This is a genomic window from Roseomonas chloroacetimidivorans, assembly GCF_049629625.1.
GTDB classification, from domain to species: domain Bacteria; phylum Pseudomonadota; class Alphaproteobacteria; order Acetobacterales; family Acetobacteraceae; genus Roseomonas; species Roseomonas chloroacetimidivorans.
This window is the reverse complement of record NZ_JBNBZS010000011.1, coordinates 56,045-230,177: the sequence shown is the minus strand read 5'-3', so window position 1 is coordinate 230,177 and position 174,133 is coordinate 56,045. Positions and strand designations below refer to the sequence as shown.

The window sequence follows — 174,133 nt, the reverse complement described above, 5'->3', positions numbered from 1 at the left end:
CAAGTCCCGAGCTTCGGAGACAAATGGCTCTCCGGAGTGAAAAAGCAGCGCTCGTTCCACCTTTGCAGTATCAAGGTGCACGCTGATAATGTCGCGGGAACACACGGAGAAGCGCGATCCCAACCTAACCAGAGACAAATTGTCCTGAGAGAGATTGGAGCGGGCGAAGGGATTCGAACCCTCGACCCCAACCTTGGCAAGGTTGTGCTCTACCCCTGAGCTACGCCCGCGCTCCGTCTGGCGTGACGGCCGTATGTCACGCCCCGCGGGGGCTTGCAAGCCCCCCAGGATGAAACGATCAGACCGCCATGCCGGAAAGCCCAGAATCCCTCCTTGCCCGCCTGGAAGCGCAGGGCATTCAGACTGTCACGCGTCACCACCCACCCCTGCACACCGTAGCCGAGAGCAAGACGCTCCGCGGCGACCTTCCCGGCCTTCACGTCAAGAATCTCTTCCTTCGCGCCAAGCCTCCGCAACCCTTCCTGCTGGTGGTGGCGGAAGAGGACACCCCTCTCTCCATCAACGCCCTGGCCCGCCGCCTCGGCGCGGGCCGGCTCTCGATGGCGAACGAGCAGGAACTCTGGGACCATCTCGGCGTCCACCCAGGCTCCGTCACCCCGCTCGCCCTGGTCAACTCGCCACCGGGCAGTGTCCGGCTGGTCATGGACCATCGCCTTCTGGAAGGTTCCGGCCCGGTGAACGTCCATCCCCTGACCAACACCGCCACCACGGCCCTGCACCCGGCCGATCTCCGCCGCTTTCTGGAAGCCCTGGGCCATCACCCCGAGCCGATTGACCTGACCGAACCGCTTGCCTGAGCGCCTGTACGGCGCATCTATGGGGGCAACGAGACCCGAACCCGCCAGATTCCCGGAAAAGCAGCGATGAGCACCCTTCTCGACCAGACCCCGTCCCCCGCCGACGACATCATCAAGGACGGCGACCAGAAGACCTTCATGCAGGACGTCGTGGCGGCCAGCCGCGAGGTGCCGGTGCTGGTGGATTTCTGGGCCACCTGGTGCGGCCCCTGTAAGCAGCTCACCCCCACGCTGGAAAAGGTGACGCGTGCCGCCGGCGGCCGGGTGCGGCTGGTCAAGATCGACATCGACCAGAACCGTGCCCTGGTGCAGCAGCTTGCCCAGCTTGGCCTGCCGCTCCAGTCCGTGCCCACCGTCGCTGCCTTCTGGCAGGGCCAGATCGCCGATCTCTTCCAGGGCGCCCTGCCCGAGAGCGAGGTGAAGAAGTTCGTCGAGAACCTGCTGAAGCTGGCCGGCGGCCAAATGCCCTCCGCCGACCTTCTGGCCGAGGCGAAGCAGGCCGCCGAGGAGGGCGATCATCAGGGTGCCCTGCAGCTCTACGGCGCCCTGATCCAGCAGGAGCCCGAGAATGCCGCTGCCTTCGCCGGCGCCGCCCGTTCCCTGATGGAACTCGGCGAGGAGGAGCAGGCCGAGCAGGTGCTGGAGAATGTTCCGCCTAAGATCCAGGGCCATGCCGACATTGCCGCCATCCGCAGCGCGCTGGAACTCGCCAAAGCCGGGCGTGAGGCGCGCGGCAAGCTGGCGGAGTACGAGGCCCGTCTCGCCGCCGATCCGAACGACCACCAGGCCCGCATCGACCTGGCCGTTGCGCTGAACGCCGCCGGGGATCGCGCCGCCGCAGCCGACGCCCTGCTGGAAGCCTTCCGCCGCGACCGGGAATGGAATGACCAAGCCGCTCGCAAGCAGCTTCTGAAGTTCTTCGAGGCCTGGGGCTTCGAGGATCCGGCGACCAAGGCCGGGCGGCGCAAGCTCTCCTCGATGCTGTTCAGCTAGGGCGCGGGACCGGCCCCGGTCGCCCCAGGAAAGCGCGCCCCGGCGGCGCGTTTCCACCTCCCCACAGGCAGACGGGAACCGACCGACCATGCCCTTCCACCCCACCGGCCTCGACACCCTGCCGGCGGAGATCGCGGTCTTTCCCCTGGAGGGCGCGCTTCTCCTGCCCGGCGGCCGCCTGCCCCTGAACATCTTTGAACCCCGCTACCTCGCCATGGTCGAGGCCAGCCTGGGGAACACCCGGAGCTTCGGCATGATCCAGCCGGATCCCATGGCTCCGGGCGGGCCGACCGGGCCGGGCCTCTACCGCACCGGCTGCCTCGGCCGCCTCTCCTCCTTCGCCGAGACGGAGGATGGCCGGTTCCTGATTACCCTGACCGGCACCATCCGCTTCCGCATCGCGGAGGAGCTGGCGCTCCGCAACGGTTACCGCCGGGTCCGACCGGACTACACGCCTTTCGCGGCCGATCTCGCCCGTCCGCCTGCCCCGGCCAGCTTCGACCGTGGCACCCTGCTGGAAGCCCTCCGCGTCTATTTCCGGGCCAAGGGCATCGAGGCGAACTGGGAGGCGATCGAGCGGCTGGATGACCACGCCCTCGTCACCACTCTTGGCATGGTCTGTCCTTTTGACCCGGCGGAGAAGCAGGCCCTGCTCGAGGTGCCGGACACCACCGCCCGTGCCACGATGCTTGTGGCGATGCTGCGGATGGACAGCCTGCCCGGACCGGGCCAAGACATCCGCCCGAGCTGAGGACCATCAGGATGAGCCAGACACCGACCCAGACCGGCGAAGCCCCCGCCGTCGATCCCCGCCTGCTGGAAATTCTCGTCTGCCCCGTCACCAAGGGCCCGCTGCGCTATGACCGCGCCGCCGGCGAACTGGTGAGCGAGGGCGCCGGCCTGGCCTACCCGATCCGTGACGGCATCCCGATCATGCTGCCCGACGAGGCCCGCCGCCTGAAGGACTGACATGGCTGACCGGGTTCCCACGCCCACGGAAATCCGCCTGAACCGCGCGGAACGCCGCCTGGATGTGAGTTTCGATGACGGCAGCAGCTTCCGCCTGCCGGCCGAATATCTGCGCGTCGAAAGCCCCTCCGCCGAGGTGCAGGGCCATGGCCCCGGCCAGAAGACCCTGGTTTCCGGCAAGAGGGAGGTCGGCATCATGTCGGTCGAGCCGGTTGGCCACTACGCCATCCGCATCCTGTTCGACGACCTGCACGACACGGGCATCTACAGCTGGGAAACTCTGTACCGCCTGGGCCGGGAATACGACACGCGCTGGCCGGAATACGAGGCCGCGCTGGCCGCCCAGGGCCTTTCCCGCGACCTGCGAGGCAAGGCCGGGAAGGGGAGGGGTTGATCCCCCTCCAGCTCCAATCCGCCCTCGGCCTGATCGCGCTGCTGCTCCTGGCCTGGGCCGTGGGCGGCTTCCGGCGTCCCATTCCCTGGCGCGCGGTGATCGCCGGCCTTGCCCTCCAGATCGCTCTGGGTGCCGCCCTGCTGCACATCCCGCCGCTGCGCGCCGGCTTCGCCCTGGTGGGGAAGGCGGTAGATGCTCTGGCCCGCGCAACCCAGGCCGGCACTAGCCTCGTCTTCGGTTATCTCGGCGGCGCCCCGCTGCCCTTTGCGGAAACCCGCCCGGGCGGCAGCTTCGTCCTGTTTTTCCAGGCCCTGCCCATTGTCCTGTTGGTCGGCGCCCTTTCCGCCTTGCTCTATCACTGGCGCGTGCTGCCGGCGCTGGTCCGCCTGATGTCCCGCGCCCTGCGCGCCGCCTTCGGCGTTTCGGGCGCCTGCGGCGTGTCGGTGGCGGCCAATGTCTTCACGGGGATGGTGGAGGCCACGCTCTTCATCCGCCCCTGGCTCGCCAGCCTCTCGCGCTCCGAACTGCTGGTGGTGATGACCGCAGGTCTGGCGACGATCAGCGGCAATATGCTGGTCGTTTATGCCGCCATGCTGGCGAATGCCGTGCCCGATGCGGCGGGCCAGCTTCTGGCCGCCAGCCTTGTCAGTGCCCCCGCCGCCATCCTCGCCGCCCGCCTGATGATCCCCGGCGAGACCGCCCCCGAATCCGCCGATATCGACGCTCCGCGCCTCTATGACAGCAGCATGGACGCGCTGACCCGCGGCACCTCGGATGGCCTTTCCCTGCTGCTGAACATCATGGCCGGGCTGATTGTCTTCGTGTCGCTCGTCGCGCTGGCGAACATGATTCTCACGCCGCTGACGGGCACGACACTGGAGGCCATCGCGGGCGTCGTCCTTTGGCCGCTGGCCTACGCCATGGGCATCGCGCCCGAGGACGCCACCGCCGCCGCGCGGCTGCTCGGCGTCCGCGGCGTGGTAAACGAATTCGTCGCCTATCTCGACATGGCCGGGCCGGGCGGCACGGAACTCGCCGCGCGCACGAAGCTCATTCTCTCCTGGGCGCTCTGCGGCTTCGCCAATTTTGCCAGTGTCGGGATCATGGTGTCCGGCATGGGCGCCCTCTGCCCGGAGCGGCGGGCCGAGATCGTGCGCCTCGGCTTGCCCTCGCTGCTGGCCGCCACCATCGCCTGCTGCATGACGGGTGCGACAGTCGGCCTGCTCTCGCCGTAAAGGCGGGTACTAAACGCCCCAGATCGCCAGATCCTCCGGCCCAATAATGGGTTTCACCCGCCGCATGCCCTCCGCGCCGTCCTACGCGTGGGGGTCGATGAAGCAACCTTCGCATCCCCGGGCATGGCGCCAGGGCGTTGCACTCAGGAAGCCTGGGGCCGGGGATACGAAGCGGTTTCCGGCACCGGCACGTCGAGAAACTCGAAGCCGACATCCTCATCGCGTTGCCAGCGCCGGCGCGCCATTCGGACCGCCCCGTCAGGCAAGCGCAGAAAAACGGCTTCCGGCGCCTCCCCTGGCGCGACGAGATGAACGCGGGCCCCGCTTTGGGAAACGTCCAGCACTACGCAATCCTGACGCGCCCCGCCAAGCAGGAACTGCCCCATCCTGATCATGCGGCGTCGGGGAGTCTGGCGACGGTCCATCTCTGCTTCCTGTCGATGCGGGACCGTTACGCAGAAAAAGAGATTCTGTCCAGGTATTGAGCGCTGCTGATCAGCCTCGTCCACCGGCAATCGACATGACGCAGCCCGTCATCAGGCTGGTCGCCGTGCCCGCAGCGCCGCCGCCAGCGTTCCGTCATCCAGCACGTCCAGTGCGCCGCCCATCGGCACACCCTGTGCCAGCCGCGTGACGGGAACCTCCAGCGGCTTCAGCCGGTCCGCCAGGTAATGCCCGGTGGTCGCCCCCTCCACCGTCGCGGGCAGGGCAAGGATGATCTCCTCCACGCCGCCTGCCGCGATACGCTCCACCAGCGGCTGGATCGCCAGATCCTCAGGTCCGACACCGCCCAGGGCCGATAAGGTGCCGCCCAGCACATGATACAGCCCGCGATGCGCCCCCGCGCGCTCCAGCGCCCAGAGATCGGCCACCCCCTCCACCACGCAGACCAGCCCACGCTCCCGCCGCGGGTCGCGGCAGACATTGCAGGGGTCCTGGGTGTCGAGATTGCCGCAGGCCCGGCAGGGCTTCACGGCCTCTGCAGCCGCATCCAGCGCACGCGCCAGGGGCAGCATGAGCCGCTGTGGCTCTTGCAGCATCTTCAGCGCGGCGCGGCGCGCGGAACGCCGCCCCAGCCCCGGCAGGCGGGACAACAAGGCGACAAGCTGCTCCACCGGATCATTGGGCGGAACCGGCGGAGAACGCTCAAAAGAAGGATCGAACGGCATCCGTTTCATATGGTGATGCCGCCCCCGAACCGCATCAGAACGGCAGCTTGAGGCCGCCCAGCCCGCCGCCCATGCCCGGGATGTTCAGGCCCGCGGTCGCCTTGGACATCTCCTCGGCCATCATCGCCTCCACCTTCTGCTTGGCGTCGGCATGGGCCGCGATGATCAGGTCCTCCAGCACCTCGCGCTCCTCCGCCACCATCAGAGAGGGGTCGATCGCGATGCCCTTCAGGTCACCCTTGCCGGAAAGCGTCACACGGACCATGCCGGCGCCGGACTGGCCCTCCATCGTGGCGGCCTCCAGCTTCGCCTGCATCTCCTGCATCTTCGACTGCATCTGCTGAGCCTGCTTCAGCATGTTGCCCAGGTTCTTCATGCGGCGTTCCTTCGCGCTCGGGTCTCGGGATGCGGGCGATGGCGCAAGCGCTACGGCCTGTCCATCCCCGCGGGCTCCGCATCCAGTGGCGCGAAGCCGGGATCGTCGTCGTCGCTCAAGGCGAAGCCCATCTCATCCTCGCCCACCGGCTCGCCATCGGAGGCGACATCCGGCGGCGGCAGGCCATAGGCGTCCAGCGAGGCGTCGCGCACCTCCCGGATCTGCGCGCCGGGGAAGGCCTGCATCACCGCCAGCACCAGCGGATGGCTGCGCGCCACCTCCAGCCGGGCCTCGTCGGCCGCCCGGCGCTGCTCCGCCAGGGTCGGCTCGCCCTCGGCATTGGAAAGGGAAACGGTCCAGCGCGAGCCCGTCACCTCCTGCAACAGGGCAGTGAGCTGTCCCGCCAGATCGCGCGGCGCGTCGGGGCGGGTCCGCAGCTCGATCCGCCCCTCGGAGAAGCGCACGAGATGAACGCTGTGCACGAGATGGGCGTGCAGGAATGGCTTTCGGCCCGAGGCGAGCGCCACCACCTCCCGGAAGGTGGTGGGCATCGGGGCCGGGGCGGCCTCCGTCTCCGGCTGCACGGCCGGGGCTTCCTCGGGAAGCGGAACCGCCCGTACCGGCGCTCCGCCCGCGATGGCACGCAGCCCACCGGACGGCGCCCCCCCGCCCACCGAGGTGCCGGACACCGCATGGGCCATCGCCCCGCCGCCTGACGGCCCGGAGGATGGCGCAGCCGCGCCCGACCCACCTTGCGGCGGCGCCGCGCCCGAAAGCCGCCGCACGATGTCCCCTGGCGTCGGCATGTCCGCCAGATGCGCCAGCCGGATCAGCACCATTTCCGCCGCTGCGCGCCGGTCCGGGCTTTCCGCCACCTCGTTGATGCCCTTCAGCAGCACCTGCCAGGCGCGGCTGAGCACGGGGATGGTCAGCGTCTCCGCCAGCGCCCCGCCGCGCACACGCTCGGTCTCGGGGATGGAAGGATCGCTCCGCAACGCCGGCACGGCGCGGAAGCGCGTCAGCGTATGGGTCAGCTCGGCCATGTCAGCCAGCACCACGCCGGGATCGGCGCCGCGCTCATGCGCGCGGTCCATGGCCTGCAGCACCGCGGGCAGGTCGCCCTTCATGGCGGCTTCCATCAGGTCCATCACCAGGGCGCGGTCGGCCAGCCCCAGCATGTCCCGCACCTGGTCGGCCGAGACACGCCCGCCATCCTCCGGCATGGCGATCGCCTGATCCAGCAGCGACAGCCCGTCACGCACCGATCCATCGGCCGCGCGCGCGATCATCGCCAGCGCCTCCGGCTCGATCGTCGCGCCTTCCTTCTCCGCAATGCGGGCGAAATGCGCGCGCAGCACCTCCTGCGGCACGCGCTTCAGGTCGAAGCGCTGGCAGCGGGAAAGGATGGTGGCGGGAACCTTGCGGATCTCGGTGGTGGCGAAGAGGAACTTCACCTGCGGCGGCGGTTCCTCCAGCGTCTTGAGCAGCGCGTTGAACGCCGCCCCCGAGAGCATGTGGACCTCGTCCAGGATATAGACCTTGAAGCGCCCCTGGCTCGGCCGGAAGCGAACGGCCTCCCGGATCTCGCGCACATTGTCGACGCTGTTGTTCGAGGCCGCGTCCAGCTCCACCACATCCGGATGACGGTCGGCCAGGATGGCCCGGCATTCCGGGCAGATGCCGCAGGGATCGGCCGTGGGGCCGCCATTTCCGTCCGGCCCGATGCAGTTCAGCGCGCGGGCGATGATGCGGGCCGTGGTCGTCTTTCCCACGCCGCGCACGCCGGTCAGCATGAAGGCATGGGCCACGCGGTTCTGCGCGAAGGCATTCCGCAGGGTGCGGACCAGCGCCTCCTGCCCGATCAGGTCATTGAAATTCTGCGGCCGGTACTTCCGCGCCAGCACCCGGTAGGGCTGGGAGGGCTCGGCAGGCGCCGCGGGCACCAGAGGCTCCGGGGCCGGCGCCTCGGCCACCGGCGCGGATGCGGCCGGGGGAGGGGACGGATCGCCGAACAGCCCCGGTCCCTCCATCGGAGGGGGCTCGGGCAGTTCGTCGGTCGGCTCTGTGGAAAGGTCGGTGTCGCTGGTCATCCGGGCCGCGGTCTGGGTGCGGCCTGGGCCGCCAGGCATCGGGAAGGTGTCCGAAGAGCTGCCGCCCCTCAGCGATCAGCCTTCGAGGTGGAAGACCGGCCACGACCCAAGCGTTACCCGCCTCGGCTGCTTCCTTCCGGACCTGACCGGGTCGACGAGGCGCCCGTCCGCGACCGGCCTTCCGGGGCGGAATATGGGGGGAGGGGCCTTCAGAGTCCACCGCCCATCCCCCGATTGGGCGCAGGGCACCCCCCACGGCATCAGCCGGTTGTCCCGCCGCCGCCCTCGTGCGACCTTCCGCAACCCTCATGCTGTCCATCCCCGCCAGTCGCCCCAACGCCTACACAGGCAGCCCCCTCGACCGTGTCTCGGACCGGCGGGACGATGCCGAATTCGTGGCCGCTGCCCTGGCGAGCAAGGAAAGCCTGATCGCGCCCGTCTGGCGCTCGAAGAGCCTCATGCGCGGCGTCGAATCCGGCGCCCCCGAGGCCGTGCTGCTGACCCGTGAGGCTGCCGAATCGGTCCTGATGGCCGGTGGTCCCTGGGCCCTGCTCGGCCTGCGGGACGGTACTCCCGTTTTCGCCGTGGATTGCAGCGCCGCCGAGGACCCGCTCCCCCTCCTGCCCGAGGGCTTTGGAACCTTCCACGACCTCCGCGCCGTGGCCGGCCTCCTGCCCCCTGGCGAGGCCTCGATGCTCGCCCATGCCCGCGGGTTGATGCACTGGCGCGTCCGGCACCGCTTCTGCGGCGTCTGCGGCCATGTCTGCGAACCACGCAGTGCTGGCAACGCCATGGCCTGCACCAACTGCAACGCCCAGCATTTTCCCCGCACCGATCCCGCCGTGATCATGCTGGTGGTGGCGCGGGACGCGGATGGCGACAAATGCCTGCTCGGCCATTCCACCCGCTTTCCGAACAGCACGATGTACTCGACCCTCGCCGGCTTCGTGGAACCCGGGGAGAGCCTGGAGGAGGCGGTGCGCCGGGAGGTGAAGGAGGAAACCGGCATCCTGGTCGGCGCCGCCCATTACCACTCCTCCCAGCCCTGGCCCTTTCCTGCCTCCATCATGCTCGGCTTCCATGCCGAGGCGCTGAGCCGCGAGATCACCATCGATCCGGCCGAGCTGCGCGACGCCCGCTGGTTCACCCGCGACGAGATCCGCAACCCCGAGCGCGCCGGCTTCTCCCTGCCGCGGGTCGACTCCATCGCCCGCCGCCTGATCGAGGACTGGCTGGAATGGACCGAATGACCCGCGCCATCCCCGCCCTTATCGCTCTGCTGGGGCTGGCCGCCTGCGCTGCCAAGGATCCGCTGCCGCCCGCGACCAACGCCGCCGAAGCTGCCTGCCGCAAGGAGGCCCAGGACGCCCCGCAGGTGGATCAGGCTTTTGAGCGTATTCAGATCCAGGATCCCACCCAGCGTGAGCGCGTGTTGGCCCAGGCCCGCATGGCCGAGCGCACTGCCTATCTTCGCTGCATGCGCGCCAAGGGACTTGCTGCGCCTGGCGGGGTGGAGCCGGTCCGCCCGCCGATGTAGCGCGGCGCCGCCCGACAGGGCGCCGCCACGACTGAAGCGCGATCAAAGGCTGGCCCTGATGGCATGACAAGTGCAGGCTTCCCCCCGTCCATCGGGGGACCATGCCTTGGCCGCATCTCCGCTTCGCCTCGCCCTCACGGGGGACAGCATCCTGCAGCGCCGCCTGCTTTCGCGCCGCGATCCTGTCCTAAGCCCTCTTTTCGACCTGATCCGGGGCGCGGATATCGCCTTCACCAATCTCGAAACCCTGGCCAATGATTATCGCGGCGACGCGGCGCTTGAGAGCGGCGGATCCCATTTCGGCGCCCCTGCCTGGGTACTGGACGAGTTGGTGGAGGCCGGGTTTGGCCTCTTTGCCACCGCCACCAATCACTGCCTGGATTACGGCATTTCCGGCCTGCTCCACACGATGGAAGCGCTGGAGGCACGCGGCCTGAACTATGCCGGCATCGGCCGCAACCTGGAGGATGCCCGCCGCCCCGCCTATCACACCCATCCCAACGGCACGGTCGCGATGCTTTCCTGCAGCGCCACCTTCGCGAAGGGGCAGGAGGCGAGCGCCCAGCGCCCGGACATGCCTGGCCGCCCCGGGCTCGCCCCGCTGCGCTTCGACACGGTGCATGAGGTGACGCCCGCCCATCTCGCCGCCCTGCGCGAGATGGCGGAGGGGCTGGGCCTGGAAGCCCAGCGCCAGATGATCGTCAAACTGGGCTTCGGCTTTCCGCCGGAGGAAGGAATTTTCCCCTTCGGCCCCCTGAACTTCCGCGCGGCCGACAAGGTCGCCCTCCGCATGATCCCCAAAGCGGCGGACATGGACGGCATGGCCCGCTGGGTGAGGGAGGCCCGGCTTTCCTCCGATATCGTCCTCGTCAGCGTCCATGCCCATGAGCAGGGCGCGACCAAGGAGGACCCGGCCGAGTTCCTGCCCGTCTTCGCCCGCCGCATGATCGATGAGGGAGCCGATCTCGTCGCCGGCCATGGCCCGCATCTGCTGCGCGGCATGGAGATCTACCAGGGACGACCGATTTTCTATTCCCTCGGTAACTTCATCGGCCAAAACGAACTGGTGCCGCGCCTGCCCGCCGATTCCTATGAGCGCTTCCGGGCCGACCCTTCGCTGACGCCCGGCATGGTCTATCGCCAGCGCACGAAGAACGATGAGGGCGGCTTCCCCTCCGACCGGCGCTACTGGGAAACGGTGGTGCCCTTCTGCAGCTTCGAGAATGGCCGCCTGACCGGCATGGAGATCATCCCCGTCAGCCTCGGCCTGGGCGAAGCCCGCCATCGTCGTGGCCGTCCGCGCCTGGCCGGAGGCGAGGAGGGGCGGCGCATCCTGGAGCGGTTCGCCGCACTCTCGGCCCCCTTCGGCACCGCCCTGTCCATCCAGGGCGACCATGCGACCCTTGACCTGACCAGCAAGCCCGCTCCGGCGGCCTCGAAGGAACTGGCATGACCGCGTCCAAAATCACCCGCCGCAGCCTGTTCGGCGCCGGCACCGCCCTGGCGGCGGCCCCGCTGGCCGCCCCCCGCGTCGCCAGTGCCCAGGCTGCGCGCGTGCTGAAATTCGTGCCGCAGGCCGATCTCGCGGTGCTGGATCCCATCTTCACCACCGCCTCGGTCACCACGAACCATTCCGCGATGGTCTTCGACTACCTTTACGGCCTGGATGCGAAGTTCCGCCCGCATCCGCAGATGGTCGAGGGGCACAGCATCGAGAATGACGGCCTGCTCTGGACCATGAGGCTTCGCGAGGGACTGAAATTCCATGATGGGGAGCCTGTGCGAGGCCGTGACGCGGTGGCCAGCATCAAGCGCTGGGGCTCCCGCGACATGTACGGGCAGGAGGTGATCGCCCGCGCCGACGAGATCACCGCCCCCGACGACCGCACCATCCGCTTCCGCCTGAAGAAGCCTTTCCCCAACCTGCATGCCGCCCTGGGCAAGAACGCCGCCTCGGTTTGCCCGATCATGCCCGAGCGCATCGCCGCCACTGAGGCCACGAAGCAGATCACGGAGATGGTCGGCAGCGGCCCCTATCGCTTCCTGGCCGATGAGCGCATGGCCGGCGCCCGCGCCGCCTATGCACGCTTCGAGGGTTATGTTCCCCGGCCCGACGGTACGGCCAGCCGCACCGCAGGCCCGAAGATCGCGCATTTCGACCGCGTGGAATGGACCATCATCCCCGACCAGGCCACCGCCGCCGCGGCACTGATGGCAGGGGAGGTGGACTGGCTGGAGGTCACGAATAACGACCTCGCCCCGATGCTGAAGCGCAATCGTGGAATCAGTATCCGCCTCGCCGAGGATCTGTTCGGCACCATCATGCGCTTCAACTGGCTGCAGCCGCCCTTCGACAAGCCGGCCATCCGCCGCGCCTTGCTCGGCGCGGTCAGCCAGGAAGACTTCATGACCGCCGCCTATGGCACGGACCCGGCGGCCTGGGAGATCGGCGTCGGCTATTTCACCTCGGACTCGCCCATGGCCAGCAAGGTCGGGCTGGAGGTCCTGACCAGTAAGCGAGACCTGGCCAAGGTGAAGCGCGACCTGATCGCCGCCGGCTATGCCGGGGAGAGGGTGGTGGTGCTCCAGGCCGATGACTATCCCTCCCTTAAGGGCCTCGCTGAGGTCACGGCGGACCTGCTGAAGCAGGTCGGCATGAATGTGGAAGTGCAGAGCGGCGACTGGGGCACGATCAGCACCCGCCGCGCCAATCGCGGCCCGCTGGACAAGGGCGGCTGGAGCATCTTCGTCACCGGCCTGGGCAACACGATCGATCCCGGCGGCCATCTCGGCCTGCGCGCCAACGGCGCCCGGGCCTGGTTCGGCTGGCCAGACAGCCCGCGGTTGGAGGAGCTGCGCCAGGACTGGATCACCGCGCCCGACATGGCTGCCCAGGCCGCGATATGCGTGGAGATGCAGCGCCAAGCCTTCCAGGACGTGCCCTACATCCCCCTGGGCGAGTACCGGACGCTGACGGCGCACAAGGCCGACCTCTCCGGCTTCGCGCCTGGGGCGCCCCTGTTCTACGGCGTGCGGCGGGGCTGAAGGAAAAAGGGTCGGCAGGGCTGGAAGCACCGCCTTCGGCGCCCGCGATCCGTCTGCACAGCGGAGGTGGCGCGAAACGGCATCGAAATCTTGACGCCTGAAAGTCCCTGCGGGCGAATGCTGTACCGGGAGTCGAAACAGACCCCGGCGGGAGGAAACATAAATGATCTCACGTCGGCTTTTGTTCGGCCTGTTTGGGGCCGGGGCGCTCGCCTTCGGCGGTATCCCGGCTTCATCGGCGCTGGCCCGCACGCCAGAGGCCCGCACGACGAAGATTGATGAGGCCCTTCGCGGGCTCGTCGAAGGCCGCAGCACCCCTGGCATTGCGGTGCTGATCCTCCAGGATGGCCGCCCGGCATACAGCCGCAGCATGGGCGCGCGAGAGGCGGGCGGCACCGCGCCGATCGCCGAAACGGACATGTTCCGCTACGCGTCCATGACGAAGGCTGTCACCTCCGTCGCCGCCATGATCCTTGTCGAGGAAGGGCGGATCGGACTTGATGAGCCGGTCAGCCGCTATCTCGCCGAATTCTCGAACCTCCGCGTGCGCGGGGCAGATGGTGCAGAGACACCGGCCAGCCGGCCGCCCACGATCCGCGAGCTGATGACCCACACGGCCGGGTTCTCCTACACCTTCATCAACCGCCCAGTTGTTGTGGATGCCTATCGTGAGGCCCGCGTTACCGACGGGCTGGATCAGCCGGAGGTCACGACCGCCGAGGCGATGCGGCGCCTGGCCTCGGCGCCGCTCGGCTATCAGCCCGGAACGAGTTGGGAGTACTCGCTCGCCACCGATGTGCTCGGTGCGGTGATCGAGCGGGTGACGGGTGGCACGCTCGGTGCCTTCGTGACGGAGCGGATTGCAAAGCCGCTGCGGATCGAGAGCTGGGTCTTCAATGCGCCGGAGACGATGCGGTCCCGCTTCGTGCCCGTGACGCGCCCGGCGCAGCCCACGGGCACGCTCGGCACGGGCTATGTCGCGGTGACCACGGCCGAGGCTGTCCCCTATCCGTCGACCCGGGGCACCGCCACCCTCGACCCCAATCGTGCCTTCTCACCGACCGCCTATCATTCGGGCGGCGCGGGAATGAGCGGCACGCTCGGGGATTACGCGCGTTTCGCGCAGATGCTCCTGAATGAGGGTGAACTCGACGGAGCACGGGTGCTTCGCGCCGAGACGGTCCGGCAGATGGTGTCGAACGCCACAGGCACCAGGCCCACGCTACGCGGGCCAGGCTGGGGCTTCAGCCTCGGCTTCGGCGTGGTGACGGACCCGGCCGCGGCCAAGACCAGCCTGCCCGCCGGCAGCTATGGCTGGGGCGGCATCTATGGCACGCAGTTCTGGGTGGACCCGACGAGCCGCGTGGTCGGGGTTGTCATGACGCAGACGGCCATCATCGGCTCTGGCCCGATCGCCAACGCGGTGCGGGAGGCATTTTACGCCGCCGAGTGAGCTTGCTGCCGGATCACCGTGGTTTCCATCCCGCTCTGAAGGGCGGGATGGAGGTCGGATCGGTGCTGACAGCCCTCGTTCCCGGCATTCGCCAATTGTGCCGGTGCGGCTGAGGGCATCGTGTCCAACGCCGCCCGGCTGGATGGGCGGATCGGCTTGCCTTCGACGGATACTCCGCCCGCGCCTCGCGAGCGCAGGGCAGAGGCTGTAACATTGGAGAACCTTCGACGAGATCGGCTCTTCGATCAGGCCATCAGGGCAGTTTCGTCGTTTCCCCGGCCTTCATTACCCCGGCCGGGGAAAGCTTCTGGCGCGACGCCTTCTCCGCAATGCCGCTGAGGCCCTCGCGCCGCACCAGCTCCGCCCAGATCTCCTCCGGCCGGATGCCAGCATCCACCCAGACGATGATCAGGTGATAGAGCAGGTCGGCGCTTTCCCCGATCAGGGCGGTGCGGTTACCCGTCATCGCCTCGATGACCGCCTCCACGGCCTCCTCACCGAGCTTCTGCGCGACCTTCGCCGTGCCGCGCGCCAATAGCCGTGCGGAGTGCGAAGTTTCGGTATTCCCCGAGATCCGGCGCTCCTCGACCGTGGCCCAGAGCCGGTCCAGCACCGCCGGCACCGGCTCGCCTTGCCCGGGATCAAGTGGTGCGAGATGGCGGGATTCGGCGCGGCGCACGCGCTTCGGCGGCTTCAGGTCCGCGGGAACCGGCGCATCTGCCAGCTTCTTCGGCACGGGCAGCGGATTCAGGATGCGGAGATCCTCCTTCCACTTCGCGGGCTTCAGCTTCGGCAGCTTCACCTTCTCCTTGGCTGCCTTCGCCCTCTCGGCTTTCGCCTTCTCGGCCTTTGCCTTCGAGGCTTTTGCCCGGCTCTCGGCCTGCTTCGCCTTGGTGGCCGCATCCGGCATGGCCGGAGCCGGGTTGCGCCTGCTCTTGGCGGCCTTCTTCGGGGGCATTGTCGCCTCCTCCGCCATCGCCGTCTTCTTCCTGCGGGGCTTTGCAGCCTTCCCCATCACGCCGCCTCCCGCAATTCCGCCGCCGGTCGCACCGGCAGGCCGGCATTCGCCAGGGCCGCCTTCGCTTCAGCGATGCGGAACTGACCGTAGTGGAAGACACTGGCCGCCAGCAGGCCGGTCGCGCCCGCCATTGCGCCTTCCACAAAATGTTCAAGCTTGCCCACGCCGCCTGACGCGACGATGGGCAGTCGCACCGCCCCCCGCACCGCGCGCAGCAGCTCCAGGTCGAAGCCCTCGCCGGTGCCGTCCCGGTCCATGGAAGTCAGCAGGATCTCTCCGGCACCCAGGGATTCCACCCGCCGCGCCCATTCCACCGCGTCCACGCCTGTTGCACGCCGTCCGCCATGGGTGAAGATTTCCCAGCGGCCCGGCGTCACGCGGCGGGCATCCACCGCCACCACGATGGCCTGGCTGCCGAAGGCCTCCGCCCCCCGCCGCACCAGGTCCGGATCGGCCAGCGCCGCCGAATTCACGGACACCTTGTCGGCCCCGGCCAGCAGCAGCGCCCGCATGTCCTCCACGCTGCGCACCCCGCCACCCACGGTCAGCGGGATGAACACCTCGGCCGCCGTACGCGACACCACGTCGAGCATGGTGCCGCGATTCTCATGCGTGGCGCCGATATCGAGGAAGGTGATCTCGTCCGCCCCCTCCCGGTCATAGGCGCGTGCCTGCTCCACCGGATCGCCGGCATCACGCAGCGAGACGAAGTTGACGCCCTTCACGACGCGTCCGTCCTTCACGTCGAGGCAAGGAATGACCCGGAGCGCCAACATGTGGAACCTTCCAAATATGACAGAGGCCGATTGCGCCTGAAGTCAGGGCTGGTCAAGCGCCTCAATGAAGTCGCGCCCGCCACTCCTCGATCATGTCGCGCCCGCGTGCCGCCGCCTCGCCAGTGGGCACGAGCTCCAGGAAGCGCTCCATGTCCTCGATCGCCGCCCCCAACCGCCCGAGGCGCGCATTCATCACCGCCGCCTCCCGCCACAACGGGGCGGCGTCGGGGGCCAGGCGCAGCATGTCGGCGGTGCAGGTCAGCGCGCCCTCCAGATCGTTGTCCTGCAGCCGCCGCAGGCGGATATTGGTCTGCAGCCGCAGCAGCACGGCGCGGCGGCTCATCGGCGCCAGCATGCCTGGGCGCAGTTCCGCCTCCGGCCCCTCAACCTGCTTGATCAGCATACGCAAGGCCGGCGCGGGCAGGGCGGCGCCGCCATTGAAGGGGTCCACCACCAGCGAGGCACCCTTCGCTGCCCCATCCAGCGCGATCAGGAAATGCCCGGGAAAGTCGAGCCCGCGCGCCCGCCAGCCGGCTGCCTCCGCCACATGCAGCCAGAGCAGCCCGATTGCGACGGGCAGGCCCCTCCGCCGCTCCGTCACCCGGATCAGGTTCGCATTGCGCAGGTCGTCATAGGTCTCGGCATCGCCGAAATAGCCGCCCTCCTCATGGATGACCTGGGCCAGCAGGGCGCGCCGCCCCTCCGCGCTGGACGGGGGATCCACCGAAAGCACGGCGCGTACCAGCTCGGAAATGCGCTCCGCCGCCGCGCGCCAATCGGCCTCAGGCGCATCAATGCGGGCGAATTGCAGCGCGACCGCGGCCAGGTCCAACTCGTCATCCGGCAGGCGGCTGGCGGCCTCGATCGCTGCCCGCGCCTCGGCGGCGCCGTTCCCCATCAGCCCTCAGTACCCTGGATCATGCGGCCCAGCGGCCTTCCGCCGAAAAGATGGACATGCAGGTGCGGCACCTCCTGCCCACTATTCGGCCCCATATTGGCCAGGGCGCGATAGCCGCTGCTCTCCAGCCCCAGGTCGCGCGCGACCTTGCCCACCGCGCGCCAGAAGCCACCGATCTCCGCATCCGTCGCCTTGGCTGTGAAATCCGCCAGCGACACATAGGGGCCGCGCGGAATCACCAGCACATGCACCGGCGCCTGCGGCGCGATGTCGTGGAAGGCAACGGCGTATTCATCCTCGTAGACGCGCCGGCTCGGGATCTCGCCGCGCAGGATCTTCGCGAAGATGTTGTTCTCGTCATAAGGCGGCAGGCCGGAAACGGGGGGCATTGTGGCTCCTCGCGCGATGTTCCTCCCTTCCTGCTGCGCTGCCGGGCGGGGCGCAAGGCCCCCGGAGCGGTGTCCCGTCTCAGCGTCGCGTGATCCGCCCATCCAGTGCGGGCGCCACCCGCCCGCGGGCGGTGATGTGGTCGGCCACCACCTCGTCCAGCGAAGGGCCGTCGTCATAGGCCTCCAGCGCCATGTCGCGCAGCACGGCATAGCCGTCGCCGCCAGCCCGCATGAAGTTGTTCGTCACCACGCGATAGGCGCGCTCCGGGTCCAGCGGTCCATCCGCCGTCCGTACCTCTCCTAGCCGGTGCCCGGGAGGCGCCGCGATGTCGAAGGTGAATCGCAGCCCTGCCACCTGGGGAAAGCGCCCGGCTGGCTCGGGCAGGCGCGACAGCCCGTTCTCCAGCGCCGCGCGGATCGCGCCGCCCCGGATCGTCAGGGTCGCCAGCGTGTTGTTGAAGGGCAGCACGGCCAGCACGTCGCCATAGGTCAGCCTGCCCGCGGGCAGGGGGGCACGTAGCCCGCCGCCATTCACGATGGCGATCTCCGCATTCGGCACCCGCGCCAGCGCGGCCTCTGCCACCAGGCTGCCCAGGGCGCATTCGCCCGTGCGGCAGGGGACATCGGGGAAGGGCCCCTCCGCCATCCCCACCGGGCGGCCGCGCAACTCGCCGATCGGCGCGGCATATTCGGCCACCACCGCCGCCACCGCCGGGTCCTCCGCCACATCCGGCCCGATCGGACGCACCGTGCCGCCATGCGCCGCCACCCGCCCGTCGGGCGAGAGATCCAGGTCCAGCCGGCCGAGATAGCGGCCGTGGCACGCCACCGTGACGATCCGCACATCCCAGCCCTTCCCGGCGATCAGGAGGGGCGACGGACCCACCGCGCCCGGCAGCCCATTGGCCAGCAGCAGATGCGAATGCCCGCCGACAATGGCGTCGATCCCCTCCACTTCGGCGGCAAGGCGCCGATCCGCTGGCAGGCCGAGATGCGACAGCGCGACCACCGTGCCCACGCCCTGCCGCCGCAATTCGAAGGCGCCACGCTCAGCCGCCTCCATCGGGTCGGTGAAGCGCAAGTTCGGGCCTGGCGAGGAGGAGGTGGCGGTATCCGGCGTGGTCAGTCCCACGACCCCGATTCGCGCACCCGCGGATTCCAGGATGGCGGTGCCCGTCACCCGGTTCCGCAGCAGTGGTTCCGCCCGCGTGTCGAGATTGGCGGAGAGCAGCGGGAAGGGCACCGCCGCCGCGTAGCGCGCCAGGTTCTCCGGCCCGTTGTCGAATTCGTGGTTGCCCAGCGCCATGGCCATGGTGCCGACCGCGCGCTGCACCGCCGCCTCCGCCAGGCCGCGGTGATAAGTGTAGTACAGGCTGCCCATGAACTGGTCGCCGGCATCCAGCAGGAAGGGCGCGCGACCCTCGGCCAGCGCCGCTGCTCGCGCCTCCCGGATCGCGCCTGCCAGCCGCGCCGAGCCGCCCAGGCATGGGCGGTCCGCCCGGCATACCGAACCACCCTCGGCCACGCCCTCGTGCTTCGAATGGAAGTCGTTCAGGTGGATCAGCGCGATTCTTGCGCCATCTGCCGCCAGGGCAGGCCGTAGCGCGGGGGTGGCCAGGGGCAGCGCGGCCGCCGCGCGCAGCAGGTTCCGGCGAGAAAGGCGAGGAGAGGCGGAGGCGTGCCGCATGGATGCCCTTTTCTCCGGGCAAGACGACATCCGCGCCCCGGGAGGGGGCCGAGGCCGTGCCGCGGTGATGGATGGTTTAGCGCCGCCGCACCATCGGCCGGAATGGCCCTTGCGTGACAAAGGATGCGGGTCCAAACGGCCCGCGCCCTTCTTTCCGGAGGGGCGCCGAATCGTGCGCCGTGCCCGGCGGCCCCGGGTACGGCCCGCCCGCGCGCGGCCCGCGCGGATTTTGCGCGCCCCCCTTCCGGGGGAGGAGCGGCGAACGCATGCCGGTTTACCTGCCGATCGCCGAGATGTCGGTGGATTCCCTCCTATTGCTGGCCATTGGCCTCGGCGTGGGTTGGCTCTCCGGCCTGTTCGGCGTGGGCGGCGGCTTCCTGCTCACGCCGCTCCTCATCCTGATTGGCATCCCCGCCCCGGTGGCCGTGGCCTCGGGCGCGAATCAGACCCTCGGCGCCTCCGTCTCCGGCCTTATCGCCCAGTGGCGGCGCGGCAATGTCGATGTGCGGATGGGGGCGGTGCTGCTGGTCGCCGGCCTGCTCGGCTCCTTCGCGGGCACGCAGCTCTTCGTCCTGCTGCGGCGGCTCGGCCAGGTCGATCTCGCCGTCTCGCTCTTCTACGTCGTCGTGCTCGGCACGGTCGGCGCGCTGATGGTGCGGGAGAGCGTCCGCGCAATCATGCGGCGGCGCAATGCCCTGCCGGCGCGCACGCATCAGCATTCCTGGCTGCATGGCCTGCCCTTCAAGATGCGCTTCCGCAAGTCGCGTCTCTACATCTCCGTCATTCCGCCCATGCTCGTTGGCTTCGGGATCGGCGTCCTCTCGGCCATCATGGGCGTGGGTGGCGGCTTCATGCTTGTGCCGGCGATGATCTATGTGCTGGGCATGCCGACCACGACGACGATCGGCACCAGCCTGTTCCAGGTCACCTTCGTCAGCGCCAACGTCACCCTGCTCCAGGCCTTGCAGACCGGCTCGGTCGACATCGTCCTGACCTTGCTGCTGCTGGCGGGCGGTGTTGCCGGCGCACAGTTCGGCGCGGCCATGGGCACGAAGCTGCGTGGGGAGGAGACCCGGGCGCTGCTCGGTCTTCTCGTGCTTTCCGTCGCGGCGCGGCTGCTCTGGGACCTGTTGCAGACGCCCGGCAGCCTTTACTTCCTAGGCCCGGCGACGTGAGGCGACTGCGCGTTGCGATATTGGCGGCCCTTCTGCTGGGCTCGCTTCCTGCTCCCCTGGCCTGGGCGCAGCGGGATGCTGCGCCCGGTGCGGCGCAGGCCAGTCCCACGCCGGTCGGGCCAGCCCTGGCCGCCGAACTGGCCCAGACCCGCATTGCCGTGGACACGGCCTTCACGGGTGCCGACCTCCTCGTCTTTGGCGCCACCGACCGGCTGCTCGGCCCAGCCGGGGACAACGTCATCGTGGTCGGCCTCGGCCCTCCGCGGGACGTGGTGGTGCGCCGGCGCGTCAAGCGCCTGGGCATCTGGGTGAACGGCCCCGCTGCCCATTTCCGGGAGGTGCCGAACTACTACGCCGTCACCGCCACGGCCCCGGTGGCCGGGCTGCTGGATGAGCCGGCACGGCGGGAACGGCGCCTGGGCCTGGACATGCTCGCCGCCCGCCTGCCGGGCCCGCGCGACCCGGCCTTCCGCACCGCCCTGGTCGACCTCAAGCGTAGCTCCGACCAGTGGAACGAGGAGGAGAGCCCACTCGAGGTCTCGGGCGGCCGCCTCTTCCACGCCCGCCTCCCGCTACCCTCCACCATCGCCACGGGGGACTATGTGGTGCAGGTTCTGCTGGTGCGCGCCAACCGCATCATCGCGCGGCAGGAACTCTCTTTCAGGGTGGACCGGGTGGGCACCACCGCGCGCATCGCGAACGTGTCCCGCAACCAGCCCTTCCTCTACGGCCTGACCTGCATCACGCTCGCGGCGCTGGCGGGTTGGATGGGCTCTGTCATATTCCGGCGCTGAACGGGCGCCCCCGCGCCCCAGGAGAGGCCCGATGCCGCAGGACCGCGTCTTCCTCGTGGTGGTCGATGACAGCCCGGAGCGGGCTGTCGCGCTGCGCTATGCCTGCCTGCGTGTGCGCAAATCCGGCGGCCGTGTCGCCCTGCTGCGCATTACCGAGCCGCCTGAGCTGACAGAATGGGCCGGCGTCGGCGCGCTGATGCAGGAGGAACGGCGGCAGGAGGCCGAGCAGCTCCTGTCCGCCCTGGCCGCCCAGGTGCAGGAGATCACCGGTGGCCTGCCCCTTCTTTTGATCCGGGAGGGCGATCCGGTGGAGCAGATCCTGGCTGTTCTGGCCGAGGATCCACGTATCTCCATCCTGGTGCTGGCGACGGCAACAGAGGGCGGCGGGCCTGGCCCTCTGATCAGCGCCCTGGCGGGCCGCCAGGCGGGCCAGCTGCGCTGCCCGATGACGGTGGTGCCCGGCGGAATGACTGATGCGGAGCTGGACCGGGTGACCTGAGGAAGGGGGCCTGTCGCCCCCGCAGCCCACACCCGCGCCGCGCAAGGTTGCGCCCGCCCCCTGCCTGCCCCACATCCGGCATGAGTTGGCGGCGGGTGCCGCCCCCAGAGGGGAATTCCCGGATGTTTATCGAGACCGAGGCGACGCCCAACCCCGCGACCCTCAAATTCCTTCCCGGCCAGGACGTGCTGGGCAGCGGCGGTACGGCCGACTTCACCTCGGCCGAGGTTGCCCTCCGCTCGCCCCTGGCCACCCGGCTGTTCGAGCTGGACGGCGTGGCCCGCGTCTTCCTCGGCGCCGACTTCGTCACGATCACCAAGACCAACGAGGCCGACTGGCAGGAGCTCCGCCCCCAGGTGCTGGGCGCCATCATGGAGCATTTCATGGCCGGCCGCCCGGTGATGGCCGGGGAAGAGACTGAGGATGCGGAGGAGGATGTGGACCCCGCCGATGCCGAGGTGGTGGCCCAGATCAAGGAACTGCTGGACACCCGCGTGCGCCCGGCCGTGGCCGGGGATGGCGGCGACATCGTCTTCCGCGGCTTCCGGGATGGCATTGTGAAGCTTCACATGCAGGGCGCCTGCTCCGGCTGCCCCTCCTCCCGCGCCACGCTGAAGCACGGGGTGGAGAACATGCTCCGCCACTACGTGCCCGAAGTTGTCGCGGTGGAGCAGGTCGAGGCCTGAGGTCCTTATTCACCGCCTCCATGGCGGTGATGAGGCGCCGTGCGATGGACGCGCGGCGCCGGGGGGGCGATCATCGGCCTGAGGAGATCATCCCATCATGCCTGATACGAACGTTTCCCCCGCTTCTCGCCTGGACGACGCGTCGCTGGACCGGCTCTTCCGCCAGGCCCGCACGGCGAATGCCTGGCAGGACCGTCCGGTTACCGAGGAGACGATCCGCGAGCTCTACAGCCTCGTCGCCCTCGGCCCGACCAGCGCGAACCAGAGCCCCGGCCGCTTCGTCTTCGTCCGCAGCGCCGAGGGTAAGGAGAAGCTGCTGACCACCGTCTCCTCCGGCAATCAGGAGAAGACGCGGACCGCGCCGGTCACGGCCATCGTCGCCTATGACCCGCAGTTCTTCGAGCACCTGCCGCGCCTCTTTCCCCATGCCGACGCCAAGGCCTGGTTCACCGGCAATGCGGCCTTCGCCGAGCGCAGTGCCTTCCTGAACAGCACGCTTCAGGCTGCCTATCTCATTTACGCCGCCCGCGCCCTGGGCCTCGATGCCGGGCCGATGGCCGGCTTCGATGCAAAGAAGGTGGATGAGCTGTTCCTGGCTGAGAGCGGGTGGAAGTCCACGATGCTGATCAATCTCGGCTATGGCGACCACTCCAAGACCTTCGGCCGCCTGCCGCGCCTTTCCTTCGAAGAAGCCGCCATCCTGGCGTGAGGCTTGGGCCCGGGAGGCATCGCCTCCCGGATTCCTTCCGGGGCAGGGCCAGGCGGGAGGCCGCAACCGCGTGCCCCACCTTCCGTTCCGACTCCCTGACGTCACAGGGGGTTTGCCGTGGTCCGCCCGCTTCTGATTCCCGCTCTTCTGGCAATTGGGGCTCTGCCGGCATTCGCGCGTGTTCCGGCACCCGAAGAACTGGGCCGGATCGAGGCGGCGCTGCGCAGCGCCGGTTACACCGTCTGGGGCAATATCGACATTCCGGCTGAGGGCGATCGGATTATCGTGGAAGCCGCGCGCCGCACGCCCGAGGGCCCCGCGCGCGCCGTGGTCGTGGAGCCCTCGACCATGCGCGTTACGGAAGATATCCCGGCGCGCTAGCGCGCCGGAATTTATTCTGGCAGGGCGGCCGTCAGGCCGCCGCGCGCCCCGCCAGCGGGTCCAGGCGGTAACCGCCCCCTTCGGTCAGCAGCAGCGAAGCCGAGGCCGGATCCGGCTCGATCTTCTGCCGGAGGCGGTAGATATGCGTCTCCAGCGTGTGCGTCGTGACGGCGGCGTTATAGCCCCAGACCTCGTTCAGCAGCACCTGCCGTCCCACCGGCCGGCCACCGGCCCGGTACAGGAACTTCAGGATCGAGCATTCCTTCTCCGTCAGACGAATCCGGCGGTTGCGCCCGGTGTCCTGCAGCATCTTGGCTGAGGGGCGGAACGTATAGGGGCCGATCACGAAGACCGCGTCCTCGGAATTATCGAAGACGCGGAGCTGCGCGCGCAACCGCGCGATCAGCTCCATGATCCGGAACGGCTTGGCGATGTAGTCATTGGCGCCCGAATCGAGGCCCCGCACCACATCCTGCTCGGCATCCGCGCCGGTCAGCATGATGATGGGCACCTTGATGCCGTTGCGCCGGAGTTCGGCGCACAGGTCACGCCCATCGCCGTCCGGCAGCCCGATATCGAGCAGCACGGCGTCGAAACGCGCGCCATCGGCCAGAAGGATCTGGCCAGCCTCCGCCATGCTGGCGGCTTCGCGCGGCGCGAACTCCCCGTCCACCGCAAGCTGCTCGGACAGGGTGGCGCGCAGCGCCGAATCGTCGTCCACGATCAGGATCGGACGCGGGTCCGACATGCACCCTCCCGTTGAAGGCCTCGCCGGGTCTGGCCATTGAATGGCCTGATCCCGGAGCTGTGAAGTGCGGATATGGGGCCAACCGCCTCGATCCGGCAAGGCTTAGCTCTCTTTTTCGTGGGGCTATTGTCGGCTGACACGTGGGATCCAGTCATGCGCCCCCTTTTTGTCGCAATGGTGATCCCATATTGGACGGGTATTCAGCCGGGTGCCTTATCAGCCGATAACGGTATGTAAGGCCGGTGACCGTCCGGGCCGGAATGGCCCAGGGGGACGGGCGCGTGAGCAGGAAACGGAATGGCCGAAGCTTCGATGGGCGCCTGTTCGGTGGTCACCTCCGTCCGGGCTGGAACTGGTCCGGCCGCTGATCCCCGCCCGGCCGGGATGCGCGCGGTCCACCGGGCCGTCTCCGACCTGCGGCGGGGCACGCCTGTCGTGTTGGTCGGCGGCGGCGAAGCGCTCGTCCTGGCTGCAGCCGAAACCGTAGGGGCCCGCGGATTGGCGGAACTGGGCCAGGTCGCGTTGGGCGCGCCGGTGCTGCTCCTCTCCGCCCCGCGCGCCGCCGCGGTGCTGTCCCGCCCGGTGCCGACCTCGGCGACGGATGAGGTGCCGGTGGCGCTTCGTCTCGGACCCGCCCTGCTCGATCCCGATTCGCTCCGCCGTCTGGCCGATCCGGTTGCCGAGCAGATCCTGCCGGAAACGCCGCAGATCATGCCCGCGCCCGGCTTCGCCCAGGCGCTGCCGCCGGCCGCCATCGCCCTGGCCAAGATCGGGCGTCTCCTGCCGGCCCTCGTTGCTGCCCCGGCTTCGCAGCCCGTCGCCGCGCGAATCGGCCTGCTTTCCGTCGAGTTGGCGGAGGTGCTCGCCTATCCCACCGCCGCCGCCACCAGCCTCGTGCGCGTGTCCGAGGCGCAGGTACCGCTGGAGGATGCGCAGGAGGCCCGGATCGCCGCCTTCCGCGCCGCCGATGGCGGGATCGAGCATCTGGCCATCCTGGTCGGGAAGCCCGAGTCGTCCGGCACGAAGGCGCCACTCTGCCGTATCCATTCGGAATGCTTCACCGGCGACCTGCTGGGATCCCTGCGCTGCGACTGCGGCCCGCAGCTTCGCGGTGCCATTGCCCGCATGGCGGCGGAGGAAAGCGGTGGGGTGCTGCTCTACCTTGCGCAGGAGGGGCGGGGGATCGGCCTTGTGAACAAGCTGCGCGCCTATACGCTGCAGGATCAGGGGCTGGATACGCTCGATGCCAACCGTGCGCTCGGCTACGGGGCTGATGAGCGGGACTTCCGCCTGGCTGCGACAATGCTGGAAGAACTAGGCATCTCCCGCGTGCGGCTGCTGACGAACAACCCGGACAAGTTGGCCGGCCTCGCGGCCTGCGGCGTGCAGGTGGAGGGCCGCGTCTCCCTTCTCTTCGCCGCCAATGGCGTGAACGACGCCTATCTCGCGACGAAGAAGGCGCGCTTCGGCCATCTGCTGGGGTAGGAAGCCGCGCCGGGCCCCTTGCGGCCCGGCGCTTTCTTCCGCCAGGAAAGCGTCATGACCACCGCCCGTCTCGATGGCCAGTTCCTTGTCCTGCTGCGCGACCGCTGGCGCTGCGCCATCGGTCGCGGCGGCATCCGCGCCGACAAGCAGGAGGGGGATGGCGCCACACCTCGTGCCGTGCTGCCGCTGCGCCGCGTGCTCTACCGGGCCGACCGGGGCCCCGCGCCGCGCTGCGCCGTGCCGGTGGAGCCGATCGCGCCGACCGATGGCTGGTGCGACGATCCGGCGGATCCCGCCTATAATCGTCCCGTTACCCTTCCCTATGCCGGGCGTCATGAGGAGCTGTGGCGCAGCGATTCCCTCTATGACATCGTCGGTGTGCTCGGCTGGAACGACGCCCCGGTGGTGAAAGGGCGGGGCAGCGCGATCTTCCTGCATGTCGCCCGGCCTGATTATGCGCCGACCGAGGGCTGCATTGCCCTCGCCCTCCCGGATCTCCGTGCGGCGCTGGCTGCGGGGCTGACGGGTATCAAGGTGAGCTGAGGCGATTTTCACAATTCAGTGATGCGTGAGGCGGCAGCCCGGCCTATCCTCTGCCCCGATGCGCCGTGCCCTGTTTCTCCTCCCGCTGCTTCTGGCCGCCTGCGAGGCCGCCGATATGGGGGAGATGGGCCGCTCGGCCGAGAACATCCTGCGCGCCAGCGTCTTCCTGCCGCCCCGCCAGGACGGCCTGGCCCCCACTCGCCACAAGGCGCCGGACGGCATCCTCACGGAGATTGAGACGGAGACAGGGCCGGCCGTGACGGACGGCCCCGCCCTGCTCGTCAGCTATGGCAGCCAGCGCAAAGTGCTGACGATGATCCAGGGCAACGGCGAGCAGCGCATGTGGCGCTCCGACGACGGCACGGTGGTCGCCACGGACGGGGCCCGGGTGGTCGCCACCGCGGGAACCGTCACCAATCTGGCCGCCACCCGCTTCGACAACCCGGACCCGCTGGACGACGTGACGGCGCTGGTGGAGCGCCCGGCCATGGCGAGGCGGGTGGTCGACCTCATCCCGGCATCCCGCGATCCGAACCGGATGCGCTTCGGCATCGCCCTGGAATGCCGCATGAGGGCGGCGCGGGTGCCCGAAGGGCTGTTCGTGGAGGAGCGCTGCGGCGGCGGCGCCCGCTTCGTGAACCACTACTGGGCCGATGCCGAAACCGGCGCCATCTGGCGCTCGGAACAATGGGTGGGAATGGACCGGCGGCCGATGGTGATTGAGGTGATCAGCCCGCCCGCCAACTGAGCCCCGCCCGCCTCACCCGCCGGGCGACATAGGCCAGCCAGAGAAGCTGCACCGCCAGGGGCGGCAGCACCACCAGGGGCTTCAGCTCGGCGGGCAGGCCAGGGAAGGCCAGGGCGAGCCCGGCCTGGAACAGCACGAAGGCGCCATGCACCGCCGCCACCTGGTGCACGGACATGCCGGAACGTTGCGCCAGTTGGTAAAGGTGCGTGCGGTGCGGCGTGCTCGGCCGTTCCCCCATGACCACGCGGCGGACCAGGGTGAAGCCCGTGTCGAACAGATGCGCGAAAAGCAGCAACGGCACGATCAGGAAGGAAAGCTGCGCCGTGTCGAAGCGCGCACACGCCACCGCCAGCACGGCGAGAATGAAGCCCAGGAACTGGCTGCCCACATCGCCCATGAAGATGCGCGCGGGGTGCAGGTTGTAGGGCAGGTAGCCCAGCAGCCCCGCCGTCAGGAACAGCGCGGCGGCATAGACGAACCAGGCTTCCTGCCGCGCCCCGATGAAACAGAGCGCGGCGCAGGCCACCAGCAGCGACCCGGCGACCAGCCCATCCATTCCATCCATGAAATTCACGGCATTGGTGCAAGCGACGATCCAGAACAGGGTCAGCAGTGGCCCCCAGATCCCCAGGTCAACCAGCCCCACCCAGGGAATGGCCAGCCGCGTGACCACCAGCCCGCTCTGCATGGCCACCAGCGCAGCGCCTGCCTGGGCGGCGAGCTTCACGATGAAACGGAAATCCCGCAGGTCATCCGCCAGCGCCACGACCGCAATGGCGATGGCGGCCAGGATCGTGCCAATGAACTCCGGCTCCGCGATCCGCGCGAAGCGGGCCGTGCCGTAGAGCACCACCATCCCCGCCACAAAGGCCGCCACGATACCCAGGCCGCCGCCCCGGGGCGTGGGCACCGTATGGGCGGTGGCGGCGCGGCGCGCCGGGTCGTCCAGCATGGGAAAAGCGATCAGCAGCCGGACCACCCCGGCCGAGAGCAACACCAGCAACGCGGCGAAGCCGAGATGCGGCAGGAAGGCTTCGAACTGCATCAGGGTGTGATCCGCGCCGGCTCCAGGCTGGCATAGACATCGCCGCTATTTGCCCGGTGGGGCAGGGCGGCGATCCAGTCCCGCATGGCCAAGGCCTCGGCCGGTGCCGGCAGGGCCAACCGCATATCCTCCCCCAGCGCCGCGTTGAAACGATAGGGGCCGAGCGCCGCCAGCCGCACCAGGCAATCCGCCGCGACGCCGCGCTGGATGGTGGTGAACTCGAAGGACAGGGAGCGGGGCGCGAAGGAGAGGCCGGCCAGCGCCTCGGCCTCGAAGCCCTCCACATCCAGCTTGATGAAATCCGGCTGGCCATGCACCGCCGCCAGCGCGTCCAGGGTGGTGACGGGACGCGGGATCGCCTGATCCCATTCCTGCCCCTCCCAGCCTTCAGCACCCCGGGCGGCGGCCACGAAGGCATCAGAGGCGGTCGCGACGGTGGGGTTGCGCGTGTTCAGCCGCAGAACGCCCTCGCCCGGCTCGGCGCCCACCAGGGCGGGCACCAGCGCCACCCCGTTATCCCCGCGAAAGATCAGGCGCAGCACGCGCAGCAGGGCCGGCTGCGGCTCCACCGCCACGGCGCGTGCACCCAGGCGGCGAAAGCTGGCCGCGCGGTCGCCGACATGCGCGCCCACGTCGAAGCCCAGCTCCCCCGGCCCAAGAAAGCGCGAGAGGAAGGCATCCAGCGCCGCAGCCCGTCCCTTGGCGTAATAGGTCCGGAGTGACGCCCCGATGGCGCGCGCGCCGCTCATGCCGTGAAGATCACGGCACAGCCGGCAGCCTGGGAGGGCGGCACCATGACGCCACCCGGCGTCTCGATCACCAGAACACCGGCCAGGGCGCGGCGCGTGGCATCCAGATCGGCCACGCCCAGCACCATGCCCATGAGGGCCGGCAGGGCAGGGGGGACCACCCCCGGCAGGATCGCGGCCGACACTTCCGGCGCCAGCACCCGTACCCGCGCGCCATCAGGCAGCGGCAGGGCGAAGCCGCCCGCCGGGTCCGGCTCCAGCGGCAGGCCGGAGAGGCGGGAAAGGCGCGCGGCGCTTTCGGCCGGCTGGTCCGAGACGATGATCGCGGCCCGCAATTCCTGCGCGCCGTTCGGATGCGCCATCCAGCGCTCCTGCCAGATCGCCTCCGCTGTCAGGTGCCGCACGAGCTGCACGCGGCCTTCCGGTGCCTCGGGCAGCGGCAGCCGCTCAAAGCGTGCGATCGGGCCACCGGGCTCCACGGGGCGGGAGAGGGGCGAGACGCCCGGGATCTCCAGCCCGGCTCGCCGAAGCCTTGCCAGGTTGCCCTCGGAATCCTGCATGCCCAGGGCGAGGATGCGCGCGCCCTCGAAGCGGTCGAGCATCGCGCCCAACCCGTTATCCGGAAGCGCGGGATCGACCACCGCCAGTAATTCGATATAGCCCCGCCGCAGCATGGCACAGCGATTGGCCGTGCCCAGCGGCTCGTCCCCGCGGGACTGCCGGGCGATGGGCGTCAGCGCGAAGCCGAGCCGCTCATAGGCGCCCCAGAGCGCCCCGGCGTCATGGGAGCAGACGCCGACATGATCCAGCCCGGTCGCGCTGCTCATCAGGCAGCAGGCCCGGCCTCGTAATGCGGCAGCAGCCACTCCTTGGGCTCCTGCGCCGCCTCGTCATACCAGCGGGCGACCAGCGGATGCGCGCGCACCACCTCCACATAGGCCTTGCCGCGCGCGGAAAGCGCCGGCCCATAGGTGATCAACCGCGTCACCACCGGCGCGTACATGATGTCCGCCACGCCCATGGCCGCGCCATGCAGGAAGGGCCCGCCGCTGGCATCCAGGCATTGCGCCCAGACCGTCTCGATCCGCGCGATGTCCGCCAGCGCGTCCGAGGTGCCGCCAAGGCCCGAGAAGTCGCGCCCGAGATTCATCGGCATCGCCTGGCGCAGCCCGCGGAAGCCCGCATGCATCTCGGAGGCCGCGCTCCGCAGTAGGGCGCGCAGCACGCGGTCCTGCGGCCAGAGCGAGGGCTCGAATTCCGCGCAATACTCGCAGATCGCCAGGCTTTCCCAGACCCGCGCGCCCTGGTGCTCCAGATAGGGCACCAGCCCCGCCGGGGTCGCCGCCTTGATGGCCTTGGTGTTGCCGCCACCCGTAAGCGGGATCAGCACCTCCTCCACATCCAGCCCGGCGAGATGCACCGCCAGCCAGCCTCGCAGCGACCAGGACGAATAGCGCTTCGTCCCGATGACGAGCCTGCCATCAGCCATGAACCGGGACCCCCTTCGACGTGGAGTACTCGAAATGCAGCGCCTCGCCGGGATGAACGCGCGGATGGATGGCATGCGCCGCCATCGCCGCTTCCGAGAAGCCCTGCAGGATCAGCTTCAGCTTGCCCGGATAGGTCGCGACATCACCAATGGCGTAAATGCCGGGGCGGGAGGTCTCACAGGTGGAGGGTTCCACCGTCACATGGCTACGTTCCATGCCCAGCCCCCAGTCCGCGATCGGGCCCAGCTCCATCGACAGGCCGAAGAAGGCGAGCAGGTGGTCCGCCTCGATGTCGCGCTCTTCGCCCTTCAGCGTGGCCAGCGTCACATGCGTCAGGGCCGAGCCATCGCCCTTCAGCCCATGCAGCTGGTAGGGAATGGCCAGATCCAGCTCCCCCTTCGCCGCTGCCGCATCAAGCTGCGCCGCGCTCTCCGGCGCCGCGCGGAATTTTGGCCGGCGATGCACCACCGTCACCTTGGCCGCGATTTCCTTCAGAGACAGTGCCCAGTCCACCGCCGAGTCGCCGCCACCCGCGATCACCACGCGCTTGCCGCGGAAATCCTCTCGCCGCGTTACCATGTAGCGCACCGCGCCGGACTGCTCGTAGCGCGTCAGGTCCTCCAGCGGCGGGCGGTTCGGCCCGAAGGCGCCGGCGCCGGCGGCCAGGATCACTGCCCTGGCCCGCACGCTATCCCCCTCGCTCGTGCCGAGGGTGAAGTGCCCGTCCTCCTCCAGCAGCCGCTCCACGCGGCGGCCGAGCAGGTAGATCGGCGCGAAGGGCTGCGCCTGCTTCTCCAACTCGTTGATAAGGTCGCCGCCGGCGATGCGCGGATGGGCCGGGATGTCGAAGATCGGCTTTTCCGGATAGAGCGCGGAGCACTGGCCACCGATCGCCTCCAGCGCATCGATCACCACGCATTTCATCCGCAGCATGCCGCATTCGAACACGGCAAACAGCCCGGCCGGCCCAGCGCCGATAATGGCGACGTCGGTCTCGATATGCGCGGTCATGTGGCGGCGCGTCCCCGTCAGCGGTGAGGGGAGGCGTGATACAGCGCGAGGGGAAGGGCGGGAAGGCGGGTCGCCCCAAGGGGCTTTGCCCCGTGGAACCCAGGCAAAGCGAAGTTTCGTTCAGGACCAGGGTGGCAATGGCCACCCCGGACCCAGCGATCGGCTCTAACGCCCCGCGGCCCTTAAACGCCCGGCGCGGGGGCCGGGAAGCCCTGTGACTTCCCGGCCGGGGGATCTGAAGGGGCGGACGGTGCCTCCTCGGACCGATCCCCCAGGATCAGTTCGGCCGTACCCGGTCGATGGCCCGGTCCACAGCCCGTCCTGTCGACTCCACCGGCCCGCTCGGCGGGTCGATCGTGTCGCGGGCGCGCTCGCCGAAGGTCCGGTTGCCGCCGGTGCAGGCGGCCAGGGTGGCGAGGAGGAGCATCGGCATCAGGGCCGCGCGGAGGAGACGCATGGTGAAAATCCCTATCTGGAGGCGACCGGGCGGGCCGCCGATGCAGAGGGTAACCGGAGGTCGGCAATCCGGTTTCCGCGATGCTGCGTTCCGTCCGCCGCGCTTGCCCCCATCCTGGCCCCGGGGGCAGATTGGGGGTGCTGATGACCGCCCCGATCACCCTTTCCCTGCCCGACGAGGCGGCGACCCAGGCGCTTGCCGCTCGTGCGGCACGGCTGGCGCGGCCGGGCGATACCATTCTTCTGGACGGGCCACTGGGTGCCGGCAAATCCGCCTTCGCCCGCGCCTTCCTGCGTGCCGCTTCCAGCAATCCGGGGCTGGAGGTGCCCTCGCCGACCTTCACCCTCGTGCAGTCCTATGACCTGCCGGAGGGCGTGGCGCACCACATGGATCTGTACCGGCTGGAAGGGCCTGATGCCCTGCCGGAGCTGGGCTGGGAGGAGGCAAGGGAGGGAATTGTGCTGGTCGAATGGCCCGACCGCCTCGGCCCCTATACCCCGCCTGATGCCTTGCGGCTTACCCTGGCGCCGGCCGAGGCGCCTGATGCCCGGATCGCCACTCTCGCGGGCTGGGATGCCGCCCGCCTCAACGCCCTGGTGGCCGCATGAGCCCCGATACCTTCCTGGCAACCCATGGCTATGCCGGCGCGGCCCGTTTTCCACTGCCCGGCGATGCCGGGCATCGCCGCTACATCCGGCTTAAGGGCGGCCCGCGCCCGGCCCTGCTGATGGACGGCTCAGGCGCGGCCGCCGTCGGCCTGCCTTCCGCCGAGGGCGACCTGCGCGCCTTCATGGCGATCGCCGACCATATCCGCGCCATCGGCCTTTCCGCCCCCGAGGTGCTGGCCGCCGACCCGCCCGCTGGCCTGCTGCTGCTGGAGGATCTGGGCGAGCCGACCCATGCCACGCTGCTGGATGCCGGCACCGATCCCCTGCCGCTCTATCTGGCCGCGGCCGAAACCCTGGCCGCCTTGCACGCGGCCCCGCCCCCCGCCGGCCTCCCGGCCTGGGAGGGCGAGGCCATGGCCCGAGCCACCGCCGCCACCTTCCTGGACTGGTGGTGGCCCGCCGCCATGGGCTCCGATCCCAGCCCGGCCCAGCGGGACGCCTATTTCACGGCGATGCGCGTCATGCTTGCCCCCTTCGAGGGGGCCGGCGCCTTCGTCCATCGCGACTACTTTCCCGCCAATCTCCTTCCCCTGCCGGAGCGTCCCGGCCCGGCCTCGGTCGGCATCATCGACTTCCAGGACGCCGGATACGGCCACCCCGCCTATGACCTGGTGAGTCTGCTGCAGGACGCCCGCCGTGACGTGCCGGAGGCGGTGCGGGAGGCCGCGACGGCCTGCTACATGGAAGCGCGGCCCGGCCTGGACCGGGACGGATTCGAGGCCGCCACCGCCGTCATGGCCGCCCAGCGCCATTTGCGCGTCGCCTCGCTCTGGGTGCGTCTGGACCGGCGCGACGGAAAGCCGCACTACCTCCGCCACGGCCCGCGCTGTTGGCGCCTGCTGGACCAGGCCCTGCGCCATCCGGCGACGGCGCCGCTCGCTGCTTTCCTCGACGAATACGTGCCGCGCGAGAAGCGCGCTAACCCTGACATGGAACCCGCCGCATGATCCGCCTGACTCATGGCATGGTGCTGGCGGCCGGGCTCGGGACGCGGATGCGCCCGCTGACCGAGGCCGTGCCCAAGCCCCTGCTCGCCCTGCGCGGCCGGTCCCTGCTGGACCATGCGCTGGACCGGCTCTCCGATGCCGGGATCAATGAGGTGGTGGTGAACGCCCATCACCTCGCCCCCCAGATCATCGCCGCCTGCGAGGCGCGCACGCGGCCCCATTGCACCGTGCTGGTGGAGGAGCAGCTGCTGGAAACCGGCGGTGGCATCCGAAACGCCCTGCCGCATCTGGGGAAGGGGCCCTTCGCCGTGGTGAATGGCGACGCCTATTGGCTGGACGGTCCCACCCCCGCCCTGGCGCGTCTTGCCGCCGCTTTCGACGAGGAGCGGATGGATGGCCTGCTCCTGATGGTCCGCGCCGCCACGGTGGAGGGCGAGGTCGGGATGGGCGACTTCCTGCTGGACCCCCTCGGCCGCCTGCGCCGTCCGAAGGAGCGCGAAATCGCCCCTTATCTCTATGCCGGTGTCCAGATCCTCCATCCGCGCCTGCTGGATGGCACGGAGCCCGGCAGGTTCGGCCTGATGGGCCCCTGGATGCGCGCGATCGAGGCGGAGCGCCTCTACGGTCTCGTGCATGATGGCGCCTGGTTCCACCTTTCCACCCCGCCGGACCTGCAACGGGCGGAGGATTTGCTGGACAAGGGGCTGGTGAAGCTGTTCTAGCCCTGTTCTTCCGGCGGGGGCCGGCAGGCGCAGGGCACGGGGGATTCGGTGAGGCTGTACGAAATCCCGGCTCATCGTCCGTTCCTGGACGATCTCGCCCATGGCGTGCTCGCCATGGCCGCGGATCCGGACGACCCGGCGGCGCTGGCCCGCACCACCATCCTGCTGCCCACCCGCCGCGCCGCACGGTCGCTGCGCGAGGCTTTCCTGCGCGCCTCCGGCAAGTCGGCGCTGCTGTTGCCTCGCCTGCGCGCCCTGGCCGGCCTGTCGACCGAGGATGCGGAGGAGCTGTCGCTCCCGGCGCTTCTGGACCAGCCGCCCGCGGTGGATGCGGCCCGGCGCCTCGCGGTGCTGACCGAGATGGTCATGCGCCTGCCCCCGCATTTCGGCGGCCCCGGCAGCCCCGACCAGGCCTGGCGCCTGGCGCAGGAACTGGCGACCCTGCTGGACGAGATGGCGCTGGAGGGCTGCGATCCCGCGGGCCTGCCGGACCTCGTGACCGGCGACCTGGCCCAGCACTGGGAGATCACCCACAGGTTCCTGGGTGCCGTCATCCAGGACTGGAATTCCTGGTTGGAGGAGCAGGGCCTTTCCGATATCGGCGCCCGCCGCGTGGCGGTGCTGCGCGCCCAGGCTGAGGCCTGGAGGAAGCGCCCGCCCACCGATCCAGTCATTGCTGCGGGCATCGGCATCGGCGGCACCATCCCGGCCGCCACCGACCTGCTGCGCCAGATTGCCCGGATGGAGAAGGGCGCCGTCGTCCTGCACGGCCCCGGCGAGGAGCTGCCGCCCGAGTTGTGGGACGCCCTTCGCGACGCCCATAGCCATCCGCTAAACGGCACCGCCCGCCTGCTGCGCGGCATGGACGCGACGGCCAATGACCTGCGCCCCTGGCCCTATCGCTCGCCCGACGCTCCCGCCCCGAACGAGGCCCGTGCCGAACTTCTTGCCCGTTCCCTGCGCCCGGAAGACGGCATCGCCTGCTGGCAGGAGCGCGAGCCCGAGCGCTGGCGCCCTGCTTTGGCCGGGCTGGACCTGCTGACCGCCCCCGACGAGGCCGGCGAGGCCGCTGCCATCGCCCTGCTGCTGCGCGAGGCCCTGGAAACCCCCGGCGCCCGCGCGGCCCTGATCACGCCGGACCGCGACCTGGCCCGCCGCGTCTCCGTGGAACTGCTGCGCCACGGCATATTGGCCGATGATTCCGCCGGTCAGCCATTGGGCATGACCCCGGCCGGCGCCTTCCTGCGGCTGATCGGCCGGATGGTGGAGGAGCAATTCGCCCCCGTCCCGCTGCTCGCCTGCCTGAAGCACCCGCTTTGTTCCGGCGGGATGGCCCGGTCCGACTGGATGCGCGCTGTGCGCGAGTTGGAGCGCTACGCCCTGCGCGGCCCGCGCCCGGGCGCCGGGCTGGACGGGCTGCGCCGCGCCGCCGAGGCGATCCGCCACGAGGAGCCGCGCGAGCGGGTCCGCGCGATGCTGGACGCGCTGGAAACGGCGCTCGGCAGTTTTCGCGCGCTGGAGCGCGAGGTGCGTCCGCCTTCCGATCTCCTTGCCGATCACCTTTCCGCCGCCGAGGCCCTGGCTTCCACGGATGAACTGCCGGGCGGCCTGCGCCTCTATCGGGGTGAGGAGGGCGAGCCGCTGGCCGTCCACCTCGCCGGACTCGAACCGGCCATGCGCGCCCTGCCGCCGTTGGAGGCCGCTGCCTGGCCCGCGCTGTTCGACGCGTTGCTGGAAGGTCCGCTGGCCCCGGGCGTGCGGACCATGCGCGGCCGCAAGGGCGGTTCGCATCCGCGCGTGCAGATCCTGGGCCTGCTGGAAGCGCGGCTGCAGAGCTTCGACCGCGTCGTACTCGGCGCGCTGGAGGAAAGCGTCTGGCCGCTGGCCACCGATCCCGGTGCCTGGATGAGCCGCCCCATGCGCACCGCCTTCGGCCTGCCCGCGCCCGAGGCCCGCATCGGTCGTGTCTGCGCCGACTTCTTCCTTTCCGCCCTGGCTGCGCCGCGCGCCACCCTCTCCCGCGCCCGCAAGCGCGGCGGATCGCCCACCGTGGCGGCGCGCTGGCTGACGCGGATCGACACCTTCCTGAAGGGACAGGATCTCGGCGGGCTGGAGGCTTCTCCCGCCACGGGCTGGGCATCCCTGCTGGACATGCCGGAGCGCCCGCAGCCCTGTGCGCGCCCCGCGCCATCCCCGCCCGCCGCGCTGCGCCCGCGCCGGATCAGCGTGACGGATGTCTGGCTGCTGAAATCCGATCCCTATGCCTGGTATGCCAAGCGCATCCTGAAGTTGAAGCCGCTCGATGAGCTTGATGCCGAGGCGGATGCGGCGGAGTACGGCAACATCGTCCATGCCATGGTTTCGCGCTGGCTGACGCTTTGCGATGGCGACCCGCATTGCATTGATGCCGTCACGCATTTCGCCGCTGCCATCGAGGACGCCCTGACCGAATTCGCGCCGCGCCCCGGCCTGGTCGCCTATTGGCGCCCGCGCCTGGCCCGCATCGCGGATTTCGTGCTGGAGACGGAGCGCGCGCGTGACGGCGTGGCGAAGCGCCATGCGGAAATCGGCGGCGCCATCGAGCTTCCCTGTGGCGTGCGGCTGGAAGGCCGCGCCGATCGGGTGGACGTCATGAAGGATGGCCGCCTCGTTCTGATCGACCTCAAGACCGGCGCGCCGCCCAGCAATGCCGAAATGGCCGATGGCCGTGCGCCGCAGATGCCGTTGGAAGCTGCTATGGCGGCGCGCGGCGGCTTCGCGGGCATTCCTGCCGCCGAGGTTGCGTCCGTGGAGCACTGGCACGTCTCCGGCGGCTATGAGGCCGGCACGGTGGCGCCCTTCCGCCCCAAGGATTCCACCCTTCCCGAGGTGGGTGAGGAAGCCTTCGAGGCGCTGAACGGCCTCGTGACGGAATTCCTGCTGGGCGATCGTCCCTTCCTGGCGCGCCCGCATCCCGCGCGCGCGCCCAGGGGCGATGAGTATGACCACCTCTCGCGCCTTGCCGAATGGGGCGGCGCGGGGGAGGGTGACGCGTGAACGAAGCCCTCTCTGCGCGCGTCCGCGCCCGCTACGCGCAACAGGCCGCCTCCGACCCGCGCATCTCCGCCTGGGTGGGCGCCTCCGCCGGCTCGGGCAAGACGAAGGTGCTGACGGACCGTGTGCTGCGCCTGCTTCTGCGCGAGGACACGCAGCCCGGCCGCATCCTTTGCCTGACCTTCACCAAGGCCGCCGCCGCGGAAATGGCGACGCGCCTTGCCGCGCGGCTGGGCCAATGGTCCGTCCTGCCCGAGCCGAAGCTGCGCGAGGCGCTGGAGGATCTGACCGGCCAGCCGCCCACGCGTGCTGAGATCGGGACAGCACGCCGCCTCTTCTGTCGCGTGCTGGAACAGCCGGGCGGGATGCGCATCGCAACCATCCACGCTTTCTGCCAATCGCTTCTCCGCAGCTTCCCGCTGGAAGCCCGCCTTCCCCCCGCCTTCACCCTGCTGGAGGAGGCGGACAGCGCCACGCTGCTGGCCGAGGCGCGCGAGGCGGCGCTGGCCGGCCGCGCCATCCCCGAGGAAGCGCTGGCCGGCCTGGCCCGCCTCGTCTCCGCCGACAGCCTGGCCAAGGCGCTGCGCGAGCTGGTCGGCAAGCGCGAGAGGCTGCGCGCGCTGCTGGAACGCGCCGACGGCCATGTCTACGCCCTGCGCGAATGTCTGGAGATCCCGGACGGCGAGAGTGAGGACACGCTTCCGGCCGATATCGTCTGCCCGCCGGATTCCTTCCGCGAGGCCCTGGCCACCCTGGCGCAGCACAAGAACAAGGGCCCGCGCGAGGCGGCCGCGACGCTGCTTTCCATCCTTTCCGAGCCCGAGCACACGCGCCACGCGCGCTGGGCCTCCTGGCACATGGCGCTCTTTACCCAGAAGGGCGAGCCGCGCGCCGCGCTGGCGAAGGAGGATGCTTTTGCGCGGGAAATGGCGCGGGTGGAGCAGATCCTGTCGCGCTGGGCGTCGCACCGCCTGCTCAGCGCCACGGGATCGCTGCTCTCCGCCGCGCGTCCGGTGCTGGAGGATTACCGCGCCCGCAAGCAGCGCCGCGGCGCGCTGGATTTCGACGACCTGATCCACCGCGCCCAGGCCCTGCTGCGCGATCCCGGCTCCGCCTGGGTGTTGTTCAAGCTCGATGGCGGTCTGGACCACCTGCTTCTCGACGAGGCGCAGGACACCAACCCAGCGCAATGGGGCATCGCCCAGGCGCTCGCGGAGGAATTTTTCTCCGGCAACGGTACCCAGGAAGCCGGGCAGCGCACCCTCTTCGTCGTGGGTGACGAGAAGCAGAGCATCTTCGGCTTCCAGGGCGCCGATGCGCGCGGCTTCGCCGAATGGGAAATGCGCTTCGACAACCAGGTGACGCGCGGCGGCGCAGTGTTCGAGCGCGTGCCGTTGAACGTCTCCTTCCGGTCCTGCGCGCCCGTACTCTCGCTCGTGGACCACGTCTTCGCCGAGGGCGAGGCGCGCCGCGGCGTGGTGCGCGACGGCATGGTGCTCGAACACTCCGCCGACCGCGCCGGCCATGCGGGAAAGGTCGAGATCTGGCCGCTGCTGGAACGCGCCAGCACCGATGCGCCGGAACCCTGGATCGTGCCGCGCGAGCCAGTGGCCGCGCAGGACGCCGAGGCCTTGCTGGCCGAGGCCATCGCTGCCCGCATCGCCGGCATGATCGCGAATGAGACCCTGCCCGCGCGTGGCGACCGCCTGATCCGCCCCGGCGATGTCATGGTGCTCGTCCGCCGCCGCACGCGGCTGATCGAGTTGCTCGTGCGCCAGCTCAAGCAGCGCGGCATTCCTGTGGGCGGCGTGGACCGCATGGTGCTGGTGGAGCAGATCGCTGTGCGCGACATGCTCGCCCTTTGCGACGTGCTGCTGCTGCCGGAGGATGACCTCGCCCTCGCCGCGCTTCTGAAGTCGCCGCTGGTCGGTCTGTCGGAGGATGATCTCTTCACCCTCGCGCATGGCCGCGAGGGCCCGCTCTGGCATGTCCTGATCAAGCACCGCGAAGAGAACACGCCGATCGGCCGCGCCGCCAGCTGGATCGCCGCCCTGGCCGACCGCGCGGACCTCATCACCCCGCATGCGTTGCTTTCGGAAGCGCTGGGCGAGCATGGCGGCCGCGCCCGCCTCCTCACGCGGCTCGGCGCGGAAGCCGCGGAGGCGTTGGACGAACTTCTCTCCGCCGCGCTGCGCCACGAGAACCGCCACGCGCCTTCCCTGCAAAGCTTCGTGCAGTGGCTCCGCCGCGGCGGAGCCGAGGTGAAGCGTGAGATGGAGAATGCCGCCGACGCCGTGCGCATCATGACCGCGCATGGCTCGAAGGGCCTCCAGGCCCCGGTGGTCATCATCCCCGACATCGGACGCGGCGGCGCGCGTGACACGCTCCTCTGGAGCGGCGCCTCGCGCGACGCTGTCAGCAGAGCAGGCGCGAATGCGCCGGACATCCCGCTCTGGGCGCCCCGTAAGGAATTCCAGGCCGCCCACTGGACCCGCGCCCGCGATGCCCGCGCCCAGGCGGATGCGGAGGAGGAAAACCGCCTCCTCTACGTGGCCCTCACCCGCGCCGAGGACCGGCTTATCGTCTGCGGCCTCGCCCCTGCCCGTGCACCGGCCCATCCCACCTGGCACCAGTTGGTGAAGGACGGGTTCTTCCGGGGCTTGGAGAGCGGCAAGCCTGGCTTCGCCCGCGTGCCCTTCGATCCCACCGCGCTCGGCCTGCCCGCCGGCTGCGGCTTCGGCGAGGAGGGCTGGGAGATCGCCTCACCCCAGGAGGCCGAGCCCCGCCTGGACCCTCCGGCCCTGCGCGCCGAGGCCGCCATCCTCCCGAACTGGGCCACGCAGAAGGCCTCCCCGGAGGCCAGTGAGGACCCCATCGCCCCCTCCCGCCTGGAGGGCGAGGCTGAGACCCCCGCCGCCGCCCCGCATGGCGCCGGGGATCCCGGCGGCCGCCGCTTCCGGCGCGGGCTGCTGATTCATGGCCTGCTCCAGCACCTGCCCGAGCATGAGGAGGATCGCTGGGAGGAACTGGCTCGCCGCCACCTCGCGCGACCCGGCCATGGCCTCGATCCCTCGGAGCAGGAGGCGACGCTGGCGGAAACCCTGGCCGTGCTGCGCCACCCCGCCCTTGCCGGCGCCTTCAGCCCTGGCAGCCTCGCCGAGGCGCCCCTGGCCGGGGTGGTGGATGGCATTCCCATCGCTGGCCAGGTGGACCGGCTGCACGTGGCGCCCGACCGCGTGCTGGTCATCGACTACAAGACCAACCGCCCGCCACCCGAGACGGTGGAGCGTGTGGCACCGGCGTATCTCCGCCAGATGGCCGCCTACCGTGCCGTGCTGCGCGCCGCCTGGCCTGGACGGCGGGTGGAATGCGCGCTGGTCTGGACTTGGTCCGGCCATGTGATGCCGCTGCCGGATGCCGCGCTGGACCCGCACGCGCCGGGCGCTTCGCTGGCGGGCTGAAACCGCCTTCCCGCCGCCTGCCGACCGTGACATTCAGGCGTCCGAACGACCCGCGTGAGGCGGGACGCGAGGAACGCCGGAAGATGCTCACCCGCCGCAATCTCGGTTTGGCCGCGCTTGGCCTGCCCCTGCTGAACCTGGCCAGCGCGCGCGATGCGATGGCCCAGGCCGATGACTCCTATCCCAGCCGCCCCGTCACCCTCGTGGTTCCCTGGGCGGCCGGCGGCTCCACCGATGCGGTGGCCCGCATCCTCGCCGCGCGGCTCTCGCAGGACACCGGCAAGTCCTTCGTTATCGACAACCGCGCCGGCGCCAATGGCACGATCGGCTTCGCCTCCGTCGCCCGGGCACGGCCGGACGGCTACACGCTGCTGGTGGGCACCATCAGCACCTATGCAATGGCGCCGCATCTCTACCAGCTGCCCTATGAAAACGACCGCGCCTTCACCGGCATCGGCCTGATCGCCGCGCAGCCGATGATCCTGGTCGTGCCGAAATCCTCCCCGGCCCGTACGCTGGCCGAGTTCATCGAGATGGCGAAGCGCCCGGGCGCCAGCATGACTTATGCCAATTCCGGCACGGGCAGTTCCACCCATCTCGCCACCGAGCTCTTCCTCCAGGCCGCCGGTATCCGGTTGAACGATGTCGGCTACCGGGCCGGTGCCCAGGCCGTGCAGGGGACGATGCAGAATGAGGTGTCGATGGTCATCCAGGCTGCCTCCGGCCTGCTGCCCCTGATCCAGTCCGGCGAGCTCCGTCCCCTCGCCATCTCCTCGCGCGAGCGTAGTCCCGTGGCGCCGGAGATCCCGACCTTCCGGGAGCAGGGCTACCCGGACTACGAGGCGGTGGAGCACATCGCCCTCCTTGCCCCCGCCGGCACGCCGGCGCCGATCGTCGCGCGCATCAACGAGCTGGCGCGCGCCGCCATGACCGCGCCCGAGACGCGCGAGCGTCTGGCCGCCCTGGCGGTGACGCCGGAGACGCAGCGGCCGGAGGAGTGGGACGCCTATAATGCGGCCGAGAATGCCAAGTGGCGCGAGGTGATCCGCTCGCGCGAGATCAAGGTGCAGTAGCGGAGGTCCGGCCGCACCCGTGGTAGCGGGTGGCCCCGGCGCGGGGCCGCCCGGCTCAGGCCGCCAGCGCCTGCACGGCCCGGTTGTTGCGCACCTGCACCAGGGTGAAGAGGCCGGCCGGCGGGCAAGCCTCCAGCGACACCACCTGCGCATCCGCATCCAGCAGATCCGACAGCGCGAAATCCGGATGCCAGCCCAGCACGCGGGAGAGCGGGGCCATGGTCCGCTCCACCCACCAGCGGGGCCCGTCCTGCGCGGCGAAGTGGTTCACGAAAAGAAGCTGTCCGCCCGGCCGCACGACGCGCGACATCTCGGCGAAGAGGCGCCGTGCATCGGGCACCACGCTGGCCGTGAACATCGCGACCGCGATATCGAAGGAATCATCGCGGAAGGCCATGCGCTCCGCATCCATCTCGACCAGCCCCTCGACATTCGAGAGCTTTTCGGCCGCCACCCGCTCCCGCGCCTTCTCCAGCATCTCGCGGGAAAGATCGATACCGACCACCCGCTTCTCCGCCCCATAGCGCGGCAGGGCGAGGCCAGTGCCCACCCCCACCTCCAGCACGCGGCTCCCCGGCAGGCGGTTCACCGCTGCCACGGCCCGCTTGCGGCCGAAGGAGGAGACGCCGCCGAAGACCGCGTCATAAACCCCGGCCCAGCGGCGATAGGCATCCCGAACAGCCCCGGCATCCAGCACCGCGCGCTTGTGGTCCCGGGCGGGATCGGCGGTGAGATCGGGAAGGGGACGCGCCATGGGTCAATCAGGGTCCGCTTGGTAGGCCGGGCCTCGAAGCCTGCCAAAGGGCAGGTCCGCGACCGGCAGGAGGGCGCTAAACCAGCGCCGGGCGGCGCGCAAGCACCGATGAAACACCCTCCCCTTGCCCCGGCCTTCAATCCCCCGGGATGAGTAGGGTAGGCCAGTGTTTTTCAGCTGGCAGCGGCGCGCGTCATGGTGGCGGGCCGGATCAGCCGAACCCGCCGTCCCTCAACGCCCAGGGCAAGATCACCGTTGCGGAGCGCCAGGGCATCGGCGCCGAAGACCTTGCGGCGCCACCCCTGCAGGGCCGGCAGATCCTCCGGCGCATCGGAGGCCAGACGGTCCAGGTCTTCCGAATTCGCCAGCAGCCGGGGGGCCACCTGATGCTCCTCCGCCTTTGCAGCCAGCAGCACCTTCAGCAGCGCGACCAGGGCCGGGGAGGGGGAGGGACCGGCCCGGTCCCGCGGGACCTCCGGCAGTTCCTCGTCTGGCATGGCCTTCGCGGCCTCAATGGCGGCGAGAAGGGAGGCGCCGGACTTGCCGCGGGCGAAGCCCTCCGTCACCCCGCGGGCCCGGGCCAGGGCGGCCGCATCGGTGGGGGCGGTGGCCGCCACTTCCAGCAGCGACTCGTCCCGCAGTAGGCGCTGGCGGGGGATGTTCACCCGCTGCGCCTCCCGCTCCCGCCAGGCGGCGATGGCGCGCAGCGTGCCGAGGAAGCGGCGGTTACCCGTGCGCGGACGCAGCTTCTCCCAGGCCGTGTCGGGATCGGTGCCGTAGGTGGCGGGATTGGTCAGCGCCGCCATTTCCTCCGCCACCCATTCGAGCCGTCCCTCTCGTTCCAGCCGGTCCCGCAGGGCGACGTAGATGCGGCGCAGATGGGTCACATCGGCCGCCGCATAGGCGATCTGGGCGGGGGAAAGGGGGCGGGCGGACCAGTCGCTGAACCGATGGGCCTTGTCGATATGCGCATTGGCCAGGGCGCGGGCGAGGCTGTCATAGCTCGCCTGGTCACCGAAGCCGGCCACCATGGCGGCGATCTGGGTGTCGAACATGGGCTGTGGCGTCTGGCCGAAGCGCAGCAGGAAGATCTCCACATCCTGCCGGCAGGCGTGGAAGACCTTCACCACATGCTCATCCGCCAGCAGGGCGCCCAAGGGGGAAAGGTCCAGCTCCGGCGCCAGCGCATCCACCACCGCCGTGTCCTGGCTGCCGCCCAGCTGGACGACGCAGAGCTCCGGCCAGTAGGTCCGTTCCCGCATGAACTCGGTGTCCACCGTCACGAAGGGCTCCTGGCGCAACCGCTCGCAGAGCGGCACCAGCTGCTCGGTGGTGGTGATCAGGACGGGCTCGGGATCGGTTGCGGCAGGAGGCTTGGATTCGGTGCGGCGGGGCATGACGCATCGGTTTAGCCGTGGAACGCGCAGGTCACAAATCCCCGCGCGATGGGCACGGGCCCGCTGGCCCGGATTTCGCTGGCCAGCCGCCCGGCGCCGGCCCAGAGGGTGGGCCGGCGAACCGCTCCAACTCCTGCAAGGCAGCCCGAAATGCAGCCAGGCCCAGAACCTCATGGCCGCGCCAATGGGCCTAGTGTGTACCTGGCTGGCGACATCGTCTTCCGGCCCGACGCCCTGGCCATCTTCGATCGCTTTCGCATCATCTGCCGCGGCCTCGGGCTGGTCGGCCTTGCGCCGCTGGACGGGCAGGCCGCCATGCAGGGCCTGCCGCCAGGGGAGGCCACCATCATGGCCATCGTGGCTGCGGACCGCGCGCTGATGGACCGCTGCGACGCCGGCCTCTTCTGCCTCGACCCCTTCCGCCGCAGCGCGGACATGGATCCCGGCACCGCGGTGGAGATCGGCTACATGTTTGCCCAGGGCAAGCCGCTCTTCGGCTACACGGTCGATGGGCGCGACTACCCGGCCAAGGTGGCAGCCTATGTCCGGGACGCCTGGGGCCAGTCGCTCCGTCCCCGTCCGCCGCTCGGCCTGGGTGGAGCCTCTGGCGGGATGGAGGACGCGGACGGCATCCTCGTTCATTCCGAGGGTTTGGTGCAGAACGGGATGACCGAGGGCTTCATCAGGATGTCGGGCGGGCAGGTCTTCGCCCATCCCGATCTGGACGAGGCATTCCGCCGGGCCGCGAGCGCCGCTGCCGAAAGGCTGGCCGGGGCGGGCCTTGGAACCGGTGCCCCTGGCTGACCTTTGGCTCAGCGATCGGCGATCAGGGCCCGGACGCGGTCCGCAAGGGCATCCATGCTGAACGGCTTGGTCAGCAGATGCATGCCTGGCTCCAGATGGCCGTGCCCCACCGCCGCATTCTCGGCATAGCCGGTAATGAACAGAACCTTGAGATCAGGGCGGGCGACCCGGGCGGCATCGGCCACCTGCCGCCCGTTTATCCCGCCTGGCAGCCCCACATCCGTGACCAGCAGGTCGATCCGTACATCGGATTGCAGGATCTTCAGTGCGGCGGGGCCGTCGGCGGCCTCAATGGCGTTGTAGCCAAGGTCCTCCAGCACCTCGGTCACGAGCATGCGCACCGTGGGCTCGTCATCCACAACCAGCACCGTCTCGCCCTGCTCGGCCCGCGGCGCCGCCGCGTGCTCCATCTCCCCCGCCGTCGCATCCGCCTCGCCATGATGGCGCGGCAGGTAGAGGCACATAGTCGTGCCCTGCCCGACCTCGGAATAGATCCGCACCTGCCCACCCGACTGCCGGACAAAGCCGTAGATCATGGACAGGCCAAGCCCGGTCCCCTGGCCGATCGGCTTGGTGGTGAAGAAGGGATCGAAGGCGCGTGCGATCACCTCGGGCGTCATGCCGGTTCCGGTATCGGTGACGCAGAGCGAGATATACTGGCCCGGCGGCAGGTCGCGCTCGCGCGCTGAGCGTTCGTCCAGCCACTTATTGGCGGTCTCGATGGTGATTCGCCCGCCTTCCGGCATCGCGTCCCGCGCATTGATGCACAGGTTCAGCAGCGCGTTCTCAAGCTGATGAGGATCCACCAGCGCGGACCACAGGCCGGCGGTGCCCACCACCTCGATCGTGATGCTTGGCCCGACCGTTCGGCGGATCAACTCCTCCATGCCGGCGACGAGACTGTTGATGTTGGTCACCTTCGGGGCCAGCGTTTGCCGGCGGGAGAAGGCCAGCAATCTGTGGGTCAGCGCGGAGGCGCGCTTGGCCGCGCCCTGCGCCGCATTGATATAGCGATCCGCTTCCTTGTGCCGGCCCTGCGCGATGCGGGCGCTGAGAAGCTCCAGGCTGCCGGTGATGCCGGCGAGAAGATTGTTGAAGTCATGCGCGATGCCGCCCGTCAGCTGGCCCACCGCCTCCATCTTCTGGCTTTGCCGTAGCGCCTCTTCGGTTTTCGCCAGCCGCTCGGCCGCGGCCTTCTGCTCGGTCACGTCGCGCCCTGAGCAGTAGAACATTCCTTCGACAGGCACGACGGCCCAACTCAGCGTGCGGTACTCACCGCTCTTTGTCCGCAGGCGGTTCTCGAAACCCAGGGAGCGGTTGCCACTGGCGACGCGGAGCACCTCGGCCCGGGTCCTGCTCTGATCCTCCGGGTGCTCCAGCCATTGCGTCGTGCGGCCGATCAGCTCTTCGCGCGTCCAGCCCAAGGCAGCGGTCCATGCCGGGTTGACGCTGAGCAGGGTGCCGGAGGTATCCGAAACGGCCAGCAGATCCTGCGACACATTCCAGATGCGGTCGCGTTCCTGCGTTCGTTCGGCGACCTGCTGCTCCAGCGTGTCGTTCAGCCGCCGCAGCGCCTCTTCGGCCACCTTCTGGTCATGGATGTCAGTGTCGTTGCCGAGCCAGCCCTTGATCTCGCCATTGGTGTCACGCAGCGGCAGTGCCCGGATCTGATACCACCGATAGGAGCCATCATGGCGGCGCAACCGGCTCGCCAGATCGTACAACGTGCCTTCGCTGCGCGCCTTCTGCCAGGCCGCGAGCAGATCGTCCGCATCGTCGGGGTGCAGTGCCTTAGTCCAGCCGGAGGGAATCGACTCGGCTTCCGTCAGACCGGTGTACTCGTACCATGCGTTATTCAGATAGCTCAGCGTGCCGTCCGGATTGCCGAACCATACGATCGCCGGCGAAAAATCAGCCAGCTGGCGGAACCGCGCCTCGCTCTCACGCCGCCTCGTCTCACTTTCGGCCAGCTGCCTCTCGGCCCGCTTCCGGTCGGTGATGTCGCGCAGGACCAGCGAGACACCCTCGACGGCACCGCTTCCACCCAGGACGGGGCCGGCGGTTGCCTCCAGCGTCCGGTGGTCGGCAATCCGCAGCTCCTTCGGCTGCAGGTTCTCGCCCATTCCCACTTGGCGAAGCATGGAGACCACTTCGCTCCGCTCCTCCGGAAGGAACAGAGTGGTGAGGTCCTTCCCCGCCACATCATCCCAGGCCTGTCCGAAGAGGCGGGCGGCCGCGTCGCTCCAACCCACGACCGAGCCGTCGAGGGAGGTGGCGACCAACGCATCCGGCGCATTCGCCAGGATGGCCGTCAAGTAATGCTCGGCAAGGGCCGGCTGCTGCTCCTGGTTGGCCGGCTGATCTTCCGGGGCAGGCTCCGGCGTCCGGCTGATCCGCGCGTTGATCCGGCTGTACAGACCCTTCACGGCACGGCGCTTCTGGACGGCCGCACCGGCTTCACGCAGGAGACGCCGGAATTCCGCCACAGGCGTGTCCTCGTTCACGACCCAGGCTTCTGAAATCTCCGGCGAGAAGGGCAGCAGGCCGCGCATGCGATCCAGCTGATCCGGCGGAACGACGAACATGACCTGACCGGACGGCTTTCGCCGCCGGAAAGTGCGGGCGGAAGCCAGGGGCTCGGAGACGGAAGGCGAGATGACCAGGATGTCCGCATCCTCCTCCGTCCCCATGCGGATTTCCGTGGAGACGGAGAGTTCGATGTCCCTATCTGCCCAGCCGGCCGGGAACCGTGTCGCGGCCCATTCGTCGCGCGCCGCTCCCGTCAGCACCAGGACTCGCATTGGCATCCCTGGTTACAGGAGTGGGAGGCCGAGCACGGAGCGGCCGAGCCAGGTTTTCAGGAGATGGGTCGTCGGCGACATGATATGCGACGCCTGCGCATCGCGCAGAAGGCGCGCAAGCTTTCCGTTGTCCCGGTAGCCCCGCCCGCCGAGCAGCATCATCGCGGTGTTCGTGGCCGCAACCGCGGCATCCGCGACTTCCAGCTTGGCGGCGAAAAGCGCCCTCGGGGCCTCCGGAGCGCCATCATCACCGAGCTTTGCGGCATGATGCAGCAGGCGGCGCGCACGCTCGATGGAAGTCCACATCTCCGCCACGCGCTCGATCAGGGCGGTATTCTCCGCCAGGCGTTCGGAGGTGTGCTCGTACCGGTGCTGCCGGAGGTGCTCGACTGCCAGATCCAGGGCCGCCTGGGCGATGCCCAGATAGGTTCCGGCCATGGCGACGAGGAAGTAGGGCGCCACGACCTCGAACACGTACCAGATCTGATCGCCCTCATGGCCGAGCAGGTTGCCCGCTGGTACTTTGACCCGGTTGAGCCGCGCGGTCTGAGAACTGTTGCCGCGCATGCCCAGACCCTTCCAGGCTGGCCCCCATTCGAGGCCGTCGGCCTCGTTATCCATCAGCAGGCAGGTGAAGGTGCCTGGGTCGAGCTCGGAGCCGGGCGCAACGGCGGATACCACATAGGAGTCCGCGTGCCCGCCGCTGGTGACGAAGCTCTTGGTTCCATCGATCAGGAACCCGTTTTCCTCATGCCGGAAGATGGCGCGCGGTAGATAGAAATGCGCGCCTGTTCCGGGTTCGCTCAGGGCCAGGGAAGTGACGTGGCGGCCTTCGGCGATGGGGCGGAGGTAATGCTGCTCCTGATAGGGCGTGGCCTTGGCGGCAATAACGGCAGTGGCGACGCAATGCATGCCGAAGCACATGGAGGTCGAGCTGCAGGCCTTGCCAAGTGTTTCCGTCACCTCCGCCAGGGCGGAAAGCCCTTCGCCGAACCCGCCGAGGCGTTGCGGAACATGCAGGCCGAGCAGTCGCTTTTCCCCAAGCGCCGCCATGGCCTCCCTGGGCCAGCGTGCCTCCTCGTCAACGGCCTGTGCCAGAGGAGCCGCGATATGGCGCGCGACGTCGTCCGCAGCGGCTAGAAGAGCGGAATGGCTCCGGGACCCCTCGATCTCATCCATGGCGGCCCCACAATCCCGCAGCTCCGCTGCCCTGTTCAGGTCTGGTTGAAGCGCGGCAGGTCAACGAAGCCGCTCCCGAAGCACCGAAGGATTCGGCCCGATCCCAGCCACCTTGTACGCCGCCCGGTCGTGCTCCGAAACAACACGGATCTTGATTGGATTCGCCCACTCGGCAGCGCGGGAAACATGCAGGGCCGTGCGGGCTCGATCCATGGACACGCGATGTCATCGCCACAGGTCCGTGTCAAACTCCTCCATGATGTCTGGAGTTTGCTGGCCGGCACATTCCTCGGACAAGATTTTGTGATGTGGCGCTGGACGCCGCGCGGCGGCGTTTTCCGAACCGCCCGGCTGCCTAAAGCAGGGCCCGCAGTACGATCGGCGCCAGGATCGCGCTCAGCAAAGCGTTCAGTGCCATGGCGATTCCCGCGAAGGTTCCGGCCACAGGGTTCACGACGAAGGCTCGCGCCGTGCCCAGCCCGTGCGCCGCCAGCCCAGCCGCAAATCCGCGCGCCCGCATGTCGCGCAAGCCCAGCGCGTTCATCAGCGGCGTCACCACCACCGCCCCGATCGCCCCGGTGATGATTACCAGCACGGCGGCCAGGGCGGGATCGCCTCCCAGCCCCTCGGCGATACCCATGGCGATGCCCGTCGTCACCGATTTCGGCGCAAGCGAAGCCAGAACCGGCCCGGGCACCCCCAGCGCCCGCGCGATGAGCAGGGCCGAGAGCATGGCCGACAATCCCCCGACCAGCAGCGCCGCCCCCATCGGCAGGATGGCCCGCAGCACCGTGCGCCGGTTGCGGTACAGCGGCACGGCCAGCGCTACGGTGGCCGGGCCGATCAGGAAGTGGACGAATTGCGCACCTTCGAAATAGGTGCGGTAGGGCGTACCGGTGGCGTAGAGCACGCCCGCTGCCAGAACCACCGCGAACAGCATTGGGTTGGCCAGCGGGTGCCGTCCCAGCGCCTTGGAGATCCGGTCGGCCGCCACATAAGCCAGCAGGGTTACCGTCAGCCAGAGGAGCGGCGTGCGGGAGAGATAGACCCAGAGGCCAAAATCAGGATCGCTCATGCCGCCTCTTCCCGTTCGGAGGCGGGGGACAGCCGCCGCGCCACCCCGGCGAAGACCAGCGCCGTCACCGCCAGTCCGATAATGGTCGAGGTGACCAGGGCCAGGGCCAGGGCGAACCAATGGGCCTCCAGCACGTCCAGCTTGTTCACCACCCCGACCCCGGCCGGCACGAAGAGGACGGAGAGATTGGCCACCAGGGCCTCCGATGGCGCGGTCACGAAGCGTGTCTCGGCCGGGTTCGGCAGGCTGTCGTTCAGGAGCAAGAGCAGGAGCAGGATGACCATGCCAACCACGGGCCCGGGCAGCGGCCAGCCCGTGCCATGCACCAGCGCCTCCCCCGCGAGTTGGCAGGACAGAATAAGGGCTAAGCCAGGAATCATGGGGAGGATGTAGCGAGGATCGTGCCGTCCAGCCCTGCGATCCGGTGGGGCCGCCCATGCTGTCCGGGCGGCCATCGGCCGATCAACCGGCGGAGAGGTGATCGGCGCCCGCCTTCCACCCCCGTCAGCGCCCCCCTAACCTCTGCACGATATTCCTAGGAGGCTCAGAGGCAGTGCACGGTATGGTGGATCGGGCAGAGATGGCTTGGCAACGGGTCATGAGCCTGGCGAGCGAGGCGGGGGCTTCGGCCATCCGGCCCCTCATGGCCGATCCGACCCGCGCCGCACGCTTCACCCACCGTGCCGGCGACATTCTGGCGGACCTCTCCAAGACCTCGGTTTCCGATGCGGTGCGGGATGCGCTGCTGGATCTGGCCCGCGCCCGCGGCGTGCTGGCCGCGCGCGACGCCATGGCGCGGGGCGATGCGATCAACACCACCGAGGGCCGCGCCGTGCTGCACATGGCCCTGCGCGGCCCGCGCGGCGCCTTCCGTACGTGCGGCGAGGATGCCTCGGCTGAGGTTCATGACACCTTGGATGCCATGCGCGCCTTCTGCGCCCGTATCCATGCCCAGGGCCGTTTCACGGATGTCGTGAATATCGGCATCGGCGGTTCCGATCTCGGCCCGCAAATGGCGGCGCGTGCCTTGTGGCGGCAGGGCATGCCCATGCGCGCGCATTATCTCTCCAATGTGGACGGTCATGCATGGGAGGCGATGCGCCACGGGCTGGACCCGGCCCGGACCCTCGTCCTCGTCGCCAGCAAGACCTTCACCACGGCCGAGACCATGGCCAACGCCCATCTGGTGCGGGACTGGCTGCGTGCCGCACTGGGCGACAAGGCGGATGCCCATCTCGTCGCGCTTTCAACGAACCTGAAGGCCACGCGGGATTTCGGCGTGCCGGAGGACCAGGTCTTCGGCTTCAAGGACTGGGTGGGCGGCCGCTTCTCCATGTGGTCCGCCATTGGCCTTTCCGTGGCGCTCGCCTGCGGCTGGGACGTGTTCGCCGATCTTCTCGCAGGCGCCCGCAAGATGGACGAGCACTTCCTCTCCGCGCCCGAGGCGGAGAACCTGCCCCTGCTCATGGCACTGACCGAGCTCTGGCATGTCGATGGCCTCGGCTATGCCAGCCGCGCCGTGCTGCCCTATGACGAGCGCCTGGCCCGTTTCCCCGCCCATCTTCAGCAGGTGGAGATGGAAAGTCTGGGCAAGCGCGTGACCCTTGGTGGGATGCCCGTGCTCCGCGCCACCGGCCCCGTGGTCTTCGGTGAGCCCGGGACGAATTCGCAGCATTCCTTCATGCAGCTTCTGCATCAGGGCACCACGCCGATCCCGGCTGACATCGTGCTGATCGCCAATCCCGATCATGGCTTTGAGGAAAATCACCGCCAGCTCCTTGCCAACGGTCTCGCCCAGGCCGAGGCGCTGTTGCGTGGTCGCGACGCGACCGAGGTGCGGGCCGAGATGGAGGCCAAGGGCATGTCCCCCGAAGCTATCGAGGCCCTGCTGCCCCATCGCCTTTTCCCCGGCGACCGGCCGAGCACCACCCTCGTCCTGCCACGGCTCAATGCGAACACGCTTGGCCAGCTCGTCGCCCTCTATGAGCACAAAGTCTTCTGCCTCGGCGCCCTCTGGGATGTGAACGCCTTCGATCAGTGGGGTGTGGAGCTGGGCAAGCAACTTGCTGGCGCGCTCCTGCCGGAGCTGGCGCCGGGCGCGATGGCGGGGGCACATGATCCCTCAACCACCGCGCTGATCGCTGAACTGCATCGGCTGCGCGGTTCCTGAACGCGCGGCCGCGGCGGAAGCCCCGCGCGGTATCGCCGCGGGTCACGCCCCGGGCGTGTCTGGTTCGCGGATCGTCCGATCCCGCATCTGCGACACGATCTCGCGGAAGCGCGTGAGAGCAGGCGCCTGTGCCAGCCGGCGCATAGCAAGATGCAGCGGCGCGGACAGCCCGGGGCAGCCCGTCAGCTCGCGATAGGTGATACCCTCGCCGCCAAGCCGCCGCATGGAGGCCGGCACCACGGAAACGCCGAAGCCCGCGGCGACCAGGCTCAGTGTCCCAGGCAGGCGCGGTGCCTCCTGCACCACCATCGGGCTGAACCCGGCGGCCCGGCAGGCGGCCAGGATGGTGTCGTAGAGCCCTGGACCCTCGGGGCGGCGATACAGAACGAAGGCCTCGCCGGCCAGGTCGGCGAGCAGTAGCGGCGCACCGCTCTCGGCCGCGAGCGCATGTCCGGCCGGAAGTGCTGCCAGCATGGATTCCTCCAGCACCGCATCGACCACCAGGCCTGGCACCTGCTGCACGGGTGAGCGCACGAAGGCGGCGTCCAGCCGCTCATGCAGCAGCGCCTCTACCAACTCTCCCGTCCCGGCCTCCTCCAGCGCCACGGAGACGCCGGGAAAAGCCTCACGGAAGCGGCGGAAGACCGACGGAATCAGGGGATGCAGCGCGGCCGAGCTGGTGAAGCCCAGGGCAAGCCGGCCTTGCTCGCCGCGCGCGGCCCGGTGCACGACTTCCGCCACGCCCCCGGCCCGCTCCAGCAGCGCCCGTGCTTCAGCAAGCAAGGCCATCCCGGCCTCGGTCGGGCGGACGCCGCGCGGCATCCGGTGCAGCAGCCGCACCCCCAATTCCGTCTCCAGCCCCTGCAACAACCGGGTGAGTGGCGGTTGCTGCATACCCAGCCGTTCGGCGGCCCGGGTGACGTGACCCTCCTCGGCCACGGCGACGAAGGCCCTGAGACGGCGCAGATCGATCATACCAGAGAGGTATCAGAAGGCCTTCTCCAATGCATTGGACATCATGAGCGCCTTGCGCCACTTCTGGAGCGCACTCCCCAGCAGTGTAGGCTCGCTATGGACAAGCTCAGGCCGGGGTCGGATGCCGAGACCCCTCTTTCCGGCAATCTGCTGGAGTTCCTGGTCTGGGTCGCTGCCCGTCCACGCACCTATGCCGAGACGATGGAAGCCTGGCGCACCTCCTGTCCCAGGCTACCGGCCTGGGAGGACGCGAATGAAATGGGGCTGGTGCGGATCGTGCAGGGAGCTTCGGGGAAACAGGGCCAGGCCACCGTGCTCCTCACGGAACAGGGGGCCGATATCCTCCGGCGCGCTCAATTGGGGCAGGGTGGCCCCGACATGACTCACAGGGGCAAGGCATTATGAGCTGGTCCGCCAAGCAGTACGTCGCTTTCGAGGATGAGCGCACCCGTCCGGTGCGGGATCTGGTCCATGCCATTCCCGGCCGTGAGGCCCGTGCGGTGGTGGATATCGGCTGCGGCCCCGGCAATTCCACGGAGGTGCTCGCGGACCGTTTCCCTGGCGCCGTCGTCTCCGGGATGGACAGCTCGCCCGACATGATCGCGGCCGCGCGCAAGCGGCTGCCCGACCTCCGGTTCGAGGTCGCCTCCATCGAAAGCTGGGAGGATCAGGGGCCCTTCGACGCGATCCTCGCCAATGCCGTGCTGCAATGGGTTCCGGATCACGCCACGCTGCTCCCGCGCCTGATCGGCAAGCTGGCGCCGGGCGGCAGCCTGGCCGTGCAGATGCCGGACAATCTGGACGAACCGGCGCACCGGCTGATGCGCGAAGTGGCGGCCGAGGGACCCTGGGCCGGCAAGCTCGCCGGCGCCGCCGGCGCGCGCACGATGATGGAGAGCGCGAACTGGTATTACGGCCTGCTGCGGCCGCATTGCGCGCGAGTCGATGTTTGGCGGACCACCTATCACCACCCGCTTGCGGGCGGGGCGGGAGCGGTGGTGGAATGGTTCAAGAGCACCGGCCTGCGACCCTTCCTTGCGCCGCTGAACGAGGACGAGAAGGCCGCCTATCTCGCGCGGTATCAGGCGGCGGTGGCGCAGGCCTATCCGGCGCTGCCGGACGGCACGGTGCTTCTGCCCTTTCCCCGCCTGTTCATCGTGGCCACACGCTGATCGCCACGATCCGCGGCGGCCGCGCCTTGCAGGCGCGGCCCCGACGGTCCCTCAGAAGCGGAACTGCACCCCACCATAGACGCTGCGCCCGAAGCCCGGCTCGAACAGCGCCGAGGCGGGCGTGGCGACCGATGCGACGGAGGCGCTGGAGATGTATTTCCGGTCCGTCAGATTCCGTCCCTCCGCGAAGATCGACAGCCCGTTCTCGAAATCCCAGCCTGCCCGCAGGCCGAGGATGGCGTAGGAATTCGTCTTCAGCGTGTTGGCGTTGTCCGCATGGAAGCCCTGCGGCACCCATTCCAGTGTCGGCGCAATGGAGGCGCCGGAAGGGTGCCGGTAGCGCAGCTCCGCCCGATAGAGATGGCGCGGCACGCCCGGAAGCTGGTTGTCGCCATAACGCGCATCCCCGTCGAAGCGGAAGTCATTGAAGCTGTAGGCCTGCCGCAAGATCAGGCTGTCCCGGCCCTCCGGCGCGAAAAGACCACGCCCCAGCGTCCAGGACAGGGCCGCCTCGATCCCCTGATGGATCGTGCGATCGGCGTTCAGGGCGAAGCTGGCACCGGTGCCAGTGGGGTCGAAAAGCTGGATCTCGTCCCGGATCCAGCTGCGATAGGCCGCCACCTCCCAGATAAGATCGCCTCGCTGGCCGCGCGTGCCGATCTCCACCGTCCGCGCCCGCTGCGCCTTCAGGGCGGAGAAGCCCTGGGCTGCCAACGGAGTCAGGTCGGTGATGGTGGGCGGCTCCGTCGCCCAGGACAGATTGGCGAAGGCCTGCACATCCGGTGTCACATCCCACACCGCGCCGATCTGCGGGTTGGCGTAGCGATAGGTCGCGGCGCCGGACTGGTCGCCATCCGACAGGAAGCGGTCCCGGCTGGCGCGATAGGCTTCCCCGACCTGTATCCCTGCCACTAGCCCGAGATTCGGAAGCACGTAGAGCGTGTCCTGCACGAAGGCCGTGTTGGTCCGCGCCCGGTCGGTGGAGGAGGCTGTGAGCCGCCCGGCATGGCCGCCGAGATTGACATAGCGGTTGCTGTCGGTGTGCCCGATGCCAGCCGTACCGCCCAGCACGAGCCGGTTCCGCAGCCCGGCCACCGTCCCGTCCAGCGTCAGCCGCGCGAAGCCGTTCACGTCGTTGCTGCGCTGGTCAATATACTGGAAGATCGGATGGTCCACCTCCCGGTGAACGAAGGAGGCACCGGCCTCCAGCACCGCGCCGGGCGCGATCCGCCATGTGGTGCGGCTGCCGACGCGGTTGCTCTCGATATTGCGCTGATAGTCGTTGAGCAGATTCGCGGCGGCGGCGCGCCGCGGATCCGTAAGCGCCTGGGTGCGGGTGACGCTGCCGGGGATGCGCTGCTCGATGTTGTTGTAGCCGTAGTAGAGCCGCGTCTCGATGTCGTCCGTGATCTGCCAGCCGATATTGCCGTTGAAGCGGCGGCTCTCGCCGTCGCTATGGCGGCGGAAGCCGTCCTGGCTCAGCACCGTGCCGCTGGCCCAGGCATCCCAGGCGCCCGCGGCCACGCCATAGGCGGCCTGCGCGCGGCGGTAGCCATAGCTGCCGATCTCGCCGCGCAGCAGGGCGCCCGGGTCGCTGCGCCCAGTCGGCGTCACGAAGTTCAGCACCCCGCCCAGCGTGGCGCTACCCAGGCCGAAGGCATTGGCGCCGCGCAGCACCTCCACATGCTCGAAGGTCAGCGGGTCCAACTCCTGGAAGTCGCCGGAGCCATCGGCCTGGTTCAGCGGGATGCCATCCTGCGTCAGCTGCACGCCACGCAGATGGGAGTTCCGGGCAAGGCCGGAGCCGCGGATGGAGAGGCGCGTGTCCTCCCCCCATTTCGGCTGGGCGAAAACACCAGGGACGAATTCCAGCACGTCCCGCAGGGAGGTGACGCCGGCGCGGGTGCGGATCTCCTCCGCGGGCAGGACGGTGACGTTGCCGGGCACCTGACGCAGCCGGATCGCCGCCTCGGCGGCATCGGGTGCGGTCAGGGAAGGGGCGGTGCCCGTCACCGCCACCTCCGGCACTGCCAGCGGAGGGGAGGCCGCTTCCTGGGCCAGGGCGAGGGAGGACAGGGAAAGGCAAGTGGCCGCGAGCAGCGCGGCGCGACATGGGAAAGGCATGGCGAATTCCTGACAGGCATGAACAGCCGACCCGGGATCGGGCCAGCGCGGGCCGGTCAGGCGATGGGTGGGGCCCTTGGCTGTTGCGGCGGGGCACGGGGCGGGAAGGGTGGCAGCCCGGCGCGTCCTGGCGGATGCGCCACCACGGCATAGGCGATGCGCCGCTGCGGGGCCTGTGGTCCCGTCACTTCGATCGCAGCAGGGGCCTGGCAGAGATCGCAGCAGGACAGGTCGTGGGACTTTTCGACCGGCTTGCCGTTCTCGTCGACAAGGATGGTCCGTGCGCCCTCATGGCTGCACAGCTCCACCGCCGTGATCCGGCCGAGCATGGCCAGGGCGCGCGCATGCGGCAGCACCGCGCCAGCCCATTGCGCGAGCAGCAGAACGGCGATCAGTCGCGCGAGAAGGGCGCGGGAGGGGCGCATCGGTGCCCCGTTAACAGGCCGGGCGGAGTCTGACGAGCCGGTCGCTCATCCTTCTTTCACCTGTGCGGCGCATCCTTGCCTCGGGGCCCGTGAAGCCCCATCCCCTTCCATGTGATTCCCGCTCAGGTCATTCGCCGTCTTCCCCCCACCACCGCAGACCGCATCGCCGCCGGCGAGGTGGTGGAGCGCCCCGCCGCTGCCGTGAAGGAGCTGGTGGAGAACGCGCTGGATGCCGGCGCCCGCCGCATCGCTGTGACGCTGGAAGGCGGCGGCATCGACCGCATCCTGGTGGAGGATGACGGCAAGGGCATGATCCCGGCCGATCTGGCGCTGTGCGTCGAGCGCCACGCCACTTCTAAGCTGCCGGATGAGGAAACGCTGTTCCGCATCGCGACCCTAGGTTTCCGGGGGGAGGCGCTGCCCTCCATCGGCGCCGTCTCCCGCCTCTCCATCACGACCCGCCCGCGCGATGGGGAAGCCCACGGCATCCATGTGGAGGCCGGCCGGGTAGGGGAGGTTACCCCCGCCGCCGCGCCCCCGGGCACGCGTGTGGAGGTGCGGGACCTGTTCTTCGCCACCCCCGCCCGCCGGAAATTCCTGAAAACTCCGGGCACCGAGGCTTCCCACGCCGTGGAGACCGTGCGCCGCCTCGCTTTGGCTTGGCCGGAGGTGGCATTCCGCGTGACGGTGGATGGCCGGACCGCGCTGGACCTGCCCGCCGCCGACCGCGCCGGCCGCGCCGCCGCCCTGTTGGGGAAGGACTTCGCCTCCGCCGCCGTACCGGTGCAGGGCCAATGGCCCGACCTGCTGTTGGAAGGTCTGGCCGCCCTGCCGACCCATAACCGCGCCACGGCGGCGGAGCAGCACCTCGTCGTCAACCGCCGCCCGGTGCGCGACCCGCTGCTGCGCGCGGCCCTGCGCGTGGCCTATCGCGACGTGCTGGCCGCCGGGCGCCACCCCGTGGCCGCGCTCTTTCTGGAAATTCCGCCCGAGGCGGTGGATGTGAACGTCCACCCCATGAAGACCGAGCTGCGCTTCCGCGACGCCAACGGGGTGCGCGGGGCGCTGATCGCCTCGCTTCGCAGGGCGCTGGGCACCGGGGCTGGGGTCGGGCTGGCAGGCGGCTGGGATTCCGGCGGTGCGCCGGACCCTGCCTGGCCGAGCCGGGCTGGCCAGCCCATCGAGAATGGGGCGCCGGCTGAGGCCCCGGCCGTGGCCTGGGCCGATGGCACCACCACGCCCATCCGCGCGCCCGGCTTTGCCGAGACAGGACTCGCCTTTACCGCCCCGTCCGCCCTGCGGCCGGTCCAGCCCCGCTTTGCCCTGCCGCCCCGCGCGCCGTCATCTATGCCGGCGCCCCTGCCCGCCGAGGCGCCACCCCCGTTGGAGCCGGCGGAGGATGGCCCGCTCGGCCGCCCCCTGGCCCAATTGCTGGACACCTACATCCTGGCCGAGGCGCCGGATGGCGCCCTGATCCTCGTGGACCAGCACGCGGCGCATGAGCGCCTGACACATGAGCGCCTCTCGGCCCAACTCGTGGCTGGTGGCGTGCGCTCCCAGCCCCTGCTGCTGCCCGCCGTGGTGGACATGCCCCCCGCCGATGCCCTGCGCCTGGCGGAGCGGGCCGAGGACCTCGCGCGGCTCGGGCTGGAAATCGAGCCCTTCGGCCCCGGTGCCATCCTGGTGCGCGCCCTGCCGGCCCTGCTCGGCAATCCGGAGCCCGCGCCGATCCTGGCCGACATCGCCGCCGAACTGTCGGACTGGGAGGAGAGCACCGCGCTGGAGCGGCGCCTGGATGCCGCGGTGGCGCGGCTGGCCTGCCATGGCAGCGTGCGCGCTGGCCGCCGCCTCAACACAGCGGAAATGGCGGCTCTGCTGCGCGAGATGGAGGCGACGCCGCGCGCCGCCACCTGTTCCCATGGCCGTCCGACCTTCCTGCGTCTTGGGCCGGGCGACCTCGCCCGGATGTTCGGGCGGACCTAAAGGATTTGGGACAGCCGCTCGTGCCCCAGTCTTCAGGCAGGCGGCGATAGCCAGGCCTTCAAGGCAGCGTGACGGTTTCGGAGAGGTAGTCGATCACGGCCCGTACCCGCGCCGGCAGCGGGCTGGCCTGGCCCAGATAGACGGCGTGAACCGTTTCCACATCGCCGGGATTCAGGTGCTCCAGCACCGGCACCAAGGTGCCGGCGCGGATATCCGGCCCGACATGAAACAGGTTCAGCCGCGCCAATCCAACACCGGCCAGTGCCAACTGGCGCAATGCCTCGCCATCGCTCGCGAGCACGCCGCCGCGGGGTGGCAATGCGACGGCCTCGCCCTCGTGCAGGACCAGCCAGTCCGGCACGCTCCGGGCGAAGTTGAAGGCCAGCCGCACATGCCCCTCCAAATCGGCGAAGCTCTCTGGCCGGCCATGTTCGGCGAGATAGGCCGGCGAGGCCACGATGGCGTAACCGCTTTCCCCCAGCTTGCGGGCACGCAGCCGTGAGGGGCGCAGCATCCCGGACCGGATGGCCAGATCCGCCCCCTCCCGCGTCAGGTCCACCACCTGGTCGGTCATCACGAGATCCAGTTCCACCTCGGGGTAACGGGCTCGCAAGCCGGGCACGAGCGGCAGCAGCTTGTGGAGGCCAAAGGGCAGGTTGGTATTGATCCGCACCCGCCCGCGGGGCGTGGCCCCGGCCGCTGCTTCCTGCTCGGCCTCCGCGATATCAGCCAGCACCCGGACGCTGCGGCTGTAGAACGCCTGCCCTTCCGAGGTGAGCTTGAGCTGCCGGGTCGAGCGGAGCAGCAGCCGCGTTCCGAGCCGGGCCTCCAGCCGTGTCATCAGCTTGCTGACGCCGGAGGGCGTGAGGCCCAGGGCCTTCGCCGCGGCGGAGAAGCCACCCCGCTCCACCACCCGTACGAAGACTTCCATTTCCCCGGAACGGTTCGGCGTCGGCAGGCTCATGTGACGTCATTTCAGCAATGCTGTTCCAGCCCGGACTCTAATCCGGGAATGCCAGGTCGCCCAGAATTCCTGGCCTGACCTTTTCAGCTTCCTTCTCCTTCCAACGGCAGGAACAGCTTCATGGAATATCGCTCTGTCGGCCGCTCCGGCCTGAAGGTTCCGGCCCTCAGCTTCGGAGCGGGGACTTTCGGCGGATCCGGGCCGCTTTTCGGCGCCTGGGGACGCACCGACGCCACGGAGGCGCGGCGTCTCGTCGACATCTGCCTGGAAGCAGGCGTTACGCTGTTCGACACGGCGGATGTCTATTCGCAAGGCGCCTCGGAGGAGGTGCTGGGCGCCGCGATCCGGGGGCGCCGGTCGGACGTGCTGATCTCGACCAAAACCGGCCTGCCGATGGGCGATGGCCCTTTGGAAGCTGGCACTTCGCGCAGCCGCCTCATCCGCGCCGTGGAGGACGCCCTGCGCCGCCTCGGCACGGACTATATCGACTTGCTACAGCTGCATGCCTTCGATGCCTGCACGCCGGTCGAGGAGGTGCTGAAGACACTCGATACGCTCGTGCAGGCCGGCAAGGTCCGTTATGTCGGCGTTTCCAACTTCTCCGGCTGGCAGGTCATGAAGTCGCTTGCCGTCGCCGAGCGGCATGGCTGGCCGCGCTATGTCGCGAACCAGGTCTATTATTCCCTGGTCGGCCGCGACTACGAGTGGGAGCTGATGCCGCTGGGAATGGACCAGGGCATAGGCGCTCTCGTCTGGAGCCCGCTCGGCTGGGGGCGCCTGACCGGGAAGATCCGCCGCGGCCAGCCGCTGCCCGAGGGCAGCCGGCTGCATGAAACCGCCGGCTTTGGGCCGCCGGTGGAGGACGAACTCCTGTTTCGCGTGATCGATGCCTTGGACGAGGTAGCGGCCGAAACGGGCCGCGGCGTGCCGCAGATCGCCATCAACTGGCTGCTGCAACGGCCCACCGTCGCCTCCGTCATCATTGGCGCCCGCAACGAGGCGCAGCTACGGCAGAATCTCGGTGCCGTGGGCTGGACCCTGACACGTGAGCAGATAGCCCGGCTGGATGCAGCCAGCGCCGTGACTGCGCCCTACCCGTATTTTCCCTATCGGCGGCAGGAAGGCTTTGCTCGTCTTAGCCCACCTCTCACCGCCTAGATGGCTTCCGCCTGTTCCATGCGGATGCAGGCCTGAACGGCCGTCTGTCAGGCTGAGCTTTTCGCTGGGGCAGGTCAGGCTCCAGACCTGCCCCAGCGGAACAATCGATCAAAGCGACTGTGTCGCGATGGTCGTGGCGCCGTCATGCGTCAGCAGCGGCTCCGGGCCATGCCCAGATGCCGGTTCCTGGTAGCCGCCGCTCCATAGCCACCGGAAGGAGCGACGCAGATGCTCCGCGCCGTCACGCTCGAACCAGCGGCCATGGGCGAAGATCACCCGTTCGGGATGCAGCTCGATCATCCGGGTCGCGGCCTTTGCCGCCTCGGCATGCCGGAACTTCACCACGGCCCGCAGATAGGGCGGCGGCATGCCGTCCGGCGCCGTCATGCCGAAGAGCCTGGCGATCGCGCGCAGCGGCATCGGCAGCTTCGGCGGCTCCAGATTCATGACGAGGTCGGTCAGCAGCAGCGTGCGTGTCGGCCGGTGGAACATCGCCATCTCGTGGAAGCCCATCGCTCCCGGCACCGGCACGATCTCGATCACGCCGCCCCAGGCCGCGGGCGCGGCATCACTGAGGTCGTAATCCAGCCGCACGCCACTCCGCCGCACCTGGGACCGCTGGCGCAGCCCGGGCGCGGCCCAGCTCACCGCCTCCGGGCAGGCCTGCTTCCAGTCCTTCAGGAAGGTCCAGTGGGCGATATTGGGCGCGACGAGGTGGCGGATCGGCCCGATCCGCTCCAGCGCCTGCTTGAGTGGCTGGCTGAAGCGCGTCGGCGAGTGCAGCAGCAGCTCGCCACCCGGCAGTTTGATCACGGTCATGCGGACGTTCAGCGAAGCCTTGGGCAGGACGCTGTCCACGATGAACACGTCCTGAGCGACTGGCTTGGGCGTGTCGAAGGGCGGATAGCCCACCTGCTCGGCCGCGGCCGCGTCATCGCGGCCCATGAGCCGCCCGACCGGGCCGGAGCCCTGGCCCGGGCCGCGCTGCGGGTATTTGCTGCTGAGGGCCACCACCCCCAGTTCCGCCAGGCCGGCGCCGATGAGCAGCGTGCGCGAGGGGCCGTGCCGCATCCTCAGCCCCGTGCCGATCAGCGCGGCGCCGCCCAGGGCATCAAGGATCAGGTGGTGGCGCATGGAGAGAACCGGCTTCACCCCGCCCTCATAGTCGGTCAGCAGGGAATACCCGGTGTGCAAGGCGCTGGCCGTGCCGAGCGCCCGCCGCGCCCTGGGGTGCAGCATGCGGCAGGTGGAGAGGCCGCCCAGCAGGGCGGCCACGCCATAGTCAATCAGCCCGTGAAGACGGGTGGAGATCATGTTGGGGCATCCATGTCGGGTTTCCCGCATGAACGGGCCAACCGCGCGATGGATGCCCGCCGGGAACCGTTTTCAGGTTCCCGGGCGGTAAGAGGGCCTCAGCCCTCTTCCTCGTCGTCCGAGCCGCGCAGGTCGCAGGCGATGACATAGGCGGGGGAGCCGTCCTCCGCCTCCATCTCCTCGATCAGGTCGATGCCGTAGATGTCGATCTCGCCCTCTTCCTCCTCACCGCCCAGCATGATGCCGAGCGCGATCGGGCGGTTGGGGTCGAGCTTCTGCAACTCGGTGATCAGGGCGCCGACCGTCATGGTCTCGGTGGCCTGGGTATTGTCGGACATGGAATGCGCTCCTGAAGGCCGGCCCGATGTGGCAGGCCCGGCCGGGGGCGACAAGGGGGCAGAGCGCGCGGAGATGCGCGCTACTCTCGCTTCGCCCAGCCATTCGGGCCCTGCTGCCAGTAGGTCAGCGTATGGCCGGCCGCGCGGGCCCGGCGCCAGCGGTCTCGGGCGGCCTGCAGGGCTTCGGGGTCATTGCCATCGAACAGGTCGAAGATGCGGTCGTAATCATCGGGCCGCGCCGTCTCCGCCCCATCGGCCAGGAAAAGGTGGCGGGCGCCGTTCGGTGCATCATCCTCCGTGGTCAGCCAGATCGGCTGGAGATCGGCATCCCCCGTGGCGGGGGTGCCATGGGGCAGCCAGTCCGGGTCGGGGCAGAGCCAGAGGGCGGTATCCAGCGCCGCCAGCCGCTCCGGCCCGCCCACCCGCACCACGGCGCGGGTGCCGGTGGCCAGCACGCGGCCCAGCAGTTTTGGAAGCGCCACCTCAAGTGCCGTGCGGGTCAGGTGGTAGAAGCCGATCTCGGTCATTGTCAGGCCAGGGCCTCGAACCGGTCCGCCACCAGCCGGTCCAGTAATCGCACACCGTAGCCGCTCGGGCCGGGGGGAAGGGGATAGGCACCCGCTTCCTTGTCCTCCTCCCGCAGATCGACGCCGGCGATGTCGAGATGGGCCCAGGGGATGGCATCCGCCCCCTCGGGTGCCGCGAACTCCCGCAGGAAGGCAGCGGCCTGGCAGGCATCGGGCAGGAACTTCCCGGCCCAGCCGGGCCCGCCACCGCCCACGGGCAGGCAGTGGCGAATATCGGCGATCTCGCTTGCCAGATCCGCGCGGTGCTTCGTGCCGATCGGCATGGGCCAGAGCAACTCTCCCACCGCATCCCCCGCCGCCATGGTCGCATCCCGCAGGGCGGGGTCATTGCCAAACAGCCCGGCGCGGTGATGGCCCAGCGCCGAGACGATGCTGCCGGTCAGCGTCGCCAGGTCGATCATGGCGCAGGGCTTCAGCCCACGTGCGTGGTGCAGCGCATCGGCCAGCACCAGCCGCCCCTCCGCATCCGTGTCCACCACCTCCACCGTCATGCCGGAGCCCATGCGGAGCACGTCACCGGGGCGGTAGCTGTCGGCGCCTGTCGCATTCTCCGCAATGGCCAGCACCGCGACGGCCGGGGCAGGGCTGTCGCGCAGCGCCAGCGCCAGCATGGCCCCCGCGCAGGCGGCGGCGCCGGCCATGTCGCCCTTCATCGCCTCCATGCCGGCCGCCGGCTTGATGCTGATCCCGCCCGTGTCGAAGGTGATGCCCTTGCCGATGAAGGCGACAGGCGCGGCATGTTCATGGTCCGGCCCATGGCCGGGCCAGCGCAGGATCACCAGGCGCGGCGGATGATCCGACCCGCGCCCGACCGCGAGAAGTCCGCCATAGCCATGCCGTTCCAGCCAGTGGCGACCATGCACCTCCACCTCGATCCCATGCGCCTCCAATTCGCGCAGGCGGTCGGCGAAATCGGTGGGCGTCAGCTTGTTCGCGGGTTCCGCCGCCAGGTCACGCGCGAAGCCCACGCCGCGCAGCACGGCACTGACGCGTGCGATCTCCGGCTCCGTGGCATCGGCGTCGTCCACCAGCAGGTCCAGCTGGCGCAGCGCGGCGGGTCGCTCTGCCCCGTAATGGGGCAGGCGATGGGCGCGCATCCCGGCACCCATGGCCAGCGCGCCGATCTGGCGGGCCGAAAGGCCCCGCGCGTCGATCACCCCGTGCCGCGCCTCCGCCATGGAGGCCGCCGCGAGCGCCCCCGCCACCTCCAGCCCCTGCGGCCCCGGGGTGACGCCGACCAGCCAGGCGGTGCGTCCACCCAGAACCCCATCCAGGCGCAGCGCCCCGCCCTTCGCTGCCTCGAAGCCCGCGGCGGCAGCGAAGGGCGCATAGGCCTCCGGCACCGCCCGGCCTGGCAGGACCGGGACCGCCACCGGCACCCGCCGGCGCGGTAACTCGGTCAGGCGGAGCTTCAGCACCGGGAATCCACCCTTCCTCAGCCGCGCGGGCGGCGCGGCGCCGGCCGGCGTGCGGCGCGCGAGGCGGCGGGGTCGGAGGGCTCCGCGGTTGGCCCGGTTGCATCATCCGGCGCCGGGATCACGGCTTCGGAGGCCGCGCTTCCCTCCGCCAGCGTGGCCGGGGAGGGATCGCCATTGCCGCTCACCGCGGCCTCCTCCGTTGCGGCGGGTTCGGCGGAGGGCTGGGCCGTGGCCCGGCCCTCATGGTGCTCGGCCACCAGCCGGTCCAGCAGGCGCACGCCCCAGGCCGTCGCGCCCTTGGGCACGGTCGGCTGGTCCTTGCTGCTCCAGGCCACGCCCGCGATGTCCAGATGCGCCCAGGGGCAGCCATCGACGAAGCGCTGCAGGAACTGAGCGGCCGTGATCGAGCCGCCCGCGCGCCCGCCGCCCACATTCTTCATATCGGCGATATCGGAGCGGATCTGCCGGTCATAGGCCTCGCCCAGCGGCATGCGCCAGGCCAGCTCGCCCACCGCCTTGCCCGCCTCCTCGATGCGCTTCGCCAGGCCATCATCATTGGAGAACAGCCCGGCATGCTCATTGCCCAGCGCCACGATGATGGCGCCGGTCAGGGTGGCCAGGTTCACCATGAAGGCGGGGTCGAAGCGCTTCTTGCAGTAGGCCAGCACATCGGCCAGCACGAGGCGCCCCTCGGCATCCGTGTTGATCACCTCGATCGTCTGGCCGGAATAGGAGGTGACGACGTCACCGGGGCGCGTGGCGGTGCCGGAAGGCATGTTCTCCACCAGCCCGACCAGCCCGACCACATCGACCTTCGCCTTGCGCCCGGCCAGCGCGGCCATCAGCCCCGCCACCACGCCGGCGCCGGCCATGTCCCACTTCATGTCCTCCATGCCGCCCGCGGGCTTGATGGAGATGCCGCCGGTGTCGAAGGTCACGCCCTTGCCGATGAAGGCGATGGGCTGGCTGTCACGCTTGCGCGAATCCGTGCCGTTCCAGCGCATCACCACCATGCGCGGCGGCTGCGCGGAGCCCTGGGAGACGCAGAGCATGGAGCCGAAGCCCAGCTTCTCCAGGTCCTTCTGCCCGAAGACCTCCACCTCCACGCCCAGCTTCTCCAGCTTGCGCAGGCGGTCGGCGAATTCGGGCGGGTTGAGGATATTGGCGGGCTCGCTCACCAGCTCCCGCGTCAGGAACACGCCCTCGGCCACGGCGCGGCGGGAGCTCCATTCCGTCTTGGCGGTGGCTGGATCCTCGCACAGCACCTTGATCCCGGTCAGGCGCGGCTTGTCCTCCGGCTTCTCGGTGGTGCGGTAGCGGTCGAAGCGCCAGGCGCGCAGCACGGCGCCCAGCGCCAGATCCGCCGGCGCCCCGGCCCAGCCCCCAATGGCGCGCGCGTCGATGGAGGCGACCGTCTCCTTGCCCAGCGCGGCCGCCGCCGCGCCCCCGGCCGCCTCGGCGGCGCTGGCGTCCAGCGCGTCCCGCTTGCCCAGCCCGATCAGCAGCAGGCGGGAGAGGCCGCCGCCCGGCGCATAGAGGGTGACGCTCTGCCCCTTGCGCCCCTTGAACTCCGCCGCCGCCAGCCCGCGCGCGACATGGCCGCCCAGCAGCCGATCCCACTCCGCGACCAGCGCGCCACCGAGATCCTCTTCCGCCAGGGGCAGGACGAGGGCGCCGCTCTCGGGCAGGGCGGGTTTGGCGAAGGCGATGTCGAGCATGAGGGGGTTCCGGATTGCGTTCGGGCAGAGATAGCATCCGGCGGGCGATCCGCCACGCCGGGCCGGTTCTCGGCTTGTCAGTAGGGCCGCTCGCCTACCCGGTTGCCCGGCGGCCAGTAGCGGCAGACCAAGATATCGTGGCGGTCATTGCCGGCCATCCCGCACCCGACCGCCGTCGAGCCGCGCCAGACCACCTGCGTGTAATGCCCGACGCGGGGGAAGTCGTCCTCCCAGCGCCGCTTCCGGCGGAAGGCGGGTTTCTCGGCCGCCCAGGTTCCGATCATCTGCTCCACCCGATAGGCGCCCCGCGTGCCGATCCACAGATTCTCGCCGGGTCCGCCCGGCGCGCCCTCATGGAGCAGGCGGTCAGCCTGCGCGAGATGCTCCGCCCATCGGCGGGCATCCGCGGCCAGGGAGGCATCCCAGCGCAGGGGCGGCACGCCGACTTCGGCGCGCGCCGCATTGTGGGTCGCGAGAATCCGGGCCTCCAGATCCGGGCCGGCGGGCGGGGCCGTGGTGCTGCATGCCGCAAGCAGGGACAGCAGGGGGAGAAGGCGCCGGAAGGTCATGCCGGCTTCTGTGCGTCACCCTGTCCGGTCCGTCCACCGGTGCCCCGTTCGGGGGCTGCCGGGCCCAAATTCTTCTAGAGCTACGGTGAAGAAGGCGGGCAAAAGAAGGGGCGGGGAGGCATCTCCCCGCCCGCTCACTCGTGCCTTTCAGCCGTTGCACAACACAGGCGCGCGCGTCGCCCGGATTCCCGAAGCGGCCAGCGCTACGGCCGCCACGGGCATCAGCGCCGCAGCCAGCGGCACGGCCCAGAGCCCTGGGCCATGGTCGATCACCACGCCGCCCACCGAGGCCCCCAGCGCATTGCCGAGGTTGAAGGCCGCGATGTTGAGGCTGGAGGCGAGGCTCTGCCCCGCGCCCTCGGCCCGCTGCAGCACCCACATCTGGAGCGGCGCGACGGTCGCGAAGCCCGTGGCGCCGAGCAGCCCGACGAAGAGGATGGCGCCAATCTGGCTGTGCAGGGCGAAGGTCATCAGCCCCAGCACGAGGGCAAGCGCGACGAGCGTGCCCATCACCGTGCGCCCGAGATTGCGGTCCGCCAGCTTCCCGCCAAGCAGGTTGCCGAGCACCAGCCCGCCGCCGAAGACCAGCAGGATCGGCGAGACCGCGGCATCGGAGAAGCCGGCCATGCGGGTCAGCATGGGCGCGATATAGGTGAAGACCGCGAAGACGCCGCCGAAGCCGAGCGTGGTGGTGGCAAGGCCCAGCAGCACCGGGCCGCGCGCCATGGCGCGCAGGTCCGCGCGCCAGTCGGAAGCCTCCTGCGCGCCCTCGTCCCGCGGGATCATCAGGGCGATCACGGCCAGTGCCACGACGCCGATCAGCGTCACCGCCCAGAAGGTCGCGCGCCAGCCGAAATGCTGGCCGAGCCATGTGCCGAATGGCACGCCGAGGATGTTCGCGATGGTCAGCCCGGTGAACATGATGGCGATGGCGGAGGCGCGGCGTTCCGGCGCGACGAGGCCGGTCGCGACCACGGAGCCGACGCCGAAGAAGGTGCCGTGTGCGAAGGCCGTCAGAACGCGCGCGGCCATCAGCACGCCGTAGCTGGGCGCCAGCGCGCAGGCCGCGTTGCCGATGGTGAAGATCACCATCAGCCCGAGCAGCACGCGCTTGCGCGCCATGCCGGCCGTGGCGGCGGTGAGGAGCGGCGCGCCGAGCACGACGCCGAGCGCGTAGCCGGAGATGAGCAGGCCGGCGGCGGCGATCGAGACGCCGAGATCGGCGCTGACCTCCAGAAGCAGGCCCATGATGACGAATTCGGTGACGCCGATCCCGAAGGCACCGGCGGTCAGGGCGTAGAGGGCAAAGGGCATGGAAGGCCTTGGGGCAGTGATTCTGTCCAACCCAGAATGGCGCCATGCGGGCCGTGAACCTAGAACGGGTGTCGGCACATCACCTGTGAATGCAAGTCATGGCACGGCCGCCGGCACCCTTCCGGCGCGTGGCCGGGCTGGATTAGCCTCGGCCCATGCGCATCGCCGCCATCGCCGACGTCCATGGGAACCTTCTTGCCCTGGAGGCCGTGCTGGCCGACCTCCGAGCGGCCTCGCCCGATCTGGTGGCGAATCTCGGCGACCTCGTCTCCGGCCCTTTCGACCCGGCCGGCAGCGCCGAAGCGCAGATCGCCCTGGGCTGCCCAACCATTGCCGGCAATCACGAGCGGCAGATCCTGGAAGGAAGCACCGGCCTCTCCGACAGCTTCGCCCGCTCGCGGCTTTCAGCGGCGCACAGGGACTGGATCGCGGCGCTGCCCGGAACCCTCTCCCTGGCCGGCGGAGAAGTTTTCGCCTGCCATGGCAGTCCGGCGGGCGGTGACCTGGAATACCTGCTGGAGGATGTATCGACTGGCCGGATGGTGCTGGACAGGCCGGAAGCGATCGCCCCACGCCTGGCCGGCATCGGGGCGGCACGCCTCGTCCTCTGCGCTCATACGCATATGCCGCGCATCGTTGTCTCCGGCGATGTGCTGGTCGTGAACCCCGGCAGCGTCGGCATGCCCGCCTATCGGGACGAGGAACCGGTGCCCCATGCCATGGAAGTGGGCAGCCCCCATGCCCGCTATGCCCTGCTGACCCGGACGGCCGCAGGCTGGTCTGCCGAGCTGCGCGCGGTCGCCTATGACTGGGAGGCCGCGGCGCGGCAGGCTGACGCGAATGGCCGGCCGGACACGGCCCATGCCGCGCGCACCGGGCGGGTTCTGCCCATGGCGGCCTGATCGGTGACGGATTGGGCTGCCCTGCCGGCGCCGCCCGCGCTATCCCCAAATTTATGACCGACGAAGATCTGCTCGCTCTGGCCGCCACCCTGGCCGAGCGCGCCGCCCATGCCATCAACGCCATTCGCGCCGCCGGCTTCGCGGTGGAACGGAAGACCGACGAATCCCCCGTGACCGAGGCGGACCGCGTGGCGGAGGCGCTGATCGTCGAGGGCCTGCGCGCTGCGACCCCCGGCATCCCCGTGGTGGCGGAGGAGGAGGTCGCGGCCGGCCTCGTGACCACGCTGGCCGAGCGTTACTGGCTGGTGGACCCGCTGGACGGCACGCGGGAATTCGCCAAAGGTTATGACAGCTTCACCGTCAATGTCGGGCTGGTGCAGGGGGATCGCGCCCATCTTGGCGCCGTCGCGGTGCCGGCCAGCCTGGAGATCTTCGCCGGCATCGTGCCGCTGGGCCTGGCCTGGAAGCGCGATGCCACTGGCCAGCGCGCCATCCGCGCCCGCGCCATTCCGGAGGAAGGCGCGACCGTCCTGGCTTCCCGCCATTACTCCGACGATCCACGGCTGGATCGCTTCCTGGAGGGGCGCAAGATCGCCCATGTCGAGAAGATCGGCTCCGCCGTGAAGTTCTGCCGCCTGGCGGAGGGCGCGGCCGATCTCTATCCGCGCTTCGGCCGCACGATGGAATGGGACACCGCCGCCCCTCAGGCGGTGCTGGAGGCCGCCGGGGGGCGGGTTGCGGGGTTCGATGGCGCGCCACTGCGCTACGGCAAGCCGGATTTCGAGAACCACCCCTTCCTGGCCCAAGGGGCATGACGGAGCGTCTGCCGGCCAGCGCCGTCGAACGCGCCGCCGCGCTGCTGCGGCAGGGCGCGCTCGTCGCCTTCCCGACCGAGACAGTCTATGGGCTGGGCGCCGATGCCCGGAACGGCCGGGCGGTGGCCGCCATTTTCGAGGCCAAGGGCCGCCCGCGCTTCAACCCGCTGATCAGCCATTTCCCGGATGCGGAAGCCGCCTTCGCCGAAGTGGCGCCGGATGCGCGGGCCGAGGCCCTGGCAGCCCGCTTCTGGCCGGGCCCGCTGACCCTGGTGCTTCCCCGCCGGCCCGAAAGCCGCATCGACCAGCTGACCGGCGCCGGGCTGGATACGCTGGCGGTGCGGGTGCCTGCCCACCCGCTGGCCCAGGCCCTGCTACGGGCGGCCGGGACTCCGGTCGCCGCTCCCTCCGCCAACCGCTCCGGCGGCGTTTCCCCCACCACGGCGGATCATGTGCTGGACGGGCTTTCCGGCCGGATCGCCGCCGTGATCGATGGCGGCCCCTGCGCCGTGGGGGTGGAAAGCACGGTGCTGGACCTGAGCGGCCCCCGCCCGGTGCTGCTGCGCCCGGGCGGCGTGACCGCCGAGGCGATTGAGCCCGTCACCGGCCCCCTGGACCGCCCCGCCCGAATTGCCGAGGGATCGATGGAGGCGCTGCCATCGCCGGGCATGATGTTGTCGCACTATGCCCCCTCTCTTCCCGTGCGCCTGGGCGCCCTGGACGTGGCGCCGGACGAGGCCCTGCTGGCCTTCGGCCCGCCGCTGCCGGGGGCTGGCGCGGTCTGGAACCTCTCCGAATCCGCCAACCCCGCCGAGGCCGCCGCGCGCCTTTTCGCCGGGCTGCGCTGGCTGGACGGAGAGGGGGCGCGGCTGGGCCTGCGCGGCATCGCGGCCATGCCCGTGCCCATGGCCGGGCTGGGCGAGGCAATCAACGACCGCCTGACACGCGCGGCCGCGCCCCGGTAAAGGATTCTCGCTGGCCCCCTTGTCGCCGGCCCGGGACGCGGGGAGTCTGCGGCTGTGCCCAGGAAAGCCACGCCCCCGTCCGAAGACCTTCCGCTTAACCCGCCGCCGGGGCCCGCCCAGATCTTCGCTGCCTTCGCCAAGGCCGGGCTGATGGGCTTCGGCGGCGCCCAGATCTGGGTCCGCCGCGCCCTGGTGGAGGAGCGCCGCTGGCTGACCGAGCGCGAATACGCCGAGATACTCGGCCTCGGCCAGGTGCTGCCAGGCCCGAATGTGGGAAATGCCGCGGTGATGATCGGGCGCCGCTTCGCCGGGCTGCCCGGCTCCTTCGCAGCCACGGGCGGGCTCTATGTCGGCCCGCTGATCGTGCTCATGTCCCTGGTGCTGCTCTGGCAGGGCTTTGCCGACAACCCGCATGTCGGCGCCTTCATGCATGGCCTGGCCTGCGCGGCGGCGGGGATGGTGATCGGCAACGGGTTGCGCATGACCGGGCGCCTGCGCCCACCGCCGGAGCTGATCGCGATCGGGCTGCTGGCCACCATCGCCGCCGCCTGGTTCCGCGTATCCTTGCCGGTCATTGTGCTGGTGCTCGGCCCTGTCTCCATCGCCGCCGTGGTGTGGCGTAGCCGCCGGAGCGAGACGGCGGCGACCGGGGCGGGGAAGGGCTAATGAGCGGGACCGCCTGGGATCTCTTTCTTTTCTTTCTCAAGCTCTCGCTGCTCGCCGTTGGCGGCGCCAATGCCGCCGTGCCCGAGATGCACCGCGAGGTGGTGGAACTGCGCGGCTGGATGACCGACGCGGTCTTTTCCCAGGGTTACGCGCTGGCCGCTGCGGCGCCGGGGCCGAACGTGCTCTTCGTTGCCGTGATCGGTTGGCATGTGGCGGGCTGGCAAGGGCTGGCGGCCAGCCTGATCGGCTTCCTGGGGCCGACTTTCATCCTGGCCTGGGCGGTCGCGATGCTGACGCAGCGCCTGGCGGGGGACTGGCGGCTGGTGGCGCTACGGGCGGGGCTGGTGCCGGTGGCCATCGGGCTGATCGTCGCGACTGGTCTGGTCACGGCAGCGGCGGCGGCGCGCGGCACGGGGCCGGAGATCGCAGTGGCCGTGCTGATCACCTTCGCCTCGGCTATCTTCGTCTGGCGGTCCCACTTCTCGCCGATCTGGACGCTGCTGGCGGGCGGGATTCTGGGCCTGATCCTGCTCCGCTGACAGGATAGGGCCGCATGTTCGTCCTGTTCCGGCCCAGCAGCGGAACCCGCCGGCCTTGAGACTCATTCTCACTCTTGCCCGGCGGACGGAGCTGGAACAGATTGCAGCCGCTTCATCCAGACAAGGCCAGCCATGACCCGTCTCCGGACCGCCGCGCTTTTTGCCCTTTCCCTGCTCGGCCTGCCTGCCGCCACCCGTGCGGCGGAAGTCAACATCTACACTACCCGCGAGCCCGGCCTGCTGCGCCCGCTGATCGACCGCTTCACGGAGCAGACGGGTATCGCGGTGCGGACCGTCTTCGTCCAGGGCGGCCTTGCCGAGCGCCTGGAGGCGGAGGGCCGCCGTTCCCGCGCTGATGTCGCCATGGTGGTGGATGTCGGCAATCTGATGGAGCTGGTGGACCGCAACCTGTCACAGCCTATCCGCTCCGAGGCGCTGGAAGCCGCCATCCCCGCCAATCTGCGTGACGCCGAGGGCCGCTGGTTCGCACTCTCCACCCGCGCCCGGGCCATCTATGCCTCCCGCGAGCGCATCCCGGAGGAAGAGGCGAAGAGGCTGACCTATGAGGATCTGGCCGATCCGCGCTTCAAGGGACGGGTCTGCATTCGCTCCGGCCAGCACCCCTACAACACCGCGCTCTTCTCCATCCTGATGATCCAGCATGGCGAGGCCTGGCTGCGCGACTACCTGACGAAGCTGAAGGCCAATCTCGCCCGCCGCCCTACGGGCGGCGACCGGGAGGTGGCGCGCGATATCCTGGCCGGGGTCTGCGATGTTGGCCTCGCCAATACCTATTATGCCGGGCTGATGCTCTCCGGCCATGGTGGGGAGGAGCAGAAGCGCTGGGGTGAGGCGGTGCGCGTGGTCCTGCCGGGCAACGAAACGGCGGTGAACATCTCCGGCGCCGTCGTGACCCGCCATGCGCCCAATAAGGAGGAGGCGGTCCGGCTGCTGGAGTTCATGGCCTCCCCCGAGGCTCAGACTCTCTATGCCAACGCCAATTTCGAGAACCCTGTGCGCCCGGGCACCCCGACCAATCCGATCGTGGAGAGCTTCGGCCCGCTCCAGCCGCGCGACGTCTCGCTGCCCGAGGTCGCCGCCCACCGCGCCCAGGCCAGCCGCATCGTGGATGAGGTCGGCTTCGACCGCTGAGGGCTGACGGAAACCACCTTGCGTCTTCACCGCATCGGTGCGGCTGTCAGCGTGGCCCTGGTCGCGCTGCCGGTCGTCGCCCTGGCCTTTGCCGCCGCGCGCGGCTCGGGCGATCTCTGGCCGCATCTGATCCGCTATGTCCTGCCGCAGGCGGTGGTGGAGACGGCATTGCTGCTGGTCGGCGTGGGCGCCGTGGTCGTGGGGGTGGGCACGGGCACAGCCTGGCTCGTCTCCTGCCACCGCTTTCCCGGGCGCAAGACCTTTGCCTGGGCCCTGGTGCTGCCGTTGGCGCTGCCGACCTATGTGTCGGCCTATGCCTGGCTGGACGTGGTGCATCCGGCCGGGCCAGTGCAGGCCGGGTTGCGCGCCCTGCTGGGGCTGACGGACCCCCGCGCCATCCCGCTGCCGGAGATCCGTTCCTTGCCGGGCTGCGTGATGGTCATGGGCACGGTGCTCTTCCCCTATGTCTATCTCTCAGCCCGCGCCGCCTTCCTGACGCAGGGGGCGGATCTGCTGCGGGCCGGCAGGGGGCTTGGTTCGGGCGGGCTGCGGCTCTTTCTCTCCATTGGCCTGCCCATGGCCTGGCCGGCCATTGCGGCAGGGGCCTCGCTGGCGCTGCTGGAGACGCTGAACGATGTGGGTGCCGCTGAGTTCCTGGGCGTCCGCACCCTCACCGTCTCCGTCTATGTCACCTGGATCACCCGCTCCTCCCTGGAAGGTGCGGCGCAGATCGCGCTGATGATCCTGGCCCTGGTCGCGGCCGTGCTGGCGCTCGAGGGCTGGGCCCGCGCCCGCTCCCGCGGCGGACAGGTGGTGCGGGAGAGCGCGCAACCGGACCTCCGCCCCTTGCCGCTCGGTCCCGGCCTTCTCGCCTCCCTGTTCTGCCTCGTGCCGATTCTGCTCGGCTTCGCCGTGCCCGGTGCCTATCTCGTCTGGGCGGCGTGGCGACGGGTAGCCGAATTTGGCCTGCCGCCGGAACTTGGCACCTGGATCGGCAACAGCGCCCTTCTCTCGGCCTGCGCCACGGTTCTGGTGCTGCCCGCCGCGCTGCTTCTTGCGGCCGGTGCCCGTGGCGACGCGATGCCGGATCAGCGGAACAAGGCGGATGCGACACTGCTCCGCGCCAGCCTGCTCGGTTACGCTCTGCCTGGCGGCATCGCGGCGGTGGGGCTGATCGTCGCCTTCGGCGGGCTGGACGATCTGACGGAAGGGCTGGGCGAATGGGCGCCCGCCCTGTCCGGCACAGCTCTGGCCCTGGTCCTCGCCTATTTCGTGCGCTTCCTTGCCATCCCGGCTGGCGGGCTGGACGCCGCTTATGCACGCATCCGGCCGCAGGTGGACTGGTCCGCCCGCTCCATGGGGGCGGGAAGGGGGCGCATCCTCGGGCGTGTCCACCTGCCGCTGTTGCTGCCTGCCCTCTCGGCTGCTGCGCTGCTCGTCTTCCTGGATGCCATGAAGGAGTTGCCGGCAACCCTGCTGTTGCGCCCCTTCGACCGCGAGACGCTGGCCACCGCGCTTTACGCCGAGGCCGCGCGGGGCACTTATGAGGAAGGCGCGGTGGCCGCGCTGGCGCTGGTGGTGGTGGGGCTGCCGGTAATCGCGCTGCTCGTCTTGGGCGGACGCCAAAAGGCCTGAGGCCGCCAGCAGAGTTTTCAAAGGATGTCGGCCCTTGACCGGCGCCCCCGGCCCGGCGTTTCGTCCCGCTCAAATGCCAGACACCGCCCCGCCCCGCCCCGCCATCCCGCTCCCCGCCGGCCTGATGGATGCCCTGCAGGGCATCCTCGGCCCGCGTGGCATCGTCACCGATCCGTCCGTCCTGGAACCGCATCTCTCCGATTGGCGCGGCCTCTATCACGGAACCTCGCCGGCCATGCTGCGCCCCGCCTCCACCGAGGAACTGGCGGGCGCGATGAAGCTTCTCTTCGAGGCTGGCATCCCGGTCGTGCCCCAGGGCGGCAACACCTCCATGGTGGGCGGCGCCATGCCGGATGAGAGCGGGCGGCAGGTCATCCTTTCTCTCTCCCGCATGAACCGCATCCGGGACATCGACCCGGTGGACATGACCATGGTCGCCGAGGCCGGGGTGGTGCTGAAGACCGCCCAGGACGCCGCCGCCGGGGCTGGCTGCCTGTTTCCCCTCTCACTGGGTGCCGAGGGCACGGCGACGATTGGCGGCGTGCTCTCCACCAATGCCGGCGGCAACACCACCGTGCGCTACGGCAATGCGCGCGACCTGATGCTGGGGCTGGAGATCGTGCTGCCCGATGGCGGCGTGATCCACGGGCTGCGTCGGCTGCGGAAGGACAACACGGGTTACGCCCTGCGCCACCTGATGGTGGGCGCGGAGGGTACGCTGGGCATCGTCACCGCCGCCGTGCTGCGCCTTTTCCCCCGCCCGCGGGCCGAGGCCATCGCCCTTTGCGCCGTGGAGAGCGAGGATGCCGCCCTTTCCCTGTTCCGCCGCTTCCGGGATCGGGACGAGGGCGCCGTCCGCGCCTTCGAATACATGGCCGGGAACGGCATGGACCTGGTGCTGAAGCATATCGAGGGTGCCACCCTCCCGCTCTCCGAGCCCGCGCGGCACTACGTGCTGGTCGACCTCGCCTCCTCCCGCCCCGATGCCGATCTGCGCGGGCTGATGGAGACGGTGCTGGAGGAGGGGCTGGAGGCCGGAGAGGTGCTGGATGCCGCCCTGGCCGAGAGCGAGGCCCAGCGGCACGCCATCTGGCGCCTGCGCGAGGAGCACCCGGAGGCCCAGAAGAAGGCCGGGGCCTCGGTGAAGAACGACGTCTCCGTTCCCGTCTCCAAGGTGCCGGAGCTGATCCGGCGCAGCAGCGCGGCGCTGAAGGAACTGATTCCCGGCAGCCGCCCCGTGCCCTTCGGGCATATGGGCGACGGCAATATCCACATGAACCTTGAGCAGCCGGAGGGAATGGACCCCGCCGCCTTCCTGGCCCGCAGCCATGACATCATGGACTGTGTGAACGCGATCGTTCGCGACCTGGACGGCTCCTTCAGCGCCGAGCACGGGGTGGGGCGCCTGAAGCCCGATATGCTCGCCGAATGGCGTGGCGGGGCGGAGCTGGAGGCGATGCGGCGCATCAAGGCGGCGCTGGATCCGAAGGGACTGCTGAATCCGGGGAAGGTCCTGCCCACGTGATTTTCCCTCTGCGGAGGGGGGCAGCCGCCGCCTTGCTGGCGGCGCTGGCCCTCTCCGCCTGCGCGGCCCCGCCGCCGCGCCCTTGGGATGCCTCGGGAGAGGCGGACCGGCCGGCCCGGGCGCCCGCCCCGTTCGAGAAGCTTCCCGATATCCCCGACGCGTTCCGCGCCGAGCTGCGCGCCGGCCGCGCGCCGGACTGCCCGGTGCGGGGCGATGCCGTGTATCTGGGCGAGGGGCGCTTCCTGACGGCAGCGCATCTGGTGGATGGCATCGTGCCCCTGCTGCGCCGCTGCACCGGCACGCCGATCCAGCCCACCATCCGCTATGCCGGCCGGGTTCTGCCGGTGAAGCTCCTGCGGGTCGGGCAGGGCTATATCGAGCCTGGCATCGGCCCCATGTACCAGCATGGTGAGGATCTCGCCCTGCTGCAGGCGCCGATCCCGCTGCCCGGCCCGGCCGCGCGCCCTTGCAAGGACGGGCCCCGTCGAGGGCAGGCGGTGCTCGTTTTTTCCGCCTGGCGGAAGGAGAGCGCGCAGGCCGGGGTGCTGGTGCCGGAGGCCCGCGCGGAGGATGGCGCCTATGCCGATATCCGCATGGCGATGAAGGAGGGGGAGTCCGGCGCCGGCGTCTATGACGCGGCGAGCTTCTGCCTGCTGGGGGTGGTCAGCCATCGCCCGGATGCCACGCCCGACCGCGTGCGGATCGTTCCGGCGGGCACCATCCGAACTTTCCTGGGTGGCTGACCCTTCATCGGGCGCATGCGCCGCCGGGCCGGAGCATGGTCCTTTCTCCTCAAGCTTTTGCGTGGTCGCCGTGACATCAGGTCATTTGCCCCCACCCGGTCGGGCGGATAGGTTGCGCCCCGCATGAGCCGGGTCACCCGTTACATATCGAGGCAGATCGCCCTCACCCTCCTGGCCGTGACCATCGGCCTGGCGGCGCTGATCTGGCTCACCCAGTCGCTCCGGTTCATCGAGCTGGTGCTGGACCGCGGCCTGTCCTTCACCGTCTTCCTTGAGCTGACGGGGCTGCTGCTGCCCTCCTTCTTCGCGGTAATCCTGCCCATCACCACCTTTGTGGTGACGCTCTTTGCCTATGTCCGCCTCTCCTCGGACCGGGAACTGGTGGTGATGCGCGCGGCCGGGCTGTCAGACTGGCGCCTGGCCCGGCCGGCTCTGCTGGTGGCCACCTTGTCCACGGCGATCGGGCTGCTGCTCCAGACATGGCTGGTTCCCATCTCCCACGCGGCCTTCCGGGAATGGCAGTTCGAAATCCGCAACCAGATGGCCGCCATCCTGCTGCAGGAGGGCGTGTTCAGCTCGGTCAGCAACGACCTGACCGTCTATGCCCGTATCCGGGAGAATGATGGCACGCTGCGCGGCATTCTGATCCATGACCAGCGCGAGCCGGGCGCCCCGGTCACCATCCTGGCCGAGCGGGGGGTCATCCAATCCGGGCCGAATGGCCCGCGCGTGACCCTGCTGCAGGGGCAGCGCCAGCAGATCGAGCGCGTCGTGCCGCCCAATTCACCCCCGGGGACCCCACCTGTGCCGCGGCTGACCGTGCTGGCCTTCGGAGAGAACAGCGTGGACCTGGCCCGCACCAACAAGGCCGAGGATGCCCGTAACCGCGACAGCCGCGAGCGTTTCATCGGCGAATTGCTGCACCCTGACCCCGAGGAAGGCTTGCAGGAGCGCGACATTCGTAAGTTCTACGCGGAAGGCCATGGGCGGCTTGCCTCGCCCTTTACCGCCTTCTCCTTCGCCCTGATCGGCCTGGCAGCGGCGCTGGGCAGTGGCTTCCGGCGGCATGGCGGTGGGATGGCTGCCATGGCCGCCATTGGAACGGTGGTCGGGCTGCTGGCGATCGGCCTCGCGGTCGGCAATCTGGCGGCACGGGACAATCGTTTCGTGCCGCTGATCTGGGTGCATGCGCTCGGCCCGGGCTTGGTCGCGGCCTGGGTGCTCTCGGGCGCCCCAGGCTGGCCCCGCCGTGCCCCACCCATGCCGGAGACGCAGCCCCGGATGCCCAGGCGGGCCGCTGCCGAGTGACCTTTCCCTTTACCTTCGGCGCCTATGTCGCGCGCCGCTTTGCCCTGATGTGCCTCGTGATGCTCGCCGCGTTGACGGGCCTCGTGGCGCTGTTCGACTTCATCGAGCTGCTTCGCCGCGCGGCGACGCGGGAGGTGGGATTCGGCGTCGTCGGAACCATCGCGGCGCTTCGTGTGCCCTTCATCGCGCTCCAGGTCCTGCCCTTCGCGGTGCTGCTGGGCGGCATTCTTGCCTTCTGGCGCCTCGCCCGCTCCTCGGAGCTGGTGGTGGCGCGTTCGGCCGGCATCTCGGCCTGGGGCTTCCTGCTTGGACCCGTTCTGGTCGCCACACTGATCGGCAGCATCGCCACGGCGGGTTTGTCGCCGCTTTCTTCCATCATGCTGGCCCGGGCGGAACAGCTTGATAATGTGGTGCTGCGCGGTGGCACCGGATCCAGCGCCCTGGCGGGGGGACGCCTCTGGCTGCGCCAGGCGGACCGGGGGCTCGATTCACAGGGCGTCGCGATCCTGTCCGGCCGGCCCGTGCCGCGTCGGGATGGCGGCTTCGGGCTGGAGGAGGTGTCGGTCTGGCGGATTTCCGGTACGGACCGGTTCCTGGCGCGGGTGGAAGCCCCGCAGGCTGTCCTGGCCGATGGAAACTGGGTGCTGGACAATGCCATCACCTTCGGGGCGGACCGCCAGGCCAGTCCTCCCGAGACCTTCCGCTTCGCGACGGAACTGACGCCCAGTCGGATCGAGGACAGCTTCGCCAGCCCCGATACCCTGTCCTTCTGGGCGTTGCCGGATTTCATCGCGGTGCTGGAATCCGCGGGGTTTTCGGCTGTGCGGCATCGGCTGCACTTCCATTCCCTGCTGGCCCTGCCCATGCTCGCGGTCGCCATGGCCCTGCTTTCCGCCGGCTTCTCGATGCGCGAGGCCCGAAAGGGCGGCGTCGCCCAGATGCTGGGCGCCGGCGTCGCGGCCGGTTTTGCGCTATTCCTGCTCGACCGCGTGACCGGCGAGTTCGGAGAGACAGGCACCCTGCCCGTGGTTCTGGCGGCCTGGGCTCCGGCCACGGCGGGCCTGATGTGCGCCGTGGCCCTTCTGCTTCACCTGGAGGATGGATGAGAGACGCGCCCGAGCGGAAGCGCCCCGTCCCGCAACGCGTCCCCCGCCGTGCGAGGCTGCTCGGTGGCGCCGCTTTCCTGACGACACTCCTGGCCCCCGTGATCCTGCCGGCGTCCGCCATGGCCCAGCAGGGCGGCATGTCGACGTTGCGGCCGGACCAGATGGGGTCGACCGCGCTGCCGGGGCTGGGGACGTCGGACAGGACGGGAGTACCGGGTTTCGGAACGCCGGGCGCGACGCCCGCCGCACCCGCCGCGGGTGTGTTCGGCAGCGGAAGAGGCGCGGCGGGCGTGGACCGCAACGCCCCCGTGACCTTCACCGCGAACGAGGTCGAGTACGACCAGAATACGAATGTGGTGACCGCGACCGGGGCGGTGGAGGCGTGGCAGAACGAGCGCATCCTGCGCGCCGACCGCTTCACCTATAATCGCAATACGGGCGTCGCCACCGTGGAGGGCAATGTCCAGCTGCTGGAGCCGGACGGCCAGGTGCTGTTCGCCGAGCGCGCCGAGCTGATGGGCGGCATGCGCGACACCGTGGTTGAAGGGCTGCGTGGGTTGCTGGCGCAGAACGGCCGGCTGGCCGCCAACGGCGCCCGCCGCCGCACGGTCGAGGGCGGGGCGGTGGTGATGGATCTCTCCCGCGTCGTCTACTCAGCCTGCAATCTCTGCGAGGAGAACCCGGAGGCCGCGCCGCTCTGGCAGCTCCGCTCCCGCCTCGCGACGCAGGATGGCGAGGACAAGCGAATCCGCTTCCGGGACGCCCTGGTCGAGTTCGATGGCATCCCGACGCTCTACACGCCCTATCTCTCGATGCCCGATCCCTCGACGCCGCGTTCCTCCGGCTTCCTCACGCCGTCCTTCGGGCAGACGCGCTATCTCGGTGCTTTTGCCGAGATTCCCTATTACTGGGCCATCGATGATGCGAGCGACCTGACGGTCACGCCGCTTATCTCAACCGAGGCACCGCCCAGCATCTTCGGTACCTATCGCCGGCGCTTCAACTTCGGCCAGCTCAACGTCCTCGGCTCGCTCGGCCAGCTTACCGCCAGGGAGGGCTCGACCGAGAAGGGGCTGGGCTACAGCCTTTTCGCGCGTGGCGCCTTCACTATCGACGAAAACTGGACCGCCGGCTTCAACATCAACCGCGCGACCAGCGAGACCTATCTCCGCGCCTATCGCCAGCCCGCCACTTCGGTGCTGAGCAGCAACATCTACACCGAAGGCTATTGGGGCTACGACACCTTCGCCCGCGTCAATGCGATGGCCTTCCAGAGCCTGCTTCCCTACGACGTTACGAGCCGCATCCCGTTTGTCCTGCCAAATCTTTATTACGAAACGGTGCTGAACCGGGATTCCTGGGGGGGGACGCTGACCGCCGACGCGACGGCCTTTAACATCTACCGCGAAGAGGGTACGCGGACGCGCCGGGCCGGGACGCGCTTCCGCTACGAGCTTCCGTTCCAGGACGGCATGGGCGCCCAATGGGCCTTCCGCACGCAGGTGGATGCCCTGGCCTACAATGCCAGCAACATGAATTTGCCGCCCAACAACAATACCAGCATCGACTCCGTTACCACGGCGACGGCCAATATCCGCGCCGCGATCGACTGGCGGCTGCCGCTGATCCGCTCCGCTGGCAGCCTCGGGCAGCAGCTGATCGAGCCGCGCATCCAGCTTGTCACGGGACCGAACACCGGGCGGCAGACCAGGATCCCGAACGAGGACAGCCTCGACTTTGAGTTCACGGACGCGAATCTCTTCGAACTGAACCGCTTCAACGGACGTGACCGGCAGGAGGGTGGCACGCGGGTGGACGCCGCGCTGCGGAGCGCCTGGTACTTCCCCAATGGGGGAACGCTGGAAGGGCTGGTCGGGCGTTCCTTCCGTGCCTCGAAGGAGGACGTCTTCGAGGAGCGCTCGGGCCTGGACAAGCGCGCCTCGGACTGGGTGGGCCGGGTCACGATGGCGCCGACCCCCTGGCTGGACCTGACCGCCCGCGGCCGGTTTGACGGCGACACGCTGGACCGGCGGATGATCGATACCTCGGCCAGCTTCGGCCTCTCGCCGTTGGGGATCGAGGGAACGCGGATCAGCACCGGCTACTTCTACCAGGTGCCCTCCGCGCTGCGGACTCCGCCGAGCTATATCCGAGAGGTGTATGGCAGCGTCTCGACGCGCATCACCCCGCAGTGGCGGGCGAGCGTGTTCGGTCGCTACGATCTCGAGAACCGCCGCGGCGTCGCCGTCGGTGCGAGCGCGGCCTATGAGGATGAGTGCTTCCTCTTCGAAGGGCGATTCTATCGCACCCTGGCCGAGAACCCGTCCACCAATGAGCTCTATCCTGGCGGTACCACCCTGTTCTTCCGCATCGCGCTGAAGACCGTGGGCGAGTTCGGGTTGCGGGCGCTCTGACAATTCCGGCCGGATGGGCGGCCGCCCACCCGGCCGCTGAAACGAATCAGCACACGGCCTTGCCATGGGGTCGCTTCAATCCCATGCCGATCTGCTCTAGGAAACCGGCCATGCGATGCCTCCCCCGCCTCCGCCCGGCGCTGCCGGCCCTTCTCGGCTTCGCCCTGGCTCTGCCCGGGGCTGCAGCCCTGGCGCAGCCGGCTGCCCGCCAGCCCGCGCCACGGCCCGCCGCGGCACCAGCGCCGGAGACGGTCAACCGCATCGTGGCCGTGGTGAACGGGGATGTGGTGACCGAGGCCGAGGTCCGCTCCCGCGCCCGGCTTTTCGCCCTCAATATCGGACTGAGCCCTGCGGGCGACCTGCTGAGCCGGATTCGGCCGCAGATCCTGCGCCAGCTGATCGAGGAGCGGCTGCGCCTGCAAGAGATCCAGCGCCGCCGTATCCCGGTGGGCGATGATGAGGTGGCCCAGGCGATTGGGGACATCGAGCAGCGAAACGGTCTGCCCCCCGGTGGCCTGCGCGCTCAGCTCCGCGCGGCCGGAGTGGAGCCGCGCGTCCTTTATGACCAGATCCGGTCGCAGATCGGCTGGTCGCGCCTCGTTCGCGGCATGCTGGGCCCGGATGCCGATCCGTCGGAGGACGCGATTCGGGAGGCGGTCGCGGCCCATGAGGCCCGTGTCGGCCAGCCGGAATACCTGCTTTCCGAGATCTTCATCCCAGTGGAGGATCCCTCCACTGCCGCCGATACGAAGCGCTTCGTGGATGACGTGATCAGCCGGCTGCGCCAGGGCCTGCCCTTCCCGATCGCCGCCACGCAGTTCAGCCAGAGCCAGACCGCACTCCAGGGCGGTGACCTGGGCTGGGTCAGCAAGGAGAACCTGGACCCGGAGGTGGCCACCGTGGTGCAGCGCATGCCGCCGGGAGCCGTTTCCAACGCTATCCAAGTGGCGGGCGGGTACCAGATCGTGTCCCTGCGGCAGAAGCGTGAGACAGGGCGCGACAATGCCACCATGGTCACGGTTCGCCAGGCCTTCCTGCCCTTCTCCACCCCGCTGGACCCACAAAATCCGACGGAGCAGCAGCGGGCGCAGCTCGCCCGTGCCCAGGCCATCCGCGGCGGTTGCGATGCCGTTGAGGCCGCGGCACGTGCCGCCAATTCGCCCCGGCCGGCCGATCCGGGTGGCGCGGTGCGGCTGGAGACGCTGGAACCGCCCCCGCTGCGGCAACTGGTGTCCTCGCTGCCGCCTGGCCGCGTGAGTGAGCCCATCATCACGCCGGACGGCATCCTGGTGATCGCCGTCTGCTCCCGCGAGACGCGGAATCTGGCGACCTTCACGCCGGAGATGGCGAAGCAGCAGATCCTGCGCGACCGGGCCGAGAATCTCTCTCGCCAGCAGATCCGGAGCCTGCGGCGCCGCGCGCAGATCGAGATGCGTGGCTGAGCTTCCAACTCTCCGCGAGACGGTCGAGCGGCACGGGCTGGCCGCGCGCAAGGCGCTCGGCCAGCACTTCCTGCTGGATGAGGCGCTGTGCGGCCGGATCGCGCGGCTCGCTGGTGACCTGACCGGCCGTCATGTGCTGGAGGTCGGGCCAGGGCCCGGTGGACTGACCCGCGCCCTGCTGGCGGCCGGGGCTGAGCATGTGCATGCGGTGGAGTTGGATTCCCGCGCCGTGGCCGCATTGGCGGAGTTGGGGGTAGCCTATCCGGGCCGGCTGACCGTGACCGAGGCCGATGCGCTGAAGGTCGATCCGGTGGCGATGATGCCGGCGCCGCGGCGGATCGTGGCGAACCTGCCCTACAATGTCGGCTCGCCCCTGCTGATCGGCTGGCTCGGTCAGGCCGGGGCCTATGAGAGCCTGACGCTGATGTTCCAGCAGGAGGTGGCCGAGCGGATCGTGGCCGCCCCGGACACGGAGTCCTATGGCCGGCTGGCGGTGGCGGCTCAGTGGCGCTGCGAGGCGCATATGGTGCTGCGCCTGCCACCCGGCGCCTTCAGCCCGCCGCCCAAGGTGTGGTCCGCCGTGGTGCATCTGGTGCCGCATGCCGTGCAGCCCGAGCCGATGCTGGCCCGTGCCATGGAACGCGTGACCGCGGCTGCCTTTGGCCAGCGACGCAAGATGCTGCGGGGATCCCTCAAGTCGCTGGGCCAGGCGGAGGCATTGCTGGCAGCCGCCGGCATCGAGCCCACGCGGCGGGCCGAGACACTGAGCGTGCCGGAATTCGAGGCGCTGGCGCGAGCGCTGCTCGCGCGCGCCTGACGGCGCTCTGCGCGCCCCTGAACCCGAAGAAAAGGGAAGAGGAGAGGGTCTGGAAGAACTCCTTCTTCCCGGCCTTTCTCAGGCGGCAACCAGCGCCTTGAAGGATGCCGCGAAGGCCTCGCGCTCAGCCGTGGTCATGTGTAGGCCGCGCTTGGTTCGGCGCCACAGCACATCCTCCGGCGTTTCCACCCATTCACGCGCGCGCATCCATTCCAGTTCCCGTGCGGTTATCCCACCGCCGAGATCGCCGCCCATGGCCTCGATGGACGTGGCGCCGTCGATCACCCGCTCAAGCTGGCTGCCATGGGTGCGGATCAGGCGGTCCAGCAGGGGGCGGGGGAGCCAGGGATGGGCGCCGGCCATGCTTTCCGTAAATGCGTCGCGTGACAGGCCGCCGAGGTCGCCGCCGGGCAGGGTGGCTCGGCCGGTCCAGGAGGTGCCAGGGCGGCCCAAGGCGCGGCCGATCTGCTCGGCAGCGTCCTCCGCAAGGCGGCGATAGGTGGTGATCTTGCCGCCGAGCACAGAGAGAAGTGGTGCCCCTTGCTGGTCCATCTTCAGCGTGTAGTCGCGCGTGACGGCGGATGGATTGTCGGAGCCGTCGTCATGCAACGGGCGGACGCCGGAATAGGTCCAAACGACATCCTCCGGCGTGATGCTGCGGCGGAACTGGCGGGAGACGGCTTTGCAAAGATAAGCGGCCTCCTCGGGCGTGCAGTGCGGCCTTCCCTGAGCGGGGTCATGCGGCACATCGGTGGTACCGATGAGCGAGTAATGCTGCTCATAGGGAATGACGAAGACGACACGGCGGTCGTCATTCTGCAGAATATAGGCCTGCGGGCCGTCATAAAGCTTCCGCACCACGATGTGGCTGCCGCGGACGAGCCGGACCCGGCCCTGCAAGGCCGTGCCGGTGGCGTTCTGCGTGCTCAGCACCCAGGGCCCGGCAGAATTGGCGATGGCACGGGCGCGCACCGTCCGCATCGCGCCGTCCTGGGTGCGCAGGGTGACGGTCCAGGCATCGGCGGCGCGGGTCGCGCCCACGAATTCCGTGCGCGTCAGGATCGTGGCGCCGCGGTCGGCCGCATCCCGCGCATTCAGCAGGACGAGCCGGCTGTCTTCCACCCAGCAATCCGAATAGGCGAAGCCGCGGGAGAATTCCGGCTGCTTCAGCGGCTCGCCCTGTGGCAGACGGGCAAGGTCCAGCGCCTCGCTTGCGGGCAGCGACTTGCGGCGAGCCAGGTGGTCATAGAGGAAGAGGCCGGCGCGGATCATCCAGCGCGGACGCATCTCCGGCCGGTGCGGCAGGACGAAGCGCATGGGCCATATGATGTGCGGCGCGATGCCCAGCAGCACCTCGCGCTCCGCCAGCGCTTCCCGTACCAGGCGGAACTCATAGGTTTCCAGATAGCGGATGCCGCCATGGATGAGCTTCGAGGAGGAGGAGGAGGTCGCCTCGGCGATGTCGGCCCGTTCCACCAGCATGACGGAGAGGCCGCGGCCCACCGCGTCACGCGCGATGCCGCAACCATTCACGCCGCCGCCGATGACGAGGAGGTCGACCCTTTCAGGGGTGTTCATTCAAAGGAGCCTTGCCCGCACGCGGGTCACAACGATTTCCGCAATCAGCACAACGGCCAGGATGGCGAGGAGGATGGTCGCCACCTGGTCCCACTGGAAGAAGTTGATGGCATCATCCAGCACCACGCCGATGCCCCCGGCGCCGACCAGGCCCAGCACGGCGCTTTCGCGCACATTGATGTCCCAGCGGAACAGGGCGACGCCCCAGAAGGCCGGGCGGATCTGCGGCCACACAGCCTTGAGCATTTCCGCCCCCCAGGGTGCGCCGGCGGCGCGCAGCGCCTCGCGCGGGCCAGGGTTCAGTTCCTCAAGGGCTTCGGCCAGCAACTTGCCGACGAAGCCGATGGAGCGGAAGGCAATGGCGAAGACGCCAGCCGCCGCGCCGGGCCCGAAGACGGCGACGAAGATCAACGCCCAAACCAGCGAGTTGACGGAGCGCGAGGCCACCAGCCCCACCTGCGCCAGCGCGTTCAGTGCCTTGATCCGGCAGATGTTGCGCGCCGCCATCAGCGCCAGCGGAATCGCCATGATGAAGCCGAAAGCCGTGCCCAGCGTGGCGATGTGCAGCGTCTCCATCAGCGCGGCATGAACGGTGGTGGGGTAGTAGGCCAGATCGGGCGGCCACATTCGCACCAGCAGGTCCGCCATCTGCTCCGGCGCGTCCGCGAGGAATTCCGGAATGATGTCGATGGTGCGGATGGCCCAGACCACGGCGGCCACGATCACCAGGAAGGCAATCCAGCGCGTCAGCCTTTCGCCCGGCGTGTGGCGGATCCATTCGCGGCGCAGCGGCGCCAAGGGATCCTTGGTGGTGTCACCCGTGGTCGCGCTCATTGCATGGCTGCCCGGATGCGGCCGGAGACGAACTCGGCCAGCAGAATAAGGGCGATGATCGAGATCAGGATCGCCGAGACGAAGTCGTAGTCGAAGCGCTTGAAGGCGGCGAAGAGCGTGCCGCCGATGCCGCCTGCGCCCACCACGCCCACCAGTGTGGAATTCCGCAGGTTGCTATCGAGCTGGTAGAGGCTGAAGCCGACAAAGCGGGACGCCACCTGCGGCAGCACGGCATAAAGCAGCACCGCCATGGCGGAGGCGCCGGTCGCGCGCACGGCTTCCACGGGCTTCATGGAGATCTCCTCCACAGCTTCGGCGAAAAGCTTCGCCACGAAGCCGATGGAGGCAATGATCAGGGCGCAGACGCCGGCCAGCGCGCCGAAGCCGATCGCCTTCACAAAAAGGATGGCGACGATCACGTAGTGCAGGCTGCGGCACACCGCGATGAAGGCCCGCACGGGGGAGGAGAGCCACCAGGGCGCGATGTTGCGCGCCGCCATCAGGCCGAGGGGCAGGGAGAGCAGGATGCCGAAGACGGTGGCGAGCACCGCGATCTGGATACTCTCGAGCATGCCTTCCAGCAGCAGCTCCCAGCGCTCGAAATTCGGTGGGAACATCCGCGCGAGGAAGCGCCCACCTTCACCGAGGCCGCTGACGAATCGGCCGAGGCCGAGATCGAGTTGGGACGCCGCATAGACGAGATAGGCGACGAGCAGGACGCCGAAGATCCGCATGCCCCAGTCCGGGGCGAAGGGAGCGCGGCGATCGGCGGGGGTGGGAAGGGCGCTGTCGCTCACAGCCAGTCCTCACCGCCATAGATCTGGCTGAGATGGCTGTCCTGCAGGTCCTCCGGCTTGCCGTCGAAGACGATGGCGCCGCCGGACATGCCGACGATCCGGCGCGCGTAACGCCTGGCGAGCGCGACGTTGTGGATGTTGATGATGACCGGCACGCCCTCGGCGCCCGCCAGCTTGGTCAGCATCTCCAGCACCTCCACGGAGGTGCGGGGATCGAGGGAGGAGGTCGGCTCGTCCGCTAGCAGGAGGTCTGGCTTCTGCATCAGGGCGCGGGCAATGCCCACACGCTGGCGCTGGCCGCCGGAGAGGGCGTCGGCGCGCCGCGTCGCGTGCTCGGGCAGGCCCACCGCGTCCAGAAGCTGGAAGGCGCGGGCGATGTCCTGCTCCGGGTATTTCCGCATCCATGCCCGCCAGAGCGGCACATAGCCGAGCCGCCCGCAAAGCACGTTCTCCATCACGGAGAGGCGTTCCACGAGGTTGTATTCCTGGAACACCATCCCGATCCGCCGGCGGGCGAGGCGCAGGGCCCGCCCGCTCAGCCTGGCCATGTCGACGCTGCCCTCGGCACCCTTCAGCCGGATCTCGCCCTTGGTGGGCTCGATCAGCCGGTTGATGCAGCGGAGCAGCGTGGACTTGCCGGTGCCGGAGGGGCCGATGATGGCCGTGATCCCCTCGGCCCCGATGGACAGGTCCAGGTTCCGCAGCACCGGCTTGCCGGCCACGTACTCCTTGGTGAGCCCGCGGATGTCGAGGGCGGCGCTCATGGCTTCGCCTGCGGCACGTTGTGCACGCCGCCGCTCTGGGTCTGGGTGCGGGCGGCGTTGCGGCGGGCCTCGGCCTCCAGCTCCTTCCGGCTCTCCTCGTCGAAGGCGGCGCGGCTGTAGGGGGCGTTCACCGCATCGGCCACGGCGCGCACCGGCGCCCATTGCTCCGCATAAGTGGCGGGCCAGAAGCGGTCATTGCCGCCGAGGTCGCGCGCCATGGATTCCGGGAAGCGGAAATCCAGGAAGCACTGGCGGATCTTCTGCTGCAGCTCCGGCCGCAGGTCATGCGACATGGCGAAGGAGGAGGTGGGGAAGGGATCGCTCTGCCAGATGACCCGGAAGTTCTCGCCCTTCACCTGGCCGCGGGCGACCATGCGGGAATAGACGTCGGATGCCACAGGCGCTGCATCGTAGTCGCCTGCATTCACGCCCATCACGCTGCGGTCATGCCCACCGGAATAGACCACGCGGTAATCCTCGTCGGGCTTGAGGCCGAGCCCGGGGAAGAAGGCGCGCGGGGCGAGGTTGCCAGAATTGGAAGTGGCGGAGGTATGCGCGACGCGCTTGCCCTTGAGGTCTGCCAGCGTGCGATAGGGGCTGTCGGCCCGCACCAGCATCACCACGCGGTAGCTCTCGAAGCCATCCGGCCCGCCCTTCACGGCGAAGGGCACGGCGCCGGCCAGGTTCACCGCGAAGGCGGTGGGACCGGTCGAGAAGCCCGCGATGTGCAGCCGGCCGGAGCGCATGGCCTCGACCTGCGCCGCATTGCTGGTCACCTGGAAATAGACGGTGCGCTTGCCCGTGCAGCGCGTCAGGTAATCGACGAAGGGGCGGAACTGGCTGGCATAGAGGGCCGGGTCTTCCACGGGGGTATAGGCGAAGACGAGGGTGGAGGGATCGCGCTGGCGCGATGCCTCGGGCGCGTCGGCCACCAGGTCGCGGTTTTCGTCGCAATAGCCCTCGTCAAGCTGCCCGCGGAAGCAGCCGCCCTGCTGGGCTTGGCCCTGGGCCGCGGCCGGCAGCGCGGCCATGGCAAGCAGCCCGGCCGTGGCAAAGGCCATGGCCCCCGCCGGAATCGTCGCCAGAAGCAGATTTCTCATGCGCCGTTCTCCTCCGTGTTCTTGGCGCGCGCGGCGAGCAATGCCTGCGCGAATTCCGCGAAGCCGCGCCCGCCGGGCGCGCGCGTCACATAGGCCGGGGTAGCCGTCATCCGGCCCAGATGCTCCATGACATTTGCCACCCCGATGGAGAATGGGATGGCCCGGAAGAGCGGCGCGTCATTCGGGCTGTCGCCCAGGAAGGCCACCTGGTCGATCACCGAATCCAGCGGTGCGAAACGCGCGGCGAAAAGGGATTCGATTCCCGCCCGCTTGTCCCAGTCCCCGAACCAGGCATTGACGTGGATGGAGGAGACCTTGGCCTGCGCGCCGCCCGCCTCGAAGACGGCGGCGATGCGCGCGGCATCGTCCAGCGACAGCGGGCCGGCATCCTCGGCAAAGTCCACGGCGGCGTCGAAGAGACGGAAGGGCTGGTCGGCGGCAATCCGGGTGCCGGGCACGGCGGCCATGGCCTTCTCGGCCAGCGCCATCAGGCGGGCATGGTTGGCCAGCCGCGCCGCTTCCTCCTGCGCCTGCCAGCGGATCATACGGCGCGCAGCCCGGTCCTCGGCGTACCAGAGGGCGCCATTCTCCCCCACCACCGCCGCGACCGGCCATTGCCGGGCGATCAGGTCGCACCAGCCCGCCGGGCGGCCGGTGACGGGGATCACGGAGAGGCCTGCCGCCGCCAGCGACTCCATGGCCGCATAGGCCGCCGCGGGCAGGCGCCCGTTCTCGGTCAGCGTGTCGTCAATATCGGTCAGGACGAAGCGCAGCTGGGTCAGGCGCGCCAGGGGCGCGGCACTCAGGGGCTGCGGGAAGGGCGCCTCGGCCAAGCGTGTTCCTCCGAATGATGTGGAGGATACCACGCTGAATGTGGAAGTTCAAACATCTCCCGCCACATGCACCGTAACCCCGGCCCGGGCCAGGGCGGCCGCCAGGGGCGGGGGTGGGGGCGCGTCCGTCACCAGATCCGTCAGGGCGGAAAGCTCCGCCACACGCTCCAGATAGCCACGCCCGAACTTGCCGGAGTCGAGCAGAAGCATTCGGCGTGACGCCCGGTCCAGCATGGCGCGCTTTACCCAGGCCGCCCGGCTTACGGCATCGTTTGGGCCCTCTTCCGTCAGGCCGGAGGCACCGATCAGCGCCACATCCGCGCTGAAACGACGCAGGAACGCGTCTGTCTCGGCGCCATATAGGGCTCGCTCCACGGCGTAGAACTCACCAGGCGCCACCAGCACCCGCAGCTTTTCCAACTCTCCGGCAGCGGAGACGACGGGCAGGCTGTTGGTGATGATCGTCGCGCCCAGGCCGCGTGCCGCAAGCGCCCGGGCGAAGCGGGCGGTGGTGCTGCCGGCATCGACCATCAACACCGCGCCGGGCTCCACCAGGGCGGCGGCGGCCGCGCCGATCCGGGCGCGCTCGGCCCCGGCCATGGCCTCGCGGGCCTGGAAATCCGGTTGCACTCCGGCATGGGTGACCGATGCCCCGCCATAGGTGCGCCGCACGGCGCCCTGGGCCGAGAGGGCCTCGATGTCCCGCCGCACCGTTTCGCCGGACACACCGAATCGTGCCGCCAGGGCGCTGATTCGCACCGTGGGGTCCATGTTCAGCGCCTGGAGGATGGCCGCGTGCCGCGCCTCCTTCCCTGGCGCGCCGTTCTGACGCCTCGCCATGGCGGCAAGGTGATCGGGCGGCGGCCAGCGTGCAACAGGCCAGACCCCTGGTCGGCGCGTTGCCGCCGTGACAGCCTGATGAAGATTCCAGAAGACGAGGGCACACAATGATCCTTCGCCGCCGTCTGATCGCTGCCGGAGCCCTATTGCCTCCCATGCTGTCCGGGGCCGCGCGTGCCCAGGGGCAGGCCCCGGCGCCCCCTATGCCGGCCCAGGGCAGGCGGGGCTGGGCGGCGCAGGTGCCACAGCTCCGCCTGGGCGTGCTGGGCGGCGAATCGGAGAGCGACCGGCTCGGCCGCTATGACGGCTATCGCAAGCTGTTCGAGGACACCTTCCAGGTGCCCACCCGGATGTTCTTCGCCTCCGACTATTCCGGCGTGCAGCAGGCCTTCGCCGCGAAGCAGCTGGAGATCGCGAACATGTCCCCCGCCGCCTATGCCGGCGCCTGGCTGGATACGAATGGCGGGGTGGAGCCGATCCTGGTGACGCGGGAGCCGGATGGCAGCACCAGCTATGTGGCGCTGATGTATGTGCGGGCCGATTCGGGCATCACGAAGCTTGAGGAGATGCGCGGCAAGGCCATGGCCTGGTCCGACCCGAACTCCGCTTCCGGCTATCTCATCCCGCGGGCCGAGTTGAGGGCCGCAGGCATCAACCCCGATACCTTCTTCGGCCGCACGGGTTTTGCGGGCGGGCATGACCAGGCGCTCGTTGCCGTGCTGCAGAAGCAGTACGACGCGGGGGTGTGCTGGTCCTCGGGCCAGGGAGATGAGAGCAAGGGCTATTCCCGCGGGGTTCTGACAGCGGCGGTGGAGAAGGACCTGCTGAGGATGCAGGACATCCGGATCATCTGGCGGTCCCGCCCCATCCAGAACGGCCCGATCGTGGTGCGCAGCGACCTGCCGGCCGCCTTCAAGAAGGACATGGTGGATTTTCACCTGGCCCTTCCCACGGCGCATCCCGACATCCACAAGGCGGTGGAGCGCGGCAGCGCCATTGGCTGGGTGCCGACGAAGCACGAGGACTACGCGGTGTTCGTGGACATGCGCCGGGCCGAGGCTTCGGAGCGACGCCGGCGAAACTAAGGCGTGGCATAGCTTGCTGCGCCCGCAGGAACATCGGCCATGCCGTCGTCGCGGCCGATGTTCCTACCCTCATGCGCATGGAAGGATGCCGCGCGCTGAGCCGGATCGCGCGCGGCAACAATCACCCGGTCTCAAAGAGCCATATCTGATACGGGCGAGGCCTCGCTGCTCGGGCTGCCGGTCGTGGCGGGCCTTGCAGCGGCCGGAGCGTCGATCGCCGGCGCAGCGATGGCAAGCTGGAGATGCTCGCCCGTATAGGCCCATTCTGCGGCCACCAGCTTGGGATCGTCGTTCAGCTTCTTCCCGTAGCTGGGAACGATCTGGCGGAGCTTTTCCTGCCAAGCCGGCGTCGCGACCTTGTCCGCGAACACCCGCTTCAACAGGTCCAGCATAATCGGCGCGGCCGTCGAGGCACCGGGCGACGCACCGAGCAGCGCGGCGATGCTCTTGTCCTGGGAGTTTACGATCTCGGTGCCCAGCTTCAGAACCCCGCCCTTCTCCTTGTCCCGCTTGATGATCTGGACGCGCTGGCCCGCCTGCCAGAGGCGCCAGTCCTCGGCTTTGGCATTCGGGTAGTATTCGCGCAGCGCCGCCAGGCGGTCCGCATCGGACATCATCAGCTGCCCGGCCAGATACTCGACGAGGTCGAACTCATCCCAGCCCACGTGCAGCATCGGCGCGATGTTGTCCAACGTCACCGACGCCGGAAGGTCGAAGAAGGACCCCTGTTTCAGGAACTTGGTCGAGAAGGTCGCGAAGGGGCCGAAGAGGATGACCTGCTTGCCGTCCAGGACGCGGGTGTCCAGGTGCGGCACGGACATCGGAGGCGAACCGACCGAAGCCTTGCCATAAGCCTTCGCGAGGTGGCGGCCGGCCACGCCGGAGTTCTCGGTGACCAGGAAGGAGCCACCGACCGGGAAGCCGGCATAATCAGCGGCCTCGGGGATGTCCGACATCTGCAGCAGGGGCAGCGCACCGCCACCGGCCCCCAGGAACAGGAACTTGGCGTCAATGGAATGCCCGTCCGTGCCGTCCTTCAGGTTCCGGTAGGTGACGCGCCAGGTGCCGTCCGGATTGCGCTGGATGCCGCGCACCTCGCTGGAGGTCTGCAGGCTGAATTGCGGCTGGCTCTTCAGGAACGAGACATACTGGCGGGTGATCTCACCGAAGTTCACGTCCGTGCCCAGCGGCGACCAGGTCGCGGCAATCTCCTGGCTGGGATCACGGCCCTCCATCATGATCGGCACCCATTGAGCGATCTGCTTGGGGTCGCGCGAGAACTGCATGCCGGCGAAGAGCGGGCTGGCCTTCAGGGCCTCGTAGCGCTTCTCCAGATAATGCGTGTTCTCGTCGCCCCACACGAAGCTCATATGCGGCGTCGAGTTGATAAAGGAGCGCGGGTTCTTCAGCACGCCTGCCTGAAGCTGGTGTGACCAGAACTGGCGGGAGATCTGGAACGCCTCGTTGATCTCGACGGCCTTCGCGATCTGGATGTTCCCGCGCGAGTCTTCCGGTGTGTAGTTGAGTTCCGCAAGGGCGGAGTGACCAGTGCCGGCATTGTTCCAGCCGTTGGAGCTTTCCAGCGCAACGTCATCCAGGCGCTCGAGCATCCCGATCGACCAGTCGGGTTCCAGCTCGTGCAGCAGGACGCCCAGCGTCGCACTCATGATGCCGCCGCCAACGAGCAGAACATCCACTGCCTTGCCGGCCGGCGTAGCCATGCCCGGCCAGGACGGCAGGGCCGCGATCGTACCCGCTGCAACGGCTGTGCTGAGCAGCTGCCGGCGATTCATGGCAAATTTCCGGGGGTGACCGGCGGTCCAGTGGCCGCCCTTGTCGCCTTCAGTCATCAGTAAAAGTCCTTCAACTATAGCCTCCGAATGGGGCCTCTTCAACGAGAGCACTCAAAGAGCCGCCGGGATCTCCGACGGCCCTTTCCCCACCGGCTTCGGCCTGAATGAGCCTGCCTGGTTCAACCGTGTTGGCTGTTACCGCCGGTCACGCCATGCTCCTCCAGGAAGTCCAGCGCGGCCTGGCTGCGGCTGGTGGGCTTGCTGGCGAGCGGAGTGCGGCCTTCGGTCTGCCTCCAGCCGCCGTGAGCGGATATGCCCGGGGGCACCATTTTCTGCTCAGGGTAAGCGAGGCCTGCAGCGATTTGGGCGATTAGCACCGCGACAAGGGGGAGCAAAGTGTCTTCAACCTAGACATCAATCCATCTTACAGGGATGGCGGCGGCTCTCTGTCGTCGTCCGTTCGGGGAAATGAGCCTCTCGACCGGCATGATCAAATCGACATGGTGGATCTTCTCCATTCACGGCATGGATGGATCAAGAGTGGCGGCTCTGCGCTCCTGCCGGTCACTCCTGTGTCGCGACCGGCGCTCCGAAGGACGCCAACCCTATGGCTCTGAGAGAGCCGGAATGGGTAGAAAGCGGCCCGTCAGCGTTTCACACCCAGGTGCTGCGTCGAAGACACCTCATATCCGCTTTTCAGTTCGGCTACCCAGAAACAGCTATTCCGCCGCCGGCTAAATCGCGCCCTTGAGGACGAACTCAGATAGCTCACTTTTACATCCGCTCGCGAGATTGCAGCGGGCATCCGGATGGCGGCCTTCTACAGCCGTTAACCACCCGACCCGGCGCTTGGCCGTCGGCGCGAGTACAACGCAGGTCAGGTCCACAATGCGCTTCAAATGTGCTGCGTACCTGATTTTGGGCTTGATCATGGAAGTGGCCAAAGGGAGGCGCACGGCCCGTTTCGGAAAGCCGCTTTCATCCTCGGTGCCTGACTCGACAAGGTCACGCCTTGCGGGATTAGGGTGCGGCGATGACCCCTTCGAGGGAGAGCGGAGATGTCAGAAGCCGGTTACGTTGTCGGAAACGTTGTTGATCCAGAAGATCCGGCCGTGTGGCAGGCAGCCGCGGCAACGGCCAGTGGCCGGCAGCGGAAATACATCGACAAGATGGGCGACGTGGTGACGCTGAACCCCGGGGAGGCCGTTATTTTCTCGGGGACCCAGGGTAGCCTGACAAAGGCCTTCGGCAACAGCCGGCTCGGCACGCGCTTCCAACGTCAGAGTGGCTCGGGGCTGGCTCTGATTGTTTCGACGGCGGGCAGCAAGCTCCACTCGCTCAGCACCTTCGGCAAGACGGCAAAGGCCGTGGTCAAGGCCAGGCATAGCGGCACCGTCAATGTGGGCTCGCTGTCCAACATGTATCGGATGTCGAAGACCTTTGCGAAGACCTATACGCTGGTCCAGCTGGCAGCGATCAGCCCGGGGGAGATCAACCAGTCCTCGCTGCGGGAGCATCTGGTTGAATACTGGCTGGAACCCTCGGTTGATTACGCTGGCTTCTACAACGCGCTGGTCGCAAGCGGCTTCATCAACACCTACATGGTCCGCCGGCCCTCCCGGCTGCGCGCCTTTTTCTCCCGCAATGCCGGTGGCGGTGCCATCAATATCGGGGCGGAGGACTTGGCCTAAGAATCCGTCCGCAAGGTTTTCAGCGGGCAGGGCGTCCGGCCATGGGGGCGCCTGCCAAGTCTTGGGCTGGGCGACCCGGCGGTTCACGTCAGGCCCGCTGCACGCCTTCCACCTTGCAGGCTCCCTCCGGGGAAGGTGAGACAACAGACCATTTCGCGACAGCGAAAATGGGCCTAACCCACGGCCCATGCCTGCTGCCCCGACTCTGCGCCGCCCGCTGGTTCTCGCCTCGGTGATGGTGGCGTTCTTCATGATCGCCATCGAGGCGACCATCGTCTCCACCGCCATGCCGCAGATCGCCGGGCAACTCGGTGACCTGCATCTTTACTCCTGGGTCTTTGCTTCCTTCCTGCTGACGCAAACGGCCACCACCATGGTTTTCGGCAAGCTGGCCGATATCCATGGCCGGCGCCCGGTCATGCTCTGGGGTATCGCAATCTTCCTGGTCGGGTCGCTGCTCTGCGGCTTCGCCTGGTCCATCCCCTCGCTGATCCTCTTCCGGCTGATCCAGGGGGTCGGGGCGGGGGCAATCCAGCCGATCGGTCAGACCGTGATCGGCGACCTCTATTCGATGCAGGAGCGGGCGCGGATCCAGGGCTGGCTGGCCAGCGTCTGGGGCATCTCCTCCGTGATCGGGCCGCTGGTGGGCGGGCTGATCATCCAGCAGGCGAGTTGGGCCTGGATCTTCTGGATGAACCTGCCCGTTGGCCTGGCCGCCGCCGCCGGCTTCGCCCTGTTTCTACGGGAGGACGTGGCGCGGGAGCGGCGGCCGGTGGACGCGGCCGGCGCCATCCTGGTTACCCTTGCCGTCGCGGCACTCATGACCGCGGCAACCGATCCGGGCAGCCAGCTTTCCGTGCTGGCCGCCATCGCCTGCGTCGTCTGTACGGCCGCCTTCCTGTGGTGGGAGGCGCGGGTGCGGGAGCCCATCATGAATCTCGCCCTCTGGTTCCGGCGGACCATCGTGACAGCCAATGCCACGGCCCTGTTCAGCGGCATGGCCATCATCGGCCTGACCACCTTCCTGCCCATGTATGTCCAGGGCGTGCTCGGCCGCTCCGCCCTGGTGGCGGGCTTCGCGCTGACCGTCATGGTCCTGGGCTGGCCCATGGGCGCGACGATCGGGGCGCGCGCCTTCGCCCGCTTCGGGCTGCGCGCCTGCCTGCGCTTCGGTGCCGTACTGCTGCCGCTGGGGGCGCTGCCCTTCGTCCTGCTCGGCCCGGGCTCCTCACCCGTGCAGGCGGGGATTGGCTCCTTCGTCATGGGGCTGGGAATGGGATTTATCACCGTCTCGGTGATCGTGGCGGTGCAGGAGAGCGTCGGGTGGTCTGAGCGTGGCGCGGCCACCGCATCGAACGTCTTCTCGCGCAACCTGGGCAGCGCCCTGGGTGCGGCGGTGCTGGGCGGGGTCCTGAATTTCGGCCTGGTGCGGCAGAGCGGGGCAGAGGTCGATTTCGAGGCGATCCGGAAGCTGCTGGAGCAGGGCGGGACGATCGGGGATGCGGCGGTGCGGGCGACGTTGGACGGATCTTTGCACCTGACCTTCTGGGGAATTCTCGCCCTGTCCGTCGTGACGCTGCTGACGGCCATGCTGGTGCCGCAGGTGGTGCCGCGCGCCAAGGTTGCCGCCAAGCCGGCCGCGGCCAAGGCCGATGCGGCGGCGGATTGAAGCGGATCGTTAGGCGCCGGACCGCCGCAGATGACAGCGCCTGATGGGAGCGCCGTTTATCCCTCGCCCCCTCAGGGGAGCTAACGCCAGCGGCAGAGCTCGACCACCCTCGTGAGGTTGTTCGGCACGGGCCGGCAGGATGCCCGGTCGAATTCGACCTGCAGCAAATCCGCGGCTTCACGGTCATAAAGATCCGCGTCCTCAAGCAAGACGAAGGCCGGTCCTGTATGAGAGCGCACGGCCTGCAACACGCGTGCTGTGTAGCTGGCCGGGTTATCCGCCGCGCCCGCCCATTCGGGATTGGGGGCGCCGACGAAACGCACGCCGATTCCGTCCATAGATGGCGCCACGAAGGATACGGCGGGCCCAAGCATCAGGACCAGCGAATCCTCAGGCAAGTTGTGGTGCTTAACCGCCAGCACCGCGCTTCCCTGCGGCTCCCTCTCCCACCGAAACGGCTCGCGCGGATGGGCGGGGTACTCCGTGACCACCATGCAGATGGTAAGGGCGGTTGCCACGCAAAGTGCTGCCCCGCCGCGCCACCACCCTGCGGGTAGTACCCATCCCGCGCTGGGCCCGCTCGCCAGCAGCAGTTCACGTGCGGCGGCCCAGACCGCAACACCAAGCAGGACCTCGATCGGAACCGCGTAGCGCAGGATCGAAAAGGCGGCGAGCCAGGCCACGTAGCTGGCAAGCGTGAAGGCAAGCACCACCCGCACCGCGCGTGCGGCGACCCGCTCGGAGCGTTCGGCCGCTTGATCGCCAGCCCATGCCCGCTGCGGCCGGTCGTTCCGGTAGAGCCACCGCCATGCTCCGAGCAGCATGACGAGGAGCAAGGCAGTGAGGCCGATGGCGAAGCGCGCATCGGCGAGTGGCGGCTCCAGCACGACACCTTCGGATCGGCGGGCCCAGATGAAGGGATAGTAAAGGGCTTCGGCCAAATTGTCGGGAAGGAACCGCAGATCGCGCTGGCCGGTGGACGGAAAGAGAGGCGAGTGAAAGATGTTGTTGAAGAACGGCCCGAACGGATTGCCAAACCGGACCCAAAGGAACCAGCCCCAGGGGCCATAGGTGAGCGCAAAGCCCAAGGCGCCGCCCATGGCCAACAACGCCACCGCCCATGCGCGGGACGCCGCGCCACCGCATACCGCCAGGGCAGCGGCGAGTAGGAGAGCTGGCGGGAAGATGGCAGCGGTGAGCTTCAGGCCGACGGCGCAGCCGCCCAGGGAACCAGCAAGGAAGCGGAGCCGAGCGGCGCGGGATGGCTCCTGCAGCTCATCTGCTCCGGCCGCCAGCAGGAGTGCGATGAGCGCACCCAGCACAAGACAGCCGATCTGGATGTCATTGTAGGTCGAACCGATTTCCGGGAGTGTCGCTGCGCCGGTCAGGCCGAAGCACGCCGCCAACGCGCTTGCGATCGTCACGCGTTCAGCGCTGCCATGGCAGGCGAGGTTGGCCAGGGCGATCGTGAGGAAGGCCAGCAGTCCCGCGTAGCCGGCCTGCAATACCGATACCAGCTGCGGCCAAGCATTCAGAGGGCTCTGGGTCAGCAGGTAGAAGGGCAGGTCGAGGCCTGGATGCAGGAAGCTATGCGCGCCTGCGGGTGCGAGATCGATCTCCCACCGCCCCTCCATCAGGGCGTAGGCATTGTAGTGATGGTAATTCCTCAGATCCCAGCTCGTATCGCGGCCCAGGGCGAGCGCGACAGCGGCTGCCGCAATCCAGCAGACGAAGAAAACCCCAAAGCCCATTTGGAACCCGCCGATCCCAGGCGCGGCGTGGCGCTGCTCCAGATGCGGCTTGGCACGGACCAGTCCATCATCCATGGCCGATGGAGGCACCAGCTAGGCACGGCATAGCGGTCGGCCTCTTCGAGAGGATGCCGAAAGCTTATCGATGTTCCGGAATCACGACAATTGCGTTCTTATAGTCCTTGGGGCCGCCGCTGGGCCCTGAGGCAGCGCTGGTTGACTCTTTGGAGCGGCGCATACCCGCTTCAGCTTGGAAGCGATGCTTTCCGATCAGATCGAAGCCTGAGCGGGCTCCTCCCGCAGAAGCGGCCAGCGCGCGCGCCAGCCCTTGGCCGCAACCCGCGCCGCGAAGACCTCGCGCTTCGCGCCGGTGAAGCATGGGCCCGGGCGGATTACGCCACTGAGCAGGTCCTCCAGCCCCAATGGAGCCAGGATCACCACCGCCGTGCCGTCCCAGCACGCCGCCACGGCGGTGGCGGTTTCCGGCCAGTGGCACATGGCGTCCGTCGTGTCGCGATAGGGCGCGTCGCCGTTGCGGGCGTGCATTCGCGCCTGGTTGGTGACGGACCAGTCCACGCCGGGCTCCGCCTCCCGCAGCCGCGCCTCGATCGTCCGGTCCTGTGTGACCGAGGGCGCCGCTCCGAACCACACCACATCAACATCCCCGGTGCCGGGCGCAGGCGGGCGGCCATGCAGCCAGTCCCAGGCAGCGTCGCGCACGAAGCCCGCGCCGATCCAGGCATCGGGCAGGGCCAGCGCCGCCACCGTGCGCAGCAGCTGCATCCTCCAGACATCCGTCTCCAGGATCGCGCGCAGCCGCGCCGGCCCGTCCATCGCCATCCGCCTTGGTCCCCTGCGCGCCGCGCATGATCCCGGCCTGGGCGCCCCCTGGGCATCCATCGGAACGACGCCATCATAGAGCGGTTACCGGCAGCAGGGAGGCGGCGCATGAGGATAGCGGATGGGCGTTCGGGGGCGGGGCTGGCCATGGGCCGCCGCGGCCTGCTCGTCCTGGCCCTCGCTGCCCGGCCGGCCCTGGCGCAGGAGGAGGCACCCGCGGAGATGGTGGTGGCCGGCCGCCGGCTGGTGCTCAATGGCACGGGTCCCCGCCGCTTCCTCGGCTTTCCTGTGATCCGCGGCTGGCTCTACCTGGAGCGGCGCAGCCGTGACGATGCCGCCATCCTCGCCTCCAATCAGGTGAAGTTGCTGCGGCTACGCTACCTGGTTCCGGTGCCGAAAAGCCGGTTGGTGAGCGGTTGGGAGGACGGATTCCGCAATGGCTGCGGCTGCGAGATGCCGGCGGACTTCCGTGCCCGGCTGCGTGACCTGCCAGCCGGCCAGATCGAGGACTGGCTGTTCCTGCCCGACCGTGCCGAGATCGCCTATGCCGGGGAAAAGCCGGTGGTCGTCACCGCGCACCAGGGCAGGATGATGTTGGCCAGTTTCATCGGGCCGGATTCGGACAGCGAGGGAATGCGGCGAGGATTGCTGGGGCTGGACTAACCCGCTTCAGCTCGGCGGGCGCGTCCAGGCCTCGGCATGGACAAACCGGGCGCGGCGCACCAGGCCGGCGGCGGCCAGCCCGGCGCGGGCCGCATCGCAGGCGGCCTGGCCTGTGAAGGCCGGGTGAAACTCCAGCAGGACGAAACGGGCACGGGCCAGGCGTGCCGCCTGGGTGGCGATGAATTCGATCTCCCCGCCTTCGATATCCATGACATAGGCGTCGAAACGCAGGTCGTGCTCGGCCTCAATGGCGTCCGGATCCAGCACCGGGACGCTGATGGGGGCGCCGCGTGGCCGGTAAGCGCTGCCTGCGACAATGTTGCCGCCCGGCCAGAACCGGCCGTCACCGCCGATTATGCCGTGCCGGATGGTGAACTGGGCTCCATTGCGGTCTCGGTTCGCCCTCAACGTCGGCAGCAGTGCGGGATTGGCCTCCACCACCACATGGCGCCGCGGATCACGCAGACGCCGGTTGGCCAAGCAGGAGACGACGCCCAGGCAGCCACCCATGTCCAGAAGGGTCGAATCCGGTGGCAGGTGGTGCAGCAGCCGCCGCTCCGGCATTTCGTAGAGGCCCAGCAGGAAGCGCCCGCGGAAGCCGCGGCTCGTCAGGTCCGGCGGTACGGCGAAGCGCAGGCCCTGGTGCCGGTACTCGCCGCCCAGCCTGTCGAAGAGCCAGCCACTGGCCTGTTCGAGCCATGGAAACCGCGAAAGGGTGATCACCCCGCGAACATGGCGCGGATGGCGGCCGGGTCCACTGCGCCGAGACTGGAGGGCGACCAGCGCGGCGCGTTGTCCTTGTCCACCAGCACGGCGCGCACCCCCTCCGCGAAATCGGGATGGCGGGTGACCGCGCGGGTCAGGGCCAGTTCCATCGCCAGGCAGTCGCGCAGATTCATCGTGGCGCCGCGCCGCAGAAGCTCCAGCGTCACGGAGAGCGAGGTGGGGGACATGCGGTGCAGCACGGCAAGCTGGGCGCGGGCCCAGTCGCTGTCCTCCGCTGTCAGCAGGGCCATGATCGAGAGCATGTCGTCGGGCGCGAAGCAACGTTCCACAGCGGCGCGCTCCGCCTCCACCCGGCCAGGCGGCACGGCAGCGGCGAAGCGCGTCACCACCGCCGGGTCACCGGTCAGCAGGGCTTCGCGCAGGGCGGGCAGCCGCTCACGCAGGACATGATGGGTGGCCAGCCCGGCCTCCACCGCCTCCGCGCCCTGAAGCCGCGCGCCGGTCAGGGCCAGCCACTTGCCCATGGCGCCGCCCCGCCCTGGCAGGCGCGGCAGGACGTGCGAGGTTCCGACATCGGGGAAGAGGGCGATGGCGGTTTCCGGCATGGCCAGCAGCGCATGCTCGGTGACAATGCGATGGCTGCCATGGACCGAGACGCCAATGCCGCCGCCCATGCAGACGCCGTCAATCAGGCTGATCCAGGGCTTCGGAAATTCCGCGATCATCCGGTTCAGGCCGTATTCGGCGGAGAAGAAGCGCTCGATCGTCGCGGTGTCGCCGGCCAGGGCGGCACTGCGAATGGCGCGCACATCGCCGCCGGCGCAGAAGGCCCGGCCACCGGCCCCTTCCAGCACCACGAGGTCGATGGCGGGATCTGCGGCAAAGCGCGCGGCGGCCTCGGCCAGGCCGTCGATCATGCCCTGGTCCAGCGCGTTCAGCGCGCGGGGACGGTTGAGCAGGATTATGCCCGCCCGCCCCTCGATGCGCGACACCACGCTCGGCTCCGCCTGCTCCATTGCCGTTCCTCTCCCGGATTGCCGTGTCGGGGCTAGACCTTGGGCGGGCAGGCGGCAAGCCGCGAAGGGGAGAAAGGCCGACGGAGGTCCCGTTCTGCTTGCCTGGAGCGCTGGCGGGTGCGTGAGGCTGGCGCACCTCAAACTCGAGGAAAAAGATGAGAGGCCCGGGGAGAATTCCTTCCTCCCGGTCTTTTTCCCCTCGGAGAATGCGGCCTAGTACGAGGGATGCTTCCCAGAGTTCGAACCCGATGAGGATCGTCGCAGGCCGCTGGCGGGGCCGCGCACTCCAGGCTCCGCCAGGCGCCGGAACGCGGCCGACGGCCGACCGGGTGCGCCAGGGGCTGTTCGATGCGCTGTGGCACGCACCCTGGGCGGGACGCGCCGTGGTGGAGAGCGCGGTGGTGCTGGACACCTTCGCCGGAACCGGCGCGCTGGGGCTGGAGGCGCTCTCGCGTGGGGCGGCGCGGGCGGTCTTCATGGAGCAGGACCGGGCGGCGCTGGCTGTGTTGCGGGCCAATATCGCGGCCCTGAAGGCGGAGGGCCTGGCGCGGGTGGTGGCCGGGGATGTGCGACGGCCGCCGCGGGCGGATGCACCGTGCAGTCTGCTGTTTCTCGACCCGCCCTATGGGAAGGATCTGGGGCCGGCGGCGCTGGAGGCGTTGCGCGCGGCCGGGTGGATCGCGCCGGGGGCGCTGGCCTGCCTGGAGGTCGGGCGGGAGGAGACCGTACCTGAGCTGCCGGGATGGAAGATCGTGGCGGAGCGGGAGCAGGGCGCGGCGCGGATGATCGTGCTGCGAGAGGGGACGGGCTGACGCGCCTGCTAGCCTCGACGCTGTTGTGATGCCCTGCCGCCTGACGGCAGGATGGCCCCATGCCCGAGGTCCTGTTCCAGATCAGACCGGTAAGAACGGCGGCGGAGCTTAAGGCAGCGGCGCAACTGTTCAGCGCCTATGCGTCGTCGCTCGGGATCGACCTGTCCTTCCAGGGCTTCGCGGCGGAGCTGGCAGGCTTGCCCGGCCCATATGCGCCGCCGGCCGGTGAACTGCTCCTGGCGCGCGGCCTGTGGGGGGAGCCACTGGGCTGCGTCGGGCTCCGGCCGGTGATGTTCGAGGGCTGCTGCGAGATGAAGCGGCTCTATGTCGCACCACCAGGGCGTGGGCTCGGGCTCGGCCGGGCGCTGGTCGATGCTGTCATCGGGGAAGCCATGCGGATCGGCTATCGCGAGATGCGGCTGGATACGCTGCCCTTCATGGCCGAGGCGATCGCGTTGTACGAGAAAGCGGGGTTCAGACCGATCGAGCCCTATTATGATACTTATGATACGCCCCTGGCCGGCACGATCTTCCTGGGGCGGCTGCTCGCTCGTTGATGCGGGATACCGGCTCCTATGCTTGCGCCAGTATGGCCCGTGCCTGGGCCGCATCGGCCGCGATGGCCGCTTTCAACGCGTCCAGCCCATCAAAGGTCGCGTCCTCTCGCAGGAAGCGATGCAGGCGGATGCCGATCTCCTGGCCGTAAAGGTCGCCCGACCAGTCGAAGAGATGGGTTTCCAGCCGCGTTTCCGGATCGCCGCCCAGGGTTGGGCGCCGGCCGACATTCGCGACGCCGGGCACCACGGAGCCATCCGGCAGCACGGCAAAGACGGCATAGACGCCGCGCGCCGGCTCCAGATGGCGGCCGAGCCAGATATTGGCGGTGGGCCAGCCGAGTTCCCGGCCCAGCCGGTCTCCCTGGAAGACGGTGCCGCGGATCTCCCAGTCGCGGCCCAGAAGGGCGGCGGCGCGCTCGGGATAGCCATCCTGCAGGGCACGGCGGATGCGGGTGCTGCTGATCGGGCCCGCGGCATCGGCCACGGGAGGCACAATGGAGAGGCCGATGCCGCGCGCCTCCGCCCAGCGCGCGAGGAAATCCACGTCACCGCCACGACGATGGCCGAAGGCGAAATCCGCGCCGCAGGCCAGGTGGCGCGCTCCCAGCCCCTCGCGCAGCACCTGCTCGCAGAAGGCCTCCGCCTCCATGGCGGCGAGGGCGGCGTCGAAGGGGACGGCGTGGACATGGGCGCAGCCGGATGCCGCCAGGGCGGCGGCCTTGGCGGGCAGCAGGGTCAGGCGGAAGGGCGGGTCCTGCGGGCGGAAGAATTCGCGCGGATGCGGTTCGAAGGTCAGGGCGGCGAGGGGAAGATCGGGGCGCCCGGCATGGGCGGCGGCCAGCACGGCGCGGTGGCCGCGATGGACGCCATCCAAATTGCCCAGCGCCACGGTGCCGCCCCGCGCCGCCTCCGGCAGGGCTCGCCAGTCCGTCCAGACCTGATAGCTCATGGCCGGTGGCGTCAGCTCTGCGCCATGCGCTCGATCCAGCGCGTCACTTCGGGCGGGCGGAAGGCGGCCAGCAGGTCCAGAGCCTCGTCGGGGGTGGCCGCGGTCATGGAGAGGAGGCGGTGCTCCGGCTTCACGAAGCCTGCCTCGGTCATGCTGTCCAGCATGGCGTTCAGCTTCGACCAGTAGCCGTTCACGTCCAGGAAGACCGTGCCCTTCTTGTGAAGGCCGAGCTGGGACCAGGTGAGGACCTCAAAGGCCTCCTCCAGCGTGCCGAACCCGCCGGGCAGCACCACGAAGCCATCCGAGAGCTGGGCCATCAGGGCCTTCCGCTCATGCATGGAGCTGACGACGTGCAGGCGGGTAACGGAGCCGTGGCCTAGTTCACGCTGCATCAGATGCTCGGGGATGACCCCGTCCACCTCGGCCCCTGCCTCCAGCGCGCCATCGGCCACGACGCCCATCAGCCCGACCTTGCCGCCGCCATAGACCAGGCCGAGCCCGCGGGCGGCGATGGCGTGGCCCAGGGTGCGGGCCGCTTCAGCATAGGCGGGATCGGTGCCGGGGTTCGCGCCGCAGAAGACGCAGATCTTCTTCATATCAAGGGTCATGGGGGCGAATGTGGCACCGCAGCGTGAAGCCTTCCAGCCGGGGGATGCCCGGTTGCCGTCATGCGGCTGGGCGGCATTGCGCTTCCGGACCTGGGCCGGGCCGGTGGCACGCCTGCCTGGCCGAGCGGTGTAAGACCCCGGGGGGGCCTCCATCCCGCTGCCCCAGCCTTGCCCGCGCAGGTCGGGCGCGTCTCTGAAGGACCGATGAACGACCGGGCCAGCGGGCATGGACAAGGGCCCGGCCGGGCGCGAGAACCCGCCCATCCGCAGCACGGAAGGATGATCGCCCATGCCCGCCACCCAGATTGGCACCAGCGAGACCTTGCTGGAGGAACTGCGCAACTGGGTATTGCAGGAAACCCCGACCACCGACGCCTCTGCCGTGAATAAGCTGGTGGACAAGGCGGAAGCCGAGCTTCGGGCCGTTGGCGCCGAGGTGACGCGCATCCCTGGCCGGGACGGATATGGAGACACGCTGATCGCCCGTACCCCGGCCAGCCCCGCCCATGGCAACCGTCGCCCGGTGGTGATCTCTGGCCATCTAGACACGGTGTGGGACCATGGGACGCTGGACAGCTCGATGCCCTGGAAGGTGGAGGGCGAGAAGGCCTTCGGCCCCGGCATCTACGATATGAAGGCGGGCTCCTTCCTGGCCTTCCACGCGCTGCGCGAGATCCTGCGCCAGAAGGTGCAGACGAAGAGCCCCATCACCCTGCTACTGACGCCCGATGAGGAGGTGGGCAGCCCCACCTCCCGCGACATCATCGAGCGCGAGGCGGCGGGCGCCAGCGCCGTGCTGATCCCCGAGCCCGCAGGCGGCCCTAACGGCGCCTGCGTGACCGCGCGCAAGGGCGTGGGGCGCTTCACCGTGAAAATCCAGGGCGTGTCCGCCCATGCCGGCGGCAATTGGACGGAGGGGCGCAGCGCCGTGGTGGCGCTGGCCGGGCTGATCCAGAAGGTGCATGCCATGGTGGATCTGGCGGGCGGCACCACCACCAATGTCGCGCCGATCTGGGGCGGCACGCGGCCCAACGTCATCCCGCCGGAGGCCGGCTGCGAGATCGATCTTCGCGTGGCGACCATCGAGGACGGGGAGCGGATGGAGAAGGAGATCCTCGCCCTGGCCGGGAGCGAGGACGGGATCACCATCACGATCGAGGGCGGGATGAACCGCCCCTCTTTCGCGGAGAACCCGGACATCCTGAACCTGTATGAGCACGCGCGGAGGCTGGCGCGGGAGGCCGGCTACGAGCTGCCGAAGCAGCATCGCGGCGGCGGGTCGGACGGCAACTTCACCGCCGCCATGGGCATCCCGACCCTGGACGGGCTCGGCTGCACGGGCGCCGGGGCCCATGCGCCCCACGAGCACATCCTGTGGCGCGACCTGGCGCCGCGGGGGCAGGTGATTACGGGGCTGCTGGAGACGCTGTAACGCGTCCGGGGGCTACCCCGCTTCTGGGCCGCGCCTTGGCGCGGCCCATGGCGCGCTTCAGAACCGGAAGCGCGATCCCACCAGCACCGTCCGGCCGGGGATGACGAAGCCGTTCACCGGCTCGAAGTCGCTATCCGTCAGGTTGCGGCCCTCCACGAAGAGCGCCACCGGTTCCGTCACCTGCCAGGTGGCCGTCAGGTTGAAGATGGTGCCAGCCTTGTTGTCGCGCGCCTCCGTATAGGCGGTGCCATTATCCGCGTAGGAGGCGAAGGCGCCTTCACGGGAGCGGCCGTAGAAGATCAGCTCCGGCGCGATGGTCACATTGTCCATCGGGCGGATGCTGGCGTTAAGCGCCAGCTGCTGCTCGGGACGACGGGCCAGGCGTTCGTCCGTCGTCGCATCGCGCGCATCGGTGATGGTGTAGGCGGCGTTCACGGTCAGCCAGGATGCGGGGCGCAATGTGGCCGAGAATTCGGCGCCCTTGATCCGTGCGCGGTCGATATTCTCCAGCGAGGTAAAGAAAGCGTCATAATTGATCAGGTCGCGAAGGCGATTCTCGAAATAGGTCGCGCCCAAGCTGGCAAAGTCGCTCCGCGCACCAAGCGGGATATCGAAGGCCACGCCCGCTTCCCATCCCTTGGAGGTCTCGGGACGAAGATTCGGGTTGCCCTGGAAGTAGCCGGTGATGACGCCATAGCGCTGGTACAGCGAGGGCGCCTTGAAGGCGGTGCCATAGGCGACATGCACGCGCGCGCCGATCTCTGGCAGGGCGAGCACCGCGCCGAGGCGATAAGTGGTGTGGGTGCCGTAATCCTCCGCATTGTCGCTGCGGAGGGCAGCGGTGAGGTCGAGGCGCCGGAACAGGCGGACCTGGTAACCCGCATGCACGCCGGTGCTGCTGGCATCGGCATCGGTGGTGGTGCGGAAGAAGTTGCTGCCGGAGGCTTGGCGCACATCCTCGCGCTCATGGGTCACGCCGAAGGAGAGCTGGCTCTCATCGAACAGGCCGGCATTGGGCAGGCGGATCTGGTTGCCCCAGTCGAGGACCGTCCGCTCACCGCGGTACAGGTCGTCGGTGGTGGAGAAGGACAGGCTGTCCGCCGCATTGGTGTAGCGGCGGCGGTCCACGGTCTGCGCGATGCGGAAGCCGGTGGTCCAGGCCTCGAAGGGCTTGGCCTCCGCCCGGATCTGGCCGGTGTAGCGGCGATCCTCGAAGGAATAATTCGGATCGTCATAGGGAACGTCGTCCAGCCCGCCATGATTCTCGCGCCAGTTGGCCAGGCCTTCCAGGCGGAAGCGCTCACTGGGCGTCCAGCCCAGCCGGACGGTGGCGCCGGTGCTGCGGAAGCCGTCGCGTTCCCCGGTGTCGCTGGTGAAGCGGGAAGGGGTGGCGTCCGTGCCGCGGGTCGAGAGGCTGCGGAAGGAGAGGAGATAGTCGAATTCCCCGACGGTGCCGGCGGCACCGGCTCCGCCGCGCAGCGTGCGGTTGCTGCCGCCCGCGATCTCGCCGAAGGGGGCGAAGCTGCGATTGGGCGGTGCGCGGCGTGTGACGATGTTCACGACGCCGCCGATGGCGCCGGAGCCATAGAGCGAGGAGGCGGGGCCGCGCAGCACCTCGATGCGCTCGACATCCAGGCCGAGCAGGTCATTGCCGAAATTGAAGGCGCCATTGGGTTCGGCGGCGTCGTTGATCGGCACGCCGTCCAGCAGGACGAGGGCATGGCGGGAGGCGGTGCCGCGGATGAAGGCGCTGGCCGGCTGGCCGAGGCCGCCGGACTGGAGCAGGGCGAAGCCTGGTACGGTGGACAGCGCCTCGGCAAGCGTCTGGTAGCCGCGCTCCTCGATCGTCTGGCGGTCGATGACGGTGACGCCAGCGGGCACGCGCTCGATCGGGGTTGGGATGCGGGTGGAGGTGACGACGACTTCGGGGACCGCCGCGCTGGGCTGGGTAACGGGCGGCGTCGCGGTGGTGTCGGAGGTCTGGGCGAAGGCGGCGGGGGCGAGAGCGGTAAAGGAAAGCAGAAGAAGGCGTCGCATCGGGCATCCTCAGCCGAGCAGTCACGATCTGCCGCGCGCCCCCGGAAGGGGCGCGTGACGGTGGACGCGGTTCTCGCCTGCGGAAGGGGCGTGTCCGCCCCCTGTCCAAAGGTCCGTTGCGCCGGTGCACCTCGCCCGGCACGCGCGAGACAGCTCTGCGCCGGCCGGTCTCCTGGCTCGCGGTTTCCCTTCCGGGAAAGGCCCCCGCCTTCTCGCTGCCCGGTCATGACGGGCCGCAATGGCATGCTGGGGGCCGGAGCAACCGCCTACAGTTGCGAGGGCAGCTGCGGATCAATGCCCGGACCGGGCACGTGCCGCATTCCCGTTTCAGCCCTTTCGGGCCACCGGCGCATGGCGGGGCGTGTAACGCGGCCATGACAAAGCCGCGAGACGGGCAGGGATTCTTGCGATGACTAGCGGGCCGGAAAGGCGCGGGCTGTGTTCTTCAGAACACGAAGCCGAGCGCCTCCACGCCCAGCCAGCACAGCACGCCCAGCACGATGGTGGCGAAAAGGCAGCCCAGCAGGGTCAGGATGGCGCCCCAGGCCATGGTCTTGCTGTCGTGCTCCACCAGCCCGAGTGCCATGACGATGTTGCCGAAGGCCGGCGGGCCGTTGGTACCGGGGCCGGGCAGGATGAGCATGATGGCGACATAGACCGTCAGCCAGCCGAAGAGCTTGTCCCCGAAGGGACTAGCCAGGGGGCCGGGGCGGGGGCGGACATATTGTTCGATCCGCCGGAGCCATTTGGAGGAAGCGCCGGCCAGGCGGAGCAGGTCCGTCCGCTTGATGGACTGGCGGGCCATGAAGGCCGGCAGCCTGGGCACGCGGCGGCCAAGGCCCATCTGCACCCCCAGGAGCAGGACAGGGGCGCCAAAGACCGAGGCCATGCCCGGCAGCAGGGAGGGAAGCAGCAGGAGGAGGATCAGCAGGCCGAAGGCCCGGTCCCCGAAGGCCTCCGCCATTTCACCGAGGGTGATGCGCTCACCGGGGAAGGTCGCGGCCACCTCGGCCACAATACGGGAGATCGGGGCGGTTTCATGGGTCGGGGCCTCGCCTGGAACAGGCAAGAGCAGGTTCATCGTGCCGTCCATCCGATCTGCCGTTCCGCCCCGTCTGAGTTGTCGATTTGGTGCTGGAGGCGCGCCGGGCGAAGGCCCTGACGCCCGGCCTCAGTTCCGGGCCTGGGGGAAGATGCCCATGCCCACCGGCCGCTGCAACCCGCACCTGTGCCGGAAGGCGGATTGCCCCGCCAGGGCCGCCGCCCCACCTGCGCCGGATGCGAGACGTGGACATCGCGTTATGCTTGGCGGTGGACGCCTCATCCTCCGTCGATCATGACGAATTCGGGCTGATGATGGGCGGGCTGGCCGCCGCCTTCCGCGATCCGGCGGTGGCGGAGGCGGCCAGGGGCGGGCCGCGCGGGGCGGCGGCGGTGGCGGCGATCCTGTGGTCCGGGCCAGGGGCCCAGGACGTGGCTGTGCCCTGGATGGTGCTGGCCGATGCGGATGGGGCGACCGCCCTGGCCGATGCGTTGGATGCCGCCCCGCGTTCCGTAACCGCCGGTGCCACCGCGCTGGGGGAGGGGCTGGCGGCGGCGCTGCGGCTGCTGGCCGGGTTCCCCGGCGATGCGGCGCGGCAGGTGGTGGATGTCTCCGGGGACGGGGCGGGGAATGCCGGCATGCCCTCCGGCCCCGTGCGGGACGCCGCTATCGGGGCAGGGGTGACCATCAACGCCCTGGCAGTGGTGAACGAGGAGCCGGACCTGCCGGCCCATTACGCAGCCCAGGTGATCGGGGGCCCCGGCGCCTTCGTGATGCAATGCGCCGATTATGCCGATTTCGCCGAGGCGATCCGGCGCAAGCTTGTTCGGGAATTGCGAGGAGCGCTGACCGCCTGAGGGTTGTTCCCTCCTGGCGCGGGGTGCAGTTTGGCCGGACGATCAACGCCGCCCAGCAAGGTTCCCGGCATGCTCCTCCTCACCCCCGGCCCCGTCCAGACCCGCCCGGAGACCCGGGCGGCCATGGCGGTGGACATCGCCCCCTGGGACCGCGACTTCGGCGTGGAATACACCGCGATCCGGGACCGGGTGCGTGACATCGCCGGGGGCGTGGCTGGTGTGCACGCGACCCTGCCACTGCAGGGCGCCGGCCATTTCATCGTGGAGGCCGCGGTGCGGACCTTCATCCCGGCGGGCGGCCGCTTTCTGGTGGTCAGCAATGGTGCCTATGCCGACCGGATGATGCGCCTGGCGCGCGAGGCCGGGCGCGACCCCGTGGCGCTGCCCGTGCCGGATACGCGCGGCGTGCGAGGGGAGGAGGTGGCGGCGGCGCTGGCAGCCGATCCCACGATCTCGCATGTCGGCATGATCTACTCCGAGACGGGCAGCGGCATCATCAATGATCCGGCCGAGGTGGGCGCCGTGGTGCGCGCCGCGGGGCGGCGGCTGATCGTCGACGCGGTCTCCGCCTTCGGGGCGCTGCCCTTCGACCTGAAGGCACAACCGGAATGCGATGCGGTGCTGTTCACCTCCAACAAATGCCTGGAGGGGCTGCCGGGGATCGGCTTCGCGGTGTGCCCGATGGAGCGCGCGCGGGAGCGGGCGGGGCAGGCGGGATCCTGGAGCTTCGACCTGGGCGATGTGCTGCGCCATGCGGAGCGGTCCGGCTGGGGAAGCTTCCGCTTCACCCCGCCGGTGCAGGCGCTGCACGCCTTCGGGGTGGCAATGGAGGCCTATCTCGCCGAAGGCGGGCAGCCCGCCCGGCTGGCGCGCTACACCGAGAATATGCGCGTGCTGCGCGCGGGCGCCGAGCGTCTGGGTCTTCGGCCCTATCTCGATGCCGCCCATCAGGGGCCGATTATCCTGACACTGCACCAACCGGATGCGCCGGGCTTCACGCTGCAGGGATTCGTGGATGCGCTGAAGCGGCGCGGCGTGCTGATCAGCAACTTCTTCACCACGCCGACGCCCACCATCCGTATCGGCTGCATCGGCGCGGTGACGCCTGACGACATGCGCTTTGCCCTGGGCGCGATGGGCGAGGCCTTGGCGGAACTGGGCGTGTTGCAGACCCAGCTATTGCGCCAATACGGATAGGCATGGGTTGCCTCGCTTGCGCCGGGCGGCGCCGCGCGGTCCCGTGCAAGCGGATTACGCCTTCAGGGGCGGGCTGGCCTTGATCTGGCGCAACCCGCCCGCGCGCGGATCAGCTCGCGGTGATGCGCGCGACCTGGATCACCTCCCGCCAGCGATTGATCTCGGCTTGCTGGAAGCGGCTGTAATCCTCGGGGGTGCTGGGCACCACGTCGAAGCCGATCGCCTCCAGGCGCGGCTTCGTGTCGGGATGCAGCAGGGCGTCGCGCAGCGCGCCGGCCACACGGTCCCGCAGCCGCACGGGCATGCCCGCCGGACCCATGAAGGACTGCCAGGAGGTGACGACGAAGTCCTGCAGCCCCGCCTGCGCCGCCGTCGGCACGCCGGGCAGAACGGGATGGGGCTTTTCGCTGGTGACCATCAGGGCCCGCAGGCGTCCGCCAGCGATATGGGCGGCCACGGTGCCCAGGTTCTGGAAGGAGAGGTCCACATTGCCGGCGATCAGGTCCGTCGCGGCCGCCGCGCCGCCGCTATAGGGAATATGGGTGATCTCGGTACCCGTGCGGATCTTGAACAACTCCGTCGTCATCTGGTCCGAGGAGCCGACGCCGGAGGTGGAATAGGAGGCGCGGCCGTTCCGTTCCTTCAGCCAGGCGACCAGGGAGGCCATGTCCCGGGCCGGGTGCTTGTCATTCACCACCAGCACGTTCGGGGTGGTGACGGCCAGGACCAGCGGGGTGAAGTCCTTCACGGGATCGTAGCCGAGATTGGGGCGAAGGGCAGCGTTGATGGCCCAGACGCCGATCGAGCCGACCATGAGGGTGTGCCCATCCGGCGCCGCGCGCGCGGCCACCCGGGCCGCGACCTCGCCATTCGCGCCAGGGCGATTTTCCACCACCACGGGCTGCCCGATCGCCTGGGCCATGGTGTTGGAGGCCGCCCGGGCCACGATATCGGAGGGGCCGCCGGCGACGAAGGGCACGAGCACGGAAACGGGGCGGGTGGGCCAGCCCTCAGGCGCCTGGGCCAGGCCCGGCCGGGCGAGGAGCAGGGCGGGGGCGGCCAGCAGGGCGCGGCGTGTCGCAGCAGGGTAGGACAAGACTTCCTCCGGATTCCTTTGTTGGCGGCAGCATGACATCCCTGGATCGCCCTTTCCAAGCGCTGCCTGCTTGCCGACTGGGGAAGCCTGCCCTAACCCCTGGGGATCAGCCCCGGGGACCATGGATGACGACGGATCTGGAGATCGCGCGGGCGGCGACGCTGCGCCCCATCACCGAGATCGCGGAGCGTGCTGGGATTCCCCTTGATGCCCTGGAGCCGCATGGCCGGTACAAGGCCAAGCTGGGCATGGACTTCGTCCGGGCGCAGGCGGGAAAGCCGGAAGGCGCGCTGGTGCTGGTGACCGGCATCAGCCCGACCGCTGCCGGCGAGGGCAAGACCACCACCACCATCGGCCTGGGCGATGCGCTGAACGCCCTGGGCACGCGGACCATGATCGCGCTGCGCGAACCCTCCCTGGGGCCCTGCTTCGGGGTGAAGGGCGGGGCCACGGGCGGCGGGCGGGCGCAGGTGGCGCCGATGGAGGAGATCAACCTCCATTTCACCGGCGATTTCCACGCGATCACCTCGGCCAACAACCTGCTATCGGCCATGATTGACAACCACATCTACTGGGGCAACGCACTCGACCTGGACGCGCGGCGCATCGTTTGGAACCGCGCGATCGACATGAACGACCGCGCGCTGCGCCTGGCCGCTGTGGGGCTCGGGGGTGTCGCGAATGGCTTCCCGCGCGAGGATGGGTTCGAAATCACCGTCGCTTCCGAGGTGATGGCGATCTTCTGCCTGGCGCAGGATCTGGACGACCTGCGCGCGCGGCTTGGGCGGATCATCATCGGGCAGGCGCGGGACGGGCGTGCAGTCACGGCGCATGAGCTAAAGGCGGATGGCGCCATGGCGGCGCTGCTCCGGGATGCGCTGATGCCAAACCTGGTGCAGACGCTGGAGGGCAGCCCGGCGCTGGTGCATGGCGGACCCTTCGCCAACATCGCCCATGGCTGCAACAGCGTCATCGCGACGAAGCTCGGCCTGCGCATGGCCGATGTGGTGGTGACGGAGGCCGGCTTCGGCGCCGATCTGGGCGCTGAGAAGTTCCTGGACATCAAATGCCGCATGGCCGGGCTGGCGCCTTCCGCCTGCGTGGTGGTGGCGACGGTGCGCGCGCTGAAGATGCATGGTGGCGTGGCGAAGGCCGCGCTGGGCACCGAGGATGTGGCGGCGGTGCGGCGCGGCCTGTCCAACTTGGAGCGCCATGTGGAGAATATGGGCAAGTTCGGCCTGCCCGTGGTGGTGGCGCTGAACCGCTTCACCTCCGACACGGATGCCGAGATCGCGGCCGTGCAGGAGGCGATGGAGGCGGTGGGCACGCGCGCCATCCTCTGTACGCATTGGGGCGATGGCGCCGCGGGCGCGAAAGATCTGGCGCGGGCGGTACAGGGGCTGATTGCGGGCGGCACGGCGCGGTTCCGGCCGCTCTACCCTGCCGATATGCCGCTGGCGGACAAGATCGGCACCATTGCGCGGGAGATCTACCGCGCCTCCGACGTGGCGCTGCCGCCGGCTCTGGCGCAGCGGTTGAAGAGATTCGAGGAGGCCGGGTTCCGCAATGCGCCGGTCTGCATCGCGAAGACGCAGTATTCCTTCTCCGCCAACCCCGCGCTGCTGGGGGCGCCCACGGGGCACACACTGCCAGTGCGGGAGGTGAAGCTCTCGGCGGGAGCGGGATTCGTGGTTGCGATCTGTGGGGATGTGATGACCATGCCCGGCCTGCCGCGCCATCCGGCCGCGGAGACGATCGGCCTGGACGCGGAGGGACGGATCGAGGGGTTGTTCTGACTTCCGGCCTTTCGGGCGCCGGGGCAGGCTTCGCTTCGCACATCAGCGTTAGGTCGGCGGCAGCAGGGCGGGGTTCAGCCACCTCTGGCCTGCCGCTTGCTGTATGTTAGGCCGGTAATGGGCGTCATACGGCCGGGCGGGGATTGCCGCCCCAGTCCCATCGCGTCGGTGCCGCGTCATCCCAAGGATCGGAGGCTCCCGCCCGTGAAAATTCACTGCGGTTACGACATCACCTATGACTGCCCGCAGCCGACGCCGATGCTCCTGGCGCTGAGCGTGCATCCATCCCGCATGCAGGATGTGATCGGGCCCCACCAGATCCAGTTCGACCGCCCTGTTGGCGCGGCGGAATACCGGGACGGGTTCGGCAATATCTGCCACCGGATCGTCGCGCCACCGGGGCGGACGACCATCTCCACCCGCTTTGACATCCTGGACCCCGGTACACCCGATCCGGTGGTGCCGGAGGCACGCCAGGTGCCAGTGGAGGAACTGCCGGACGACACGCTGGTTTTCCTGCTGGCTAGCCGCTACTGCGAGACGGACCGGCTTTCGGAGCTCGCCTGGTCGCTATTCGGCCATGTCGAGGGCGGCTGGGCGCGGGTGCAGGCGATCTGCGACTACGCGCATAACCGCATCCAGTTCGGCTATGAGCACGCGAATGTCTTCCGCACCGCTTATAGCGGCCACAATGACCGCTTGGGCGTGTGCCGGGACTACGCGCATCTGGCCGTTACGTTGTGCCGCTGCATGAACATCCCGGCGCGCTATTGCACGGGCTATCTCGGCGATATCGGCGTATCGCTGGCGGACGCGCCAATGGATTTCTCTGCCTGGTTCGAGGCCTATCTCGGCGGCAACTGGTACACATTCGATGCGCGGCACAACATTCCGCGCATCGGCCGGATTGTGATGGCACGCGGGCGCGATGCGACCGATGTGGCGATGACCACGACCTTTGGTCCCTGCAACCTAGCGGGCTTCAACGTGGTGACCCGTGAAGTGCCGTCGGCGGGCGCGTCTTGACCGACCCATCGAGCGATCCTGCGCCTGTCACGCTGTTGAACGCGGAGGGCGCCTCGCCTTTCGTACTGCTGTGCGAGCACGCCTCGAACCACATTCCCGCGCGCTACGGCGCGCTGGGCCTGCCCGCGGCTGAGCTGGAGCGGCACATCGCCTGGGATATCGGCGCCGCGGAGCTGGCGCGCCGGCTCTCGGTGCTGCTGGATGCGCCTCTCTTCCTGGCGGGCGCCTCGCGGCTGCTGATCGACCTGAACCGACCGCCTGGCGTGCCGACAAGCATTCGAGAACGGAGCGAGGACACGCCCATTCCCGGCAATATCGGGATCGACGCGGCGGAGCGGGCGGCGAGGGAGGCAGCCTGGTTTCATCCCTTTCATTCGGCCGTATCCGCTCTGCTGGACCGACGCGAAGCAGCAGGTATGCCGGCCTTCGTGATCGGGGTGCACAGCTTCACGCCACGCTTCCAGGGAGTGGAGCGCCCCTGGCATGCCGGTGTGCTGTTCGACCGTGCCATGGTGTTCGGGCGTGCCCTGGCAGCCGCGATCGGATCGGACCCGGGGCTGGTGGTGGCAGAGAATGAGCCCTACCGGATCGAGCCCGGCATCCACGACTACACCGTACCCGTGCATGGCGATGCCCGCGGGCTGGAGGCCGTGCTGATCGAGTTGCGGCAGGACCTGCTGGGCGATCCGGGCAGCATCGAGGCCTGGGCCCTGCGGCTCGCTTCCGCCCTGGGGCGGGCGGCGGGGCGGCCCGCCAGCGAATAGCCCTTGCTGCATCGCAGCAATAGGGTAGTGTTGCTGTCCGAATGGCCGGCCCGGCCAGATTTGTCAGGAGGCCCGCCCTGAATCAGCTCTCACGGCCCCTGCGCGCCTCTGATGGCCTTCAGCAAGGGGTTTCCCCGCACAGTCTGTACGAGGATGTGGCGGCCCTGATTCTCGGCACGACCATGGTTTCGCTGGGCCTTGCTCTCTATGGCGAGGCGCGGCTGGTGACGAGCGGGCTGGCAGGGCTGGCGCTGCTGCTGGGCTATGTCACGCCGATGAATGCAGGCACGCTGTTCTTCCTGCTCAACATCCCCTTCCTGCTTTTCGGCTGGCGGCAGATGGGGTGGCGGGTGCTGCTGCGCACGGCGATCGCCATTGCCGGCGTTTCAATTCTCACGCGGTTTGCGCCGCTCTGGCTCGGCTTCAGCCATGTCTCGCCGGTTTATGCCGCGATCATGGGGGGCATCCTGATCGGGATGGGGGCGCTGGCCCTGATCCGGCACCGCACCGGGCTGGGCGGGACGCAGCTGGTTGCCATGCATCTGCAGGAAAAACGGGGCTGGCGGGCCGGCTATCTGCAACTGGGCTTCGACACGCTGGTCATGCTGGGCGCCTGTTTCGCGCTGAATTGGGGCCGGGTGGGCCTCTCCATGCTCGGCGCCCTGGTGGTGAACCTGATCCTGGCCATGAACCACAAGCCCGGACGGTATCTCGGGGTGAGCTGACCGGGCGAGGCGCTGGCGGGGGTCGGCTCGGCCCTGTCTGGAGCTTTCTGGGGACGGAGGTCGATAGCCCGGAACGAGGCGCGTGCAAGAGCGCCTTCCCGGGCGAAATGGTCTGCATTCGGCGGCTGGCCACATGGCCGGAACGAATGGCAAGCTACTTTGGCACGCTGGCTGCAGACCCGCGTCCCAAGAGCACGAGACCCAGAGGATCCCGCGACCATGAACAGACGCACCCTGCTTGGCACCGCAGCGGCCGCAACCTTCTCAGGCGCCATGCCCGCCCTGGTCCGGGCCCAGCCAGCTGGGATCAAGGTGGGCTTCGTGGCCACCCTTTCCGGCGCCGGCGCCGCCCTCGGCACTCAGTTGCGCGACGGCTGGATGCAGGCGGTGAAGCATCTGGACGGCAAGCTCGGCGGCCTTCCCGTCGAGACCGTCGTGATCGATGACGAGCTGAAGCCCGACGTGGCCGTGACCAAGGTCCGCGCCGCGCTGGAGCGGGACAAGGTCAATGTCGTCGCTGGCATCGTGTACAGCAACATCCTCCAGTCCATCTTCCGCCCGGTGACGGAAAGCCAGACCTTCCTGATCAGCGCCAATGCCGGCCCCTCCACCTATGCCGGGCGCGGCTGCAATCCGTATTTCTTCACGACCTCCTACCAGAACGACCAGGTGCATGCCTCGATGGGGCAGGTGGCGCAGGATGACGGCTATAAGCGCGTCTTCATTCTCGTGCCCAACTACCAGGCGGGTAAGGATGCGGTGGCCGGATTCCGTAGCCGCTTCAAGGGCGAGGTGGTGGACGAGATCTATGTCCCGCTGAATCAGCTCGACTTCTCGACCGAGGTGGCGAAGATCGCGGCGGCAAAGCCGGACGCCATCTTCACCTTCATGCCGGGCGCGCTGGGCGTGAACCTCGTGCGGCAGTACCGGCAGGCCGGGCTGGCGAACATTCCCTTCCTTTCCACCTTCACCGTGGACGAGGCGACGCTGCCGGCCCAGGCCGATGCGGCGCTGGGCTTCTACACCGCCGCCACCTGGGGGCCGGATTTCAACAACGAGCAGAGCAAGCGCTTCGTCCGGGATTTCGAGGCCGCGTACAACTACGTGCCCGGCAACTATGCCGCCCAGGCCTATGACGCGGCCCTGCTGGTGGACGACGCGGTGAAGCAGACCGGCGGGAACCTGACGGACAAGGCGGCGCTGCGGAAGGCGATGGAGAATTCGAAGTTCACCTCGCTTCGCGGCAACTTCCGCATGGGCGCAAACCATTATCCGATTCAGGACATCTATCTCTACAAGGTGGTGAAGCGCCCCGACGGCAAGTTCGCGACCGAGACGGTGCGCAAGGTGGTCAGCAACGACGTGGACCCCTACGCGGCCGAGTGCCGGATGCGTTGAGGCATCACGCCAGTGACGCTCAACCTGCTGCTCGTGCAGTTGCTGAACGGGGCACAGCTGGGAATCCTGCTGTTCCTCGTCGCCGCCGGGCTGACCCTCGTCTTCGGGGTGATGGACTTCATCAACCTGGCCCATGGCGTGCAATACATGCTCGGCGCCTATGTGGCGGCCAGCTTTGGCATCTGGGTGGGCAGCTTCTGGCTGGGGCTGCTGCTGGCGCTGCCGGTATCGCTACTGATCGGACTGCTGCTCGAATGGCTGGTGTTCCGGCATCTCTACAGCCGCGACCACCTTTCCCAGGTGCTCGCGACTTTCGGCGTGATCCTGACGGTGGATGACGGTGTGCGCGCCATCTGGGGCAGCTCGCCCCTGCCGGTGCCGCAACCCGAGGGGTTCACGGGCGGGGTGGAGATCATGCCCGGCCTGACCTATCCGACCTTCCGGCTGGTGATCATCGTTGCTGGGCTGCTGGTGGCGCTGGGCCTGTGGCTGCTGGTGGACCGCACGCGGGCCGGGATGCTGGTGCGGGCCGGGGCGACCAATGCCCGCATGGTCTCGGCGCTGGGTGTGGATATCCATAAGCTCTTCACCCTGGTCTTCGGCTTCGGCGCCATGCTGGCGGGCTTCGCTGGGGCGCTCGCCGGGCCGGTCTTCGCGGTCGCGCCGGGAATGGGGGATGGAGTGCTGATCCTGGCCTTCGTGGTGATCGTGATCGGCGGCATCGGTTCGATCCGCGGGGCCTTCCTGGCCGCGGTGCTGGTCGGGCTGATCGACACGCTGGGCCGGGCCATGCTGCCGGACCTGCTGCGGCTGGTGATGGATGCCTCTTCCGCCCGGCAGACCGGGGCGGCGCTGGCCTCCATGCTCGTCTATATCGTCATGGCCGCGATCCTGTTCTTCAGCCCGGCCGGTCTCTTTCCGGTGCGGCGCGGATGAGTACGCGGTTGCGGATGATCCTTCCCCTGGTGGTGCTGGCGGGTCTGGCCGCGGCGCCATTCCTGGGTTTCGACACGAGCTTCGCCTACACGGTCATGGCACGGGCCATGATCCTGGGCATGGCGGCTGTCAGCCTTTCCTTGCTCGTGGGCGGGGCAGGGCTGGTCAGCATGGGCCATGCGGCCATGCTGGGGATCGGCTCCTATGTGGTGGCGGCGCTGGATTATGCTGGCATTACCGATGCGCTGGTTGTCTTTCCCACCGCGTTCCTGGCGGCCGGGTTCTTCGCCCTGGTCACGGGCGCTGTGTCGCTGCGGACCAGCGGCGTGCATTTCATCATGATCACGCTCGCCTTCGGGCAGATGGCCTTCTTCACCGCCGCCTCCCTCTCCGTGTTGGGCGGGGATGACGGGTATACGCTTTATGGCCGCACGGAATGGCTGGGCACGCGGCTACTGGAAGACCGGATGGCCTTCCACTTCATCTGCCTGGTGCTGCTGGCGGGAATCTGGCTGCTCTGTTCCGCGCTGTTGGACAGCCGCTTCGGGCGCGTCCTGCGGGCGTCGCGGGAGAATGCGCTGCGCGCGCAGGCGGTGGGCTTCTCACCCTATCCCTACCGGCTCGTCGCCTACACGGTGGCTGGCGCAATCGCCGGACTGGCGGGGGCGCTGCTGGCCAATTCCACGGAATTCGTCTCGCCCGCCACCCTGTCCTGGGGGCGGTCGGGGGAACTGCTCTTCATGGTGATCCTGGGCGGGGCGGGGCATCTTTACGGCGCCATCCTGGGATCGCTGGCCATCATCATGTTGGAGGAGTGGCTCTCGCATCTGCTGGAATACTGGCGGCTGGTCTTCGGGCCGCTTCTGGTGCTGTCCGTGCTGTTCCTGCGGAACGGGCTGGCCGGGATTTCCATGGTGTCGCGCCGGCGGCCGGTTTCGCCCAAGGCAGCGGCGCTGGGGGCGGAAGCCGATGCCTGAGCCGCTTCTGGAACTGCGCGGGCTGCGCAAGCGCTTCGGCGGGCTGACCGTGACCGATGGTGTGTCGCTGACGGTGAACCCCGGCGAGATCCATGCGGTAATCGGCCCGAACGGGGCGGGGAAGACCACCCTGATCCACCAGATCAGCGGCACGCTGCGGCCGGATGAGGGTGCGGTGATCTTCGCCGGGCAGGATGTGACCTCCTGGTCCTTCCCGCGCCGTGCCCGGGCCGGGCTGGCACGCAGCTTCCAGATCACCTGCATCGTGCCGGGTTTCACCGCGCTGGAGAATGTGGCGCTGGCCGTGCAGGCGCGCAGCGGCTCCTCCTTCCGCTTCTTCCGTCGGGCTGGCTCCGAGGCGGCGTTGAACGAACGGGCCCGCGCGGCGCTGGACAGGGTCGGACTGGGCCATCGCGCCGATGTGGTGGCCGGCAGCATGTCGCATGGCGAGAAACGGCAACTCGAACTCGCCGTGGCGATGGCCGCGGAGCCACGACTAATGCTGCTGGACGAGCCCCTGGCTGGGGCCGGGCCAGAGGAGACGGAGCGGCTGATCGCGCTGCTGCGCTCCCTGCGCCAGCGCTACGGAATCCTGCTGGTGGAGCATGACATGCGGGCCGTCTTCGCCCTGGCGGACCGGATTTCCGTACTGGTCTATGGCCGCGTGGTCGTGACCGGCACGGTGGAGGAGATCCGCGCCCATCCTGAGGTGCGCAGCGCCTATCTGGGTGAGGACGAGATGGCCTGATGCTGGACGTCCGGAACCTTTCTGCCGGCTATGGCGAGAGCCAGGTCCTGTTTGATGTCTCCCTTGCCGTCGGTGCGGGAGAGGTGCTCGCGCTGCTCGGTCGCAACGGCATGGGCAAGACGACCACCGTCTCCGCCATCATGGGGCTGGTGCCGCGCTGGGGTGGGGAACTCGCCTTCGGTGGTGCCTCCATCGCCGGGCTGCCGCCCTATCGCGTGGCGCAGCATGGGCTGGGACTGGTGCCGGAGGGACGGCAGGTATTTCCCACCCTGACGGTTGAGGAGAACCTGATTGCCACCGCCGCCGCGCGCAGCGGCAAGGCGCGCTGGGATCTGGAGGGCATCTGGCGCTTTTTCCCGCGGCTGAAGGAGCGGCGCCGCAACCTGGGCAGCCAGCTCTCGGGCGGGGAGCAGCAGATGCTGGCCATCGGCCGCGCGCTGATGACCAACCCGTCCCTGCTGATCCTGGATGAGGCGACCGAGGGACTGGCCCCCGTGATCCGGGCGGAGATCTGGTCGGTCCTGGCCGCGCTGAAGGAGGAGGGGCAGTCGATCCTGCTGATCGACAAGAACCTTTCCGCCGTGTTGCGCCTGGCCGACCGCAACGTGATCATTGAGAAGGGCCGGACCGTCTGGGCCGGCACCAGCGCGGAACTGGCCGATGCGCCAGCTATCCGCGACACTTATCTTCATATTTGAAGGAGGACGCATCATGGCAGCCGAAGCCGGCATCACCCGCGCAGGCGAAAGCCTGGACGGAGTTGTCTGGGACATTCTCGGGCAGACCTACAAGCCCGTGCAGCTCTCCAAGGCGTCCTTCGCCTTCGACACGCTGTTTCCGCCCGGCACTTTCGTGCCGCCGCATATCCACCCGGACCAGGACGAGTTCATCCGCGTGCTGGAGGGCAAGTTCGAGTTGCTGCTGGATGGCGAAACGCTGCATGCCAGCGCGGGCGACCTAATCCGCATGCCCATGGGCTCCACCCATGGCATCTTCAATAAGAGCGAGTCGAATGTCCGCGCGCTGTTCTGGGTGGCGCCCTCGATGCGGCTCTATGAGCTGTTCACGAAGCTCGACCGGCTGACCGATCCGGCGGAGGTGGTGCGGGTTTCGGCCGAGCACAACATCCACTTCCTGCCGCCCCCTGCCGAGGGCTGAGGGCTGCGCCCATGCGGATCCTGATCGCGGGTGGCGGCATCGGCGGACTGACGCTCGCACTGATGCTGCGGGAAAAGGGCATCGAGGGGCAGGTTTTCGAGGCGGCGCAGGACGTGCGCCCCCTCGGCGTCGGCATCAATGCCCTGCCGCATTCGGTGCGGGAGCTGGCCGCGCTCGGCCTGCTTCCGCGGCTGGATGAGATCGCGATCCGCACGCGGCAGCTTACCTATGCGAACCATCTGGGCCAGCCCATCTGGTCGGAGCCGCGCGGAATGCATGCGGGGCATGACGTCCCGCAATTTTCCATCCATCGGGGCCGGTTGCACGCCATGCTGTGGCAGGCAGCGACGGAAAGGCTGGGCGACAAGGCGCCCCGCACCAACCGACGGCTGGTGGGTTACGCGCAGGATGGCAAGCGTGTCGTTGCTCGCTTCCGCGCGGGTGACGGCACGGAGACAGAGGAGCAGGGCGACGCATTGGTGGGGGCGGATGGCATCCACTCCACGCTGCGGGCCGATCTGCACCCGGATGATCCGGGCATCCGCTGGAACGGCATTCAGATGTGGCGCGGCGCGCTGGACTGGCCGGCCTTCGACGACGGCGAATCCATGGTCATCGCGGGCGATGCGGTGGCGAAGCTCGTGCTCTATCCCATCGCCCCTGGCGAGACGCCGGAAACGCGGCTGACGAACTGGGTGATCTATGCCCGCACCGGTCAGCCCGGCGAGCCCCCGCCGAAGCGTGAAAACTGGTCGCGCCTGGGGAATTACGAGGATTTCCGCCATCTGGTCGAACGGCTGCATCTTCCCTTCATCAGTCTGGAGGCGATGATCCGCGCGACGCCGGAGATCTTTGAATACCCGATGTGCGACCGCGACCCGCTGTCCTGGTGGACCAAGAACCGCGTGACGTTGCTGGGGGATGCGGCGCATCCGATGTACCCGGTGGGCTCCAACGGCGCGTCCCAGGCGATCCTAGACGCGCGCTGCCTGACGGATCTGCTCGCTTCGCGGCCAGTTCCCGAGGCTCTGGCAGCCTATGAGGCGGAACGGCTGCCGGCCACGGCGGCGGTAGTACGCTCCAACCGCATTGGCGGGCCGGAGCGGGTGATCGACGTGATCGCGGAACGCGCGCCGGCTGGCTTCGCTCGGATCGAGGATGTGGCAACGAGCCAGGAGTTGGAGGGCATCGTGCGCGGCTATGCACAGCTCGCCGGTTTCGCCGTAGCAAAGCCAGCATGACGATGGATCCCGTTCAGGAGTACATGACCGGCCAGGTGCGCCCCGGGCATCCGGCGCTGATCGCGGATTTCGAGCGGGAGGGTGAGGAGTCCATCGCGGCCCTGAATCCGGCGCTGGATATTCCCTACGGCCCGCATGCGCGGGAACGCTTCGACTTCTACGCGGCGCCCGGCCCCTGGCGTGGCACGCTGGCCTATTTCCACGCGGGCTACTGGCAGTCGCGGGACAAGGCACAGTTCCGTTTCCTGGCGGCGCGCTTCGTGGAACGCGGGCTGGATATGGCCTTGGTGAACTACCCGCTCTGCCCGGATGTGACCTTGCCGGTGCTGCTGGAATCGGCGCGGCGGGCCGTGCCGGCGGTGCTGGCGCATGCGGGCGGGCTGGAGCGCGGCGGGGCTGGGCTTGTGGCGGCCGGGCATTCGGCCGGTGGGCAGATTGTGTCTGAGCTGGCCATGGCGGACTGGGAGGGAGCATCGCCCATCCTTGCCGTGGCAGGGCTGAGCGGCGTCTATGACCTGGAGCCGCTTCTTGCGACGCCGCTGAACGACAAGCTGGGGCTGGATGCGCCGACGGCCCGGGCCATGTCACCGCTGTTCCGGGTGCGGGGCGGGCTGCCGCGCGCGCTCTTTGCCGTGGGCGGGACGGAGACGCCCGCCTTCCTCGATCAGAATAGCCGGATGGCACGGGCCTGGGCGGAAGCGGGGAACGCGGCCGAGGAATATATCTCCCCGGGCATGGACCATTTCAGCCTGCTGCGCGACGAGGCCCTGGTCGACCGGATCGCCGCGCTGTTCGGCTAGTCACCGAACATATAGCCCTGCACGAACAGGATGTGGTCGCGCATCACGCGCCGCGCGGCCGCACGATCGCGCTGCCGGACGGCATCCACCATGGCATGGTGCTGCTGCTGCAGGACGGCACGACGCTCCGCCGTGTTGCCGCGTGCCTTAAGCTGTCCCCAGTCCGTCCGTTCCCTCACGCGGGCGAGGGAGCGAGACATGGCGATAACCGCAGCATTATGCGTGGCCAGCGCGAAGGCATCGTGCAACTCGGCGTCCCAGTGCTCGAAGGCCGCGAGGTCAGTGGCCTCGTCCGTGCCGCGCAGGCACTCAACCAGCCGGGCGATATCCGCCTGATTGGCGCGCGCGACGGCGAGGGAAATCATCTCCGGCTCCAGGATCAGCCGGCACTCCACCACATCAGAGGGGCTGAGCGAGTCGTCGTCTGCGGGTGCGGTCGCAATGGGCATGCTCCGGAAGGTGCCGCGGCCTACATGGCGGTGGATCAGGCCCTGCTGCTCCAGAGTCTCCAGCGCACGGCGCACCGTGTTCCGGGCCACGCCGTAGCGTGCACCCAATTCGCGTTCGGTTGGCAGCTTCTCCCCGGGCTGCCAGCGATCGGCCCGCAACTCGCGCTCCAGCATGTCGCGCAGTTCCATCGCACCAGAGAGCGCCTTAACGCTCTCTCCATATTGCACTGCCATATGATCTTGGTCTTGACCAATCCAACCAATATGCCGACCATAGCAGCGGATTGGTTCAGTTAAAAGCAGATTTGGTATAGGATCGGCCGCATGAAGCTCGCGATGGTCAAGCAGGGTGCCACGCCGCGCCTGGTGCGCCTGGATGCAGAGGGCCGCCGCTTCTGGCCGGTGGAAACCCTGGCACCGGGGCTGCCGACGGAGATGACGGCGCTGATCGCGGCGCTTTCCAGCGGCGCCACCCTGCCGGAGTCCTCGGGGGAGGGTGAGCCGCTCGACGAATCCATGCTGCTGGCGCCGCTGCCGCACCCGCCGCGCAACATCTTCTGCGTCGGCAAGAACTATCATGCCCATGCGAAGGAATTCGCTGGCAGCGGCTATGACTCCTCCTCGACCAGCGCGGCGGATGCGATCCCCAAGGCGCCGATCATTTTCACCAAGCCCTTCACCTCGATCTCCGGCCCCTGGGACGACATCCCCCTGGTGCCGGGGCTCGATGCCGAGGTGGATTACGAGGCAGAGCTGGCCGTGGTGATCGGGCGCGGCGGGCGGGCCATTCCGAAGTCCCAGGCCATGGCGCATGTCTTCGGCTACACGGTGGTGAACGACGTCACCGCTCGTGACCTGCAGGGCAAGCACAAGCAGTGGCTGCTGGGGAAGGGCATCGACGGCTTCTGCCCCATGGGCCCCTGGATCGTGACGGCCGATGAGCTGAAGGCCGAGGCGATGCGCGTGAGCTGCACCGTGAATGGCGAGAAGCGGCAGGATGCCAGCACCGCCGACCTGATCTTCGACATCCCGACCCTGATCGAGACCATCTCGCTCAGCATGGCGCTGCTGCCGGGGGATGTGATCGCCACCGGTACGCCGGAAGGCGTGGGCATCGGCTTCAAGCCACCGCGCTTCCTGCGGGATGGCGATGTGGTGGAATGCGCGATCGAGGGTATCGGGAAGATCCGCAACACGCTGCGCAAGGTGGATGTCGCTGCGCTGCGGCGTGCCTGACCTGACCTGCGGCGCGCAAAACGGCGCGCCGCAGCTTAAGGGGATGAAGGGTCGGCAAAAGACCGCCCTCCCCGAACGTTCGGAAAGGCGGGTGACTGGTCGCCCGCAGGAGGAAGTTCGTGCTGCTTCGTCGTGAGCTGTTGGCGGCCATGGGTGCTGCCGGGTTCGTTCCTGCGGCCGTGCAGGCGCAGGAGAACTGGCCCACGCGGCCGGTCCAGATGGTCGTCGCCTTCCCGCCGGGCGGGCAGGCCGATGTCACCGCGCGCCCCGTGGCCGCAGCGCTGGAGCGGGTGTTCAACCAGGCCGTTCCCGTGGTGAACCGCCCCGGTGCGGGCGGCATTGTCGGAACCGCCAGCGTGGCGCGCGCGGCACCGGATGGCTACACGGCACTGATGGCGCTCTCCTCACTCGCCATGCTTCCGGAAAGCGAGCGCATCCAGGGCCGCACGCCGGCCTATACGGTGGACCAGCTTGCCCCGGTCGCGCGCATCAACGCCGACCCGACCGTCCTCGTGGTGCCGGCCAACGCGCCCTGGCGGACGGTGCAGGATTTCGTCGCCGACGCGAAGAAGCGGCCGGGTGCCATCTCCTATGGCTCCGCAGGGAACTACTCCACGCTGCATGTCGCGATGGCCATGTTCACCGGGGCCGCCGATCTCGACCTGCTGCATGTTCCTTTCCAGGGTGGCGGCCCGGCGCTGACGGCCCTGCTGTCCGGCCAGATCGAGGCCCTGGCCTCCGGTCCTGGACCGGCGGCGGTCCATGTGAAGGAGGGCCGGCTGCGGGCCCTGGCGAGCTGGGGACGCGAGCGCCTCAAGGGCTTCGAGGATGTGCCGACCTTTTTTGAGCTCGGCTATCAGGATGTGGAATTCTACATCTGGGCGGGCGTCTTCCTGCCGGCGGCCACGCCGGCAGCGGTGCAGGGCCGGCTGCGCCAGGCGCTTCGCCAGGTCTGTGAGCACGACGAGGGGCTGAAGCGGGCGCTCGACACCGCCGGAAGCCCCATCGCCTACCAGGATGGCGCCGAGTTCGAGCGCTTCTTCCGCGAGGACAGCGCCCGCCTCGTCCGCGCCGTGCAGCGGATCGGAAAAGTCGATTAACGGCCCGGGCGGCGCAGGAGGAAACGGAAGATGAAGAACACCATCACGCGGCGCGGTTTCGGAACGCTGGCTGCCGGCGCGCTGGCCATGCCCGCCCTCGCGCAGGAGGCCGGCTGGCCGAACCGGCCGGTGCGGATCATCGTCCCCTTCGGCGCCGGCGGCTCGGCGGATATTGCGGCGCGCAACGTGGCGGAAGCGCTGTCGCACAGCCTTGGCCAGCCCTTCGTGGTGGAGAACCGGCCGGGAGCCGGCGCGGTGATCGGTACCGACGTGGCCGCGAAGTCGGCACCGGATGGCTATACGATCCTCATGATGTCCAACACGCATACGGCGAACGAGACGCTGATCGCGAACCGCCCCTATGTGCTGATGCGGGATCTTGCTGCTGCGGCGGCGGTGAATGTCGCGCATCACGTGCTGGCCGTGCATCCCTCGCTTGGCGTGAACAGCGTGGCGGAGCTGATTGCGAAGGCGAAGGCCAATCCGGGAGTGATCGACTACGCCTCCTCGGGCCCTGGCACGCCCTATCACATCGCGGGTGAGGTGTTCCGCGCCATGGCCGGCATCCAGATCCAGCACATTCCCTTCCGCTCCTCCGGCGAGGCGCGGACGGCGCTGATATCCGGCACGGTGCCGATGATGTTCGATGCCATCCCGACCATGCAGCCGCATGTGGCAGGTGGCCGGGCGAAGGCGCTGGCCACCACCGGGCCGCAGCGCGATCCGTTGCTGCCGGAGCTTCCGACCGTCGCGGAAGCCGGGCTTCCAGGCTATGAGGCTTCGATCTGGCTCGGGCTGATGGTGCCGGCGCAGGTGCCACGCCCGGTGATCGAGAAGCTGAACGGTGCGGTCAACGAATGGCTGGCCCGGGCCCAGACGAAGGAGGCCATGGCGAAGCAGGGGGCACAGCCCATGCCCATGTCGGTGGCGCAATTCGACGCGTTCCTGCGCAAGGATGTGGAAACGCAGCGCAACTACGTCCGCATGGCGCGGATTGAGGTGAACTAGGTGGAGGTCGCCTTCACCCTGAATGGCGCATCCGCGACGCTGGATGTGCCGGAAGGCATGACGCTGCTGCAGGCGCTGCGCGGGCCGCTCGGGCTGAGTGGGCCGCGTTTCGGCTGCGGGCAGGAGGCCTGCGGCTGCTGCTATGTGACGCTGGATGGCACGCCGCAGCCCTCCTGCACCCTGCCGGCAGAGGCGGCGGCGGGACACGCCGTCGGCACGGTCGAAGGTTTAGGAACACCGGAGGCGCCGCATCCTCTTCAGGCCGCTTTCCTGGCGGAGCAGGCCGGCCAATGCGGCTACTGCCTTTCCGGCATCCTGGTCAGCGCGGCGGCGCTGCTGGCGCGGAACCCCGATCCGGACGAGGCTGTTGTGCGCGTGGCGCTGGAGCCGCATCTCTGCCGCTGCGGAGCCCATAACCGCATCATCCGTGCGGTGCTGCGGGCGGCGCGGACCATGCGCGAAGGCGTGCCAGCGTGAACCTCGCATTCGGCTTTCCCATGGGGCAGGGGGGAAATGCCCCGGACCTGCCGGGCAGCCTGCGCGCGGAACCGCGCCTGTCCCGCTGGCTGCAGTTTTCGACCGATGGGCATGTGACCATCACGCCGGGCAAGGTGGAGATCGGCCAGGGCATCCTGACCGCCCTGGCCCAGATCGCCGCGGATGAGCTGGACGTGGCACCGGAGCGCGTCCGCATGCAGGCGGCCTCCACCCCGGGCAGCCCGAATGAGGGTGTGACATCGGGCAGTCTTTCCATCCAGGAAAGCGGCGTGGCGATCCGCCATGCCTGCGCCGAAGCGCGGGCCATTCATCTCGCTTTGGCCGCGCAGCGGGCCGGTGTGGCGGCAGAGGCCCTGCGGGTGGAGGATGGCGTCTTCGTCCGGGCGGATGGCGTCGCGATCGGTTCCTACTGGGCGCAGGCCGAGGAAGTGCCGCTGGAGGTCGAGGCGCGCGGCGACGTGCCGCCGAAAGCGGCCACGGCGCGCCGGGTGGTTGGCCACTCCGCCGCGCGGCTGGACTTGCCCGACAAGGTTTTCGGCCTGCCGCGCTATCTGCATGATATGCGGCTGCCGGGCATGCTGCATGCCCGGATGGTGCGCCCGCCGGCCCGTGCCGCAAGGCTGCTCGCGCTGCGCGAGGGACCGCTGCCTGGTGATGCGGCGGTGTTCCGGGAAGGCAGTGTCCTTGCCGTCGTCGCCTCGGAGGAATGGGCCGCCGAGGCGGGCGCAGCCCGCGTCACCGCCCGCGCGCAATGGGAGAGGCGCGAAGCCCTGCCTGACGAGAACGATCTCCTCGCATGGCTGGAAGCAACGCCGGCGCAGCGCAGCGAGGTGGCGCGGCATGACGAGCCCGCGCCACCGGGTGTGCACAGCGTTTCCGCTCGTTTCTTCCGGCCCTTCCTCGCGCATGGCTCGATCGGCACCTCCTGCGCTGTAGCGCGCTGGCAGGACGAGGCTGTGGAGGTGTGGACGCACAGCCAAGGCATTTACAACCTGCGTGCGGATCTCGTGATCGTGCTCGGCCTGCCGGCGGAGCGGATCATGGTGCGCCATATGGAGGGCGCCGGCTGCTACGGGCATAACGGCGCCGACGACGTGGCGCTGGATGCCGTGCTGGTTGCCCGTGCGCATCCAGGCCGGCCTGTTCGCGTGCTCTGGAGCCGGGCGGAGGAACTGGCCTGGTCACCGCACTCTCCCGCCGGTCTGGCGGAGGTAGAGGCGGCGGTGGATGCAGAGGGAATGCTCTGCCGCTGGCGAATGGCGGCGCGCGGCAATGGGCATTCCTCCCGGCCCGGGCGTGCGAAGGACCCGACGCTGCTTTCGGCGGCCTATCTCGATCCGCCCTTCAACCTGCCCGTCGCGATCGATGCGCCGCTCGCGGGCGGCGGGGGCGGGCAGCGCAATGCCGTGCCGAGCTATCGCGTGCCCTCGCTGGATGTCTCCATGCACCGGCTGCTCGAAATGCCCATCCGCAGTTCCGCGCTGCGTGGGCTGGGAGCGCTGCTGAATGTCTGGGCGACGGAATCCGTGATGGATGAGCTGGCGGAGCGCAGTGGCCAGGATCCCGTCGCCTTCCGCCTGCGCCATCTGGAGGACCACCCGCGCGCTGCCGCCGTGCTGCGCGAGGCGGCGGCGATGTGCAGCTGGCCACGCCAGTCCGCCGAGGAGGGTGTCGGCACCGGTATTGCCGTGGCGCGCTACAAGAACAGTGGCGGCTGGTGCGCCGTGGCCGCGGAGGTGGAGGCGGCCGAGCTGGTGCGGGTGCGCCATCTCTGGATCGCCGCCGATGTGGGCGAGGCGATCAACCCGGATGGGGTGATCAACCAGATCGAGGGCGGCGCGATTCAGGCGACCTCCATCGCGCTGAAGGAGGCCGTGCATTTCGACCGGTTGAACATCACCAGTGATTCCTGGGATGCCTATCCCGTGCTGCGCTTCTCCGAGGTGCCGGCGGTGGAGGTTCGGTTGATCGGCCCTCCGGACGCGCCGCCCCTGGGGGCGGGGGAGCCCTCCCTCGGCCCGACCATCGCCGCCATTGCGGGCGGCATCCATGCCGCGCTTGGCATCCGCCCGCGCGCCATGCCCTTCACCCCCGATAACCTTGCCGCCGCGATGGAATGAGTGCCTTGCCCGAGAATCTTCGCCTGACCCTCGCCTGCACCACCTCCGACCGCACGCGCCCCATTCTGGACGGGCGGGTGGAGGTGGCAGGCGTCACCCTCACCGTGCTGCCGGGGGAACCGGAGGACATCTTCCGCCGCGCGCTGCGCGACCGTGCCTTCGACGTGACGGAGCTCTCCATGGGCAGCCATATCGTCACCACGGCGCGGGGAGATGCGCCCTATATCGGCATCCCCGTCTTTCCCTCCCGCTCCTTCCGGCATGCGGCGATCTATGTGCGGACAGATCGCGGCATCCAGACCGCGAAGGATCTGGCGGGGAAGCGGATCGGCCTGCCGGAGTACCAGCAGACCGCGGCGCTCTGGGTCCGTGGCATCCTGCGCGAGTATTACGGCGTTGATACGCGCGGCATCGCCTGGCGCACGGGCGGCATGGAGGAGGCGGGGCTGGGCGAGCGCGTGGCGCTGAAGCTGCCGCCCGAGCTGAATGTGACGCCGATCGGCCCGACGGAGACGCTGAACGGGTTGTTGGCCGCTGGCGAGATCGACGGCGTGGTCGGGCCGCGCCCGCCTTCCTGCTTCCTTGCTCGCTCCGCGCCTGTGGACCGGCTCTATCCGGATTACCGGAGCGAGGAGGAGGCGTATTTCGGTGCCACCGGCTTCTTCCCGATCATGCACTGCGTCGCGCTGCGGAAGGAACTGGCGGCGGCGCATCCCTGGCTTCCGCTGGAGCTGTTCCGCGCCTTCGCCCGGGCGCGCGCCATGGCTGTGGCCGATCTGTCCATGGTGAATGTGCTCCGCGCCTCTCTGCCCTGGATCGCGGCAGAGGCGGAAAAGCAGACAAAGCTCATGGGCGGCGATCCCTGGCCCTATGGCTTCCGCCGCAACCGGGACGAAGTGGCGGCCATGATCCGCTTCGCCGTGGCCGACGGGTTGGCGTCAAAGGAGATCGCGCCGGAGGAGCTGTTCCACCCAAGCGTACTGGATGCGGTTCCCTGAGGCGGAATGCCGCGCGGGGAGAATCCCCCATGCGGCATCACCCTTGCGGCAGGGCTTGCTGCTGTGCTCGAGGCATGGCGTTCCCTTTTCCTTGATGGACCAAGGGCGCATCGATAGTTTCCGACCTCGAAGCCCGGTAAGTTTGGGGCGAGAGAGGCTGGTCGATGGTTCAGGTCCTGGACTGCACGTTCCGTGATGGCGGTTACTACACATCCTGGGATTTTGAGCCGCGTCTTGCCGATATCTATATGGACAGCGTGGCGCGCCTGCCGATCGACCATGTGGAGGTCGGCTACGTCAATGACCGTTTGCCCGGATATTATGGCGAATACTTCTTTCTGACTGCCGACAAGCTGAAGGCTCTGCGGGCAAGGCTGCGCCCGGACCAGAAGTTGCTGGTCATGATCGACGCCAAGGCGATTGAGCCGGAGCGCGTGCAGGCCCTTTTCGGCGGTCTGGTCGGCATAGTGGACATGGTTCGCATCGCCTGCGCGCCCTCCCAGCTGCCCCGCGGTCTCGCCCAGGCGCGGGAACTGAAGAGACTCGGCCTGCAGGTCGGCTTCAACGTGATGTATCTCTCCACCTTCAAGGACGATCTCGGCCAGATCAGCCTCGCGACCAGCAGCCCGGACGCTTATGACGCTCTCTCATTGGTGGATTCCTATGGCGGCGTGACGCCAAAGGAGGTGACGCGCCTCTTTACCGAGTTGCGGGCGCGGATGCCGGGTTTCACCATCGGCTTTCACGGGCACGATAATATGTGTCTGGCCTTCGCCAATACCCTCGCGGCCATTGAGGCCGGGGCGGATGTCGTGGATGGCACCTTCACCGGCATGGGCCGCGGCGCCGGCAATGCGCGCACCGAGACCATCCTGATCCAGATGGCGCGGGAGGGGCTGAACGCCCCGCTGGACCATCAGGCGCTCTCGGCCGTCGTCGCGCCCTTGGAGGCGATGCAGCGCGAGCAGGGCTGGGGCACCAGCCTGCCCTACATGATCTCCGGCGCGAATAACTTGCCGCAGAAGGACGTGATGGATTGGCTGGCGAAGAATCGATACTCCGTCATGTCCATCGTCCAGGCCCTGCAGCGCCAGGGCGGGCAGGAGGTGGACCGCGCCTCCTGGCCGGATGTGTCCACCCTGGGTCTTGAGGCCGGCGACATGCTGCTGATCGGCGGCGGCTCCACGGTGCGGCGGCATGTGGAAGCCATCACCCGCCTCGTCGCGCGGATTGATCCGGTGGTAATCTTCTCCTCCTCGCGCCACTTGGATCTCGCTGGTCGGATCGGTGGCCGCCAGCTTCTGTGTCTTCCCGGCCATGACGCCTTCCGCGCCCCTGCAGCGGCGCTGGAGCGGGTGGCGGCGGTCGTCGTCCCCGCGCCACCCCGCGTGCCAGGTTGCCTGCCGGAGGGGCTGTCCATCCCCGTGGTCCAGGCGGAGCCCTTTCCCAGGGAGGAGGGGCAGCTCGGCCCGGTCTCTGACAGCAGTCCACTTGCCCTTGCCCTCGGTGCCGCCCTGGGGTTGGGCGGGCGGCGCTGCTTCCTGGTCGGCTTCGATGGCTATGACATGGCCTCCGCAGCCGAGCAGGAACTCTCCCGCGAGGTGCAGGCCGTGCTGGATGCCTTCGCGGCGCATCCGGGCGGCGCCGAACTCTCCAGCCTGACGCCGACCCGCTACCGGGTTGCGCAGCGCTCCATCCACGGCCTCATCGCGGAGGTCGCCTGAGCCCGGCACTACGGTCATGGGCGCAGCGCGCACGGCCGCCATCGTCTTCGACTGCGATGGCGTGCTCCTCGTCTCCAATCGTCTCAAGGCTGCCGTCTTCCGGGAAGCGTTGGCGGAGAAGGCCTTCCATCCCGAGGATATCGCCCGCTTCTCGCGCTTCCAGGTCGCGAATTTCGGCATGTCCCGCTACCGGCTTTTCGAGGCCTTCCTGGGCTGGCCGGATCTGCGATTCCGGCCGGAAGCGGATCGGGATGCGCTGGTCGAAGCCTATGCGCGGCGGCTGCGCGGGCGATACCTGCGCTGCCCCACGACGCCGGGCATGCGGGCGGTGCTGGACGGGCTTGCGGCGCGCGGGCTGCCGCTCTTCGTCGTGTCGGGCTCCGACGGGGCGGAGCTGCGGGAGGTCCTCGCCGAGCGCGGGCTGGCTGGCTACTTCCGGAGCATCCATGGCTCCCCAGCCACGAAGCCTGAGAATCTGCGCCTGGTAGCGGCGGAGCTGGGTTGTTCCCTGCCGCTCGGGGATGTCTGGTTCGTCGGGGATGCGGAGGCTGATCTGAACGCCGCGGATGCGGTGGGCGCCCGCTTCGCCTATGCCGAGTACTTCTCCACGGCCAAGACGCGGATGCGCGACCTGGCTGCGCGCCATGGCTTTCCCGTTATCCGCGACCTGCGGGGCCTGCCCGCCCTTCTCGAGAGCTGAACCCGGACCCCCGATGCCCGTCACTGCCTTCCTTCCCTGCCGCGCCGGCAGCCAGCGCGTGCCGCAGAAGAACACGCGCCCCTTCGCGGACCGGCCCGACGGGCTGCTGGGCATCAAGCTGGACCAGCTCCTGGCCTGCCACGCCCTGGACCTGATCCTGCTCTCCACCAATGATCCGGCGGTGGAGGCAATCGCCGAGCCCTATGTGGCGCGCTCGCGGGGCCGGCTGAGCATCGACCGGCGGCCGGACCACCTCTGCTCCGCCAGCACCTCCACCGACGAGATCATCGCCTATGTGCCGGAGGTGATCCCTGAAGGCGACGTGGTCTGGACCCATGTGACCAGCCCCTTCTTCGGCGCCGTGGATTACGCGGAGGCCATCGCGGCCTATCGTGCCGCCCGGGCGGCAGGCACGCATGACAGCCTGATGGGCGTGACGGCGCTGCGGACCTTCATCTGGAATGAGACGGGGCCGGTGAACTACGACCGGACCGTGGAGAAATGGCCGCGCACGCAAACGCTCCCGCCGCTCTATGAGGTCAATAGCGCGATCTTCATCGCCGATGCAGGCACCTACCGCGCCCGGGGGGACCGCATTGGCGAACGGCCACTGCTCCATGCCATTCCCAAGGACCGGACCGTGGATGTGGACTGGGAGGAGGACTTCGCCATCGCCGCCGAGCTTTGGCGGCTGCGGACAGGACGGGCCTGAATTTAGCCTTCCACCGATCGCTCCATGATCTGCCGGACATAGAGGCGCGTCCCGTCATTCTGCCCGATCGGGAAGCGCTTGATGCCCCAGCGATCCGGCGTGGCGATGATGGCGTCGATATCCTCCGTGGTGGCGAGCTGCGATTCCCGCTTCGCGGTTACGACGACATTCGGGCAGCGCCGGACCTGCCGCCCCCGGCAATAAGCCTCGACCAGGCTGGCCAGTTCGAATTCCTCATGCGGGTAGGGCTGGGGCATGGAGGCAAGATCCTCGCAGCTCGTGGTCAGCATGAGCGGGAAGATCATTTCGAAGAACACCTGCCGCGAGAAGAAGCAGCCCTCCGCCCGCGCCTTGTAGGACGCGTCCTGCCCGAGCGACCGGATGAACCGCATGTAGCGGGGGTTGCCGGTCACGGCGTCGCTCCAGAAGTCGCTGATGGAAGCCTGGGACGCCGACATGTCCTGCTTCATCGCATGGGATTTGCCGAAGCCCAGGTCGTAATTCGGCAGATAGGCGTCGATCCCCTGCTTCAGCAGCAGGTCGGAGGCCGTGTGGAAATAGACGTAGTCGAAGGCGATGCCGGAGCGCAGGGCGAAGCCGATGCCGCCAAGGAAGGCATGGAAGATGCGCCCCCATTCCGTGCCGATCGGCTCGGGAAGAAAGCGGAGGCTGGGCACTGAGGTGAAGTCCACCTGGTCGCGCTGGGCTTCCTTCCAGAAGCGCTCCTGGGTGTTGGCGTTGATATTGACCAGCTGCACCAGGTTTCCCCGGAACGCCCAATGGTAGTTGGCGGCCTGTTCCAACAGGTGGTCCGGGGCATCATGCGCATTCGATACGACCAGCGTTATCATGTCCGACCCCGTTGAGACCTACGCATGAGAGACTGGGCGCGGCAGGGATGGAAAGCCTGCGCGCGATCAGCTCCTCGCCACCCCGGCTATCTCCGACCCGGCCTGTTAGTCCAGACCGGGCGGCCGCTACCCATGCGGGTGCGCCAGCCCCGGTACCTCAGTGTAGAGGCGGCGCAAGGCGGTGAGGAAAGGTTCCCTCCCTTTTTTCCGCGTTCCCTCCACCGGGTCGGCCCCGAGGATGGTGTCGCTGGACTGTAGGGAGAGGTCGCGGACGAAGGCGACGCGGGCATCCCGCCGCGCCGCCACCGCCGCCGCATCGCCGCCCGCGCGCAGGGTGTCGGCGGCGATCACCCCATCCTCCACCGCCTGGGTCGCACCCTGGCCGAGGGTGGGAACCATGGCTTGCGCGGCATCGCCCAGGAACAGCGCCCGCCCGCCGGCGGCATGGCGCAGCACCGGAGCTGCCTGCATGCGCGCCCAGTGGATGTCGTCAAAACCCGCCTCGATCCGGTCCAGCATCCAGGCCACCGCCGGGCTGGGCGCGACCCGGGCGGGGGTGAAGAGCGCGCGCTGAAAGGCGGGGGTGCGGGCCTCCGCCGGGATGGCTCCGTCTCCCTCCAGGCGGAAGGCGCCGGCGATGTAGACAGCGCCTCCCGGCACCGGGAAGGCGAGGAGACGGCTGCTGCCCTCGAACCACTGCCCGTAATCCTCGAAGGGGCAGCCGCCATCCGACACCAGCAGGCGCCAGATGCAGACGCCGATCTGCTCCGACTCCGGCTCCCCGGCGGTCAGGGCGCGCAGGCGGCTGTACCGGCCATCGGCGCCTACCAGCAGGTCGAAGCCGCCCTCCCGCCGCATTTCCCCGTCCGGGGTGCGGAAAACGGGCACGAGCCGGCCGGTGGCATCCTCCTCCAGCGCCTCCAGCGCGTGGCCATGGCGCGTCACCGGAATCAGAGGCTCGCGCAACAGGCGGTAGAGTTCGGACCAGCGGATGCGGACGCCCGGCTCCTCCGCCACCTCCAGCATGTCGAGGTCCAACAGGCGCGTTCCGTCCGCCAGATCCACGAACCAGCGGCGCCAGGGAAGGGAGGCCGCGCGCAGCGCCGCATGGCGGGCGGGGTTGTGCAGGCGCAGCGCCTTCAGCGCGTTGGGGCCAAGATTCAGGCCGGTGCCGGCCTCTGCATGCTCGCCAACCCCCACCCGCTCGAACACCGTCACGTCCAGTCCTGGCGCGCCGAGCAGCCCTTCGGCCAGGAGCGACCCGGCCACGCCGCTGCCGATAATTCCGATACGCATCAGGCCAATTCCCTGGAAGCCGCGATTACTGCCACCGGCCCGCCGCCCGGCGGTTCCCTGGTGGGCGGCACCACCCGATACAAAAATGCGGCCATCTCCGGCGACCGGGGCGATCACGGCTCCCAGCGCCCCATCTTTGCCGCGCGGCTCCGGTGCGCCCGCCTCATCCAGCGCCACCATGGCGCTCAGATCGGGGTTCAGCCGCGCGATGCGAGCAAGGCAGGCGTGGGCGACCTCGACAGGGGAGAGCGTGCCAGCACGGAACCGGTGCGCCAGGGCTTCCGCAGGAAGCAACGAGGGCGTGATTGGAGCCTCCAGGACGTTGCGGGCTTCTGACGTCCGGAGTACGGGCGAGGCTCAGTCTCCGCGAAATGCGGCGGCGAAATGCAACCGGCCCGTGTGTATTCCGTTGGTCGCAACAAGTGCATCCAGTGTAGCCAGTAGCCCACTCCGCCTTTCATTGCCCGGTGAATGCATGGCCGATTCGCGGCTGCCGGGGGTGGAAACCGATAACTACCCAACATATGTTGCGGTGCACAAAATCCCGCTCTTGTAGCGGGGGCACCCGTCCCCAAGGCGGGCAACAAAGGCCGGCCACGGCCCATCCTGCAGGACGGGACCGATGCAAAGACGTCAACTTCTGCGCCTTGCGGGCGCTGGGGTGCTCTGCGCCCCGACCATCATCCGGAAGGCCCGGGCTGCTTCGCCCGAGCCCGTGGATGTCGAACTGATCCTCGCGGTGGACGTCAGCCGTTCCATCGATGCTGAGGAGCACGAGACGCAGATGCGCGGCTATGCGTCCGCCTTCCGCGATCCCGATGTGATCCGATCCATCATGGGCGGTGAAATCGGCGCTATCGGCTGCACCCTCTTCACCTGGTCGGATGCCGACAGCCAGGAGGACCTGGTCCCCTGGATGCGGATCGACAGCGAGGCCGGTGCGGAGCGCTTCGCTGCCGCCATCGACGCCGCTCCGCGCCGCACCTGGAGCTATACCTCCATTTCCGGTGCGATGGAGCATGCGATGCGGCGCTACGACCGCAGCCCCTATGAGGGCACGCGGCGCGTGCTCGACATCTCCGGCGACGGCATGAACAACTCCGGCCGGCGGCTGGAAGGCGTGCGGGCGAAGATGATCGAGAACGGGATCATCATGAACGGCCTCGCGGTGCTCGACCGCTCGCCTAGCCCCGGGAACGGGGCGGCGGCGCTGGAGGAGTATTACCGGGACGAGGTGATCGGCGGCCCCGGCTCCTTCCTGGTGGTGGCCGAGGGATTTGAGGCGTTCGACCGTGCTGTCCGCCGCAAGATCGCGCGCGAGGTGGCGGGTCTGGAGACTGGACCGCGCTTCGCCGGACTGCCACGCGTCGACCGCGTTGCCGCCTAACACCAAACGAGGCTTCCGGTGGCGCCCGTCTTGCGGTAGCCACCGGCATGGCCCGACTGACGATTGTTTCAACCCGGGATTACCGGCAGCACGTCCTTGAGATCGAGGAGCGTGGCAACGGCACCTGTTCCGTGGTGATCCATCCCCCTGCGCGCTTCGGCCGGCCCCGCGAGGTGAAGCCGGCTAACGGATCCAAGCTCCTGATTGATCTCGTGAATCAGGCGCGGGCCGAGATCGACGAGGTAATGGGGCCGAAGCCGCCGCCGCGCGCCTGGGGCATGCGCCGCCCGCGCTGAACGGCTGGGGGCGGGGAGAAAGCGTCCCCGCCCCAGCCTTTCTACACCGGATCGATCGGTGGCTTCCCGGCCAGCACGGCCGCGACATTGTCCAGCGCGCGGAAGCCCATCGCGTTACGCGTCTCCACCGTTGCGCTGGCAACATGGGGCGTCAGGAAGACATTAGGCAGTTCCGCCAGCCGCAGGTCGAAATCCGGCTCCTTGCGGAACACGTCGAGCCCGGCGGCGAAGAGCTGGCCGGATTGCAGCGCCTCGATCAGCGCATCCTCATCCACCAGGGACCCGCGCGCGGTGTTCACGAAGACGGCGCCGCGGGGCAGCAGCGCGAAGGTCTCGCGCGTCATCAGCGTGCCCGCCTCGCCACCCGGCAGGTGGAGGGAGAGGATCTGGCAGCGCGGCAGCATGGCGCTCAGATCCGGCACATATTCCGCGCCTTCCTCCAGCTCCGGCGGCAGCCGCCTGCGGTTGTTGTAGAGAATGCGCATGCCGAAGCCGCGCGCACGCTGCGCCATCGCCCGGCCGATCCGCCCCATGCCGACAATGCCGAGCGTCTTTCCGCTCGGCTGCATGCCGAGATTGTCGGGCATGCCGAAGGGCTGGCGCCAGCCGGCGCGCATGATCGCGTCGTATTCATGGGCCCGGCGGCAGGCGTTGAGCAGGAGCATGAAAGCGAGGTCCGCCGTGCAGTCCGTCAGCACATCTGGCGTGTTGGTCACGATGACGCCCGCCGCCTTGCAGGCCGCCGCATCCATATGGTCGTGGCCGACGCTGGTGTTGGCGATGATCTTCAGCCCGGGCGGCAGCTTCGCGGCATGGGCCGCGGTGATACGCACCTTTCCGCCCGTCACCAACGCGGCGATGCCCTGCTCCGCCGTCACGCGCAGGGCTTCCTCCGCATCCATGTCATGATCGGCCAGAATCGCCCCGAATTCCGCGACCGCGCGGGCCGCGACTGCCTCCGGCACGCGGCGGGCGATGAGGACCCTGGAAGGGTTAGCGGCAGTCATGGCGGGTCCTCCGGCACAGTGGGCCGCGATCCTGCGCGGAGTGCGGCCAGGGCGCCAGAGGTCAGGCCGGGGTGGGCAGCCGCATCCAGGCGGGGATACGCGGGCGCAGCACCGCCTCGCCACAGATCAGCGCCGGCGCCTGCACCGCCTCCAGCCGCAGCAGGGCGAGGCCAAGCCCGTCCCGCCCCGACCGCATCTCCCCGACCTGCGTGCCGTCACGGGTGACCGGCGTGTCGCGCGGCGGTACCGGGCCTTCCACCGTCACGGGAATCAGCCGGCGCTTGAGCAGGCCACGATAGCGGGTGCGGGCCGTCAGCTCCTGGCCCATGTAGCAGCCCTTTTCCCAGGCGATGCCGTGCAACTCGTCGAAGCCGGCTTCCAGCAGCACCGTCTTGTCCCGATCCAGGTCCCGCACGCCATCGGGCAGGCCGAGCTCCAGCCGGTGGCGGTCGTAATCCGTCGGGTCGCCGCCCAGCGCGGTGCCGTAAACCCGCCATCCGGCCTCGGCCAGGCGTGGGTCGCGGCGCGCGAGGGAGGCCATGGGCGGTTCCTCCCCCCAGACGGCGCCGACCGGCACCTCGGCGGAGCGGTCCGCCAGTGTGACCTTGGAGCGCAGCCGGAAGCGGGAGAGGCGCTCCACCAGCATCGGCGCGTCGGCACGGGGGCAATCCAGCAGGATGGCGTCCGCTGCGATCGCCGGGGCCTCGAAGGCCAGGAAATCGGTGAGCCACTTTCCCTGCGGGGAAAGCAGGGCGGCCCAGCTCATGCCCTCCTGCAGGGCGATCATATCGTTGGAGACGAGGCCCTGGAGGAAGGTCGCCCGGTCGGGGCCGGAGACCTCCACGAGGCCGCGATCGGGAAGGGGGGCGCTTGGCATGAAGGGCAAATCGGATGCCCGGCACTTTCCTGCAAGCGGGCGGGACGGACCAGCCATATCTGGCCCTCTCCCGGCCCGGGCGTGCTACATAGCGCCGCCCATGCGGATCCTCTTTGTCACCTCCACGCGGATCGGCGACGCCGTGCTCTCCACCGGCCTGCTGGACCACCTGCTGCGCACCCATCCGGGGGCGCGGATTACGGTGGCCTGCGGCCCGGTGGCGGAAGGCGTCTTCGCCCGCATGCCCGGGCGGGAGCGGACCATCGTCGTCACCAAGCGCCGCGGATCCCTGCATTGGGTGCAGCTCTGGGCCGAGGTGGCGACGACCTTCTGGGATCTGGTGGTGGATCTGCGCGGCTCGGCGCTGGCCTGGCTGGTGCCGGCGCGGCGGCGGGCGGTGATGCGCGGCGGGTGGCGTGGCGGGCACCGGATCGCCCAGATCGCCGAGGTGCTACGGCTCGATCCGCCGCCCAGCCCCGTCGCCTGGTTCGCGCCGGAGGACAAGGCGCGGATCGCCGCCCTGCTCGGAGACGACCGACCGATCCTGGCCCTTGGTCCCACGGCAAACTGGTCCGGCAAGATTTGGCCGGCCGAGCGCTTCGTAGCCCTGGCACAGGGCCTTACCGCCCCGGGCGGTCCGCTGGAAGGCGCGCGCCCCGTGCTGCTGGGCGGGCCGGGCGAGGCGGAGCGCGCCATGGCCGCGCCGGTGGTGCAGGCCCTGCCGGATGCGCTGGACCTGATCGGGCGACTGACCCTGCCGGAGGCAGCGGCGTTGCTGGCGCGCGTCCGGCTTTTTGTCGGCAACGATTCCGGGCTGATGCATCTCTCTGCCGCCACGGGGGCGCCCACGCTGGGGCTGTTCGGGCCCACCCCGGCCCGCGAATACGCGCCGGTCGGGCAGGCAGCGCAGGCGGTGGTCGCACCGGACAGCACCATGGCGGGGCTGGGTGTCGATCAGGCGCTGGAGGCCGCGCGGGCCTTGCTGCCACTGCCGATGCCGGCGTGAGCCGCTTTCCCGCTCCGGTCCTGACCGGCTGCCCCACGGGCCTGCCGCCCGGAAGGCATGACAAGTTCCGGTCCGACGCCCCGTGATCCTGCTGCTGACCCAGAATTTCCCCCCTGATCCGGGCGGGATTGAAAACCTGATGGGCGATCTGGCCCGGCAACTGGCCGTTCATGGCCGGGACGTGCTGGTCCTGGCCGACCATATTCGTGGGAAGGGCCTGTCCGAGCCGGCATGGCCCTCCGGCCTGCAGCTCCGCCGCTTTGGCGGGCCGCGTCCTCTACGCCGGCTCTGGAAGGCCATGGCAGCACGGCACGCCCTGGCCCGCCTGCCGATTGAGGGCGTGATCGCCGATAGCTGGAAGAGCCTGGAACTCCTGCCGCGCCCGGGCGTGCCGACCATCGTCCTGGCGCATGGCATGGAATTCCCCGCCGATGCCTCGGCCCGCAAGGGCCGGCGGATCGGGTCGGCGCTGGGCAAGGCGGATGCGGTGGCCGCCAACTCCGCCTTCACCGCGGCGCTCGCGCGGCCCTTCCTCAAGGAGCAGGGGCCTGCCCTGGAGGTCATACACCCCCCGGTCGCGCAGCAACCCGCGCCGGATCCGCAGGCGCAGGCCGAAGTGGCTCGCCTCCGCGGCGGGGAGGGGCCGCTGCTGCTCACCCTTGCGCGGATCGAGCCGCGCAAGGGCATTGATGCTGTGATCCGTGCCTTGCCCGCCATGATCGCCCGTCATCCCGGCCTTCGCTACGTCGTGGCTGGGGGAGGCGGCGACCTGCCCCGCCTGCGCACTCTGGCGCGGGAGACGGGCGTGGAGGAGCGGATCCATTTCCTCGGCCGCGTACCGGATGGCTTGAAGGCCGCCCTCTATGCCGGCGCGGACCTGTTGGTCATGCCAGTCCGGCGGGAGGGCAACTCGGTGGAGGGCTTCGGCCTCGTTTATCTGGAGGCAGCCTGGTACGGCCTCCCAGCCCTGGCCGGAAGGGATGGCGGCTCCGCGGAGGCGGTGGCCGACGGCGAGACCGGCTTGGTCTGTGACGGCGCCGATCCGGCGCAGGTCTCGGCCGCGCTCGCCCGCCTGCTCGATGACCCCGCGCTCCGCCGCCGCCTCGGGGAGGCCGCCGCATGCCGGGTACAGGCCGATTTTCAGTGGGATGCGGTGCTGCCGCGCTACCTGGCGCTGCTGGGGCTCAGTCCTTCGACACCGCGTCCTTCGGCACCGCCGCCACCCGGTTCGCCCCGGTAAAGGTGACCACCAGCACCAGCAGCAGCCCGATCCACCACTCCTGCCAGATGCCGTAGCTCAGCATGCCGACCGTCGCGGCCGCGGCCAGAGTGCCAGCGGCGGCGGGGCCACTGGCCGCGGCCAGCCAGCCCAGCCGGGCAATGAGCAGCGCGGCCAGCACGGCGCCCACCCCGCCCAGCTCCAGCCAGACCTGAAGCGGCGCGTTATGGGGGTGCAGGGGCAGGCGGCTCGCCTGTCCAAACCAGGCGCGCGAGAAGTCGGAGGTCAGGCCAAAGCGGTCGAGCGTCGCCGTATCGAAGTGGTCGCGGCCGCCGGGAATGGTGCGGCTGGCTTCCCCGCCCCAGCCGAGCACCGGCCGCTCCGCGATCCGTGTCAGCACGAAGTCCCAGATCAGCACGCGGTGCGCGGCGGTGGGCGGAAGGCGTTCCAGCGGAAGTTGGGGCAGGATCGCACCGAACAGCAACGGCGCCGAGATGAAGATGGCGGCGAGGGCTAGCCCGATCCCACGCGCAAGCCAGGGGCCGAGCCACATCGCCCCAGCCATCACGAGAAGGCCCAGCACGACCGCGATCTTCGCGGCTTCCGCATGGAGCACGAGCGCGGTGAGCAACCCGGCCAGCGCCAATCCGATCCGCACGGCGCGCGGCATCTGTCGCAGGCTGCAGGCCAGCGGCAGGAGCAGGGCAATCGTGGAGACGGCGGGCTTCAGTCCATAATAGAGTGTGGGCGGTGCCTCGCGTAGCCCGCGCATGGCGGCGCGGAGGGCGTTCCCGGTGACGTGGTCGGCGAAGGCCAGGACGATGCCGATGCCGAGCCCCCAGGCTAGCAGGCGCAGCATCCGGTTGATCCGCTCCGGCGGTTCCTCGGCCACGGCCTGCGCGGTCATGGCTCCGAGCAACACGAAGCCGCCGACCGTCAGGGCGGTGCTGATGGCCCGCCCCGGTTCTATGGACCAGGTGGCCGACACCAGGCACCAGAGAAGCGGCAGCAGCGCCAGCGCGAGCGTCCGGCCAAGCGGCGGCAGCGGAAGCCGGTGATGCGCCCGCCAGTAACCCGTGATCGCGAGGATGAAGCCAATGGTGGCCGCAAGGGCGATCCCACGGAACTGTCCCACCGCGATGATCGGCAACACCAACAGCAGAATGCCCATGGGCAGGCTCGCGCCGGGTGTGGCGCGGGCTTTCAGGAGTTGCATTCGGGCCTGGGCTTCCGTCCGGATATCAGAGTGGAAGGCGGGAATGGATCATGGCGGGCTGCCCTATGCAAGCCGCGGGGCGCACCGCGGAACGGGGCAGGCGGATGGGCTCAGTTCATCGGGCATCGCCCGAGCAGATACTGCATCATCAGCAGCACGGGGCCGACGGCCGGAGCGTTCCGGAAGAAGGGCCGGGAGTGGGTGAGGACCGAAACCTCACCGCGCCGCCGCCCCAGATAAGCCATCGACCAGTCCCCGAAGCGGCGTGTCCCCAGGGGCCGCTCCTCGATGCGTAGGATGCGGTGGCGCGGATCCCGGCGTATCCGGTCCAGGGTCAGGATGATGCAGGGGGCCGGGCCTTCCAGCACCTGTGCGAAATGCCGGTCGGTCAGCATCAGCGCACCCGTTACGTTCACCCCCTTGTTCCAGCGTCGGGAGTGGATGAGGATGTCCTCGATCTCGGCGGCCCAATCCGCCGCCGTGCCGCCGATGAGGCCCTCGCTCACGAAGGTGACGCAGCGCAGGGGAACCTCGATGAGGCCTTGGTCCGAGGGCGCTCCGGCATCAGCGGGCATGGCTCTTTCCTTGTCGACCTCCGGCCGGTCCACATTCTGTGAACGTGCGATCGCAGTGGGGGATGCAGGCCGTGAGGGGCATACCCTGACAGCCCATCGCGGATATCGCCCGCGAAACAGGCCTAAGGAGACAACCGGCATGCGGCTGCACCGGCGCACCGTTCTGGGCGCTTTGGCGCTTCCACCTTTTCTGCCCCGCCCGGCCCGGGCCGAGGAGACCGCCCTGACCCCGATCCTGTTCGTTCACGGCAATGGCGATCATGCGGCACTGTGGATGACAACGCTCTGGCGTTTCGAGAGCAATGGTTGGCCGCGCGAGCGCCTGCATGCCCTGGACTTCACTGACCCGTTGGCGCGCGACGACGATGCCGTTCCGCAGCCTATGCGCTCCTCCAGCGAGGCAAACTGGTGGGAGATGGCGGCGGAGATCGCCGCGCTGCGTGCCCGCACAGGCGCGTCTAGCGTGGCGCTGGTGGGGAATTCCCGCGGCGGTTACCCGATCCGCAACCATGTCCAGCTTCATGGTGGCGGGGCGGAGGTATCGCATGCCGTGCTCTGCGGCACGCCGAATAATGGGATCTTCGATTGGGAAGCGCCGGCGGGGCGGGAGTTCAACGCGCGCTCGGCGCTGTTGCGCCGGCTGAATGCGGGGGAGTCCCAGGTGGTGCCTGGCACCGCCTTCCTGACCCTGCGCTCGGATACGAATGACCTCTACGCCCAGCCTGACGGCCGCTATGTCGGCCGGCCCGGCGTGCCGACCGGCGTGGGGTATGACAGCCCGGCCTTGCGCGGCGCGACCAACCTTGTCCTGCCCGGGGTGGACCATCGCGAGACCGCCTATTCCGCCCGCGCCTTCCGGGAAATCTTCCGCTTCATCGCGGGGCGGGAGCCGGAGCGGCTTTCCGTGGTGCCGGAGGAGCGGCCGGTGCTGGATGGCCGCGTGACCGGCACGCCCGGCGGGGTGCCGACCAACCGGCCCCTGGCTGGCGCGATCGTGGCGGTGTTCCGCGTCTTCGCCGAGACGGGGGAGCGGATGGGGGAGGCGGTTTACCAGCGCACCACCGGCGAGGATGGCCGCTGGGGGCCCGTGACGGTGGCGCCGGACTGGAGCCTGGAGATCGTGGTGGCCGCGCCGGGCCATCCGATCACGCATTTCTACCGCTCGCCTTTCCCGCGTTCTTCCGATGTCGTGCATCTGCGGCCAGCGCCGCCGCCTTCGGCGGCCGACCGGCAGGCGGGGGCGCTGGTCCGCTTTACCCGGCCGCGCGGCTATTTCGGCATCCCGCGCGACGTCGTGCTGCTGGACGGGAAGGAGCCCACCGACCTGCCGCGCGGCGTGCCAGCCGGGGCGACCACCTTCGCGCGCCTGCCCGTGGCAGAGATCGGCCGCCCGGTGGCTGGTGTCTTCAATAGGGAACGCGTGGTGGCGCGGGCCTGGTCCCTGGCCGAGAACCGGGTGAGTGTGGCTGAGCTGACCTGGTGAGGAGGATGGGGGAGAGAACTCTCCCCCACCATTCCGGCTACTCCGCGGCCTGCATCCGCAGCCCGCGCGCGGCTGCCACCATATTGGCGATGGCGGGCCGCACCTCCGCCCAGCCGCGGGTCTTCAACCCGCAATCCGGGTTCACCCAGAGCCGCTCCGCAGGAATGCGTTGCGCGGCCCGCTGCAACAATCCGCGCATCTCATCAGCCTCCGGCACGCGGGGGGAATGGATGTCCCACACGCCTGGCCCGATCTCATTGGGATAGGCGAAAGCGGCAAAGGCCTCCAGCAGCTCCATGCGGGACCGCGCCGTCTCGATGGAGATGACATCGGCATCCATCTCCGCGATGGAGCCGATGATATCGTTGAACTCCGAGTAGCACATATGCGTGTGGATCTGCGTCGTGTCACGCACTGCACTGGCCGCGATGCGGAAGCACTCCACCGCATCCTTCAGGTATTCGGCGCGGTCCGCGGCGCGAAGCGGCAGGCCTTCGCGGATGGCGGGCTCGTCGATCTGCACGGCGGCAATGCCGGCGGCTTCCAGATCCGCCACCTCGTCGCGCAGCGCATAGGCGAGCTGCCGGCGCACGGTAGCGGCGGGCACGTCATCGCGCACGAAGGCCCATTGCATCATCGTCACCGGGCCCGTCAGCATGCCCTTCACCGGGCGGGTGGTGAGGGACTGCGCGTAAGCGCTCCAGCGCACCGTCATCGGCGCCGGGCGTGAGACATCGCCGAAGATCACCGGCGGCTTCACGCAGCGCGAGCCATAGGACTGCACCCAGCCATTCCGGGTGAAGGCGTAGCCTTCCAGGAACTCGGCGAAATGCTCGACCATGTCGTTCCGCTCGAACTCGCCATGCACGAGCATGTCGAGGCCTGCCTCTTCCTGCCAACGCATGCAATCCGCGATCTGCGCGCGCAGGAAGGACTCATATTCCGCGGGCGTCATCTCGCCCCGCTTATGCATCGCGCGGGCAGCGCGCACCTCGGCCGTTTGCGGGAAGGAGCCGATGGTGGTGGTAGGGAAGGCAGGCAGGTTCAGCCGCTCGCGCTGCGCTGCGCGGCGGGCAGAAAAGGGGGAGGCGCGGCGCGCATCCTCGGGCGTGCCGGTGGCCAGGCGCGCGGCCACCGCCGGGTCGTTCAGCTTCGGGGAGCTGCGGCGTGCGGCCTGGATGGCGTCGCTTTCCGCCAACTCGGCCTCGATGGCCCCAGCGCCTTCGCGCAATCCACGCGCGAGCACGGCCACTTCCGCCAGCTTCTGCTTCGCGAAGGCCATCCAGCCGCGCAGTTCCGGATCCAGCGCCGTTTCGCCATCCAGGTCGATGGGGCTGTGCAGCAGGGAGCAGGATGGCGCGACCATCAGCGTCTCGGCGCGGCGTTCGGAGGCGGCTTCGCGCAGCAGCCCGAAGGCGGCGCGCAGGTCCGTGCGCCAGATATTCCGCCCGTTCACCAGGCCGAGCGACAGCGCCATGCGTGGCGGCGCCTTGCCGAGTGCCGCAGTCAGCTGTTCCGGCGCACGGACAAGATCGAGATGCAGGCCTTGCACTGGCAGGGAAAGGGCGAGGTCCAGATTCTCCTGCAAGCCGCCGAAGTAGGTGGTGAGCATCACTGAGAGTGGTGCGGCGATGCGCGCCAGCAGGTCATAGGCCCTGGCAAAGGCGCGGCGGGCCTGGTCCGGCAGGTCGAGCACGAGACATGGCTCGTCGATCTGTACCCAGCGGGCGCCGGCTTTCGACAGGCGCTTCAGCGTCTCGGCATAGACGGGCAGCAGCCCCGGCAGCAGGTCGAGCGGATTGCCCTCTCCCTCGGCCATCTTGGAGAGCAGCAGGAAGGAAACGGGGCCAAGCAGCACGGGGCGGGCGGCGAAGCCGGCCTGGGTCGCGGCTTCATAAGCCTCCACGGCGGGGAAGGCGGTAGGGGTGAAATCCTGGCCCTGGCGCAGGATGGGAACCAGATAGTGGTAGTTCGTGTCGAACCACTTGGTCATTTCAAGCGCTGGCGCGCCTTGCGTGGCATGGGCGTGACCGCAACCGCAGGATGCCGCCATGCCGCGCTCGCCGCGTGCCAGGGTGAAATAGGTTTCCAGCGAGACAGGCTCGCCCTGGCGCCAGCCATAGCCTTCTGGGATGGCGCCCACGGCGCAGGCTGTGTCGAGCACGTGGTCATAGAGCGAGAAGTCGTTCACCGGGATGCAGTCGATCCCGGCATCGCGCTGCACCTGCCAATGGCGCAGGCGCAGCGTGTCCGCGGTGGCGCGCAGATCGGATTCCGGTGTTTTGCCGGCCCAGAAGGATTCAAGGGCGGTCTTCAACTCGCGCCGGAAGCCGATGCGGGGGAAGCCGAGATTGGTGGCGGTCATGTCGTGTCGTCCGTTCCTGAGCGACGGCGCGCGGCGGCACGCGTGATGATGGCGCGGCGCTCAGCCAGGTCGGCGGATGGCCAGGCGGCGATCTCGTCGATATGGCGGAAGCAGCCGCGGCACAGCCCATCCCCGCCCAGCGTGCAGATGCCGGTGCAGGGGGAAGGAACCGCGCCCGCCGGGGCGTCCGTCATGGTGGTCAGCGTTGTGCGGAAGTGCAGCGCTGGGGCATTCGGCACGCGGCGGTGCCGGCCGGAAGGAAACGGGGCGGCGGGGCGCCGCCAGGATGGGTCACGCGCATGTCGGTCCTCCGCCGGACGCGCCCCGCGCCGGCTGATGGGGTTGCACGCGCTGGCAGGTCTCCTGGCTCACGGATCATCGCCTTGCGCCTGCCTTCCCGGGTTTCCCCAGTGGCCCCGCCCCGGATGGGGAGGATGGACGCGCGGCTCGCCGCTGACAGTTGCGGGGGCAGCCGCCGACTTGGCCTTCCGGCCGCACGGCGTTCCCTTTTCACCCGCTCGCGCGGGACCAACGCGACATAAGGATATCTTTAAGTCGTTCTGGTGATCAAGGCCGGACTCTGGCCCGGCGCTCAGTCCTCCCCGGCGGAGGAGCGGGCATCCTTGCGCCCGGCGCTGCGGGACAGAGCACGGGCCAGGGGCGGCCCAAGAAGGATCACCGCGAGCAGCCGCATGGTCTGCAGGGCCATGACGAAGGACATGTCGGCCTGACCGGCCGCGCCGATCACCGCCACGGAGTCGATTCCGCCGGGACTCATGGCGAGGTAGGCGGTCAGCAGGTCCACCCCGAGCAGCCAGACGAGGCCCAGCGACATCAGGGCGCAGAGCGCCATGAGCACGAAGATCGAAAGGAGGATCATCGGCAGGGCCCTGGCCGCCCGCGCCAGCACCTGGCGGGTGAAGCCAAGCCCGATGCTGCAACCGATCACGCCATAGACCACCGCCATCAGCCAGGGCGGAAGCTGGATCTCGATCAGCCCTGCCGAATGGAGCACGGCGCCGATCAGCATCGGCACCAGCACCGGCCCTGCGGGAATGCGGAAGCGCCGTGCGAGCCAGGCCCCGCCTCCTGCCAGGATCAGGCCGGTGGCGAAGTCCAGCGGCCTGATCAGCGGGACCCACGGCGCCGGCGGCGGGGTGGGGAGTGAGGCCGCGACGTAATGCGCGACCAGCGCGGCGGCGCCCGCCACGCAGACCACGCGTAGATACTGCATGAGCGCGACCAGCCGGGCATCCGCCCCGAAGGACTCAGCCATCACCACCATGGCGGAGGCGCCGCCGGGGGCGGTGCCCCAAATGGCCGTCGTGCCCGGTAAGACGCGCCACATCGTCATCAGCCAGCCCGTCAGGCTGCTGGCGGCAAGGGTGGAGAGGACCGCCGCGACGATGAGTGGCCAGTCCGCGATGAAGGTGTGCAGGATTTCGGGGGTGACCTGGGTGGCGATCAGGCAGCCCACCATGCCTTGTGCCGCGATGTAGAGCCCGCGCGGCAGCCGGACGGTGCCGCCGCCCAGGCTGAACAGGATGCTGGCCGCCATGGGGCCCAGGAGCTGGGAGGCGGGCATGCCGGCCGCCTTGAGGCCGAGGGACAACAGCGCGGCGAGGGCGATGAGGAGGAACCATTGCGCCCAGCCCGGCAGCCGCGCGAGGTCAGCCGGCATGCCGGTCATCCTTGCCTGATGGATTTCTTGTGGCGCCCGTCGCGGAACTCGTGGCGGACCGGCGGGCCGGGCGGTCTGCGACACCCCGGCTGCGGCGCCAGGATAGCCATAGGGGCACAAAGGTCCAGCCAGCCCGGCCCTCCCACCCAGCCGGTCCCTGCGGTATCACCGTCGCCCCTTGTTGGAGTTGGGCGCGATGGCGAGCTACGACCTGATCCTGCGCGGCGGCACGGTCGTGCTGCCCTGGGGCGAGACCAAGGCGGATGTCGCCGTGCGCGGCGGCAAGATCGCGACCATTGGGGACATGCGTACGGACGAGGCCGCCGAGGTCATCGACTGCGCCGGCCTGCATGTCCTGCCCGGGCTGATCGACCCGCATGTGCATCTGCGCGACCCCGGCGATCCGGCGGTGGAGACCATGGGCACGGGCACCAAGGGCGCCGTGCTGGGTGGGCTGACTGCCGTGTTCGACATGCCGAACACCCAGCCCTCCATCACCTCCGTCGAGCAGCTCGACTGGAAGCGCGGGCATATCCGCGAGACGGCCTATTGCGACGTCGGCATGTATATCGGCGGCGCCCGCAGCAATGTCGGCGATCTCGGCACGCTGGAGCGCGAGCCGAATGTCTGTGCCATCAAGGTCTTCGCCGGTTCCTCTACCGGCGACCTGATGATCGAGGATGACGAGACGCTGGAGCGCGTGATGCGCAACGGCGGCCGCCGCATCGCCTATCATTCCGAGGACGAGTACCGGCTGCAGGCGCGCAAGCCGCTCTTCGCCGCCGGCGGGCCGCATAAGCTGCACATGGAATGGCGCGACGTGGAATGCGCCTTTCTCGGCACGCGGCGGCTGATGGCGCTGGCGCGCAAGACGAACCGCCCTGCCCACATCCTTCATGTCTCCACCGCGGAGGAGCTGGAATACATGAAGGACTTCCGCGATGTCGGCACGGTGGAGGTGCTGCTGAACCATCTGACGCAATGGGCGCCGGATGCCTATGACGCGCTGGGCGGCTATGCCGTGATGAACCCGCCGATCCGCGACAAGCGCCACTACGATGCCGCCTGGGCCGCGGTGGCCGATGGCACGGTGGACACGGTGGGCAGCGACCACGCGCCGCATTCGAAGGAAGCGAAGGAACGCCCCTGGCCCGCCACCGCCGCCGGCCTGACCGGCGTGCAGACCATCGTACCGCTCATGCTGAACCACGTCTCCGAAGGCCGGCTTTCCCTCTCCCGCCTGGCGGAACTGATGGGTGCGGGGCCGGCGCGGGTCTATGGCGCCATCGGCAAGGGGCGGATCGCCGCGGGCTATGACGCCGACTTCACCGTGGTGGATATGGGAAAGACCCGCACCATCGAGGCCGACTGGCTCGTCGCGCCCTGCGGTTGGAGTCCCTTCATCGGCGCCCAGTGCAAGGGCTGGCCGGTGATGACCATCCTGCGTGGCCGCGCGGTCATGCGTGAGGACGAGGTGATCGGCGCCCCGGGCGGCGAGCTCGTGCGCTTCGAGGGCACGCGGGCGGCCTAGTCAGCCCGCCCTCAAGCCCGCCTCCATCGCATCGCGGCAGGCGAGCAGGGCGCGTTCGAGCCGGGGAAGCTCCGGCTCGAAGCGCGCGGTCGGGACGACGATTGAAATGGCATGCGTCCACTCGCCTTCCGGCGGGCGGACGGCGGTGGCAACAGCGCAGACGCCCGGCCCATGACTTTCGCGGTCATGGGCGAGGCCGGTCCGGCGGACCTCGGCGAGTTCGGCGAAGAGGGCCGGCAGGTCGGGCGGGGAAGCCGGGGTGAGACGGGGCAGCACGGGCCCCAGCAGGCGCGCCACCGCCTCATCGGTCATCTCGGCCAGCAGGGCCTTGCCGCCGGCCGTGCAGGAGAGCGGAAAGGCGGTGTTGGCGCGCGGCACGAAGCGCAGCTCCTGCTCAGCCACCACCCGATCGACAAAGGCCATCTCCGCGCCGCGCGCGCGCGACACCACGACCGTTTCCCCGGTTTCCCGTGACAGCGCCTCCAAAAAGGGCCGCCCGCGCTGGGCGAGGGGTGGGCGCAGCGTGGCCGCCAGCCGCGGCAGCTCCGCGCCGAGGCGCAGGCCGCCGGCACCGCTCTCGACCAGTCCTTCCGCCTCCAGTGCCGCCGCGATGCGCTGGACCGTCGAACGCGGGAGGTCCACCGCGCGCGCAATGGCGCCCAGGCTCATGCTCATCGGGGAGGCACCCAGGACACGCAGGATGGCTGCGGCCCGGGCGATGACCTGAATGCCCCCACGCTCCTCCGGCGGATCCTCGGAGGGCTGAAGGGCCGAAACTGAAAGAGCCTCAGGGCGGATCATGGTGCTTGTTGCATCGCATCGTGGTTGGTAACTGTATCACATTACGATAACCCAGGGGAGCGGACCGGGTTCACCAGACCGGGTTCACCACAGGGGCAGGAGCCGACGATCTTGGCAATGCGGCATGGCAACTTCGGCTTTACACTCTTCCTGGGGGCCCTTGCGGCCCTGCCGCCGCTCTCCATTGATATGGGGCTGCCGGGCTTCCCGGGCCTGCAGGCCGAACTCGGCGCCTCGGCCAGCGAGGCCACCCAGACGCTCAGCCTGTTCCTCCTCGGCTTCGCCTGCGGGCCTATTGTGCTTGGGCCGCTTTCCGACCGCTTTGGGCGCCGGCCCGTGCTGCTGGGCGGGTTGCTGGTTTTTACCCTGGCCGGGCTGGGCTGCGCCCTGGCAGGCTCTACGGGGATGTTGCTCTTCTGCCGGTTGGTCCAGGGCATCGGCGCCGGGGCGGGGGCCACCATGCCCTTCGCCATCGTGCGGGACCTGTTCGAGGGCGTTCAGGCGCGCACGCGCATCTCGGCCGTCACGCTGGTGCTCGGCGTCGGGCCGGTGGTCGCGCCGATCCTCGGGGCCTGGGTGGTGGCATTGGGAAGCTGGCGCCTGATCTATGCCCCGCTCGGCCTGGCGGGGTTGGTCCTGCTGCTCGTCACTGCTTTTGGCTTCCGCGAATCCGCCCCGGATGGACGCCATCACGGCCTGTCCCCCCGGCAGATGCTGGTGAGCTATCGCAGCGTGCTGGGCGACCGGGCCTTCCTCGTCAACTCGCTGCTCAACGCCTTCAGCTTCGGGGCGCTGTTCTCCTATATTTCCGGCTCGCCAGAGGTGATGATGGGGGTCTATGGCACCTCCAGCGGCCTTTTCAGCCTGTTCTTCGGCTGCTGCGCCGCCACCCTGACGGTCGGCGCCCTGCTTAATGGCTGGCTCTCCGCCCGGCACGTTTCCGCCCATGGAATCATGCTGGGGGCGAACCTCCTCACGGCTGCCGCCGCGGTCGCGGCCTTTCTCCTGGCCCTGTTCGGACGGCTGGATCTGGCTGGCTTCGTACTGCTCATGGCTGTCAGCATTTTCGGCTTCGGCATGATGTCGCCCAACGCGACCCATGGCGCGCTACAGCCAATGGGGCGGATGGCCGGCGTCGCATCCGCGGCGCTGCGGTCGATGCAGATGGTCGTGGGCGCGATCGCCAGCGCGCTGGTCGGCTTGCTGTATGACGGGCACAGCGCGCTGGCGCTGACCGGCGTCATGGCGGGCTTCGCGCTGACGGTGGTCCTGGTGCAACTGCTGTTCCTGCGCCCCGAGCAGGTGGCGGTCGCCCGGCAGCCCTCCTAGCGGCAGGACGGGCCGGGAGCCTTCGTATCGAAACGGGCTCCGGGCCGGAGGCGTTGAAACCGGACCGGCAAGGGCCGGATGACGCCGCACAGGAAAGAGCCCGCCATGAACCGACTGCGTCCTGGCATGAACCGCCGCGCCTTCGGCTCCGCCCTGGTCGCCACGGCGGCGGGGGCAGCCGCCACCTGCGCCTGTGGGGCGGCCAGGGCACAGCAGCCGCAGCCCGCAGCGCCCCATCCCGGCGGCCCGGCCGCGGCAGGGGCGCCGCATTCCACGCAGAGCCAGCTTCTCGGAGCCGGCGCGGCGGTGCTGCAGACCAAGGCACCGCTCAATGCGATGAATCTCTATCTCAACGGCTTCCACTTCTACGCCGACGATATGGGGCGGCCGGTCGAGGCGCATCACTTCTGCACCCATCTGACCGAGGATCTGCACCAGTGCACGATCTTCGATGCGAATCATGCGCAGGCCCGGCTGATCGGGATCGAGTACATCATTTCCGAGCGGTTGTTTCTGCAATTGCCGGAGGAGGAGAAGCGCCTCTGGCATAGCCATCACTACGAGACGACCTCGGGCGAGCTGGTCATGCCCGGCCTGCCGGAAGCGGCCGAGACAGTGGCTATGCGGACCTTGGCCAACACCTATGGCAAGACCTGGCACACCTGGCAGGTCGACCGGGGAGACACGCTGCCATTGGGCATTCCGCAGCTGATGATGGGCTATACGGCCGAGGGCCAGCTCGACCCGGCGATCATCGCGGAGCGAGACCGCAACCTCGGTGTCTCCAAGGCCGAGAAGCGGCGGGCCCGGGCCGATATCCCGGTGCCGAAGCCGGCACCCGGCGCGAATTCCTGGGAAACTGGCCAGGTGCCGCAACTGGCCGTGAACACGGTGCCAGTCCGGAACCGGCGCTAGATTTCAGACGCATTCAGAAGCTGCGGGCGAGTTCGCTCTCGGACCGAGCGAGAGCAATGCCGCTCTCCCTGTCGCGTGCCGCGCGACTTAGCACCAGGAGAAAAAAAGCGATAACCGCAGACAGCCCGAGTGGGAAATGGATTGCGGCGGCGGTCATGCGGGCCAGTATCGGCGCAACCCAGATGCCGGCCAGTAGTGTGGCCTCCCAGGGCCTGAAGCCCCTGTCCAACTGGTAGGACACGAAAAACGCGATCGCGGGAGACATAATCATCAAATCGTAATCGAGGGAGTAGGGTGTCACCAGAATCGATGCGGCCGGGACCAAGGCGTATTTCAGGCGCTTGTCGGCATTTCCGGCCCATAGCCAGGAGGCGCCCACCACAACCAGGCAAGAAACGGCCCCTTGCACCAGATAGGCGGCCTCCACGCTTGTGCCCCACATCCGGCTTGCGGAGAATGCGCTTTGTATCTTCTCCCAGCCTGTAGAACCTTGTTCCAGTACAACTTCCCGAGTGAACACCAAGCTCTCCCGGAAAGCAGCCCAGCATTGCAGTCCAAATAGGGCGATCGTCGCCAAGGTCATGAGAGCGATCCCGGCCAATCCGCCAGCAATGGCGGTCCAGTTGCGCGTTATCAGGAGCAACACGGGGACAATGAGGGCGAACTGCGGCTTATAGGCGAGCAGCGCAAACAGGAGACCAGCAATGGCGGGCCGCCGTTCAAGGCACAGGAGCCCGCCTCCCAGCAGCGATGCTGTCAGGAAGCCGTTATGCCCATGACCAAGGTTGATGAAGACGGCGGGAAAGGCAATCGCGGGCAAAATAGCGTAAGGATGCTCCAATATCCTGCGAATTGTCAGCAGGTACATAAAAAAGGTCGTGCCTTGCCACAGTAGGAGTGACCAGAGATAAGGAAGGAGAGCAAGAATGGCTGCGGGGATCAGGAAATATGGTGGATAATGCCATCCGAAGAATGGAGTCTCGGGGCCAAAGAATTCGCGCTGAGCGGCCCAATGACGAGCCGGGTCAAACGGCTCCTCGGGATCCCCATTGAGAACGCTGGTCCCTGCCACCCAGACTTGGCTAAAATCGGTTCCGATTGGCCGGCTGAGGGCATCCATCGGTCCTTTTGAAGTTGCGACGAGAATAAGCGCCGCGATTGCGTAGGCGGTTATCAACATGGCCGAATAGGCACGAATTCGTGCGGGCGTGATCCAGCGGCCCGAGCGCAAAGTGCTGATCACAGAGTTTCCCTAATACCTTCTGGGGCCGGTAACCCGGGAAACGTGCCACAGCCTTCCAGCGGGGTCTCTCCCTGGTCACTTGCGATACAGCAGAATGCAGTATGTGGGGCCGCCTGCCCGCGGGATGGCAGGTGCGACCGCGTTGAGCAGACGTAATCCTGATGGCAGCAGCCCTGCACAATGCCGTCCTGAAGATTGTGTTTATCTCAACATATGTGCGCGTGGCGCGTCGGCCATTGCCGCACCGGAACTTGGCGCGCAGCCTCGGTCCGAAGCAGATCATGGCGCGCCCGAAATGCTTTCGGACTGATCCCAATCAGCAGCGGTCGCCCGTTGTGACAGGTCAGCGTCAATGCGCTCGGCTGGACGCGTCAGAGGAGGCGTTCCGGCCAGGATTCAGCCGGCATTCCCGGCTTAGCATCCCCCACATCGCGCGGCGGCGGATTGCCGGGCAACGGCCCCACCCAGCAATCCACCGAGCCCAGGCTGCGGGTGCAGCGCGGCTGGGCCACTGGCTCCGGCTCCGAGCGGCAGTAGCGTTCCCCGGCATCGAGATAGGCGACGGAGCAGTCCCGTCCGGAGACACCGGAGACCAGGATGTCCGGCACCGCCCGTCCGGTCAGCATCAACGAGACGCCGTTGACCGCCGCGACGGGCCCTAGCGCGTCACAGGCCGGAAGCACCCCAAGCGCCAGGAGAAGAGCCGGAAAGGGGAGGGCGGGGCGGCGCATGACCCTATGAAACACGGCCCGGGCTTAACGCCCCGTGACCGGACGGCTATACCCCCGGCCCGATTGTACTCTTCCCAGGGGCCCCGTGTCCGGCAAAGGAACCCGCTTGCCCGATATCTTCGACGAGGTGCAGGAGGATCTGCGCGCGGAGCGCGCCCGGCAGATCGGGCTCCGCTATGGGGGCATCTTCGCCGCAGTGGCGCTGGTGGCGGTGATCGCCGTCGGTGGCTGGCAGGGCTGGCGCTGGTACCAGACCCGCCAGGCCGATTCCGCCTCCACCGCCTTCCTGATCGTTCACCGCGAGGCGGAACAGCAGGGTGCTGACCTCAAGGCTGCCGCCGCGAAGTTCGATTCGATCGCGGCGCAGGCGCCAGAGGGTTACCGCATCCTCGCCCGGTTGCGCGCCGCAGCCCTGAAGTCCGAAACGGGAGACCTGGCCGCCGCGCTGGCCGAATGGGATTCGGTGGCGAACGACTCCGCCGCGGACCCCCTCTATCGTGACCTGGCGAGCCTGAACTGGGTGCTGCACGGGCTGGATACGCAGGATCCGGCCGTGCTGGCCGCGCGGATCACGCCCCTGACAGCGGATGCCAACCCATGGCATGCCTCGGCGCGGGAACTGCGGGCGCTGGTGGCCATCCGCCAGGGCCAGCCGGCCGAGGCACGGCGCCTCCTTGAGGCGCTCTCCACGGACGCGACTGCGCCCCAGGGCCTGCGCGACCGCGCCACCCGGGTGCTGGCGCAGCTTCCGACGACCTGAGAGGAACCCGCGACGCCATGATGCCCTTCTCCCGCCGCGCGCTGCTCCTGGGCGGCGGTGCCCTCGCCCTCTCGGGCTGCGAGACGATCGACAGCATCTTTGGCGAGAGCAAGAAGCCCTTGCCCGGCGAGCGCCTTCCGGTCTTGCAGGCGGATGGCAGCGAGCTCGCGGCCGATCCGGCCCTGGCGGGGCAGCCCGTTACACTGCCGCCGCCGACCGCCCTGGCCGAATGGCCGCAAGCTGGCGGAACGCTGACCCATGACCCCGGCCACGCCTCGGCGGGGCAGGGGCTGCGGGAGGTCTGGCGCGCCAGCATCGGCACCGGCTCCTCCTTTCGCCGCCGGATCACCACGGGGCCGATCCTGGCCCAGGGCATGGTCTTCACGGCCGATGCCTATGGCACCGTCTCGGCCTTCGATGCCGCCAGCGGCGGCCGCCGCTGGACCCGCGAGACGACGCCGGAGAAGGACAATACGGGCGCGGTCGGTGCGGGCCTCGCCTTCGATTCCGGCGTCCTTTACGCCGCGACAGGGATGGCCGAGGTGCTGGCCATGGATCCGGGCACCGGCGAGGTGCGCTGGCGCGCTTCCGTTCCCGCCCCGATGCGCGGCGCGCCGGCGGTCTCGGGCGGGCGCATCTTCGTGCCGACGGTCGAGAACCAGCTCCTGGCCCTCTCCACCGAAGATGGGCGGCGGCTCTGGACCTATCGCGGTCAGGCGGTGCGGGCCGTGCCGCTGGGTCTCTCGACCCCTGCGATCGAGGGCGACACGGTCGTGGCGGGCCTTCCTTCCGGCGAGTTGGTGGCGGTACGGGCCGCGGATGGCCGGGTACTCTGGACGGAGAGCGTGGCCGGCGGGGAAGGCGCCCTGCGGGCCGGGATCGCGGAGCTGGCCGGGGTGGCCGGGCTGCCGGTGATTTCCGAGGGCCGGGTGATCGCCGCGGGGCTGAGCGGCACCACGCTGATGGTGGACCTGCGCTCCGGCCGGCGGCTTTGGGAGCGCGATGTGGGCAGTACCCAGTCGCCCGCCGTAGCCGGGGAATGGATCTTCCTCGTGAGCCCCGAGAATCAGCTCGTCGCCATGGGCCGGGCGGATGGGCGGGTACGCTGGGTGGCGCTTTTGGACGAGCGTTCCGCCCGGAACCGTCGTCGCGAGCCAGCCACTTTCGGAGCGCCGCTCGTGGTCGGCGGGCACATCCTGGTTCCGTCCTCGCTGGGAGAGGCTGTGCTGGTCGATCCGGCCGAGGGCGGCATCGCCGGGCGGCTGCGCCTGCCGGACGGCTGCACCCTGCCGCCCATCGCCGTGGGCGGGACGGTGTATTTGGTGACCGACGACGGCACGCTTGTCGCCCTGCGGGGCGCCTGAGCGCGAGTTTTACTTCCTGCGGGGCCGCGCCTGACGCATTGACTTGACCCTGTGGCATGGGGAGTGCTCTAGCGCCCCATGCTCCCCCGTATTGCCGTGATGGGCCGCCCCAATGTGGGCAAGTCCACCCTCTTCAACCGCCTGGCCGGGCGGCGCATCGCCATTGTGGACGACACGCCTGGCGTGACCCGCGACCGCAAGGAAACGGTCGCACGCATCGGCGGGCGCGACGTGCTGCTGATCGACACGGCCGGCCTTGAGGAGGCGGCGCCCGACACCATCCCGGGCCGCATGCGTGCCAGTTCCGAGGCTGCCCTGCGGGCGGCCGACCTGGTTCTCTTCGTGGTGGATGTGCGCACCGGCCTCACCCCGGCCGACCGTTCCTTCGCCCAGTGGCTGCGCCGCCATGGCAAGCCGGTGCTGCTGCTGGCCAACAAGGCGGAGGGCCGCCAGGGGGCAGCCAATGCCTTGGAGGCCTATGAGCTGGGCCTCGGCGCCCCACTGCTGGTTTCCGCCGAGCATGGCGACGGCATGGGCGAGTTGCATGACGAGATCCGCGCCGCCCTGCCGCCTGAGCCGGAGGAGGAGGAAGAGGACGATCCGAACCGGCCCCTGCGCCTGGCCATCGTCGGGCGCCCGAATGCCGGCAAGTCCACCCTGCTGAACGCGCTGCTGGGCGAGGAGCGGATGATTACGGGGCCGGAGCCGGGCCTGACCCGCGATTCGGTCGCCGTGCAATGGACGGACGAGACGGGCAAGCCGGTGCGGCTGGTGGACACGGCCGGGCTGCGCCGCCGCGCCCGCATCACCCAGGCGCTGGAGCAGATGTCCACCGCCGCCACCATTGCCGCGTTGAAGGAATGTGAGGTGGCGGTGCTGGTGGTCGATGCCGTGCAGGGCATGGACGAGCAGGACCTGCGGATCGCCCGGCTGGCGGAACGCGAGGGACGGGCTGTCGTCATCGCCTTCAACAAGTGGGACGCGGTGGAGGACCGCAACGCCGCCCGGCGCCGGCTGGAGGACGTGTTGATGGCCTCGCTCGCGCAGCTCAAGGGCGTCTTCGTTGTGCCCATGTCGGCCGCCACCGGTCGCGGGGTGGAGAAGCTGATGCCCACCGTGCGCGAGGCCTATGAGGTCTGGAACCGCCGTGCCCCCACCGGCGCGCTGAACCGCTGGTTCGAAGGGGCGCTGGAGCGCCATGCCCCACCGCTGGTGAACGGCAAGCGGCTGAAGCTGCGCTACGTCACCATGCCCAAGGCGCGGCCGCCTACGCTGGTGGTCTTTGGCACCCGGGCGGAGCAGATGCCGGAGGACTACCGGCGCTACCTCGTGAACTCCTTCCGAGAGGCCTTCGACATGCCGGGCGTGCCGATCCGGCTGAACGCGCGCGGAACCGAAAATCCCTATGCCGAGGCTGAGGACTGAGAGCCAGCCGATGGCTGGCTGTGGGAGGGCCTGAGCTAGTCGCTGCCAGCCATCCTCCCCTAGCCTGGTGCTTCCGCTCCCATGTCGGGGTCCTGGACTCCTGCCCGCGGCGATGGCGCGCTACACTGGCGGTGGCTATGCGCTGCGGGATTCGGCGCCGCCGGAGATCGCGTCCGCCTTGCTGACATCTGATCCGCTTCCCTACGCCGCCTTCATTACCCGCCATCTTATGCGGCCGGTTGGGCCGCGATTCGGAACGGAGCAGGCGATCGTTGAGACGGAGCAGGCGCTCGCGGGCGATCGCTGGTTCTGGGCCGACGACAACGCGAAGATCCTGGAATTCCTCTCGCTGCCGCCGGTCTGGCGGGCATATCCGGAGGCAGTGGAGGCGGCGTTCGGCTTCCTCCGCGCTCTTTGCGCCGGGCCGTTCATCTATCGGCGGGTCGGGCAGCCGCGGTTGGACGCGGTGGAAAATGACGGCGCACGGGCGCGCTTCGTGCACAGCCTCATGGACATCACCTGCGACCTTCCGAACGGGATCGTGAGGGTGGGTGTGCGCTTCCATGACGGGCGCACGGCGAACAACCTGACGCTGACCGGCAATTATGTGCGCTTCACCCATGCCGGCATCGTCCAGACCCTCGATCTGGAGGAGGCGATCTCCGACTGGAAGATCCTCCACAGAGGTCACGCACTGGAACTCTCGCATTGCAGTGAGCTGGCTTTCCAGCATCAGGGCGTGCATCTGCGCCTGGGCCGGCTGGTGCAGACCTATCGCTTTGACGGGCGGTCCATGGTGTTCCGGGCCGAGGCGGCGCTCGACCTCGACCCTGCCGTGACTGTGTCGGACGTGGTGCTGACGGTCGGGGCGGACGACCTGAGCCATGGCGATCTCGGCATCTGCTATGACGCCGTCCGCATCGAGCGTCCGGGGAAGGCGCCGCTGCGCGTCGCGCATGCCGAGCCCGGGCAGGTGGTGCATGAGATTCCCGGCGCGCCCTACTGGTCCCTTGCGCGGGATGGGGCCATGCGGGGTTTTGCCCCTGCTGTTCACTCCGTCCCTCGCGAGCCCGGGCGCCTGTCCGCGCTGCGCGTCGTCTCGCGGGAAGGCGGGCTGCTGCACTGGGTGGCGGCAGAGCACGCCTTTCCTGGCGAGCACCGCGGAGCACGGCTTGTCGCCGAGGAGGCGAAAATCCTGACCTCCGGTGGCTTCTATGACCGGGTGGCGGATTATGCGGTCGTGGTCGGCGCCGAGGTGGCGATCGCGCCCACACAGCCTCTCGATCTCTCCCTTTCCTATGACTACGGCGTTGAGCTCACCGCTTTTGCGCGGCGGGCGCGCGTGCTGGCCACGGCCGGGCCCCTTGCCAGGCCGGCGCTGGAGGAGGCTCTCGCGCTGCACGACCAGTTCCTGGACGCCTATGAGGTGAACATGCTGGCCGCGGCGCAATCGGATCCGCGGGCCATCTTCTCCCGACCGCTGTCCTTCGTGATCCTCGGCCTCGTGGACGTGCTCGCGGCCACCGGGGCACCGCGCTACCGCGCGGCCCTCCGCCGGGCGGTGGACGCGCTCCTCGCCTTCGAGCGGCCGATGGTCGATATCGCCGGCGGGGCCGTCTCGGTGTTCCCGATGGGTGTCGGGGAAGCGCCCTATCTCGACTGTCACGCGGCGGCCCTGCTCGCCCTGGTGCGCGCGGCGCCCGCGCTCGATGATCCGCGTATCGCGGCGGCGGTGGACCGGGCGCTCGGCGCTTACGGGCTAGCGACCGTGGTGGTGGATTTTGGTGGCCCCAAGAAGCAAGACGGCCTAGCCGTGGAGGCGATGGACCCGGAGGGGCGCCGGACAACGACCTCGGGCTTCTGGAACTATGCCGTGGGCCTGTCCCTCCGGGGCTTCGCGGCGCTGCGGCGCTCCCCTGATCCGGCCATGGGCCAGGTTCTCGCGCGCCATGCGGATCGCATCGCATTGCTCGAGAACGTGGTGCGCGCGCAGATCGCCCGTTCGGTGCGGCCCCGTGGCGATGCGCTGGAGATCCGCACCTCGGTCCTGTCGGGCGAAACCAATTCGGAAACCCAGCCCTGGGTGGCCATGGGACTCGTCGCCGATTCCGGCGACGCTGTCTGAGGCCGTCAGCACGTATTCCGTGGACGGCATGGTGCGGCCTGGAGAGAAGAAGATCCGGTCATGAGGGTGCTACGAAGCCTGGCCGAGCTGGACGCGGCGCTTGCCGAGTGCGACCGGGCGGAGGCGGTGTCAGATGACGCGATGCGCGCCGTCTTCGGCACCTTCCGCATGGACCCGCCCGCGGGGCTTCCAGCGGACCCCTTTCTTCCGGAATACCGCGACGCGCAGCTTCATCTCTACCGTGCGATCGCCGGCCGCACCTATGAGGTGGCGAATGAGGTGACGCCGTTCGATGTCGATGCGGCGCTGCGGCGGCCCTTCCCCTATTCCACGGGCAGCGGAACCACCGCGGGCGAGCACCTCATGGGGGTTGGCTTCCTGCTGCGCGCGATGGCGCTTCCGCCGGGCTCGCGCGTGCTGGAGTTCGGGCCTGGTTGGGGCAACACGACACTGGAGTTGGCCCGGCTCGGGCATAGCGTCACCTGCGTCGATATCGAGCCGCGCTTCTGCGAACTGATCCGCCGCCGCGCCCAGCGCGAGGGCCTCGCGATCGAGGTGGTGAACAGCGACTTCTTCTGGGCCGAGCGGATGCGCGGCGCCTTCGACGCCGTGATCTTCTTTGAGTGCTTCCACCATTGCGACGACCACCTTCGCCTGCTGCGGGCCTTGCAGGGCGCGGTGGCGGCGGGCGGCCGCCTCTTCTTCGGCGGTGAGCCGATCACGGGAGACTTCCCGCAACCCTGGGGCCTTCGGCTCGACGGCAACTCGCTCTGGGCGATCCGGAAGAATGGCTGGCTGGAACTGGGCTTCCGCGAGGACTACTTCGCCGAGGCCCTGGCGCGGACCGGCTGGCACGGCCGCCGGATTCCTTGCGCGGACCCGGCCTGGGCCACCGTCTGGGAGGCCCGGCGGCGGACGGAGATGGGCGTGCAACTCGCCGCCTCCGATCCGCGCCTTCGGACCGAGATCGGAATGCGCCGCGATGGAGCGATCATTCTGGAAGGCGCGGGCGGGACCGGGATTTACGGCCCTTATCTGCCCCTTCCCCGAGGGCACTGGATCGCGCGCCTGCGCTTCCGGGCGGGTGCGCCGGTGAGCGGAACAGCGGTCATGGATGTCTCAGCAGGGAATGGTGCGGCGCGCCTTGCCGCCCGCCCGGTTCAGGCCGAGGCGGTGCCGGCGGAGGGATGGGTGCTGTCGCTGCCCTTTATCGCGACGGAAGATTTGTCTGGTGTGGAGGTGCGGCTGTTCTGTGAGCCGGGCTTCCGGGCGGCGCTGGAGGCCGTGGAGATCCTGCCGGCCGCGTGAGCGGAGTGCTACCCGCGCATCCAGGCCAGGGTGAGCGCCGCACCCTCCTCCAGCCCGATCCGCGGCCGCCAGCCCGTGGCCTGCTCCATCCGGGCCAGGGAAAGGGCCGGGCGGCTGACGGCGTAGCGCGACGGGATGGTCTCGGCTTCGCCCTCCGCCGTGATACGCCAGGCGAAGCCTGGGCGGTGCCGGGCAAGGGCGGCGCAATAATCGTCGGGGCCAGTCGCCTCGCCGCTGCCGATATTGAAGGTGCCGGTGGCCGAGGGTGTGTCCAGCAGGGCGATCAGCCCGGCGGCGACATCGGTGGCATGAACCTGGTCGCCACGCGTCGGATTGCGGAGAAGCACCATCTCCCCCGCAAGGGCCTGGCGGGTGATGTCATAGGGGGCAGAGAGCGTGTCGCGCAGGCCCGTCGGGTGTTCCCAACGGCCATAGACCGCGCCCAGGCGCGGGGTCGCAACAGAGAGGCCCTCCAACCCGGCGAGGCGCTGCAGCGCCTGCTCGGCCGCCAGTTTGGTGATGCCATAGAGGGCGAGCGGGCGGGCCGGATCGTCCTCGCGCATCAGGTCAGGAGCCGGATCGGGCCAGCCATAGGCGGCGACGGAGGAGGGGGCGACCAGGCGCGCCGTGCCGTGGCGGCGGGCCGCCTGGAAGGCCGCGACGGCGCCTCCGATATTCACAGCGACCACCGTGCCGGGATCGGTCCGCTCGCGCTCTGGCCCGGCCGTGACGGCGGCGGTGTGCAGCATGGCGCGGATGGGCGCGCGGGCGAAGGCCGCATCCAGATCGGCGGCACGGGTGATGTCGCCCATCAGGCTGTGCAGGCGGCCGGGGAGGGTGGCGAAGGCGGTCTCGGCCCTGGGCGGTAGGGGGCGGGTGTCGAGGGCGACCACCTCCTCCCCACGGGCAAGGAGGGCTTCGACGACATTCAGGGCGACGAAGCCGCTCGCGCCAGTGACGAGGACCGCCATGCGCTCAGGCAGCCTGGACGATGGCGCCGCTGCGCGCTTCCTCCGGAAGGCAGAGCGCCGCGATACGGGGAGCCACATCGGCTGGTTGGGCGATGCTCATCGGATCCTCGCCCGGCATGGCGGTGGAACGCAGGCGGGTGTTCACCGGGCCGGGGTCATAGAGATTCACGCGGAGCGGCGTATGCGCCACCTCCGCCGCCCAGGTCGTGACGAGATGCTCCAGCCCGGCCTTTGTGGCGCCATAGGCGCCCCAATAGGCCTTGGGGTTCCGCGCGCGGTCGGTGGTCAGGATCACGGCGCGACCGGAATCGGAGGCGCGCAGCGGCGGGTCCAGCGTGCGGATCAGGCGCCAGGCGGCGGTGAGGTTCACCGCCACCACCTCGGACCAATCCTTCGGCGTGATATGCGCGACCGGGGTGAGGGTGCCGAGCAGGCCCGCGGCATGGACGAGAATGTCCAGGCGGCCGAAGCGCTCGACGATCGACGGGCCAAGCGGGTCGAGCTTGTCGCCATCCTTGATGAAATCGAAGGGCAGCAGGGTGGCGGCACCGCCGAGGGCGCGGATGGCGTCATCCGTTTCCTCCAACCCGCCCTGGCTGCGGCCGGTGATCACGCAATGGGCGCCGAGCCGGGCCAGCTCCACGGCCGTGGCGGCGCCGATCCCGCGGGAGGCGCCGGTGATAAGGGCGACGCGGCCCTTGAGAGGCGCGCTCATACGCCGTTGAGCGCCAGCAGGGCGGGCGCGCGCTCGTCATGGCCGACAAGGTCGGTCAGCGGGATGGCGTAATCGCCGGTGAAGCAGGCGTCGCAGTAGCCCGGATCCTTGGCATCGCGACCCTTGCGGCCGAGGGCGCGGTAGAGCCCGTCCAGCGAGATGAAGGCGAGGCTGTCGGCGCCGATGATGCGCGCCATTTCCTCCACGTCGTGCTTGGCGGCCAGCAGCTTGTCCCGCTCTGGCGTGTCGATGCCATAGAAGCAGGAATGGGTCGTGGGCGGGGAGGAGATGCGCATATGCACCTCCTTGGCGCCGGCCGCGCGGACCATCTCCACAATCTTCTTGCTGGTGGTGCCGCGGACGATGGAGTCGTCCACCAGGATCACGCGCTTGCCCTGGAGCATGGCGCGGTTGGCCGAATGCTTCAGCTTCACGCCCAGGTGGCGGATGCTGTCCGTCGGCTCGATGAAGGTGCGGCCGACATAGTGGTTGCGGATGATCCCCAGCTCGAAGGGGATGCCGGCCTCGGCGGCATAGCCCATGGCGGAGGGGACGCCGGAATCCGGCACGGGGACGACCACATCGGCCTCCACGCCGCTCTCCCGCGCCAGTTCCTGGCCGATGCGCTTGCGGGTCTCGTAGACGGGCGTGCCCTCCACGACGGAGTCCGGGCGGGCGAAGTAGATATATTCGAAGATGCAGAAGCGGCTGGAGGTGTGGGCGAAGGGCTTCACGCTGCGGACGCCGTCATTGTCGATGATGACGATTTCGCCCGGTTCCACGTCGCGCACGAAATCGGCGCCGACGATGTCCAGGGCGCAGGTCTCGCTGGCCAGAACCCAGGAGGGGTTTGCGTCGTCGCCCAGGCGGCCGAGAACGAGGGGGCGAACGCCCAGCGGGTCGCGCACACCGATCAGCGCGCCGTCATGCAGGGCAACGAGGGAGTAGGCTCCGTCCACCTGCTTCAGCGCGTCGATCAGCCGATCGAGCACGGTGGCGTAGAGCGAAATGGCGATGAGGTGGACGAAGACCTCGGAATCCGTGGAGGACTGGAACAGGCAGCCGCGGCGGACGAGTTGCCGGCGGAGTGCCAGGGCGTTGGTCAGGTTGCCGTTATGGGCCACGGCGAAGCCGCCGAAGGCGAAGTCGGCATAAAGGGGCTGGACGTTGCGCAGGGCCGTCTCGCCCGCCGTGGCGTAGCGGTTGTGGCCGACCGCGGCGCGGCCGGGCAGGCCCGCCATGACGCGCGCATCGCCGAAGATGTCGCCCACCAATCCCAGGCCCTTGTGGCTGCGGAAGCCCTTCTCGCCAAGGGCAACGATGCCCGAGGCTTCCTGGCCGCGGTGCTGCAGGGCGTGCAGGCCGAGAGCGGTGAGGGCGGCCGCATCCGGGGAGTTCCAGACGCCAAAGACGCCGCATTCCTCGTGGAACGCGTCGTCCGCATCATCGAACGGGTTGGTGGTGAGCTCGGTCATGGGGATCAGATCCGGTTGCGCGCGGGAGGGCGCAACAGCTCCTCGGCGGTGGGGGACCGGCCCGAGGGGGGATCGGGCAGTCGGGGGCGGTACTGGGTGGGCAGCTGTGCGTTCAGCCAGGCGGCGCCGTCGGCGATCAGGGGCAGGCTGCGGGCCTGGCGGACCGGCTCCGGCCAGATATCCGTGTTCGGAACGAAGGCTCCGGCTGCGATATAGGCAACCAGGATCACGATCACACCCCGCCCGAGGCCGAAGACGATGCCCAGCGCACGGTCCACGCCGCCCAGGACGGAGTTTCGCACCGCACGGGCGATCAGCGCGATGACGATCTTCAGGATGATGAGGGTGACGATGAAGACCGCGGCCAGGGCGGCAATATCGGCCATCCATTCCTGGGGAAACATGTTGGCGAAGAGGCCGCGCGTGCCATTCAGCATGTAGAAGGCGAAGAACAGGGCCCCGGCCCAGGCCCCGACGCCCAGCACCTCCCGGACCAGGCCGCGCATGTAGCCGATGACGCCCGAGACGGCGATCAGCGCAAGGAAGACAGCATCGACCCAGGTCATCGGTGCCGGGGTATAGCGATGGTGCGGCGCGGCGTCACGCTTCGGTGGCCCCGGCCGTTGCGGGGGAGGCATGTGGCGGGGCCATGGAGTGGCCTCCGTGTCACCGGCCCAGGCCTCCGGAACGTGAATTGCCGCTGGTTCAGGAATGTTCCTATGGTGCGCCGTTACATTCCCGGAGCAGGAGGGCCGCCATGACTGATCCGCGTCATCCGCAGGCGGCCGTTTTGCTGGGCGGCCAGCCGGGCCTGCCGCCCGGCGATAGCCGCTAGGTCGGCCGCGGCGCCCGCCGCCGACCCTTCCTCCAGTCTTTCCAACCTTCAGGGACCGCCGCCCATGGCGGCCTTGTCCCTTCACCAAGGGCCGCCCGCATCACGGGCGGTATGCGTTCGTGACTGCCGATAAAAAACGCGCAGAGCCGTTCCGCGCCGTCCTTCTCTTCCTCTGGCGGCACTGGCGCCGCCATCCCGCCCTGCTGGCCGCGACCACCGGCGGCATGGCGCTGGCCACCATGGCCGACCTGCTGGTGCCGATCTTCGCGGGCCGGATCGTCGACGCGATCACCCGTGCCGGGGAGATCGGGCGCGAGGCGGCCCTGGCCGAGTCCCTCCGGTCGCTGGGCGTGCTGGCGCTGCTCGGCCTGTCGGTGATGGGCCTGCGGGCCGGCGCCTTCATGGCCATCATTGGCCTGACCTTGCGGATCATGTCCGCTACGGCGGCCGAGGCCTTCCACCGCGTTCAGCGCTTCTCCTCGGACTGGCATGCCAACAGCTTCGCCGGCTCCACCGTGCGCCGGATCAGCCGGGGCATGTGGGCGATCGACCTGCTGGACGACACGATCTTCATCGCCCTGCTGCCCTCCGCCCTCGTGCTGCTGGGGGCCACGCTGTTGCTGGGCTGGCGATGGCCGCTGATGGGGGCGCTGGTGGCGGTGGGGGGCATCCTCTACGTGGTGCTGACCGTCACCCTTTCGCTGCGGCTGGTGGCGCCCGCCGCTCGCCTCTCCAATGCCTGGGATACGAGGCTGGGTGGGGCCATGGCGGATGCCATCGGCGCCAATGCCGTGGTGAAGGCCTTTGGCGCCGAGGCGCGGGAGGATGCGCGGCTTAGCGGCATTGCCGCGAAATGGAGCCGCCGCACGGCCCGCACCTGGCGGCGGGGCACGGCTTCGGATGCCGTGCAGACCCTGACCATGCTGGCGCTCCGCGTCACCATCATCGGCGCCGCGCTCTGGCTGTGGTGGCGAGACCGGGCGAGCGCGGGCGACCTGGCCACGGTGCTGACCATGTTCTTCACCGTGCAGGGCTATCTGCGGGATGTTGGCCATCACATCAGCAACCTCCAGCGCAGCGTGAACGAGATGGAGGAGCTGGTCGCCCTGCACGATACCCCGCTGGGGGTGGAGGACCGGCCCGATGCCCGCCCCATCGCGATCACCCGTGGGGAGATCGCCTTCGAGCACGTCACCTTCCGCTATGGCGGGCATTCCACGCCGCTTTACCATGACCTGAACATCCGGATCCGGGCAGGGGAGAGCGTCGGGCTGGTGGGGCCCTCGGGTTCAGGCAAGACGACGCTGGTGAAGCTTATCCAGCGCCTGCATGACGTGACCGAGGGGCGCGTGGCCATCGACGGGCAGGATGTGCGCGCGGCCACCCAGGCTTCGCTGCGGGCGAACATTGCCATCGTTCAGCAGGAGCCGGTGCTGTTCCACCGGTCGCTCGCCGAGAACATCGCCTATGCCCGCCCCGGCGCGACCATGGAGGAAATCCGCCGCGCCGCCGCCCTGGCCAATGCGGATGATTTCATCCAGCGCCTGCCGCGCGGCTACGCCACGCTGGTGGGGGAACGGGGGGTGAAGCTCTCGGGCGGAGAGCGTCAGCGCGTGGCCCTGGCACGGGCCTTCCTGGCCGACGCCCCCATTCTCATCCTGGACGAAGCCACCTCCGCCCTCGATTCAGAGAGCGAGGCCGCGATCCAGGAGGCCATGGGCCGTCTGCTGAAAGGCCGGACTTCCATCGTCATCGCCCACCGCCTTTCCACCGTGAGGGCAATGGACCGGATCCTCGTCTTCCAGCGTGGGGCTGTGGTGGAGGAAGGACGGCACGACACGCTGGTGGCTCGTCCCGGCGGGCTCTACCGGCGGCTTTTCGAGCGACAGGCGCTGGAGCTGAGCGCGGGGCTGGGAGAGTAGGCGGACTCCGGGAAAGGCAAAGGCTCAGCCAGGGGCCACCCTCACTCCGCCTCAACCTCTTCCGGTTTCGCCTTCGGCTTTTGCGCCGGCCTGGGCCGCGACCCCGCGGCGAAGGGCGCCACGAGGTCGGCGAGGTGTCCGATCTCGCTCAGACGCAGCCCGTCCGGCGCCGATAGCGCGCGGCCGCCGCGGGCGACGCGGCGGGGCAGGGTGGCGGCGGAGAAGCCGAGCTTGGCGGCCTCCCGCAGGCGGAGTTCGGTCTGGGCGACCTGGCGGATTTCACCGGACAGGCCGACTTCCCCGAAGAAGACCATGTCGGGTGCGCACGGGCGGTCCGTGGCGGCGCTGACCAGGGCGGCGGCCACGGCAAGGTCGGCGGCCGGTTCGTTGATTCGCAGGCCACCGGCGATGTTCAGATAGACATCGTTCATGCCCAGCGTCATGCGGCAGCGGCTCTCCAGCACGGCCAGCAGCATGGCAAGGCGGCCGGAATCCCAGCCCACCACCTGCCGCCGCGGGCTGCCGCCGGCGGAGGGGGAGAGAAGGGCCTGAACCTCCACCAGCACGGGGCGCGTGCCCTCCAGCCCCGCGAAAACCGCCGAGCCCGAGACATTGCCGCGGCGCTCCGCGAGGAAAAGGGCGGAGGGGTTGGACACCTCGGCGAGGCCGGTCTCCGTCATTTCGAAGACGCCGATCTCGTCGGTCGCGCCGAAGCGGTTCTTGGTGGCGCGCATGATGCGGAACTGGTGGCCGCGATCCCCTTCGAAATAGAGGGTGGCGTCCACCATGTGCTCCAGCACGCGGGGGCCGGCGAGGGTGCCTTCCTTGGTGACATGGCCAACCAGAACGAGGGCAAAGCCCTTGGACTTGGCGAGCCTGCCCAGCTCTGCGGCACAGGCGCGGACCTGGCTGACGGTGCCGGGGGCGGAATCGAGGCTGTCCAGCCAGACGGTCTGGATGGAGTCCATGATCACCAGCCCAGCGTCACGCTCCTCCTCTAGGCTGGCAAGGATGTCGCGCAGCGAGGTGGCGGCGGCGAGGCCGAGCGGGGCGCCGGAGACGCCGAGGCGCAATGCGCGGAGGCGGACCTGCTCGATGGCCTCCTCACCCGACACATAGAGGGTGCGCTTGCCCGATTCGGCCACGCGGGCGGCAGCCTGGAGCAGGATGGTGGACTTGCCGATGCCGGGATCGCCGCCGACCAGCACGACCGAACCCGGGACGAAGCCGCCGCCCAGCACCCGGTCCAACTCCTCGATGCCGGTGCGGGTGCGGGGCGGGGGGGCGGCCCGGCCCTTGAGGGCGACGAACTCCACCTTGCGGCCGCCAACCGCGGCGGTCTTGGCCGGGCCAGGGGCGCGGGCTTCCACCACCTCCTCGGATAAGGTGTTCCAATCGCCGCAGCCCTCGCACTTGCCCTGCCACTTCGGGTGGACGGTGCCGCAGGATTGGCAGACGAAGCGGTGGGTGGGTTTCGCCAAGGGAGGCCCGATCAGGAACGAAACGTGGACATGTCGGATGTAGCGCGGGGCGGACCCAGTTAGAAGGGGCGACGCCGCGCGGGGGCGGTCAGGGCGCCATGATCAGGCGGAGGGCTCGGCCGTCCTGGGCAGGCGGGCCTTTTCCGCCGCCACGAAGTTGCGGGCCAGCGCGTGATAGACTCCCTCCGGGCAGACCAGCCGGGATGTCGCGAAGCCGATGAGGGAAGCCAGCATCAGCGGCACGACGAGCCCGTGGTTGTCCGTCATCTCCGCGACGATGACGAAGGCGGTGATGGGCGCCTGCACCACGCCGGAGAAGTAGGCCACCATCCCCAGCACGACGAGCGCCTGGGCCGGTGCGCCAGGCATAAGCGCCGCCATATTCGCGCCCAGGCCGGCGCCCACCGAGAGCGAGGGGGCGAAGATGCCGCCGGGGATGCCGCTGACCGAGGAGACGATCGTCGCGACCAGCTTGAGCAGGCCGAAGCTGCCGGGAACCTCGCCTTCGCCCTGCACGAGGGCGTGCGCCTGGGCGTAGCCCGTGCCGTAGATGGTGCCGCCCGAGAACAGGCCGCAAAGAGCGACCGCCAGCCCGCAGGCCGTGGCGAACAGGATGGGATGGCCCTTGATCGCCGTGCCCAGCCGGCCCGGCAGGCCGCTGCCGAACAGGATCATGATGCGGCTGAAGCCGCCACCGAGCAGCCCGCCGACCACGCCAAGGATCGGGACGGCCAGCCAACCCTGGATGGAGCCGCCCAGCACCGCGCCCGTGGTGCCGAAATAGGTGTAGTCGCCCTGCAGCACGAGCGAGGTGAGGCCGGCTGCGATGACGGCGCCGATAATAATCGCGCTGGTCCGTGTTTCGAAGGAGCGGCTCATCTCCTCAATCCCGAAGACGATGCCGGCAAGGGGCGTATTGAAGGCGGCTGCCACGCCGGCGCTTGCCCCGGCCAGGATCAGCCCGGGCTGGCGCCGGGGCGAGAGGCGGCCAACGGCAAACATGATGGATGCGCCCACCTGAACGGTCGGGCCCTCTCGCCCGATCGAGGCGCCGCAGAGAAGGCCGAGAACGAGCAGCAGCGCCTTGCCCAGGGCGATGCGCAGCGACACCAAGCGTTCCCGCGCCGCCAGGCCGTGGAGATGGCGCGCGGCGATGGCCTGCGGGATGCCGCTGCCTCCGGAATTCGGGAACCAGCTTCGGGCAATCCAACTGGATGCCGCGAAGCCCAGCGGTGTGAGCACCAAGGCGACGAGCGGAGAATGGGTGACCAGGGACTCGAACAAGTGGCTTGCGTGATCCGCCGCGATGGCGATGCCGACGGCCGCCGCGCCAACCACGATGCCGCCCAGCACGAACAGGGCCGCGTTCCGCCAGCGGCCGGTCGCGACCCGCAGCTTGCGCGTCCGCCTGAGGGTGAGCGGCAGGGCAATGCGGGATCTGATCGGCACGAGTTGGCGTTCCTCCGGGCCTGGTAAAGCGGGGCAACTGGCAAGTGTCCCCCTCAGGTCCGAGTAGGCTTCGGGGTCTCGCATCGCAAGCCGCTCGGGGCGCGCTTCCCGCCTTTCATGCTGCATGGCGCTTCATGCCCCTGCGGGTGCGGATACCGGGGGGCTTCCCGAGGACCGGCCAGTTGTGATTGCGTTGCCGGCAAGAAACATAATGAGGCGCGCGATGACCCCGGAACTTCGCTGGCTGGCCTGGAGCGTGGTGCTGGGCCTCGTGCAAATCGTGCTCGCCGCAGCGACGACGACCCGGCAGCGGCCTGGTGGGCTGCAATGGGCGACGGGTGCGCGGGATGCCCCGCAGGCGGAGCCGAGCGGCCTTGCGGGGCGGCTGACACGCGCCTGGAAGAATTTCGCCGAGACCTTCCCGTTCTTTGCCGCCGCTGTGCTGGCTGCCCATCTGGCGGGGCGGCATTGCGCGACGTGACCTGGCCCTGGCCAAGCAGGGGCGGCAAGGCGGCCAGGATCTCCGGCAGGTTGGCATAGGCGCGGATGATGGGCGGGCCGGCCAGGGAGCCCGCGAGATAGCAGTAGGAGCAATGGGCCGGGCAGCCCTCAGCCAGGTCGAAGCGCCAATCCGCGCTGGGTGGAATGGGCTGCGGCTTGCGGCGGCTGGGGGAGGCGACCACCACGGCCATGGTGGTCTTGGCATCGCGGTAATTGTCGGGAAGGCCGGTCAGGCGGTCGGCCTTCAACCGAACGATCTCGGTGCCAAGCGCGGCGGCGCGTTCGGCCATGGCCTCGCCCTGGGGCCAGGAGAGAGCAGAAGGGGTGATCAGGAGCCGCTTCGGCTTCCAGAGCGGGTGCGGGCGGACCGGTGTCTCCAGCACGGCGTCAGAAGGCATAGCGTACCCGGCAATAGGGCATGCGGGCGGCCAGCAGCTCCTTGAAGCGCTGGAGCCAGCGGCCCTTCCAGCCCGTGCGGTAGCGCAGATTCACGCCGCCTGCCTCGGAAACCTTCTCCTCCTGGATATCGGGGCGCCAGAGCAGCTCCTCCGCCTTCGGGTGCCAGGCGAGATTGACCTCATGCAGGCCCTGATTGTGGGTCAGCATAATGATCTCGGCTGCGAGCTGGTCCTTCACGGCGGTGGGCAGCACGTCGTCAAGTTCGGCGAAGAGCTCGCCCCATTCCGCTTCCCATCCCTCCCGCAAGACAACGGGGGAGAAGTTCAGATGCACCTCATAGCCGGCGCGGTGCAGTTCGGGGATCGCGGCGATGCGCTCCGCCACGGGGGAGGTGCGGACATCCAGCAACTTTGCCATGGCGGGCGGCATCAGGGAGATGCGGATGCGCGTGCGGCCCCTCGGGTCATAATCCAGCAGGTCGGGGTTCACCCATTTCGTCGCGAAACTGCCCTTGGCATTGGGCAGGGTGCGGAACAGGGCGACGAGGTCGCGGACATTGTCAGAGATCAGCGCATCCACTGAGAGATCGCCGTTCTCGCCGAGGTCATAGACCCAGTCGTGCGGGTCCACCTGGTTCGGCTCAGGCTTGGCGCCCTGGCGGGCAGCGTGGCGGGCGATGGCTGCTGTCATGTCCTCGATATTGACGAAGACGCTGATGGGGTTTGCGTGACCCTTGTGGCGGGCGACATAGCAATAGGCACAGGCCATGGCGCAGCCATTGGAGGATGAGGGCGCGATGAAATCCGCGCTGCGGCCGTTCGGGCGAAAGGCGAGGCCCTTCTTCACGCCGAGCACCAGGGATTGCCGCTTGGCACGCAGATAGTCCCCCGGGTCACCCTCCCGAAGTTCCGGGATGCGCCAGTGGGAGGCGACCGGCACGCGCTCGGCCCCTGGAAAGCGGGCGAGGATCTCCCGTCCGCGCGCATAGGTCTCCACGGCGGGTTCCAGATAGATCCGGGCGATGTCGAGCAGGGCAGGCGGTGGGCCGTTCATTTCATCGGAGATATGGGGGCGCCGCCGCGGATGGACAGGCATCAGCCGGGCATCACGGGCGAGGAAAAGCACGGTCGAAAGTAAAGGGGCGGCCGGAAGTAAAGAGTGTTGCTGTCGGAGGGGCCGCAGCCATGGTGTAACCCTGCTCGGAGGATTTGGAGAGCAGGGTGAACGAGAAGCCTTCGAGGCCGATCGACTTAAATGTGGTGAATAACGGGACAGGGTTGCTGGTCACCCCCGCCCTGACCGAGCCTTTCATCCTGACGACCAAGGCCGTGGATGGGTTGATCCGGGCGCTGATCGGCCTGAGGGCGGGGATGG

163 protein-coding genes, 1 tRNA gene, 1 other RNA gene, 1 pseudogene and 2 riboswitches (1 of these 168 only partly in view) are annotated in these 174,133 nt (G+C 69.2%); of the genes and pseudogenes, 92 read left to right on the top strand and 74 right to left on the bottom strand.

Annotation, left to right across the window (positions count from 1 at the left end):
• Positions 1 to 155 precede the first annotated feature (155 nt).
• Positions 156 to 230: transfer RNA gene (locus ACO1BU_RS10920), tRNA-Gly, on the bottom strand.
• 78 nt (positions 231 to 308) lie between these two features.
• On the opposite strand from ACO1BU_RS10920, the gene ACO1BU_RS10915 reads away from it, so the two are divergent.
• From ACO1BU_RS10915 to ACO1BU_RS10890, 6 genes are all read left to right on the top strand, one after another.
• Positions 309 to 818 (top strand): prolyl-tRNA synthetase associated domain-containing protein, encoded by a 510-nt coding sequence (locus ACO1BU_RS10915; protein ID WP_424135967.1) that lies wholly within the window; start codon positions 309 to 311, stop codon positions 816 to 818.
• 66 nt (positions 819 to 884) lie between these two features.
• Positions 885 to 1,811, top strand: a complete 927-nt coding sequence (locus ACO1BU_RS10910; RefSeq protein WP_424135966.1) for a tetratricopeptide repeat protein — start codon at positions 885 to 887, stop codon at positions 1,809 to 1,811.
• Between the two features lie 88 nt (positions 1,812 to 1,899).
• Positions 1,900 to 2,562 carry an LON peptidase substrate-binding domain-containing protein gene (locus tag ACO1BU_RS10905; protein WP_424135965.1) on the top strand — a complete coding sequence of 221 codons (663 nt, stop codon included), beginning with the start codon at positions 1,900 to 1,902 and terminating at the stop codon, positions 2,560 to 2,562.
• Between the two features lie 11 nt (positions 2,563 to 2,573).
• A complete protein-coding gene (locus ACO1BU_RS10900) occupies positions 2,574 to 2,780 on the top strand; it encodes a Trm112 family protein (protein WP_424135964.1) in 207 nt (68 codons plus the stop codon).
• A gap of 1 nt (position 2,781) precedes the next feature.
• Entirely contained in the window at positions 2,782 to 3,174 is a 393-nt protein-coding gene (locus ACO1BU_RS10895; RefSeq protein WP_424135963.1) for a gamma-butyrobetaine hydroxylase family protein, read from the top strand.
• Entirely contained in the window at positions 3,171 to 4,409 is a 1,239-nt protein-coding gene (locus ACO1BU_RS10890) for a NupC/NupG family nucleoside CNT transporter (protein ID WP_424135962.1), read from the top strand. The genes ACO1BU_RS10895 and ACO1BU_RS10890 overlap by 4 nt, the downstream gene beginning before the upstream one ends.
• Positions 4,410 to 4,552: 143 nt before the next feature.
• Here the strand turns inward: ACO1BU_RS10890 and ACO1BU_RS10885 are convergent, their stop codons facing one another.
• From ACO1BU_RS10885 to ffs, 5 genes are all read right to left on the bottom strand, one after another.
• The gene (locus ACO1BU_RS10885; RefSeq protein WP_424135961.1) at positions 4,553 to 4,834 is read right to left on the bottom strand and encodes a PilZ domain-containing protein; all 282 of its coding nucleotides are present in this window, start codon (positions 4,832 to 4,834) and stop codon (positions 4,553 to 4,555) included.
• Positions 4,835 to 4,945: 111 nt separating this feature from the next.
• A complete protein-coding gene (gene recR, locus ACO1BU_RS10880; RefSeq protein ID WP_424135973.1) occupies positions 4,946 to 5,578 on the bottom strand; it encodes a recombination mediator RecR in 633 nt (210 codons plus the stop codon).
• Between the two features lie 34 nt (positions 5,579 to 5,612).
• A complete protein-coding gene (locus ACO1BU_RS10875) occupies positions 5,613 to 5,954 on the bottom strand; it encodes a YbaB/EbfC family nucleoid-associated protein (protein ID WP_424135960.1) in 342 nt (113 codons plus the stop codon).
• A 50-nt stretch (positions 5,955 to 6,004) separates the two neighbouring features.
• Positions 6,005 to 8,044, bottom strand: coding sequence for a DNA polymerase III subunit gamma/tau (locus tag ACO1BU_RS10870; RefSeq protein WP_424135959.1), 2,040 nt, complete (start codon positions 8,042 to 8,044; stop codon positions 6,005 to 6,007).
• Positions 8,045 to 8,131: 87 nt separating this feature from the next.
• Positions 8,132 to 8,226: signal recognition particle sRNA small type (gene ffs / locus ACO1BU_RS10865), an RNA gene on the bottom strand.
• 126 nt (positions 8,227 to 8,352) lie between these two features.
• Between ffs and nudC the strand changes: the two genes are divergently transcribed.
• The 5 genes from nudC to ACO1BU_RS10840 all read left to right on the top strand — a co-directional run bounded on the left by nudC (position 8,353) and on the right by ACO1BU_RS10840 (position 14,079).
• Positions 8,353 to 9,294, top strand: a complete 942-nt coding sequence (gene nudC, locus ACO1BU_RS10860; protein ID WP_424135958.1) for an NAD(+) diphosphatase — start codon at positions 8,353 to 8,355, stop codon at positions 9,292 to 9,294.
• Positions 9,291 to 9,581: a hypothetical protein gene (locus tag ACO1BU_RS10855; protein WP_424135957.1), complete on the top strand. Its 291-nt coding sequence runs from the start codon at positions 9,291 to 9,293 to the stop codon at positions 9,579 to 9,581. Before nudC ends, ACO1BU_RS10855 begins: the two co-directional genes overlap by 4 nt.
• Positions 9,582 to 9,687: 106 nt before the next feature.
• Positions 9,688 to 11,034, top strand: a complete 1,347-nt coding sequence (locus tag ACO1BU_RS10850; protein ID WP_424135956.1) for a CapA family protein — start codon at positions 9,688 to 9,690, stop codon at positions 11,032 to 11,034.
• Positions 11,031 to 12,626: an ABC transporter substrate-binding protein gene (locus ACO1BU_RS10845; RefSeq protein ID WP_424135955.1), complete on the top strand. Its 1,596-nt coding sequence runs from the start codon at positions 11,031 to 11,033 to the stop codon at positions 12,624 to 12,626. Before ACO1BU_RS10850 ends, ACO1BU_RS10845 begins: the two co-directional genes overlap by 4 nt.
• A gap of 163 nt (positions 12,627 to 12,789) precedes the next feature.
• A complete protein-coding gene (locus ACO1BU_RS10840) occupies positions 12,790 to 14,079 on the top strand; it encodes a serine hydrolase domain-containing protein (RefSeq protein ID WP_424135954.1) in 1,290 nt (429 codons plus the stop codon).
• A 253-nt stretch (positions 14,080 to 14,332) separates the two neighbouring features.
• Here ACO1BU_RS10840 and ACO1BU_RS10835 read toward each other — a convergent pair whose 3' ends face one another.
• The 5 genes from ACO1BU_RS10835 to ACO1BU_RS10815 form a co-directional block, all read right to left on the bottom strand.
• Positions 14,333 to 15,037 carry a phosphoribosyl-ATP diphosphatase gene (locus ACO1BU_RS10835; protein ID WP_424135953.1) on the bottom strand — a complete coding sequence of 235 codons (705 nt, stop codon included), beginning with the start codon at positions 15,035 to 15,037 and terminating at the stop codon, positions 14,333 to 14,335.
• Positions 15,038 to 15,093: 56 nt separating this feature from the next.
• Complete coding sequence (gene hisF, locus ACO1BU_RS10830) at positions 15,094 to 15,873, bottom strand: imidazole glycerol phosphate synthase subunit HisF (RefSeq protein ID WP_424135952.1); 780 nt, start codon at positions 15,871 to 15,873, stop codon at positions 15,094 to 15,096.
• A 61-nt stretch (positions 15,874 to 15,934) separates the two neighbouring features.
• A complete protein-coding gene (locus ACO1BU_RS10825; RefSeq protein ID WP_424135951.1) occupies positions 15,935 to 16,771 on the bottom strand; it encodes a SirB1 family protein in 837 nt (278 codons plus the stop codon).
• Complete coding sequence (locus tag ACO1BU_RS10820) at positions 16,771 to 17,160, bottom strand: histidine triad nucleotide-binding protein (protein ID WP_424135950.1); 390 nt, start codon at positions 17,158 to 17,160, stop codon at positions 16,771 to 16,773. Before ACO1BU_RS10820 ends, ACO1BU_RS10825 begins: the two co-directional genes overlap by 1 nt.
• A gap of 79 nt (positions 17,161 to 17,239) precedes the next feature.
• Positions 17,240 to 18,847, bottom strand: a complete 1,608-nt coding sequence (locus ACO1BU_RS10815; protein WP_424135949.1) for a bifunctional metallophosphatase/5'-nucleotidase — start codon at positions 18,845 to 18,847, stop codon at positions 17,240 to 17,242.
• 266 nt (positions 18,848 to 19,113) lie between these two features.
• Here ACO1BU_RS10815 and ACO1BU_RS10810 point away from each other — a divergent pair, with 266 nt between their 5' ends.
• From ACO1BU_RS10810 to ACO1BU_RS10785, 6 genes are all read left to right on the top strand, one after another.
• Positions 19,114 to 20,022: a sulfite exporter TauE/SafE family protein gene (locus ACO1BU_RS10810; RefSeq protein ID WP_424135948.1), complete on the top strand. Its 909-nt coding sequence runs from the start codon at positions 19,114 to 19,116 to the stop codon at positions 20,020 to 20,022.
• Positions 20,019 to 20,816, top strand: a complete 798-nt coding sequence (locus ACO1BU_RS10805) for a TIGR02186 family protein (protein ID WP_424135947.1) — start codon at positions 20,019 to 20,021, stop codon at positions 20,814 to 20,816. The genes ACO1BU_RS10810 and ACO1BU_RS10805 overlap by 4 nt, the downstream gene beginning before the upstream one ends.
• A gap of 31 nt (positions 20,817 to 20,847) precedes the next feature.
• Positions 20,848 to 21,315: a universal stress protein gene (locus ACO1BU_RS10800; RefSeq protein WP_424135946.1), complete on the top strand. Its 468-nt coding sequence runs from the start codon at positions 20,848 to 20,850 to the stop codon at positions 21,313 to 21,315.
• A gap of 122 nt (positions 21,316 to 21,437) precedes the next feature.
• Positions 21,438 to 22,001 (top strand): NifU family protein, encoded by a 564-nt coding sequence (locus ACO1BU_RS10795; RefSeq protein WP_424135945.1) that lies wholly within the window; start codon positions 21,438 to 21,440, stop codon positions 21,999 to 22,001.
• 97 nt (positions 22,002 to 22,098) lie between these two features.
• Entirely contained in the window at positions 22,099 to 22,710 is a 612-nt protein-coding gene (locus tag ACO1BU_RS10790; protein ID WP_424135944.1) for a malonic semialdehyde reductase, read from the top strand.
• 117 nt (positions 22,711 to 22,827) lie between these two features.
• Positions 22,828 to 23,091 carry a hypothetical protein gene (locus tag ACO1BU_RS10785; protein ID WP_424135943.1) on the top strand — a complete coding sequence of 88 codons (264 nt, stop codon included), beginning with the start codon at positions 22,828 to 22,830 and terminating at the stop codon, positions 23,089 to 23,091.
• Positions 23,092 to 23,122: 31 nt separating this feature from the next.
• Here the strand turns inward: ACO1BU_RS10785 and ACO1BU_RS10780 are convergent, their stop codons facing one another.
• Positions 23,123 to 23,839, bottom strand: coding sequence for a response regulator transcription factor (locus tag ACO1BU_RS10780; protein ID WP_424135942.1), 717 nt, complete (start codon positions 23,837 to 23,839; stop codon positions 23,123 to 23,125).
• 297 nt (positions 23,840 to 24,136) lie between these two features.
• On the opposite strand from ACO1BU_RS10780, the gene ribA reads away from it, so the two are divergent.
• The 3 genes from ribA to ACO1BU_RS10765 are packed head-to-tail and all read left to right on the top strand — an operon-like array spanning position 24,137 to position 26,615.
• A complete protein-coding gene (gene ribA / locus ACO1BU_RS10775) occupies positions 24,137 to 25,324 on the top strand; it encodes a GTP cyclohydrolase II (RefSeq protein WP_424135941.1) in 1,188 nt (395 codons plus the stop codon).
• A 54-nt stretch (positions 25,325 to 25,378) separates the two neighbouring features.
• Positions 25,379 to 25,867 carry a L,D-transpeptidase family protein gene (locus tag ACO1BU_RS10770; RefSeq protein WP_424135940.1) on the top strand — a complete coding sequence of 163 codons (489 nt, stop codon included), beginning with the start codon at positions 25,379 to 25,381 and terminating at the stop codon, positions 25,865 to 25,867.
• Positions 25,868 to 25,925: 58 nt separating this feature from the next.
• The gene (locus ACO1BU_RS10765; RefSeq protein ID WP_424135939.1) at positions 25,926 to 26,615 is read left to right on the top strand and encodes a YjbF family lipoprotein; all 690 of its coding nucleotides are present in this window, start codon (positions 25,926 to 25,928) and stop codon (positions 26,613 to 26,615) included.
• On the opposite strand, the gene ACO1BU_RS10760 is transcribed toward ACO1BU_RS10765, so the two are convergent.
• The 6 genes from ACO1BU_RS10760 to ACO1BU_RS10735 form a co-directional block, all read right to left on the bottom strand.
• Entirely contained in the window at positions 26,596 to 27,660 is a 1,065-nt protein-coding gene (locus ACO1BU_RS10760) for a glycosyltransferase family 4 protein (protein WP_424135938.1), read from the bottom strand. The genes ACO1BU_RS10765 and ACO1BU_RS10760 overlap by 20 nt on opposite strands.
• Complete coding sequence (locus ACO1BU_RS10755; protein ID WP_424135937.1) at positions 27,660 to 28,409, bottom strand: FkbM family methyltransferase; 750 nt, start codon at positions 28,407 to 28,409, stop codon at positions 27,660 to 27,662. Before ACO1BU_RS10755 ends, ACO1BU_RS10760 begins: the two co-directional genes overlap by 1 nt.
• On the bottom strand, positions 28,406 to 29,236 hold the full coding sequence (locus ACO1BU_RS10750; protein WP_424135936.1) for a VOC family protein: 831 nt from the start codon (positions 29,234 to 29,236) through the stop codon (positions 28,406 to 28,408). The genes ACO1BU_RS10755 and ACO1BU_RS10750 overlap by 4 nt, the downstream gene beginning before the upstream one ends.
• A complete protein-coding gene (locus ACO1BU_RS10745) occupies positions 29,236 to 29,898 on the bottom strand; it encodes a glutathione S-transferase family protein (RefSeq protein WP_424135935.1) in 663 nt (220 codons plus the stop codon). Before ACO1BU_RS10745 ends, ACO1BU_RS10750 begins: the two co-directional genes overlap by 1 nt.
• On the bottom strand, positions 29,891 to 30,910 hold the full coding sequence (locus tag ACO1BU_RS10740; RefSeq protein WP_424135934.1) for an NAD(P)/FAD-dependent oxidoreductase: 1,020 nt from the start codon (positions 30,908 to 30,910) through the stop codon (positions 29,891 to 29,893). The genes ACO1BU_RS10745 and ACO1BU_RS10740 overlap by 8 nt, the downstream gene beginning before the upstream one ends.
• Positions 30,911 to 31,187: 277 nt before the next feature.
• Positions 31,188 to 31,367 carry a hypothetical protein gene (locus ACO1BU_RS10735; protein WP_377115864.1) on the bottom strand — a complete coding sequence of 60 codons (180 nt, stop codon included), beginning with the start codon at positions 31,365 to 31,367 and terminating at the stop codon, positions 31,188 to 31,190.
• A 143-nt stretch (positions 31,368 to 31,510) separates the two neighbouring features.
• Here ACO1BU_RS10735 and tsaE point away from each other — a divergent pair, with 143 nt between their 5' ends.
• From tsaE to ACO1BU_RS10705, 6 genes are read left to right on the top strand one after another with little or no spacing between them, the layout of a single operon-like run.
• On the top strand, positions 31,511 to 31,975 hold the full coding sequence (gene tsaE / locus ACO1BU_RS10730; protein WP_424135933.1) for a tRNA (adenosine(37)-N6)-threonylcarbamoyltransferase complex ATPase subunit type 1 TsaE: 465 nt from the start codon (positions 31,511 to 31,513) through the stop codon (positions 31,973 to 31,975).
• The gene (locus ACO1BU_RS10725) at positions 31,972 to 32,982 is read left to right on the top strand and encodes an aminoglycoside phosphotransferase family protein (RefSeq protein WP_424135932.1); all 1,011 of its coding nucleotides are present in this window, start codon (positions 31,972 to 31,974) and stop codon (positions 32,980 to 32,982) included. Before tsaE ends, ACO1BU_RS10725 begins: the two co-directional genes overlap by 4 nt.
• The gene (locus ACO1BU_RS10720; protein ID WP_424135931.1) at positions 32,979 to 33,704 is read left to right on the top strand and encodes a nucleotidyltransferase family protein; all 726 of its coding nucleotides are present in this window, start codon (positions 32,979 to 32,981) and stop codon (positions 33,702 to 33,704) included. The genes ACO1BU_RS10725 and ACO1BU_RS10720 overlap by 4 nt, the downstream gene beginning before the upstream one ends.
• Positions 33,705 to 33,752: 48 nt before the next feature.
• Positions 33,753 to 36,740, top strand: a complete 2,988-nt coding sequence (addB, locus tag ACO1BU_RS10715; protein ID WP_424135930.1) for a double-strand break repair protein AddB — start codon at positions 33,753 to 33,755, stop codon at positions 36,738 to 36,740.
• Entirely contained in the window at positions 36,737 to 40,198 is a 3,462-nt protein-coding gene (addA, locus tag ACO1BU_RS10710; protein ID WP_424135929.1) for a double-strand break repair helicase AddA, read from the top strand. Before addB ends, addA begins: the two co-directional genes overlap by 4 nt.
• 26 nt (positions 40,199 to 40,224) lie before the next feature.
• Positions 40,225 to 41,271 (top strand): Bug family tripartite tricarboxylate transporter substrate binding protein, encoded by a 1,047-nt coding sequence (locus ACO1BU_RS10705; protein WP_424135928.1) that lies wholly within the window; start codon positions 40,225 to 40,227, stop codon positions 41,269 to 41,271.
• A 55-nt stretch (positions 41,272 to 41,326) separates the two neighbouring features.
• On the opposite strand, the gene ACO1BU_RS10700 is transcribed toward ACO1BU_RS10705, so the two are convergent.
• Positions 41,327 to 42,025: a class I SAM-dependent methyltransferase gene (locus ACO1BU_RS10700; RefSeq protein ID WP_424135927.1), complete on the bottom strand. Its 699-nt coding sequence runs from the start codon at positions 42,023 to 42,025 to the stop codon at positions 41,327 to 41,329.
• A 173-nt stretch (positions 42,026 to 42,198) separates the two neighbouring features.
• Positions 42,199 to 43,422, bottom strand: coding sequence for a ribonuclease D (rnd, locus tag ACO1BU_RS10695; RefSeq protein WP_424135926.1), 1,224 nt, complete (start codon positions 43,420 to 43,422; stop codon positions 42,199 to 42,201).
• Positions 43,423 to 43,572: 150 nt separating this feature from the next.
• On the opposite strand from rnd, the gene ACO1BU_RS10690 reads away from it, so the two are divergent.
• Positions 43,573 to 44,226: a nucleoside 2-deoxyribosyltransferase gene (locus ACO1BU_RS10690; RefSeq protein WP_424135925.1), complete on the top strand. Its 654-nt coding sequence runs from the start codon at positions 43,573 to 43,575 to the stop codon at positions 44,224 to 44,226.
• A gap of 8 nt (positions 44,227 to 44,234) precedes the next feature.
• On the opposite strand, the gene ACO1BU_RS10685 is transcribed toward ACO1BU_RS10690, so the two are convergent.
• The 5 genes from ACO1BU_RS10685 to ACO1BU_RS10665 all read right to left on the bottom strand — a co-directional run bounded on the left by ACO1BU_RS10685 (position 44,235) and on the right by ACO1BU_RS10665 (position 49,661).
• On the bottom strand, positions 44,235 to 47,033 hold the full coding sequence (locus ACO1BU_RS10685; RefSeq protein WP_424135924.1) for a PAS domain S-box protein: 2,799 nt from the start codon (positions 47,031 to 47,033) through the stop codon (positions 44,235 to 44,237).
• 6 nt (positions 47,034 to 47,039) lie between these two features.
• The gene (locus ACO1BU_RS10680) at positions 47,040 to 48,206 is read right to left on the bottom strand and encodes an acyl-CoA dehydrogenase family protein (protein WP_424135923.1); all 1,167 of its coding nucleotides are present in this window, start codon (positions 48,204 to 48,206) and stop codon (positions 47,040 to 47,042) included.
• A 60-nt stretch (positions 48,207 to 48,266) separates the two neighbouring features.
• Entirely contained in the window at positions 48,267 to 48,419 is a 153-nt protein-coding gene (locus tag ACO1BU_RS10675; protein ID WP_424135922.1) for a hypothetical protein, read from the bottom strand.
• Positions 48,420 to 48,561: 142 nt separating this feature from the next.
• On the bottom strand, positions 48,562 to 49,281 hold the full coding sequence (locus tag ACO1BU_RS10670; RefSeq protein ID WP_424135921.1) for an LrgB family protein: 720 nt from the start codon (positions 49,279 to 49,281) through the stop codon (positions 48,562 to 48,564).
• Positions 49,278 to 49,661, bottom strand: a complete 384-nt coding sequence (locus ACO1BU_RS10665) for a CidA/LrgA family protein (protein ID WP_424135920.1) — start codon at positions 49,659 to 49,661, stop codon at positions 49,278 to 49,280. The genes ACO1BU_RS10670 and ACO1BU_RS10665 overlap by 4 nt, the downstream gene beginning before the upstream one ends.
• Before the next feature lie 182 nt (positions 49,662 to 49,843).
• Here ACO1BU_RS10665 and pgi point away from each other — a divergent pair, with 182 nt between their 5' ends.
• Positions 49,844 to 51,451 (top strand): glucose-6-phosphate isomerase, encoded by a 1,608-nt coding sequence (pgi, locus tag ACO1BU_RS10660; RefSeq protein WP_424135972.1) that lies wholly within the window; start codon positions 49,844 to 49,846, stop codon positions 51,449 to 51,451.
• 42 nt (positions 51,452 to 51,493) lie between these two features.
• Here the strand turns inward: pgi and ACO1BU_RS10655 are convergent, their stop codons facing one another.
• The gene (locus ACO1BU_RS10655) at positions 51,494 to 52,426 is read right to left on the bottom strand and encodes a LysR family transcriptional regulator (RefSeq protein ID WP_424135919.1); all 933 of its coding nucleotides are present in this window, start codon (positions 52,424 to 52,426) and stop codon (positions 51,494 to 51,496) included.
• A gap of 96 nt (positions 52,427 to 52,522) precedes the next feature.
• Between ACO1BU_RS10655 and ACO1BU_RS10650 the strand changes: the two genes are divergently transcribed.
• On the top strand, positions 52,523 to 52,831 hold the full coding sequence (locus tag ACO1BU_RS10650; RefSeq protein ID WP_424135918.1) for a hypothetical protein: 309 nt from the start codon (positions 52,523 to 52,525) through the stop codon (positions 52,829 to 52,831).
• Positions 52,828 to 53,598, top strand: coding sequence for a trans-aconitate 2-methyltransferase (gene tam / locus ACO1BU_RS10645; RefSeq protein ID WP_424135917.1), 771 nt, complete (start codon positions 52,828 to 52,830; stop codon positions 53,596 to 53,598). The genes ACO1BU_RS10650 and tam overlap by 4 nt, the downstream gene beginning before the upstream one ends.
• A 51-nt stretch (positions 53,599 to 53,649) precedes the next feature.
• On the opposite strand, the gene ACO1BU_RS10640 is transcribed toward tam, so the two are convergent.
• Both ACO1BU_RS10640 and ACO1BU_RS10635 read right to left on the bottom strand, forming a co-directional pair.
• On the bottom strand, positions 53,650 to 55,722 hold the full coding sequence (locus ACO1BU_RS10640) for a TonB-dependent receptor family protein (RefSeq protein ID WP_424135916.1): 2,073 nt from the start codon (positions 55,720 to 55,722) through the stop codon (positions 53,650 to 53,652).
• Positions 55,723 to 55,778: 56 nt separating this feature from the next.
• Entirely contained in the window at positions 55,779 to 56,147 is a 369-nt protein-coding gene (locus ACO1BU_RS10635) for a DUF2946 family protein (protein ID WP_424135915.1), read from the bottom strand.
• Between the two features lie 111 nt (positions 56,148 to 56,258).
• On the opposite strand from ACO1BU_RS10635, the gene mutL reads away from it, so the two are divergent.
• Entirely contained in the window at positions 56,259 to 58,130 is a 1,872-nt protein-coding gene (gene mutL, locus ACO1BU_RS10630) for a DNA mismatch repair endonuclease MutL (protein ID WP_424135914.1), read from the top strand.
• A gap of 58 nt (positions 58,131 to 58,188) precedes the next feature.
• Here the strand turns inward: mutL and ACO1BU_RS10625 are convergent, their stop codons facing one another.
• Positions 58,189 to 59,094: a LysR family transcriptional regulator gene (locus ACO1BU_RS10625; protein WP_424135913.1), complete on the bottom strand. Its 906-nt coding sequence runs from the start codon at positions 59,092 to 59,094 to the stop codon at positions 58,189 to 58,191.
• Positions 59,095 to 59,214: 120 nt separating this feature from the next.
• Between ACO1BU_RS10625 and ACO1BU_RS10620 the strand changes: the two genes are divergently transcribed.
• Positions 59,215 to 60,252: an aldo/keto reductase gene (locus ACO1BU_RS10620; RefSeq protein WP_424135912.1), complete on the top strand. Its 1,038-nt coding sequence runs from the start codon at positions 59,215 to 59,217 to the stop codon at positions 60,250 to 60,252.
• Positions 60,253 to 60,360: 108 nt separating this feature from the next.
• Here the strand turns inward: ACO1BU_RS10620 and ACO1BU_RS10615 are convergent, their stop codons facing one another.
• The 7 genes from ACO1BU_RS10615 to ACO1BU_RS10585 all read right to left on the bottom strand — a co-directional run bounded on the left by ACO1BU_RS10615 (position 60,361) and on the right by ACO1BU_RS10585 (position 67,510).
• On the bottom strand, positions 60,361 to 61,566 hold the full coding sequence (locus ACO1BU_RS10615) for a DUF4336 domain-containing protein (RefSeq protein WP_424135911.1): 1,206 nt from the start codon (positions 61,564 to 61,566) through the stop codon (positions 60,361 to 60,363).
• A gap of 98 nt (positions 61,567 to 61,664) precedes the next feature.
• A complete protein-coding gene (locus tag ACO1BU_RS10610) occupies positions 61,665 to 61,904 on the bottom strand; it encodes a hypothetical protein (protein WP_424135910.1) in 240 nt (79 codons plus the stop codon).
• An 80-nt stretch (positions 61,905 to 61,984) separates the two neighbouring features.
• The gene (locus tag ACO1BU_RS10605; RefSeq protein WP_424135909.1) at positions 61,985 to 62,431 is read right to left on the bottom strand and encodes a DNA polymerase III subunit chi; all 447 of its coding nucleotides are present in this window, start codon (positions 62,429 to 62,431) and stop codon (positions 61,985 to 61,987) included.
• 2 nt (positions 62,432 to 62,433) lie between these two features.
• A complete protein-coding gene (locus ACO1BU_RS10600; protein ID WP_424135908.1) occupies positions 62,434 to 63,909 on the bottom strand; it encodes a leucyl aminopeptidase family protein in 1,476 nt (491 codons plus the stop codon).
• Positions 63,910 to 63,926: 17 nt separating this feature from the next.
• On the bottom strand, positions 63,927 to 65,627 hold the full coding sequence (locus ACO1BU_RS10595) for a leucyl aminopeptidase (RefSeq protein WP_424135907.1): 1,701 nt from the start codon (positions 65,625 to 65,627) through the stop codon (positions 63,927 to 63,929).
• A gap of 77 nt (positions 65,628 to 65,704) precedes the next feature.
• The gene (locus ACO1BU_RS10590; protein ID WP_424135906.1) at positions 65,705 to 66,196 is read right to left on the bottom strand and encodes a CAP domain-containing protein; all 492 of its coding nucleotides are present in this window, start codon (positions 66,194 to 66,196) and stop codon (positions 65,705 to 65,707) included.
• 147 nt (positions 66,197 to 66,343) lie between these two features.
• Positions 66,344 to 67,510 (bottom strand): MFS transporter, encoded by a 1,167-nt coding sequence (locus ACO1BU_RS10585; protein ID WP_424135905.1) that lies wholly within the window; start codon positions 67,508 to 67,510, stop codon positions 66,344 to 66,346.
• Between the two features lie 155 nt (positions 67,511 to 67,665).
• Between ACO1BU_RS10585 and ACO1BU_RS10580 the strand changes: the two genes are divergently transcribed.
• The 14 genes from ACO1BU_RS10580 to rsmA all read left to right on the top strand — a co-directional run bounded on the left by ACO1BU_RS10580 (position 67,666) and on the right by rsmA (position 83,539).
• A complete protein-coding gene (locus tag ACO1BU_RS10580) occupies positions 67,666 to 68,412 on the top strand; it encodes a metallophosphoesterase family protein (RefSeq protein ID WP_424135904.1) in 747 nt (248 codons plus the stop codon).
• Between the two features lie 53 nt (positions 68,413 to 68,465).
• Positions 68,466 to 69,227: a 3'(2'),5'-bisphosphate nucleotidase CysQ gene (cysQ, locus tag ACO1BU_RS10575; protein WP_424135903.1), complete on the top strand. Its 762-nt coding sequence runs from the start codon at positions 68,466 to 68,468 to the stop codon at positions 69,225 to 69,227.
• The gene (locus ACO1BU_RS10570) at positions 69,224 to 70,192 is read left to right on the top strand and encodes an L-threonylcarbamoyladenylate synthase (RefSeq protein WP_424135902.1); all 969 of its coding nucleotides are present in this window, start codon (positions 69,224 to 69,226) and stop codon (positions 70,190 to 70,192) included. Before cysQ ends, ACO1BU_RS10570 begins: the two co-directional genes overlap by 4 nt.
• Positions 70,193 to 70,246: 54 nt before the next feature.
• Positions 70,247 to 70,858: a chromate transporter gene (locus ACO1BU_RS10565; protein WP_424135901.1), complete on the top strand. Its 612-nt coding sequence runs from the start codon at positions 70,247 to 70,249 to the stop codon at positions 70,856 to 70,858.
• Complete coding sequence (locus tag ACO1BU_RS10560; protein WP_424135900.1) at positions 70,858 to 71,397, top strand: chromate transporter; 540 nt, start codon at positions 70,858 to 70,860, stop codon at positions 71,395 to 71,397. The genes ACO1BU_RS10565 and ACO1BU_RS10560 overlap by 1 nt, the downstream gene beginning before the upstream one ends.
• 132 nt (positions 71,398 to 71,529) lie before the next feature.
• Complete coding sequence (locus ACO1BU_RS10555) at positions 71,530 to 72,549, top strand: extracellular solute-binding protein (RefSeq protein WP_424135899.1); 1,020 nt, start codon at positions 71,530 to 71,532, stop codon at positions 72,547 to 72,549.
• An 18-nt stretch (positions 72,550 to 72,567) separates the two neighbouring features.
• Positions 72,568 to 74,184, top strand: coding sequence for an ABC transporter permease (locus ACO1BU_RS10550; RefSeq protein WP_424135898.1), 1,617 nt, complete (start codon positions 72,568 to 72,570; stop codon positions 74,182 to 74,184).
• A gap of 73 nt (positions 74,185 to 74,257) precedes the next feature.
• Positions 74,258 to 75,709 carry an FAD-binding oxidoreductase gene (locus tag ACO1BU_RS10545; protein WP_424135897.1) on the top strand — a complete coding sequence of 484 codons (1,452 nt, stop codon included), beginning with the start codon at positions 74,258 to 74,260 and terminating at the stop codon, positions 75,707 to 75,709.
• Positions 75,706 to 76,452 carry a trypsin-like peptidase domain-containing protein gene (locus tag ACO1BU_RS10540; protein WP_424135896.1) on the top strand — a complete coding sequence of 249 codons (747 nt, stop codon included), beginning with the start codon at positions 75,706 to 75,708 and terminating at the stop codon, positions 76,450 to 76,452. The genes ACO1BU_RS10545 and ACO1BU_RS10540 overlap by 4 nt, the downstream gene beginning before the upstream one ends.
• Positions 76,453 to 76,575: 123 nt before the next feature.
• Entirely contained in the window at positions 76,576 to 77,760 is a 1,185-nt protein-coding gene (lptF, locus tag ACO1BU_RS10535; RefSeq protein WP_424135895.1) for an LPS export ABC transporter permease LptF, read from the top strand.
• Entirely contained in the window at positions 77,757 to 78,866 is a 1,110-nt protein-coding gene (lptG, locus tag ACO1BU_RS10530; RefSeq protein WP_424135894.1) for an LPS export ABC transporter permease LptG, read from the top strand. The genes lptF and lptG overlap by 4 nt, the downstream gene beginning before the upstream one ends.
• Entirely contained in the window at positions 78,863 to 81,280 is a 2,418-nt protein-coding gene (locus ACO1BU_RS10525; protein WP_424135893.1) for an LPS-assembly protein LptD, read from the top strand. The genes lptG and ACO1BU_RS10525 overlap by 4 nt, the downstream gene beginning before the upstream one ends.
• Before the next feature lie 110 nt (positions 81,281 to 81,390).
• Positions 81,391 to 82,722: a peptidylprolyl isomerase gene (locus tag ACO1BU_RS10520; protein ID WP_424135892.1), complete on the top strand. Its 1,332-nt coding sequence runs from the start codon at positions 81,391 to 81,393 to the stop codon at positions 82,720 to 82,722.
• Positions 82,715 to 83,539, top strand: coding sequence for a 16S rRNA (adenine(1518)-N(6)/adenine(1519)-N(6))-dimethyltransferase RsmA (gene rsmA / locus ACO1BU_RS10515; protein ID WP_424135891.1), 825 nt, complete (start codon positions 82,715 to 82,717; stop codon positions 83,537 to 83,539). Before ACO1BU_RS10520 ends, rsmA begins: the two co-directional genes overlap by 8 nt.
• A gap of 78 nt (positions 83,540 to 83,617) precedes the next feature.
• On the opposite strand, the gene glpD is transcribed toward rsmA, so the two are convergent.
• From glpD to ACO1BU_RS10480, 7 genes are read right to left on the bottom strand one after another with little or no spacing between them, the layout of a single operon-like run.
• Positions 83,618 to 85,117, bottom strand: a complete 1,500-nt coding sequence (glpD, locus tag ACO1BU_RS10510) for a glycerol-3-phosphate dehydrogenase (RefSeq protein ID WP_424135890.1) — start codon at positions 85,115 to 85,117, stop codon at positions 83,618 to 83,620.
• Positions 85,118 to 85,951, bottom strand: coding sequence for a phosphonate ABC transporter, permease protein PhnE (phnE, locus tag ACO1BU_RS10505; protein ID WP_424135889.1), 834 nt, complete (start codon positions 85,949 to 85,951; stop codon positions 85,118 to 85,120).
• Positions 85,948 to 86,748: a phosphonate ABC transporter, permease protein PhnE gene (gene phnE, locus ACO1BU_RS10500; RefSeq protein ID WP_424135888.1), complete on the bottom strand. Its 801-nt coding sequence runs from the start codon at positions 86,746 to 86,748 to the stop codon at positions 85,948 to 85,950. Before phnE (ACO1BU_RS10500) ends, phnE (ACO1BU_RS10505) begins: the two co-directional genes overlap by 4 nt.
• Entirely contained in the window at positions 86,745 to 87,512 is a 768-nt protein-coding gene (gene phnC, locus ACO1BU_RS10495; RefSeq protein ID WP_424135887.1) for a phosphonate ABC transporter ATP-binding protein, read from the bottom strand. The genes phnE (ACO1BU_RS10500) and phnC overlap by 4 nt, the downstream gene beginning before the upstream one ends.
• The gene (gene phnD, locus ACO1BU_RS10490) at positions 87,509 to 88,612 is read right to left on the bottom strand and encodes a phosphate/phosphite/phosphonate ABC transporter substrate-binding protein (RefSeq protein WP_424135886.1); all 1,104 of its coding nucleotides are present in this window, start codon (positions 88,610 to 88,612) and stop codon (positions 87,509 to 87,511) included. The genes phnC and phnD (ACO1BU_RS10490) overlap by 4 nt, the downstream gene beginning before the upstream one ends.
• Positions 88,609 to 89,445 (bottom strand): HAD-IIB family hydrolase, encoded by an 837-nt coding sequence (locus ACO1BU_RS10485; RefSeq protein ID WP_424135885.1) that lies wholly within the window; start codon positions 89,443 to 89,445, stop codon positions 88,609 to 88,611. Before ACO1BU_RS10485 ends, phnD (ACO1BU_RS10490) begins: the two co-directional genes overlap by 4 nt.
• Positions 89,446 to 89,493: 48 nt before the next feature.
• Complete coding sequence (locus ACO1BU_RS10480; RefSeq protein WP_424135884.1) at positions 89,494 to 90,285, bottom strand: DeoR/GlpR family DNA-binding transcription regulator; 792 nt, start codon at positions 90,283 to 90,285, stop codon at positions 89,494 to 89,496.
• A gap of 107 nt (positions 90,286 to 90,392) precedes the next feature.
• Between ACO1BU_RS10480 and phnD (ACO1BU_RS10475) the strand changes: the two genes are divergently transcribed.
• Positions 90,393 to 91,370 carry a phosphate/phosphite/phosphonate ABC transporter substrate-binding protein gene (gene phnD / locus ACO1BU_RS10475; RefSeq protein ID WP_424135883.1) on the top strand — a complete coding sequence of 326 codons (978 nt, stop codon included), beginning with the start codon at positions 90,393 to 90,395 and terminating at the stop codon, positions 91,368 to 91,370.
• Positions 91,371 to 91,501: 131 nt separating this feature from the next.
• On the opposite strand, the gene mqo is transcribed toward phnD (ACO1BU_RS10475), so the two are convergent.
• Complete coding sequence (mqo, locus tag ACO1BU_RS10470; protein ID WP_481133217.1) at positions 91,502 to 93,163, bottom strand: malate dehydrogenase (quinone); 1,662 nt, start codon at positions 93,161 to 93,163, stop codon at positions 91,502 to 91,504.
• A 1,112-nt stretch (positions 93,164 to 94,275) separates the two neighbouring features.
• Between mqo and ACO1BU_RS10465 the strand changes: the two genes are divergently transcribed.
• Positions 94,276 to 94,854: a hypothetical protein gene (locus ACO1BU_RS10465; protein WP_424135882.1), complete on the top strand. Its 579-nt coding sequence runs from the start codon at positions 94,276 to 94,278 to the stop codon at positions 94,852 to 94,854.
• 187 nt (positions 94,855 to 95,041) lie between these two features.
• On the top strand, positions 95,042 to 96,523 hold the full coding sequence (locus ACO1BU_RS10460; RefSeq protein ID WP_424135881.1) for an MDR family MFS transporter: 1,482 nt from the start codon (positions 95,042 to 95,044) through the stop codon (positions 96,521 to 96,523).
• Positions 96,524 to 96,603: 80 nt separating this feature from the next.
• Here ACO1BU_RS10460 and ACO1BU_RS10455 read toward each other — a convergent pair whose 3' ends face one another.
• Complete coding sequence (locus ACO1BU_RS10455) at positions 96,604 to 98,349, bottom strand: glycosyltransferase 87 family protein (protein ID WP_424135880.1); 1,746 nt, start codon at positions 98,347 to 98,349, stop codon at positions 96,604 to 96,606.
• Between the two features lie 195 nt (positions 98,350 to 98,544).
• The gene (locus ACO1BU_RS10450) at positions 98,545 to 99,114 is read right to left on the bottom strand and encodes a nucleotidyltransferase family protein (RefSeq protein ID WP_424135879.1); all 570 of its coding nucleotides are present in this window, start codon (positions 99,112 to 99,114) and stop codon (positions 98,545 to 98,547) included.
• A gap of 108 nt (positions 99,115 to 99,222) precedes the next feature.
• Here ACO1BU_RS10450 and ACO1BU_RS10445 point away from each other — a divergent pair, with 108 nt between their 5' ends.
• On the top strand, positions 99,223 to 99,777 hold the full coding sequence (locus ACO1BU_RS10445; protein WP_424135878.1) for a chalcone isomerase family protein: 555 nt from the start codon (positions 99,223 to 99,225) through the stop codon (positions 99,775 to 99,777).
• A gap of 6 nt (positions 99,778 to 99,783) precedes the next feature.
• Here ACO1BU_RS10445 and ACO1BU_RS10440 read toward each other — a convergent pair whose 3' ends face one another.
• Positions 99,784 to 100,500, bottom strand: coding sequence for a class I SAM-dependent methyltransferase (locus ACO1BU_RS10440; RefSeq protein ID WP_424135877.1), 717 nt, complete (start codon positions 100,498 to 100,500; stop codon positions 99,784 to 99,786).
• Positions 100,497 to 101,519: an enoyl-CoA hydratase/isomerase family protein gene (locus tag ACO1BU_RS10435; protein ID WP_424135876.1), complete on the bottom strand. Its 1,023-nt coding sequence runs from the start codon at positions 101,517 to 101,519 to the stop codon at positions 100,497 to 100,499. Before ACO1BU_RS10435 ends, ACO1BU_RS10440 begins: the two co-directional genes overlap by 4 nt.
• A gap of 206 nt (positions 101,520 to 101,725) precedes the next feature.
• Between ACO1BU_RS10435 and rsmD the strand changes: the two genes are divergently transcribed.
• A complete protein-coding gene (gene rsmD / locus ACO1BU_RS10430; RefSeq protein ID WP_424135875.1) occupies positions 101,726 to 102,331 on the top strand; it encodes a 16S rRNA (guanine(966)-N(2))-methyltransferase RsmD in 606 nt (201 codons plus the stop codon).
• Between the two features lie 59 nt (positions 102,332 to 102,390).
• The gene (locus tag ACO1BU_RS10425; protein ID WP_424135874.1) at positions 102,391 to 102,888 is read left to right on the top strand and encodes a GNAT family N-acetyltransferase; all 498 of its coding nucleotides are present in this window, start codon (positions 102,391 to 102,393) and stop codon (positions 102,886 to 102,888) included.
• Positions 102,889 to 102,904: 16 nt separating this feature from the next.
• Here the strand turns inward: ACO1BU_RS10425 and ACO1BU_RS10420 are convergent, their stop codons facing one another.
• Both ACO1BU_RS10420 and ACO1BU_RS10415 read right to left on the bottom strand, forming a co-directional pair.
• The gene (locus ACO1BU_RS10420; RefSeq protein WP_424135873.1) at positions 102,905 to 103,837 is read right to left on the bottom strand and encodes a bifunctional riboflavin kinase/FAD synthetase; all 933 of its coding nucleotides are present in this window, start codon (positions 103,835 to 103,837) and stop codon (positions 102,905 to 102,907) included.
• Positions 103,838 to 103,848: 11 nt separating this feature from the next.
• The gene (locus ACO1BU_RS10415; protein WP_424135872.1) at positions 103,849 to 104,445 is read right to left on the bottom strand and encodes an LOG family protein; all 597 of its coding nucleotides are present in this window, start codon (positions 104,443 to 104,445) and stop codon (positions 103,849 to 103,851) included.
• Between the two features lie 289 nt (positions 104,446 to 104,734).
• Between ACO1BU_RS10415 and ACO1BU_RS10410 the strand changes: the two genes are divergently transcribed.
• Positions 104,735 to 105,877, top strand: coding sequence for a M20 family metallopeptidase (locus tag ACO1BU_RS10410; protein WP_424135871.1), 1,143 nt, complete (start codon positions 104,735 to 104,737; stop codon positions 105,875 to 105,877).
• A gap of 57 nt (positions 105,878 to 105,934) precedes the next feature.
• On the opposite strand, the gene ACO1BU_RS10405 is transcribed toward ACO1BU_RS10410, so the two are convergent.
• Together ACO1BU_RS10405 and ACO1BU_RS10400 are read right to left on the bottom strand one after the other, a co-directional pair.
• Positions 105,935 to 107,914, bottom strand: coding sequence for a TonB-dependent receptor plug domain-containing protein (locus ACO1BU_RS10405; protein ID WP_424135870.1), 1,980 nt, complete (start codon positions 107,912 to 107,914; stop codon positions 105,935 to 105,937).
• A gap of 145 nt (positions 107,915 to 108,059) precedes the next feature.
• A riboswitch (cobalamin riboswitch) is annotated at positions 108,060 to 108,278 on the bottom strand.
• Positions 108,279 to 108,359: 81 nt separating this feature from the next.
• Positions 108,360 to 108,995 carry an exopolysaccharide biosynthesis protein gene (locus tag ACO1BU_RS10400; protein WP_424135869.1) on the bottom strand — a complete coding sequence of 212 codons (636 nt, stop codon included), beginning with the start codon at positions 108,993 to 108,995 and terminating at the stop codon, positions 108,360 to 108,362.
• A 197-nt stretch (positions 108,996 to 109,192) separates the two neighbouring features.
• Here ACO1BU_RS10400 and ACO1BU_RS10395 point away from each other — a divergent pair, with 197 nt between their 5' ends.
• On the top strand, positions 109,193 to 109,813 hold the full coding sequence (locus ACO1BU_RS10395; RefSeq protein ID WP_424135868.1) for a DUF1194 domain-containing protein: 621 nt from the start codon (positions 109,193 to 109,195) through the stop codon (positions 109,811 to 109,813).
• A 69-nt stretch (positions 109,814 to 109,882) separates the two neighbouring features.
• Positions 109,883 to 111,010, top strand: coding sequence for a 2-aminoethylphosphonate--pyruvate transaminase (locus ACO1BU_RS10390; protein ID WP_424135867.1), 1,128 nt, complete (start codon positions 109,883 to 109,885; stop codon positions 111,008 to 111,010).
• A 109-nt stretch (positions 111,011 to 111,119) separates the two neighbouring features.
• Here ACO1BU_RS10390 and ACO1BU_RS10385 read toward each other — a convergent pair whose 3' ends face one another.
• Entirely contained in the window at positions 111,120 to 112,106 is a 987-nt protein-coding gene (locus ACO1BU_RS10385; protein ID WP_424135866.1) for a Bug family tripartite tricarboxylate transporter substrate binding protein, read from the bottom strand.
• Positions 112,107 to 112,231: 125 nt separating this feature from the next.
• On the opposite strand from ACO1BU_RS10385, the gene ACO1BU_RS10380 reads away from it, so the two are divergent.
• The 12 genes from ACO1BU_RS10380 (at position 112,232) to ACO1BU_RS10325 (ending at position 123,675) form a co-directional block, all read left to right on the top strand.
• Entirely contained in the window at positions 112,232 to 113,902 is a 1,671-nt protein-coding gene (locus ACO1BU_RS10380) for a formate--tetrahydrofolate ligase (RefSeq protein ID WP_424135865.1), read from the top strand.
• A 204-nt stretch (positions 113,903 to 114,106) separates the two neighbouring features.
• The gene (locus ACO1BU_RS10375; protein WP_424135864.1) at positions 114,107 to 114,928 is read left to right on the top strand and encodes a transglutaminase-like domain-containing protein; all 822 of its coding nucleotides are present in this window, start codon (positions 114,107 to 114,109) and stop codon (positions 114,926 to 114,928) included.
• The gene (locus ACO1BU_RS10370; RefSeq protein ID WP_424135863.1) at positions 114,925 to 115,692 is read left to right on the top strand and encodes an N-formylglutamate amidohydrolase; all 768 of its coding nucleotides are present in this window, start codon (positions 114,925 to 114,927) and stop codon (positions 115,690 to 115,692) included. The genes ACO1BU_RS10375 and ACO1BU_RS10370 overlap by 4 nt, the downstream gene beginning before the upstream one ends.
• A 155-nt stretch (positions 115,693 to 115,847) precedes the next feature.
• Positions 115,848 to 116,417: a YitT family protein gene (locus ACO1BU_RS10365; protein WP_424135862.1), complete on the top strand. Its 570-nt coding sequence runs from the start codon at positions 115,848 to 115,850 to the stop codon at positions 116,415 to 116,417.
• A gap of 219 nt (positions 116,418 to 116,636) precedes the next feature.
• A complete protein-coding gene (locus tag ACO1BU_RS10360) occupies positions 116,637 to 117,815 on the top strand; it encodes an ABC transporter substrate-binding protein (protein ID WP_424135861.1) in 1,179 nt (392 codons plus the stop codon).
• Between the two features lie 12 nt (positions 117,816 to 117,827).
• Entirely contained in the window at positions 117,828 to 118,751 is a 924-nt protein-coding gene (locus ACO1BU_RS10355; protein ID WP_424135860.1) for a branched-chain amino acid ABC transporter permease, read from the top strand.
• A complete protein-coding gene (locus ACO1BU_RS10350) occupies positions 118,748 to 119,728 on the top strand; it encodes a branched-chain amino acid ABC transporter permease (RefSeq protein ID WP_424135859.1) in 981 nt (326 codons plus the stop codon). Before ACO1BU_RS10355 ends, ACO1BU_RS10350 begins: the two co-directional genes overlap by 4 nt.
• On the top strand, positions 119,721 to 120,476 hold the full coding sequence (locus ACO1BU_RS10345) for an ABC transporter ATP-binding protein (protein ID WP_424135858.1): 756 nt from the start codon (positions 119,721 to 119,723) through the stop codon (positions 120,474 to 120,476). Before ACO1BU_RS10350 ends, ACO1BU_RS10345 begins: the two co-directional genes overlap by 8 nt.
• Positions 120,476 to 121,174 carry an ABC transporter ATP-binding protein gene (locus tag ACO1BU_RS10340; protein ID WP_424135857.1) on the top strand — a complete coding sequence of 233 codons (699 nt, stop codon included), beginning with the start codon at positions 120,476 to 120,478 and terminating at the stop codon, positions 121,172 to 121,174. The genes ACO1BU_RS10345 and ACO1BU_RS10340 overlap by 1 nt, the downstream gene beginning before the upstream one ends.
• A 13-nt stretch (positions 121,175 to 121,187) precedes the next feature.
• On the top strand, positions 121,188 to 121,634 hold the full coding sequence (locus ACO1BU_RS10335; protein ID WP_424135856.1) for a cupin domain-containing protein: 447 nt from the start codon (positions 121,188 to 121,190) through the stop codon (positions 121,632 to 121,634).
• An 11-nt stretch (positions 121,635 to 121,645) separates the two neighbouring features.
• Positions 121,646 to 122,875, top strand: a complete 1,230-nt coding sequence (locus ACO1BU_RS10330; protein WP_424135855.1) for a flavin-dependent oxidoreductase — start codon at positions 121,646 to 121,648, stop codon at positions 122,873 to 122,875.
• Complete coding sequence (locus tag ACO1BU_RS10325) at positions 122,872 to 123,675, top strand: alpha/beta hydrolase (RefSeq protein ID WP_424135854.1); 804 nt, start codon at positions 122,872 to 122,874, stop codon at positions 123,673 to 123,675. Before ACO1BU_RS10330 ends, ACO1BU_RS10325 begins: the two co-directional genes overlap by 4 nt.
• Here the strand turns inward: ACO1BU_RS10325 and ACO1BU_RS10320 are convergent.
• Positions 123,672 to 124,313: a FadR/GntR family transcriptional regulator gene (locus ACO1BU_RS10320; RefSeq protein WP_424135853.1), complete on the bottom strand. Its 642-nt coding sequence runs from the start codon at positions 124,311 to 124,313 to the stop codon at positions 123,672 to 123,674. The genes ACO1BU_RS10325 and ACO1BU_RS10320 overlap by 4 nt on opposite strands.
• Positions 124,314 to 124,448: 135 nt before the next feature.
• On the opposite strand from ACO1BU_RS10320, the gene ACO1BU_RS10315 reads away from it, so the two are divergent.
• The 9 genes from ACO1BU_RS10315 to ACO1BU_RS10275 all read left to right on the top strand — a co-directional run bounded on the left by ACO1BU_RS10315 (position 124,449) and on the right by ACO1BU_RS10275 (position 134,220).
• Positions 124,449 to 125,360 carry a fumarylacetoacetate hydrolase family protein gene (locus ACO1BU_RS10315; protein WP_424135852.1) on the top strand — a complete coding sequence of 304 codons (912 nt, stop codon included), beginning with the start codon at positions 124,449 to 124,451 and terminating at the stop codon, positions 125,358 to 125,360.
• 119 nt (positions 125,361 to 125,479) lie between these two features.
• Positions 125,480 to 126,460 carry a tripartite tricarboxylate transporter substrate binding protein gene (locus ACO1BU_RS10310; RefSeq protein ID WP_424135851.1) on the top strand — a complete coding sequence of 327 codons (981 nt, stop codon included), beginning with the start codon at positions 125,480 to 125,482 and terminating at the stop codon, positions 126,458 to 126,460.
• 30 nt (positions 126,461 to 126,490) lie between these two features.
• Positions 126,491 to 127,468, top strand: a complete 978-nt coding sequence (locus ACO1BU_RS10305; protein WP_424135850.1) for a tripartite tricarboxylate transporter substrate binding protein — start codon at positions 126,491 to 126,493, stop codon at positions 127,466 to 127,468.
• A complete protein-coding gene (locus ACO1BU_RS10300) occupies positions 127,469 to 127,945 on the top strand; it encodes a (2Fe-2S)-binding protein (RefSeq protein ID WP_424135849.1) in 477 nt (158 codons plus the stop codon).
• Complete coding sequence (locus ACO1BU_RS10295) at positions 127,942 to 130,086, top strand: molybdopterin cofactor-binding domain-containing protein (protein WP_424135848.1); 2,145 nt, start codon at positions 127,942 to 127,944, stop codon at positions 130,084 to 130,086. Before ACO1BU_RS10300 ends, ACO1BU_RS10295 begins: the two co-directional genes overlap by 4 nt.
• Before the next feature lie 5 nt (positions 130,087 to 130,091).
• Positions 130,092 to 131,084 (top strand): substrate-binding domain-containing protein, encoded by a 993-nt coding sequence (locus ACO1BU_RS10290; RefSeq protein ID WP_424135847.1) that lies wholly within the window; start codon positions 130,092 to 130,094, stop codon positions 131,082 to 131,084.
• A 164-nt stretch (positions 131,085 to 131,248) separates the two neighbouring features.
• The gene (locus tag ACO1BU_RS10285) at positions 131,249 to 132,808 is read left to right on the top strand and encodes a beta/alpha barrel domain-containing protein (RefSeq protein ID WP_424135846.1); all 1,560 of its coding nucleotides are present in this window, start codon (positions 131,249 to 131,251) and stop codon (positions 132,806 to 132,808) included.
• Positions 132,809 to 132,824: 16 nt separating this feature from the next.
• Complete coding sequence (locus ACO1BU_RS10280; RefSeq protein ID WP_424135845.1) at positions 132,825 to 133,508, top strand: HAD family hydrolase; 684 nt, start codon at positions 132,825 to 132,827, stop codon at positions 133,506 to 133,508.
• A 13-nt stretch (positions 133,509 to 133,521) separates the two neighbouring features.
• Positions 133,522 to 134,220, top strand: coding sequence for an acylneuraminate cytidylyltransferase family protein (locus ACO1BU_RS10275; RefSeq protein WP_424135844.1), 699 nt, complete (start codon positions 133,522 to 133,524; stop codon positions 134,218 to 134,220).
• Positions 134,221 to 134,222: 2 nt separating this feature from the next.
• Here the strand turns inward: ACO1BU_RS10275 and ACO1BU_RS10270 are convergent, their stop codons facing one another.
• Together ACO1BU_RS10270 and ACO1BU_RS10265 are read right to left on the bottom strand one after the other, a co-directional pair.
• Positions 134,223 to 135,071, bottom strand: coding sequence for a hypothetical protein (locus ACO1BU_RS10270; RefSeq protein ID WP_424135843.1), 849 nt, complete (start codon positions 135,069 to 135,071; stop codon positions 134,223 to 134,225).
• A 126-nt stretch (positions 135,072 to 135,197) separates the two neighbouring features.
• Positions 135,198 to 136,661 (bottom strand): FAD-dependent monooxygenase, encoded by a 1,464-nt coding sequence (locus ACO1BU_RS10265; RefSeq protein ID WP_424135842.1) that lies wholly within the window; start codon positions 136,659 to 136,661, stop codon positions 135,198 to 135,200.
• Between the two features lie 328 nt (positions 136,662 to 136,989).
• On the opposite strand from ACO1BU_RS10265, the gene ACO1BU_RS10260 reads away from it, so the two are divergent.
• Positions 136,990 to 137,754: a DUF1194 domain-containing protein gene (locus ACO1BU_RS10260; RefSeq protein ID WP_424135841.1), complete on the top strand. Its 765-nt coding sequence runs from the start codon at positions 136,990 to 136,992 to the stop codon at positions 137,752 to 137,754.
• Positions 137,755 to 137,801: 47 nt separating this feature from the next.
• Positions 137,802 to 138,050, top strand: coding sequence for a hypothetical protein (locus tag ACO1BU_RS10255; protein WP_424135840.1), 249 nt, complete (start codon positions 137,802 to 137,804; stop codon positions 138,048 to 138,050).
• 41 nt (positions 138,051 to 138,091) lie between these two features.
• Here ACO1BU_RS10255 and ACO1BU_RS10250 read toward each other — a convergent pair whose 3' ends face one another.
• The gene (locus ACO1BU_RS10250) at positions 138,092 to 139,057 is read right to left on the bottom strand and encodes a 2-hydroxyacid dehydrogenase (protein ID WP_424135839.1); all 966 of its coding nucleotides are present in this window, start codon (positions 139,055 to 139,057) and stop codon (positions 138,092 to 138,094) included.
• 61 nt (positions 139,058 to 139,118) lie between these two features.
• Positions 139,119 to 139,934 carry a CAF17-like 4Fe-4S cluster assembly/insertion protein YgfZ gene (gene ygfZ / locus ACO1BU_RS10245; RefSeq protein WP_424135838.1) on the bottom strand — a complete coding sequence of 272 codons (816 nt, stop codon included), beginning with the start codon at positions 139,932 to 139,934 and terminating at the stop codon, positions 139,119 to 139,121.
• A 100-nt stretch (positions 139,935 to 140,034) separates the two neighbouring features.
• Between ygfZ and ACO1BU_RS10240 the strand changes: the two genes are divergently transcribed.
• The gene (locus tag ACO1BU_RS10240) at positions 140,035 to 140,940 is read left to right on the top strand and encodes a glycosyltransferase family 9 protein (protein WP_424135837.1); all 906 of its coding nucleotides are present in this window, start codon (positions 140,035 to 140,037) and stop codon (positions 140,938 to 140,940) included.
• An 82-nt stretch (positions 140,941 to 141,022) separates the two neighbouring features.
• Entirely contained in the window at positions 141,023 to 142,180 is a 1,158-nt protein-coding gene (locus tag ACO1BU_RS10235; protein ID WP_424135836.1) for a glycosyltransferase family 4 protein, read from the top strand.
• Here ACO1BU_RS10235 and ACO1BU_RS10230 read toward each other — a convergent pair.
• Together ACO1BU_RS10230 and ACO1BU_RS10225 are read right to left on the bottom strand one after the other, a co-directional pair.
• A complete protein-coding gene (locus ACO1BU_RS10230; RefSeq protein ID WP_424135835.1) occupies positions 142,125 to 143,375 on the bottom strand; it encodes an O-antigen ligase family protein in 1,251 nt (416 codons plus the stop codon). The two genes, ACO1BU_RS10235 and ACO1BU_RS10230, sit on opposite strands and share 56 nt — an antisense overlap.
• 110 nt (positions 143,376 to 143,485) lie before the next feature.
• A complete protein-coding gene (locus ACO1BU_RS10225) occupies positions 143,486 to 143,950 on the bottom strand; it encodes a BLUF domain-containing protein (protein WP_424135834.1) in 465 nt (154 codons plus the stop codon).
• A gap of 139 nt (positions 143,951 to 144,089) precedes the next feature.
• Here ACO1BU_RS10225 and ACO1BU_RS10220 point away from each other — a divergent pair, with 139 nt between their 5' ends.
• Positions 144,090 to 145,433 (top strand): hydrolase, encoded by a 1,344-nt coding sequence (locus tag ACO1BU_RS10220; protein WP_424135833.1) that lies wholly within the window; start codon positions 144,090 to 144,092, stop codon positions 145,431 to 145,433.
• Positions 145,434 to 145,470: 37 nt separating this feature from the next.
• On the opposite strand, the gene metE is transcribed toward ACO1BU_RS10220, so the two are convergent.
• From metE to ACO1BU_RS10205, 3 genes are all read right to left on the bottom strand, one after another.
• On the bottom strand, positions 145,471 to 147,798 hold the full coding sequence (gene metE / locus ACO1BU_RS10215; protein WP_424135832.1) for a 5-methyltetrahydropteroyltriglutamate--homocysteine S-methyltransferase: 2,328 nt from the start codon (positions 147,796 to 147,798) through the stop codon (positions 145,471 to 145,473).
• Positions 147,795 to 148,037: a DUF1289 domain-containing protein gene (locus ACO1BU_RS10210; RefSeq protein WP_424135831.1), complete on the bottom strand. Its 243-nt coding sequence runs from the start codon at positions 148,035 to 148,037 to the stop codon at positions 147,795 to 147,797. The genes metE and ACO1BU_RS10210 overlap by 4 nt, the downstream gene beginning before the upstream one ends.
• A gap of 97 nt (positions 148,038 to 148,134) precedes the next feature.
• Positions 148,135 to 148,346, bottom strand: a riboswitch (cobalamin riboswitch).
• A 44-nt stretch (positions 148,347 to 148,390) separates the two neighbouring features.
• The gene (locus tag ACO1BU_RS10205) at positions 148,391 to 149,479 is read right to left on the bottom strand and encodes an AbrB family transcriptional regulator (protein WP_424135830.1); all 1,089 of its coding nucleotides are present in this window, start codon (positions 149,477 to 149,479) and stop codon (positions 148,391 to 148,393) included.
• Positions 149,480 to 149,675: 196 nt separating this feature from the next.
• On the opposite strand from ACO1BU_RS10205, the gene ACO1BU_RS10200 reads away from it, so the two are divergent.
• Entirely contained in the window at positions 149,676 to 151,010 is a 1,335-nt protein-coding gene (locus ACO1BU_RS10200; protein WP_424135829.1) for a dihydroorotase, read from the top strand.
• Here the strand turns inward: ACO1BU_RS10200 and ACO1BU_RS10195 are convergent, their stop codons facing one another.
• Positions 151,011 to 151,811, bottom strand: coding sequence for an IclR family transcriptional regulator (locus ACO1BU_RS10195; protein WP_424135828.1), 801 nt, complete (start codon positions 151,809 to 151,811; stop codon positions 151,011 to 151,013). It lies immediately after the preceding gene.
• A 117-nt stretch (positions 151,812 to 151,928) separates the two neighbouring features.
• Between ACO1BU_RS10195 and ACO1BU_RS10190 the strand changes: the two genes are divergently transcribed.
• Positions 151,929 to 153,140 (top strand): multidrug effflux MFS transporter, encoded by a 1,212-nt coding sequence (locus ACO1BU_RS10190; protein ID WP_424135970.1) that lies wholly within the window; start codon positions 151,929 to 151,931, stop codon positions 153,138 to 153,140.
• Positions 153,141 to 153,245: 105 nt separating this feature from the next.
• On the top strand, positions 153,246 to 154,055 hold the full coding sequence (locus tag ACO1BU_RS10185) for an OBAP family protein (protein WP_424135827.1): 810 nt from the start codon (positions 153,246 to 153,248) through the stop codon (positions 154,053 to 154,055).
• Positions 154,056 to 154,068: 13 nt separating this feature from the next.
• On the opposite strand, the gene ACO1BU_RS10180 is transcribed toward ACO1BU_RS10185, so the two are convergent.
• Both ACO1BU_RS10180 and ACO1BU_RS10175 read right to left on the bottom strand, forming a co-directional pair.
• A complete protein-coding gene (locus tag ACO1BU_RS10180) occupies positions 154,069 to 155,235 on the bottom strand; it encodes a glycosyltransferase family 87 protein (RefSeq protein WP_424135826.1) in 1,167 nt (388 codons plus the stop codon).
• A gap of 434 nt (positions 155,236 to 155,669) precedes the next feature.
• Positions 155,670 to 156,029 (bottom strand): hypothetical protein, encoded by a 360-nt coding sequence (locus ACO1BU_RS10175; RefSeq protein ID WP_424135825.1) that lies wholly within the window; start codon positions 156,027 to 156,029, stop codon positions 155,670 to 155,672.
• Positions 156,030 to 156,135: 106 nt separating this feature from the next.
• Here ACO1BU_RS10175 and ACO1BU_RS10170 point away from each other — a divergent pair, with 106 nt between their 5' ends.
• From ACO1BU_RS10170 to ACO1BU_RS10150, 5 genes are all read left to right on the top strand, one after another.
• Entirely contained in the window at positions 156,136 to 156,789 is a 654-nt protein-coding gene (locus ACO1BU_RS10170; protein WP_424135824.1) for a tetratricopeptide repeat protein, read from the top strand.
• A gap of 17 nt (positions 156,790 to 156,806) precedes the next feature.
• Positions 156,807 to 158,153 carry an outer membrane protein assembly factor BamB family protein gene (locus tag ACO1BU_RS10165; protein WP_424135823.1) on the top strand — a complete coding sequence of 449 codons (1,347 nt, stop codon included), beginning with the start codon at positions 156,807 to 156,809 and terminating at the stop codon, positions 158,151 to 158,153.
• 78 nt (positions 158,154 to 158,231) lie between these two features.
• Positions 158,232 to 159,578 carry a ribosome biogenesis GTPase Der gene (gene der, locus ACO1BU_RS10160; RefSeq protein ID WP_424135822.1) on the top strand — a complete coding sequence of 449 codons (1,347 nt, stop codon included), beginning with the start codon at positions 158,232 to 158,234 and terminating at the stop codon, positions 159,576 to 159,578.
• A 112-nt stretch (positions 159,579 to 159,690) separates the two neighbouring features.
• On the top strand, positions 159,691 to 161,703 hold the full coding sequence (locus ACO1BU_RS10155; protein WP_424135821.1) for a hypothetical protein: 2,013 nt from the start codon (positions 159,691 to 159,693) through the stop codon (positions 161,701 to 161,703).
• Between the two features lie 60 nt (positions 161,704 to 161,763).
• Positions 161,764 to 163,011, top strand: coding sequence for a class I SAM-dependent methyltransferase (locus ACO1BU_RS10150; RefSeq protein WP_424135820.1), 1,248 nt, complete (start codon positions 161,764 to 161,766; stop codon positions 163,009 to 163,011).
• Positions 163,012 to 163,019: 8 nt separating this feature from the next.
• Here the strand turns inward: ACO1BU_RS10150 and ACO1BU_RS10145 are convergent, their stop codons facing one another.
• From ACO1BU_RS10145 to ACO1BU_RS10130, 4 genes are read right to left on the bottom strand one after another with little or no spacing between them, the layout of a single operon-like run.
• Entirely contained in the window at positions 163,020 to 163,982 is a 963-nt protein-coding gene (locus ACO1BU_RS10145; RefSeq protein ID WP_424135819.1) for an NAD-dependent epimerase/dehydratase family protein, read from the bottom strand.
• Between the two features lie 4 nt (positions 163,983 to 163,986).
• Complete coding sequence (locus ACO1BU_RS10140) at positions 163,987 to 164,697, bottom strand: SDR family NAD(P)-dependent oxidoreductase (protein ID WP_424135818.1); 711 nt, start codon at positions 164,695 to 164,697, stop codon at positions 163,987 to 163,989.
• Positions 164,694 to 166,172 carry an amidophosphoribosyltransferase gene (gene purF / locus ACO1BU_RS10135; protein ID WP_424135817.1) on the bottom strand — a complete coding sequence of 493 codons (1,479 nt, stop codon included), beginning with the start codon at positions 166,170 to 166,172 and terminating at the stop codon, positions 164,694 to 164,696. Before purF ends, ACO1BU_RS10140 begins: the two co-directional genes overlap by 4 nt.
• 5 nt (positions 166,173 to 166,177) lie before the next feature.
• Positions 166,178 to 166,810, bottom strand: a complete 633-nt coding sequence (locus ACO1BU_RS10130) for a CvpA family protein (RefSeq protein WP_424135816.1) — start codon at positions 166,808 to 166,810, stop codon at positions 166,178 to 166,180.
• A 316-nt stretch (positions 166,811 to 167,126) separates the two neighbouring features.
• Between ACO1BU_RS10130 and ACO1BU_RS10125 the strand changes: the two genes are divergently transcribed.
• Positions 167,127 to 168,929, top strand: a complete 1,803-nt coding sequence (locus tag ACO1BU_RS10125; RefSeq protein ID WP_424135815.1) for an ABC transporter ATP-binding protein — start codon at positions 167,127 to 167,129, stop codon at positions 168,927 to 168,929.
• 41 nt (positions 168,930 to 168,970) lie between these two features.
• On the opposite strand, the gene radA is transcribed toward ACO1BU_RS10125, so the two are convergent.
• Both radA and ACO1BU_RS10115 read right to left on the bottom strand, forming a co-directional pair.
• Entirely contained in the window at positions 168,971 to 170,410 is a 1,440-nt protein-coding gene (gene radA, locus ACO1BU_RS10120) for a DNA repair protein RadA (RefSeq protein ID WP_424135814.1), read from the bottom strand.
• Positions 170,411 to 170,512: 102 nt separating this feature from the next.
• Positions 170,513 to 171,859, bottom strand: a complete 1,347-nt coding sequence (locus ACO1BU_RS10115) for a chloride channel protein (RefSeq protein ID WP_424135813.1) — start codon at positions 171,857 to 171,859, stop codon at positions 170,513 to 170,515.
• A gap of 223 nt (positions 171,860 to 172,082) precedes the next feature.
• Here ACO1BU_RS10115 and ACO1BU_RS10110 point away from each other — a divergent pair, with 223 nt between their 5' ends.
• Positions 172,083 to 172,340 carry an MAPEG family protein gene (locus ACO1BU_RS10110; RefSeq protein WP_424135812.1) on the top strand — a complete coding sequence of 86 codons (258 nt, stop codon included), beginning with the start codon at positions 172,083 to 172,085 and terminating at the stop codon, positions 172,338 to 172,340.
• Positions 172,341 to 172,380: 40 nt separating this feature from the next.
• Here ACO1BU_RS10110 and ACO1BU_RS10105 read toward each other — a convergent pair.
• Together ACO1BU_RS10105 and ACO1BU_RS10100 are read right to left on the bottom strand one after the other, a co-directional pair.
• A pseudogene (locus ACO1BU_RS10105) lies at positions 172,381 to 172,758 on the bottom strand (spore photoproduct lyase family protein); the annotation flags it as partial.
• A complete protein-coding gene (locus ACO1BU_RS10100) occupies positions 172,748 to 173,812 on the bottom strand; it encodes a spore photoproduct lyase family protein (protein ID WP_424135811.1) in 1,065 nt (354 codons plus the stop codon). The pseudogene ACO1BU_RS10105 and the gene ACO1BU_RS10100, both read right to left, overlap by 11 nt.
• 167 nt (positions 173,813 to 173,979) lie before the next feature.
• On the opposite strand from ACO1BU_RS10100, the gene ACO1BU_RS10095 reads away from it, so the two are divergent.
• Positions 173,980 to 174,133 carry the 5' portion of a hypothetical protein gene (locus tag ACO1BU_RS10095; RefSeq protein WP_424135810.1) on the top strand. It continues 224 nt past the right edge of the window, so the window shows 154 of its 378 coding nt (coding positions 1-154); it begins with the start codon at positions 173,980 to 173,982; its stop codon lies off the right edge, out of view.

What these genes read in the sequence shown, in the direction of transcription:
- ACO1BU_RS10915 (WP_424135967.1), top strand. Translation starts at nt 309, where the DNA reads ATGCCGGAAAGCCCAGAATCCCTCCTTGCCCGCCTGGAAGCGCAGGGC.
- ACO1BU_RS10910 (WP_424135966.1), top strand. Translation starts at nt 885, where the DNA reads ATGAGCACCCTTCTCGACCAGACCCCGTCCCCCGCCGACGACATCATC.
- ACO1BU_RS10905 (WP_424135965.1), top strand. Translation starts at nt 1,900, where the DNA reads ATGCCCTTCCACCCCACCGGCCTCGACACCCTGCCGGCGGAGATCGCG.
- ACO1BU_RS10900 (WP_424135964.1), top strand. Translation starts at nt 2,574, where the DNA reads ATGAGCCAGACACCGACCCAGACCGGCGAAGCCCCCGCCGTCGATCCC.
- ACO1BU_RS10895 (WP_424135963.1), top strand. Translation starts at nt 2,782, where the DNA reads ATGGCTGACCGGGTTCCCACGCCCACGGAAATCCGCCTGAACCGCGCG.
- ACO1BU_RS10885 (WP_424135961.1), bottom strand. Translation starts at nt 4,834, where the DNA reads ATGGACCGTCGCCAGACTCCCCGACGCCGCATGATCAGGATGGGGCAG.
- recR (WP_424135973.1), bottom strand. Translation starts at nt 5,578, where the DNA reads ATGCCGTTCGATCCTTCTTTTGAGCGTTCTCCGCCGGTTCCGCCCAAT.
- ACO1BU_RS10875 (WP_424135960.1), bottom strand. Translation starts at nt 5,954, where the DNA reads ATGAAGAACCTGGGCAACATGCTGAAGCAGGCTCAGCAGATGCAGTCG.
- ACO1BU_RS10870 (WP_424135959.1), bottom strand. Translation starts at nt 8,044, where the DNA reads ATGACCAGCGACACCGACCTTTCCACAGAGCCGACCGACGAACTGCCC.
- nudC (WP_424135958.1), top strand. Translation starts at nt 8,353, where the DNA reads ATGCTGTCCATCCCCGCCAGTCGCCCCAACGCCTACACAGGCAGCCCC.
- ACO1BU_RS10855 (WP_424135957.1), top strand. Translation starts at nt 9,291, where the DNA reads ATGACCCGCGCCATCCCCGCCCTTATCGCTCTGCTGGGGCTGGCCGCC.
- ACO1BU_RS10845 (WP_424135955.1), top strand. Translation starts at nt 11,031, where the DNA reads ATGACCGCGTCCAAAATCACCCGCCGCAGCCTGTTCGGCGCCGGCACC.
- ACO1BU_RS10840 (WP_424135954.1), top strand. Translation starts at nt 12,790, where the DNA reads ATGATCTCACGTCGGCTTTTGTTCGGCCTGTTTGGGGCCGGGGCGCTC.
- ACO1BU_RS10835 (WP_424135953.1), bottom strand. Translation starts at nt 15,037, where the DNA reads ATGCCCCCGAAGAAGGCCGCCAAGAGCAGGCGCAACCCGGCTCCGGCC.
- hisF (WP_424135952.1), bottom strand. Translation starts at nt 15,873, where the DNA reads ATGTTGGCGCTCCGGGTCATTCCTTGCCTCGACGTGAAGGACGGACGC.
- ACO1BU_RS10825 (WP_424135951.1), bottom strand. Translation starts at nt 16,771, where the DNA reads ATGGGGAACGGCGCCGCCGAGGCGCGGGCAGCGATCGAGGCCGCCAGC.
- ACO1BU_RS10820 (WP_424135950.1), bottom strand. Translation starts at nt 17,160, where the DNA reads ATGCCCCCCGTTTCCGGCCTGCCGCCTTATGACGAGAACAACATCTTC.
- ACO1BU_RS10815 (WP_424135949.1), bottom strand. Translation starts at nt 18,847, where the DNA reads ATGCGGCACGCCTCCGCCTCTCCTCGCCTTTCTCGCCGGAACCTGCTG.
- ACO1BU_RS10810 (WP_424135948.1), top strand. Translation starts at nt 19,114, where the DNA reads ATGCCGGTTTACCTGCCGATCGCCGAGATGTCGGTGGATTCCCTCCTA.
- ACO1BU_RS10800 (WP_424135946.1), top strand. Translation starts at nt 20,848, where the DNA reads ATGCCGCAGGACCGCGTCTTCCTCGTGGTGGTCGATGACAGCCCGGAG.
- ACO1BU_RS10795 (WP_424135945.1), top strand. Translation starts at nt 21,438, where the DNA reads ATGTTTATCGAGACCGAGGCGACGCCCAACCCCGCGACCCTCAAATTC.
- ACO1BU_RS10790 (WP_424135944.1), top strand. Translation starts at nt 22,099, where the DNA reads ATGCCTGATACGAACGTTTCCCCCGCTTCTCGCCTGGACGACGCGTCG.
- ACO1BU_RS10780 (WP_424135942.1), bottom strand. Translation starts at nt 23,839, where the DNA reads ATGTCGGACCCGCGTCCGATCCTGATCGTGGACGACGATTCGGCGCTG.
- ribA (WP_424135941.1), top strand. Translation starts at nt 24,137, where the DNA reads ATGGCCGAAGCTTCGATGGGCGCCTGTTCGGTGGTCACCTCCGTCCGG.
- ACO1BU_RS10770 (WP_424135940.1), top strand. Translation starts at nt 25,379, where the DNA reads ATGACCACCGCCCGTCTCGATGGCCAGTTCCTTGTCCTGCTGCGCGAC.
- ACO1BU_RS10765 (WP_424135939.1), top strand. Translation starts at nt 25,926, where the DNA reads ATGCGCCGTGCCCTGTTTCTCCTCCCGCTGCTTCTGGCCGCCTGCGAG.
- ACO1BU_RS10760 (WP_424135938.1), bottom strand. Translation starts at nt 27,660, where the DNA reads ATGCAGTTCGAAGCCTTCCTGCCGCATCTCGGCTTCGCCGCGTTGCTG.
- ACO1BU_RS10755 (WP_424135937.1), bottom strand. Translation starts at nt 28,409, where the DNA reads ATGAGCGGCGCGCGCGCCATCGGGGCGTCACTCCGGACCTATTACGCC.
- ACO1BU_RS10750 (WP_424135936.1), bottom strand. Translation starts at nt 29,236, where the DNA reads ATGAGCAGCGCGACCGGGCTGGATCATGTCGGCGTCTGCTCCCATGAC.
- ACO1BU_RS10745 (WP_424135935.1), bottom strand. Translation starts at nt 29,898, where the DNA reads ATGGCTGATGGCAGGCTCGTCATCGGGACGAAGCGCTATTCGTCCTGG.
- ACO1BU_RS10740 (WP_424135934.1), bottom strand. Translation starts at nt 30,910, where the DNA reads ATGACCGCGCATATCGAGACCGACGTCGCCATTATCGGCGCTGGGCCG.
- ACO1BU_RS10735 (WP_377115864.1), bottom strand. Translation starts at nt 31,367, where the DNA reads ATGCGTCTCCTCCGCGCGGCCCTGATGCCGATGCTCCTCCTCGCCACC.
- tsaE (WP_424135933.1), top strand. Translation starts at nt 31,511, where the DNA reads ATGACCGCCCCGATCACCCTTTCCCTGCCCGACGAGGCGGCGACCCAG.
- ACO1BU_RS10725 (WP_424135932.1), top strand. Translation starts at nt 31,972, where the DNA reads ATGAGCCCCGATACCTTCCTGGCAACCCATGGCTATGCCGGCGCGGCC.
- ACO1BU_RS10720 (WP_424135931.1), top strand. Translation starts at nt 32,979, where the DNA reads ATGATCCGCCTGACTCATGGCATGGTGCTGGCGGCCGGGCTCGGGACG.
- ACO1BU_RS10700 (WP_424135927.1), bottom strand. Translation starts at nt 42,025, where the DNA reads ATGGCGCGTCCCCTTCCCGATCTCACCGCCGATCCCGCCCGGGACCAC.
- rnd (WP_424135926.1), bottom strand. Translation starts at nt 43,422, where the DNA reads ATGCCCCGCCGCACCGAATCCAAGCCTCCTGCCGCAACCGATCCCGAG.
- ACO1BU_RS10690 (WP_424135925.1), top strand. Translation starts at nt 43,573, where the DNA reads ATGCAGCCAGGCCCAGAACCTCATGGCCGCGCCAATGGGCCTAGTGTG.
- ACO1BU_RS10685 (WP_424135924.1), bottom strand. Translation starts at nt 47,033, where the DNA reads ATGCCAATGCGAGTCCTGGTGCTGACGGGAGCGGCGCGCGACGAATGG.
- ACO1BU_RS10680 (WP_424135923.1), bottom strand. Translation starts at nt 48,206, where the DNA reads ATGGATGAGATCGAGGGGTCCCGGAGCCATTCCGCTCTTCTAGCCGCT.
- ACO1BU_RS10675 (WP_424135922.1), bottom strand. Translation starts at nt 48,419, where the DNA reads ATGGATCGAGCCCGCACGGCCCTGCATGTTTCCCGCGCTGCCGAGTGG.
- ACO1BU_RS10670 (WP_424135921.1), bottom strand. Translation starts at nt 49,281, where the DNA reads ATGAGCGATCCTGATTTTGGCCTCTGGGTCTATCTCTCCCGCACGCCG.
- ACO1BU_RS10665 (WP_424135920.1), bottom strand. Translation starts at nt 49,661, where the DNA reads ATGATTCCTGGCTTAGCCCTTATTCTGTCCTGCCAACTCGCGGGGGAG.
- pgi (WP_424135972.1), top strand. Translation starts at nt 49,844, where the DNA reads ATGGTGGATCGGGCAGAGATGGCTTGGCAACGGGTCATGAGCCTGGCG.
- ACO1BU_RS10655 (WP_424135919.1), bottom strand. Translation starts at nt 52,426, where the DNA reads ATGATCGATCTGCGCCGTCTCAGGGCCTTCGTCGCCGTGGCCGAGGAG.
- ACO1BU_RS10650 (WP_424135918.1), top strand. Translation starts at nt 52,523, where the DNA reads ATGGACAAGCTCAGGCCGGGGTCGGATGCCGAGACCCCTCTTTCCGGC.
- tam (WP_424135917.1), top strand. Translation starts at nt 52,828, where the DNA reads ATGAGCTGGTCCGCCAAGCAGTACGTCGCTTTCGAGGATGAGCGCACC.
- ACO1BU_RS10640 (WP_424135916.1), bottom strand. Translation starts at nt 55,722, where the DNA reads ATGCCTTTCCCATGTCGCGCCGCGCTGCTCGCGGCCACTTGCCTTTCC.
- ACO1BU_RS10635 (WP_424135915.1), bottom strand. Translation starts at nt 56,147, where the DNA reads ATGCGCCCCTCCCGCGCCCTTCTCGCGCGACTGATCGCCGTTCTGCTG.
- ACO1BU_RS10625 (WP_424135913.1), bottom strand. Translation starts at nt 59,094, where the DNA reads ATGAGCCTGCCGACGCCGAACCGTTCCGGGGAAATGGAAGTCTTCGTA.
- ACO1BU_RS10620 (WP_424135912.1), top strand. Translation starts at nt 59,215, where the DNA reads ATGGAATATCGCTCTGTCGGCCGCTCCGGCCTGAAGGTTCCGGCCCTC.
- ACO1BU_RS10615 (WP_424135911.1), bottom strand. Translation starts at nt 61,566, where the DNA reads ATGATCTCCACCCGTCTTCACGGGCTGATTGACTATGGCGTGGCCGCC.
- ACO1BU_RS10610 (WP_424135910.1), bottom strand. Translation starts at nt 61,904, where the DNA reads ATGTCCGACAATACCCAGGCCACCGAGACCATGACGGTCGGCGCCCTG.
- ACO1BU_RS10605 (WP_424135909.1), bottom strand. Translation starts at nt 62,431, where the DNA reads ATGACCGAGATCGGCTTCTACCACCTGACCCGCACGGCACTTGAGGTG.
- ACO1BU_RS10595 (WP_424135907.1), bottom strand. Translation starts at nt 65,627, where the DNA reads ATGCTCGACATCGCCTTCGCCAAACCCGCCCTGCCCGAGAGCGGCGCC.
- ACO1BU_RS10590 (WP_424135906.1), bottom strand. Translation starts at nt 66,196, where the DNA reads ATGACCTTCCGGCGCCTTCTCCCCCTGCTGTCCCTGCTTGCGGCATGC.
- ACO1BU_RS10585 (WP_424135905.1), bottom strand. Translation starts at nt 67,510, where the DNA reads ATGCCCTTTGCCCTCTACGCCCTGACCGCCGGTGCCTTCGGGATCGGC.
- ACO1BU_RS10580 (WP_424135904.1), top strand. Translation starts at nt 67,666, where the DNA reads ATGCGCATCGCCGCCATCGCCGACGTCCATGGGAACCTTCTTGCCCTG.
- cysQ (WP_424135903.1), top strand. Translation starts at nt 68,466, where the DNA reads ATGACCGACGAAGATCTGCTCGCTCTGGCCGCCACCCTGGCCGAGCGC.
- ACO1BU_RS10570 (WP_424135902.1), top strand. Translation starts at nt 69,224, where the DNA reads ATGACGGAGCGTCTGCCGGCCAGCGCCGTCGAACGCGCCGCCGCGCTG.
- ACO1BU_RS10560 (WP_424135900.1), top strand. Translation starts at nt 70,858, where the DNA reads ATGAGCGGGACCGCCTGGGATCTCTTTCTTTTCTTTCTCAAGCTCTCG.
- ACO1BU_RS10555 (WP_424135899.1), top strand. Translation starts at nt 71,530, where the DNA reads ATGACCCGTCTCCGGACCGCCGCGCTTTTTGCCCTTTCCCTGCTCGGC.
- ACO1BU_RS10545 (WP_424135897.1), top strand. Translation starts at nt 74,258, where the DNA reads ATGCCAGACACCGCCCCGCCCCGCCCCGCCATCCCGCTCCCCGCCGGC.
- lptF (WP_424135895.1), top strand. Translation starts at nt 76,576, where the DNA reads ATGAGCCGGGTCACCCGTTACATATCGAGGCAGATCGCCCTCACCCTC.
- ACO1BU_RS10525 (WP_424135893.1), top strand. Translation starts at nt 78,863, where the DNA reads ATGAGAGACGCGCCCGAGCGGAAGCGCCCCGTCCCGCAACGCGTCCCC.
- ACO1BU_RS10520 (WP_424135892.1), top strand. Translation starts at nt 81,391, where the DNA reads ATGCGATGCCTCCCCCGCCTCCGCCCGGCGCTGCCGGCCCTTCTCGGC.
- glpD (WP_424135890.1), bottom strand. Translation starts at nt 85,117, where the DNA reads ATGAACACCCCTGAAAGGGTCGACCTCCTCGTCATCGGCGGCGGCGTG.
- phnE (WP_424135889.1), bottom strand. Translation starts at nt 85,951, where the DNA reads ATGAGCGCGACCACGGGTGACACCACCAAGGATCCCTTGGCGCCGCTG.
- phnC (WP_424135887.1), bottom strand. Translation starts at nt 87,512, where the DNA reads ATGAGCGCCGCCCTCGACATCCGCGGGCTCACCAAGGAGTACGTGGCC.
- phnD (WP_424135886.1), bottom strand. Translation starts at nt 88,612, where the DNA reads ATGAGAAATCTGCTTCTGGCGACGATTCCGGCGGGGGCCATGGCCTTT.
- ACO1BU_RS10480 (WP_424135884.1), bottom strand. Translation starts at nt 90,285, where the DNA reads ATGGCGAGGCGTCAGAACGGCGCGCCAGGGAAGGAGGCGCGGCACGCG.
- phnD (WP_424135883.1), top strand. Translation starts at nt 90,393, where the DNA reads ATGATCCTTCGCCGCCGTCTGATCGCTGCCGGAGCCCTATTGCCTCCC.
- mqo (WP_481133217.1), bottom strand. Translation starts at nt 93,163, where the DNA reads ATGAATCGCCGGCAGCTGCTCAGCACAGCCGTTGCAGCGGGTACGATC.
- ACO1BU_RS10460 (WP_424135881.1), top strand. Translation starts at nt 95,042, where the DNA reads ATGCCTGCTGCCCCGACTCTGCGCCGCCCGCTGGTTCTCGCCTCGGTG.
- ACO1BU_RS10455 (WP_424135880.1), bottom strand. Translation starts at nt 98,349, where the DNA reads ATGGATGATGGACTGGTCCGTGCCAAGCCGCATCTGGAGCAGCGCCAC.
- ACO1BU_RS10450 (WP_424135879.1), bottom strand. Translation starts at nt 99,114, where the DNA reads ATGGCGATGGACGGGCCGGCGCGGCTGCGCGCGATCCTGGAGACGGAT.
- ACO1BU_RS10445 (WP_424135878.1), top strand. Translation starts at nt 99,223, where the DNA reads ATGAGGATAGCGGATGGGCGTTCGGGGGCGGGGCTGGCCATGGGCCGC.
- ACO1BU_RS10435 (WP_424135876.1), bottom strand. Translation starts at nt 101,519, where the DNA reads ATGGAGCAGGCGGAGCCGAGCGTGGTGTCGCGCATCGAGGGGCGGGCG.
- rsmD (WP_424135875.1), top strand. Translation starts at nt 101,726, where the DNA reads ATGCGGCCTAGTACGAGGGATGCTTCCCAGAGTTCGAACCCGATGAGG.
- ACO1BU_RS10425 (WP_424135874.1), top strand. Translation starts at nt 102,391, where the DNA reads ATGCCCGAGGTCCTGTTCCAGATCAGACCGGTAAGAACGGCGGCGGAG.
- ACO1BU_RS10420 (WP_424135873.1), bottom strand. Translation starts at nt 103,837, where the DNA reads ATGAGCTATCAGGTCTGGACGGACTGGCGAGCCCTGCCGGAGGCGGCG.
- ACO1BU_RS10415 (WP_424135872.1), bottom strand. Translation starts at nt 104,445, where the DNA reads ATGACCCTTGATATGAAGAAGATCTGCGTCTTCTGCGGCGCGAACCCC.
- ACO1BU_RS10410 (WP_424135871.1), top strand. Translation starts at nt 104,735, where the DNA reads ATGCCCGCCACCCAGATTGGCACCAGCGAGACCTTGCTGGAGGAACTG.
- ACO1BU_RS10405 (WP_424135870.1), bottom strand. Translation starts at nt 107,914, where the DNA reads ATGCGACGCCTTCTTCTGCTTTCCTTTACCGCTCTCGCCCCCGCCGCC.
- ACO1BU_RS10400 (WP_424135869.1), bottom strand. Translation starts at nt 108,995, where the DNA reads ATGAACCTGCTCTTGCCTGTTCCAGGCGAGGCCCCGACCCATGAAACC.
- ACO1BU_RS10395 (WP_424135868.1), top strand. Translation starts at nt 109,193, where the DNA reads ATGCGAGACGTGGACATCGCGTTATGCTTGGCGGTGGACGCCTCATCC.
- ACO1BU_RS10390 (WP_424135867.1), top strand. Translation starts at nt 109,883, where the DNA reads ATGCTCCTCCTCACCCCCGGCCCCGTCCAGACCCGCCCGGAGACCCGG.
- ACO1BU_RS10380 (WP_424135865.1), top strand. Translation starts at nt 112,232, where the DNA reads ATGACGACGGATCTGGAGATCGCGCGGGCGGCGACGCTGCGCCCCATC.
- ACO1BU_RS10360 (WP_424135861.1), top strand. Translation starts at nt 116,637, where the DNA reads ATGAACAGACGCACCCTGCTTGGCACCGCAGCGGCCGCAACCTTCTCA.
- ACO1BU_RS10350 (WP_424135859.1), top strand. Translation starts at nt 118,748, where the DNA reads ATGAGTACGCGGTTGCGGATGATCCTTCCCCTGGTGGTGCTGGCGGGT.
- ACO1BU_RS10345 (WP_424135858.1), top strand. Translation starts at nt 119,721, where the DNA reads ATGCCTGAGCCGCTTCTGGAACTGCGCGGGCTGCGCAAGCGCTTCGGC.
- ACO1BU_RS10340 (WP_424135857.1), top strand. Translation starts at nt 120,476, where the DNA reads ATGCTGGACGTCCGGAACCTTTCTGCCGGCTATGGCGAGAGCCAGGTC.
- ACO1BU_RS10335 (WP_424135856.1), top strand. Translation starts at nt 121,188, where the DNA reads ATGGCAGCCGAAGCCGGCATCACCCGCGCAGGCGAAAGCCTGGACGGA.
- ACO1BU_RS10330 (WP_424135855.1), top strand. Translation starts at nt 121,646, where the DNA reads ATGCGGATCCTGATCGCGGGTGGCGGCATCGGCGGACTGACGCTCGCA.
- ACO1BU_RS10325 (WP_424135854.1), top strand. Translation starts at nt 122,872, where the DNA reads ATGACGATGGATCCCGTTCAGGAGTACATGACCGGCCAGGTGCGCCCC.
- ACO1BU_RS10320 (WP_424135853.1), bottom strand. Translation starts at nt 124,313, where the DNA reads ATGGAACTGCGCGACATGCTGGAGCGCGAGTTGCGGGCCGATCGCTGG.
- ACO1BU_RS10315 (WP_424135852.1), top strand. Translation starts at nt 124,449, where the DNA reads ATGAAGCTCGCGATGGTCAAGCAGGGTGCCACGCCGCGCCTGGTGCGC.
- ACO1BU_RS10305 (WP_424135850.1), top strand. Translation starts at nt 126,491, where the DNA reads ATGAAGAACACCATCACGCGGCGCGGTTTCGGAACGCTGGCTGCCGGC.
- ACO1BU_RS10285 (WP_424135846.1), top strand. Translation starts at nt 131,249, where the DNA reads ATGGTTCAGGTCCTGGACTGCACGTTCCGTGATGGCGGTTACTACACA.
- ACO1BU_RS10280 (WP_424135845.1), top strand. Translation starts at nt 132,825, where the DNA reads ATGGGCGCAGCGCGCACGGCCGCCATCGTCTTCGACTGCGATGGCGTG.
- ACO1BU_RS10275 (WP_424135844.1), top strand. Translation starts at nt 133,522, where the DNA reads ATGCCCGTCACTGCCTTCCTTCCCTGCCGCGCCGGCAGCCAGCGCGTG.
- ACO1BU_RS10270 (WP_424135843.1), bottom strand. Translation starts at nt 135,071, where the DNA reads ATGATAACGCTGGTCGTATCGAATGCGCATGATGCCCCGGACCACCTG.
- ACO1BU_RS10260 (WP_424135841.1), top strand. Translation starts at nt 136,990, where the DNA reads ATGCAAAGACGTCAACTTCTGCGCCTTGCGGGCGCTGGGGTGCTCTGC.
- ACO1BU_RS10255 (WP_424135840.1), top strand. Translation starts at nt 137,802, where the DNA reads ATGGCCCGACTGACGATTGTTTCAACCCGGGATTACCGGCAGCACGTC.
- ACO1BU_RS10250 (WP_424135839.1), bottom strand. Translation starts at nt 139,057, where the DNA reads ATGACTGCCGCTAACCCTTCCAGGGTCCTCATCGCCCGCCGCGTGCCG.
- ygfZ (WP_424135838.1), bottom strand. Translation starts at nt 139,934, where the DNA reads ATGCCAAGCGCCCCCCTTCCCGATCGCGGCCTCGTGGAGGTCTCCGGC.
- ACO1BU_RS10240 (WP_424135837.1), top strand. Translation starts at nt 140,035, where the DNA reads ATGCGGATCCTCTTTGTCACCTCCACGCGGATCGGCGACGCCGTGCTC.
- ACO1BU_RS10230 (WP_424135835.1), bottom strand. Translation starts at nt 143,375, where the DNA reads ATGCAACTCCTGAAAGCCCGCGCCACACCCGGCGCGAGCCTGCCCATG.
- ACO1BU_RS10225 (WP_424135834.1), bottom strand. Translation starts at nt 143,950, where the DNA reads ATGCCCGCTGATGCCGGAGCGCCCTCGGACCAAGGCCTCATCGAGGTT.
- ACO1BU_RS10220 (WP_424135833.1), top strand. Translation starts at nt 144,090, where the DNA reads ATGCGGCTGCACCGGCGCACCGTTCTGGGCGCTTTGGCGCTTCCACCT.
- metE (WP_424135832.1), bottom strand. Translation starts at nt 147,798, where the DNA reads ATGACCGCCACCAATCTCGGCTTCCCCCGCATCGGCTTCCGGCGCGAG.
- ACO1BU_RS10205 (WP_424135830.1), bottom strand. Translation starts at nt 149,479, where the DNA reads ATGCCGGCTGACCTCGCGCGGCTGCCGGGCTGGGCGCAATGGTTCCTC.
- ACO1BU_RS10200 (WP_424135829.1), top strand. Translation starts at nt 149,676, where the DNA reads ATGGCGAGCTACGACCTGATCCTGCGCGGCGGCACGGTCGTGCTGCCC.
- ACO1BU_RS10195 (WP_424135828.1), bottom strand. Translation starts at nt 151,811, where the DNA reads ATGATCCGCCCTGAGGCTCTTTCAGTTTCGGCCCTTCAGCCCTCCGAG.
- ACO1BU_RS10190 (WP_424135970.1), top strand. Translation starts at nt 151,929, where the DNA reads ATGCGGCATGGCAACTTCGGCTTTACACTCTTCCTGGGGGCCCTTGCG.
- ACO1BU_RS10185 (WP_424135827.1), top strand. Translation starts at nt 153,246, where the DNA reads ATGAACCGACTGCGTCCTGGCATGAACCGCCGCGCCTTCGGCTCCGCC.
- ACO1BU_RS10180 (WP_424135826.1), bottom strand. Translation starts at nt 155,235, where the DNA reads ATGTTGATAACCGCCTACGCAATCGCGGCGCTTATTCTCGTCGCAACT.
- ACO1BU_RS10175 (WP_424135825.1), bottom strand. Translation starts at nt 156,029, where the DNA reads ATGCGCCGCCCCGCCCTCCCCTTTCCGGCTCTTCTCCTGGCGCTTGGG.
- ACO1BU_RS10165 (WP_424135823.1), top strand. Translation starts at nt 156,807, where the DNA reads ATGATGCCCTTCTCCCGCCGCGCGCTGCTCCTGGGCGGCGGTGCCCTC.
- der (WP_424135822.1), top strand. Translation starts at nt 158,232, where the DNA reads ATGCTCCCCCGTATTGCCGTGATGGGCCGCCCCAATGTGGGCAAGTCC.
- ACO1BU_RS10155 (WP_424135821.1), top strand. Translation starts at nt 159,691, where the DNA reads ATGGCGCGCTACACTGGCGGTGGCTATGCGCTGCGGGATTCGGCGCCG.
- ACO1BU_RS10150 (WP_424135820.1), top strand. Translation starts at nt 161,764, where the DNA reads ATGAGGGTGCTACGAAGCCTGGCCGAGCTGGACGCGGCGCTTGCCGAG.
- ACO1BU_RS10145 (WP_424135819.1), bottom strand. Translation starts at nt 163,982, where the DNA reads ATGGCGGTCCTCGTCACTGGCGCGAGCGGCTTCGTCGCCCTGAATGTC.
- ACO1BU_RS10140 (WP_424135818.1), bottom strand. Translation starts at nt 164,697, where the DNA reads ATGAGCGCGCCTCTCAAGGGCCGCGTCGCCCTTATCACCGGCGCCTCC.
- purF (WP_424135817.1), bottom strand. Translation starts at nt 166,172, where the DNA reads ATGACCGAGCTCACCACCAACCCGTTCGATGATGCGGACGACGCGTTC.
- ACO1BU_RS10130 (WP_424135816.1), bottom strand. Translation starts at nt 166,810, where the DNA reads ATGCCTCCCCCGCAACGGCCGGGGCCACCGAAGCGTGACGCCGCGCCG.
- ACO1BU_RS10110 (WP_424135812.1), top strand. Translation starts at nt 172,083, where the DNA reads ATGACCCCGGAACTTCGCTGGCTGGCCTGGAGCGTGGTGCTGGGCCTC.
- ACO1BU_RS10100 (WP_424135811.1), bottom strand. Translation starts at nt 173,812, where the DNA reads ATGAACGGCCCACCGCCTGCCCTGCTCGACATCGCCCGGATCTATCTG.